This is a genomic window from Rhodococcus sp. F64268 (assembly GCF_023015605.1).
In the GTDB taxonomy this organism is placed as follows: Bacteria; Actinomycetota; Actinomycetes; order Mycobacteriales; family Mycobacteriaceae; genus Rhodococcus.
In genome coordinates this window covers 1-226,555 of sequence record NZ_JALKAI010000002.1, presented here as the reverse complement: position 1 = coordinate 226,555, position 226,555 = coordinate 1, and the positions used below count along the sequence as shown (strand labels likewise).

Annotated in this window: 236 protein-coding genes, 4 tRNA genes and 2 pseudogenes; 148 read left to right on the top strand and 94 right to left on the bottom strand. The window is 65.3% G+C overall.

The genetic code is table 11. From position 1 onward, the window contains the following. The first annotated feature begins 77 nt into the window (after positions 1-77). Both MWU77_RS05560 and MWU77_RS05555 read left to right on the top strand, forming a co-directional pair. The gene (locus tag MWU77_RS05560; protein ID WP_169686934.1) at positions 78-1,130 is read left to right on the top strand and encodes a patatin-like phospholipase family protein; all 1,053 of its coding nucleotides are present in this window, start codon (positions 78-80) and stop codon (positions 1,128-1,130) included. 4 nt (positions 1,131-1,134) lie between these two features. Beyond that, positions 1,135-1,992: an alpha/beta fold hydrolase gene (locus tag MWU77_RS05555; protein WP_169686933.1), complete on the top strand. Its 858-nt coding sequence runs from the start codon at positions 1,135-1,137 to the stop codon at positions 1,990-1,992. 48 nt (positions 1,993-2,040) lie between these two features. Here the strand turns inward: MWU77_RS05555 and MWU77_RS05550 are convergent, their stop codons facing one another. Next, positions 2,041-4,047: a prolyl oligopeptidase family protein gene (locus MWU77_RS05550; protein ID WP_169686932.1), complete on the bottom strand. Its 2,007-nt coding sequence runs from the start codon at positions 4,045-4,047 to the stop codon at positions 2,041-2,043. A 79-nt stretch (positions 4,048-4,126) separates the two neighbouring features. On the opposite strand from MWU77_RS05550, the gene MWU77_RS05545 reads away from it, so the two are divergent. Further along, positions 4,127-5,455 carry a wax ester/triacylglycerol synthase domain-containing protein gene (locus MWU77_RS05545; protein WP_247273138.1) on the top strand — a complete coding sequence of 443 codons (1,329 nt, stop codon included), beginning with the start codon at positions 4,127-4,129 and terminating at the stop codon, positions 5,453-5,455. A 52-nt stretch (positions 5,456-5,507) separates the two neighbouring features. On the opposite strand, the gene MWU77_RS05540 is transcribed toward MWU77_RS05545, so the two are convergent. Then, positions 5,508-5,981, bottom strand: a complete 474-nt coding sequence (locus MWU77_RS05540) for a DUF6194 family protein (RefSeq protein WP_169686930.1) — start codon at positions 5,979-5,981, stop codon at positions 5,508-5,510. 42 nt (positions 5,982-6,023) lie between these two features. Between MWU77_RS05540 and MWU77_RS05535 the strand changes: the two genes are divergently transcribed. The 6 genes from MWU77_RS05535 (at position 6,024) to MWU77_RS05510 (ending at position 11,317) form a co-directional block, all read left to right on the top strand. Further along, entirely contained in the window at positions 6,024-6,749 is a 726-nt protein-coding gene (locus MWU77_RS05535) for a MerR family transcriptional regulator (protein ID WP_247273137.1), read from the top strand. Between the two features lie 50 nt (positions 6,750-6,799). Continuing rightward, complete coding sequence (locus tag MWU77_RS05530) at positions 6,800-7,639, top strand: SDR family oxidoreductase (protein ID WP_247273136.1); 840 nt, start codon at positions 6,800-6,802, stop codon at positions 7,637-7,639. Between the two features lie 96 nt (positions 7,640-7,735). Next, positions 7,736-8,644 carry an ABC transporter ATP-binding protein gene (locus tag MWU77_RS05525; protein ID WP_247273135.1) on the top strand — a complete coding sequence of 303 codons (909 nt, stop codon included), beginning with the start codon at positions 7,736-7,738 and terminating at the stop codon, positions 8,642-8,644. Next, positions 8,641-9,411, top strand: a complete 771-nt coding sequence (locus MWU77_RS05520; protein WP_247273134.1) for an ABC transporter permease — start codon at positions 8,641-8,643, stop codon at positions 9,409-9,411. Before MWU77_RS05525 ends, MWU77_RS05520 begins: the two co-directional genes overlap by 4 nt. A 26-nt stretch (positions 9,412-9,437) precedes the next feature. Beyond that, positions 9,438-10,679: a sensor histidine kinase gene (locus tag MWU77_RS05515; protein ID WP_247273133.1), complete on the top strand. Its 1,242-nt coding sequence runs from the start codon at positions 9,438-9,440 to the stop codon at positions 10,677-10,679. Continuing rightward, complete coding sequence (locus MWU77_RS05510; RefSeq protein ID WP_169686926.1) at positions 10,676-11,317, top strand: response regulator transcription factor; 642 nt, start codon at positions 10,676-10,678, stop codon at positions 11,315-11,317. The genes MWU77_RS05515 and MWU77_RS05510 overlap by 4 nt, the downstream gene beginning before the upstream one ends. 48 nt (positions 11,318-11,365) lie before the next feature. Here the strand turns inward: MWU77_RS05510 and MWU77_RS05505 are convergent, their stop codons facing one another. Continuing rightward, a complete protein-coding gene (locus MWU77_RS05505) occupies positions 11,366-12,073 on the bottom strand; it encodes a TetR/AcrR family transcriptional regulator (protein WP_169686925.1) in 708 nt (235 codons plus the stop codon). Positions 12,074-12,160: 87 nt separating this feature from the next. Here MWU77_RS05505 and MWU77_RS05500 point away from each other — a divergent pair, with 87 nt between their 5' ends. The 3 genes from MWU77_RS05500 (at position 12,161) to lpdA (ending at position 15,402) form a co-directional block, all read left to right on the top strand. After that, the gene (locus MWU77_RS05500) at positions 12,161-13,108 is read left to right on the top strand and encodes an ABC transporter ATP-binding protein (protein ID WP_247273430.1); all 948 of its coding nucleotides are present in this window, start codon (positions 12,161-12,163) and stop codon (positions 13,106-13,108) included. Then, entirely contained in the window at positions 13,105-13,920 is an 816-nt protein-coding gene (locus tag MWU77_RS05495; RefSeq protein WP_169686923.1) for an ABC transporter permease, read from the top strand. Before MWU77_RS05500 ends, MWU77_RS05495 begins: the two co-directional genes overlap by 4 nt. A 78-nt stretch (positions 13,921-13,998) precedes the next feature. Beyond that, the gene (gene lpdA / locus MWU77_RS05490) at positions 13,999-15,402 is read left to right on the top strand and encodes a dihydrolipoyl dehydrogenase (RefSeq protein ID WP_169686922.1); all 1,404 of its coding nucleotides are present in this window, start codon (positions 13,999-14,001) and stop codon (positions 15,400-15,402) included. Between the two features lie 39 nt (positions 15,403-15,441). Here lpdA and MWU77_RS05485 read toward each other — a convergent pair whose 3' ends face one another. Then, positions 15,442-16,125, bottom strand: coding sequence for a metalloregulator ArsR/SmtB family transcription factor (locus MWU77_RS05485; protein ID WP_206039651.1), 684 nt, complete (start codon positions 16,123-16,125; stop codon positions 15,442-15,444). 82 nt (positions 16,126-16,207) lie between these two features. Between MWU77_RS05485 and MWU77_RS05480 the strand changes: the two genes are divergently transcribed. Further along, on the top strand, positions 16,208-16,999 hold the full coding sequence (locus tag MWU77_RS05480; RefSeq protein WP_169686921.1) for a hypothetical protein: 792 nt from the start codon (positions 16,208-16,210) through the stop codon (positions 16,997-16,999). On the opposite strand, the gene MWU77_RS05475 is transcribed toward MWU77_RS05480, so the two are convergent. Both MWU77_RS05475 and MWU77_RS05470 read right to left on the bottom strand, forming a co-directional pair. Next, positions 16,962-17,780, bottom strand: coding sequence for an ABC transporter permease (locus MWU77_RS05475; RefSeq protein WP_169686920.1), 819 nt, complete (start codon positions 17,778-17,780; stop codon positions 16,962-16,964). The genes MWU77_RS05480 and MWU77_RS05475 overlap by 38 nt on opposite strands. 5 nt (positions 17,781-17,785) lie before the next feature. Continuing rightward, complete coding sequence (locus MWU77_RS05470) at positions 17,786-18,811, bottom strand: ABC transporter substrate-binding protein (RefSeq protein WP_247273132.1); 1,026 nt, start codon at positions 18,809-18,811, stop codon at positions 17,786-17,788. A gap of 9 nt (positions 18,812-18,820) precedes the next feature. On the opposite strand from MWU77_RS05470, the gene MWU77_RS05465 reads away from it, so the two are divergent. The 3 genes from MWU77_RS05465 to MWU77_RS05455 are packed head-to-tail and all read left to right on the top strand — an operon-like array spanning position 18,821 to position 20,591. Further along, positions 18,821-19,411 carry an ATP-binding cassette domain-containing protein gene (locus MWU77_RS05465; RefSeq protein ID WP_247273131.1) on the top strand — a complete coding sequence of 197 codons (591 nt, stop codon included), beginning with the start codon at positions 18,821-18,823 and terminating at the stop codon, positions 19,409-19,411. 32 nt (positions 19,412-19,443) lie between these two features. Further along, the gene (locus MWU77_RS05460; protein WP_247273130.1) at positions 19,444-20,256 is read left to right on the top strand and encodes a class I SAM-dependent methyltransferase; all 813 of its coding nucleotides are present in this window, start codon (positions 19,444-19,446) and stop codon (positions 20,254-20,256) included. Continuing rightward, positions 20,253-20,591 (top strand): cupin domain-containing protein, encoded by a 339-nt coding sequence (locus MWU77_RS05455; RefSeq protein ID WP_247273129.1) that lies wholly within the window; start codon positions 20,253-20,255, stop codon positions 20,589-20,591. The genes MWU77_RS05460 and MWU77_RS05455 overlap by 4 nt, the downstream gene beginning before the upstream one ends. A gap of 22 nt (positions 20,592-20,613) precedes the next feature. On the opposite strand, the gene MWU77_RS05450 is transcribed toward MWU77_RS05455, so the two are convergent. From MWU77_RS05450 to MWU77_RS05390, 13 genes are all read right to left on the bottom strand, one after another. Then, positions 20,614-21,303, bottom strand: a complete 690-nt coding sequence (locus tag MWU77_RS05450; RefSeq protein ID WP_169686916.1) for a GAF and ANTAR domain-containing protein — start codon at positions 21,301-21,303, stop codon at positions 20,614-20,616. A gap of 136 nt (positions 21,304-21,439) precedes the next feature. Beyond that, the gene (atzF, locus tag MWU77_RS05445; RefSeq protein ID WP_247273128.1) at positions 21,440-23,155 is read right to left on the bottom strand and encodes an allophanate hydrolase; all 1,716 of its coding nucleotides are present in this window, start codon (positions 23,153-23,155) and stop codon (positions 21,440-21,442) included. Next, positions 23,152-26,700, bottom strand: a complete 3,549-nt coding sequence (uca, locus tag MWU77_RS05440) for an urea carboxylase (protein WP_247273429.1) — start codon at positions 26,698-26,700, stop codon at positions 23,152-23,154. Before uca ends, atzF begins: the two co-directional genes overlap by 4 nt. A gap of 286 nt (positions 26,701-26,986) precedes the next feature. Continuing rightward, entirely contained in the window at positions 26,987-27,526 is a 540-nt protein-coding gene (locus MWU77_RS05435) for a carboxymuconolactone decarboxylase family protein (protein WP_169686913.1), read from the bottom strand. Positions 27,527-27,577: 51 nt separating this feature from the next. Continuing rightward, a complete protein-coding gene (locus MWU77_RS05430; protein WP_169686912.1) occupies positions 27,578-28,264 on the bottom strand; it encodes a GntR family transcriptional regulator in 687 nt (228 codons plus the stop codon). After that, on the bottom strand, positions 28,264-28,956 hold the full coding sequence (gene urtE / locus MWU77_RS05425) for an urea ABC transporter ATP-binding subunit UrtE (protein ID WP_169686911.1): 693 nt from the start codon (positions 28,954-28,956) through the stop codon (positions 28,264-28,266). The genes MWU77_RS05430 and urtE overlap by 1 nt, the downstream gene beginning before the upstream one ends. 1 nt (position 28,957) lies before the next feature. After that, entirely contained in the window at positions 28,958-29,740 is a 783-nt protein-coding gene (urtD, locus tag MWU77_RS05420; protein ID WP_169686910.1) for an urea ABC transporter ATP-binding protein UrtD, read from the bottom strand. Further along, positions 29,737-30,861: an urea ABC transporter permease subunit UrtC gene (gene urtC / locus MWU77_RS05415; RefSeq protein ID WP_169686909.1), complete on the bottom strand. Its 1,125-nt coding sequence runs from the start codon at positions 30,859-30,861 to the stop codon at positions 29,737-29,739. Before urtC ends, urtD begins: the two co-directional genes overlap by 4 nt. Further along, positions 30,861-31,745: an urea ABC transporter permease subunit UrtB gene (urtB, locus tag MWU77_RS05410; protein WP_169686908.1), complete on the bottom strand. Its 885-nt coding sequence runs from the start codon at positions 31,743-31,745 to the stop codon at positions 30,861-30,863. Before urtB ends, urtC begins: the two co-directional genes overlap by 1 nt. 30 nt (positions 31,746-31,775) lie before the next feature. Continuing rightward, the gene (gene urtA / locus MWU77_RS05405) at positions 31,776-33,044 is read right to left on the bottom strand and encodes an urea ABC transporter substrate-binding protein (RefSeq protein WP_169686907.1); all 1,269 of its coding nucleotides are present in this window, start codon (positions 33,042-33,044) and stop codon (positions 31,776-31,778) included. Positions 33,045-33,268: 224 nt separating this feature from the next. Further along, positions 33,269-33,670: a pyridoxamine 5'-phosphate oxidase family protein gene (locus MWU77_RS05400; protein WP_247273127.1), complete on the bottom strand. Its 402-nt coding sequence runs from the start codon at positions 33,668-33,670 to the stop codon at positions 33,269-33,271. 15 nt (positions 33,671-33,685) lie between these two features. Further along, positions 33,686-35,098, bottom strand: coding sequence for an acetate metabolism transcriptional regulator RamB (ramB, locus tag MWU77_RS05395; protein ID WP_247273126.1), 1,413 nt, complete (start codon positions 35,096-35,098; stop codon positions 33,686-33,688). Between the two features lie 54 nt (positions 35,099-35,152). Continuing rightward, the gene (locus tag MWU77_RS05390) at positions 35,153-36,316 is read right to left on the bottom strand and encodes a globin domain-containing protein (protein ID WP_247273125.1); all 1,164 of its coding nucleotides are present in this window, start codon (positions 36,314-36,316) and stop codon (positions 35,153-35,155) included. 529 nt (positions 36,317-36,845) lie between these two features. Here MWU77_RS05390 and aceA point away from each other — a divergent pair. The 4 genes from aceA (at position 36,846) to MWU77_RS05370 (ending at position 42,662) form a co-directional block, all read left to right on the top strand. Continuing rightward, positions 36,846-38,135 carry an isocitrate lyase gene (gene aceA / locus MWU77_RS05385; RefSeq protein ID WP_169686904.1) on the top strand — a complete coding sequence of 430 codons (1,290 nt, stop codon included), beginning with the start codon at positions 36,846-36,848 and terminating at the stop codon, positions 38,133-38,135. 166 nt (positions 38,136-38,301) lie between these two features. After that, positions 38,302-39,198 (top strand): 3-hydroxybutyryl-CoA dehydrogenase, encoded by an 897-nt coding sequence (locus MWU77_RS05380; RefSeq protein ID WP_169686903.1) that lies wholly within the window; start codon positions 38,302-38,304, stop codon positions 39,196-39,198. A 49-nt stretch (positions 39,199-39,247) separates the two neighbouring features. Then, positions 39,248-41,542 (top strand): 5-methyltetrahydropteroyltriglutamate--homocysteine S-methyltransferase, encoded by a 2,295-nt coding sequence (metE, locus tag MWU77_RS05375; RefSeq protein WP_247273124.1) that lies wholly within the window; start codon positions 39,248-39,250, stop codon positions 41,540-41,542. 52 nt (positions 41,543-41,594) lie between these two features. Further along, a complete protein-coding gene (locus MWU77_RS05370) occupies positions 41,595-42,662 on the top strand; it encodes an NAD(P)-dependent alcohol dehydrogenase (RefSeq protein WP_247273123.1) in 1,068 nt (355 codons plus the stop codon). A gap of 25 nt (positions 42,663-42,687) precedes the next feature. Here MWU77_RS05370 and MWU77_RS05365 read toward each other — a convergent pair whose 3' ends face one another. Next, positions 42,688-43,470, bottom strand: coding sequence for a SigB/SigF/SigG family RNA polymerase sigma factor (locus tag MWU77_RS05365; RefSeq protein WP_169686900.1), 783 nt, complete (start codon positions 43,468-43,470; stop codon positions 42,688-42,690). Further along, positions 43,467-43,901: an ATP-binding protein gene (locus tag MWU77_RS05360; protein WP_169686899.1), complete on the bottom strand. Its 435-nt coding sequence runs from the start codon at positions 43,899-43,901 to the stop codon at positions 43,467-43,469. Before MWU77_RS05360 ends, MWU77_RS05365 begins: the two co-directional genes overlap by 4 nt. A gap of 297 nt (positions 43,902-44,198) precedes the next feature. On the opposite strand from MWU77_RS05360, the gene MWU77_RS05355 reads away from it, so the two are divergent. Beyond that, positions 44,199-44,624: an STAS domain-containing protein gene (locus MWU77_RS05355; protein WP_169686898.1), complete on the top strand. Its 426-nt coding sequence runs from the start codon at positions 44,199-44,201 to the stop codon at positions 44,622-44,624. Between the two features lie 128 nt (positions 44,625-44,752). Here the strand turns inward: MWU77_RS05355 and MWU77_RS05350 are convergent, their stop codons facing one another. From MWU77_RS05350 to MWU77_RS05340, 3 genes are read right to left on the bottom strand one after another with little or no spacing between them, the layout of a single operon-like run. Then, positions 44,753-46,006: a glycosyltransferase gene (locus MWU77_RS05350; RefSeq protein ID WP_247273122.1), complete on the bottom strand. Its 1,254-nt coding sequence runs from the start codon at positions 46,004-46,006 to the stop codon at positions 44,753-44,755. A gap of 46 nt (positions 46,007-46,052) precedes the next feature. Next, positions 46,053-46,409, bottom strand: coding sequence for a hypothetical protein (locus tag MWU77_RS05345; protein WP_169686896.1), 357 nt, complete (start codon positions 46,407-46,409; stop codon positions 46,053-46,055). An 8-nt stretch (positions 46,410-46,417) separates the two neighbouring features. After that, a complete protein-coding gene (locus tag MWU77_RS05340; RefSeq protein ID WP_169686895.1) occupies positions 46,418-46,657 on the bottom strand; it encodes a hypothetical protein in 240 nt (79 codons plus the stop codon). A gap of 243 nt (positions 46,658-46,900) precedes the next feature. On the opposite strand from MWU77_RS05340, the gene MWU77_RS05335 reads away from it, so the two are divergent. Both MWU77_RS05335 and MWU77_RS05330 read left to right on the top strand, forming a co-directional pair. Further along, positions 46,901-47,146, top strand: a complete 246-nt coding sequence (locus tag MWU77_RS05335) for a DUF6480 family protein (protein ID WP_169686894.1) — start codon at positions 46,901-46,903, stop codon at positions 47,144-47,146. A 96-nt stretch (positions 47,147-47,242) separates the two neighbouring features. After that, entirely contained in the window at positions 47,243-47,479 is a 237-nt protein-coding gene (locus tag MWU77_RS05330; protein ID WP_169686893.1) for a CsbD family protein, read from the top strand. 38 nt (positions 47,480-47,517) lie between these two features. On the opposite strand, the gene MWU77_RS05325 is transcribed toward MWU77_RS05330, so the two are convergent. The 3 genes from MWU77_RS05325 to MWU77_RS05315 form a co-directional block, all read right to left on the bottom strand. Next, entirely contained in the window at positions 47,518-48,195 is a 678-nt protein-coding gene (locus MWU77_RS05325) for a PAS and ANTAR domain-containing protein (protein ID WP_247273121.1), read from the bottom strand. Between the two features lie 76 nt (positions 48,196-48,271). After that, positions 48,272-49,681: a trehalose-6-phosphate synthase gene (locus MWU77_RS05320; protein WP_247273120.1), complete on the bottom strand. Its 1,410-nt coding sequence runs from the start codon at positions 49,679-49,681 to the stop codon at positions 48,272-48,274. Positions 49,682-49,699: 18 nt separating this feature from the next. Continuing rightward, positions 49,700-50,269: a type 1 glutamine amidotransferase domain-containing protein gene (locus MWU77_RS05315; RefSeq protein WP_169686890.1), complete on the bottom strand. Its 570-nt coding sequence runs from the start codon at positions 50,267-50,269 to the stop codon at positions 49,700-49,702. Positions 50,270-50,459: 190 nt separating this feature from the next. Here MWU77_RS05315 and MWU77_RS05310 point away from each other — a divergent pair, with 190 nt between their 5' ends. After that, positions 50,460-51,641 (top strand): zinc-dependent alcohol dehydrogenase, encoded by a 1,182-nt coding sequence (locus MWU77_RS05310; RefSeq protein ID WP_247273119.1) that lies wholly within the window; start codon positions 50,460-50,462, stop codon positions 51,639-51,641. A 45-nt stretch (positions 51,642-51,686) separates the two neighbouring features. Here MWU77_RS05310 and MWU77_RS05305 read toward each other — a convergent pair whose 3' ends face one another. From MWU77_RS05305 to MWU77_RS05295, 3 genes are all read right to left on the bottom strand, one after another. Continuing rightward, complete coding sequence (locus MWU77_RS05305; RefSeq protein WP_169686889.1) at positions 51,687-52,244, bottom strand: DUF2231 domain-containing protein; 558 nt, start codon at positions 52,242-52,244, stop codon at positions 51,687-51,689. A 499-nt stretch (positions 52,245-52,743) separates the two neighbouring features. After that, on the bottom strand, positions 52,744-53,400 hold the full coding sequence (locus MWU77_RS05300) for a superoxide dismutase family protein (protein WP_169686888.1): 657 nt from the start codon (positions 53,398-53,400) through the stop codon (positions 52,744-52,746). Positions 53,401-53,483: 83 nt separating this feature from the next. Continuing rightward, complete coding sequence (locus tag MWU77_RS05295) at positions 53,484-53,753, bottom strand: Rho termination factor N-terminal domain-containing protein (protein WP_247273118.1); 270 nt, start codon at positions 53,751-53,753, stop codon at positions 53,484-53,486. Positions 53,754-53,868: 115 nt separating this feature from the next. Between MWU77_RS05295 and MWU77_RS05290 the strand changes: the two genes are divergently transcribed. From MWU77_RS05290 to MWU77_RS05280, 3 genes are all read left to right on the top strand, one after another. Beyond that, on the top strand, positions 53,869-54,399 hold the full coding sequence (locus MWU77_RS05290; RefSeq protein WP_247273117.1) for a hypothetical protein: 531 nt from the start codon (positions 53,869-53,871) through the stop codon (positions 54,397-54,399). After that, positions 54,399-54,878, top strand: coding sequence for a DUF421 domain-containing protein (locus tag MWU77_RS05285; RefSeq protein ID WP_247273428.1), 480 nt, complete (start codon positions 54,399-54,401; stop codon positions 54,876-54,878). The genes MWU77_RS05290 and MWU77_RS05285 overlap by 1 nt, the downstream gene beginning before the upstream one ends. Before the next feature lie 75 nt (positions 54,879-54,953). Beyond that, a complete protein-coding gene (locus tag MWU77_RS05280) occupies positions 54,954-56,471 on the top strand; it encodes a catalase (protein ID WP_247273116.1) in 1,518 nt (505 codons plus the stop codon). 9 nt (positions 56,472-56,480) lie between these two features. On the opposite strand, the gene MWU77_RS05275 is transcribed toward MWU77_RS05280, so the two are convergent. Together MWU77_RS05275 and MWU77_RS05270 are read right to left on the bottom strand one after the other, a co-directional pair. Then, positions 56,481-56,786, bottom strand: a complete 306-nt coding sequence (locus tag MWU77_RS05275) for a DUF4383 domain-containing protein (protein WP_247273115.1) — start codon at positions 56,784-56,786, stop codon at positions 56,481-56,483. Between the two features lie 410 nt (positions 56,787-57,196). After that, positions 57,197-58,045 carry an SDR family oxidoreductase gene (locus MWU77_RS05270; RefSeq protein WP_169690113.1) on the bottom strand — a complete coding sequence of 283 codons (849 nt, stop codon included), beginning with the start codon at positions 58,043-58,045 and terminating at the stop codon, positions 57,197-57,199. A gap of 197 nt (positions 58,046-58,242) precedes the next feature. Here MWU77_RS05270 and MWU77_RS05265 point away from each other — a divergent pair, with 197 nt between their 5' ends. After that, a complete protein-coding gene (locus tag MWU77_RS05265) occupies positions 58,243-59,343 on the top strand; it encodes a hypothetical protein (RefSeq protein ID WP_247273114.1) in 1,101 nt (366 codons plus the stop codon). A 388-nt stretch (positions 59,344-59,731) separates the two neighbouring features. Here MWU77_RS05265 and MWU77_RS05260 read toward each other — a convergent pair. Continuing rightward, positions 59,732-61,196: pseudogene (locus MWU77_RS05260) on the bottom strand (aminotransferase class I/II-fold pyridoxal phosphate-dependent enzyme). Between the two features lie 144 nt (positions 61,197-61,340). On the opposite strand from MWU77_RS05260, the gene MWU77_RS05255 reads away from it, so the two are divergent. The 3 genes from MWU77_RS05255 (at position 61,341) to MWU77_RS05245 (ending at position 62,995) form a co-directional block, all read left to right on the top strand. Next, positions 61,341-61,559: a DUF2188 domain-containing protein gene (locus MWU77_RS05255; protein ID WP_247273113.1), complete on the top strand. Its 219-nt coding sequence runs from the start codon at positions 61,341-61,343 to the stop codon at positions 61,557-61,559. Positions 61,560-61,923: 364 nt separating this feature from the next. Beyond that, positions 61,924-62,610 carry a phosphate signaling complex protein PhoU gene (gene phoU, locus MWU77_RS05250; RefSeq protein WP_247273112.1) on the top strand — a complete coding sequence of 229 codons (687 nt, stop codon included), beginning with the start codon at positions 61,924-61,926 and terminating at the stop codon, positions 62,608-62,610. Positions 62,611-62,752: 142 nt separating this feature from the next. Continuing rightward, complete coding sequence (locus MWU77_RS05245) at positions 62,753-62,995, top strand: hypothetical protein (protein WP_169690110.1); 243 nt, start codon at positions 62,753-62,755, stop codon at positions 62,993-62,995. A 118-nt stretch (positions 62,996-63,113) separates the two neighbouring features. Here MWU77_RS05245 and surE read toward each other — a convergent pair whose 3' ends face one another. Next, a complete protein-coding gene (surE, locus tag MWU77_RS05240) occupies positions 63,114-63,887 on the bottom strand; it encodes a 5'/3'-nucleotidase SurE (protein ID WP_247273111.1) in 774 nt (257 codons plus the stop codon). Then, positions 63,884-64,801, bottom strand: a complete 918-nt coding sequence (locus MWU77_RS05235; RefSeq protein WP_247273110.1) for a PfkB family carbohydrate kinase — start codon at positions 64,799-64,801, stop codon at positions 63,884-63,886. The genes surE and MWU77_RS05235 overlap by 4 nt, the downstream gene beginning before the upstream one ends. Before the next feature lie 190 nt (positions 64,802-64,991). Between MWU77_RS05235 and MWU77_RS05230 the strand changes: the two genes are divergently transcribed. From MWU77_RS05230 to MWU77_RS05220, 3 genes are all read left to right on the top strand, one after another. Beyond that, the gene (locus MWU77_RS05230) at positions 64,992-66,611 is read left to right on the top strand and encodes an NAD(P)/FAD-dependent oxidoreductase (RefSeq protein ID WP_247273109.1); all 1,620 of its coding nucleotides are present in this window, start codon (positions 64,992-64,994) and stop codon (positions 66,609-66,611) included. Between the two features lie 150 nt (positions 66,612-66,761). Continuing rightward, on the top strand, positions 66,762-67,424 hold the full coding sequence (locus MWU77_RS05225) for a HemK2/MTQ2 family protein methyltransferase (RefSeq protein ID WP_247273427.1): 663 nt from the start codon (positions 66,762-66,764) through the stop codon (positions 67,422-67,424). Beyond that, entirely contained in the window at positions 67,414-67,623 is a 210-nt protein-coding gene (locus MWU77_RS05220; protein WP_169690106.1) for a CDGSH iron-sulfur domain-containing protein, read from the top strand. The genes MWU77_RS05225 and MWU77_RS05220 overlap by 11 nt, the downstream gene beginning before the upstream one ends. 112 nt (positions 67,624-67,735) lie before the next feature. On the opposite strand, the gene MWU77_RS05215 is transcribed toward MWU77_RS05220, so the two are convergent. Then, complete coding sequence (locus tag MWU77_RS05215) at positions 67,736-67,891, bottom strand: DUF6131 family protein (protein WP_247273108.1); 156 nt, start codon at positions 67,889-67,891, stop codon at positions 67,736-67,738. A 151-nt stretch (positions 67,892-68,042) separates the two neighbouring features. Here MWU77_RS05215 and MWU77_RS05210 point away from each other — a divergent pair, with 151 nt between their 5' ends. Then, positions 68,043-68,471 carry a DUF5709 domain-containing protein gene (locus MWU77_RS05210; protein WP_169690104.1) on the top strand — a complete coding sequence of 143 codons (429 nt, stop codon included), beginning with the start codon at positions 68,043-68,045 and terminating at the stop codon, positions 68,469-68,471. A gap of 40 nt (positions 68,472-68,511) precedes the next feature. Here MWU77_RS05210 and MWU77_RS05205 read toward each other — a convergent pair whose 3' ends face one another. Continuing rightward, complete coding sequence (locus tag MWU77_RS05205) at positions 68,512-69,189, bottom strand: DsbA family protein (protein ID WP_247273107.1); 678 nt, start codon at positions 69,187-69,189, stop codon at positions 68,512-68,514. A gap of 199 nt (positions 69,190-69,388) precedes the next feature. Here MWU77_RS05205 and MWU77_RS05200 point away from each other — a divergent pair, with 199 nt between their 5' ends. Further along, positions 69,389-69,940 (top strand): Dps family protein, encoded by a 552-nt coding sequence (locus MWU77_RS05200; RefSeq protein ID WP_169690103.1) that lies wholly within the window; start codon positions 69,389-69,391, stop codon positions 69,938-69,940. Between the two features lie 115 nt (positions 69,941-70,055). Then, positions 70,056-70,280 (top strand): hypothetical protein, encoded by a 225-nt coding sequence (locus MWU77_RS05195; protein WP_169690102.1) that lies wholly within the window; start codon positions 70,056-70,058, stop codon positions 70,278-70,280. 517 nt (positions 70,281-70,797) lie between these two features. Here the strand turns inward: MWU77_RS05195 and MWU77_RS05190 are convergent. Continuing rightward, a complete protein-coding gene (locus tag MWU77_RS05190) occupies positions 70,798-71,880 on the bottom strand; it encodes an aromatic acid exporter family protein (RefSeq protein ID WP_169690101.1) in 1,083 nt (360 codons plus the stop codon). 111 nt (positions 71,881-71,991) lie between these two features. Beyond that, complete coding sequence (locus MWU77_RS05185) at positions 71,992-72,606, bottom strand: flavodoxin family protein (RefSeq protein ID WP_169690100.1); 615 nt, start codon at positions 72,604-72,606, stop codon at positions 71,992-71,994. A gap of 105 nt (positions 72,607-72,711) precedes the next feature. Here MWU77_RS05185 and MWU77_RS05180 point away from each other — a divergent pair, with 105 nt between their 5' ends. The 3 genes from MWU77_RS05180 (at position 72,712) to MWU77_RS05170 (ending at position 74,565) form a co-directional block, all read left to right on the top strand. Then, a complete protein-coding gene (locus MWU77_RS05180; protein ID WP_169690099.1) occupies positions 72,712-73,689 on the top strand; it encodes a helix-turn-helix domain-containing protein in 978 nt (325 codons plus the stop codon). After that, positions 73,686-74,249, top strand: coding sequence for a dihydrofolate reductase family protein (locus tag MWU77_RS05175; protein ID WP_247273106.1), 564 nt, complete (start codon positions 73,686-73,688; stop codon positions 74,247-74,249). Before MWU77_RS05180 ends, MWU77_RS05175 begins: the two co-directional genes overlap by 4 nt. Before the next feature lie 94 nt (positions 74,250-74,343). Next, entirely contained in the window at positions 74,344-74,565 is a 222-nt protein-coding gene (locus MWU77_RS05170) for a hypothetical protein (RefSeq protein WP_169690097.1), read from the top strand. Between the two features lie 7 nt (positions 74,566-74,572). On the opposite strand, the gene MWU77_RS05165 is transcribed toward MWU77_RS05170, so the two are convergent. The 3 genes from MWU77_RS05165 to MWU77_RS05155 are packed head-to-tail and all read right to left on the bottom strand — an operon-like array spanning position 74,573 to position 76,557. Beyond that, entirely contained in the window at positions 74,573-75,430 is an 858-nt protein-coding gene (locus tag MWU77_RS05165; RefSeq protein ID WP_247273105.1) for a polyphosphate kinase 2 family protein, read from the bottom strand. A gap of 40 nt (positions 75,431-75,470) precedes the next feature. Next, positions 75,471-75,809 (bottom strand): DUF4873 domain-containing protein, encoded by a 339-nt coding sequence (locus MWU77_RS05160; RefSeq protein WP_247273104.1) that lies wholly within the window; start codon positions 75,807-75,809, stop codon positions 75,471-75,473. Positions 75,810-75,852: 43 nt separating this feature from the next. Then, positions 75,853-76,557 carry a TetR/AcrR family transcriptional regulator gene (locus tag MWU77_RS05155; RefSeq protein ID WP_240959900.1) on the bottom strand — a complete coding sequence of 235 codons (705 nt, stop codon included), beginning with the start codon at positions 76,555-76,557 and terminating at the stop codon, positions 75,853-75,855. Positions 76,558-76,726: 169 nt separating this feature from the next. Here MWU77_RS05155 and MWU77_RS05150 point away from each other — a divergent pair, with 169 nt between their 5' ends. The 6 genes from MWU77_RS05150 (at position 76,727) to MWU77_RS05125 (ending at position 82,025) form a co-directional block, all read left to right on the top strand. Next, positions 76,727-77,980, top strand: a complete 1,254-nt coding sequence (locus tag MWU77_RS05150; RefSeq protein WP_206040407.1) for a DUF445 domain-containing protein — start codon at positions 76,727-76,729, stop codon at positions 77,978-77,980. 61 nt (positions 77,981-78,041) lie between these two features. Next, positions 78,042-78,569 carry a helix-turn-helix domain-containing protein gene (locus MWU77_RS05145; protein ID WP_247273103.1) on the top strand — a complete coding sequence of 176 codons (528 nt, stop codon included), beginning with the start codon at positions 78,042-78,044 and terminating at the stop codon, positions 78,567-78,569. A 1-nt stretch (position 78,570) separates the two neighbouring features. Beyond that, positions 78,571-79,467, top strand: coding sequence for a heparin-binding hemagglutinin (locus MWU77_RS05140; protein WP_169690091.1), 897 nt, complete (start codon positions 78,571-78,573; stop codon positions 79,465-79,467). A gap of 88 nt (positions 79,468-79,555) precedes the next feature. Continuing rightward, a complete protein-coding gene (locus MWU77_RS05135; RefSeq protein ID WP_169690090.1) occupies positions 79,556-79,846 on the top strand; it encodes a DUF2516 family protein in 291 nt (96 codons plus the stop codon). A gap of 107 nt (positions 79,847-79,953) precedes the next feature. After that, on the top strand, positions 79,954-80,898 hold the full coding sequence (locus MWU77_RS05130) for a diiron oxygenase (RefSeq protein ID WP_169690089.1): 945 nt from the start codon (positions 79,954-79,956) through the stop codon (positions 80,896-80,898). 83 nt (positions 80,899-80,981) lie between these two features. Next, positions 80,982-82,025, top strand: coding sequence for an alpha/beta fold hydrolase (locus MWU77_RS05125; RefSeq protein ID WP_374229812.1), 1,044 nt, complete (start codon positions 80,982-80,984; stop codon positions 82,023-82,025). A 16-nt stretch (positions 82,026-82,041) separates the two neighbouring features. Here the strand turns inward: MWU77_RS05125 and purU are convergent, their stop codons facing one another. Together purU and MWU77_RS05115 are read right to left on the bottom strand one after the other, a co-directional pair. Beyond that, positions 82,042-82,929 (bottom strand): formyltetrahydrofolate deformylase, encoded by an 888-nt coding sequence (gene purU / locus MWU77_RS05120; RefSeq protein ID WP_247273102.1) that lies wholly within the window; start codon positions 82,927-82,929, stop codon positions 82,042-82,044. Continuing rightward, on the bottom strand, positions 82,926-83,804 hold the full coding sequence (locus MWU77_RS05115) for a class I SAM-dependent methyltransferase (RefSeq protein ID WP_169690087.1): 879 nt from the start codon (positions 83,802-83,804) through the stop codon (positions 82,926-82,928). The genes purU and MWU77_RS05115 overlap by 4 nt, the downstream gene beginning before the upstream one ends. Positions 83,805-83,967: 163 nt before the next feature. On the opposite strand from MWU77_RS05115, the gene MWU77_RS05110 reads away from it, so the two are divergent. Both MWU77_RS05110 and deoC read left to right on the top strand, forming a co-directional pair. Beyond that, positions 83,968-84,840 (top strand): TetR/AcrR family transcriptional regulator, encoded by an 873-nt coding sequence (locus tag MWU77_RS05110; protein ID WP_247273101.1) that lies wholly within the window; start codon positions 83,968-83,970, stop codon positions 84,838-84,840. Positions 84,841-84,948: 108 nt separating this feature from the next. Then, complete coding sequence (gene deoC, locus MWU77_RS05105; RefSeq protein WP_247273100.1) at positions 84,949-85,614, top strand: deoxyribose-phosphate aldolase; 666 nt, start codon at positions 84,949-84,951, stop codon at positions 85,612-85,614. Positions 85,615-85,623: 9 nt separating this feature from the next. Here the strand turns inward: deoC and MWU77_RS05100 are convergent, their stop codons facing one another. The 14 genes from MWU77_RS05100 to MWU77_RS05035 form a co-directional block, all read right to left on the bottom strand. Next, complete coding sequence (locus tag MWU77_RS05100; protein ID WP_169690085.1) at positions 85,624-87,198, bottom strand: ABC transporter substrate-binding protein; 1,575 nt, start codon at positions 87,196-87,198, stop codon at positions 85,624-85,626. Positions 87,199-87,384: 186 nt separating this feature from the next. After that, positions 87,385-88,026 (bottom strand): TetR/AcrR family transcriptional regulator, encoded by a 642-nt coding sequence (locus MWU77_RS05095; RefSeq protein WP_247273099.1) that lies wholly within the window; start codon positions 88,024-88,026, stop codon positions 87,385-87,387. 21 nt (positions 88,027-88,047) lie between these two features. Beyond that, entirely contained in the window at positions 88,048-88,482 is a 435-nt protein-coding gene (locus MWU77_RS05090; RefSeq protein ID WP_169690083.1) for a nitroreductase family deazaflavin-dependent oxidoreductase, read from the bottom strand. Positions 88,483-88,489: 7 nt separating this feature from the next. Then, complete coding sequence (locus MWU77_RS05085; protein WP_247273098.1) at positions 88,490-89,746, bottom strand: cytochrome P450; 1,257 nt, start codon at positions 89,744-89,746, stop codon at positions 88,490-88,492. Continuing rightward, positions 89,743-90,528: an SDR family NAD(P)-dependent oxidoreductase gene (locus MWU77_RS05080; protein ID WP_169690081.1), complete on the bottom strand. Its 786-nt coding sequence runs from the start codon at positions 90,526-90,528 to the stop codon at positions 89,743-89,745. Before MWU77_RS05080 ends, MWU77_RS05085 begins: the two co-directional genes overlap by 4 nt. Positions 90,529-90,568: 40 nt before the next feature. After that, complete coding sequence (locus MWU77_RS05075; RefSeq protein ID WP_247273097.1) at positions 90,569-91,792, bottom strand: amidohydrolase family protein; 1,224 nt, start codon at positions 91,790-91,792, stop codon at positions 90,569-90,571. Beyond that, the gene (locus tag MWU77_RS05070) at positions 91,789-93,258 is read right to left on the bottom strand and encodes an aldehyde dehydrogenase family protein (protein WP_169690079.1); all 1,470 of its coding nucleotides are present in this window, start codon (positions 93,256-93,258) and stop codon (positions 91,789-91,791) included. The genes MWU77_RS05075 and MWU77_RS05070 overlap by 4 nt, the downstream gene beginning before the upstream one ends. Positions 93,259-93,341: 83 nt before the next feature. Continuing rightward, positions 93,342-94,538: a thiolase family protein gene (locus MWU77_RS05065; protein WP_247273096.1), complete on the bottom strand. Its 1,197-nt coding sequence runs from the start codon at positions 94,536-94,538 to the stop codon at positions 93,342-93,344. Beyond that, entirely contained in the window at positions 94,535-94,969 is a 435-nt protein-coding gene (locus MWU77_RS05060) for a Zn-ribbon domain-containing OB-fold protein (protein WP_247273095.1), read from the bottom strand. Before MWU77_RS05060 ends, MWU77_RS05065 begins: the two co-directional genes overlap by 4 nt. Beyond that, positions 94,966-96,198: a CaiB/BaiF CoA-transferase family protein gene (locus tag MWU77_RS05055; protein ID WP_169690077.1), complete on the bottom strand. Its 1,233-nt coding sequence runs from the start codon at positions 96,196-96,198 to the stop codon at positions 94,966-94,968. Before MWU77_RS05055 ends, MWU77_RS05060 begins: the two co-directional genes overlap by 4 nt. Further along, complete coding sequence (locus tag MWU77_RS05050) at positions 96,191-96,418, bottom strand: ferredoxin (protein ID WP_169690076.1); 228 nt, start codon at positions 96,416-96,418, stop codon at positions 96,191-96,193. The genes MWU77_RS05055 and MWU77_RS05050 overlap by 8 nt, the downstream gene beginning before the upstream one ends. Next, positions 96,411-98,012 carry an AMP-binding protein gene (locus tag MWU77_RS05045; protein WP_374229811.1) on the bottom strand — a complete coding sequence of 534 codons (1,602 nt, stop codon included), beginning with the start codon at positions 98,010-98,012 and terminating at the stop codon, positions 96,411-96,413. Before MWU77_RS05045 ends, MWU77_RS05050 begins: the two co-directional genes overlap by 8 nt. A 149-nt stretch (positions 98,013-98,161) precedes the next feature. Beyond that, positions 98,162-99,241, bottom strand: a complete 1,080-nt coding sequence (locus MWU77_RS05040) for a phosphotransferase family protein (protein WP_169690075.1) — start codon at positions 99,239-99,241, stop codon at positions 98,162-98,164. Between the two features lie 120 nt (positions 99,242-99,361). Further along, complete coding sequence (locus tag MWU77_RS05035; protein WP_169690074.1) at positions 99,362-100,111, bottom strand: DUF2993 domain-containing protein; 750 nt, start codon at positions 100,109-100,111, stop codon at positions 99,362-99,364. 103 nt (positions 100,112-100,214) lie between these two features. Here MWU77_RS05035 and MWU77_RS05030 point away from each other — a divergent pair, with 103 nt between their 5' ends. Continuing rightward, positions 100,215-100,832, top strand: coding sequence for a type IV toxin-antitoxin system AbiEi family antitoxin (locus MWU77_RS05030; protein WP_169690073.1), 618 nt, complete (start codon positions 100,215-100,217; stop codon positions 100,830-100,832). A gap of 13 nt (positions 100,833-100,845) precedes the next feature. Here the strand turns inward: MWU77_RS05030 and MWU77_RS05025 are convergent, their stop codons facing one another. The 3 genes from MWU77_RS05025 to MWU77_RS05015 all read right to left on the bottom strand — a co-directional run bounded on the left by MWU77_RS05025 (position 100,846) and on the right by MWU77_RS05015 (position 102,731). Continuing rightward, positions 100,846-101,625, bottom strand: a complete 780-nt coding sequence (locus tag MWU77_RS05025; protein WP_169690133.1) for a class I SAM-dependent methyltransferase — start codon at positions 101,623-101,625, stop codon at positions 100,846-100,848. A gap of 19 nt (positions 101,626-101,644) precedes the next feature. Beyond that, positions 101,645-102,145 carry a DUF2505 domain-containing protein gene (locus tag MWU77_RS05020; RefSeq protein WP_169690072.1) on the bottom strand — a complete coding sequence of 167 codons (501 nt, stop codon included), beginning with the start codon at positions 102,143-102,145 and terminating at the stop codon, positions 101,645-101,647. 76 nt (positions 102,146-102,221) lie between these two features. Further along, positions 102,222-102,731, bottom strand: a complete 510-nt coding sequence (locus tag MWU77_RS05015) for a DUF2505 domain-containing protein (protein WP_247273094.1) — start codon at positions 102,729-102,731, stop codon at positions 102,222-102,224. A gap of 23 nt (positions 102,732-102,754) precedes the next feature. Between MWU77_RS05015 and MWU77_RS05010 the strand changes: the two genes are divergently transcribed. Beyond that, complete coding sequence (locus tag MWU77_RS05010; RefSeq protein WP_169690070.1) at positions 102,755-103,849, top strand: UDP-N-acetylmuramate dehydrogenase; 1,095 nt, start codon at positions 102,755-102,757, stop codon at positions 103,847-103,849. Between the two features lie 2 nt (positions 103,850-103,851). Here the strand turns inward: MWU77_RS05010 and MWU77_RS05005 are convergent, their stop codons facing one another. Continuing rightward, positions 103,852-104,886 carry a DUF2804 domain-containing protein gene (locus MWU77_RS05005; protein WP_247273093.1) on the bottom strand — a complete coding sequence of 345 codons (1,035 nt, stop codon included), beginning with the start codon at positions 104,884-104,886 and terminating at the stop codon, positions 103,852-103,854. 31 nt (positions 104,887-104,917) lie between these two features. Beyond that, a complete protein-coding gene (locus tag MWU77_RS05000; protein ID WP_169690068.1) occupies positions 104,918-105,667 on the bottom strand; it encodes an SDR family NAD(P)-dependent oxidoreductase in 750 nt (249 codons plus the stop codon). 110 nt (positions 105,668-105,777) lie between these two features. On the opposite strand from MWU77_RS05000, the gene MWU77_RS04995 reads away from it, so the two are divergent. After that, positions 105,778-106,425, top strand: a complete 648-nt coding sequence (locus tag MWU77_RS04995) for a TetR/AcrR family transcriptional regulator (protein WP_247273092.1) — start codon at positions 105,778-105,780, stop codon at positions 106,423-106,425. A gap of 4 nt (positions 106,426-106,429) precedes the next feature. Here the strand turns inward: MWU77_RS04995 and MWU77_RS04990 are convergent, their stop codons facing one another. After that, a complete protein-coding gene (locus tag MWU77_RS04990) occupies positions 106,430-108,430 on the bottom strand; it encodes an APC family permease (protein WP_247273091.1) in 2,001 nt (666 codons plus the stop codon). A gap of 375 nt (positions 108,431-108,805) precedes the next feature. Between MWU77_RS04990 and MWU77_RS04985 the strand changes: the two genes are divergently transcribed. After that, positions 108,806-110,059, top strand: coding sequence for an ROK family protein (locus MWU77_RS04985; RefSeq protein ID WP_374229810.1), 1,254 nt, complete (start codon positions 108,806-108,808; stop codon positions 110,057-110,059). 18 nt (positions 110,060-110,077) lie between these two features. On the opposite strand, the gene MWU77_RS04980 is transcribed toward MWU77_RS04985, so the two are convergent. The 4 genes from MWU77_RS04980 to MWU77_RS04965 all read right to left on the bottom strand — a co-directional run bounded on the left by MWU77_RS04980 (position 110,078) and on the right by MWU77_RS04965 (position 113,179). Continuing rightward, positions 110,078-110,794, bottom strand: a complete 717-nt coding sequence (locus MWU77_RS04980) for an LppP/LprE family lipoprotein (protein ID WP_169690132.1) — start codon at positions 110,792-110,794, stop codon at positions 110,078-110,080. Positions 110,795-110,879: 85 nt separating this feature from the next. Next, positions 110,880-111,911, bottom strand: coding sequence for a tocopherol cyclase family protein (locus tag MWU77_RS04975; protein ID WP_247273090.1), 1,032 nt, complete (start codon positions 111,909-111,911; stop codon positions 110,880-110,882). A gap of 4 nt (positions 111,912-111,915) precedes the next feature. Then, complete coding sequence (locus tag MWU77_RS04970) at positions 111,916-112,377, bottom strand: SRPBCC family protein (RefSeq protein WP_247273089.1); 462 nt, start codon at positions 112,375-112,377, stop codon at positions 111,916-111,918. A gap of 28 nt (positions 112,378-112,405) precedes the next feature. Next, entirely contained in the window at positions 112,406-113,179 is a 774-nt protein-coding gene (locus tag MWU77_RS04965) for a PIG-L deacetylase family protein (protein WP_169690063.1), read from the bottom strand. Between the two features lie 59 nt (positions 113,180-113,238). Between MWU77_RS04965 and MWU77_RS04960 the strand changes: the two genes are divergently transcribed. The 5 genes and pseudogenes from MWU77_RS04960 to MWU77_RS04940 all read left to right on the top strand — a co-directional run. Next, entirely contained in the window at positions 113,239-114,432 is a 1,194-nt protein-coding gene (locus tag MWU77_RS04960) for an MFS transporter (protein ID WP_169690062.1), read from the top strand. A gap of 5 nt (positions 114,433-114,437) precedes the next feature. Further along, on the top strand, positions 114,438-115,265 hold the full coding sequence (locus MWU77_RS04955; protein ID WP_169690061.1) for an alpha/beta fold hydrolase: 828 nt from the start codon (positions 114,438-114,440) through the stop codon (positions 115,263-115,265). Between the two features lie 53 nt (positions 115,266-115,318). Continuing rightward, a complete protein-coding gene (mshA, locus tag MWU77_RS04950) occupies positions 115,319-116,653 on the top strand; it encodes a D-inositol-3-phosphate glycosyltransferase (RefSeq protein ID WP_169690060.1) in 1,335 nt (444 codons plus the stop codon). After that, positions 116,650-117,177 carry a YbjN domain-containing protein gene (locus tag MWU77_RS04945; RefSeq protein WP_169690059.1) on the top strand — a complete coding sequence of 176 codons (528 nt, stop codon included), beginning with the start codon at positions 116,650-116,652 and terminating at the stop codon, positions 117,175-117,177. Before mshA ends, MWU77_RS04945 begins: the two co-directional genes overlap by 4 nt. Positions 117,178-117,597: 420 nt before the next feature. After that, positions 117,598-117,924, top strand: a pseudogene (locus MWU77_RS04940) (transglycosylase family protein); the annotation flags it as partial. Positions 117,925-118,064: 140 nt separating this feature from the next. On the opposite strand, the gene MWU77_RS04935 reads toward MWU77_RS04940, so the two are convergent. Next, positions 118,065-119,834, bottom strand: coding sequence for an FAD-dependent oxidoreductase (locus MWU77_RS04935; RefSeq protein WP_247273088.1), 1,770 nt, complete (start codon positions 119,832-119,834; stop codon positions 118,065-118,067). Positions 119,835-119,974: 140 nt separating this feature from the next. On the opposite strand from MWU77_RS04935, the gene MWU77_RS04930 reads away from it, so the two are divergent. The 3 genes from MWU77_RS04930 to MWU77_RS04920 all read left to right on the top strand — a co-directional run bounded on the left by MWU77_RS04930 (position 119,975) and on the right by MWU77_RS04920 (position 122,818). Beyond that, the gene (locus MWU77_RS04930) at positions 119,975-120,730 is read left to right on the top strand and encodes a phosphoglyceromutase (protein WP_247273423.1); all 756 of its coding nucleotides are present in this window, start codon (positions 119,975-119,977) and stop codon (positions 120,728-120,730) included. 161 nt (positions 120,731-120,891) lie between these two features. Continuing rightward, positions 120,892-122,064, top strand: coding sequence for an ATP-binding protein (locus MWU77_RS04925; protein WP_308198764.1), 1,173 nt, complete (start codon positions 120,892-120,894; stop codon positions 122,062-122,064). Between the two features lie 64 nt (positions 122,065-122,128). Beyond that, positions 122,129-122,818 (top strand): response regulator transcription factor, encoded by a 690-nt coding sequence (locus MWU77_RS04920; protein ID WP_169690054.1) that lies wholly within the window; start codon positions 122,129-122,131, stop codon positions 122,816-122,818. 59 nt (positions 122,819-122,877) lie between these two features. On the opposite strand, the gene MWU77_RS04915 is transcribed toward MWU77_RS04920, so the two are convergent. Beyond that, the gene (locus tag MWU77_RS04915) at positions 122,878-123,687 is read right to left on the bottom strand and encodes a hypothetical protein (protein WP_169690053.1); all 810 of its coding nucleotides are present in this window, start codon (positions 123,685-123,687) and stop codon (positions 122,878-122,880) included. 33 nt (positions 123,688-123,720) lie between these two features. Here MWU77_RS04915 and MWU77_RS04910 point away from each other — a divergent pair, with 33 nt between their 5' ends. From MWU77_RS04910 to MWU77_RS04900, 3 genes are read left to right on the top strand one after another with little or no spacing between them, the layout of a single operon-like run. Further along, positions 123,721-124,674, top strand: a complete 954-nt coding sequence (locus tag MWU77_RS04910) for a Ppx/GppA phosphatase family protein (RefSeq protein WP_169690052.1) — start codon at positions 123,721-123,723, stop codon at positions 124,672-124,674. Continuing rightward, positions 124,671-125,900, top strand: a complete 1,230-nt coding sequence (locus MWU77_RS04905) for a hypothetical protein (RefSeq protein ID WP_169690051.1) — start codon at positions 124,671-124,673, stop codon at positions 125,898-125,900. Before MWU77_RS04910 ends, MWU77_RS04905 begins: the two co-directional genes overlap by 4 nt. Before the next feature lie 10 nt (positions 125,901-125,910). Then, positions 125,911-126,897: a sugar phosphate isomerase/epimerase family protein gene (locus MWU77_RS04900; RefSeq protein WP_374229809.1), complete on the top strand. Its 987-nt coding sequence runs from the start codon at positions 125,911-125,913 to the stop codon at positions 126,895-126,897. Here the strand turns inward: MWU77_RS04900 and MWU77_RS04895 are convergent. Beyond that, on the bottom strand, positions 126,856-127,272 hold the full coding sequence (locus MWU77_RS04895) for a hypothetical protein (RefSeq protein ID WP_169690050.1): 417 nt from the start codon (positions 127,270-127,272) through the stop codon (positions 126,856-126,858). The genes MWU77_RS04900 and MWU77_RS04895 overlap by 42 nt on opposite strands. Before the next feature lie 88 nt (positions 127,273-127,360). Between MWU77_RS04895 and MWU77_RS04890 the strand changes: the two genes are divergently transcribed. The 7 genes from MWU77_RS04890 to MWU77_RS04860 all read left to right on the top strand — a co-directional run bounded on the left by MWU77_RS04890 (position 127,361) and on the right by MWU77_RS04860 (position 132,775). After that, positions 127,361-128,029, top strand: coding sequence for a MerR family transcriptional regulator (locus MWU77_RS04890; protein WP_169690049.1), 669 nt, complete (start codon positions 127,361-127,363; stop codon positions 128,027-128,029). Continuing rightward, positions 128,026-128,865, top strand: coding sequence for a thioesterase family protein (locus tag MWU77_RS04885; protein ID WP_169690048.1), 840 nt, complete (start codon positions 128,026-128,028; stop codon positions 128,863-128,865). Before MWU77_RS04890 ends, MWU77_RS04885 begins: the two co-directional genes overlap by 4 nt. 87 nt (positions 128,866-128,952) lie before the next feature. Continuing rightward, the gene (gene proC / locus MWU77_RS04880) at positions 128,953-129,771 is read left to right on the top strand and encodes a pyrroline-5-carboxylate reductase (RefSeq protein WP_169690047.1); all 819 of its coding nucleotides are present in this window, start codon (positions 128,953-128,955) and stop codon (positions 129,769-129,771) included. A gap of 172 nt (positions 129,772-129,943) precedes the next feature. Beyond that, the gene (locus tag MWU77_RS04875; RefSeq protein WP_054719598.1) at positions 129,944-130,180 is read left to right on the top strand and encodes a helix-turn-helix domain-containing protein; all 237 of its coding nucleotides are present in this window, start codon (positions 129,944-129,946) and stop codon (positions 130,178-130,180) included. A 203-nt stretch (positions 130,181-130,383) separates the two neighbouring features. Next, entirely contained in the window at positions 130,384-130,485 is a 102-nt protein-coding gene (locus tag MWU77_RS04870; protein ID WP_003402602.1) for a 30S ribosomal protein bS22, read from the top strand. 224 nt (positions 130,486-130,709) lie between these two features. Continuing rightward, positions 130,710-131,780, top strand: coding sequence for an NAD-dependent epimerase/dehydratase family protein (locus MWU77_RS04865; RefSeq protein ID WP_169690046.1), 1,071 nt, complete (start codon positions 130,710-130,712; stop codon positions 131,778-131,780). Next, positions 131,777-132,775 (top strand): lysophospholipid acyltransferase family protein, encoded by a 999-nt coding sequence (locus tag MWU77_RS04860; RefSeq protein ID WP_169690045.1) that lies wholly within the window; start codon positions 131,777-131,779, stop codon positions 132,773-132,775. The genes MWU77_RS04865 and MWU77_RS04860 overlap by 4 nt, the downstream gene beginning before the upstream one ends. Positions 132,776-132,787: 12 nt before the next feature. On the opposite strand, the gene MWU77_RS04855 is transcribed toward MWU77_RS04860, so the two are convergent. Beyond that, positions 132,788-133,792, bottom strand: a complete 1,005-nt coding sequence (locus tag MWU77_RS04855) for an HAD family hydrolase (protein ID WP_374229808.1) — start codon at positions 133,790-133,792, stop codon at positions 132,788-132,790. A gap of 163 nt (positions 133,793-133,955) precedes the next feature. Here MWU77_RS04855 and MWU77_RS04850 point away from each other — a divergent pair, with 163 nt between their 5' ends. The 8 genes from MWU77_RS04850 (at position 133,956) to MWU77_RS04815 (ending at position 141,632) form a co-directional block, all read left to right on the top strand. Then, positions 133,956-134,246 (top strand): glutaredoxin family protein, encoded by a 291-nt coding sequence (locus MWU77_RS04850; RefSeq protein WP_169690043.1) that lies wholly within the window; start codon positions 133,956-133,958, stop codon positions 134,244-134,246. A gap of 156 nt (positions 134,247-134,402) precedes the next feature. Continuing rightward, complete coding sequence (locus tag MWU77_RS04845) at positions 134,403-135,293, top strand: redox-sensing transcriptional repressor Rex (RefSeq protein WP_169690042.1); 891 nt, start codon at positions 134,403-134,405, stop codon at positions 135,291-135,293. Then, positions 135,290-136,714, top strand: coding sequence for a glutamyl-tRNA reductase (locus MWU77_RS04840; RefSeq protein ID WP_169690041.1), 1,425 nt, complete (start codon positions 135,290-135,292; stop codon positions 136,712-136,714). The genes MWU77_RS04845 and MWU77_RS04840 overlap by 4 nt, the downstream gene beginning before the upstream one ends. Beyond that, a complete protein-coding gene (hemC, locus tag MWU77_RS04835; RefSeq protein WP_247273087.1) occupies positions 136,711-137,700 on the top strand; it encodes a hydroxymethylbilane synthase in 990 nt (329 codons plus the stop codon). The genes MWU77_RS04840 and hemC overlap by 4 nt, the downstream gene beginning before the upstream one ends. 60 nt (positions 137,701-137,760) lie before the next feature. After that, entirely contained in the window at positions 137,761-139,326 is a 1,566-nt protein-coding gene (locus MWU77_RS04830) for a bifunctional uroporphyrinogen-III C-methyltransferase/uroporphyrinogen-III synthase (RefSeq protein WP_169690039.1), read from the top strand. Positions 139,327-139,404: 78 nt separating this feature from the next. Then, positions 139,405-140,382 carry a porphobilinogen synthase gene (hemB, locus tag MWU77_RS04825; RefSeq protein ID WP_169690038.1) on the top strand — a complete coding sequence of 326 codons (978 nt, stop codon included), beginning with the start codon at positions 139,405-139,407 and terminating at the stop codon, positions 140,380-140,382. Next, positions 140,379-140,912, top strand: a complete 534-nt coding sequence (locus MWU77_RS04820; protein WP_247273086.1) for a hypothetical protein — start codon at positions 140,379-140,381, stop codon at positions 140,910-140,912. The genes hemB and MWU77_RS04820 overlap by 4 nt, the downstream gene beginning before the upstream one ends. A 237-nt stretch (positions 140,913-141,149) precedes the next feature. Then, a complete protein-coding gene (locus tag MWU77_RS04815; protein ID WP_247273085.1) occupies positions 141,150-141,632 on the top strand; it encodes a hypothetical protein in 483 nt (160 codons plus the stop codon). Positions 141,633-141,646: 14 nt separating this feature from the next. Here the strand turns inward: MWU77_RS04815 and MWU77_RS04810 are convergent, their stop codons facing one another. Then, positions 141,647-143,575, bottom strand: a complete 1,929-nt coding sequence (locus MWU77_RS04810) for an acyl-CoA dehydrogenase (protein WP_247273084.1) — start codon at positions 143,573-143,575, stop codon at positions 141,647-141,649. A 149-nt stretch (positions 143,576-143,724) separates the two neighbouring features. Here MWU77_RS04810 and hemL point away from each other — a divergent pair, with 149 nt between their 5' ends. The 7 genes from hemL (at position 143,725) to MWU77_RS04775 (ending at position 150,979) form a co-directional block, all read left to right on the top strand. Continuing rightward, entirely contained in the window at positions 143,725-145,050 is a 1,326-nt protein-coding gene (gene hemL / locus MWU77_RS04805; RefSeq protein WP_247273083.1) for a glutamate-1-semialdehyde 2,1-aminomutase, read from the top strand. A 65-nt stretch (positions 145,051-145,115) separates the two neighbouring features. Beyond that, on the top strand, positions 145,116-145,766 hold the full coding sequence (locus tag MWU77_RS04800; RefSeq protein ID WP_169690034.1) for a histidine phosphatase family protein: 651 nt from the start codon (positions 145,116-145,118) through the stop codon (positions 145,764-145,766). After that, complete coding sequence (locus MWU77_RS04795) at positions 145,763-146,368, top strand: TlpA disulfide reductase family protein (protein WP_169690033.1); 606 nt, start codon at positions 145,763-145,765, stop codon at positions 146,366-146,368. The genes MWU77_RS04800 and MWU77_RS04795 overlap by 4 nt, the downstream gene beginning before the upstream one ends. 2 nt (positions 146,369-146,370) lie before the next feature. Further along, positions 146,371-147,192 carry a cytochrome c biogenesis CcdA family protein gene (locus MWU77_RS04790; RefSeq protein ID WP_247273082.1) on the top strand — a complete coding sequence of 274 codons (822 nt, stop codon included), beginning with the start codon at positions 146,371-146,373 and terminating at the stop codon, positions 147,190-147,192. Between the two features lie 119 nt (positions 147,193-147,311). Beyond that, the gene (locus tag MWU77_RS04785) at positions 147,312-148,988 is read left to right on the top strand and encodes a cytochrome c biogenesis protein ResB (protein ID WP_247273081.1); all 1,677 of its coding nucleotides are present in this window, start codon (positions 147,312-147,314) and stop codon (positions 148,986-148,988) included. Further along, positions 148,985-149,950, top strand: a complete 966-nt coding sequence (ccsB, locus tag MWU77_RS04780; RefSeq protein ID WP_169690030.1) for a c-type cytochrome biogenesis protein CcsB — start codon at positions 148,985-148,987, stop codon at positions 149,948-149,950. The genes MWU77_RS04785 and ccsB overlap by 4 nt, the downstream gene beginning before the upstream one ends. Before the next feature lie 51 nt (positions 149,951-150,001). Next, positions 150,002-150,979, top strand: coding sequence for a MinD/ParA family protein (locus tag MWU77_RS04775; RefSeq protein WP_169690029.1), 978 nt, complete (start codon positions 150,002-150,004; stop codon positions 150,977-150,979). Positions 150,980-150,993: 14 nt separating this feature from the next. Here MWU77_RS04775 and MWU77_RS04770 read toward each other — a convergent pair whose 3' ends face one another. Continuing rightward, positions 150,994-151,203 (bottom strand): hypothetical protein, encoded by a 210-nt coding sequence (locus MWU77_RS04770; protein ID WP_169690028.1) that lies wholly within the window; start codon positions 151,201-151,203, stop codon positions 150,994-150,996. A 219-nt stretch (positions 151,204-151,422) separates the two neighbouring features. Beyond that, entirely contained in the window at positions 151,423-151,632 is a 210-nt protein-coding gene (locus tag MWU77_RS04765) for a BldC family transcriptional regulator (RefSeq protein WP_072704338.1), read from the bottom strand. A gap of 257 nt (positions 151,633-151,889) precedes the next feature. Between MWU77_RS04765 and MWU77_RS04760 the strand changes: the two genes are divergently transcribed. The 5 genes from MWU77_RS04760 (at position 151,890) to MWU77_RS04740 (ending at position 154,622) form a co-directional block, all read left to right on the top strand. Next, positions 151,890-152,195: a DUF4229 domain-containing protein gene (locus tag MWU77_RS04760; protein ID WP_247273420.1), complete on the top strand. Its 306-nt coding sequence runs from the start codon at positions 151,890-151,892 to the stop codon at positions 152,193-152,195. Next, positions 152,192-153,304, top strand: a complete 1,113-nt coding sequence (locus MWU77_RS04755; RefSeq protein ID WP_169690026.1) for a PLP-dependent cysteine synthase family protein — start codon at positions 152,192-152,194, stop codon at positions 153,302-153,304. The genes MWU77_RS04760 and MWU77_RS04755 overlap by 4 nt, the downstream gene beginning before the upstream one ends. Before the next feature lie 81 nt (positions 153,305-153,385). Then, entirely contained in the window at positions 153,386-153,604 is a 219-nt protein-coding gene (locus tag MWU77_RS04750; protein WP_169690025.1) for a helix-turn-helix domain-containing protein, read from the top strand. Positions 153,605-153,608: 4 nt separating this feature from the next. Then, on the top strand, positions 153,609-154,190 hold the full coding sequence (locus tag MWU77_RS04745) for a Clp protease N-terminal domain-containing protein (RefSeq protein WP_169690024.1): 582 nt from the start codon (positions 153,609-153,611) through the stop codon (positions 154,188-154,190). Positions 154,191-154,232: 42 nt separating this feature from the next. Beyond that, positions 154,233-154,622, top strand: coding sequence for a phage holin family protein (locus MWU77_RS04740; RefSeq protein ID WP_169690023.1), 390 nt, complete (start codon positions 154,233-154,235; stop codon positions 154,620-154,622). 44 nt (positions 154,623-154,666) lie between these two features. Here MWU77_RS04740 and MWU77_RS04735 read toward each other — a convergent pair whose 3' ends face one another. The 9 genes from MWU77_RS04735 to MWU77_RS04695 form a co-directional block, all read right to left on the bottom strand. Next, the gene (locus tag MWU77_RS04735) at positions 154,667-155,536 is read right to left on the bottom strand and encodes a 1,4-dihydroxy-2-naphthoate polyprenyltransferase (RefSeq protein ID WP_169690022.1); all 870 of its coding nucleotides are present in this window, start codon (positions 155,534-155,536) and stop codon (positions 154,667-154,669) included. A 56-nt stretch (positions 155,537-155,592) separates the two neighbouring features. Continuing rightward, the gene (gene menE / locus MWU77_RS04730; RefSeq protein ID WP_169690021.1) at positions 155,593-156,741 is read right to left on the bottom strand and encodes an o-succinylbenzoate--CoA ligase; all 1,149 of its coding nucleotides are present in this window, start codon (positions 156,739-156,741) and stop codon (positions 155,593-155,595) included. Then, the gene (locus MWU77_RS04725) at positions 156,738-157,034 is read right to left on the bottom strand and encodes a DUF3349 domain-containing protein (RefSeq protein WP_247273080.1); all 297 of its coding nucleotides are present in this window, start codon (positions 157,032-157,034) and stop codon (positions 156,738-156,740) included. The genes menE and MWU77_RS04725 overlap by 4 nt, the downstream gene beginning before the upstream one ends. 12 nt (positions 157,035-157,046) lie before the next feature. Then, positions 157,047-157,442 (bottom strand): DUF3349 domain-containing protein, encoded by a 396-nt coding sequence (locus tag MWU77_RS04720; protein WP_169690020.1) that lies wholly within the window; start codon positions 157,440-157,442, stop codon positions 157,047-157,049. A gap of 31 nt (positions 157,443-157,473) precedes the next feature. Further along, positions 157,474-157,746, bottom strand: a complete 273-nt coding sequence (locus MWU77_RS04715) for a hypothetical protein (protein WP_169690019.1) — start codon at positions 157,744-157,746, stop codon at positions 157,474-157,476. Continuing rightward, positions 157,743-158,915: an inorganic phosphate transporter gene (locus MWU77_RS04710; RefSeq protein WP_169690018.1), complete on the bottom strand. Its 1,173-nt coding sequence runs from the start codon at positions 158,913-158,915 to the stop codon at positions 157,743-157,745. Before MWU77_RS04710 ends, MWU77_RS04715 begins: the two co-directional genes overlap by 4 nt. A gap of 133 nt (positions 158,916-159,048) precedes the next feature. Continuing rightward, positions 159,049-159,429, bottom strand: a complete 381-nt coding sequence (locus MWU77_RS04705) for a VOC family protein (RefSeq protein WP_247273419.1) — start codon at positions 159,427-159,429, stop codon at positions 159,049-159,051. 38 nt (positions 159,430-159,467) lie between these two features. Beyond that, positions 159,468-159,914 carry a hypothetical protein gene (locus MWU77_RS04700; RefSeq protein WP_247273079.1) on the bottom strand — a complete coding sequence of 149 codons (447 nt, stop codon included), beginning with the start codon at positions 159,912-159,914 and terminating at the stop codon, positions 159,468-159,470. Further along, positions 159,911-161,107 carry a DUF418 domain-containing protein gene (locus MWU77_RS04695; RefSeq protein WP_169690016.1) on the bottom strand — a complete coding sequence of 399 codons (1,197 nt, stop codon included), beginning with the start codon at positions 161,105-161,107 and terminating at the stop codon, positions 159,911-159,913. The genes MWU77_RS04700 and MWU77_RS04695 overlap by 4 nt, the downstream gene beginning before the upstream one ends. Positions 161,108-161,362: 255 nt before the next feature. Here MWU77_RS04695 and MWU77_RS04690 point away from each other — a divergent pair, with 255 nt between their 5' ends. After that, positions 161,363-161,647, top strand: a complete 285-nt coding sequence (locus MWU77_RS04690) for a DUF4193 domain-containing protein (protein WP_169690015.1) — start codon at positions 161,363-161,365, stop codon at positions 161,645-161,647. A 74-nt stretch (positions 161,648-161,721) separates the two neighbouring features. Here the strand turns inward: MWU77_RS04690 and MWU77_RS04685 are convergent, their stop codons facing one another. Then, the gene (locus tag MWU77_RS04685) at positions 161,722-162,615 is read right to left on the bottom strand and encodes a 1,4-dihydroxy-2-naphthoyl-CoA synthase (protein WP_169690014.1); all 894 of its coding nucleotides are present in this window, start codon (positions 162,613-162,615) and stop codon (positions 161,722-161,724) included. Positions 162,616-162,677: 62 nt separating this feature from the next. On the opposite strand from MWU77_RS04685, the gene MWU77_RS04680 reads away from it, so the two are divergent. The 3 genes from MWU77_RS04680 (at position 162,678) to MWU77_RS04670 (ending at position 164,844) form a co-directional block, all read left to right on the top strand. Beyond that, on the top strand, positions 162,678-163,316 hold the full coding sequence (locus MWU77_RS04680) for a PaaI family thioesterase (RefSeq protein WP_169690013.1): 639 nt from the start codon (positions 162,678-162,680) through the stop codon (positions 163,314-163,316). Then, the gene (locus MWU77_RS04675) at positions 163,313-164,320 is read left to right on the top strand and encodes an o-succinylbenzoate synthase (protein WP_308198763.1); all 1,008 of its coding nucleotides are present in this window, start codon (positions 163,313-163,315) and stop codon (positions 164,318-164,320) included. The genes MWU77_RS04680 and MWU77_RS04675 overlap by 4 nt, the downstream gene beginning before the upstream one ends. Positions 164,321-164,403: 83 nt before the next feature. Next, the gene (locus tag MWU77_RS04670) at positions 164,404-164,844 is read left to right on the top strand and encodes a hypothetical protein (RefSeq protein WP_169690127.1); all 441 of its coding nucleotides are present in this window, start codon (positions 164,404-164,406) and stop codon (positions 164,842-164,844) included. A gap of 156 nt (positions 164,845-165,000) precedes the next feature. On the opposite strand, the gene MWU77_RS04665 is transcribed toward MWU77_RS04670, so the two are convergent. Further along, the gene (locus tag MWU77_RS04665) at positions 165,001-165,591 is read right to left on the bottom strand and encodes a flavin reductase family protein (RefSeq protein ID WP_247273078.1); all 591 of its coding nucleotides are present in this window, start codon (positions 165,589-165,591) and stop codon (positions 165,001-165,003) included. Positions 165,592-165,686: 95 nt separating this feature from the next. Between MWU77_RS04665 and menD the strand changes: the two genes are divergently transcribed. The 4 genes from menD to MWU77_RS04645 all read left to right on the top strand — a co-directional run bounded on the left by menD (position 165,687) and on the right by MWU77_RS04645 (position 169,797). Continuing rightward, positions 165,687-167,306, top strand: coding sequence for a 2-succinyl-5-enolpyruvyl-6-hydroxy-3-cyclohexene-1-carboxylic-acid synthase (gene menD, locus MWU77_RS04660; RefSeq protein WP_169690010.1), 1,620 nt, complete (start codon positions 165,687-165,689; stop codon positions 167,304-167,306). Then, the gene (locus MWU77_RS04655; protein WP_240959892.1) at positions 167,306-167,788 is read left to right on the top strand and encodes a DUF3592 domain-containing protein; all 483 of its coding nucleotides are present in this window, start codon (positions 167,306-167,308) and stop codon (positions 167,786-167,788) included. Before menD ends, MWU77_RS04655 begins: the two co-directional genes overlap by 1 nt. 92 nt (positions 167,789-167,880) lie before the next feature. Next, a complete protein-coding gene (locus MWU77_RS04650; RefSeq protein ID WP_247273077.1) occupies positions 167,881-169,023 on the top strand; it encodes a glycosyltransferase family 1 protein in 1,143 nt (380 codons plus the stop codon). 75 nt (positions 169,024-169,098) lie between these two features. Beyond that, complete coding sequence (locus tag MWU77_RS04645; protein WP_169690007.1) at positions 169,099-169,797, top strand: demethylmenaquinone methyltransferase; 699 nt, start codon at positions 169,099-169,101, stop codon at positions 169,795-169,797. Between the two features lie 44 nt (positions 169,798-169,841). Here the strand turns inward: MWU77_RS04645 and MWU77_RS04640 are convergent, their stop codons facing one another. Beyond that, positions 169,842-171,065: a geranylgeranyl reductase family protein gene (locus MWU77_RS04640; RefSeq protein WP_247273417.1), complete on the bottom strand. Its 1,224-nt coding sequence runs from the start codon at positions 171,063-171,065 to the stop codon at positions 169,842-169,844. A 144-nt stretch (positions 171,066-171,209) separates the two neighbouring features. Between MWU77_RS04640 and MWU77_RS04635 the strand changes: the two genes are divergently transcribed. Then, complete coding sequence (locus MWU77_RS04635; protein ID WP_247273076.1) at positions 171,210-172,259, top strand: polyprenyl synthetase family protein; 1,050 nt, start codon at positions 171,210-171,212, stop codon at positions 172,257-172,259. 118 nt (positions 172,260-172,377) lie between these two features. Next, complete coding sequence (gene htpX / locus MWU77_RS04630) at positions 172,378-173,241, top strand: zinc metalloprotease HtpX (RefSeq protein ID WP_169690004.1); 864 nt, start codon at positions 172,378-172,380, stop codon at positions 173,239-173,241. Positions 173,242-173,335: 94 nt separating this feature from the next. Here the strand turns inward: htpX and MWU77_RS04625 are convergent, their stop codons facing one another. Then, positions 173,336-173,827 (bottom strand): YajQ family cyclic di-GMP-binding protein, encoded by a 492-nt coding sequence (locus MWU77_RS04625; protein ID WP_169690003.1) that lies wholly within the window; start codon positions 173,825-173,827, stop codon positions 173,336-173,338. A gap of 151 nt (positions 173,828-173,978) precedes the next feature. On the opposite strand from MWU77_RS04625, the gene MWU77_RS04620 reads away from it, so the two are divergent. From MWU77_RS04620 to MWU77_RS04495, 26 genes are all read left to right on the top strand, one after another. Next, positions 173,979-174,061, top strand: a tRNA-Tyr gene (locus MWU77_RS04620). Positions 174,062-174,328: 267 nt separating this feature from the next. Continuing rightward, a tRNA-Thr gene (locus MWU77_RS04615) sits at positions 174,329-174,401 on the top strand. A gap of 44 nt (positions 174,402-174,445) precedes the next feature. Further along, positions 174,446-174,518: transfer RNA gene (locus MWU77_RS04610), tRNA-Met, on the top strand. Positions 174,519-174,579: 61 nt separating this feature from the next. Then, entirely contained in the window at positions 174,580-174,747 is a 168-nt protein-coding gene (gene rpmG, locus MWU77_RS04605; protein WP_031937658.1) for a 50S ribosomal protein L33, read from the top strand. Positions 174,748-174,834: 87 nt separating this feature from the next. Further along, complete coding sequence (gene hadA / locus MWU77_RS04600) at positions 174,835-175,407, top strand: (3R)-hydroxyacyl-ACP dehydratase subunit HadA (RefSeq protein ID WP_247273075.1); 573 nt, start codon at positions 174,835-174,837, stop codon at positions 175,405-175,407. Next, on the top strand, positions 175,394-175,819 hold the full coding sequence (gene hadB / locus MWU77_RS04595) for a (3R)-hydroxyacyl-ACP dehydratase subunit HadB (protein ID WP_169690001.1): 426 nt from the start codon (positions 175,394-175,396) through the stop codon (positions 175,817-175,819). The genes hadA and hadB overlap by 14 nt, the downstream gene beginning before the upstream one ends. A 178-nt stretch (positions 175,820-175,997) precedes the next feature. Then, a tRNA-Trp gene (locus MWU77_RS04590) sits at positions 175,998-176,070 on the top strand. 33 nt (positions 176,071-176,103) lie between these two features. Continuing rightward, a complete protein-coding gene (secE, locus tag MWU77_RS04585) occupies positions 176,104-176,529 on the top strand; it encodes a preprotein translocase subunit SecE (protein ID WP_169690000.1) in 426 nt (141 codons plus the stop codon). A gap of 48 nt (positions 176,530-176,577) precedes the next feature. After that, on the top strand, positions 176,578-177,378 hold the full coding sequence (gene nusG / locus MWU77_RS04580; protein ID WP_169689999.1) for a transcription termination/antitermination protein NusG: 801 nt from the start codon (positions 176,578-176,580) through the stop codon (positions 177,376-177,378). A 79-nt stretch (positions 177,379-177,457) separates the two neighbouring features. Further along, positions 177,458-177,892 carry a 50S ribosomal protein L11 gene (gene rplK, locus MWU77_RS04575; protein WP_247273074.1) on the top strand — a complete coding sequence of 145 codons (435 nt, stop codon included), beginning with the start codon at positions 177,458-177,460 and terminating at the stop codon, positions 177,890-177,892. Between the two features lie 110 nt (positions 177,893-178,002). Next, complete coding sequence (gene rplA, locus MWU77_RS04570; RefSeq protein WP_169689998.1) at positions 178,003-178,716, top strand: 50S ribosomal protein L1; 714 nt, start codon at positions 178,003-178,005, stop codon at positions 178,714-178,716. Positions 178,717-179,134: 418 nt separating this feature from the next. After that, positions 179,135-179,662 (top strand): 50S ribosomal protein L10, encoded by a 528-nt coding sequence (rplJ, locus tag MWU77_RS04565; protein WP_169689997.1) that lies wholly within the window; start codon positions 179,135-179,137, stop codon positions 179,660-179,662. A gap of 126 nt (positions 179,663-179,788) precedes the next feature. Continuing rightward, entirely contained in the window at positions 179,789-180,175 is a 387-nt protein-coding gene (gene rplL / locus MWU77_RS04560; RefSeq protein WP_169689996.1) for a 50S ribosomal protein L7/L12, read from the top strand. Positions 180,176-180,511: 336 nt separating this feature from the next. Then, positions 180,512-181,591 (top strand): ABC transporter ATP-binding protein, encoded by a 1,080-nt coding sequence (locus MWU77_RS04555; RefSeq protein ID WP_247273073.1) that lies wholly within the window; start codon positions 180,512-180,514, stop codon positions 181,589-181,591. 12 nt (positions 181,592-181,603) lie between these two features. After that, complete coding sequence (locus tag MWU77_RS04550) at positions 181,604-182,395, top strand: ABC transporter permease (protein ID WP_169689994.1); 792 nt, start codon at positions 181,604-181,606, stop codon at positions 182,393-182,395. Positions 182,396-182,399: 4 nt separating this feature from the next. Further along, complete coding sequence (locus MWU77_RS04545; RefSeq protein WP_169689993.1) at positions 182,400-183,260, top strand: ABC transporter permease; 861 nt, start codon at positions 182,400-182,402, stop codon at positions 183,258-183,260. After that, on the top strand, positions 183,257-184,627 hold the full coding sequence (locus tag MWU77_RS04540) for an MCE family protein (RefSeq protein WP_169689992.1): 1,371 nt from the start codon (positions 183,257-183,259) through the stop codon (positions 184,625-184,627). The genes MWU77_RS04545 and MWU77_RS04540 overlap by 4 nt, the downstream gene beginning before the upstream one ends. After that, complete coding sequence (locus tag MWU77_RS04535; RefSeq protein WP_169689991.1) at positions 184,624-185,703, top strand: MCE family protein; 1,080 nt, start codon at positions 184,624-184,626, stop codon at positions 185,701-185,703. The genes MWU77_RS04540 and MWU77_RS04535 overlap by 4 nt, the downstream gene beginning before the upstream one ends. After that, positions 185,700-186,698: an MCE family protein gene (locus MWU77_RS04530; protein ID WP_169689990.1), complete on the top strand. Its 999-nt coding sequence runs from the start codon at positions 185,700-185,702 to the stop codon at positions 186,696-186,698. Before MWU77_RS04535 ends, MWU77_RS04530 begins: the two co-directional genes overlap by 4 nt. Further along, a complete protein-coding gene (locus tag MWU77_RS04525; RefSeq protein ID WP_169689989.1) occupies positions 186,698-187,960 on the top strand; it encodes an MCE family protein in 1,263 nt (420 codons plus the stop codon). The genes MWU77_RS04530 and MWU77_RS04525 overlap by 1 nt, the downstream gene beginning before the upstream one ends. Positions 187,961-187,989: 29 nt before the next feature. Next, positions 187,990-189,291: an MCE family protein gene (locus MWU77_RS04520; protein ID WP_169690126.1), complete on the top strand. Its 1,302-nt coding sequence runs from the start codon at positions 187,990-187,992 to the stop codon at positions 189,289-189,291. Then, positions 189,288-190,535: an MCE family protein gene (locus tag MWU77_RS04515; RefSeq protein WP_169689988.1), complete on the top strand. Its 1,248-nt coding sequence runs from the start codon at positions 189,288-189,290 to the stop codon at positions 190,533-190,535. The genes MWU77_RS04520 and MWU77_RS04515 overlap by 4 nt, the downstream gene beginning before the upstream one ends. Positions 190,536-190,582: 47 nt before the next feature. Then, positions 190,583-191,185, top strand: coding sequence for a hypothetical protein (locus MWU77_RS04510; RefSeq protein WP_247273416.1), 603 nt, complete (start codon positions 190,583-190,585; stop codon positions 191,183-191,185). A gap of 73 nt (positions 191,186-191,258) precedes the next feature. Further along, positions 191,259-192,155 (top strand): hypothetical protein, encoded by an 897-nt coding sequence (locus MWU77_RS04505; protein ID WP_247273072.1) that lies wholly within the window; start codon positions 191,259-191,261, stop codon positions 192,153-192,155. Positions 192,156-192,514: 359 nt separating this feature from the next. Beyond that, the gene (rpoB, locus tag MWU77_RS04500; RefSeq protein ID WP_169689986.1) at positions 192,515-196,021 is read left to right on the top strand and encodes a DNA-directed RNA polymerase subunit beta; all 3,507 of its coding nucleotides are present in this window, start codon (positions 192,515-192,517) and stop codon (positions 196,019-196,021) included. Between the two features lie 115 nt (positions 196,022-196,136). After that, positions 196,137-200,108, top strand: a complete 3,972-nt coding sequence (locus tag MWU77_RS04495) for a DNA-directed RNA polymerase subunit beta' (protein WP_247273071.1) — start codon at positions 196,137-196,139, stop codon at positions 200,106-200,108. Positions 200,109-200,270: 162 nt separating this feature from the next. Here MWU77_RS04495 and MWU77_RS04490 read toward each other — a convergent pair whose 3' ends face one another. Then, entirely contained in the window at positions 200,271-200,762 is a 492-nt protein-coding gene (locus MWU77_RS04490) for a histidine phosphatase family protein (protein WP_169690124.1), read from the bottom strand. Between the two features lie 176 nt (positions 200,763-200,938). On the opposite strand from MWU77_RS04490, the gene MWU77_RS04485 reads away from it, so the two are divergent. The 5 genes from MWU77_RS04485 (at position 200,939) to MWU77_RS04465 (ending at position 205,577) form a co-directional block, all read left to right on the top strand. Then, positions 200,939-202,618 (top strand): FAD-dependent oxidoreductase, encoded by a 1,680-nt coding sequence (locus tag MWU77_RS04485; protein ID WP_169690123.1) that lies wholly within the window; start codon positions 200,939-200,941, stop codon positions 202,616-202,618. 151 nt (positions 202,619-202,769) lie between these two features. Next, a complete protein-coding gene (locus tag MWU77_RS04480; RefSeq protein WP_169689984.1) occupies positions 202,770-204,290 on the top strand; it encodes a DHA2 family efflux MFS transporter permease subunit in 1,521 nt (506 codons plus the stop codon). 101 nt (positions 204,291-204,391) lie between these two features. Then, entirely contained in the window at positions 204,392-204,832 is a 441-nt protein-coding gene (locus MWU77_RS04475; protein ID WP_169689983.1) for a Rieske (2Fe-2S) protein, read from the top strand. A gap of 52 nt (positions 204,833-204,884) precedes the next feature. Next, positions 204,885-205,253 carry a DUF202 domain-containing protein gene (locus MWU77_RS04470; protein WP_169689982.1) on the top strand — a complete coding sequence of 123 codons (369 nt, stop codon included), beginning with the start codon at positions 204,885-204,887 and terminating at the stop codon, positions 205,251-205,253. Positions 205,254-205,259: 6 nt separating this feature from the next. Beyond that, positions 205,260-205,577 (top strand): DUF202 domain-containing protein, encoded by a 318-nt coding sequence (locus tag MWU77_RS04465; RefSeq protein ID WP_169689981.1) that lies wholly within the window; start codon positions 205,260-205,262, stop codon positions 205,575-205,577. Here the strand turns inward: MWU77_RS04465 and MWU77_RS04460 are convergent. Continuing rightward, the gene (locus MWU77_RS04460) at positions 205,569-205,991 is read right to left on the bottom strand and encodes a PaaI family thioesterase (protein WP_240959891.1); all 423 of its coding nucleotides are present in this window, start codon (positions 205,989-205,991) and stop codon (positions 205,569-205,571) included. The genes MWU77_RS04465 and MWU77_RS04460 overlap by 9 nt on opposite strands. Positions 205,992-206,035: 44 nt before the next feature. Between MWU77_RS04460 and MWU77_RS04455 the strand changes: the two genes are divergently transcribed. The 9 genes from MWU77_RS04455 to MWU77_RS04415 all read left to right on the top strand — a co-directional run bounded on the left by MWU77_RS04455 (position 206,036) and on the right by MWU77_RS04415 (position 217,290). Next, positions 206,036-206,965, top strand: coding sequence for a LysR family transcriptional regulator (locus tag MWU77_RS04455; protein ID WP_169689979.1), 930 nt, complete (start codon positions 206,036-206,038; stop codon positions 206,963-206,965). Between the two features lie 181 nt (positions 206,966-207,146). Next, the gene (locus MWU77_RS04450; RefSeq protein WP_247273070.1) at positions 207,147-207,926 is read left to right on the top strand and encodes an SDR family NAD(P)-dependent oxidoreductase; all 780 of its coding nucleotides are present in this window, start codon (positions 207,147-207,149) and stop codon (positions 207,924-207,926) included. Between the two features lie 80 nt (positions 207,927-208,006). Then, a complete protein-coding gene (locus MWU77_RS04445; protein WP_169689977.1) occupies positions 208,007-208,798 on the top strand; it encodes a TIGR03084 family metal-binding protein in 792 nt (263 codons plus the stop codon). A 68-nt stretch (positions 208,799-208,866) separates the two neighbouring features. After that, complete coding sequence (locus tag MWU77_RS04440; RefSeq protein WP_247273069.1) at positions 208,867-210,522, top strand: acyclic terpene utilization AtuA family protein; 1,656 nt, start codon at positions 208,867-208,869, stop codon at positions 210,520-210,522. Beyond that, positions 210,519-211,667, top strand: coding sequence for an acyl-CoA dehydrogenase family protein (locus MWU77_RS04435; protein WP_247273068.1), 1,149 nt, complete (start codon positions 210,519-210,521; stop codon positions 211,665-211,667). Before MWU77_RS04440 ends, MWU77_RS04435 begins: the two co-directional genes overlap by 4 nt. Then, entirely contained in the window at positions 211,664-213,262 is a 1,599-nt protein-coding gene (locus tag MWU77_RS04430) for a carboxyl transferase domain-containing protein (protein WP_247273067.1), read from the top strand. The genes MWU77_RS04435 and MWU77_RS04430 overlap by 4 nt, the downstream gene beginning before the upstream one ends. A 32-nt stretch (positions 213,263-213,294) precedes the next feature. Beyond that, entirely contained in the window at positions 213,295-215,319 is a 2,025-nt protein-coding gene (locus MWU77_RS04425) for a biotin carboxylase N-terminal domain-containing protein (protein WP_247273415.1), read from the top strand. Beyond that, a complete protein-coding gene (locus MWU77_RS04420) occupies positions 215,316-216,476 on the top strand; it encodes an acyl-CoA dehydrogenase family protein (protein ID WP_247273066.1) in 1,161 nt (386 codons plus the stop codon). The genes MWU77_RS04425 and MWU77_RS04420 overlap by 4 nt, the downstream gene beginning before the upstream one ends. 13 nt (positions 216,477-216,489) lie before the next feature. Continuing rightward, positions 216,490-217,290, top strand: a complete 801-nt coding sequence (locus tag MWU77_RS04415; RefSeq protein ID WP_169689973.1) for an enoyl-CoA hydratase family protein — start codon at positions 216,490-216,492, stop codon at positions 217,288-217,290. Between the two features lie 50 nt (positions 217,291-217,340). Here the strand turns inward: MWU77_RS04415 and MWU77_RS04410 are convergent, their stop codons facing one another. Further along, a complete protein-coding gene (locus MWU77_RS04410) occupies positions 217,341-217,889 on the bottom strand; it encodes a TetR/AcrR family transcriptional regulator (protein ID WP_169689972.1) in 549 nt (182 codons plus the stop codon). An 89-nt stretch (positions 217,890-217,978) separates the two neighbouring features. Here MWU77_RS04410 and MWU77_RS04405 point away from each other — a divergent pair, with 89 nt between their 5' ends. The 7 genes from MWU77_RS04405 (at position 217,979) to tuf (ending at position 224,475) form a co-directional block, all read left to right on the top strand. After that, positions 217,979-218,608, top strand: a complete 630-nt coding sequence (locus MWU77_RS04405) for a TetR/AcrR family transcriptional regulator (RefSeq protein WP_169689971.1) — start codon at positions 217,979-217,981, stop codon at positions 218,606-218,608. Between the two features lie 11 nt (positions 218,609-218,619). Next, positions 218,620-219,186, top strand: coding sequence for a DUF3558 domain-containing protein (locus MWU77_RS04400; protein WP_206040353.1), 567 nt, complete (start codon positions 218,620-218,622; stop codon positions 219,184-219,186). Positions 219,187-219,194: 8 nt separating this feature from the next. After that, positions 219,195-219,770, top strand: a complete 576-nt coding sequence (locus MWU77_RS04395) for a DUF3558 domain-containing protein (protein WP_169690119.1) — start codon at positions 219,195-219,197, stop codon at positions 219,768-219,770. 332 nt (positions 219,771-220,102) lie between these two features. Beyond that, positions 220,103-220,477 (top strand): 30S ribosomal protein S12, encoded by a 375-nt coding sequence (rpsL, locus tag MWU77_RS04390; RefSeq protein WP_169689970.1) that lies wholly within the window; start codon positions 220,103-220,105, stop codon positions 220,475-220,477. Further along, complete coding sequence (gene rpsG / locus MWU77_RS04385) at positions 220,477-220,947, top strand: 30S ribosomal protein S7 (protein ID WP_054714779.1); 471 nt, start codon at positions 220,477-220,479, stop codon at positions 220,945-220,947. Before rpsL ends, rpsG begins: the two co-directional genes overlap by 1 nt. A gap of 142 nt (positions 220,948-221,089) precedes the next feature. Next, positions 221,090-223,192: an elongation factor G gene (fusA, locus tag MWU77_RS04380; protein ID WP_169689969.1), complete on the top strand. Its 2,103-nt coding sequence runs from the start codon at positions 221,090-221,092 to the stop codon at positions 223,190-223,192. A gap of 92 nt (positions 223,193-223,284) precedes the next feature. Further along, positions 223,285-224,475 (top strand): elongation factor Tu, encoded by a 1,191-nt coding sequence (gene tuf / locus MWU77_RS04375; RefSeq protein WP_169689968.1) that lies wholly within the window; start codon positions 223,285-223,287, stop codon positions 224,473-224,475. A 110-nt stretch (positions 224,476-224,585) separates the two neighbouring features. On the opposite strand, the gene MWU77_RS04370 is transcribed toward tuf, so the two are convergent. The 3 genes from MWU77_RS04370 to MWU77_RS04360 are packed head-to-tail and all read right to left on the bottom strand — an operon-like array spanning position 224,586 to position 226,370. Beyond that, entirely contained in the window at positions 224,586-225,149 is a 564-nt protein-coding gene (locus MWU77_RS04370) for a hypothetical protein (protein ID WP_169689967.1), read from the bottom strand. Further along, positions 225,146-226,183, bottom strand: a complete 1,038-nt coding sequence (locus MWU77_RS24920) for a DUF6286 domain-containing Asp23/Gls24 family envelope stress response protein (RefSeq protein WP_247273065.1) — start codon at positions 226,181-226,183, stop codon at positions 225,146-225,148. The genes MWU77_RS04370 and MWU77_RS24920 overlap by 4 nt, the downstream gene beginning before the upstream one ends. Further along, positions 226,176-226,370, bottom strand: coding sequence for a hypothetical protein (locus tag MWU77_RS04360; RefSeq protein WP_054714775.1), 195 nt, complete (start codon positions 226,368-226,370; stop codon positions 226,176-226,178). The genes MWU77_RS24920 and MWU77_RS04360 overlap by 8 nt, the downstream gene beginning before the upstream one ends. Before the next feature lie 83 nt (positions 226,371-226,453). Here MWU77_RS04360 and MWU77_RS04355 point away from each other — a divergent pair. Beyond that, the coding region (locus MWU77_RS04355) for a helix-turn-helix domain-containing protein (protein WP_247273414.1) at positions 226,454-226,555 on the top strand (102 nt) is incomplete at its 3' end.

Sequence of the window (226,555 nt, the reverse complement as noted above, 5' to 3'; positions counted from 1 at the left end):
GCTCGGCCGGCTGCGGCAGTATTACAGTGCAGAGTCCCGCCGCACCGCAGAGCGTCCGGACATGACACCATCGGGCCATGGCCGATCGGAAACGCGTCGCACTCGCCCTCGGCAGCGGGGGCGCCCGAGGTTACGCCCACATCGGAGCCATCCAGGTCCTCGAGGAGCGCGGCTTCGAGATCGTCGGTATCGCGGGGTCGTCGATGGGCGCGCTTGTGGGCGGTGTCCGTGCTGCGGGAAAACTCGACGAATACACCCAGTGGGCGGAGAGTCTGTCCCAGCTCGATGTGGTCCGGTTGTTGGACGTGTCCGTCACGTCTCCGGGGGTCATCCACGCAGAGAAGGTCCTCAACAAAGTGCGCGAGCTCATCGGGGATGTCGTCATCGAAGACCTCCCGATCCCGTTCACCGCTGTGGCGACCGACCTGGCGGCGGGCCGCCCGGTGTGGTTCCAGCGGGGACCTGTCGACGTCGCGATCCGCGCATCGATCGCGATACCCGGTGTCATCACCCCGTATGTTCTCAACGGCCTCGTCCTCACCGACGGCGGCACACTCGCTCCGCTGCCGGTGGCCCCGATAGCCGGTGTCCCGGCGGATCTGACGATCGGGGTCACTCTCGGAGCCGAAGAACGCGGTCGTACACAAGCGCCGGAGAACGCGAGTGCGGAACCGCGTCCTGCGGAAGAATGGGTCGGACGCTTCCGGCGGTCGGCGTCATTGCTGCTCGACAGCGACATCGTCCGTTCGGTCGTCGGCAGGTTCGGTACAGCAGCGACCGACGAAGAGTTCGGCCGTGACGATCTCCAACCCGAGTCTCCCGACGACACCGATTCCGATTTTCACGTCGGCCACGAGGAAGCCGTAGCTCCGAAGTTCAGCCGGGTTGCGGTCATGAACCGTTCGCTCGACATCATGCAGTCCGCTCTTGCTCGCCACCAGCTTGCGGCGTATCCGCCGGATGTGCTGGTCGAAGTCCCCCGCACGGCGTGCCGCAGTCTCGATTTCCACAAGGCTGTCGAGATGATCGCCCTCGGTCGGTCGCTCACCGAGGCCGCGCTCGACGCCGCGGGGCTCGGAAGCACCGCATCTCGGTCTGCTGACCAGGACGGTGATTCGGGCCTAGTCTGAGTTGGTGGAGACCGTACCGATCCAGCTTCCGGATGGCACGACGACCGCGGTGCGCTTGTTTCCGGGGCCGGCTCATGAACATGAGAACCGGCTCGACTCGTCGCGGGCCGTCGTGGCGATCGTTCCGGGCCTCGGCATCCCCGCGGGGTACTACGAACCGTTCGCGCGCGCCCTCGCCGAACGCGGATTCGATGCCGCGATCTGCGAACTCGCAGGCCAGGGCGATAGTCGCCCCAGACCGGGGCCCGACAGCGCGTACGGCTACCAGGAGATCGTCGCAGTGCACTTCCCCGCGATGTTCGAAGTGGTGCGCGAACGATTCCCCGATTCGACGCCGTTCCTGCTCGGGCATTCGATGGGCGGTCAATTGGGCGTGCTGTACGCAGCGCGTAGTCGTGGTCGCCTCGGTGGGCTCGTGCTCGTGGCCTCCGGAACCCCGTACTACCGCCGATTCCCCGGGGGACACGCTCCCCGCCTCCTGTTCGGCTCGACGGCGATGTCGCTCACCGCGAGCGTCGCCGGATTCTGGCCCGGCGACCGGTTGGGCGTCGCGGGCTTCGGACGGCAGTCCCGGCCCCTGATCTCCGACTGGGCGAGGCTGGCGCGCAGTGGCCGGTTCGAGCCGGCCGGTGCCGACATCGACTACGAGGAGCGTCTCGCCTCGCTGGACCTTCCGATTCTTTCGGTGACCGTCGAGGGGGACGACATGACTCCGGTGACGTCGGCACGCCACCTGGTGGAGAAGTTGCCTGCGGCCGATATCACCACATGGCACCTGGAACGAGCACTCGGTCACAACGGCTGGATCCGCGACAACGGCGATACGATCGAACGGATCGTCGCCTGGCTGCGCGACCGGTGACCGGCGGTGTGGATCCGAGCCCGGAACCGGGCTCGGATCCACATCTTGCTAGAGCACTTCTGTCAGGAACGTGAAGGTCAGCGCAGATTTGAACGCTGCCTGCGCGTTGTCTGCGGCACCACCGTGCCCGCCCTCGATGTTCTCGTAGTACCAGACCTCTCGACCCTGCTCCTCGAGGAGCGCCACCATCTTGCGCGCGTGGCCAGGATGAACACGATCGTCGCGCGTGGACGTCGTGATCAGGATCGGCGGGTACGTCGCGTCCGGGTCGGTGTTCTGATACGGCGAATACTCCGACAGGAATTTCCACTCGTCGGGATCGTCGGGATCACCGTACTCGGCCATCCACGATGCGCCGGCGAGCAGCAGGTGATAGCGCTTCATATCGAGTAGCGGCACTTGGCACACGATGGCACCGAACAAGTGTGGGTAGCGAGTCAGCATCACACCCATCAGCAGGCCGCCGTTGCTTCCGCCTTGGATTCCCAGTTGCCGGGTCGTCGTGATGCCCCGGTCGACAAGGTCTTTCGCGACCGCTGCGAAATCCTCGAATACCTTGTGACGGTTCTCTTTCAGGGCCTGGGTGTGCCAGGTGGGGCCGTACTCTCCACCTCCGCGAATGTTCGCGATCACATAGGTGTTTCCGCGTTCGAGCCATGCCCGCCCCACGCCGCCGCTGTACGCCGGGACCATCGAGTTCTCGAATCCGCCGTACCCGTACAGCAGGGTCGGGGATGCCGTATCGGTGTCGGCGCCTACGACGAAGTAGGGGACCTGCGTGCCATCGTCGGAAGTCGCGAAATGCTGTGTGACGGTGATGCCGTCGGAGTCGAAGAACGATGGCGCCTGCTTGATCGGCTCGAGTGCTTGCCCGACCGTGCCGGAGAGGAGGGTAGCGGGGGTCGTGAAACCGCTGGAGTTGAGGAAGAATTCGTCGCCCTCGCGCGGATCGACGTCGATGATGGCCGTGGAGGTCGCGTCGGGCAGCCCTTCGAGTTCCTCGTCGGTCCATCCGTCGGGACCGGGGGTGAGGACACGCATGCGGGTCTGGACATCACGCAGGGTCACCATCAGCAGGTGGTTCTGCGTCCAGGTGTACTGCTCGAGAGAAGTGTGTTCGTCGGGTGTGAACAACACCGTCATCTCACGCGAACCTTCGAGGAATGACGGGTAGTCGGTCGCGAGCAGGGAACCGGCGGGGTGCCCGAGCCACTCGGATCGGGGTCGTACGAGCATGTGGTTGCGGTAGACGCTCACCCGCGCGTCGTCGGGGACATCGAGCTTGATCAGAGTGCCGTCCGGCTTCAGTTCGTACTGATATGCGGCATAGAAGTCGATGGCGCGGTCTACGAAGCTGCGTTCGTACCCGGGAGTGTTGTCGTATCCGGCGCCCACGGCGACGTCGGTGACCTCCCCCTCGAACACGGTCTCGGCGTCGGCGATCGGTGTGCCGCGGCGCCAGCGTTTCGCAATCCTCGGGTATCCCGAATCGGTGAGGGAGCCGTCACCGAAGTCGGTTCCGACGAAGACGGAGTCGATATCGATCCAGCTGATATCGGTCTTCGCTTCGGGGAGTTCGAAGCTGTCGGCACCCGACACGAACCGGCGTGTGACCAGGTCGAACTCACGGATCACGGTTGCGTCGGCACCGCCCCGCGACAGGCTGATGAGCGCGCGGTTCTGGTCAGGACGGAGAACCTGGGCACCGGACCACACCCAGTTCTCGTTCTCCTCGGCGGCCACCGCGTCGAGGTCGACGAGGACATCCCACTCCGGATTGTCGAGGACATACTGGTCGAGGGTGGTGCGTCGCCACAGTCCGCGCACATGCTCGGCGTCGCGCCAGTAGTTGTAGAGATACTCGCCGCGGCGTCGCGCGTAGGGGATGCGCGCGTCGGTATCGAGGATCTCCCGGATGCGGGATTCCAGCGTCGTGAAATCGTCGGTGCGGGTGTACGCATCGACCGTGCGGTCGTTACGTGCGCGCACCCAGTCGAGTTGCTTTTCGCCGGTGACGTCCTCGAGCCACAGGTGGGGGTCGGTGGTGTCGCTCATGCCCTATTTCTACCTGGACCCGAGCGGTGGGGTGGCGACGGTGAGACCTTGGGGCTGCGTCGACGGTACGCTCGCGGCCGTGCAACTCACCCCCTCCGACGCGCAGATGTACTGGCTCGCGGAGCGGATCCACAGTGATCAGTTCCTGCTTTACTGCTTCGCAGGTGACGTCGACACCGATGCGATGCGTGCCGCCGTTCGGCGACGTGTCGCGGAGGTGGGGGAACTCCGGTGCAGGATCCGCGAGGTTCCGAAGAACCTCGACTACCCGTATTGGGAACCGAGGGAGTACAGCGACGACCTGGTGGTCGAGCACGTCTTGACCAACCACACGTGGGCTGAGGTCCAAGAACGCTTGGGGTCGCTGGTGGCGACCTCGATCGACGCGCGGACGAGCCCGTGGCGGGTACACGTCTTCGCGGGTGTGCGCGACGCTCCTCGCTGTGACGGGACCGCCGTTGTCGTGGTGTTCCACGTGTCGCACGCTTTCGCCGACGGGGCTCGGGCGACTGCACTGGTGCGCGCATTGTTCGGCACCGAGGGGCCACCGCGCTCGCCGGCTCCGGACGCTGTCTCGATGTCCATGATGTTGATACGGTCGCTCCGGTTCCCGGTCCGGTTCGCACGACTCGTTGCGGCAGGCCGCCGAGCCGCCGCTGCTGACCGAGCGTTGACGGAGGCAACTGCCGCAGGAGAGATTCCCGAGCCGGCCGCGGGGCGCCCCCTCGTCGGTATCAATACCGCCCCCGGCGACGAGCGGGCCGTGCGCATGGTGGTGTGCCCCGCCGAGGAACTCCGAGGAACCGGCGTCACCGTCACCGTGGCGGCGCTGACTGCGATCTCCGTCGCCCTGCCCCGATTCCTGGAGTTGCGCGGTGAGACGGTGCCGGATCGGCTCGGCGCCGAGGTCACCATCGCGGTCGACGCGACAGGGGAGTCGCGCAACAACTACCGTAATGCCGGCATCGACCTGTTCGTCACCGAACCTGATCTGTCCGCGCGGGCCGCGCTGATCGCTGACGACATCGCTGATCGTCGCGCGCGACTGTCGAGCCCGCTTCTGATGCAACGTGATTCGGCGAACGCGTTCGTTCCCGCGCCGCTGCTGAAGTTCGGGATCGATCGGTACTCTTTGGGCGAGGTCCCCGAGACCGTCACAGGGAACACGGTGGTGTCGAGCGTGAATCGCGGCCGTGCCGACCTCGAACTCGATGGTGCCCCGGTCATGTTCAGCGCCGGATTTCCGGGGTTGTCACCGGTGATGGCCCTGACGCACGGTGTGTACGGCCTCGGCGACACCGTCACGATCGGTATCAACTCGAGTCCCCGTGCGGTGCCCGACATCGACGAGTACGAGTCGATGCTGCGGGAGGCGATCATCGAGGTCCGGGTCGCACTCGGCGGGTGACCGAGACATACACGTGCTCGGAAGACACGCGCACCCTGTCGGCACGGTGCTTCTATCCGTGCGAGTCGCGGCTCTGTGGTGTCTTCCGGCGGCGCGCGTCGTCGTGGGCGCGGCGGAGAAGGTCGCCGGCGATGCCCGACGTCCGGGCACCGGGGTTGACGATCGCAATCCACCCCTGAGCTCGATAGACCGGATGGGGAAGGACGGTGTCGGCGGCGCTGAAGTCCACCGCGGATTCCGTTGCCCGGGGTTCTTCGCCGGTGAGTTCGGTGAAGCTCGCCCGGCCGACGTGGATGTTCAGTCTCCACCGGTCCGGCGGGTCCAGTTCGGACTCGGTGTCGCCGGGGTAGTCCTTCGTCACGATGGTCGCGAAGGGCTGCCCGCGCTGGGGGACCTGCCCGTCGGGGGCGTAATAGAAGAAGTGATCGCCCCATGCGACTTCCGGAAACTCACTGCCTACCTCGGGAGCGAGCTCGACGACCCCTTCGAAGCCGCGCACCGTTTCGAGAATCTGCTTCATACTCATGGTTCAAGTGTGTAGTTGAAGTGCTTATGGAGGGTTTCAGCAATGGCGCGCAGCGATGCGGTCGACCTGAGCACAGTCACTGTCGCTGCGGCCACGGGCTATTCGGTACAGCAGATCCGAGACCTCGAAGCGCACGGCGTCATCGGCGCTGCACCCAGAAAACGCAACGGATACCGCGTCTTCTCCGCGCGACACATCCGCGACCTGCACGCCTACCGTGACCTCGCGGTGGCCGTCGGTCCGGTGGAGGCGCGGAGAGTGATGCGTGAGATCCGCGTCGTCGCGCCGGCCGATGCGCCTGCTCAGGTGGCATCGCTCCACGTCGAACTTGCTCACGAGCGAGATCGCGCACTCCAGGCACGGCGGGCGCTTCTCCTGATCCGCACGGAGGCGGAGATCGAGGTCGAGCCCACCGAGAACGACACCATGACGATCACCGAACTCGCCGAGGCTCTCGGTGTTCGTACCTCGACGTTACGTTTCTGGGAGAAAGAGCAACTCGTGACGCCGCAGCGGGTAGCCACGAACGCGGGATCCGCCCGCCGCTACCCACTCGCTGCGATCCGCGAGGCGCGCATCGTCGTGGCGTTGCGTGCCGCTGGCTACCGCATCCCCGACGTCCGCAGAGCCCTCACCGATCTTCGCGACCTCCGGGACATCGATGTGTCGCTGAAGGCACTGGACTCGAGGATCGACGACATCGCAGCGCGAACACTTGCACTGCTCCGTGCCGGGGCGGTGCTTGCCGAGGTCATCGCCTGTCGCTGAGGACGCCGAGCCCCATGCTTTACTGGTCCGCACGCAGTGAAGGGGGACACATGGGTATCTATGTAGTGACCGGGGCAGCATCCGGGATGGGCAAGGCAAGCGCCGAGCGATTGCGCGCGAATGGACACACGGTCATCGGCGTCGACCGATCGGACGCCGACGTCGTCGCGGATCTGTCGACGCCGCAGGGGCGCTCCACGGCGATCCGGCAGACGCTCGAGCTTGCCGGCGGACGCCTCGATGGAGCCGTGCTCGCCGCCGGGCTGGGGCCCGTGGCAGGAAAGGAAATGGTGATCGCCCAGGTCAACGTGCGAGGTGTGATAGACCTGCTCGTCGGCTGGCGGCCCGCGCTCGCCGCGACCGGCAACAGCAAAGTGGTGGTGTTCGGATCGAACTCGACGACGGCGACACCCGGTGTGCCGAACTCTGCGGTGAAGGCTTTCCTCGCGGGCGACCTCGACAAGGGTGTCAAGCGTGCAGGGCGCATTTCCGCTGCGGCAGCCCCGTTCACGTACGCGGCGACGAAGATCGCGGTCACCCGGTGGGCTCGTCGTATCGCCGTCACCGACGACTGGGCCGGTTCCGGTATTCGTCTCAATATCATTGCACCGGGGGCAGTCTCGACACCGTTGCTGGAAGCGCAGCTTGCGGGTCCGCAAGCGAAGCGGGTCGAGGGCTTCCCGGTGCCGATCGGTGGTTTCGGTGACGCCGAACAGATCGCCGAGTGGGTCGAGTTCATGCTGTCGCGCGCAGCGGATTTCATGGTGGGAAGTATCGTGACGGTCGACGGCGGGACAGAGGCGTACTTCCGTTCGGGTGACTGGCCTGTTGCCGTTCCACTCAGTGGAGTGCCGCGGTACCTTCTCCAGATGTTCCGGTTCCGTTCCTGACACACGGCCTACCTGCCCGCATCATCCGATCGGTTGATGCGGATCCGAACCGCTCGGTTGATGTGCACGACCCGTGCCGGCGGGCACGCTCGACGTATGCCAATCGTAGAAGTGACAGACCTGCGTAAGTCGTACGGCGGGCGCACCGTCGTCGACGGCGTGAATTTCCATGTCGACGACGGTGAGGTCTTCGGGATTCTCGGCCCCAACGGCGCGGGGAAGACCACTTCCGTCGAATGCCTCTCCGGATTACGCACACCCGATTCCGGTGTCGTCCGCGTCGCCGGACTCGATCCGATCCGTGATCACCGCGCCGTCACCGAACTGCTCGGCACCCAGTTGCAGGAAAGTCAGCTGCAGCCGAAACTGACCGTGCGCGAGGCCCTCGAGCTGTACTCCTCGTTCTACGCGCGGCCCGCTGATGGTCATGCCCTGGCCGAACGTCTCGGGCTCGGGGCTCTGCTCCGCACCCAGTTCGCGAAACTGTCCGGAGGGCAGAAGCAGCGCCTGTTCATCGCCCTTGCGCTCATCGGCACACCACGCGTGGTAGTGCTCGACGAGCTCACCACTGGTCTCGACCCCCGTGGACGCCGCGACACGTGGGAGTTGATCGAGGAGGTCCGCGACGCCGGTGTCACCGTCCTACTGGTCACCCACTTCATGGAGGAGGCCCAGAGGTTGTGCGACCGAGTCGCCGTGTTCCGCTCGGGCCGGGTCGAAGCGCTGGGCACACCTACGGAACTGATCGGCAGATCGACCACCGCCGTCGTCGTCTCGTTCCGGCCTTCAGGCCCGTTCGACGTCGGCAGGTTGGAGTCGTTGCCCGGCGTCGCCGCAGTACGAACGGATCACGATCGGGTCGTGGTGGAGGGCAGTGAGGACTCGGTGGAGGCCGTGCTCTCGGTGCTCGCCGGCGAAGGGTTGAGCGCCGAACGGCTCCGCGTGGCCGACGCCACCCTCGACGACGCCTACTTGGACATCACCGGATCGAAAGGCACATCATGACCACCTCGATCATGAGCAACGCGACGACCGGACCGGCGATCGCGGTGTTGCGCACCGAGACGCGACTGTTCGCACGCCAACCCGCGGCGTTGTTCTGGATCCTCGTCTTCCCTGTTCTGCTCCTGACGATTCTCGGTCTGATCCCGTCGTTCCGGGAACCTGATCCCAACCTCGGCGGATTGCGGGTGATCGACCTGTACGTGCCGGTGACATTGCTGTTGGCGATGATCGTGGGTGGGATCCAGACGATGCCCGCGGTGCTGTCGGCGTACCGTGAGCAGGGCATTCTCCGCAGGCTGGCCGTTACTCCGGCCCGCCCGGCGTACCTGTTGGCGGCGCAGATCGTCGTGCACGCCGTGGCGATTGCCGTGTCGGTGGTCTTCGCGCTCGTCGTCGGCCGTGTGGTGTTCGATGTGGCGTTTCCCGCGCAGCCGTGGGGCTTTGCTCTCGCGGTGCTCGTGACCCTCGCTGCGGCACTGAGCCTCGGCGCCGCGATCTCGGCATTGTCGTCGTCGCAGCGTGTAGCGCAGACATTGGGCACGATCGTGTTCTTCCCGATGATGTTCTGTGCGGGGGTGTGGATTCCGGTGCAGGCGATGCCCGAGGTACTGCAACGGATCGTCGAACTCACCCCGTTCGGGGCGGCCGCGCAGATACTCGATCAGGCTGCAGCGGGCGACTGGCCCGCCTGGAGTGGTCTGGCCGTGATCTTGGGTTGGGCGGTGGTGCTCACCGCCGCCGCGATCCGCTGGTTCCGTTGGCAGTGACGTCCCCACCCGTCATCCTGGATACCGTGGCGACAGAGCGAACAACGACGCACGAGTTGGATGACGACCCGTGGAGCCGCTTCCACCGGTGGGGTCCGATCGCGCTGCTTGCGACCGGAACACTGCTGTCCGCAGGCACCGCATCGTTGCTGATGAGCCCTGGTCAACGGATCCCGGCGTCGCTGCTGGTCGTGGTGCTGACGGGTTGGGAGATCCTGCGGCTGCGTGGTCATACGGGTTCCGGAGCGGTCTACTACGTCGCCCGCACGGTCTCGGCGTTCGTCCTGAGCTTGTTCAACCCGTTCTTCGCGATCTACGCCGTGATGGGCTACTTCGACGCGCCCTGGTTGGTCGGGGAACGGTGGGCCCGCGTCGGATTGGTCGCGACGGCGGTGACGTTGGCCGGCTCCCAAGCGGGGGGATTGCCTCCGCGAGATCCGGCGATCTGGATCGTTTTCGTCCTGCTGTTCTTCCTCAACGCGGCGATAGCGATGGTGGCGTACCGGATCGGGGAGCGCGACCTGCGTAGGACCGAAGAACGGATCGATGCGATCGCTGAGCTCGAACGTGCGAATGCCCGTCTCGAACAGGCGCTGTCGGAGAACCAGGCACTGCACGCACAATTGTTGACACATGCACGAGAAGCCGGAATCGACGACGAGCGGCGTCGTCTTGCCGCGGAGATCCACGACACCCTGGCGCAGAGCCTCGCCGGAATCGTCACCCAGCTGCAGGCCGCCGGCGCCACCCCTGATCCCGACGCGGCGAGACGTCATGTGGCCGAGGCCGCGGACCTTGCCCGACGCAGCCTCGGTGAGGCGCGACGCTCTGTGCACAATCTCGCACCGGAAGTCCTCGAGCACGACACCCTCGAAACAGTCCTGGCCGGATCCGTGGACCGCTGGTCCGCCGAGCACGGGATCCGGGTCGACTTCACGGTGACGGGAACTGTGGAACCCCTGCACGACGACATCGCTGCCACGCTGTTGCGGATCACTCAGGAGGCGCTCGCGAACGTCGCCAAACATGCGTCGGCGCACCGCGTCGGTGTCACCGTGTCGTACATGGACGACGAGGTCAGCATCGATATCCGTGATGACGGGCGCGGATTCGACCTGTCGGCGGAGACGGTGGACGGATTCGGTTTGAGGGGCATGAATTCCCGCATCGCCCGCATTGCCGGGGTTCTGGACGTCGAGTCCGAAATCGGCACCGGAACAGCCGTATCGGTGCGAGTGCCGCTGGTGAAGGCGGGGTCGGTGTCGTGAGTAGCGACGAACCGGGCATCACCGTACTGATCGTCGACGATCATCCCGTCGTCCGTGATGGACTGCGCGGAATGTTCTCTGCCTCGGGTGAGTTCGCGGTCCTGGGTGAGGCGGGGGACGGGAAGGAAGCGGTGGCGCTGGTCGCCCGGTTGGATCCCGACGTGGTGCTGATGGATCTGCGGATGCCGGGAGGCGGCGGTGTCGAGGCGATCGCCGAGCTGACCTCGAGCGGTGCCCGCAGCCGGGTTCTGGTCTTGACGACCTACGACTCGGACTCCGACACCATTCCTGCGATCGAGGCAGGCGCGACCGGGTACCTGCTCAAGGACGCACCGCGCGACGAGCTGTTCGCCGCGGTGCGGGCTGCTGCAGAAGGACGCACGGTGCTGTCGCCGGTGGTCGCGTCGCGTCTGATGTCGCGGGTGCGCGGTGCGGGCGCCCCGAAGCCACTCAGCGCCCGCGAACGTGAGGTTCTGGTGCTCGTGGCGAAGGGGACGTCCAACCGGGAGATCGCGCGGGTGTTGTTCGTCAGCGAGGCGACTGTGAAGACACACCTCATCCACATCTTCGGGAAACTCGACGTGTCGGACCGCGCCGCGGCAGTGGCCGCTGCCTACGAGCTCGGAATCCTCGGCTGAACCCGGCATGGCCGAACGTCACCTCGATGCAGTTGGACTGCATGAATGTCACCTTCGGCCATGGGGGGTCGTGTCGGTGGCGTGCGGGGGTGCGATGCCGAAGAGCATCGCGTCGATGCCCGCGACGAACGCCGCGTCGTTGTCGAGCGGTGCGGCGGGGGAGTCTTCGCCGGCACTGGTGAACAGCGCTGCCAGGTGCGGATAGTCGCCGTGCTCGATCATGGACCCCAGATGTCCGGCACCGCCGCCCGACCGGGAGACGACCACCCCGGCGGATTCTTGTTGGGCGAAGTTCGCCACCCATCCGCTCAGTAGCGCGACACCCATCATGGTGGCCGTCGGGTCGAGCTTCGCCGGGGCGAGTGCACCGATGAGGTGATCGAGATAGGCGATGGTGTTCGGTCCCATGTCGGTGGTGGGGATCTCACGTAGCCACGGATGTTTCCGATGTAGCGTTCGAGATTGTTCCGCTACGGCCAGGACGTCGGCGCGCACGTCGCCGGTGAGCGGTGCGAACTCGTATTCGCCTGCGACGCAGTCGGCCATCAGAGCGAGCAGATCGTCCTTCCCGGACACGTACCGGTACAGGGATGCCGCGGAGGTGCCGAGGGCGTCGGCGACGCGGCGCATGGACAGTGCGCGTATACCTTCTCGATCGACGAGGTCGACGCAGGTCTCGGCGATATCGCTGAGCGTGTGCGTGGGGCGTGGTCCGCGCTTCGGTTCGTCGGATCGCAGCCACAGTGAGGTCGACATGACCTCAGCATGCCTCGAGAAGCCAGTTGCGAACAGCGTTTGCAGATGCCTACACTGAATCTGCGAACATTGTTCACAGATGAGGAGATGCGCGTGAACGTCATCGAAACGGAAGGCCTGACCCGCCGCTACGGCGAACGCGCGGTCGTCGACGGCGTAGACCTTCAGGTGCGGGAAGGAGCCGTGCACGCATTGCTCGGACCGAACGGCTCGGGTAAGACCACCACCGTGCGCATGCTGTCGACCCTGTTGCGCCCGACCTCCGGGAAGGCCAGGATCCTCGGATTCGACACCGTCGCCGACGCCATCCGGGTAAGGCAGCGCATCGGCTTGGTCGGCCAGTTCCACTCGGTGGACCCACGGCTTACCAGCGCTGAGAATCTCACGATGTTCGCACGACTCTCCGGAATGCGGGCGCGCGACTCCCGGCGCCACGCCCGCGACCTGCTCGAGCGCTTCGGTCTTGCCGACGCGGCCGATCGGCAGGTTCAGAGCTATTCCGGCGGCATGCGGCGCCGCCTCGACATCCTCGCGGGAACCGTCGTACGCCCCGCAGTGCTGTTTCTCGACGAACCCACCACGGGCGTCGACCCACGCAGCCGCAACGACATATTCGGATACATCCTGGATTTCGTGGCAGAAGGAACCACCGTGGTGCTCACCACCCAGTATCTGGACGAGGCCGAACGCCTCGCCGACGCAATCACGATCCTCGACGGCGGCCGCACCGTCGCCACCGGTACGCCTGCCGAGATCACCGCCGCGGTCGGCGCGGGTCTCGACCTGGTCGTCGCATCTGCCGATCGTGGCCGGGCGGTGAAGGTCCTGAACGAATTCGGTGCACGAGAATTGGGATCGGCTGTGGTGCAGGAACACTCGATCAGGCTGGCTTTCGGTATGGATGGTGAGCCGGAATTGCTCCCGATCCTGCGGCTCCTCGACGCCGACGGAATCGACGTCCACGACATAGGCAGACGCCGCGTGAGCCTCGACGAGGCATTCCTCGCGCTCACGGAAAGGACCCCGGCATCGTGACCATCGATCAGCAGGTGCAGCCCTCAGTAGGCACCGTCGCGGCAGCACGAGTGGTGTTCGGTCGCACCGTCGCCACATACCGGCACTCGCCGGCGCTGCTCGCAGTCTCGCTCGCTGCGCCGCTGGGCATGGTCGTGTTGTTCGGCTACGTCTTCGGCGGCTCGCTGGCGGGAAGTGCCGATCCCGCAGACTATCGCTCGTACCTGATGCCGGGCGTGTTCGTCCTCGTCGCGGCATTGGGTCTCATGGGCACCGCGAGCACTGCCAATGCGGATATGAGCAGCGGCCTCACCGACAGGCTTCGCGCTCTGCCCATTGCGCGGGCCGGGGTGCCGACGGGTCTGGCGCTCGCGGAGACGGTGATCGGTGCGGTCGCGCTCGCCGTGATGATGGGGGTCGGATACCTGGTCGGGTGGCGCATAGACGCCCCTGCCGAGGATATCGTTCTGGCGATTGTGCTGCTGTTCGCGTTCCGGGCGGCGCTCAGTTGGCTCGGCCTCCTCCTCGGTATGGCGATCCGTGACGAGCAGCTGCTCCAGCAGGCGGCGCCGATGATCTTCGGACTCATCATGTTCTCGAACGTGTTCACACCCACGGAGGCAATGCCGTCCGTCGTCCGCGCCGTCGCGGAGTGGAATCCGATCAGCTCGGTGGTGGCCGCACTGCGGGAGTTGTTCGGTTCGGGAACCGCGGTGGCAGCCGACTCGGCGTTGCCGATGCACCATCCTGTCGCTGCTGCGTTCGGATGGATCGCGGTGATCCTCGCGGTGACGGTACCCCTCGCTGTGGGGCGGTACGGCGCGCAGCGTTGAGTGCGAAAAAACTCCTTACCGGCGGGTAACCGGACCATCGGCAGACAGCCGGATCGGGCAGGACTACCCTCTATGGCTGTGACCTCACACTATGACGTCGTTGTCCTCGGAGCCGGCCCCGGTGGGTACGTCGCTGCTATCCGCGCGGCACAGCTGGGATTGAGCACCGCCATCATCGAGCAGAAGTATTGGGGTGGTGTCTGCCTCAATGTGGGCTGCATCCCCTCGAAGGCGCTTCTCCGCAATGCCGAATTGGCACATCTCTTCACGAAAGAGGCCAAGACGTTCGGTATCTCGGGAGACGTGTCGTTCGACTTCGGTGCAGCCTTCGACCGCAGCCGCAAGGTGGCAGACGGTCGCACCAAGGGCGTGCACTTCCTCATGAAGAAGAACAAGATCACCGAGTACGACGGTAAGGGCTCGTTCGTCGATGCCAAGACCATCGAGGTGGCGCTCACCAAGGGCGGCACCGAACAGGTGACCTTCGACAACGTCATCATCGCCACGGGTTCGGTCACCAAGCTTCTGCCGGGTACGCAGCTCAGCGACAACGTCGTGACCTACGAGGAGCAGATCCTCACCCGCGACCTCCCCGACTCGATCGTCATCGTCGGTGCCGGCGCTATCGGCATGGAGTTCGGCTACGTCCTGAAGAACTACGGGGTCGACGTCACGATCGTCGAGTTCCTCGACCGGGCGCTGCCCAACGAGGACGCCGACATCTCCAAGGAGATCACCAAGGCCTACAAGAAGCTCGGCGTCACCATCAAGACGGGTGCTGCGGTCCAGAAGATCACCGACAACGGCTCGAACGTCACCGTCGAGATCAAGGACAACAAGACCGGCAACGTCGAGACGATGACCGTCGGCAAGGTGCTGCAGTCCGTCGGTTTCGCTCCGCGCGTCGAGGGCTACGGCCTCGAGAACACCGGTGTCGCGCTCACCGATCGCGGCGCGATCGCGATCGACGAGCGTATGCGCACCAACGTCCCCGGCGTCTACGCCATCGGTGACGTCACCGCCAAGCTGCAACTCGCGCACGTCGCCGAGGCCCAGGCCGTCGTCGCCGCCGAGACCATCGGCAACGCCGAGACCCTCGAACTCGGTGACTACCGCATGATGCCGCGCGCTACGTTCTGCCAGCCGCAGGTCGCGTCGTTCGGTCTGACCGAGGAGCAGGCGAAGGCCGAAGGCTACGACATCAAGGTCGCGACCTTCCCGTTCACCGCCAACGGCAAGGCGCACGGTCTCGGCGATCCGAACGGCTTCGTGAAGCTGATCGCCGACAAGACCCACGGCGAGCTCATCGGTGGCCACCTCATCGGCCCCGACGTCTCCGAGTTGCTGCCCGAGCTGACCCTCGCGCAGAAGTGGGACCTCACGGTCAACGAATTGGCACGAAACGTCCACACGCACCCCACGCTCAGCGAAGCACTGCAGGAGGCCATCCACGGCCTTGCAGGACACATGATCAATTTCTGATCTTCCGCGCGGGTAGACCCCCGCTCGGATGTACTGGCCTCAGCTCGTGGTGACTTGATCGTCGCCGCGGGCTGTTGTCGTTCGGGGCACGTCGGGCGCGGGGCGCAGGACCAGTTCCACGAGACAGTTTCCGTCCTGTGCGTCGGGGAAGACGTCGACCGTGTAGGACGCGCCCAGGATGGTGGCGTAGTTGTCGAGGACTCGCTGGATCAGGCCGCGTTGGATTCCGCGCACCACCTCCGGATTGCTGCGGACGATCTCGGCCAGCGGGCACGTGCAGAGGGTGATGCTGTGCGTGCCGAACGCATTGGTGGCCGTGCGTGTTTCGAAACCCAACTGTTCGAGGGATTCGATGACGAGTGCGCCTGCGTCGGTCGTCGGCTTCGGGGCCAGCCCGAGCATTCCCGCCCAGTCGCCGCCGACCTCGAACGCTGCGCGTTCACGCTCGGCTGCGCTCCCGCCGATACGGGCCGCGAGCAGGGCAACGAGGTCGGTGTACGACGGCTCGCGCACCGCGACGTATCCCGTGCGGGGTCGACCGACCTTCTCGGCCGGCAATGTCTGGGTGCGGACGAGACCCTCGTCGACGAGTCCGGAGAGGTGGAACCGGATCGTCGTTACGTGCAGGTCGAGTGCGTCTGCGAGGAGGTGGGCATCGAGAGGACCAGTGGACTCGCGCAGCAGGTCGAGAACCCGCTCGCGCTGCTTCACTCGCCGTGTCAACTCGCACTCCTGTCGCGCTCCCGGGTGACCTCAGGTGAGGCTCACCTTATTAAGAGGACGAAAATCCTCTATAGTCGTCCCCATGAAGGCTACGACCGATTCGCCGTCCACGGTACGACCAGGTCGAAATCGACTCGGAACTGCGGCTACCCTTGCTCTCGCACTCATCGCCGTGGCGTCGGTCGTGGTTGCGGTGGCGTCGGTGTTCGTTGCCGTCGAGGTGCGTGAGCAGGGCCGCCGGCCGGTCGCTGAGTCGACGTCGAACGCCGCGATCCTCGCCGCACTCCAGTCGCTCGCCGCAGATCGGGGCGCCGGCGCCGCAGGGGTCCCGGCCGGTGAAGCAGTGCCCACCGGCGAGGCCGAACCTGCCGCGGAAGTGGGTGCGCCGGAAGTGCCTGCCCCCGCGGCGGCTGCCCCCGCCGTTACGGCTCCGGCGCCCGGCCCTGCCGCTGCACCCCAGGTCTCGGCTGCCCCGGCGCCCGAACCTGCCGCCGCGGCACCGCAGGTGCCCGCGCCCAGCGCCGAACAGCTCACGGCCACACTGCACTCGGCCGTAGACCCGTCCAATTCGCTCGCGTACCGCCAGTCCCAGGTCGAACGCGGTACCGAGGCCGGAGCGGTGCTCGAACAGATCGGGGCGCGCGCCGGGACGATGCTGCAGGTCGTCCGGCCCCGCGTCATCGACCCGATCGACTTCGACGGAACGAACGCGTCGGGCCGGCTCCAGGTGACCTTCGCAGGCGCACCCGGGCCTGAGACCCCACTGCGTCTGTCCTTCGTATACCTCGACGGGACATGGAAGTTGTCGGCGCGCAGTGTGTGCGATGTGGCGTCGTTCAACGGATTCGCGTGCCCGTCCGGGTACGTGCGGTAGCGGCGCGGTCGCTCGGTGAGAACAGGGCGGTCCACCTCTTGACGACGACTCGGATGGCCAGGTCGACCAGCAGCGCGCAGACGATGATCGCGAGCGTCCATGCAAACAACTTCGGTGTCTGCAGCAGGGTGCGCGTCTGCGCGATGGCCGCGCCGACTCCGTCCGGTGCCGACAGCAGCTCGGCCATCACCGCGACCCGCACCGAACCGGAGGCCACTGCTCCCGTCGTCGCCACGATCGGGGGAAGGATCGACGGCGCGACGATGAACACGAGTCGTCGGGATCGACTCAACTGCAGTCCGGTACCGAGCTCGAGTAGATGCGGGTCGACCGACTGTAACGCCGACGCGGTCGCCGCCGCGATGAGAGGCACCATCACGGTCGCGCAGACGATGATCGTGATCGACGGGTCGCTGCCCATCCACAGCACGAGGCATACGATCAGCACGATCGGGGGGAGACCCTGCAGGATCGCGCGGATCGGTGCGAGCACACCGTCGGCGAACCGCGACACGGTCGCGGCCCAGCCGAACAGGAGGCCGACACAGAGCGCGAGCACGGTCGCAGTACCCGCGCGCAGCAGGGTGATCGCCAGCTCGGTGGGCAGGGAGCCGTCGGAGAGGATCTCCCACAGCGCCTCGAGTGTCTGTGCTGGGCTCGGCATCACGGCGGGGGACTGACCCAGTGACAACCAATGCCAGACGCCCAGAAGGACGGCGACGCACAGCGCGGCGCCGAGCGCGTACTGCGGAGACCGGGTACCTGCAGACGGTGCGTTCACGATCGTCAGTTTCCTCCGTAGAAGCCGTCCGCAGGCATTTCGCCGCCGATGGACTCCGGCACCGTGGTCATCAGCGACTCGTAAAGCAGTTCGGTATCGGTGCGCCCCTCTGCGGCGGGCAGATAGGTCGGCCGCAGATCCGGCAGCACCTGCCCGACCACGTCCACGGGGATCGGGACGATGTCGGCGATCGCGATCGCGCCCCGCTGCGGGTCGGACACGACCTCGATGACCGAGCCGAGCAGGTTCGTCTGCAGGGAGCCGACGAGATCCGGGTATTCGCGAGCCACTTCGCCGCGGAGTACGAATCCGGCGAACGGCAGGGACGACGCGTCGGTCTGTTCCACCCACAGGTCCTGCATGCTCTGCGCTTCGACGATGTTGCCGCCCGCTCCGGCGACAACCGTCGAGAGGTGCTCGGGGAGGATCGCGTACTGCATAGAGCCCGACGTCAATCCGGTGGCGATATCGAGTGGTGTGGGGTGGTATTGCAGAGTGACGTCGGGATTCTCACCGGTATAGGTCATCCCGGCGCTGTCGAGGATCTGCCGGGTCACCAGATCGATGATGTCGTTCTCGAACGGGATGTGGACGGTCTGCCCGCGCAGATCGTCGAGCGTCGTGCCTTCGGGGCCCATCAGGTACACGATGTTGCCGCTCACCGTGCCGACGAGGACGAGGTCGATGCCCTGCGCGCACAGATTCGCGGCGATGTTGATCGGCATGGCAGCGAGGTCATAATTCCCGGCAATGAAGTTGGTGCGCAACTCTTCCGGGGTGCTCGCGGTGCTCGTCGAGGTCTCTTCGACGCCGAGGTCGTCGAGTCCGGTCAACGGCGCAGCCATCGCCACATTGTTCGCGACACCGACGTTCAGGGAGTCGGGCAGACCGGAGCCGGCGCCGCTCGCAGTGGTCTCGGCTCCACACGCCGACGCGTCGTCGTCGGTGCCGCATGCGGTGAGCAGCATCGTGGTGACAGACAGTGCGACGACCAGCGCACGAATCATCGAGGGGAAATGATGACGGTTCACGGAGATCCTTTGATCGAATTCGACAGGGTGGGTCTGTCCCGCGGCAGCAGGGTGATCGTCGATGATGTGTCCTTACGGCTCCACTCCGGTGAAATCCTGGTCGTACTCGGCGAATCCGGGTTGGGAAAAACCACGGTGCTGCATGCCGCCGCCGGACTACTCGAACCGTCCACGGGCACCGTCACCCGCCGGGCCGAGCGACAGGGAATCCTGTTCCAGGAAGCACGGCTGCTGCCGTGGATGTCGGTGGGGAGGAACGTCCGGCTCGGTGCGCCGGGGCGGAGCGTGTGGTCGTCGGGTTCGTACCCGGAGGTCGATCGTGCGCTCGAGCAGGTCGGGCTCACGGACGTCGCCGCCCTACCGCCCTTCCGTCTGTCCGGCGGAATGCAGCGTCGCGCGGCACTGGCCCGGGCGCTGTATGCGCGTCCGTCGGTGGTGTTCGCCGACGAACCGTTCGCGCACCTGGACTCTGCATCCGCGAAAACTGTGGGGGTCGCGCTCGGACGCGCCGCGGCAGAGGGCGCAGGCATCTTGATGACTGCGCATGAGATCACGGACGTCTTCACCACCATGGGAATTTACCGTACATTATTCCTGTAAATAGAATGAGACGTGAGAGAGGTCGAAAGAACATGAACGACAAGCGCCCAACCGACGACGCACTGCCGCTGGCCGACCGGGATGCCGCACATCTACCCGGCCATTGGCTGCTCGCGCGCCTCGGAAAGCGCGTCCTGCGTCCCGGTGGGAAAGAACTCACGGAACGGATGCTCTCCGACGCGAAGTTGCGCGGCGTCGATGTCGTCGAGTTCGCGCCGGGCCTCGGCCGCACGGCGCAGAACATCCTGGAGTTCGCTCCCAAAAGTTATGTGGGCGTCGAATCCGACGAGAGTGCAGCCGAATTGACCCGCAAGGCCATCAACTCCTCCGGCACGGTCGTCAGCGGTGAGGCGTCGAAGACAGGGCTCGACGATGCGACCGCGGATGTCGTGGTCGGTGAGGCGATGCTCACCATGCAGACCGACAAGCACAAGAGCGAGATCATCGAGGAAGCACTACGCGTGCTGCGACCTGGTGGTCGCTACGCGATCCACGAATTGGCGATCGAGCCCGACGAGGTCGACGACGAGGTCAAGACCGAGATCCGCAAGTCTCTAGCGCGGTCCATCAAGGTCAACGCACGTCCGCTCACCGCGGCCGAATGGACGACGCTTCTCACCGACGCCGGATTCGAGGTCGAGACCGTGGGCTTCGCACCCATGGCACTGCTCGAACCCCAGCGCATCCTCGCCGACGAAGGGCTTGTCGGTACAGTCAAATTCGTGGGCAACGTACTACGGGACTCCGACGCGCGAGCGCGTGTGCTGCAGATGCGGTCCACCTTCACGAAATACAAGAAACACCTCGTCGCGATCGAGATCATCGCGAAGAAGAAGGCGGCATGATGACCGAAACAACCGACTCCGACGGCACGATGACCGTGATCGAAGGACTCACGCATCTCGACGTCAAGGACGGCGACGCCCCACGCCTCGAAAAGCTTGTGTCGCGGCCGGGTGCCACGGTGATCCGAATGAGTTTCGCTGCGGGGCAGATCTTGAAGGACCACCGCGCGCCCGCGCCGATTCTCGTGCAGGCAACCAGTGGAGACGTGTCGTTCAGCACCGCCGACGAGACGGTCTCGCTCGTCCCGGGTACCGCGGTGCATGTCGACGAGGGCATCATGCACAAACTCGTCGCAAACACCGACTCCGTCGTGATGCTGACGATCCTGCGCTGACTCGGCGCATCGCAAGTGGGGGTCAGCGGCGGCCCGGACCGGATTCGACTATGCGGGCCGCGATCACTGAAACAGGTGTGTTCGTCTCCTGTGACAGCTGAACCATCATCTGGAAGGCCTGTTCGGCCCCCACAGCGAACCGCTCCATGAGCATGCCCTTGGCCTGGCCGATCAGGTCGCGGCTGGCAAGCGCGGACTTGAACTGCAGCTCCTTGCGGGAAGAGAGGACCGCGATGGCCGCATGCGCAGCGAGAACCCCGCCGACGTGCATCGACTCGGCATCGAATGCCCCGGATTCGGACGCGAACAGGTTGAGGGCGCCGGACTCAGCACCGTGGGTGAACAGGCGAAACGACAACATACTGAGTATGCCCGCCTCGACCGCGGCTGCAGAGAACTGCGGCCATCGTGGTTCCGATCGCAGATCGGCGGTGTGTGTCATCTCCGCATCCAGTGCGGCATCGACGCACGGGCCCTCCTGGAGTTCTGCCTGAATCTTGTCCACCCGCCTCGTCAGTTCGGAGGTGGCGGCGTGGGTCTCGAACTCGGACGGTCCGGTGACCATGAGAACCCCGGCAGAATCCGCACCCGGAATCAGTGCGATTGCGGTCGTGGTGAGGCGATCGAGCGACGACTCCAGATCGGTAGCGTCTGTCATCGAACGAGCAAGATCAGCCATGATCCCGCTCAATCGTTCGTCCTGATCCGACATCGTCCGGCACCTTTCTTCGCCTACCTGGTCGACGATAGTCCGCTCGCTCCACCGCGGTCGACATCTGGCTCGAACCGCGGCGAAACGGCCTGCTTCGGGTCGTGCGACCGGCATACGAACCGACGCTGCGTGACCGTCAGCTCGTTGTGTAGGCCAACCAACCGCCGAATTCGGTGATGTCGAGTCCATCTGCGGATGCGTCGTGGGTGCAACCGAACCCGACGACCCACCGCCCGTCCGAGAGTTCGACGCTCGTGAGAGTCATCGGTGCCGGCAGGGTCGAGAGGAACCTGCCGAGCCCGGCCTCGGAGACTCGGAACAGCTCACCGGCGATCGCAGCGCCCTCACCGCCACCGTGTCGCACCAGGCCGGGTTTCGGCGGGGCGGTGTTCAGTGCCATCAGCCGGTACGCGTCCGACGTGTGCGCCAGTCCGGAGAAGCGGGCACCGATGGCCTCCAACTGGAAGTGCAACGGCTGACCCCGCAGGTGGGCCCCGAATACGGCCATCTCGACGCCCGCATCGACGAACTGCGGTGCTTCCACACCGGTGAGGCGCGCCGCGATGTCGATCGCCACCTGATCGTCGAACCCCGGCACCACCACCATCACCCCGAACGGATGTCCTTCGGACGTGACGGCGCCGGGCACTGCGACCGCAGCCATGTCCAGCAGGTTGCAGAAGTTGGTGTACGTACCCATCCGGCGGTTGATGACCACAGGCTCACTTTGCACCGCAGCGATCGTCGGATGCTCGGTGGTGGTCGGGAGCAGCAGGCCGTCGAAGCCGTCCAACAACACGCTCGCGTACGCCCGTGTATGGACCAGGGAGTCGAGGTCGGTCACCAGTTCGTGCGCGGCCGGTTTCTGCGCCGATGCGACGATCGCGGCGACCGTGGGGTCCGCACCGACCCGTGCCGTCTCGAGGAACTTGCCCACGGCCGCATACCGTTCGGCGACCAGGGCTCCGTCATAGAGCAAGGTTGCCGCGTCGAGCAGCGGAGAGATGTCCACTTCGGTGACCTCGATGCCCGAGCGGCGAGCGTCGGCGACCGTCGCATCGAACGCGTTGCGGTACTCGGCGCACAGTACGATGAGATCCTCCGGTCGCGGCACGGCGAGCCGGATCTGTGCGGGAGCGGCGAGCCGTACGGCGGTCGGCCATGCGCGACTGCGCGGATCGCGCTCGTCCGGTGCCGCCATCACCGCAGCCGCCTTCGTCGCGAGGTCGAGAGACTCTGCGAGTACGGTGAGGCAGTCGTAGTCGACGCACGCGGGCACCACACCGTGCGTCGGAATCACTCCCAGCGTGGCCTTGATGCCGACGATGCCGTGCAGGGCCGCAGGCACTCGCCCCGAACCCGCGGTGTCGGTGCCGATCCCGATGTCGGCGATGCCCAGGGCCACAGCAGCTGCTGAACCCGAGCTGGACCCACCGGAAATGCGCTCGGGATCCCATGCACATCGCACCGCACCGTACGGGCTGCGGGTGCCCACGAGGCCCGTTGCGAACTGGTCGAGATTGGTCTTTCCGAGAATCACCGCGCCCGCATCGATCAGACGGGTGACACCCGAAGCCGTGGTCGTCGGTATGTACGCGAATTCGGGGCACCCGGCAGTGGTCGGCAGGCCGGCAACATCGACGTTGTCCTTGACCGCGACCACAAAGCCTGCGAGGGGAAGTGACCGACCGGCCGCGACACGTGCGTCGACGGCAGCGGCGTCGGCGAGGATGTCGTCCGCATCGCGCAGCGTGATCCACACCTCGGGACGGTCGACCTCCGCGATGCGGCTGAGAGCGCGTCGCGCGCGCTCGGTCGCGGTTTCGGTGGACGTGGCGAAATCGGTTGTCATGCTTCGGGTCCGATCACGAGAAGGGGGGTGCCCGGCGCGACTCTTGCGCCCGGTGTGACGAGCACCTTCAGGACTGTTCCGGTCCGTCCGGTGGGGACCGGCATTTCGAGTTTCATGGCTTCGAGGATCACGGCGGTGGTGTCGACGTCGACGGACTCTCCTTCGGCGACCTCGACACGCCACACGTTGCCCACGAGTGACGCTTCGACGACGGTGGAGCCGTCAGGCATCCCGGCAAGCGGGTCGGCCGTGGTGGAGACCTCGATGGGTGAGGTCTCGGCGCGGTCGAATTCGCCGGAGTCGTGCCACGCTTTCTTCTCGAGCTCGAAGGCGGCGGACTGCTTCGCATCGAACTCGGCGATGGAGCCGGCGTTGTTCTCCAGGAACCGGAGATGGTCGGCGAGGACGAACGTTCCCTCCGAGATGTCGGCGTCGAACCGCCCGGCCTTCGACGCGGCCCGGTACTCGAGCAACTGCTCCGGAGAGACGGGCTCCCAGACGATACGGTCGAAGAACCGGAACAGCCACGGCTTGCCGTCCTCGAACGGCCCCGACTGCCGGTAGCCGGACCAGATCGGCACGGTACGGCCGACGAGCTGGTAACCGCCGGGAGACTCCATCCCGTAGACGCACAGGTACTTTCCGCCGATGCCCACGGCGTCCGACGGTGTCCACGTCCGAGCCGGGTTGTACTTGGTGGTCACGAGCCGATGCCGCGGATCGAGCGGGACTGCCAGGGGAGCACCGAGATACACGTCTCCGAGACCCAGAACGAGATACTCGGCGTCGAACACGGTGTCGCGGACTTCGTCCACGGAGTCGAGACCGTTGATGCGGCGGATGAACTCGATGTTGGAGGGGAGCCAGGGAGCGTCGTCGCGCACGCCGCTGCGGTACCGCGACAACGCCTCGGAGATCGACGGGTCGTCGAACGAGAGTGGTAGCCGGACCGTGCGGCTGGGTACTACGAGATCGTGGGTCGCCGGCAGCTCGGTTTCGAGATCCTGTAGCACGCCGAGCAATCGGAACTGGGGGAGGACATCGGGGTCGAAGTGGATATGCAGCGACCGCACACCGGGGGTGACGTCGATGATGCCGGGGATCTGCGTCGCGGCCAGTGCTTCGGACAATGCGTGGACGCGCATCCGCAGGCCGAGGTCCAGGGTCATCTCGCCGTATTCGACGAGGATGTTGTCGTCGCCGCCGCGAAGGTACGCGACCTCGGGTCGGTCGAGCATCGAGTCGAAACCGCCGAGGCGTCCGGCGTCGAGTGTGGTGCTCGGCACGATCGGCGGTACGTCGAGCGATCGGTGCGCACCGTGGCGGAGGGCGGCTGCGTCCTCGTCCGTAACCGGCACGAACCGGACGGAGTCGCCGGGGCGGATCTGACCGAGTTTCCACCGATGTCCCGACACCACGGTCAGCGGGCACGCGAAACCACCGAGACTCGGGCCGTCGGGACCGAGCAGGATCGGCGTATCACCCGAGACATTGAGTGACCCGACACTGTACGGATTGTCGTGCAGATTCGACGGGTGGAGTCCGGCGTCGCCTCCGTCGGTGCGTGACCACGTCGGTTTGGGGCCGTCCAGGCGGATTCCCGTCCGGTTGGCGTGGGTCTGGACGGTCCATGTCGTGTCGTAGAACTGCGCCATGTCCTCTCGGGTGAAGTACGCGGGCGCGGGCTGGGGGCCTTCGGTGACCGCGAGATGCCAGGTGTGACCGAATTCGGGTCGTCGATCGTCGGGCACGGGCGCTGGATCGGTGACGACGGTGGTGTCCGCGAGTCCGAGGACATCGCCGGTGGCGACCTCCGCGCTGGTCGGTCCACCGAAACCACCGAGTGTGAAGGTGGAGGCGCTGCCGTGGAAGAGCGGCACGTCGAGACCGCCGCGCACCGCCACATAGGTGCGCAGGCCCGCATCGACCGGAGTTCCGACGTCGAGCACAGCACCAGCGGAGACCTCGATCGGTTCCCACATGGGTATCCGCGCACCGTCGAGCGTGACGTCGGCCGGTGCTCCGGTAACACACACGATGGTGTTGTCCGAGAAGGTCAGTCGCGGTCCCTGGAGCGTGCATTCGAATCCCGGGGCACCTTCGGCATTGCCCACCGCGATGTTCGCAGCGCGAAACGACAGGTCGTCCATCGGCCCGGACGGGGGAATCCCGACCTTCCACAACCCCGTTCGTCCCGGAAAGTCCTGAACGGTGGTCATGGTGCCTGCGCGCAGCACATCGATCCGGCGTCCGATGCCGGAGACACCGGCGAGTGTTGCCGTGGTGTGCTCGGCGCGCAGGAGCGATTCGTCGGAGCAGATCTGCTGCAGCAGAGAAAGGTTCGTCTGCACGCCGTACACGCTGGTGTCGTCGAGGGCTTCGGCCAGTCCGGCGAACGCGGTGCGGCGCGATTCGCCGCGTACGATCACCTTCGCGATCATCGGATCGTAGTACGAGCTGACCTCGGTGCCGGTATCGACCCAGGTCTCGACGCGGGTGTGCGCGGGGAACTCGACGTGCGTGAGCAAGCCGGAACTGGGCCGGTAGTCCCGTCCTGGGTCTTCTGCATACACGCGGGCCTCCACGGCGTGTCCCGTGATCTCGGGCCCCGAATCCGGAATCGCGTCGAGCAACGTCGTCTCGCCACCGGCGAGCCGTAGCATCCACTCGACGAGATCCACGCCGGTCACCTCTTCGGTGACCGGATGTTCCACCTGTAGACGGGTGTTCATCTCGAGGAACGACACCTCGTCGCGCGCGGTGTCGTACACGAACTCGACCGTGCCCGCGGAACGATACTGCACCGATGACGCAAGCGCCCGCGACGATGTGAGCATCTGCTCGACGAGTTCGTCGGGCAGATTCGGTGCGGGTGCTTCTTCGACCACCTTCTGGTTGCGTCGCTGCAGTGAGCAGTCGCGCGTGCCGAGACTGACCGTGCGGCCCAGGCCATCGCCGAAGACCTGCACCTCGACGTGGCGGGCGTGCACGATGAACCGCTCGAGGAAGACTCCCGAGGACGAGAAGTTCGCCGACGCCAGTCGCAGCACACGGTCGTATGCCTCGCGTAGGTCGTCGGGGTGGTGACAGGCCTGCATTCCGATACCGCCGCCGCCCCCGACGGCCTTGAGCATCACCGGATACCCGATATCGTCGGCCGCGGCGAGCGCGTCCTCGAGGGAGGTGAGGAGTCCGCTTCCGGCGACCAGGGGAACTCCCACCGCGCGTGCGGCTTCGCGCGCTGTGTGTTTGTCGCCGAACACGCTCAGCTGGTGGGCAGTCGGGCCGACGAAGACGATGCCTGCGGCTTCGCATGCAGCGGCGAACTCGGCGTTTTCGGAGAGGAAGCCGTAGCCGGGATGGATCGCGCCGGCACCGGAGGTGAGTGCCGCCTCGATCACGCGGTCGGCACGCAGGTAGGATTCCGCGGCAGGCGCGGGACCGAGACGTACTGCCATATCGGCCGATTCGACGTGTGCGGCGGATGCGTCGGCATCCGAGTAGACCGCCACCGTCTTCAGCCCGATCAGGTGCGCGGTGCGCATGATGCGGCACGCGATTTCACCGCGATTCGCGACCAGAAGGGTATCGAATCCGAATGCCACGGCGTGCTCCTTCGAAGTTGGCGGGCGAACAGGATTCACATCGAGAAATGCAGAAGTGGTTGTGCCACCTCTGTATCCGCCGCTGTGGACACTGCTGTATACGCTATGAGCCCGGTGTTTCGTCCCGGTTTCCTGCGGTAAAGCGTCGGTTAGGAAGAGCTGTCACCGCTGATGCCGGGTGGAGCGCACGATGCAGGAAGAGCCCGCACGTCAGGAGAAAGAAGCGTTACTCGCCGCCGAAATCGCGATCGAGTCGAAGCACACCGATGGTGGTGGCGAGACCGTCGTACTGGGTGACAAGGAGGCAGAATTCGATCATGCGCCGGTCGTCGAAGAACTCCGCGAGCGCCGACCACGTCTCATCGGTGAGGTTTCGAGTGCCGACCAATTCGTCCACGGCCGTCAGGACGGCACGCTGCCGTCGGCTCAGGCTCTCTGCGGACGGCCCGGTGACGATCCGTTCGCGCAACTCGTCGGTGATTCCGGCTCGCGCGCCGAGACGCGTGTGATGGTCGAATTCGTAGTCGCAGGCGCGCAAGTGGGCCACACGCAAGATGACCATCTCCGCTTCGAAGCGCGTCAGCTTGCCGAACGGCATCAGCATGCCCGAATAGTGCAGCCAGCCGCGGAACAGCCGGCCCGATCGGCCCAGAGTGCTGAACAGATGAGCGTCGGGCGTGCCGGCGGCGCGGGACAGTGCTTTCCACGCAACCCAGTTGATCGGGCCGAGTTCCTTGAGCCGTCCGGGCTGGATTCGTGGCGTCACGGTCGTAGTGTGCACGAACGTCGCGCATCAGTCACGTGCGACACGTGCTCGTCAGTCCCGCAGTGCTTGCGCGAAGCGTGCCATCGCGCGTGCCTCCTCGGCCCGTCGGATCACGACGGTCCGGGAGGTATCGATGTGTCCGAGCAGGACCCGGTGAGCGTCGTCCATTTTCCCGTCGAGAAGCAGTTCGGCCACTTCGATGTGTTCATCGATGGTCGCGGTCATGCGGTCCGGAGTCAGGTAATCGAACATTCGCACCGGCCGGACCTTGCCGTTCACCGTAGCGAGGGCGTCACACAACGCGCGGTTTCCGGATGACGCGAGCACTGCCAGGTGATACCGCTCGTCGAGGGTCACAAAACCGGCATCGGGCGCGGGCGGGTCGGCACGCAGCGTGTACCAGAGGTCCAGTTCCGGGCCGAGGACGGCCGGGTCGTGGCGGATCGTCGGATTGTCGAGTGCCCGGCGAATTCCGTGAAGCTCGAGGGTGATGCGCAATTCGTACAGGTCGGCGAGGTCGTCGAAGCGCGGGCGGTACGGAAACAAGCCACCGGTGCGGCGTTCGACGAGTCCGTCGGAGACCAACCTGGCCAACGCCTCCCGTACCGGTGTCCGCGATACCTCGTAGCGATCCGCGAGTTTCTCCTCGCCGAGTCGTTCGTCCGCCGCCAAGGTGCCGGACATCAGGTCGTCACGCAACGCTCGATATACCCGATCCCGGTGAGTTGCGGTCGTCATCAGATCGCCATCGCTTCACGCACAGTGCGTGCGGCCTCGGTGCCACCGGCGCCGGTGGAGGTGACGCGGCCGGACTCGACGACGTAGTAGCGCAGTGCGTTGTCGAGCGCGAATCCGATGTGCTGTTCGACGAGTAACACGCCGAGGTCGCCCGAGCGGCTCAGTTCGACGATGGTGTTCTCGATCTCCGCGACGACGGACGGCTGGATGCCCTCGGTGGGTTCATCGAGAATGAGCATGCGCGGCTCGGTGATGAGAGCTCGGGCGATGGCGAGTTGTTGTCGCTGGCCACCGGACAACAGACCTGCGCGCCGGTCGAGAAGCGGGACGAGAGCGGGGAAGAGATCGAGCATATTCGCGATCAGGTTCCTGCCGTTCCTGCGTCCGTCGGCGACGACCTGCAGGTTCTCGGAACAGGTGAGTTGACCGAACGACTGCTGACCCTGCGGCACGTACGCGAGTCCGCGTGCGACACGAGCGGCGGGACGCAGTCCGGTGATGTCCTCGCCGTCGAACAGGATCTTTCCTCGTGTGACGGGCAGCAACCCGACCGCGGCACGCAACAGTGTGGTCTTGCCTGCGCCGTTGTGTCCCATCACGGCGACGACGCCGTCCTGAGGCACGTCGAGGGAGACACCGTGGATGATCTCGGTGCGCCCGTATGCGACACGTACGTCGACGAGTTCGAGCATCTCACGCCTCCTGTACTGCAGGGGTGGTCCCGAGGTAGACCTCCTGGACCTGCGGGTTGTTCTGTACTTCCTCGACGGTGCCGTCGGCGATGACCTTGCCGCGGGCGAGCACCGTCACCGATGTCGCGAACGCGCGCATGAAGTCCATGTCGTGTTCGACGACGACCACGGTGCGCTGCGCGCCGATTCGGCGGAGCAAGTGCCCGGTCTCTTCGCGTTCCTCGCTGCTCATGCCTGCGACGGGCTCGTCGAGGAGCATGACGTCGGCGTTCTGCACGAGCAGCATCCCGATCTCGAGCCACTGCTTCTGGCCGTGGGCGAGGATCCCTGCGGGTGTGTCGCGGTGTGCGGTGAGGCCGATCGTCTCGAGGGCATGTTCGATCTCGGGCAGGACCTCCTTGCGTCGGCGGAGCAGTTGCCACGGTGAGCGGCCGGCTCCGGCGGCGATGTCGAGATTCTGCAGGACCGACAGTTCCTCGAACACCGACGCGGTCTGGAAGGTGCGGCCCACGCCGAGGCGCGCGATCTTGTGAGTCTTTCGGCCGAGCAGTTCGACGCCGGATCTGGTGACGGACCCGGTTGCGGGGACGAGCCCGGTGACAGCGTCGACAAGTGTCGTCTTACCTGCGCCGTTGGGGCCGATGAGGAACCGCAGGTCGCCCTGGAACAGGGTGAGATCGACGCCGTCGACAGCGGTGAAGCCATCGAATGTGACTCGTAGGTCGGAGATTTCGAGATACTCGGCGGACATACCTGCGTTGCCGCCGTATTCGGGTGCGCTCATCGGGCCGGCTCCAATTCGGGTTCGGACGAGGACGTCGTCGGGTCCTCGGTGGAATTCGCCTTCGTGCGACGTCGGCGAAGCTTGGCGAGCCCGGCGATTCCGGCGGGGAAGAAGCCGATGACGACGATGAACAACAGGGCCTGCGCGTACGTCCATGCCGACGGGAAACTCTCGGACAGGGCGGTCTGGGCCCATGCGACACCGATCGCACCGAGAACGGGGCCGAGCAGGGTGGTGCGACCGCCGATGGCGACACCGATGAGGAACGCGATCGAGGGGACGATCCCGATGTCGGCGGGGGAGATGATGCCGACGATGGGCACGAACATCGCGCCTGCGATGCCGGCGAAGAACGCAGCGACCGTGTAGGCCACCACCTTGATGTTGGCGGGGTCGTACCCGAGGAACCGGACGCGTTCCTCCTGGTCGCGGACTGCGACAAGCAGTTCGCCGTAGCGGGACTGCATGAGTTGGCGGGTCGCGGCGACGACGAGAAGCAGGATCGCGGCGACGATGAAGAACAGCATCCGTTTGTTGGCGGGATCGGCCAGGTCGAACCCGAAGAAGCTCCGGAATCGGTTGAGACCGTTGGAACCTCCGGTGGACTGCTGCCCGATGAGCAGGATGGCGAAGGCTGCGGCGAGGGCCTGTGACAGGATCGCGAAGTAGGCGCCCTTGACGCGACGTTTGAAGACGCCGAGGCCAAGCACAAGTGCGACGAGGGCCGGCAGCAACGCGATCGCGAGGATGGTCACCAGGGGCGAGGAGAACGGAACCCAGTATGCGGGTAGTTCGCGGATGCCTGCGATCTGCATGAAATCGGGGACGGTGTCGCCGCGGAGTTCGGCGTCGGCCACCTTCAGATGCATCGCCATGATGTAGGCGCCGAGGCCGAAGAACACGCCCTGGCCGAGGGTGAGCATGCCGCCGCGGCCCCACGCGAGTCCGATGCCCACCGCGACGATCGCGAAGCACAGGAACTTGCCGAGTAGTCCCAGGCGGAAGTCGGACAGTACTGCGGGCGCCACGGCGAAGAGGATCACTGCGGCGAGGGTGAATCCCGCGGCTGTGCGCAACGGGCCGGGTCGGGTGAGGTCGCGGGGGTGGAAGGTCATCGACATCAGACCAAACTCCTTGTCTTGACCGCGAACAGGCCCTGCGGACGGACCTGGAGGAAGATCACGATGAGCACGAACACGATCACCTTCGCGATCGAGGCGGTGGTCGAGTATTCGATGAACGAGTTGAGCAGGCCCAGGGCGATCGCGGCGATGACGGCACCTTCGATGCGGCCGAGACCGCCGATGACAACGACGAGGAAAGCGTCGATGAGATAGGCAGACCCGATCGTCGGGCTCGTCGATCCGATGAGCGTCAGTGCGACTCCGGCGAGGCCTGCAAGTCCGGAGCCGATGAAGAAGGTGGTCAGGTCGGTGCGGCGCGACGAGATTCCGACGGTCTCCGCGAGGTCGCGGTTCTGCACGACCGCGCGAATCCTTCGTCCCATCGGGGTGTACTTCATCGCGGTGATCAAGGCGACCACACACACTGTGGCGAGAACGAGGATGAACAGGCGAGTCTTGGGAACAACCGCACCGAGGATCTCGACACCACCGGAAAGCCAGTTCGGTGCAGCGACGTTGACGGCCGGAGCGCCGAAGATATCGCGGGCGAGTTGCTGGAGGAGCAGACCGACGCCGAAGGTGACGAGCAGCGTGTCCAGAGGCCGGTGATACATCCGCCTGATGAGGGTGACTTCGAGGAGGACGCCGAGTGCACCGCCGACGAGGAAACCGACGAGGAGAGACACGAACAGAGAGACGCCGGCGGACGAGATCACCTGTTGCACCACGAACGCGGTGTAGCTACCGGCCATGATGAATTCGCCGTGGGCCATGTTGATGACACCCATCTGACCGAAGGTCAGCGACAGCCCCAGTGCTGCCAGCAACAGGATCGAACCGATACTCAATCCTGTGAACAACTGTCCTGCAACAATATCCATATCGGTACTCCTCGTCGACGGTGGTGCCGGTCAGTTCCCGGAAAGGGATGCGGCCCAGTCGTAGGTCTCGAGGTACGGGTCGGGGTCGACCGGTCCGTCGGATTCCCAGATCGTGTAGATCAAGCCGTCGCCGCGGATCTCACCGATACGGGCGGTCTTGGTGATGTGGTGGTTGTCGCCGTCGATCGTCACGGTGCCTTCGGGTGCCTCGTAGCTCACCCCGTCGGCCGCTTCCTGGATCGCTGCGACATCGAACGATCCGGCCTTCTCGACGGTGTTCTTCCACAGGAACACCGAGGTGTAGGCGGCTTCCATGGGGTCGGACGTCGGTTTCGCCTCACCGTATTTCGCCTTGTACGCCTCGACGAACGAGGTGTTCTCGGGCGTGTCGACGGTCTGGTAGTAGTTCCACGCGGTGAGCTGGCCTTCGATGTTCTGCGCCCCGATACCCACGACCTCTTCCTCGGCGATCGAGACCGACACGACGGGCATGTCGGCAGCCTTCAGGCCGGCGTTCGTGTACTCGCGGAAGAACGCGACGTTGGAATCGCCGTTGAGAGTGTTGAACACCGCGTCGGCGTCGGCGGTGCGGACCTTGTTGACGATGGTGGAGAAGTCGGTCGAGCCGAGAGGGGTGTAGTCCTCGCCCTTGATCTCGATGCCGTTCGCATCGGCGTAGGCGCGGATGATCCGGTTGGCCGTCTGCGGGAAGACGTAGTCGCTACCCACCAGATACAGGGACTTCACGCCCTGCTCCTTCAAGTAGTCGAGTGCAGGGACGATCTGCTGGTTGGTTGTCGCCCCGGTGTAGAAGATGTTCGACGACGACTCGAGCCCCTCGTACTGGACGGGGTAGTACAGCAACGAGTTCCGGTCTTCGAACACCGGCAGCATCGCTTTGCGGCTCGACGACGTCCAGCCGCCGAACACTGCCGCGACGCAGTCGGAGCTGATGAGCTTCTCCGCTTTCTCGGCGAACACGGTGGGCTCGGACGCGCCGTCTTCGGCAACGATCTGGATCTGCTTGCCGAGCACACCGCCGTCGGCGTTGATCTGCTCTACTGCCAGCGCAATCGAGTCGCGCACGGTGACCTCGGAGATCGCCATGGTTCCGGACAGTGAGTTCAAGGAACCGACCTTGATGCTGGCACCGGAGGTGTCGACGCACGATGGCCCGTCGGAGGCGGATGCACCCGCTGTGGAGGTGTCCGCCGCCTTGCTTCCGCACGCGGTGAGGACGAGGCCGACGGCGACCAGGGCGGCGGCGCTCATGGCGGACTTGGATCGGGCAACTGTCATGGGGGTGTCCTTCGTGGAAGGGGACCGGGGCGGCGTATACAGCGCTGTATCCGTGGGTCCATACCCTAGGTGGGTGTTGTTGCGCCGGAGTGTCTTCCAGTGACCGTTCCGTGAAGTTGATGACACCGGTGTTACGACGTGCTCACATTGCCCCCGCGCGCTGACCGGCTTCCCGAGATTGCAATGTGCCTACTGTGGGAGGCCGACCTGCGCGCGGGAGGGGGCTACGCGGGGTCGAGGACGGACCCCATGACCCGCTCGACCGCGATTTCGATGACGATGCGTCGGGGGTTGGGGCGGGGCTCGCGGTAGCGGGCTGCGTACAGCCGCTCGCCCTCGGCGACGGAGTCGCTGTCGCGGGCGACGCGTGCCCGACCTTCCATCGTCAGCCACCGCCCGCCGTGGACGTGGCTGACGGACGCGTATCCACCTCGTTCGACGTTGAGCGCCTTCTGCGATCCTTCGAAGGTGATGACCCGGGCGAGGCCGGTCGCGGGATCCCATGTGAATCCGACGGCGACGACGTGGGGCGTCCCGTCCTTGCGCAACGTCGTGAGGGTCGCGAGGTGGTATTCGGACAGGAAATCGAGGGCTTTGTCGCCCAGCGCGTCGGGGGTGCGTGACATGTGGGTAGAGAATACTCAGCGCACGAGGTACGGCGAGACGGAGCTGCGGTGTTCGTTGATGTCGATGTCCTTGCCGAGGGGCGGGAACGCACGCTGCGGGCAATTCATCCGCTCGCACACGCGGCAGCCTGAACCGATCGGAGTGCCGGGGTTCGATTCGTCGAGGTCGAGGCCTTCCGCGTAGACGAGCCGGTGCGCATGGCGTAGTTCGCAGCCGAGGCCGATCGCGAAGGTTTTCGACGGCTGCCCGAAGCGCGCGGCGCGGCGTTCGACGGTGCGTGCGACCCACAGGTAGCGGCGACCGTCGGGCATCTGCGCGATCTGCGTCATGATCTTGCCCGGGTACGCGAAGGTTTCGTACACGTTCCACAACGGGCAGGTACCACCGCTCGTCGAGAAGTGGAACCCGGTGGCGGATTGCCGCTTGGACATGTTGCCTGCCCTGTCGACGCGGACGAACGAGAACGGCACACCGCGCAGCTTCGGGCGTTGCAGGGTCGAAAGGCGGTGCGCGACCGTTTCGTAACTCTGTCCATAGAACGCCGAGAGGCGTTCGATGTCGTAGCGGAAGTCCTCGGCGATCTCGTGGAACTGGGAGTAGGGGAGGATCAGTGCTGCTGCGAAGTAGTTGGCGAGTCCGAGCCGTGCGAGGGTGCGCGACGAGTCGCTGGTGAAGCCTCCGTCGTCGACGAGCTTGTCGATGAGATCGCCGCACTCGAGGTAGGCGAGTTCGGTCGAGAGCTTGAACACCTGCTGTCCTCCCGACAGCTGCGGTGCGATCTCGAGGACCCGGGTCTCGGGGTCGTAGCGGTGCAGCACGTTCTCGCCGAGATCGATTCGTTTGACGACCTGTACGTCGTGGAGTGCAGCCATGCGTTTGGCGATCTCGCCGCCGACATCACCTCGATGGAATCGGATCCGGTTGGCGAGCTCCTCGGCGGCGGTGTCGAGTTCGTGGAGGTAATTCTGTCGCTGATAGAAGTAGTCGCGGACTTCTTCGTGCGGCATCGTGATCGCACCGCTTCCGCTGCCATCGCTGTAGCGGTCCTCTGTCGCGGCGGCGAGCTGCGCGGTGGTGTTGCGGAATCGGCGGTGCATGTTGACCATCGCGCGGGCCAGACCGGGATGGGCGGTGACCATCTCGGCGATCTCCTGCGCGTCGGCGTCGATCCCCATTTCCTGGTCGAGCGCGACCTCACGCATCTCGGCGATCAAGCGGGTATCGTCCTGCGACGAGAAGAAGGTCGTGTCGACGCCGAACACTTCGCTGATCCGCAGCAGCACCGGCACGGTGAGGGGCCGGACATCGTGTTCGATCTGGTTGAGATAGCTCGCAGAGATTTCGAGTGTCTTGGCGAGTGCGGCTTGGCTGAGTCCACGCTCGGTCCGTAGCTGGCGCAAGCGGGCGCCGACGTAGGTCTTGGCCATTCGCCCAGCGTAAGGCGGTTCTACCAGCTTTGCAATGTAGGGTTCGCAACATGGCTAAGGAACGGGTGCATGCTCGCTCTCGAGGCCGAGCCACGAGCCGGGCGCGAATGCTTCGAAATGGATCGCTGCCGGCGACAGCCCTGCGCCGATCAGTTCACGACGGATAGACCTCATGAATTCGATCGGTCCGCATACGTACGTCTGCGCGTCAGGGGGCAACGGGACGCGGGTGAGCGGGTTTCTTCCGTCCTCGTGCTCGCCGTCGAACTCGGTATAGCGCAGGAACAGTTGTGCGTTGGGTAGTGACTTCACCACCGCGCTGAATTCGATTCGCCGTACGTGCTCGTATGCGGACCGCTCCACATGGATGATGGTCACCTTGCGGCCGGGGTTGTACGTGGCCAGATACTGGAGTGTCGCGAGGGTGTTGGTCACGCCGATTCCGGCAGACACCAGGAGCAATGGACGGTCGTCGTCGCTCTCGACGACGACTCCGCCGAACGGCTGCGAAACGGTGAGCTGGTCTCCTTCCTCCACCTGGTCCACGAGGATCGGTGACACCAGCCCGCCCGGCACCCGTTTGACGGACAGGGCCCACTCACCCATCTGGCGACCATGCGTCACCGTGTACTGGCGGATCTGTTCTGTCCCGTCCGCGAAGCGGATGCGGACAGAGGTGTACTGGCCGGGGCGATGAATGCGGAACGGTTTGCCATCGAGGGGGCGCAGGAACAGGGTTGCGGAGTGCTGGCCGTCGTACTCGCGCGCGGCTACCAGTGCTTGCCTCCACACCTGGCCCGCGGCCACACCCGCATTCCGGTACAGCTGTGACTCCTGTTCGGCCAGGGAATTGGCCATCAGGGAGTACACCTCGTTCCAGGCCGCTGCGACCTGGGGAGTGACGGCGTCGCCGAGGACCTCCACGATCGCAGCGAACAGGTGGGTGCGCACGACCTCGTAGAGATCGGATGTCACGCCCAGCGACGCATGCTTGGCGGCGATTCGGCTCATGATCGCGTCGATATCGTCGGGCTCCTGCGTCACGAGCAGCGTTGCGAACGAGGCAACGGAGCTTGCGAGTGCCTGCTGTTGCGAGCGATCGGCTTGATTCGCGCTGTTGAACAGGTTGGTGCGCAGCGAGGGGGCTGCGGCAAACAGCTTCTCGTAGAAGACCTCGGAGATCACGCCGATGCTTGCCCCGACCACGGGCAGGGTCATCTCGACGATCGGACGTGACGTGGCTGAAAGGATGACTGCTCCTCGGTTGTGCGGATGTCAACCGAAGCAGGAGGCGCGCAGCACTCTGCGCGACCGGCCCCGATCCGGTCGTGCGCCACATAGTACGACCGAGCAGGGTGCTTTCAAGGTCATTTACAGGGCGTGTGCGGGCCTGGAAATTCTGTGAAGAAGGACACATCGGGGAACCGCCGGCGGGTCTCTGTGAGGTGGCGGGCGTGGCGGGGAGATGTGCGGCGGACGGCGGCAAGGCGGGAGTAAAAGTCGAGGTCAGTGCTACTGGTGGGTAACTTTCATGTCCTGCGACGCAGTTGTTGGTCTCACCATTGATTAGCAATCTTTGCAAAGCGGCAGGCGAAAATTGCCGAGATTGGCATTAGCAACAGGTAGCGGGGTGTTTTCTGGTGTGTCATTGTCTTCATGTACATCCGAATGGGCCGCAAAGGATGTGAAGTAGTACGAATGTACTGCCTGAACGCCGAGCGGAGTAGATCTAGAGAGTGGAGCTTTGATGTCGACCACCGGCACCCCGAGGACCGCTGAAGAAATCCAGAAGGACTGGGACACGAACCCCCGCTGGAAGGGGATCACCCGCAACTACACGGCCGAGCAGGTCGTCAAGCTGCAGGGCACCGTCGTCGAGGAAGCCACCCTCGCCCGTCGTGGTTCGGAGATCCTGTGGGACCTCGTGAACAACGAGGATTACATCAACTCGCTGGGCGCACTCACCGGCAACCAGGCCGTTCAGCAGGTTCGCGCAGGCTTGAAGGCCATCTACCTGTCCGGCTGGCAGGTCGCGGGCGACGCCAACCTGTCCGGCCACACCTACCCGGACCAGTCGCTGTACCCGGCGAACTCGGTGCCGCAGGTCGTTCGCCGCATCAACAACGCGCTGCTGCGCGCCGACGAGATCGCCAAGGTCGAAGGTGACACCTCGGTCGACAACTGGCTCGCTCCGATCGTCGCCGACGGTGAGGCAGGCTTCGGTGGCGCGCTCAACGTCTACGAGCTGCAGAAGGCCATGATCGCGGCCGGCGTCGCCGGTTCGCACTGGGAAGATCAGCTCGCGTCGGAGAAGAAGTGCGGTCACCTCGGTGGCAAGGTGCTCATCCCGACCCAGCAGCACATCCGCACCCTGACCTCGGCGCGCCTTGCCGCCGACGTCGCAGACGTCCCGACGGTCGTCATCGCCCGCACCGACGCCGAGGCTGCCACGCTGCTCACCTCCGACGTCGACGAGCGCGACCGCGAGTTCCTCGACGGCACCCGCACGGCCGAGGGCTTCTACGGCGTCAAGAACGGCATCGAGCCGTGCATCGCCCGCGCCAAGGCATACGCACCGTACTCCGATCTCATCTGGATGGAGACCGGTGTGCCGGATCTCGAGGTCGCCAAGAAGTTCGCCGAGGCAGTCCGCAGCGAGTTCCCCGACCAGCTGCTGGCGTACAACTGCTCGCCGTCCTTCAACTGGAAGGCTCACCTGGACGACGCGACCATCGCGAAGTTCCAGAAGGAGCTCGGCGCGATGGGCTTCAAGTTCCAGTTCATCACCCTCGCCGGCTTCCACTCGCTCAACTACGGCATGTTCGACCTGGCCCACGGCTACGCCCGTGAAGGCATGACCGCCTTCGTCGACCTGCAGGAGCGCGAGTTCAAGGCTGCAGAGGAGCGAGGCTTCACCGCCATCAAGCACCAGCGTGAGGTCGGCGCAGGCTACTTCGACTCGATCGCCACCACGGTCGATCCGAACACCTCCACGGCTGCCCTGAAGGGCTCCACCGAAGAAGGTCAGTTCCACTAGGAGCTCGCACAGCCTCTCCGGGGCTTCAGCGAACCAGCCAGGCGGCCCGCAATCAGCATTGCGGGCCGCCTGTCCCGAATCCGGGGCATTCGGCCGTACCCGGTGAGTTACCCGTGTACTCGCCCAATCCGTAGTCGCCGAGCACAGGTAGTTGAGGAGATTCGACGTGACCAGCGAAAAGATTCAGCGCGTCGGTGTGATCGGCGCCGGCATCATGGGCTCGGGTATCGCTGAGGTGTGTGCGCGGGCTCATGTGGACGTGCTGGTGTTCGAGCAGACTCGCGAGCTCGCGGCGGCCGGACGCGCGCGGATCCTCCGGTCGCTCGACCGCGGTGTGAGTACCGGGAAGATCACTGAGCGCGAGCGGGAGCAGTCCGCATGGCGGCTTCGTTTCACCTCGGACCTCGAGGACTTCGCAGATCGGCAGCTCGTGGTGGAAGCGGTCGTGGAGGACGAGAAGGTCAAGGCCGAGATCTTCGCCGAGCTCGACAAAGTCGTCACCGACCCCCACGCCGTGCTCGCTTCCAACACGTCGTCGATCCCGATCATGAAGCTCGGAATTGCGACAACGGCACCCGAACGCGTCATCGGGATGCACTTCTTCAACCCGGTCCCGGTACTTCCCCTCGTGGAAGTCGTGACCACCCTCAAAACCAGCCGCGCGGTATCCGGACGCGCGGAGGCCTTCGCAGGCGACATCCTCGGCAAGCAGGTCGTCCGGTCGTCCGATCGGGCAGGATTCATCGCGAACGCCCTGCTCGTGCCGTACCTTCTCTCGGCGGTCCGGATGGTCGAATCCGGTTTCGCCACCAAAGAGGACGTCGACAAAGCGATGGTGCTCGGTTGTGCCCACCCGATGGGACCTCTCGAACTGACCGACCTCGTCGGGCTCGACACCGTCAAATCGATCGCGGACTCCATGTACGACGAATTCAAGGAGCCCCTCTACTCGGCACCTCCGCTGCTTCTCCGTATGGTCGAGGCGGGGCTCGTCGGCAAGAAGTCGGGCGCCGGATTCTACGAGTACGCCGAGAACGGCCGCGCGACCAAGAAAGCCGGTTAGGCAGGCAACACCTACCGCGATAGGTATTGAGGGAGAGGTCGATTCCGGCATGGCAGGCCACGGCTCGAGTATTCTCGGGTACCCGCGTATCGGACCCCGTCGCGAACTCAAGCGTGCTCTCGACTCCTACTGGCACGGCGAGGGCACCCGCAAGGAGATCCTCGAGATCGGCCGTGAGCTACAGGAGAACCTGTGGCGTGAACTGTCCGCTACCGGGTTGACGCAGGTCCCCGGCAACACGTTCTCCTTCTACGACCACGTGCTCGACAATGCACTGCTGTTCGGTGCGGTTCCGGAACGGTTCCGCCCGCTCGTCGACGAACTCGACCCGCTCGACTTCTACTTCATGATGTGCCGGGGCCGCGCAGACTTCCCGCCCCTCGAACTCGTCCGCTGGTTCGGGAGCAACTACCACTATCGTCAGCCCGAACTCGACGAACACACCACATTTCGATTGAACTCGGACGCATTGCTCGACGAGTTCGATCGGGCGATGTCCGAGGGCGTCGAACTGCGGCCCGTCGTACTCGGTCCCGTGTCGCTGCTGCTGCTGTCGAAGGTTGCGCCGACGTCCGAACAGGGCGGGTTCTCGACACTCGCGCTCCTCGATCCGCTACTCGAACAGTACAAGCGACTCTTCGAGCAACTTGCGAAGCGCGGTGCCACCTGTGTGCAACTCGACGAGCCGTCGTTCACCGAGGACCGCACTGCCGGCGAACTCGCTGCCCTGAAACGGGCCTACGACGTGCTCTCGCACGCACCGCTGCGCCCTCGCATCCTCGTGACCGGGCCGTACGGCCATTTCGGTGCGGCACTGCCGATCCTCGCGGCGTCGAAGGTCGAGGCACTCGGCCTGGACCTCGTCAACGGCCGGATGACTCCCGACGAGCTCGCCGCCGTGCCGGGCCTGAAACGCAAGCGGATCTACGCAGGCGTCGTCGACGGACGCAATGTGTGGAAGGTCGATCGGCGCCATACCCTCGACTATCTGCAGTCGCTCGCCGCGGTCGCCCCGGATCTCGTCGTCTCCACATCCTCCTCGTTGCTGCACGTGCCGTACGACCTCCTGGTCGAGTACGACATTCCCGGCGACGTCGCCGATCGGCTGGCGTTCGCGAAACAGAAGGTCGGTGAGGTCGTCTCGCTTGCGAAGGCTCTCACCAGCGGAGCCGAGGAGAAGTGGCGCCGGCCGCCCGTTTCGGTGCATTTCAAGCAGCGGCACGCCGTGCGGGCCCGACTCAACGCGCTCACCGCCGAGCATCGCGTCCGCGCGCCCTACGAGGAACGTCGTGTCGCCCAGCAGAAGCGTTTGACACTTCCACCCGTCCCCACAACCACCCTCGGGTCGTTCCCCCAGAGCGCGGAGGCACGCACGGCGCGGTACGAGCTCGGCCAGGGACGCCTGTCCTACGCGGAATACGCCGCGCTCATCGAGGCCGAGATCGAGTCGACGATCCGGTTGCAGGAGGACATCGGCCTCGACGTTCTCGTGCACGGCGAACACGAGCGCAATGACATGGTGCAGTACTTCGCCGAACGGCTGGAAGGCTTCGCGACCACCCATTTCGGATGGGTGCAGTCCTACGGGTCGCGCTGCACACGCCCGCCGATTCTGTACGGCGACATCGTGCGGCCGAGACCGATGACGGTGGAGTGGACCGCATTCGCGCAGTCCCTCACCGAAAAACCGGTCAAGGGCATCATCACCGGACCCGTCACGATGCTGGCGCGGTCCTATGTCCGGGTAGACCAGCCGCGTCATGAGACGGCCGACCAGCTGGCACTCGCGATCCGGGACGAAATCTCCGATCTGGAGAAGGCGGGGATCGCGATCATCCAGGTCGACGAACCGGCGATCCGTGAATTGCTGCCGTTGCGGCAGGACGGGCGAGCCGAGTACCTCGACTGGGCCGTCGATGCGTTCCGCCTCGCGACCGGTGGGGCCGGGCCCGAGACCCAGATCCACACACACCTGACTTATTCGGGTCAGAAATCGGTGGTCGACGCCATCGAACGGCTCGATGCCGATGTCACCGCGATCGTCGCGACCAGGTCGATCAGCTGGGTGCTCGGGGCGCTCGAGGATCGGGTCCTGACGCACGGTGTCGGACCGGGCGTCTACGAGTCGCGTTCGGCGCGTATTCCCGACATCGACGAACTCGACGAATTGCTGACCGAAGCGGCCGAATCCGTCGACCTCGACCGGCTGTGGGCGAACCCGGACGGTGGACTCAAATCCCGGCGGAACTGGCAGGTTGAGCCGTCGCTGCGCAACCTCGTCGCAGCGGCACGTCGGTTGCGTCGCCGGGCTGTGGCCGCGGCGGAATCCTCGGAACGACTCTGACGCCGTGCACCCGCGGGAGAGCGGCCACTCGTGGGGGAGTAGGTATAGGAACATGAGTGACTCCGCTGTTCCTGTTCCGACCATCACCGCGACGGCGTTCGCTGCCACCGCTGCAGATGCTCCCTTGACGAAGACCACGATCGAGCGCCGTCCGCTGGGTCCGCGTGACGTTCTGATCGAGATCGAATTCGCCGGTATCTGCCACTCGGACATCCATGTGGCCCGCAACGAATGGGGCGGTACCAAGTATCCGGTTGTGCCCGGACACGAGATCGTCGGGCGCGTCGCGGCGACCGGCGACGACGTCATGAAGCACGTCGTCGGCGACCGGGTCGGCGTGGGATGCTTCGTCGATTCGTGCGGTGAGTGCGATCCGTGCGCGACCGGATTCGAACAGCATTGCCTCGAGCGAGTCACCGCGACGTACAACTCCGTCGGCCGCGACGGCCAGGTCACCCAGGGCGGCTACTCGACACACATCGTCGTCACGGAGCACTTCGTACTGAAGGTGCCGGACGGGCTCGATCCTGCTGCAGCGACACCGTTGCTGTGTGCAGGTATCACGTTGTACTCACCGTTGAAGCGCTGGAACGCAGGTCCCGGCACCAAGGTCGCGATCATCGGGATGGGCGGGCTGGGGCACGTCGGTGTCAAGATCGCCGCTGCGATGGGGGCGGAGGTGACCGTGCTCAGCCATTCCTCGGCGAAGAAAGAGGATGGCCTGCGCTTCGGCGCCGTCGACTATCGCGCAACCACCGACCCGGAGATCTTCAAGGAACTTCGCGGCAAGTTCGACCTGATCCTCAACACCGTGTCGGTGAACCTCGACCTGGACCGGTACCTGTCGCTGCTGTCGCTGCATGGTGTTCTCGTCGAACTGGGGCTACCCGAGAATCCACTGTCGCTGCGGGCATTCTCACTCGGCAACAACGACCGGGCGATCGCAGGATCGAACGTCGGAGGGATTGCGTCCACCCAGGAGATGCTCGAGTTCTGTGCAGCGCACGGCATTGCCGCAGAGATCGAGCTGATCTCTGCCGACCGCATCGCCGAGGCCTACGACCGGGTCGTGGCGAGCGACGTGCGGTACCGATTCGTCATCGATGCCGCGACCTTCTGAGCCGGGGCGGAGGGATCGGCTCGGCTCAGAAGTTGTCGCCGAGCTGATCCCGCAGCTGCGCGAGAGTTTTCGCCAGTAGACGGGAGACGTGCATCTGGGACACTCCGACTCGCTCGGCGATCTGCGTCTGCGTCATGTTTCCGAAGAATCGCAGCATGACGATGGAGCGTTCGCGTTCCGGTAGCGCGTCGAGCAACGGGCGCAGAGCTTCGTTGTTCTCGACCTCGTCGAGGGCCGTGTCGTACTCGCCGAGTGTTTCGGCCAGAGTGAGACCGTCGTCGGTCTGAGACGACGAGCGATCCACAGAGATCGTCGTATAGGCATTGCCGGCGACGAGCCCCTGGAGCACTTCCTCCTGGTCGATGCCCAACTCCTGCGCGAGCTCGCTCGCTGAGGGCGCGCGTCCGAGACGCTGCGACAGATCTGCGGTGGCGTGACTCAGTGACAGGTGCAGTTCCTTCATGCGGCGGGGAACCCGCACCGCCCACGCGGTGTCGCGGAAGTGCCGCCGGACCTCACCCATGATCGTGGGCACCGCGAACGACACGAAGTCGGCGCCGCGCTCTGGATCGAACCTGTCGACCGCGTTGACCAGCCCGAGACGCGCGACCTGCAGCAGGTCTTCGAACGACTCACCGCGCCCGTCGAAACGCCGCGCGATGTGTTCTGCGAGTGGGAGGCAGCGTTCGACGACGCGTTCGCGGATCACGGATCGTGCCGCGTCCTTCTCGCCGAGAACAGAGAGCCCTTTCAGATCGTCGAAGACATCGGCGTAATCGTCATTCGACCGTCGGTTCTTCTCTTTCACCGAGCCGCGCTACGGTCGGAGATGGCCATCTCGATAGTGCTCACTGTGTCGCCGCGCTCGTCGACGCCCGACGATACGGACACTGAATCGGTGAGCGAGTTGAGAACATGCCATCCGAACGAGCGGGGCTGCCGGGTAGGAGCGTCCGGGCGGGTGGGGGCCGACAAGCTGATCTTCACTCCGGTCGGCGAAACCTGGAAGCTGCACAGAAGGGTCGACAGCTCAACAGAATTCACGATCAACCGTGTTGCTGCCTCGTCGACCGCGAGTTTGACGTCCTCGACGGTGTCGAGATCGAGGTCGTGTTGCAAGGCGATCGCTGCTGCGACAGCGCGCAGCACCGAAAGCTGGTCGGCATCGGCCTTCACCCGCAGCTCGACTGTGGGTGAAGCATCTTTGTGTGCCGAATCTACCGACGCGGATTTCGCCATGAGTGCCTGTTCTCCGTGACTGCATGTAGCGGTGCTGGGTGTCCTCTTCCAGTTTCTTCGAAGGGAAGACTACCCAGCCTGTGAGTTCTCGAAACACCGCCCTCCGACGCTGCTCCGCTGCGGGTTGGAGATGAGTGATCCAGTTGAGTGCCGGGCGCATCTGCACTAGTGTTGAGTCCGGTTGAGCACACAGCCTGAAGTCGAAGGTGCCGCTTATGGGTGGTATTCCGGCGGGCGAACTGTTGCTGCTGCCGCGCCTGTAGCGCCTTTGAAATTTCTCAGACGTTGGGAAGTGCAATGACTGCTACAGAAAGCCATATCGAGCCGAGCCACACCATTCGCGCCGTTCCGAGCCTTGCCGCGATCAGCTGGGCCGTCGGTGCACAATTTCGCGCGCAACAGATCAGTTCGGCCTTGGTTCGTTTGGGCGTCACCGGAGAGATCGACCTCCGTAACGCTTCTGCACTGAGTGACTACGCCTGTAGACAGCTTCGCTCCTCGCAGCGGATGATCCTGGATCTGTCCGAAGTGGGGTTCTACGGAACGGCGGGCTTGACGGTGTTCCGTGAACTCGATGAGGTAAGCCGCCAGAGCGGTGCACGTTGGGCGCTCGTTGGCGGGAGACCGGTTCAGCGACTGCTGCGTATCGCCGACCCCGACAAGCGGATCTCTCAGCATCTCTCTCTCGAAAGTGCCATGAGATCGCTGAGTTTCGCCGCCTGATGCCACCTGAAGAGCGCGGCAGACTGTAGTGGTCAGTGTGTCGCGACACCGTTGCCGTGCAGGGTGGAGGCTTGCACGGCAACGGTTTTTCTACGCCGATACTGTTGCGATGATAAGCGTCCGGCACGCTATTTCTTTTTCATGCCGCTGAGGGATTCTTCGCGCGGGGATTCTTCGCACGGCACAGGCAGAATCCGCTCGTACACCCGCGCCGTGTCGGCTGCGACGCGATCCCACGAGTACCGTGCGACGGCGCGGTCGCGGCCCGCAATCCCGTAGGTGTCGCGCGTCGTCGGATCGCCGAGTAGCCGCCGTGCGGCCTTCGCGAGTGCCTCGGGAAGTCGGGGTGGTACGAGAATGCCCGTAATACCGTCGACCACGATATCGAGCACGCTGCCTGCTGCCGCCGCGATCACGGGTCGTCCACACGCCATCGCTTCGAGAGGCACAACGCCCAACGCCTCGTACCAGGGGTTGCTCACGACGATGTCCGCCGAACGCAACAGGGCGGGTACCTGGGAGGGCGCGATCCGGCCGGGTATTCGCACGCGGTCAGCTATGCCGCACCGCCGTGCGACGTCGGCAAGCCGTGCTGCTTCCGGGTCGTCGGACAGGTCGCCGCCCGCAGAGCCCCCGGCCACCACGAGTTCGGTCTCGGGAAGTGCCCGCAATGCTTCGATCGTGATGTCGAAACCCATTCGAGGCAAGAGCTTTCCGACCGTGACGATGCGGTACTTCGTTCGGCGGGGGAGGAGCGTGGGCCCGTCGGGTTCGAATCGTCTCACATCGACGCCGCAAGGAATGACGGACGTACGAGTGCGAGGAAGCCCCATGCGAGCGAGTTCGGTTACTTCGTCGGAGCAGGCTGCCAATACTCTGGTGGCCCCATGGGCGGCGAGTTTCTCCAGCCGGATCCGATCCGCCCGGCCGGCATCCCCGGTGCTCCGATGCCGGCCGTTCTGATGTCTGCGTTCGACTATTCCCAGTGCGTGGAAGGTCTGTACGGTGGGAACTCCCAGTTCTCTCGCTGCCAACTGTGCCGCGATTCCCGAGATCCAGAAATGGGCATGTGCGATGTCGGGAAGTTCACGTGACCATTCCTTCCGGAGGAACGAACCGAACTCACCCGTGAAGGGAAGTAGTTCGTCCTTCCCGAGTGGCTCGGGCGGACCCGCCGGAACATGCACTACCTCGTAGTTCGCTTCGGTGCGCACTCGCTCGGGAAGGTCGGTGCTGTCGCGGCGGGTGTAGACCACCACTCGGTGCCCTGCGCGAGCCAACGCAGAAGACAGTTCGGCGATGTGGACGTGTCGTCCATCGACATCGGCATCGTCGAGTGCAGTGAGCGGACTCGCATCTTCCGACACCATGGAGATGTGCATCGGCTTCCTTCCTGGGCGACGAGGCGCAGCTTGTTCGAAAGTCGGACTACGTCGCTGCCGTCGCCGAGATGCCGGCGTACATCACCATCAGAACGAAGAGCGCCCAACCGGTTCCGTGCCAGATAGGCCACCTGCCGCCGGCCTTCCACACCTGATAGGTGCGTACGAAGGCACCGAGCCCCCCCAGAAGGAGCACGACAACAGGGCCGAACATGAGGATCTGGCGGGCGGGATCGGTGCACACGGCAAACTCTGCGTCCGCGCAGCTGTCACCTGACACAGCGGACCATACGATCACTCCGAACATGATCAGTAGGGCGATCACGATCACAGCAGCCGCATACCGAACGGCGCTTCGGAAGGCCTTCGGGTCGCGCCAGCGTTTCTCCACATCCTGGCTCATACCGCAGGTCAACTTCCGACGCGGTCGGTGAGCTGGTCCTGACCGACCTGACGGGCACAATGGGCGCAGCAGAACATCACGCCGTTCGCCTCTACTCCGTGTCCTAGGATTCTGCAATGACAGTGGGCGCACTCGGGCGCCATCGCGACCGCTGCGCACTCGAAACTGTCATATGTGCCGGTCACGTTCTCTCGAGTGACCGTGAAGGTTTTGTCGTAGTCGTTGCCGCATGTGTCGCACGTAGGCATGCCGAAGCTCCTTTCGTGTGAACTTCCGTCCCCCACCGGATGCCCCGCTTCGTCGCTGAGCAAACCCGGGGGAATCCCGGGTTTCACACAGAGGAACCCGGGTCGCCCCCCGAGCGATGGTTTGGAACAGCCGACATCGGGCATCCGGTATAGGTCCGGCCGACAGAATCCGCGATCCGAGGGTTGCGGCAGCCAGTTCGGGTACTCGTCCGACACGATGCGGAAACGACCAGAGGAGGGCACATGAGCGTCTCCGATCCTGAACCGCACGGCAATACCGATCCGAGCCCCGACAGCACGCCCGATCTGGATGGAGGCGGTGGCGTGCGCCCTGGGTCGACACCGCCCGAGTCGTCGGGCACCTCGGGTCTGTCTGCGCCGGAACCACGTACGAGCTTCAGGTTTCCACCCACCGGGTGGCTCACGATGGCTGCGGTCGTGGTGATCGTTCTGATCTTCGTGGCTCTGATCATCGGACTGCTGCTCTGAAGGAGTGGTGGCACTGCATGGCCGGTGGAACGGAAGACACGGCCCGAACAGGTGAATCAACAGCAGTTGAATCCACACGAGAAGGGATCAATCGCAATGACTGATGACAAGAGCGGCCCCAGCGAGGGCATCAAAGGTGCAGTCGAAGGAGTGAAGGGTAAGGCCAAGGAAGCCGCCGGGGCTCTGGTCGGAAACGACGACCTCGCTCGCGAGGGGCGCGCCCAGCAGGACAAAGCAGAAAGCCAGCGGGAAGTAGCCAAGAAGGAAGCCGAGGCAGAGAAGGCCCGCGCCGAAGCCGAGGCGGACGAAGCGCGGCAGCGGTCACAGCAGTAGCTCGCACCGTAATTGTCGGGGGGTGCCCGAGGTCTGGATCAGGCCTCGGGCACTCGGTCGTGCAGTGTCATCAGGAGATGGTCGAATTCGGTGCGCGCGATCGGCTGTGCGCCGGAACCGCCTGCTGCCTCGGCGACCAGTTGTTCCGCAAGCGCTCGCACCTTGACATTGGTCTCCTGGGAACGCCAGGCGAGTACCTCGAAGGCGCGTTCGGCGGACACGGCGTACACCACCATCAAGATCCCCTTGGCCTGTTCGATCACGGCGCGGGCGCCGGCGAGGGCCGACACAGCCACATCCACGCCTTCCCGGATATCTTCCTCGATGGCTTCGGAAAGATCGAGATAGAACCCGCTGGTGCCGAGTATGGTGCCATCTCTGTCCAACAGCCGGTCGCCGATCACCGCCACGCTCTTGACGTTGCCAGCGGTATCGATGATGCGATGTTTACTGCTGAACGGTTCGCCCGTGGTCCGGACCGCCTGGAGCAGCTCTGCGAGTTTCTTCTTGTCGTCGGGATGCTTGTGATGCAGCAGCAATGCGGTGGTGGGATGAACTGTGCCCGGTACGTAGCCGTGCATCGCCGCCACCGCGTCGGACCACTCCCACGTGTCGTCGGCGAGCAGGTAACGGAAGCTTCCGACATGCGGGGACTGGGTGCCCTCGAAGCGGCGCGCTACGGCAGCCGTGTCGGAAGTAGAGACACTTTCCTTCATAGGTCAGATTATGCGTCACCCCATACCGGGATGGTTCACCGGAAGGTGCATACGGGGCGCGACGCGCCGTGGTGGGCTATGCCGTCTGCAGATCGTCGAGGAAGGTGCGCGCCCACCGGGCGACATCGTGCTTCATGACCTGGTCGTGCATCGCGCGCATACGCCGAGTCAACCCGGGATCGTCGAATCGGACGGCGGTGAGTATCGCGTTCTTCACGTCCTCGAGATCGTGGGGATTCACCAGCAAAGCGCGGCGCAATTCTGCCGCGGCCCCGGCGAATTCGCTGAGAACAAGTGCACCTTTACCATCTCCGTGGCAGGCCACGTACTCTTTCGCGACGAGGTTCATGCCGTCGCGCAGCGGTGTCACGAGCATTACGTCGGCGCCGGTGTACATCGCAACGAGCTCGTCCCGTGCGACCGGACGATGGATGTAGTGCACGACAGGGCCGCGCAGACGACCGAACTCGCCGTTGATCCGGCCCACTTCCCGCTCGACGTCGTCGCGCAACGAGGCATAGGCTTCGAGACGCTCGCGGCTGGGGGTGGCGAGTTGCACCATCACAGTCTTTTCGGGATCGAGTTCTCCCTCCACGAACAACTCCCGCAAGGCCTCGACACGCAGCTCGATGCCCTTGGTGTAGTCGAGCCGATCCACGCCCAGCAGAAAGATCTCGGGATCACCGAGTTCCGCCCGGATCTGTTCGGCGCGCAGCACGGTGTTCGGCTCGGTGGAGGAGTCGCGCAGCCGCGCCGAGTCGATGGAGATCGGATAGGCGCCTACGCGCACACTCCGTGTACCGAGGTCGATGCGGCCGCCCGCGGACAGATGGGTGCTGGACGGCGCGGAAAGTCGTCGTGCGAGGTACCGGAAATTCTCGGCGCCTCCCGGAAGGTGGAATCCGACGAGGTCGGCGCCGAGCAGGCCCTCCACGATCGCCTTTCGCCACGGCAGTTGCAGGAACAGTTCTGGCGGTGGGAACGGAATGTGCAAGAAGAAACCGATCCTGACATCCGGCCGCAACTCGCGGAGCATATGGGGAACGAGTTGGAGCTGATAGTCGTGGACCCACACGGTGGCACCCTGTGCGGCGGCCAGCGAGGCGGCTCGGGCAAAGCGGCGGTTGACTTCCTGGTAGGTATGCCACCATTCCCGGCGGAAGGTCGGGGCAACCAGGGCATCGTGATAGAGCGGCCAGAGCGTCGAGTTGGCAAACCCCTCGTAGTATTCGGCGACCTCGTGTTCATCCAGGGGCACCGGATGGAGGGCCAGTCCGTCTTCGATGAACGGATCGAGTGCTACACCGGCGGTGCCCGTCCATCCCACCCACGAGCCTTCGACGGAGCGGAGGACCGGCTCGAGAGCCGTGACGAGTCCACCGGGACTGCGCTGCCATCGCGCGGGACCGTCGTCGGACTGCTCGACGAGATCGACGGGAAGGCGGTTCGCCACCACGACGAAATCGCTCGGCCTTGCTCCTCTCATGCTTGTTGCTCCGGCCCCTCACCCGGCCGGCTGCCGATCGGCGAAGACGTCGATCACTGCCGAGCAGAACGCGGGCAGATCTGCAGGGTTACGGCTGGACACCAGGTTCTTGTCGATGACCACTTCCTCGTCCACCACCGTGCCACCCGCGTTCCGGATGTCGGTGCGGACGCTCGGATACGACGTCAACGTCCGATCACGCACGACGTCGGCTTCGACGAGCGTCCACGGACCGTGGCAGATGACGCCGACGGGTCGGCCCGAGGTGACGAAATCACGGACGAATGCGACCGCCTTTGCGTCTTGACGGAGGTGGTCGGGATTGGTTGTACCACCGGGTAGGAGGAGACCGTCGAAGTCGTCCACCGACGCGTCTGCCACAAGCTGGTCCACCGAGTACTTGCCCGCGGCGTGCACATCCTTCTCCATCGCCTGGATCTCCCCGCTCTCCAGCGACAGCAACCGCACTGTGGCACCCTCCCGCTCAACCGCGCGCCGGGGCTCGACGAGCTCCACTTCTTCGACGCCGTCGGTCGCGAGGATGGCGATGGTCCGGCCGGTCAGACGTCCAGGCTGTGCTGTGTCCATGATGGTCACCCTTCTTCGAAGTCGATGGTTTCCGCATACCCGCTGCCAGCTGGTGAGCAAACGTGACACCCGCGCGTGAGTCGGTGCCGGGTCGGCCCGAACAGCTGACCGGATTCTTCTGCTGCCCAGTCCGTTTGCCTTCCCGGACTGCGGGTACGCCGGTGTGCACCAATCGACGAGCGGAGGAACGATGAAAGCAGTGACATGGCAGGGACGACGTCACGTGAGTGTCGACACCGTCCCCGACCCGCGAATCGAAGAGCCGACCGACGCTGTCATCAAGGTCACGACCACCAATCTGTGTGGCTCCGATCTGCACCTGTACGAAGTGCTCGGTGCGTTCATGACTCCCGGCGACATCCTCGGTCATGAGCCCATGGGCATCGTGGAAGAGGTGGGCTCTGCCGTCACGAAACTGGCGCCCGGCGACCGGGTGGTCATCCCCTTCCAGATCTCGTGCGGGGGGTGTTTCATGTGCGATCACGGTCTTTACTCGCAGTGCGAGACCACCCAGGTGCGTGAGCAGGGAAGCGGGGCCGCGTTGTTCGGATACTCGAAGCTGTACGGCAGTATTCCCGGCGGGCAAGCGCAGTATCTGCGCGTTCCCCACGCCGACACGACCCACATCAAAGTCCCGGACGGCCCCGCCGACGATCGATTCGTGTATCTCTCCGACGTACTTCCGACCGCATGGCAGGCCGTCGAATACGCCGAGATCCCGGAGGGCGGCACGGTCACCGTGCTCGGACTCGGCCCGATCGGCGATATGGCAGGTCGTATCGCGATGCACCGTGGCGCTCGGGTCATCGGCGTCGACCTCGTGCCGGAACGGCTTGCACGCTCCGCCGCTAGAGGCATGGACGTCATCGATCTCGGTGACGTCGGTTCCGGACTCGCAGATCTCATCCGGGACCGCACCGATGGCCGGGGCACCGATTCGGTCATCGACGCAGTAGGTATGGAAGCTCATGGCTCACCCGTCGCCAAGTTGGCGCAGACGGCCACCGGCTACCTTCCGTCGGCCATTGCCGCCCCGATGATGGAGCGGATGGGAGTCGACCGGCTGAATGCGCTGTACACCGCGATCGACGTGGTGCGCCGCGGAGGAACCATATCTCTGTCCGGTGTATACGGCGGAATGAGCGATCCGATGCCGATGCTGACCATGTTCGACAAGCAGATTCGGCTTCGCATGGGCCAGGCCAATGTGTTGCACTGGGTGCCCCGGATATTGCCTCTTCTCACCGACGACGACCCACTCGGAGTGGATGCGTTCGCCACCCACCGGTTGTCATTGGCAGAGGCACCCCATGCATACGACATCTTCCAGCGAAAGCAGGACGGCGCGGTGAAGGTCGTCTTCACGCCTTGACCGACCGACCGGACGCAAGGCCCCGTGGGGGCGATCGCCCGCGATCTATGCCAGGACCGGATCGAACGCCGGCCCATCGGCCGGAGGCTGCTGGGTTCGGCGCTCCACCCGAGCACCCAGCGCGAACGCGAGGTGCCCGCCGAGGGTGCCGCCGAAGCCGATCATTACGGCTGCGACCGTGCTCGCTGCTACCGCAGCGGGACGGTCGCCTCGCCGTCGCCCCAGGTAGGAAAGGCCCATCAGGGCGATGCCGGTTCCGTTGACCGCAGCATGAACCATCCCGACCCGTCGTTGCTGTAGGTCGCATTCGGCGAAGTCGGCCCAGCCGGTGAGCGCGGACGGCAGAGCTGCGACCAGCCCGACCCCGATGAGCTGCCGTGCGGTCTCCGGTTTGCGGAAGACGAAGTCGAACAGCGGCGCACACGACCAGGCACCGATCGGGATGGCAACCAGTGCGGGGTGCAGTGGATGGCCCGGAGCCACGTCACCGCGCAACAGATCACCCGGTACGCCTGCGGTAATACGTCGGACAACATCTCGGACGGCCGTCGAGGGTCGATCGAGTGCTGTGGCGGATTCGAGTGTCGAGAACAATCCCGTCATGGGTCGCGAGTACCTCGGATGAACGGTTCGAAACACCCGGCAATGGCGATTGTTCGCCCGATCCGGTTTCGGACACTGTCAGCCGGGTAGCTGGAGAGGCAGTCGCTGCACGTGCTGTGCTCCGCTGACAATCGCGCGCACGCGTTTATTGCGCTGAGGAGGGTTCGATGGCCGGTCAGAATGTCGCAGACTACCTACTCGAACGGTTGCGTCTGGGGGTTCATCAAGACCGGTATCAAGACCGAGGCCAGGAATTCCTCCCGCGTACGCAAAACGAGAACTGACCGAATACTCGACGCTGCGCGACTGCGGTGTCACTCGATGGTGTCACCCGGTTCGCTGGTCGCCGTTACCACTGGCGTGCAGTGTTATTCGGTCTCCGGTGAACTTCGACCGAAGACCGGAGGTCGAACAACCGCACGTCAGCGCAGACGGTACCGTCAGGGGACGGCCACGGCGGAGCGTTCGCTCACACCGGAAGTTCAGAATTTCCGGAAATCTAGAAATCGGTGTCGATGCACGCCAGGCGGTCACCGGCCATTCCGGCCTCACCCGGTCCAGTCATGGTGTGCTGTGCATGAAGGACCACAGAGTTGGCCTCATCGTCGCGAAACTCCCAGTCGACGGTCGTCGACGCCTGGGCGGCGCCGTTCTCGTCGGTCGTGATATCGAGCCAGATCTCATTCTGTGGGTTCGCGTAGGCCGGGTCCGTCGACGGCGCGTCCGGGGTTGCCGCGGGGTCGAGGTCGTTCTGGTAATGCGGACCCGAGTCGGATGGTTGCGGCCCGCACGGCCGAGTGTGCACGTGCACGCCGAAGTCGCGGTTCGGTGCCAGACCCGTCGCGTCGAGAGTGATCGTCGTGCGGCCGTCCTCGTCCTCGGAGTCGACCCTCACCACCGAGCCGACTGGCACGGCGGCTTCGTCGTAGGTGAAGGCATCGTCGTCGTCGTCGCCTACGGACTCTCCGGGTGTCTGGAAGGCGCCGGCCATCCCGGGCGCCGGGGTGGGTATGTCGTCGGTGGTCGTCTCGGCGGTGGTGAGGGGTGGTGTTTCGACGGTGGCATCGTCGGTAGTCGCTTCGTCGTCGCTGCAGCCGGCGGCGACGAGAGCGGCCAGTGACACCGCCGCGATCATGGTGGTGTGTCGTGTGTTCATGAATGTCGCGTACCCGCGGCGCACAGGAACGAACCCTGGATTCGTCACCAGGTATGCATTTCGGACCGAGCTTCCGGCGAACGTCAGTGATCCCTCAGAGCGTCGATGAGCTCGTCCTTTGTCATCTTCGAGTATCCGGTGACACCGATTTCCTTGGCACGTTCCTTCAACTCGGGGACCGTCCGTTCCTCGTAATCGGTGGCCTTGCCACCCTTGTGTCCGACCGACGAGCGTCCTTCGTTCGCCGCGGCATTGGAGATACGTGCGGCCTTCTCCTTGGAGTCACCTTCGTCGCGCAGTTCCTCGTACAACTCCTGATCCTTCAGATGCGGATCAGAGCCCTTTTCCGGCATGACAGTCCTCCTCGTTGGTCACCTCCACGCGTACCCGGCGGCTTCACCGTAAAACCCGGGTCCGCGTTTCTCACGAAGTCCGGCGCGTGCGTCCTGATCGTGGGAGATTCGGACGGTGGGCACTGCCGATCGAATCCCCGACTCGGTACTGGACGATGTCGGTACTTTTGCACGTTCGCCGACCGTCGCCTGGATTCGACGAGGTGCGGTCGTGCTCCTTGCCGTGATCGTCCTGGTCGGTCTCACCGGCAGATTGGGCGTGTACAGCGCGACCACCCACGCATCCGGCGGTGGATACGAACTCCACCTCGAATATCCGCGGATCGCGCGACCCGGACTGGACGTCCCTTGGAATCTGACGGTCCGGAAACCAGGGGGATTCACCGAGCCTGTGGTGATCGCCGTCGATTCCGACTATTTCGATATCTTCGAAAGTCAGGGGTGGGCGCCTGAACCGTCGGCGGAGACCTCCGATGCCGACCGCATCTATATGACCCTCGACCCGCCTCCCGGTGACACGCTCTCACTTGGGTTCGACGCGTATATCCAACCGTCCAGCCAGAGAGGAGCATCGGGTTCGGTATCCGTGCACGAGAACGGAATCGATGTGGTCACTGTGGATTTCAAGACGTGGGTGGTGCCCTGATGGAGATCATCGTCCGCGCGGCGGTTCTCTTTCTGTTCCTGTGGGTGGTCACGCGGATCGTCGGGCGGTCGACGGTGGGCGAACTGAGTACCTTCCAGCTGATCCTCTACATCGCGATGGGAGATCTCATCCAGCAGGGAGTCACGCAGCAGGATTACTCCGTCACTGCGGCTGTCCTGACGGTCGGCGTGTTCGCCTTGCTCACCATGGGACTGTCATGGATCAATTCCCGGTTTCCCCGCATGCGGGGTATCACGCACGGAATTCCTGTCATCATCGTCCGCGACGGAGTCCCCGACTTGCACCGACTGCGTACCGAACGGATGTCGCTCGACGATCTGATGAGCAGTGCACGTCAGAAAGGTATTCGGCGTTTCGACGAGATCGAACTCGCTGTCCTCGAGACCAATGGACGCGTATCGTTCTTCACCCGGGCCGAGGGAGGGGCCGACGAGTCGGCACATCCGGACATCATTTGACCGTGGCCGGTGGCCGTTTGGCCGTGGCACGCATGGGTACCCGATGTCAGACACTGTCTGCTGAAGGAGGCCACGATGACGGATCCCAACTTCACGACCGACGACGCCGGTATTCCGGTTACGAGTGACGAGCATTCGCTGACCATCGGTACCGATGGACCCGTCCTGCTCCAGGACCACTACCTGATCGAAAAGATGGCCCAGTTCAACCGCGAGCGCGTCGCGGAGCGCCAACCTCACGCGAAAGGTGGCGGTGCCTACGGGCGATTCGAGGTCACCGAGGACGTCTCCGCCTACACGAAGGCAGATCTGTTCCAGCCCGGTAAGAAGACCGACCTGCTTATCAGGTTCTCGACCGTTGCCGGGGAACGCGGCAGCCCCGACACGTGGCGCGACCCGCGCGGTTTCGCGATCAAGTTCTACACCGACCAGGGCAACTACGACATGGTCGGCAACAACACCCCGATCTTCTTCATGCGTGACCCGATGAAGTTTCAGGATTTCATCCGGTCCCAGAAGCGCCGCGCCGACAACAATCTGCGCGACCACGACATGCAATGGGACTTTTGGACGCTCTCTCCTGAGTCGGCACACCAGGTCACCTGGCTGATGGGTGACCGCGGTATTCCGCGCACGTGGCGCCATATGAACGGCTACTCGAGCCACACCTACATGTGGGTGAACGCCGAGGGCAAGAAATTCTGGGTGAAGTACCATTTCAAGACCGACCAGGGAATCGAGTACTTCACCCAGCACGAGGCCGACCAGATGGCATCGATGGATACGGACTATCACACGCGTGACCTGTGGGAACACATCGAAGCGGGCGAGTACCCGAGTTGGACCTTGAATATGCAGATCATGCCGTTCGAGGATGCGGACAACTACCGCTTCAACCCGTTCGACCTGACGAAGGTGTGGCCACACGGCGACTATCCATTGATCTCGGTCGGCACGATGACGCTCGATCGTAATCCCACCGATTACCACTGCGAGATCGAGCAGGCCGCGTTCGAGCCGAGCAACCTGGTTCCCGGCATCGGCCCGAGTCCGGACAAGATGCTCCTCGGACGGTTGTTCTCGTATCCCGATGCCCACCGGTATCGTATCGGCGCCAACTACAAGGAACTGCCGGTCAACAAACCGCATGTCCCCGTCCGGTCCTATTCGAAGGACGGAAACATGCGGCACCACAATCCCGGTGACCCGGTTTACGTTCCGAATTCCAAGGGCGGGCCCCACGCGGATCCGTCGCAGGTCGGAGAGACCGCCACATGGCAGAGCTCGGGCGATATGGTGCGCGCACCCTACGCGCTGCACAGCGAGGATGACGACTGGGGCCAGGCCGGAACGATGGTTCGGGAAGTTCTCGACGATGAAGCCCGGGATCGGTTGGTGGACAACGTCGTCGGGCATCTTCTCAATGGTGTCACCGAACCCGTTCTCGAGCGGGCGTTCGAGTACTGGCGCAACATCGACAAGCCCCTCGGCGACCGGATCGTCAGCGGTGTCTCCGAGAAGAAGACGGCGAAGGACCCGAAGGCAGGGCAACAAGCGAACCCCGCGCGGAGCAGCGCACAGGAGAAAGCCTGATCCGGTCTGCTACCCCCACTCGGGCGAGGCCACCTTCTGCGGGGCACGCTCCCCGGCAGGAGTGGCCGAGTGCCACCTCCGGGGTAGACCGCCCAGAGCACCATGACGCGCCTCCTCCCAGGAGGAGGTAGATGCGGACAAGACCAGTCGGTGGGCCGCCAGTAGACCGGCTGTGCCGAACACGAGGTGCACGACGTTGTGCACAGCGGAAACCTGGAACAATCCGAGCAGATGGGCCTGCGAGGCAGCGCCCACGTGCATGATCGTGCCGTAGTTGGACGTCAACCCGGGAACGAAGCCGAGCGAACCGATCATCAGAAGACCAGGGCAACGGCAAACGCGTAGCCCTGTACCCGTGACCGAGCCGCGAATGCGGGATCGTCGTTGCTCATGGGCGCCTCGAGGATCGATGCACTGAGCCAGTCTGTACCGGTGCAGTCTGCACCGGTGCGTGGTCCGGTACACGCTTGGCGAACCGCGAAACGTGCCGGCCACGGATCTCGGCCGCGCCGAGGACGTTGTTGGACCACGTCGTTACCGGCCGGTGAGTGGACTGGAAGAGCCAAGCGAGATGCACCACCGCGGTCGGCCCGCGGACCAGCTCGTTCATGTCGTCGTGGCCAGCGTCAGCGGTCAACATTCTCGTGCGTGGCGGATTCCAGCCGGTCCGTCGCCAGTGTGCACGACGCTTCGACCGATTCGAGAACTGGATCGACGTGGATTACTCAGCCTGGGAGCGTTTCACCTCCGAGAGGCGCCAGCACTTCGCCCGAGTAGTAGGACGAAAGCAGTCCCGACGCGAAGAACACGTACGAGGGTGCAATCTCGTCCGGCTGAGCGGCGCGTCCATATGGTGCCTGGGTGCCGAAGTCCGCTACCTTGTCCTTGTCCATCGTGGCCGGTATGAGCGGTGTCCATACCGGGCCCGGCGCAACACAGTTCACCCGGATCCCGCGGTCCTGCAACGCCTGCGCCAGCGAGTACGTCAGGGCGGTCACAGCGCCCTTGGTGGCGGAATAGTCGATCAGCGACTTGTTGCCCCGCAGGCCGTTGACCGACCCGGTGTTGATCACCGCGGAACCCGGGGCCAGGTGAGGTACGGCGGCCTTCGTGACGTGGAAGAAACTGTCGATATTGACCGCGAACGTACGCCGCCATTGTTCGGTGGACAGTTCGAGGTAATCGTCGACAGGTTGCTGGTAGGCGACGTTGTTGACGACGATGTCGAGACCGCCCGATTCGGAGACCGTGCGCTCGACCACGTCTCGGCAATGGTCCGGTGACGCGAGGTCGCCTACGTACATGCGGCAGTGCCGCCCCTCGTTCTGCACCAGCGTCGCGGTGTGGGCGGCGTCTTCGCCCTCCTCGAGATACGCGATTGCGACGTCGGCGCCCTCTTTCGCGAAGGCGACGGCCACTGCGCGCCCGATACCGGAATCCCCACCGGTCACCAGCGCCTTCTTTCCGGCCAGTAGATCGCGCCCCCGGTAGGCCCGCATCTCGTCGTGCGGTTGCTCGGCCATGTCAGCGGTATGGCCGGGATATTCGATTGTGTGCGGTGTGTGCTCGCTCATCGGTCTCTCCAGATCTCCATCTCGTACCGCTGGCGGCTGCGACGGCGCCAGTCGGACTCGTGCCGCTCCGGGTACCGCACCTCACCGCCGTTCAAACGACCGGCTTGTTTGGGTGAATACCGATCCGGGCACCTGTAGAGAGCGGGCTTCAGAGTTGTCACAGTCCGACTAGTTCTCACAGGAAGAGGTGTTGAACCGTGCACGCTGAGCGTTTCCGTCGGGTAGTTGACGCTGAGGGACCTTTTGCGTCGGTGTACTTCGACGACAGCCACGTCACCGAGGACGCTGCGAAACAGCGGGAATTGACCTGGCGGTCCCTCCGGGAGTCCCTGGAAGAGGGCGGTGCCCCCGACGGGGTCCTGGCCGCGCTCGAGAAGGCGGTGCTCGACAGTCCGCCGGCGGTCGGCCGAAGCGGTCGAGGCCTGATCGCAGCGTCGGATCACGTGGTCCTCGACGTGCACCTGCTGCGCCCACCCGCGCAGCCGGAAGCGCGCTATTCGGCGATGCCGTACCTCGTGCCCGTGATAGAACATGCGACCGCCACACCGTATTTGCTGGTCGCGGTCGATCATGAAGGCGCAGACATTTCCGTCCGTGACACCGACGGGCATCTCGTCCGTTCCGAAACCGTAGCGCGCGGCGAGTACCCGGTACACAAGGCGTCCAGCGCAGAGACTGCCGGCTACGGGGACCCCCAGCCTGCGGCAGAGGAGGCGGCACGCCGCAACATCGCCGCAGTCGCCGACCGAGTGACCGAACTGGTCGACGATCAGGTCGCCGACCCGGTGTTTGTGATCGGCGAGATCCGTTCGCGATCAGACCTTCTCGATGCTCTTCCCGAACGTGCCCGCGACGTCGCGGTGCCGCTCGAGGGCGGTGCCCGCACCGCTGGAGCCGGTGCCGACGTCGTGGAGGACGAACTCGATACAGAGTTGGCCAACCGACGGCTGGCTGTGATCGACGATGCCGCGGAACGGTTCCGCGCCGAATCGGGCCGAAGCTCGGGGTTGGCCGTCGAGGGGCTCGGCCAGGTGTGCGCCGCACTGCGCGCCGGAAGCGTCGACACGCTGATCGTCGGAGACCTCGGGTCCCGAACGGTGCTGGTGGGGGACGAACCGACCTCTGTGGCCACCGACCCAGATAAGCTCTCCGAATTCGGATCCTCCCAGGCAGTACCGCAGCGTGCAGACGAAGCGTTGCCTGTTGCGGCCATCGCAAACGCATCGGTACTGATCCGCACCGACGAGAGGATCGTCCCGACCGACGGATGCGCAGCACTACTTCGATTCGCGGTCTGAGGAGTCTCTCGTTCATGCCCCTCCTCATAGAGGGCATGAACATGAGCTGGGTTGCCTCGGTGCCGGCCGGTGGGCGGAAAGCGCCGGGTGCGCTGCGCTGGCGACTCCGGTCACCACGCTGCCGTCGGCGCTGTTCTCGGGGACGGCCATTCCAGGGTCCACACCGATTCGGCGCACCGTCTGGGGGCAGGCAGCGGGAGCCGCTGGTCGTGCTGCTGCTGTGATCGACACGCTCGCAAAATAATCCGAAATTCCTGATGAAAGCCACAACTACTGTGGATCGACGAAGACTTTGGACCGTTACCGCTGGCCGATGCCCGCAACATCGGTGCCGCCTGCGGGCATCGGCGGGAATGATTCGACATTGTCGGTATTGCCTCGGATCGGGTCAATCCTCGACTACCACCCGGAATCGCTCCAGTGACGCATCGGTTGCGTCGGGAAGGTTCATCCCGGCGTCCATGCCGCTTCGCAGATAGTCGACGACCGCCTGGTCGAGGCGCTCGCCAGGTACGACGGCGGGTATACCCGGCGGATACGGGGTGATCTGTTCGGCTGCGACCCGTCCGGCAGCGCGATCGCAAGGAACCATTTCTGTCCGACCGAAGAACGCCTCCCGCGGCGGTAACACCGACTCGAGTTCTATTTCCTCGGGGCTCGGTAGATGCATTTGCGGCGGCGGTTCGAACGACTCTGCCGCTCGAACCAACAACTCGAGCGATTCGACCAACCGGTTGGCGGTCGCGTCGTTGTCGGCCATGGACATTGTCGCCAGGATTCGGCGATGATCTGTCATTCCCATATCCACGTGGCAGTGTTCGCGCAGCCAGTCTGCACATTGGTATCCGGAGACTCCGAGTTCGCAGACGTCGATGAGGATCTGCAGTCGATCCAGCTCGTGCGAAGCCTCCTGACCGAGTAGCCGGTCGTCGAGAACGTCGAACCCCTCGATAGCGGAAATCCGGTTCCGCGTGCGCTCGGCCAGGCCGAGCGCACTACCGAGCAACTCGGCGCCGCATTCGACCATCTGGCGCCGCCAGCCGTCCATTGCGGAGTAGATCAGCACGTTGGGACTCGTGGTCGTCAGCAAGTCGGCGCAGGCGGACAGATGCGCGCTGTCGACCAGATCACCTTGCACGTGGTAGACAGAGCCTTGCTCGAAGCCGGCCCCATCTTGTGGACGCTGACAACGCACACGTCGGCGCGGCGTCCATCGCCCAGGTCGGGAGATCGTCGTGAAATGGTAAGTGCGCACCCCATGCCTCATCGATGATCAGCGGTTTTCTCCGTTCATGACATATGTCGGCGATACCCGCGATGTCCGCGCACGTGCCGTAGAGGCTCGGGCTGACGATCAGTGCTCCGGCGGCGTCGGGATGCCGTTCCCACGCCAGCCGTACCTCTTCCGGCGACGGCGGATGAGAGAAATGCAACTCTTCATCCCATCTCGGCGCAATCCATCGCGGGGTGACGCCACTGAAGATCAACCCAGCGACGACTGATTTGTGCGAATCACGGCCCAGCAACAATCCACCGGGGTCGTTGCCGGCAACAGCCATCATTGTGGCCTTGACCGACAGTGAGCTTCCGCAGGTCGAGAAGAAGGCACGCTCGGCTCCGACTGCTTCGGCCATGAGTTGCTCGGCGTGGGACAGGTATCCGTTACCCGATCTCCGGTCGTCGAGTCCACCGGATGCGAGTACGTCCGAACGGAACGAGTCGCCGCCGAGTACCTTCGTGACGCGCGCATCGACACCGCGCCCTTGACGATGCCCAGGCGGAGAAAATCCGTATCGGCCGAGTCGGTGATACTTCTCCAAAGCCGTAAGCAATGGTGTTTCCGCCTGATCCATGCTCTTGGGGCTACCCAGTTCTCTTACCTCGTAATCCCTTGTGTTCCCGCGTGCCCGTGCGGGCGTTCTGCAAGTGCGAATCGGGTTCAGGCGAGCACGGCTGCGGGTACGCGTACAAAGTCATCGCAACGAGAAGAGAATTCCATGCCTACGGGTGACGTCGAAACGTTTCATCTGCACGGTAACTGGCACAACCGGATCGAGGGCTCGGGCGGAGGTGTTTTCGGGACGTTCTCGATGAAGGACGAGGCCGTTCGCGTGGGGCGTGATCAGGCGCACCGACGCCGGGCCGAACACATCATCCGAAACCTCGACGTGATCATTGGTGAGGCAACAGCTACGGAAACGATCCCCGCAACGTGAAGGGCTGACACGCCCGGATCCCCGATCGTCGGTGATTCACTGTCGGGAGACGCCCTGGACGGCGCTACCGGCGTCTGTTGATCTTGCGGCGGGCCACAACGAACGCCACCATCGCGACCAGGGCGGCAATAGCAATGAGTTCCATGCATCCGCGTGTACCCGATTTTTCGTCGGATGAACAGTAGAGCGGGCAGAGTTCACGTGGCGAGGATCAGAGTGCACCCGGTTCAGGCGGATGGTTCGGCCCGGCACGAACGGGGTAACCGGTCCAGGTGCGGGTCGGGGTGTTTCGATTTCGGGAGGACCGGACCGGGCTCACACAGGTCAACCGATTCGGAATCGCCGAGGCGTAGGCGGGTGGGCCGTGCGTAGTCGCTTCGCTGAGAATGTCGATCGTCTCGCCGCGAACCTCGCGGCGATGTGTACCGGTGTGGAATCGATGATGGCGGATGCGTCGCGCGCGTTGATGTCGGCAGACCCGGACCTCGCCGAGCAGGTCATCGCGACCCAGGAAAAATGTGACTCCGCAGCTCGGCATTGGGAGGAGACCGCATTCGCCCTGCTCGCGTTGCAGGCTCCCGTCGCGTCCGATCTGCGGCTGATGACCGGCGGCATGCACATCGCCGCGGACCTCGAACGCATGGGCACGTTGACGACCCACATTGCGGAGGCCGTCCTCCGGCGCCATCCCGCGCACGTGGTCCCCCCGGAGGCACATGACATCCTCGCCGACATGGGCCGGGTCGCTGTCGCGGTTGCCGGCGAGACCCACCGTGTGCTGACGCAGCGAGATCCGGTGCGGGCAGCGGCGCTCGCGCGGGCCGATAGCGAGATGGATGCGTTGCATCGTGCCCTGTTCGAGCGCGTCACTTCCGACCGCTGGGAGCACGGCGTCATGGGGGCAGTGGATGTGACGCTGCTCGGCCGCTTCTACGAGCGGTTCTGTGATCATGCCGTGGCGATCGGTCACCGCGTGGTCTTCCTCGAGACCGGACTTGCCGGTGGGCCCGAGGAAGGCTCTGCCCGGGAGTTGCCCCCGCGTCCTCGATAGAGGGGATGGCGATCAGACCTGCCGGAATTCGAGGAAGGTGAAAGCCTGTCACCTGAGGCGAAATCTCCGGTGACATTCAGATTCATCCCACGGCGAGTGGGTATGCGACAGGCACCGGACCCATCGAACAGAGAGGACCGACATGACTGAACACCACACGGAGACCGGCACGATCACCGGCACGAAAGACAAGGATTACAACCTCATCTGGTTGACCGAAGCCTCGCTGAGCAACGCGCTGCGCATGGAGCAGTATGTCGGTGACGCAGAACGCGACGGCGACACCGAACTTGCGGAGTTCTTCCGGCGTGCCCAGGCGGAATCGCGCAAGGGTGCCGAGCAAGGCAAGGCGCTACTTGCGGCACGGCTCCGGGAGATCGCCTGACCAGGACGTGGTTCGGATTCGGGTCCTGGCCGAGGCCGGGGCCCGATTCCAATGGCCGGGGCGCGATTCGGATGTTGTGGACGGACCATCGAGGGCGACGCAGGGACCCGCGATCGGATCATGCCCGGAAGGTCAACGCGCTGAGATCGATCCCGGACACTTCGAACGGCATCGTCAACATCGTCGCGGTGGCCCAGCCGTGATGCAGTAGTGCGGCGTCGCTCTCTCTGCTCTCGTCGATGGCGACGCTTCGGAAGGTCACCGGCACACTGCGGGTATCGAGACCGTCCTCCTCCATTTCGCCGATTTCTGCTTGCACGGCTCCGAATTCCGCAAGGGGAGCAGTCCGTAGTCCACGCAATTCTGCGAGAGGGATATCCGGGATATTCACGTTGAGTACCTGCCCAGGAGGAGCATGCGCGATGGCCCACCGGACTGCACGAGTCGCGACCGATTCCGCTGTCTCCCACAGGGATGGCGCTGTTCCGTTCAACGACAGCGCGACAGCGCGGGCTCCATGACTCGCGGCGGTCAGCGCGGCGCCCACCGTACCCGAGTGCAGGATGGCATGGCCGGTGTTGGGCCCGAGATTGATGCCTGAGAGCACGATGTCCGGGGGCCGGCCGAATACGCCTTCCGCAGCGAGGAACGAAATCAGCGCGGGGGAGCACTCGACAGAGAAGACTTCGAGATCGGGGAGGCCAGGAAGCTTCCGCCGCGACATCGACAACGTGCCGTCCTCCTGGAGCGCGGACAACGAGGCACTTGCGCCGCTGCGCTCGAGGTGTGGTGCGGCCACGCTCACGTCGAGCCCGGCGTCGACTGCAACTCGTGCCAGCGACGCGAGGCCGGGACTGTCGATGCCGTCGTCGTTGACTATGAGCGCTTTCACCTCTGTGCTCCTTGCATCCGGCGCACCTGGATCTTGTCCGTCATGCGCGCGACCGCCAGACTGTGTCCGGTCGCCAGTCCTCGACGGGTCACATTGACAGCGCCGGCCGCGGCTCCCAGCCTCAATGCTTCGAGGAGGGATTTTCCGGTCGAGAAGGCTGCCGCGAACCCGGCGGTCATGGAGTCGCCGGCACCGTGATGGTCGACGATCTGGACCGGTGGTGTCTCGACCTCCCACACCTCACCCTCGCACAGCGCGATGGCAGGGTCTCCTGCGCGGGAGACGATCACCGTCTCTGCGCCTTCCTCGTGCAGTCGGTGCATGGTGGTGACGAGCTCGCCGATATCGTCCGACTGCGCCCTGCCGTCTTCGATGAGATCTTCGTGGCTGACCTTGAGTACTGTGACACCACCGCTCAGCGCGGCTGTGAGAGCCGATCCCGACAGATCCGCTACGACCGGAATTGCCAGCGCGGTCAGATCGGCGCACAACCGCCGATAGACCTCGGTCGGAACGGCGTGATCGCAATGTGGCCCGCCCAGTATCGCGATGTCGGCGGCCAGTGCAGCAGCAAGCGACGTGCTGAACAGGTCATCCGTCTCGTGCCGTGTGAGAGCAGGTGGAGGAACTTCCACCACCACGGTGCGTGCTCCGCCTCGGCGGTCGTGGACATACGAACCGTTCTCGGATGCCGTCTCCACAGGGTGGACGGTCACGTTCTCGCGGGTCATGAGATCGACAAGGATGCGGCCCGCTTCGCCACCGAACGGCCCACAGAGGTGGACATCCATGCCCAGGATCGCTGCCATCCGCCCGATCCAGAATCCCTGCCCGCCCGCATGGATGTGCAGCTCGTGTCCGTTATCAGGAGCCTCCTCGATAGTTACCGTCAACAACGGTGAGGGGGCGAACACGAAAGCACATCGGGATGCTTCGCGTGGGTCGGAATCGGTCGTACTGTCGGTCAAGGACGCCATGAGTAGTTGGTACCCACACCGGCGTGGCGCCACACCCGTCTCCCGTAGCGTAAGACGCAGGCGAAGGACATTGCTTACGGCCCGGACGGCGGTCCGTGCACTCCGAGACGCTCGAGGAGGCGACGGCATGAACTCCGAAAACGACGCTCCCCGCCACACAGGGCTGGGCACGGTGGATGCAGTTGTCGTCGGTGCCGGTCCCAACGGGCTGACGGCGGCCGCGGTGCTCGCCGATGCGGGCTGGGACGTTGTCGTCCTCGAGGAACAACCGATGCCTGGTGGTGCGGTCCGAAGCGCGGAACTGTTTCCCGGATTCACCACCGACCTGTTCAGTGCGTTCCACCCGCTCGCGACCGTGTCGCCCGCGTTCCGCTCTCTGGATCTCGGATCGTACGGTCTGCGCTGGAGTCGTTCCGCCGCGGCGTTCGGGCACCCCTCGGGGCCAGAAGATGACGATGCCGTGGTGGTGCGACCGGATCCGGACGAGACTGCATCCGACCTCGAACGCCGCTGCGCCGGCGACGGGAAGGCATGGCTGACCTTGGTCGAACAGTGGATGCGGATCCGTGAGCCGTTCCTTCAGGCACTCCTTCGTCCGTTTCCGCCGGTGCGCGGCGTGGCATCCCTGGTTCGCGAATTGGGATCCGGAGAGTCGCTGCGCTTCGCGAGGCTGCTCGCGTTGCCGGTGTTGCGGATGTCCGAGGAACTGTTCGGCGGGGCGTCCGCGCGACTGCTGATGCTCGGCAACGCCATGCATACGGATGTGCCACCGGACGCTCCCGGAAGCGGCGTCATGGGCTACATCTTGACCATGCTTGCGCAGGATGTGGGTTTTCCGGCGCCGACAGGCGGTGCGAGTGCGCTCACCGAAGCGCTCGTGCGGCGCGGGGAGAGTGCGGGTGCTCGCGTCCTGTGCAGACAGAATGTCACCCACATCGAGGTCGAGAAGGGACGCGCGACGGCCGTCCGGACAGCCACCGACGAACGAATCCGAGTTCGTCGCGCGGTGCTCGCGGACGTGTCAGCGCCTGCTCTCTACGGGCAGCTGCTTCCCGCCGACGTCCTCGAAGGCCGGATGCGCTCGGATCTTCGTGGATTCCAATGGGACACGCCCGTGGTGAAAGTGAACTACGCACTCGACCGCCCCATTCCCTGGCGCTCGCAGTCGTTGGCTGGAGCAGGGACGGTTCACGTCGGTGCCGATACGCGCGCCATGGTGCGGTGGGCAGCGGACCTCGAGACGGGTGTGGTGCCTGAGTCGCCGTTCATGCTGGTGGGGCAGATGACAACCGCCGATCCGTCCCGGTCTCCGGTCGGCACCGAAAGCTGCTGGGCCTATACGCATCTTCCCCGGGGCATCGTCGACGACGCTTCGGCCGACCGACTTGCCGAGCGTGTGGACGCCCAGCTCGAGGCGTACGCGCCGGGATTCGGGCACTCGATTCTCGGCCGCACCGTGCAGCGACCGCTCGACCTGCAGGCCGCGGACGCAAATCTGGTCGGAGGTGCTGTGAACGGGGGCACCGCGCAAATCCAGCAGCAACTGTTCTTCCGGCCTCTTCCGGGATTCGGTGGTCCGCGCACACCGGTCGACGGTCTGTTTCTCGCAAGTGCAGGAGCCCACCCGGGAGGGGGCGTGCACGGAATGTGTGGGTGGAATGCTGCGCGGGCCGCGCTCGGGGACGAGAAACCGTCCGGGACGCTGCGACGTGGCTTACACGGCCTGACGCGGCGGATCCTGACGTAGTCGTGACCCACGAATTCCGGCATCGTTGCGGCATGCGGTTTGGATCTCGCCGGCGCTGGGTAACCCTCTCGCACCCCCACGATCCGAGGTGATGACGTCGTGACAGCTCCGCCGATGCTTCTCCGCACGAAAAATGCCCGTGTGTGGCGAATGCCCGGGGTCTACCGGCCACAAGAGGATTCGTTCCTGCTCGCGCAGGCGCTACGAGAGGCAGGTGGAGCCCGTGATGCGCGGGTGCTCGATTTCTGCACCGGCACAGGGTTTCTCGCCGTGACCGCGGCTCAGCTGGGAGCTGCGTCGGTGACAGCGGTCGATATTGCGACGCGTGCTGTACTGACAGCCCGGTTCAACGCCCGCACACGCGGATTGCCCGTGCGTGTGCTGCGTGGCGGTCTGGACGCTGCCGCCCGCACCGGGCCTTTCGACGTCGTACTGTCGAACCCGCCCTACGTACCGCACGGGGGTGGCCGCGCCGATCCGAGATGGGACGCCGGCCCCGACGGTCGGAGCGTTCTCGATCCGTTGTGCGACGAGCTTTCGAACCTTTTGTCGGTCAAGGGTTTCGCCCTGGTAGTCCACTCCGGCTTCAGTGGAGTCGATGAAACCCTCGGGCGGCTGCGCGGCGGGGGGCTGAAAGCAGCAGTCGTTGCTCGGCAGCGAATCCCGTTCGGTCCGGTGCTGCAGAGCAGGGTTGGATACCTCCAGCACGCGCAACTGGCGGACCGGGATACGACGAATGAGGAAGTGGTGGTGATCCGTGCAGACAGAACCCGTTCCCGCGGCACCGTCGACTGCGCCCTCTGTGAAGGATGACGGGGGCCGTGATGTGCGTGAGGTGCGGCTGGTGAAGGGCGGCCCGGCGCTTGTCGAAGGGCCGGTGCGTATCGTGGCGGAGGACGGCACCGTCACCGAATCCGATCGGTTCCTGGTGGCGGTGTGCCGATGTCGACGGAGCGCGTCATATCCGTTGTGCGACACCAGTCATCGTAGAGCGCGGACTCCTCGGCAGTGACGGCACCCGGTATCTCCACGCAGGTATGACATGTACCCGGCGGCGGGGGCGGAGGCGATCATCGCCTCAGCCCCCCGCAGGCAGCTCTGCCGGTTGTCGACACCGAAGGGTGTCAATACCAGTGGGCGCGGCCACCGATGGCTCGGCCGGTGGCCCCCAGCATTGCCAGGATCACCCCGACGACCAGGAGGATCACCCCGATCGTGGTGAGAATGGAGATTCCTGTGAGCCATCCGACCACCAGCAGCACCAATCCCAGAATGATCATCGTGTCACCTCGCTTGTTTTCCGTCGCCGGTCGGCATCGGAGGTGAACTTCAGGTACCCCTTTGCGCCGGTCGCGAAACCGAGGCCGTCGGGACTCTCCCCACATCGTGAAACGATGGCGGCGAGCTGTGCGGAGTGGCAAGGTCGGATATATGCCTACATCTGAGAATCCCGGGGCGAGTGTTCCCGGCGAGTACAGCGTCGACGACGAAGACCAATTGCAGCCTGAGGACACGCTCATCGACCGCGGCCAGGACGACATTCTGGACGAGGGATATTCACCCCCGGAGCGGCCGCTCGCGATGGAACCCCACGACAACCTCGAGTCACGTCTCGAGGAGGAAGTGCCCGACCCTGCGCTCGACGACTCGGAGGACAGCGAACGTGCCGACTATCCGTCTCGGGAAGACGAAGTCGGCGACGAGCGCTCCGGTCGGCTCGTGGCACCCGACGAGGGAGTCGCAGCGGACACAGAAAAAGATCTCATCGGTACCGACGTCGGTGTCGACGGAGGAGCGGCCACCGCAGAGGAAGCGGCTGTACACCGAATCGATGAGGACGACTCGGGCCCCGAGGACTGAGGGGCCGAGTCGTCGTCCCGGTCGGTGGGGCGCGTCGCCGTCAGGCCTGCGCAGCGTGTTCCACGAGAGTTCGGATGGCCTGCGGGTCGTCGTGGTCGACCACGGGGAAACCTGCACCGGGCTCGCCGACCCAATGCAGGGATATGCCCGGATTGTGGACATCGGTACCATCCGGCAGGAAGAAGTGAGGGCTGCCCTGGACCTGCGAGGCGTGCGTTCGGTAGTCACGCATCATCGCTGCCCGGCCAGTACCTGCGTCGAGCGTCTCGGCAAGGACATCGACGTCCACGTGCGGGCATCGTGACGCGATGTCGACGAGTTCGTGATGCAGTGAAATAGTGCGGCTGTCGCGGAAGAATGCCAGCCGGATCTCCATATCGAGTTCTTCCGCGGCTCGCAAAGACTGGAGCTTGGCGGCATGCACGGCCTCGTTCGCCGGCAGCGACGTGCACGGCCACGTCGCAGCGTCCTCTTGCCACGGCTTCCAGCCGAAATCGGGTTCACAGGCACCCAGGACGGGGAACTCCGCGTCCAAATAGCGCTTCGGGACGGGAAACCGGTTGATGTCCTCGAGAGAGAACAGTCGGTGGTCGAGGCGGAGATGCTCCGACAGGCCTGCCGCGTCCCGCTCCCGGATGAAGCGGGCGAGCGCAACGGTGGACCAGCCACACACCACGTCCGTGTAGACGACGACGGTGCCGGGTTCGACAGTGATCACGGGACTCCTCCTTGCGGTGGTGTTGTCGTTCACCGGATGCCCGGGTTCGCCGAGAAGAAACACCCATCGACGTCGCTGAAGTGCGAAGCAGCAGACCAGCGGGATGCGCGGACAGCTTTTTGCTCTGCTGGAGGTTTCGGAGCAGTGCTGTGGAGGGTATGCGGTCGCCGACCTACAACAGCACCCGAGGAGGGGTAATATGTCGAAATCCACGTCGAACTACACCGTGCCGGGCCTCAGCGACAAGGACGGCGCCGGTGTCGCCCGCGTTCTGCAGGAGCGGCTCAGTGCCTACAACGATCTGCACCTGACGTTGAAGCACATTCATTGGAACGTCGTGGGGCCGAACTTCATAGGTGTGCACGAGATGATCGATCCGCAGGTGGAACTCGTACGTGGCTACGCCGACGAGGTGGCCGAGCGTATCGCGGCCTTGGGTGAATCGCCGCTCGGAACGCCCGGTGCTATCACGAAGTACCGGACGTGGGACGACTATTCGGTTGTCCGCGACACCGCACAGGCGCACCTCGCTGCACTCGACCTCGTGTACGACGGTCTCATCACCGACAATCGCAAGGCGATCTCGAAGGTCGGGAAGATCGACCCCATCACCGAGGACGTCCTCATCGGACAGACGGGACAGCTGGAGAAGTTCCAGTGGTTCGTGCGCGCACACCTCGAGAGCGCCTCGGGCACGCTGGCCAACGCGGACGCGCAGACGGAGAAGAATGCTGCGAAGTCGGCGCGCTGAGCGCACCGCGCGGCAGGTGGCCGCTGTGCTGGTCGAACGCGGTCGCATCGATCGGCGCATCCCTCCGTAGACGCCGGAGTTTTGCATCCCTCTCGCTGTGGGTATGCACGCAGGTATGACGAAATCACCCGAAAGCCAGCGACCCACCACGGTCAGCCGCCTCGCGGGCTGGGGCGGATACGCCTGCGTCCTCATCGGGATCGTGATCATCGCGCTGGTACTCGCCGCTGCGGGTGGCGGATTCGAAGGTTGGGTGACAGTGGGGATCATCGCAGGAGTGGTCGTGTTCCTGCTGGGAGCGGTGCTGATCGCCATCAACTTCCGTCGCCGCCGGCTCTAGCGTCATTGCATCGGGTCAAAAGTCCGGAAATGCCGGAGTCTCGAGCGACGACCGACCCTCCGCTCACGCGGTCAGTAGATGTTGCGCAAGGCGACCCTCCAGAAATTCGGTGGCGTGCACCGAATGTGATGTCTGCCAGCACAACTCGGATCCTTCGTGAGCGGATCACCGACCACATCGAAGGGCAGGACCAGTTCATGTACGGCGTCCGTCTCGACAGACACACACACGAGATAGCCGAGATAGTCGTCGCTCAGACCGGCCGCAACCAACAGATCTGTGAACAGCCGAGAGTGCACCCATTCGGCGGCGCCACCGTCGAATCCGCGTTAGTGCAATTCGTACAGCACCTGAGCGCGAGCTGTACGTCTTCGTCGTACGGTTCGCCGGTTACGTGGATCGGCCACGGCCCGATAGCGGCGGGTGCACGTAACGGCGAGATGACCTCGCCGGATATCGGCCCCAGCGGTCTTGGGCAGAGGCGCTGAATGCACGTCACAGGGACGGATCTGCGATGTCATGGATGGCGAGTACCTGTTTCGGCCGGTCTGGAACCGTCGCGCGGATGTCCTTCGTACGTATCGAGGGCAGCGAGGGCGTTCCACAGGCCCTCGGCTGCCACGGTGATCACGGACCACGCACCGGGTAGCGGCTGCTCGCGTCGAACTGTCTTGTCGAACGACGCGAGGCGCGAGCGTGCATCGGGGAGAGCGTTGTCCACCACATGGAGGTAGGGCTTTCGATGGTGGGCGGGATCCCACGTGAGTTGGTCGAACGCGGTCGAGTAAGTCTCGAGCAACTCTGCTCCGTCCTGATGGAGTTGTTCGCGGCCGGGGACAGTCGAACCTTCCACCGAAGCATCGGAGGCGACGATCGTCTCGACTGCAACCTGGATCATCGAGACATGTAGCAGGGACCGGTCGAGGATCGTTGCAACCGGCTGGTATACCTGTGAGCCACCGACCCTGGCCCAGCTCGCGCGGCGGATGTTGCCCCGCAGGCTTTCCCTGCCTTCGTGGAGTGCAGCCCGGGCACCGGTGGATTTGTAGAGCTCCCATACCCATTGCTGCTTCCGGTCACCGTCGTGCTTGCCGTCGCGCAGTCCGTCCGCAAGGTCGGCAAGCAGGACGGACAGCTCATGCGCACGGTGCAGAATGAGGTCGCGGGCAGGGGACAGTCGGTCCGGAGGCAGAACCAAGGCGTTGACCAGGACACCGACGAGCACTCCCAGTGTGACATCGAGGACACGATGGAACACCACGACGGCATCGGTGGCCGTGCCGTACAGCAGGACGAGCAGCGCGGTGATCGCCACCCAGATTCCGTCCGGTGCCAACCATCGGCTGCGGCCCAGGGCAGTACCGACCGCGACTGCAGCAGCCAGTGCCGCGAGCTCGGGCAGCGTGGTCGCGGCCAGCGCCGCCACGAACACACCGAGCACGACGACTGAAACCTGTCGCACAGCGGCGGTGACCGAGCTACGGACCGTGGTACCGATGATGAACAGGGCGGCGTAGGGGGCGAGGAAGGCTTCCGGACTGTTCAGGCCACGATCGGCCAGCAACCACGCGATCAGCACTGCGACAGTGCATTTGACCACCGATATGACGCTGGGGCGGAGCAGGATCCTACGCAGCGGAACTCCTCGACCTTCGGCCCGTAGTCGGCGAGGCACCTCGAATCGCACGTGTGCAGCTGCTTGCTCGTGCTGTCATGACTCCTCAGCGGGGTACGGTTGTGCTCGAAGTGCGCGGGCCAGGTGCGCGGCTGTGCGGGCAGCAGTGGCGTTGGTGGAGGCGACGGCATCGGGTATGCCGGCGAGATCGTTGTAATCACCCGGAGTCATCGCCTCGCCGTTCCAGTAGGTGCAGCCCTGCGCGGGAATGGTGTACCCACAGTCGTCGAGCGCCTGGAACAGGGAGGCAACGATGGCGTGCGCTCCGTCTTCGTTGCCTACGACCGCGGCGATCGCCACCTTGTCGAACAGGGCGGGGCGTCCGCGGTCGTCGGTTTCGGACAGCTCGGCGTCGAGTCGTTCGAGGGCGCGTTTGGCGACGCTGGACATCTGCCCGAGCCAGGTCGGGGTCGAGATCACGAGGATGTCGGCGGCCAGGATGCGCTCGCGGATCTGCGGCCATTGGTCGCCGTCACCCATATCGGCTTCGACTCCGGGCCGGATGTCGAAGTCGACCAGACGTATCTTGTCGCCGGCCACGTCGTGCTTCCGAAGTTCGGTGAGCACCTGCTCGGCGATCAGGTCGCTGCTCGATGGAGCCGGTGACGGTTTGAGCGAGCAGGTCAAGGCGAGTGCGGTCAGGGATGTCATGTGTGGTCGGGTACCCGCCTCGGGTGTTCTCAACCCGGCGGAACTAGACGGAGCTGAGCAAGAACGGTCAAGCACGCTGCGCGTCCACTGCGCGACACTGGGTTCATGACCGGATCCGGGCGCGACCGACTGCGCGAACTGCTCGATGCCGTCCTCGACGAGGACCACACGAACCTCGGTGACATGGCGCGTGGCGCCTTCTCCTCACCGTGGCATTTCAGTCGCCAATTCTCTCTCGGCACAGGGGAATCCCCCGTCGCACTGCGACGAAGAGTGATGCTCGAGCGTGCTGCGTGGCAGTTGCGTGACGGCTACGGCGTGACCGACGCGGCTTTCTCTGCCGGATACAGCTCGGTGGAGGGGTTCAGTCGCGCGTTCTCCCGAGCGTACGGATATCCACCGAGTGCGACCGAGGGTCGTACACTCGCGCCGTCCGGCTACTCGCACTGGCTACCCGCTCCCAACGGAGTCCACTTTCATCCCCCCATGCATCTGTGGGTGGAGGATGACGCCGGCGGATACGGACACCGCGCAGGAACAGGTCAGGTGACTGCGCAGATGGTTCATCATGATCTCGACGACACACGGGCGCTGCTGAACGTCGCGACCGATCTCGACGTGGACGACTACGAACGAGTGAGATTCCCGGGTCTTATGGTGCTCGAATGGGACGGCCCGGAAGAGTCGATCGCACAGGTGCTCGGCAATCTGGTGTGGGCGAAACAGATCTGGCTCGCATCGATGATCGGTGCCGACGAACCCATGCGTTCGGACGGGGACGCGGCCTCATTGTGCAAGCAATTCGAAGTGATCGCGCCGCAGTGGGCGGAAGCCGTACGCGACATCGATCGCCGCAGCGCCTGGAACGATCGCCTCATCGACGCATTGTGTGACCCGCCGGAGAGTTTCATGCTCGGCGGTGTCATCTCGCACGTACTCACATTCTCGGCGCACCGGCGGCAGTTGGTGCGTCACATGCTGCGAACTGCCGGCCGCAGCATCGACAACGGAGACCCGCTCGAATGGCAGCGCGGACTCTCCCCACTCGGTCTCGGCGACGAGACGGAAGGAAGCACGACATGACTCGGATGGTCTTCTTCACCGCAAGCACGCTCGACGGATTCATCGCGACGGAGGATCACAGCCTCGACTGGTTGCTGTCGCGTCACATCGACCACGACGGACCCGGAGGGGGCTCGGCCTTCATGTCCAGGATCGGTGCAGCTGCAATGGGCGCCTCGACGTATCAATGGGTGTTGGACCACGCGGGGGTCGACAAGTGGGAGTACACGTTTCCCTGTTGGGTCTTCACTCACCGAGATGGCATGCCGGTGGCGCAGGGGCCGGACGGGCCGGGCGACATCCGGTTCACGCAGGACGATGTTCGCACGGTCTACGCCGAGATGGCCGAGGCCGCCGGTGATCGTGAGCTGTGGATGATCGGAGGGGGAGACCTGGCGGGTCAGTTCGCCGATCACGGCCTGCTCGACGAGCTGATCGTGTCCCTTGCTCCGGTCACGATCGGCGCGGGTAAGCCGCTGTTGCCGAGGCATGTCGAACTCGAACTGACCGATCTCACCCGCAACGGGGAATTCGCGATCGTGACCTATCGCGTGAAACCGCCTGTCACGCCGGACCGCTGACCTCCGGCGACGACCATCCGACCTTGTGACGGACGCCACTCGGGGGTACCGTCGGGGGCAACCGAAACGCAGTCCTCGGGGAAGGAGACAGGCTATGAAGCTCAATCTCTTCGTCGCGTGGTCGGGATACGCGCTCGCGCTGATCGCAGTGCTCACGATCGCATTCACACTGGTGGCAGCGGGGTCCGGACATACCGCGTTCGCCCTCGCCAGTGGAATTGCGGCAGCCGCGGCCCTCCTCCTCGCATTCGGCATGGTGGCAGGCACCATCCGGCGCGATCATCATCGTCATATCGAGACGCCGCATTTGTTTTGACCGGTCGTCAGGATTCTTCCAGTCGTCGCTTCTCGGCCTCGATGTCGAAGTTCGGTTCCGGCCAATCGAGGTCGAGACCTTCGAACGCGTCGATGAGTAATTCCATGACGGCGATTCGGCTGTACCACTTCCGGTCGCACGGCACGACGTACCACGGAGCGTGCTCGGTGTCGGTCTTGTCGAGCATGTCCTGATAGGCCTGCTGGTACTCGGGCCACAGTGCGCGCTCGTCGACGTCGCTGGGGTTGTACTTCCAGTGTTTGTCTCGACGCTCGAGTCGCTCGGCCAATCGATGCTTCTGTTCGTCGAGGGAGACGAACATCGCGACCTTGACGATGGTGGTGCCGTTGCCCGCGAGGTCGCTCTCGAAGCGGTTGATCTCGTCGTAGCGCCTACGCCAGACGGTCTCGGGTACCAGATTGCGGACGCGGGCGACGAGGACGTCCTCGTAGTGCGATCGGTCGAATACCCCGAGTTGGCCATCCCGGGGGAGAGCCTTGTGGACACGCCACAGGAAGTGGTGACGCTTCTCTTCCGGGGTCGGCACACCGAATGCCTTGTGATCGACGCCCTGGGGGTCGACGTGTCCGATCACGCTACGGACCATTCCGCCCTTGCCCGCGGTGTCCATGCCCTGAAGGATGAGAAGCACCGAACGTTCGTCGCCCAGGCGCCCGTTCGCGAAGAGCATCTCCTGTAGATCGGAGAGCACGGCGCCACGTTCCTCCAGCAGCGTCGTCCCGAGTTCCTTGTCTCCGCTGAAGCCCGGTGTGCCGTTGGTGTCGAGCTCGGCGACCTGGTTGTGTGGTCCCGCGCGTAATACCTCTCGTGCTGGGGTGTGCCATCCGTCGCCGTTGTTTCCCATGGCGACGAGCGTGCCACACGCACGTCGGTTCGGTCCGACTTCAGTACGGTGGTGCAGAGATGCCGTCGATCATGTGGCTTCCCCACAGGTCGATCTCGGTGATGCGTCCGGTGGCCGTGGCCGTTCTGCCGTCGCCGGCCTGGATCCGGAGTGTCACTTCGGTGCCCGGGCCCGAGGGGGTTCCTGGTGTGAGGGCGCCACCGAACTCGCGGAGGCGACCGCGCCACACATGCCGACCCACGATCGGATCGAAGTGCCCGGACAATTCGACCTCGACGGTGGCGTGTTGCTCTCCGACCGTGATGTCGGCCGGTCCCTTGTAGCCGTCGGTCGGTTCGTGCCCGTTCTCATCTCCGTGCGGCGGCGTCGAATCTGGCATGACCCGAGATTACACGTAACTCACAGTAACGTGAATGGCGTCACTATTCTTCGGTCGGGAGCAGCGGGTGCGGCCGCGACTTGAACCGCCCGGGCGATCCCGCGACCTGGGCGATTCCGGTGATCCCACCCCACACCATCATCGTGAGGTAGTCGACGAGGTCTTCGGCCGTCATCGACTTGTTCGAGATCCACCAGTGCGTCGCCAGTTGGATCGCGCCGACGATGCCGTACGCCCACGGCACCGAGCCGCCCGAATCCATCTCGAGCAACCGCAGTCGCTCGCCGAGCACCGCCGACACGAGTTCTGCGATCATTCGCTCGGAATCGGCGACGACGTCGCGGCTCGCCGACGAGCTGTTCGACATGACGTAGAGATAGACCTCGGGATCCTCGGCAACCGTCTCGACATACGTCGCGATCGCGACCCGGGCGAGGTTGTACTCGTCGAGGTCCTCGGATACCGCCGAATAGATGCGCGGCGCGAGAACTGTCTCGACGTACCGCATCATGGTCGCCGTCGTCAGATCGTTCTTGTCGGTGAAGTACCGATACAACACGGTCTTGGAGACACCGATCTCGGCGGCGATCTCGTCCATGCCGATCTCGTGTCCGCGGGTGCGGATGGCCTTGATGGTGCCCTCGACGAGCTCTTCGCGTCGCGCGATCTTGTGGTCGTGCCAACGACGTTTGCGACCGTCCTGCTTCGTGGGCGGGGTGTCGGTCGCGGGGGGTGGGGAAGAAGGCATCTGTTTCGGCACATCCATTCGGTCTCGATCGTCCGCTCAGTCTACGGGCGCGTGCTCATCCGGCGATTCGGTGGTGTGCCCGGTGATGTCTCCGCAGAGTCGATGCCGCCGCGACGCTCGGGGTCCGGTGACGGCGATCGAATTTCGGCACAATGGTCCGGTGCAGTACATGAATCTCGAGGACGACACCAAACGCCGGGATCTCCGCCGGATGAAGACGGTCGCGACAGGCTTTCTGATCGTGGCCGCAGTGGTGTACCTGTTCTGCCGGTGGCAGGAGACCCGGGGTGCCGGTGCGTGGGTCGGCTACGTTCGCGCTGCGTCCGAGGCGGGTATGGTCGGCGCCCTCGCCGACTGGTTCGCTGTGACTGCGCTCTTTCGTCATCCGCTCGGGATTCCCGTCCCGCACACCGCGATCATCAAGCGCAAGAAAGATCAGCTCGGCGCGAGCCTGAGCTCCTTCGTCGGAACCAACTTCCTTGCACCCGATGTGGTGTCGGCGAAGGTCGAATCCGCCCGGATTCCCCTGAGGCTGGGTGGGTGGATGGCGCAGCCGCAGAACGCCGAGCGGGTTGCGAAAGAGACCTCGACGATCCTGCGCGGGGTGGTGGGCATCCTCCGCGAGGACGATATCGCCCAGATCATCGACCACACCATCGTCAAGAGGATTGCCGAGCCCGAGTGGGGGCCGCCCCTCGGCCGCATTCTGGGTGAGCTCCTCGCCGAGGGACGGCAACGTCCGCTGATCGACATGCTCGCAGAACGAGCACATCAGTGGGCGTTGGGCAGTCAGGAAACCATCGACCGCATCATCACGAAGGATTCGCCGGCGTGGTCCCCGAAGTTCGTCGACCTGATGCTGGGCGAGAAGATCCATCGGGAACTGGTCGACTTCACCTGGAAGGTCCGTTCCAACCCTGAGCACGAGGTACGGCTTGCGGTCGAGAGGTTCCTCGTCGACTACGCCCGTGATCTGCAGTACGACCCGGTGACGATCGCCAAGGCAGAGAAACTCAAGGCCGAGATCATGGGCCGCGAAGAGATCACGCAATTGGCTTCGGCGACCTGGAAGGTCGCCAAGCGCATGATCTTGGAGTCGGTGGACGACCCGGACAGCACGCTGCGCAGGAAAGTGGGCGAGAACGTCGAACGTTTCGGTATCCGGCTGCGCGAGGACACCGATCTGCGCGGCAAGGTCGACGGATGGCTGCTCGCCGGTGTTCGCTTCGTTGCCGCAAACTATGCCGACGAGATCACCTCGGTGATCAGGGAGACCGTCGAACGCTGGGATGCGGAGGAGGCGAGTCGCAAGATCGAGCTCGCGGTAGGGCGCGATCTGCAGTTCATCCGTATCAACGGCACCGTTGTGGGGGCGCTCGCCGGGCTCGCCATCTACACGGTCTCCGAGCTGCTGTTCGCATGATCTGCATCACGTGCTAGCAGAGCGCTTGCTGTAGTTAGCACCTCTGCGTACGCTGGGCGCCATGTCCACGATTCGAGATTCGGCCGCGTCGGCCGGGGACGACCAGGACGGGAACGCGGGGTCCACCGAGAATGCGGGGCCTACCGATATCGCTGCACGTGTGGTCAACCACGCCGCCCAGGACATCGGAGGCTTCATCCGCTCACAACGTGAGGCCGCCCAGGTGTCACTGCGACAGCTGTCGCAGCTGGCCGGGGTGAGCAACCCGTACCTCAGTCAGATCGAACGTGGGCTGCGCAAACCGTCCGCGGAAGTGCTTGCACAGATCGCGAAGGGACTGCGGTTGTCGGCCGAAGTTCTCTACGTGAGAGCGGGAATTCTCGAGGAGCGACCTCACAGCGCGGTGCGCGACGCGCTGCTTGCCGACGCCGCTCTGTCGGAGCGGCAGAAGCAGGTCCTGCTCGACATCTACGACTCGTTCTGTCGCGAGAACGAGTCGGTACCGCCGGAATCGGCGCCCGGGAGCGTCACCGCCCGTGTGGTTCCAGCAGATCGCGCGAATCCCACAGACTTAGACGAGGAGAATTGACATGACCGATCCCAACGCTGCACTCCGTACATCCCTCTACGCAGCGGTCGGTGCCGGCGACGCCGTCGTCCAGGCTGTTGCCGATGTCGTGGCCCAGGTGCGCGAGCGCGCCGAGAACACCCAGACCGATGTGAACGGCCGCGTCGAGACGGCCCGCGAGCGCATCGCGTCGGTCCCGGCAGATCTGACCGAGACCATCGAGTCGCTGCGGGCCCGGCTGAGCGAACTGCCTTCGGAACTTCCCGAGGAAATCGCCGACCTCCGCGAACGATTCAGCAGCGAGGAGCTGCGCAGGGTCGCCGAGGCATACCTCAAGGTCGCTTCCGACCTCTACTCTGCATTCGCCGAGCGGGGCGAAGAGACCATCGAACGCCTGCGTCAGCAGCCGGCCGTCGAAGAGCGCCTCGGTCGCGCCGAGGCCGCCTTCGGCGACGTCGTCGATCTCACCGAAGAAGCTCTGGGCACCGTCGCTCGGCAGACGCGCGTGGTCGGCGAACAGGCCGCGAAGTTCGCAGGACTCACTGCGGACCGCATCTCCGACACGGCCGCCGAGGTCGGCACCGTGATCGCCGATGCGGGCGATGACGCTGCCCTTCGCGTCCTCGAGCTCGGCGAACAGGCCGAGGAGGCGAGCGGCGGAGCGGCTACGCGCGTCGAGTCCGTCAAGGACGATGTGGACGAGGCAGCGGAGGCGGTGCTGGAGAAGTCGGAGGCTGTGGAGAAGCCGGAGACGGTGGCTACGAAGCCTGCCGCGAAGTCGGCCCCGGCCAAGACCGCGGCGAAGGCGCCGGCGAAGAAGGCCCCGGCCAAGGCGGCACCTGCCAAGACGGCCCCGGCCAAGACTGCGGCGAAGGCGCCCGCCAAGACGGCTGCGCCTCGCAAGACCACCGGCAACTGACTGCAGTAATTCGGTCCGGACCGGGTCGACCTGGATCGGCTCTCGCGCACGAAGTTGCGCGGGAGCCGATTCTCGTAGACTGGGTCTTGTGCCCAATGTCGATTCCCTCGCCGGTCTGATCATGCTCGCTCTACAGGTCCTCGCGCTTGTAGGGGCCGGCTTCGCCTTGTTCCATGCAGTTCGTCAACCCGCCGAGGCGTTTCCTGCGGTTGACAAGCTCACCAAACCCGTATGGCTCGGAATTCTCGTGGCCGCGTTGATAGTCCTGCTGCTCTTCGGGGCCGTCGGGATGCTCGGCATCATCGCCGTGGTTGCGGTCTGCGTATACCTGGTCGATGTCCGCCCGCGCGTGGAAGAGGTGCAGAAGCCGCGCTGGTAGCGCCCGGCTGCCTCGATCGGCGATCGTCCGACCCTACCTCTTGACAAGTGTGATTCAGATAATGACACTTCGAGTAACGGATATTATTCGAGACGAGGTGGTTCGCGATGTCCATCACTCGAACCAACGGGTCGATCGAGAGTGCGCCCGGTCGGGTACGCGGGTCGTCCGCAACCGACGGTAAGCAGGGCACAGCACAACGACTCCTCGACTCAGCGGCACGCAAGTCGTACGACCCCGCATTCGAGATCGACTGGGACGCTCCGATCCCGGGCGACAAATACGGGATGACTCCCGAATGGTCCAGTCTCTACGGCACGGACCTGTGGGAGCGGATGTCGGAGCAGCAACGGATCGTTCTCACCACGCACGAAGCAGCGAGTATCGCCGGAACGGGCATCTGGTTCGAGATGATCCTCATGCAGATGCTCATCCGAGACCTCTACCAGCAGGATCCTTCCAGCGCGTACGTCCAGTTCGGTCTCACCGAGATCGCCGACGAGTGCCGTCACTCCATCATGTTCGCGCGTTCGGCGCAGCGACTAGGTGTGCCGTCCTACCGCCCGAAGCGGTGGATCCGCGTGAGCGGACGGGGCTTCAAGGCCGTCGCGTCGGGTGCGCTTGCATTCGGTGCAACGCTGTTCGCCGAGGAAATCCTGGACATGATGCAGCGCGACTTCATGCGCGACGAACGGGTGCAGCCACTCACCCGCACGGTCAGCCATATTCACGTCGTCGAAGAATCGCGGCACATTCGGTACGCGCGCGAGGAAACCGAACGCAGGATGCGCACGGCCACGCGAGCCCAGCGCGCGTACGTCCGCATGCATCTGGGCGTATCGGGCTACTTGATCGTGACGAACCTGATCAACGACCAGGTATACGCGGCGGCAGGCCTGGACATCGCCGAGGCGAAGGCCGCCGCACGCGCAAACACGCACTACCACGACAAACTGCGGCAGGGGACGCGACGCACGGTCGAGTTCCTCGACTCGGTGGGCCTGATCGGCGGTCCGTCGGCGCACCTGCTTCGCAAGGCGCACGTGCTGTGATCCGTGTGCCCACCCGACGCTGACCCGACCACACCGACAATCGATCACCGGGACCACCCGGACGCGCACGCAGGAGAACATACGTGAACAAGCCCACCCGTCGTCAGACAATGCTGCTTGCGGCAGGCGCGAGTGCGCTCGCCGGTGTCGTGGCGGGCGTCGTCGCCGCGCGTCGCTCCCGCTCCACCGTGGTGCGGACAACGGATGTCGCTCCCCACGCACTGCTCTCCACCCCGAGTATGGAAGCCGAGCAGATCGAGGTCCGGACGGACGACGGTGCGCTGCTCCACGTGCTCGCCTACGGCGATCCGGGCGCACAACCGCTGGTGTTCAGTCACGGGTGGACGTGCAGCGGAATGTACTGGGCCCCGCAGATCAACGCATTCGCCGACCGATACCGAGTTGTCGTCTACGACCAGCGCGGACACGGCTCGAGTGAGGCAGGCACACGCCCACTCGGACCGGACGTCCTGGCCGACGATCTCGCTGCGGTCCTCGACGCGGTGGTCCCGGCCGGCCGCAAAGCGGTGCTTGCCGGGCACAGCATGGGCGGAATGAGCATCATCGCGTGGGCCGAGCGGTTCCCCGAGCAGGTCTCGGAGAAGGCCGCGGGTGTGCTTCTGGCCAGTACCGGGATGGACAACCTCGTCGCGCACGCCACTCTGATCGCGCTCCCCGAACGGTTCCCGCGGGTGCCGGTGAGGGTGGCACGCCCGCTGCTGGGTGCACAGCTGCCGCTGGTGGAGTCGAAGTTCACGACTCGAGCCCTCAAATACGTGGCACTCTCACCGTCGGCGAGTGCGGCAGAGGTCGACTTCTGCGAGAAGATCGTGCTCGGGTGCCCTCCGCGCACGCGAGGCGGCTGGGGCTTCGCCCTGAGCACCCTCGATATCCACGAAGGCCTGGAGAATCTGAACGTTCCCACGACGGTACTCGTCGGCACCGCCGACCGGCTCACACCTCCGGTGCATGCGCGACGGCTCGCGGCCGGCCTGGAGGAGGCCGGAAATCTCGAGCGCCTGGTCGTGCTGGACGGCATCGGCCACATGAGTTCCGTCGAAGCCATCGACGCGTTCGACGATGAAGTGCTGCACCTCGTCGAGCGCGCCGGAGCCGTGGTCTCCTAGACCGGACGACGAATCTTCAGTTGAAGATCACGGTCTTCCGGCCGTGCACGAGCACCCGATCTTCGAGGTGCCATCGCAGGCCGCGGGAGAGGACGAGCTTTTCCACGTCGCGTCCCTGCCGAACCATGTCTCCGACGCTGTCGTGGTGGCTCACCCGAATGACGTCCTGTTCGATGATCGGGCCCGCGTCGAGTTCCGCCGTCACGTAGTGGCACGTCGCGCCGATGAGCTTCACGCCGCGGGTGAAGGCCTGATGGTACGGCCGGGCGCCCACGAAGGACGGCAGGAAGCTGTGGTGGATGTTGATGGCGCGTCCGGCCCAATGCTCGCACAGGTCTGCAGGCAGGACCTGCATGAACCGAGCGAGGACGACAGCGTGCGGATCGTGCGAGTCGACGATCTTGCGAACCTGCTCGAACGCAGGACCGCGCTCGGCGGGGTCGGACGGGAACGAGACGTAGTGGTAGTCGATGCCGTGGCGGCGCGCGACCTTCTCGAGGTCTCGGTGGTTGCCGACGACCGCGCACACCTCGGCCTGGAGCTCACCGGCTGCGACCCGTCCGAGCAGATCGTGCAGGCAGTGCGCTTCCTTGCTGACGAGCAGCACCACGCGCTTGCGCTGTCCGGTGTCGGACAGCGTCCATTCGGTCTCCGGGCCGATTCCGTCCGCCACCACGGCGAACTTCTCCCGCAGTTCGTCGATGCCGAACGGGATGGACGAGGCCCGCACAGCCTGACGGGTGAAGAACCAGCCGCTGTCCTGATCTGCGTGGTAGGCAGCCTCGACGATCGACCCTCCGACCTCCGCGAGGAAGGTGGAGATCTTTGCGACGATCCCGGTGCTGTCGGGGCAGCCCAGGGTCAACACGTAACGGCGGTCGTCGGTCGAGGTGGAACGAGTCATGCTCGCGATTGTCTCAGGTGCCTGGAAGCGGCTGTCGGGGGACGTCGTACGGTGGCGGTGCCTACGAGCGTGGTGAAGTCGATGGTGTGGATACCGCGCGCGGTCACCTCGTCGGCGATGCCGCGCCGGACCGCCGCGACCTCGTCGTCGTGAAGACCGTTCAGCGCTGCCCGGTAACCGGTGCCGGTGACGAGGTTCCAGCAGAGTTCGTCGGTGGCGGGCAACAGGTTCGACAGGACTCGCACGTCCACGGAGTGGGTGCCTGCGTCAGCGAGCCACGCTTCGAGCGTGTGGGGAGTGTCGATCTCGTGGAGGGGCGTCCTCGCACGCAGTGATCCGCGTTCGGTGAGGTCGGGATTGAAGCGCGATGCGACATCGAACACGACTCGTGAGTAGTCCTCCAGTGCCCCCTCGCGCCACACCGTCACACCCACCCGGCCGCCGTGTCGCACGAGACCGGCGAGGCGTGCGAACGCCCGGTGCATGTCCGGAAGGAAGAACACGCCGTAGGAGATCGCGAGGGCGTCGTACCCGTCGGTGGGGATGTTGGACGGCGCCTCCCAGGTCGTCACGTCCGCACACACGAAGTCGATGTTCTGCAATGCTCGTGCCTCGGCGAGCAACCGGGCCTTTTCGAGTAGGTCGGAGGAGATGTCGACGCCGTGCACGCGGCCCGTCGGGCCGACTGCTGCCGCGATGGGGAGTGCTGACGCACCCGCACCGCAGCATGCGTCCAGCACTGTGGCGCCGGGACCGAGTCCGAGTTGGAAGGACAGTGCGTTTCCGGTCGGGCCCCATACCGTGTCGGTGAGAAGGTCGAAGGTGAGGCTCGCGTCGTCGAATGTGCGGGCCGTCTCTGCCGGATTGTCGCTCATTTCGTCAATCTACCGGCCTCGGCGACGCTCGCCGGCCTGTCGCACCGTCCGCGAGCGGGGCCGAGGAGTGTGTTTTTGACGACAATTCGTCACAACAATGCGGCTGTGTGAGGTCCGTGCTGCGAGATTTATGTGACGACACGTCATCACAAAGGAGGAGCCGGTGGATCTGCTGGTTACCCCGTCGGGAATCGTCCACCTCGTGCAGCACGAAGTGCGGCGGACCATCACCGCCGAACTGGAGCGCCTCGCCCGACGCACGCAACTCGGTGTCGCCGAGGTCGACACGGTCGCCGAATCACTGGCCCGCCTGTCATCGGTGCTGGTACTCGACCATGTTGCTGCGTGGCAAGGTGACTATCGGGTGGTGGCCGATCTGTTCGATCTGCCGACGACAAGTGAGTGTGAGGGTATTGCCATGCCGAAACTGACCGGTGGTGCCACAGTGGCGGAGCACAAAGCCGCGACCAGGGAGGCAATGCTCGATGCGTTCGCGGTCGAGTTCCACGAGAATGGCTGGGAAGGCGTCAAATTGCAGACGATCGCCGAGAAGGCGGGCGTCGCGCGGACTGCGGTGTACAACTACTTTCCCGACAAGACCGCGCTGCTCATGTCATGGTCCGAGCGGGAGATGACGCGCTTCATCGCCCTGGCACAGCGAGAACTGGAAGACCGGGCAGACCCCCTCGACCGGCTGCAGGTGCTGATCAAGCTCGTACTGATCGAGTTCTCGCTGCAACGCGGTGTCGGAGAGTCGGTGGCGTCGGCGCTGTCCCCGAAGGATCGTGAACAGTTCGTCACCCATATCGCACCATTGGTCGAACTTGTCGAAGCACTCCTGCGCGACGGCATGGACCACGGAGTGTTCGAGGAGTCGGATCCGACCGATACGGGCCGGCTTGTCATGGCCTGCCTGGAGACGCAACGCTCGGTCTTGATCGCCGGGGGTCGACCGGACGAGGCGGTGGCCCGCACGCTCCCGTTCATTCTCCGAGCGCTCGGAGCGTCACCGGAAGGGCAGGGGCCGGAGGGGTAGACACTCTGGAACGTTCGCTGAACTCGTCGAACGGGCAGGGATATCGGACGATATATCCCGGCGTCGCCGACTGCGGCACACGATTCCGACGTGTGGAAAGCTGACAGCATGCCGGATATCACGTTCTCCCGCTCACAGGTCGCCTCGATGATCGACCACACCCTTCTCAAGCCCGAAGCGTCCACGGCGGACGTGCAGGCCCTCGTCGACGAAGCCCGGGATCTCGGTGTGTACGCGGTATGTATCTCACCGTCGATGCTGCCGGTGCGTGCGGACGGCGTGGTTGTCGCAACGGTGGTGGGCTTCCCGTCGGGTAAGCACCATTCACTCATCAAGGGCGCCGAAGCGCGCCTCGCCGTCGAGCAGGGTGCCCGCGAGGTGGACATGGTCATCGACGTCGGAGCCGCGGTCGCAGGCGATTACAACGCTGTGCTCGCCGACATCCTCACCGTCCGCGAGGCGACCGGATTCGATCCGGTGCTCAAGGTGATCATCGAGTCGGCTGTGCTCTCCGACGAAGCGATCGTCGAGGTATGCCGAGCGGCGGAGAAAGCCGGTGCGAACTTCGTCAAGACCTCCACCGGCTTCCATCCCGCCGGGGGAGCATCGGAGCACGCGGTGCAGCTCATGGCGGAAACGGTCGGTGGGAGGCTCGGGGTCAAGGCGAGCGGCGGCATCCGCACCGCGGAGGCCGCGGTGCGGATGCTCGAAGCCGGAGCCACTCGGCTGGGTCTGTCCGGTAGCCGCGCGGTGCTCGACGGGCTCCCGGATTGACCTGTCGACTCAGTTGATCCAGATCTCCTCCACCAGAGGCGAACCCAGAGTATAGAGCTCCACACCGTGGACATCTTCGCCGTAGATGACGCCCGGTGTCGCCTTCGTGTAGAAGACACCGACCGAGAGATCCGCGAGACGCTCCTCGACCGTGTTGTAGGCCGCGACACGTTCGTCCTGTGATGCGGACTCGCGCCCGCGGTCGAGTGCCTCGTCGAGCTCCGGGTCGCTGACGCCCATGAAGTTGCCGGGCGACGTGGAATGGAAGGCCGACCACAGTCCGTAGTCGGGATCCTGGACGATCGCCGACGTGATCGACATGTCGAAGTCGCGTGCCGCGGTGCGCGCGTGGGCGTTGGTGATATCGTGGATCTCGACCTTCACATCGACATTGTCGTAGGCGCTGAGCTGGGCTTGGACGGCCTCGGCAAGCGTCTTGCTCTCACTGGCCGGATACGACATGAACGTGAACGACACGGGCTTGCCCTCGGCGGCCAGTTCGTCGAACAGTTTCTGCGCTTCCTCGGAGTTCGTCTCGGGGAAGGGAAGGTCCTGATAGTACGGCGATTCCTCTGCGAACAGGGTTTCCGGCACGACACCCTCACCGTTGTAGACGATGAGATTCAGATTGTCGGTGTCCAGTGCGAGCTGTACGGCCTGCCGGGCACGGATGTCGTCGAACGGAGCTCGACGATGGTTCATTGCGATGATCTGACCACCGCCGGTCGGAACCACCTCGGTGTTCAACCCCTGCGCCTCGGCAGCAATGATGTTGTTGGCACTGGACTCGGATGCGAGATCTGCTGCACCGGTGGTCATTGCGTTCATACGCTGAGTGGCTTCGTGGGCGGTGCGAATCGTCAATGTGTCGAGGTACGGTTTGGGCGCGTCCCAGTAGTCCGGGTTCTTCTCCATCTCGATCTCGCCCTGGCGTGTCCAGCGCACAACCTTGAACGGTCCTGCCCCGGCCGGAGCATCGTCGAATGCTGTTGCGCCCTTCTCCAGCGCGGTGGGAGAAGCGATCCAGTTCAACGACGTCGCAGCGATGCCCTGTGCAAATTGGAGGTTCGGCGCCACCAGAGTGACGCGGAGGGTCTCGGCATCGATCGGGTCGGTGTTCGCGATCTGACTGGCGACCCGGATCGCAGTGGAACCGGTTGCCGGTTCCTTCAGGCGATCCCAGTTGTACTTCACCGCCGCAGCATCGAGAGGGGTGCCGTCGGTGAAGGTCAGACCGGGCCGCAGCTTCAGATCGAAAGTGGTTCCGCCGTCGGTGGTGGCGAAGTCGGTGGCCATCTTGTATTCGATTTCGAAGTCTTCGGTGCTGTTGACCATCAAGGTGCCGTAGAGGGCATTTCCCAAGGGGGCCATATGAGCCCAGGTGTTCGACAGCTTGGCGGGGTCGAGCGTCGGTGGTTCCGCGATCTCCAGGATCGTGGCGGAGCCGCCGGCGACGGGTTCTCCGTCGTTGCCGGTGGCGCCCCCGTCGGAGGCGTCGCCACTGCCACACGCGGCGACGAACGTGAACAACGTGAGGGACAGTAGTGCGGCCGGTAACTTCCGTATTCGTCTACGGCGGATCATCGACGACCTCTCGATCAGGTTGTGGGTTGGGAGATTTCGACGAGCGATGCTCGATGGTTCTCGTGACGACTCGGATGCCGGCTGTGAGTGCGCGCGACGAGACGAATCGAGCGGAAAGATCTACGGCCGGGACGGCCTCGAATACGACTGGGCGTCGGCCCTGTCGGATCCGATGAGGAGCGAAGGTCAGCGCAGCGGACCACCGAGCGCGCGGAGGCAGAATTGCCACAGCTGCTCTTGGACCTCAGCGACGGTGCCCGCCGCATACGCGTAGTGGTGGTACACCGAGCGAGTGAGCTCGACGATGAACCATGCGTCCTGTTCGGTGTCGGTGGACGTCACCAGGCCGGCGTCCGCGGCCGCCCGGATCTCGGTGTGGATGAGGTCGACCAGGGGGCGGTCGGCCTCGGCGAGTTCCCTCGGGAAGACACGATGCAACCGCCAATGGGTGGCCACGATGAACTGGGCCAGCGTATAGCGTTCCGGGTCCCTCGACCGGCCCCCCAGCGAAGCGGTGATGAAGAAGCGCAGTCGCTGCAATGGGTCGGTGAGATCGTCGGCGGCGACGGTCATCTGTCGACATGCGTCGCTGAGCCCGTCGCTGATGACAGCGAGGAGCAACTCGTCCTTGCTCGCGAAATAGCGATAGAAGGTCTGGAGGGCCACCCCCGCTTCCTTCGCGAGTTCCTGGGTCGTGAACGCGTCCCCCTTCGCCTCGACCAGGCGGTGCGCCGCGTCGAGGATCGCACGGATCTGATTCTCGACGCGCGAACGTGACCGCTGGACGGCCACGGATCGTTCGACCGCTCGTTCCTCAGCTCGGGACATGGTCTCTGATTCTAGACGTCGTCACGTCGGTGACAGGACGACGACCGGGATGTCGCGGTCGGTTCGGGACTGGTACAGGTCGTAGTTCGGCCACGCGTCCGTGACGATCTTCCAGAGCCGGGGCTTCTCCTCGTCGGTGGCGGTTCGCGCCACCACCGACAGCGTCCTGTCCAGGACCTGTACCTCCGCGTGCGGATCGGCCTGAAGGTTCACGTACCACAGCGGGTGCTGCGGTGCGCCGCCCTTCGAGGCGACGACGAGATAGTCGTCGCCATCCCTGGCGAAGATCAGTGCGGACGTCCTCCGCATTCCCGAACGCCGTCCGGTCACAGTGAGCAGTAGCGTCGGCACACCGTTCCAGATGTACCCCTGCTTTCCACCGCTTTCGCGATAGACGCGGATATGCTCGTCACCCCGGAGACTGATATCCGTCTGCGTGTACTCGGTCTCTGCCATGGTCACCTCATTTCGTATCGAAGAGGACAGGAATCGCGGTGGCTCCGCGCTCGTACATCCCGACAAGTCTCGGGGGCTCGGCCGCCGGATCGAGCCGTAGTCCGGGGAGCCTGTCGAGCAAGGCGTTGATGCCCACGGTCATCTCCCCGCGGGCCACGTGCATGCCCAGGCAGATGTGGGCGCCCTGGCCGAATGCGAGCGTCGACTTCGTGGTCCGGGTGATGTCGTACTCGTCGGGTCGTTCCCACCGCTCCGGATCACGGTTCGCGGCGGCGACGCACAGGTGAACGACCGAACCCTTCGGAATGTCCTGACCGTAGAAGTCGATGTCCTCGGTGACCCACCGCGAGAACATCGGATCGGTCGGCATCCACCGCAGAGTCTCCTCGATCGCCGCGCGCAACAGGGACCGGTCCTCGCGTACCGCAGCGAGCACGTCCGGACGCTGAAGCAGCGCGGTGATGGTGGTCCCCATCTGCTTCCAGGTGGTGCCCGATCCCGCGGCGAGCAGCAACAGCGAGAAGGTGTAGATCTCCTCGTCCGAAAGACGCTGTGTGGCACCGGGTTCGTCGGCCCGCTCGGCCTGCACCAGAACACTGATCAGGTCGTCCTGCGGTACCTCCCGCCGTGCTGCGACGATCGGAGCGAGGATGTCGATGATCTTCTGCTTGTCGCGGGTCAAGGCTTCACGAATGTCGAGTGCCTGCTCGATCGGCACACCGAAGCTTCCGGTGATGGTGAGAATCGGTATGGCAGCGCAGAAGTCGACGTTCAATTCGGCATGCCCGTCGTCGACGAACCCGTCGATCAAGAGGTGGACCGCTTCCTCGATCCAGTTCTGGATCCACCACTGTGCGTTCGACGGAAGGAACGACGGCTGGACCAGACTGCGGTACTGCCGGTGTTGCACTCCGCCCATCGACAACATGCTGTTGTGGACGAGCGAACCCGACTCGGGGTCGATGTCCACGGCCTCGGGAGACGACGCGAAGACCTTCGGATTCCGGAAGGCCTCATTGCAGGCCTCGAAACTGAACACCGAGAAGTGCTCGCGATCGGGGTACGGGAGCCCCTGGAACATCAGTGATTCCGAGATCCCGGTGAGCTCGTGGACAGTACCCCGGTGGACCGGCTTCTCTCCGCGGAGCCGGTTCCAGATCGGATACGGATCCTCGGAGAACTTCCCGCCGGTGGCCTCGTTGTACGACCCCTGCAGGTCGAACAACTCGCGTACCCGGTCTCGGTCGAGCGATGTGGTCTTCATCGTGCGACATACCCTCCATCCACCGGCAGGACGACGCCGGTGACGTTCTTCGCCATGTCGGAGGCCAGGTACAGGATCGCCTCCGCGCAATCCTCAGCAGTGATGAATCGGCCGAGGGGGTGTTGGGTGGCGATGCGGTCGGTGACCTCGGGTCGAGCGTTGACTTCGGGGTCGAGCCCGCCCGCTGTCATGAACCCGGTCAGCGGCATCCCTGCGGGGGCAATGGCGTTGACCCGGATACCGTGGGGCGCTCCCTCGATCGCCACCGCGCGCGTCAACTGGTGTACGGCGCCTTTGGTTGCGCCGTACACCGAACCGCCCCACGCGACGAGGCCGGCCACCGACCCGGTGTTGACGATCGCACCGCCCGAACCCTGCTTCTTGAACTGCAGGACGGCATGCTTGCTCCCGAAGAAGACGCCACCCAGATTCACCCCGACCAGGCGCTGGAAGTCTTCGCGGGTGTGTTCCTCGAAGGTTGCGCCCAGTCGTGGAGTGGGGATCCCGACATTGTTGACGAGGATGTCGAGTCGGCCGTACTGCTCGACCGCTGCCCGCACCATCGCTACGACCTGGTCTTCGTCGGACACATCCGCCCCGACCGCCGTTGCGGCGCCGCCGTCGGCCTCGACGAGACGGACGGTTTCTTTCGCCTCATCCACATCGATGTCGGCGCACACGACCCGTGCGCCCTCTTCGGCGAGGCGCAAGGCGGTCGCGCGGCCCACTCCCGAGCCCGCTCCCGTCACGATGGCGGATTTGCCTTCGAGCAATCGATTCATGGCATATTCCTGTTCGGTTCCTTGTTCGGGCGGAGCAAGGTCAGACTCCGGCCAGGACCGGGGGCTGCGCCGGAGTGAATCGGTACAGCCGCTCGGCATTGCCACGCAGAATCTTGTACTGCTGTTCGGGCGTCAGATGCTCGATCTGCTTCTTGACCACCGAGATGCAGTTGGGCCACGTCGAATCGGAGTGCGGGTAGTCGGTCTCGCACATGATGTTGTCCTCGCCGATTTCGTCGATGCTGGCGATTCCGTGATGATCCTCGATGAAGCAACCGAAGATGTGCTTCCGGAATACTTCCCGAACATCGAGGTTGTCCAGATCCAGGTCGTTGTTGCCGTGGTCGCTCCACTGCGCACCGCGCTGGATCCAGTACCGCTGCTTGTCGAGTACCTGCTCGGCACGTTCGAGGAAGTACGGCACCCAGCCGATCTCACCTTCGGACAACGCGATCTTGAGGTTGGGGTAGCGCTGGAACATGCTGCTGAACAGCCACGTCAGCATTGCTCCCGAAGTCCGTGTCGCGCCCCATGCCAGATTGGCCAGGAACGGCGAATCCTTCGAGACCCGCGGCACCGTGGAGGACGAGCCGACGTGCATCGAGACCACCATGTCGAGATCGTTGGCGGCAGCCATGACGGGATCCCAGTAGCGGTCCTTGTCGTGAATGGTGGGCAGACCCAGCGGTTCGGGGTTCTCGGAGAAGGCGAACGTCGTGGCGCCCTTGGCGGCGCAGCGTTCCATCTCCTTCGCCGCGAGGGCGGGATCCCACAGCGGGATGAGGATCAACGGAATGAAGCGGCCCGGAGCCGCGCCGGCCCACTCCTCGAGGTGCCAGTCGTTGTAGGCCTGCAGGCAGGTGAATCCGAACTCGCGGTCGCTGGCCTCCATGAACATCTGACCGCAGAAGCGGGTGACCGTCGGGAACGACAGCGACGCGAGGATGCCGGCCTTGTTCATGTCCTCCACACGGGCGAGCGGGTCGTAGCAACCGGGTCGCATCTCGTCGTAGTTGAGGGGTTCGGGGCTGAACTCTTCCTTGGACTTGCCCGCGACCGCGCTCAGGCCGCTGCTCGGGAACTTCTTGCCGTCGTAGACCCAGACATCCATCCCGGTCTTGTCGTCCTTGATCATGTGGGGCGCACGATCGTGGTCCTTCTTCGGCACGCGATCGACCCACAGGTTGGGCGGTTCGAGGATGTGGTCGTCGACCGAGACGAGCCAGTCCAGGTCGAGGTTCGGGGTGCCGTTCGATGTGGTCATTGTGCGAGCTCTCCAATCGACATGTGCTTGACTTCCTGGAATTCGCGGATGCCCTCGGGGCCACGTTCGCGTCCGAGTCCGCTCTGCTTGTAGCCCCCGCTGGGTGCGAGCGCGCTGAATACGGTGGTGTTGACGTTGACGGCGCCCGCGCGGATCCGGCGGGCAACCGAGACTGCGGTAGCGGTGTCGGCGCCGTACACCTGGCCGGACAGCCCATAGACGCTGTCGTTGGCGATCCGCACCGCGTCGTCGATGTCTCGGTAGCCGATGACCCCGAGGACGGGTCCGAAGATCTCCTCCTGCGCCGCAGGGTTGGCATTGTTCGGCAGATCGAGGACGGTCGGCTCGAAGTAGTAACCCCGATCGAGACCTTCCGGGCGTTTGCCGCCGGTCCGGACCTTGGCTCCTTGCTCCTCGGCGAGTTGCACGAATCGCTCGCACTTGGCTCGCTGTGCGGCACTGATCACCGGACCCATCAATGCAGTCGGGTCGGTGGGCGACCCCACCTTGATCGAATTGTACGCGGCGGCAACTCGTTCGAGAACTTCCTCCTTGTGTTCCTGCGGGACGAGCATGCGTGTCGCCGCGACACAGGCCTGTCCTGCGGTGCGGGCCACTACCCCCATTGCGCCGATGCCGACACGTGCGAGGGCGTCGGGCAGATAGATCTGCGCGGATTTACCGCCGAGTTCGAGCGACAGGCGTTTCACGGTCGGGGCGGCCTGCGCGATGATGTTGCGTCCGGCCACAGTGGATCCGGTGAACGAAACCATGTCGACTGCGGGATGGGTCGTCAGCAGTTGCGCGCCCTCGGTGCCTTCCTCGGCCACCACACTCAGTACGCCGGGTGGCAGGCCTGCGGCGTCGGCGGCGTGCCCGAAGATCAGGGACGAGAGTGGGGTGAGCGGACTGGGTCGCAGGATCACCGAGTTGCCCGCCATGAGTGCGGGAATCAGCTTCTGCAGGGCCATGATGAGTGCTGCGTTGTACGGAGTGATCGCGGTGACGACCCCGACCGGTTCGTGTCGGAGGATGCTGAGCGCGACCCGCCCCCGCGTCAGGTCGTCGACCGGGACCGGGGTTGCCTCCTCGTGTCGCATCGACAGGTAGAGGTCGATCGTCTGACGTGCGATCGATACGCCTGTGCGGCACTGGGTTTCGTCGGCGAACCGCGCGGGTTGTCCTGCCTCGGCGACGAGGGTGTCGACCATCGATTCGTGGTTCGCCTCGAGGTGGTCGATCAGCCTGTGGAGTACCTGGGCCCGGTCGTGAGGTGTGCGCTGCGCCCACACTCCGTCGTCGAAGGCGGTCCGGGCGGCGAGGACGGCGCGTTCGACTTCGGCAACGGGTGTCTCGCTGACGTCGGCGACGTGGGTTTCGTCGGCCGGATTCTCCACTGTGATGACGCGGTCGCCGGTGACCCATTCGCCGGCCACGTAGGTACGACGTTCGGTGAGGATGCTCAAGTTGTCCCCCTTTTCCCTGCTAGTAGTAGAACATAGTTCTTGCTAGGACAACAGCATGATTTCGTTTTGCTTAAGAATGTGTGTCAGAAGCGTTCGGCGGAATACACCACGGCACCGCCGTAGTGCGGCGAGGAATGGCAGGCGACAGCGGTCGTCATGTTGCCCAACGTCCGAGTGCCTGCGCGCCCCGAGAGCTGGAGATAGCACTCGAGCATCTGAGGAACACCGTGCATGCGGCCGTTTCCGAGGGCGCCGCCTCCGGACAGTGCCGGGATCGCACCGCGGCGATCGCTGTCGATACCGCCTTCCTCGACGAATTGGTGGGCTTCGCCCGGTGGGCACAGGCCCAGGGATTCGAGCCAGAACCATACGAACGGGGAGAAACCGTCGTAGACCTGGGGCAGATCGATCTCACTCATGCCGATCCCCGAGGATTCCTCGAGTCGACGTACCAACTCGGTTCCTGCGCCGAGGATGTCGTCCAGCGGCCAGTGGAGTGGGAGGCGTCGTCGCGACGGTATTCCGTTCGCATATCCGGCGATGTACACCGGCGGGTGGGGGAGATCCTGTGCGCGTTCGGCGCTCGTGAGCACGAACGCGGCGGCACCGTCGACCGGGATATCGCAGTCGTACCTGCACACCGGGTCGAACAGTGCCGGCGCAGAAAGGTAGTCCTCACGGTCCAGTGGACGGTTGTACCAGTACGACCACGGGATCCGCGCCCCGTTCTTCCTGGCCTCGGTGACCACGGCCGCCATGGATTCCGGTTCGGCACCGTACCGCTGCAGATACTCGTTGTACGGCAGGGCGATCATGGCCAGCGGCCCGAAGAAACCCTGGGGCGCTGTCCACTGTTGTGGACCGTGGACCTCCTGCATCGGATTGCCGTGATAGCTGCCCGTGGGATTGTGCAGCGCGCGGTGCACGATGACGTAGTCGGCGGCACCGCTGGCAATTGCGTTGACGGCCATCGACACCGAGCCGGTCAGCTGGCCGATCCCGTCGAACCCCGCGACATAGCGCGGGGTGCCGCCGAGGCGCCCCGCCAGCCACGCGGACGACACCGTGTTGACACCGTCCTCTGAGACACGACCGCTCGCACTCGGCATCAGGCTCGAACTGACATAGCCGTCGATCTGTGCAAGCTCGAGTCCGGCATCTGCGACGGCTGCGCGGGCCACGTCCACGGTCAGGGCGCCGAGTGTGCGACCGGCAGTGCGTCGAATGTCGCTCTGCGCGTAGCCGACGATCGCGACCTTGTTGCGAGCGAAGCCGTTCATGACGCGAGCTCGAAGGCCGGCACCGATACCTCGGAGGTCAGCTGCTCGAACGCTGCGACGACCGGTGTCCCGATCCGGAGTTCGACGTCGGGTCCGTCGAGCAACCGGCCGATCAAGCGGAGTTCCGGCTGCTCGGTGAGTTCGACGTCGACCAGCACGAACGGAAGGAGCTCGTCGAACCCGGGCAGAAAGGATTGCCGCACTGTCGTCCAGGACCGCACGGTGCCGCGCCCGCTCACCGGAGCGAATTCGAAACCGGGGTCGGTGGATCCGCAGTTCGGGCACACACTGTCGGGCGGGTGGGCGAAGTTGCGGCACTGCCCGCAGCGTGCCAACTCGAGTCGGTGTTCCGCTGCGGCAGTCCAGTACGGAGCCGAGGTCGAGTCGGGCACCGGCAGGGGGCGGTGTGTCTTCGCTTCGTGTGCCCTCACGGGATCACACCTTTCTCTGCGAGCGACCCGATCCGTTCCCAGTCGTAGCCGAGTTCGAGCAGCACGGCCTCGGTGTGCTCACCGTGTTCGGGTGCCCGTCGCAGGGCGGGAGGCTCCTGACCCAATTGCACCGGCACCGCGGGCAACCGGTAGCTGTGCCCGTCATCGAGCCGGACCTCGCCGACGTAACCGTTGGCCGCGACCTGCGGATCGTCGATCACATCGTGCACCGACTGCACCGGTGCCCAGGGCGCGTCGAGATCGCCGAGGATCTGTTTCCACTCGTCCAACGTGTATTTCGCGAAGATTCCGTCCAGTTCCTCGACGCACGCCGCACTGTTCTGCCGGCGAGCGGTCATATCCACGAACCGGGGATCGTCGATGAGGTCGTCGCGTCCGATGAGCCGAGCGAACGCCGGCCAATAGCGATCCCCCTGCAGGAACATCAGCTGGATGTGCCGAAGGTCGCGGGTCCGGTACGTCCCCGTGAGCGGATTGACCTGCGGCCCACGGCCCGTCACTGAGGTCACCTCGCCGCCGTTGAGTGCGACGAGCAGGTCCGACGACAGCATCCACATAGCGGTGGCGAGTAGCGACACATCGACGACGGTGCCCGCGCCGGTCTTCTCCCGTTCGTGCAGCGCCGTCGAGATTCCGAATGCCAGAGCCATCGCGCCGTTGCGGTCGCCCATCGCGCCGCGCTGGCTGATGGGGTAGTCGCGTTCGGTGGGAGTGAGTGTGTGGCCGACCCCGCCGCGTGCCCAGAATGCGGAGCTGTCGTATCCGGGCTTGTCGGAATCGGCGCCGCGGGCACCGAACCCGTGTCCGCGCGCGTAGATCAGGCGCGGATAGCGCTGACGAAGGGTCTCGGCGTCCAGTCCGAGGCGTTCGAGTGCGCCCGGCCGGAGGCTGGTGATGAACACGTCCGCCGAAGAGAGGAGTTCGTGCAGCACAGTGATGCCCTCGTCGGTCCGGACATCGAGGGCGATCGAGCGTTTACCGCGGTTGGCCAGTGCCATCGAGAGGTTGGGGCCGCCACGGTCGGCGCCGATGCCCTGGGTCGCGAGGCCGCGGTACGGATCGCCGTCGGGCGGCTCGATGCGGACGACATCGGCGCCCCAGTCGGCGAGCAGCGCCGCAGCAACGGGTACGAACACCCATTGCGCGAGCTCGACGACGCGGACTCCGTCGAAAGCACGCGGCGCGGTATTCGCTTCCTGCTCAATCATTGCTCTCCGCTTCCAGGGTTCGGCGCGTGACGGTGATGGCGCCGGTGGGGCAGCCGGACGCGGCGACCTCGACATCCGATACATCCGTCACGATCGGGTTCGTCACCTCGGCAGCAGCATCGCTGCCCATGGCGAAGATGTCTGCGGCATACGAGACGCAGACCCCCGATCCCATACAGATCTCACGATCGAGTTCGACGACGTACTGTTCTTCAGGCATGTGTCGTCTCCGGTACATCTTGTAGTGCAGCCTCTGCGACGAGCTTCCGAATTCGGTTCTTCTGAACCTTTCCCGACGCGGTGCGCGGGAAGTCGTCCACCCGGTGCAGTTCTTCCGGCCACTTCTGACGTGCGACACCCGCGGCCGCGAAATGCTCCTTGACCTCGTCGAGTGTGGGCATCGACTGTCCCTCTCCGAGTCGCAGGACCGCTGCCACACGCTCGCCGAGACGCGCGTCCGGTGCGGCGACGACGACGGCCTCGACGACCGATGCCATGGTGAGCAGTGTGTCCTCGACCGCTGCTGCGCCGATGTTCTCACCACCGCGAATGATGAGATCGGACATGCGGTCGGTGATGGTCAGGTAACCGTCGTCGTCGAGAGTTCCGACGTCTCCGGTGTGATACCACCCTTCGTCGTCGAATGCGCGTGCGGTAAGGGACTCGTCGGTGTATCCGAGGCACAGATCTGGGCCGCGGCTGACGATCTCGCCGTCCTCGGTCAGGCGGATCTCGACACCCGGCCGTGGGCAACCATCCGTGAGAAGACGCTTGTCTTCCGGTGCGGTGGTGGCGGATCCGGTGATCGAGGGGTGCTCGGTGCTCCCGTACGAGCGGGTGACGACGAGACCGAGATCGGTCAGGCGGCGTGGGACGGACGCGGGTACGGTGGATCCACCCAGCCCGATCGGGCCGAAGAAGCGTAGATGGTCCGGCGTGAAGTCGGGATGGTCGAGCAGGCTGGTGACGAAATACGGTGGGCCACCACCGATTGCTACGCCTTCGGAGTCCATGAGTGAGATGACTCGGGTGGGGTTCCACTCGTCGCACATGTCGGCGGGAATCGCGTCGAGCACGGGGAACAGAACCGCGCCCAGCATCCCGATGAAATGCCCGACCGGCAGGGCGGTGAGCTGGCGCCCTCGGCCGGGTTCGTAGTTCGACATCAGTTGCCGCGTCTCGCAGATGAGCGTCTGATGAGTGTGGATGACGCCCTTGGGGTTTCGTGTCGTTCCCGACGTATATGCGACGAGTGCGGGGGCGGCGGCGTCCACCTCCAGGACGCCGTGCAACGGCACTTCGGCGAGCAGATCGTCGAAATCATGCCCTACCACGCCGACGATCGGCACATGTGCGCTGGTTTCCGGCGTGTATGTCATGCGCCCGAACTGTGCCGCCGTGATGAACACCTGCGGCTCGGAGTCCTCGAGAATGAAGCCGAGTTCCTTCGGACCGTAGAAGTGGACGATCGGAACCGTCACCGCGCCGAGCAGGGCGGATGCCCAGAAGGTCGCGGCTGCTTCCATCCAGTTCGGCAATTGCATTGCAATGACATCACCGGGGCCGATCCCGCGGGCCTTCAGGCCCGCGGCGAGTCTGCGTGCGACAACTTCGACTTCGGCGAAGGTTCCCTCGTACGGGCGAACCGCGGAATGCACGTGAAATCCCATGTCGGGGTGCTTGTTCAGTCCGTCTGCGAGTATTTCGCCGAGCGTTTCGCCGGTCCACCACCCTTGTTCTTCGTAGTAGCTGCGCAGGGATGGGGGGACTTCGCGGACAATCGAGCTCAGTCGATTCGTAACCAACGTTTTCACAACACCTTTCGCAGATGCACAGTCGATATCAGCGCGCGGCGTAGAGGGGGCTGTTGCCGCTGGTGCGCAATAGATGCATGTCGAGGTAGAACGTGATTCTCGTCCAGCCTGCCATGATTCGCGTCCGGATTCAATACCGGACCGGAATGTCAGCAGGGGGTCGAGAACAACTCGGGCGAGAGGGCGTCGTGGTCGGCAACTGCGGTGCTCAGGCGGTGCAGCAGGATCTCGATCAGTCGGGGCTCCACCTTGACGGTGATGCCCCAGAGGTAGAGGCCGCGCACCATTCCTCGTCGAAGTGCGCGTCGGCCGGAGTCGAACGATGGCGGCTCGATACCTTGGGCGGCAAGGCAATCGAGATAGTGTGCGAGAAGGTCGTCCTCGGTGCGGCGTCGTTCCTCCGGGGGCAAGGCGGTCGCGATGTGGGTGCCGACGTCCATGTACCACATGCCGCGTTGGACGAGCTGCCAGTCGACGAGGCTCGGACGACTCTGCCCGTCGAGGTAGATGTTGCCGACGTGTGCGTCCCCGTGGATCACGCACCAGTCGGAGGTCTCGTATTCGGATGCGAGGGCGTCGACCAGGCCCAGGTAGGCGGAGAGTAGTCGGGGTGCATCCTTCAGCTCGTCGGGAACCCGTATGCCGTTCGGTCCGTGGAAGTTCCGGTCGATCCGCGCGGTGATCTCCTCGGTGCCCATTGCTCGGATCGCACCGGTGAGTCGCGGTGCCAGCCACTGCTGGTGTCCCCATTTCGGCTTGCCCCACGTGGCGGCGTGCAATTTGGCGAACTCTCCGAGGCTTTCCGCCACCTGGTCGGCGGTGTAGCTGCTGGCGGCATCGAGGAAGATGCTGTTCTGGCTGATGATGTCCTCGGTGATCACGACGCCATGGCGGGTGTCCGGATCGAAGTCCGCGTAGTGGCTTCGCAGGGTGCGCGCTCCGATGTGGTCGCGGAGGTCGCGGTAGAAGCAGGCCTCCGGTTCGCCGGCGGCGCGGGTCGTTCGCCCTTCCTCGTTGAAATAGCCCTTGACGCAGAGGTCGGGGGACAGGCCCTCGGGTATCCCGCCTGTGCACTCGATGGTGAAACGGGCGTTGGTGGAGACCCGGTCGACTATCGGTCCGAGAGTTGCCGATGTGACCTCGATGCCCGGGAATCGGGGCTGGAGTGCCGATGTGAGCCATTGGGGCGACAGTGCCTCATCGAGGGTGTCCGGAACCGCGACGGTCATGAGGCGCACCTCGGTCCAAACAGCCTGGAAAAAGTAGAATGTGATTTCGCCATGGCAAGAATGTAGTACTTCTTATGGCGAGAGTCACACTCTTTTTTGAAAACCCTGCTCCAGGGGGTGTCAGGCGAGCAGGCCGCAGCTTCCCTGCTGCTCGGGCTGCTGACCCTCCGGCGCCTCCGGCATCACGAAGTGCCCGCCCTCGAGCGCCAGCTGCACGCCGGAATCGGAGACGTTCACCTCGGTGGCCTGCATGCCCAACGGGTACTGCTGCAGCCCGGAAGTGAGGATCTCGACCACGCCGTCGACGAGTGCCGTCGGCAGGCCGATCCCGAAGAGCGACGCATCGGTGGTCTCCACCGCGACCGTTCCATTGCTGACCACCGGCCGCGCGGTGAACTCGGCGAGCCCCTGCCCGCCGACCGTGAAGGTCAACGTGCCCGCCGACTCGTCGGCGGTGACGTCGGTGACGAGTGCGCCCACCGACTGGCTCTGCACCGTCGCGAGAATCCCGCTCGTAGGCCAGTCGATCTCGGCGCGGGAGCTGCCGATCGTCCCTGCGCCCTCAGCGGAATCGCGCAGATCGACGTCCTGAACCTCGGCGTGCACCTGCATCTGCTGCGCGGGGCCGAACGCGGTGTCGTCGCTGTCGAATCTCACCGACGGCACCTGGCGATCGAGTAGTTGCAGGAGTACCGGTTTCCAGCTCAGGTCGACGTCGACACCGGTGCCGAGTTCGCTCTCGAAGGATTGGGCGAGGCATGTCGTTGCGCGATTGCGCACGTAGACCTCGGCGCCCACCAGGACCGCGACAAGCGCGGCGATGACGATGACGGCGATCAAGGCGAGGCGGCTGCGCTTCGGTTGCGTCATGGGGCCGATTGTTCCCGACGAGCCTGAAATTCCCATGAGCACACACGTACCAACTGTGTGAATAATGTGAGCTTCGACACATTCGTTGGGTACTGTGGGCGCCATGACTGGGTGGACGGATTCAGAGTACGGCGCATCCGGGCGGGCGGATGCAGATGAGCTGCTTCGGCGCCTCGCGGTGACGCAGGCCGGCTTCTTCACCGCCCGCCAAGCCGTGGGGCACGGCATCATGACAGAACAGTTCTCCGCGCGGGTCGATTCCGGGCAGTGGCTGCGGGTGGAGGGCGAACTTTTCCGCCTCGGCGACAGCACGCCGACCAAGTTCGACGAGTTCGCGCAATGGTGCGCCTGGTACGAGGGCGCCGCAGTGGTCTCGCATCAGAGCGCTGCAGATCTCCACGGAATGGGACACCTGCAGCCCCGATTCCTGCACCTGTCGACGGTTGACCAGCGAACGGTGCCGAGCAATCGACTGGCCTTGCACCATCGCGAACTCGCGGCTGCCGACGTCGAACTGGTGGGGTGTTTCCGGGTCACCACGCCCGCCCGCACCGCCGTGGATCTCGCCGCCGGTGGTGTGTCGCAGGAAGTTCTCGACGAACTGGTCGGAGACGCGATCACTCTCGGCCGGGCAGACGCAGATGATCTGCATGCTGCCGTTGCCGGCCAGCCGACCGCCGTCGCCGATCGCATCGAGCTGGCGTTGCTCTCGGCGGACTGACCGGTATCTCGGTTCAGTGCGGCGCCACCGTGCTCCACGGCACGGTGAGAATGCAGTCGCGCACCCGGCGTCGCTGCTCCTGCACCTCGAATCCCTGATTTCGGAGCAGATCCAACGTCGCGCGCCACCGAAGGCGGGGACCGAACGCCGAGTGCGGTGCGGAGGTCGCCCACGCGCGGTCCGCCGCCGTGAGCAGTTCATGGATCGGCTCACCCGGCACATTGTGGTGGATCAGCGCTTTGGGGAGTCGCTCTGCGAGGTCCGACGGACAGTCGATGTGGAACGGGCTCCACGCCAGGGTCAGGGTCCGTGGGCCGTGCTCGTCGAGCAGCACCCACGCGCAGCGGCGACCCAACTCGTCGCATGTCCCGTCGATGATCAACCCGCCCGGTGCCAGTCCCGCGCGCAGTCGCTCCCACGCCGGGGCCACCGCCTCTTCCGGATACTGGCGAAGAACGTTGAATGCACGGACCAGCGTCGGCCGCAGGCCCGCAAGTTCGAAGCCACCGCGAGCGAACTCCACCCCGTTCCGTCCCGGAACGACACGTTCGGGATCGATTTCGAGGCCGACCACGCGCAGGTCGGAACGTACCGTGCGCAGACGCGCAGCCCATTCGAGCGTGGTCACCGGCATCGCTCCGTAGCCGAGGTCGACGGCCAGTGGGTTCGGAGTCTGCGTCAGCATGCGTGTCGTAGCGGGCTCGTGCACCGTCCAGCGATCGCTGCGCCGCAAGCGATTGATCCCCGTGGTACCGCGGGTGACGACGCCTTCAGGGGACCGTCCGACCGCTATGTTCCGTGACCGCACCGTCCTACTGCCGTGCGAGCCAGTCGGCGGTGATCGCCGCCTCGGTGCGGAACACTTCGACGAGATTGTGCAGGATCATCTCTTCGAGTTTGCCGCCGATGAACGGCAGGTCGACCTTCGCGGTCGACGAGGTCCGCAGCGTGCACCCGGGCGCGCTCTCGAACAGCGTCATGGTGCCGGAGAGGCTTCCCGGGCCCGCAGGGATCGACGCCTCGTAGCGACCTGTGGCCGTGCCAGCGAACGGGCCGTACGACTCCGAGCGGGTGATGATCATGTCCTTCTTGATGACCGTCTGCGCGATCTCCGGCAGTTCCGACCGGGGTATCACGTGGTGTAGGACGAGGTCGATACCGCTGTCGGTGACGGTGAACTCCTCCACGTGGTTCTCCGAGTACTTCCGCATCTCCGACATGCGGGCTTCCCAATGATCGGGGTCGGACAGCGCCGAATAGACCCGCTCCGGGGAATACGGAAAGCGGGCAGAGTAGTCGCTATGGCGTGCCACGGCAGGCCAGCGTACCGGCCTGCGCGCGGTCCGGAAAATCGTCCGCGGGCCGCAGGCCGGTCGATCGAGCCCTCGGTCAGGACGACTGCGCGCGACCGAGCCAGTCGGCGGTGAAGGCTTTCTCTGCCTCGAACAATCCGACCAGTTCGTCGACGATCATGCCCTCGATCTTGGACCCGAGGAACGGGATCTTCACCTCGACGGTTCCCTCGATCAGGACTATGGACCCGTCATCGTCGGGCATGAGCGTGAGGGTTCCCTCGACCTTGCCGGGCATCCCCTCGACACCGGCGGAGAATCGGCCCTGCGCCCGATCACCCTCGAGACGGCCCCACGCTTCATGGCGTCGGATGACGAGATCGCCCGGACGGATGTTCGTCACCACCGCGGGGAGATGTTCCGCGGGGATGGCCTGATGGAGGTCGAGTTCGATCGTGCCGTCACCGGTCGTTGCGTTCTCGACAGCCGCGCCAGGACCGCCGGCCTCCGCGAGGCGGCTGTCCCAGTACTCCGGGTCGACGAATGCCGCATGCACGGCTGCAGGCGGAAACGAGTAGTGCGTCGAGTGGTCGATAGGGCTGCCCATGTCCGGCACGCTACCGTTTGCAGGTGCTTGATCCACGTACCAGGGCCCGGCTCGTCGACGCGGGAGCTGCAGTCACCGAATCCGTGCCATTGTCGACGCTGACGACACTGCGGCTCGGCGGGCCCGCCCGCTACCTCGTCGACTGCACGTCGACCGACACGTTGATCGACGTGATGCGTTGTCTCGACGCAGAGAAGATCCCGGTCCTCGTTCTCGCGGGCGGGTCGAATCTGGTGATCGGTGACGGCGGATTCGACGGCGTGGTCGTCAAGATCTCGAACCCACGTGTCGACCTCGGGAGCGGAACGGTCCGCGCCGAGGCGGGAGCGGTATGGGACGAAGTCGTGGCATGCACCGTCGCGGCCGGACTCGGCGGCCTCGAATGCTTGTCCGGCATCCCGGGCTCCGCCGGCGCGACCCCCGTGCAGAACGTCGGGGCGTACGGCGTCGAGGTCGGGTCCGTGCTGCGGCGCGTGCGACTCCTGGACCGGTGCAGCGGCGACGCCGAGTGGGTCGGTCCGGAGGCTCTCGGGCTCGGATACCGCACGAGCATCCTCAAACATTCCGATGAGGCGCTCGTCCTCGAAGTCGAACTCGCGGTGCGCTCCGACGGATCCAGCGCTCCGCTCGGTTACCGCGAACTGGCGGCGTCGCTCGGCGCCGGCGAAGGGGACCGACTTCCCGCCGCACAGGTACGTGACCAGGTGCTCGCGCTGCGTCGAGGCAAGGGCATGGTGCTCGATCCCGACGACCACGACACCTGGAGCGCAGGTTCGTTCTTCACCAATCCGATCGTCCCCGACGACCGGTTGCCGGGGGTGCTCGCGGCAATCACCGAGCACGTCGGCACGGACGTCCGAATTCCGCGGTACGACGCGGTGGGGGGAACGAAACTGTCGGCGGGGTGGCTCATCGAACGTGCCGGGTTCGTCAAGGGCTTCCCGGGGAGCGAGGCGGCCGCGCGCTTGTCGACGAAGCACACGCTGGCGTTGACCAATCGAGGATCGGCGACCACCGCGGATCTCGTGGCCCTCGCCCGCGAGGTGCGCGACGGTGTCGAGGATGTGTTCGGCGTGCGGCTGCACCCCGAACCCGTGACCGTCAACTGCGTGCTCTGACCTCACCAGCGGTTGCGGACCTCTTCGGCGAAGCCGAGGAGGTTCTCGACCTCGATGCGGGTGCCGTCGTCGAGTAGTACGAATCCGGTGTAGCGGCCGAACACCTGGTGCTGTGTCGAGCGGATGGCGACGGCGTTGACGTCTGCGGCGCGGTCGAGGATGGGATCGAATTCCATCTCGAAGCGGTTGTCGCTGCTCGTGAACCGCCACGGTGCGCCGTCGTAGGTGTCGGCGGGGCGATGGAAATGCACGCGGTCGAGCTTGTGGGCGACTCCGTCGTGGAACACCATGTTCTCGGACGCCGCTGTGGTGTCGCCGAAGCCGTAGCCGATGTTGAAGCCGAACGGCGCGGCATCGGCCACCCCGGATGCCGAACCCCAATACCAGGTGTTGTCGTAGGTCCACACCCCACGACCCCAGTCGAAAACCCCGAATGCGCTCGTAGCGTCGAACTCGTGGGTCACGTGGTCGACCCTGATCGAGCCCCACGCAGGCAGACAATTGATCTTCTGGTTGTAGTAGAACGCCTTCGGTGCGCGCGGGAACGGGGTGGCGATCGCCATCCGGTCCATCGGGGGCTGTGACAGCAGCAGCTCACCGGACAGACCGCGGCCACCGTCGAAGCCCGGATGATCGACGATCAGGCGCCGCGCCTGCCCCTCGTTCCGGTACTCGATCCGCATCGCGCCGCGGTGGATCACGACGTCTCCGGTATCGGCGCTGCCCGGCATACCCATGCGTCCGAGGGGAAACGGGACGAGCTTGTTCTCGGTCACCTCCGTGCGGCCCGCCAGATCGAGCCAGCTGATACCGAGCAGACCGACGTATCCGTTGTCGGCGACGGTCAGCGCGATGCCGTATGGGCCCGCGTCACCATCGGACAGGACGCAGTAGTAGTCCCATTCCTTGATCCGCAGCTTCGAGGCTGCGACACGTCGTCGCTCGTACGCACGGACTTCGCTCGTGGCCCAGCCTGCTTCTGCGAGGATGCCGTTCTCGTCGAGCAGGGGACCGGGCGACAGGCGTTGTTGCTGCATACCTCGCGAGACTACTGCCGCGAGACGACCGTCAGTCGGTGGTGCGGTTGAACCGTCCCGCACTTGCCTGATCTCGGGGCCTGACGATGATCTGATCGAGGTTCACATGCGACGGCCGCGACGCGACGAACCCGATGATCTCCGCGATGTCCTCCGCGACGAGCGGCGTGATGCCCTCGTACACCTTGTCGGCGCGCTCCTGATCGCCCTCGAAGCGAACCAGCGAGAACTCCGTCTCGACGGCACCGGGCGCGATCTCTGTCAGGCGGACGGGCCGGCCGAGCAGTTCCCCGCGCAGCGTGCGATGCAGGACCGCCTGCGCATGCTTGGCCGTGGTGTATCCGGAGCCGTTGTCGTACGCCTCGAACGCGGCGACCGACGTGATCGTGACGATCAGTCCGTCACCCGAATCGATGAGCTTGGGAAGCAGAGCCTTGGTGATGCGCAGGGTGCCGATGACATTGGTTTCCCACATCCATCGCCAGTCGTCCTCGACGGCGTCGAGGACCGTGGCGAGGCCCTTCGCGCCACCGGCGTTGTTGACCAGCACGTCCACACGCGGCAGTACCGTCGTGAATGCTTCGACGGAGTCCTCGTCCGTGACGTCCAGTTCGAGGGCCGTGCCTCCGATCTCGTCGGCCAGCTTCTGCAGACGATCGAGGCGTCGCGCGCCGACCACCACGTGATAACCCTGCGCCGCGAGAGTGCGCGCGGCGGCTTCTCCGATGCCGGAGGAAGCTCCGGTGACGACGGCAATGCGGGACTCGGCACTAATGGTCATAGGTCGAATCGTAGTGCGGGCGGTGCAGGCGTGCCCGGCCGATTCTCCGATAGCTCCGAGCAGTGTGGTTGCCCTGCGGATCGTCGTCACCGGCACTAACGTCGTCTGTTATGACGACGAGTCGCGGGCGCTACAGCTCGGGAGAGCGGACTCGCATCCGTCTGATCGAAACCGCGGAGAAGCTGTTTGCGCGGCGCGGATACGACGGGGTCACTCTCGCCGAAATACGGAAGGCTGCGGGCCAGCACAATTCGTCGGTCATCGGTTACTACTTCGGTACGAAGGACGGATTGCTCGACGCGGTGGCCGACCACCGGTTCCCCGCGGTCGACGCTGGACGTGGCGCGCTCGTTCGCCGATTCCTTCAGAGCAGGCACACACTGTCCACCCGTGACGCCCTGTGGGCGGTTGCAGAACCGCTCGCGAACACGCTCGGTCGCAACAATCACTATGTTGCGATGCTCTACCGGCTGCTCGACGAAGGGCGGCTCGCGGAGCACGTGGCCGCGGCGATGGCGACATCGAACGGCTACCTCGCCGACAACACGTTGAGAGCATCGGCCGGGCACCTGCCGGCCGATGTGGTCGAGCAGCGTCTCGATCTCGTCTACGAAAGCATCGTTCGAGCCCTGTCGCGGTGCGACGCCGTGGGCAGGCCTCCCACGTACGCCGAGCTGTCGGCCTTGGTCGACGCATGGGAGGCCGTGCTCGTGGCGCCTTTGTCCGAGGAAACACAGGCGGCCCGCGAGGTGCGCTGAGCGCTCATCCGAGACGGTCGCCGGTGCCTGTTCCGCGGCGCATCGCGCCGGGAACGGGTCGCGCGTCGTGCTCTCTCATGTGTGCGGAGGAGCGCAATTGCCACGGCACGCTCGTCACCATCACACCGCGCTGAAACAACAGCCTGCTCTTCAGGCGCAGCGCGCTCTGGTTGTGCAGGATCTGCTCCCACCAATGCCCGACGACGTACTCGGGGATGAACACTGTCACGACATCACGCGGTGACGACCGCCTGATGCGCCGCACGTAGTCGAGAACGGGGCGGGTGATCTCCCGATAGGGGGAGTCGATCACTTTCAGCGGGACGGTGACATCACTGCGATCCCATGCGCGCACCAGTGCCCTGGTGTCGTCGGTGTCGACGTCGACCGTGACGGCTTCGAGGGTGTCCGGCCGGGTCGCGCGCGCATAGGCCAGAGCGCGGAGGGTGGGTGCGTGGAGGCTCGAGACGAGGACGATCGAATACGTCCGGCTCGGCAGGACGTCGTCCCACTCGACCGGACCGAGTTCCTTTGCGACGCTGTCATAGTGGCGACGGATCGCCTTCATCGTGGCGAAAACTGCCGCCATCGCCACGATAGCGATCCAGGCGCCTGCGAGGAACTTCGTGATCAGCACGATCACGAGGACGGAGGCGGTCAGTGCCGCACCCACCCGGTTCACCACGCGTGATCGTCGTATTCGCGCGCTCACACGGGAGTCGGTTTCTGTCGAAAGCTGCCGTGTCCAGTGCTTGACCATTCCGGTCTGGCTCAATGTGAACGAGACGAACACCCCGACGATGTAGAGCTGGATCAGGTGGGTGACCTCGGCGTGGAAGACCACGATGAACACGCACGCCGAGGCTGCGAGGAAGAGGATGCCGTTGCTCAGCGCGAGCCGATCGCCGCGGGTGTGGAGCTGGTGCGGCATGTAGCGGTCCTGCGCCAGAATCGCGCCGAGCACCGGGAAGCCGTTGAACGCGGTGTTTGCCGCAAGCACCAGGATCAAGGCGGTCAACGCGGTGACCAGATAGTAAGCGGGCGGGAAGCCGGAGAAGACGGTCTCCGCCATCTGCACGATCAGCGTCTTCTGATGGTAGTTCTCCGGAGCGCCCAGCAACTGGGTGGCAGGATCCTCGGCGATCACCGCTCCGATCCTCTCGGCGAGCACGATGATCCCCAGGAGCAGGGTGATCGCGAGCCCGCCCAGCATGAGAAGCGTTGTCGCGGCGTTGCGGGATTTCGGTTTCCGGAAGGCAGGCACCCCGTTGCTGATCGCCTCGACGCCGGTCAGTGCCGCACATCCCGACGAGAACGCCCGTGCGATCAAGAACGTGAAGGCGAGCGCCGTCGCGGGGGAGTGTTCGGCGACGAGTTCGAAAGACGACGATTCGGCACGAAGATCGTGGCCGAGGACGTAGATCTGTGTCAGCCCCCAGCCGAGCATCACGATGATCGAGATCATGAATGCGTATGTCGGTGCGGCGAACGCGATCCCCGCCTCCCGCAGCCCGCGGAGATTGACGGCGGTGAGGATCACGACGGCGCCGACGGCGAACAACACCTTGTGGTGTGCCACGAACGGCACCGCCGATCCGACGTTCGATGCTGCAGCGGAGATCGACACGGCCACGGTGAGCACATAGTCGACGAGCAGGGCACTGCCGACGGTCAAGCCCGCAGTGGCACCGAGGTTCTTCGTCGCCACTTCGTAGTCCCCGCCCCCGGACGGATACGCGTGGACGTTCTGCCGGTAGCTCGCGACCACCACCGCGAGAACGACGGCGACGAGGACTCCGATCCACGGGGCGAACGCGTAGGCGGACAGGCCGGCAACGGACAGTACGAGAAAAATTTCTTCGGGTGCATACGCAACCGACGACAACGCGTCGGACGCGAACACGGGAAGTGCGATGCGTTTCGTGAGCAACATATGGTCCAGCGCGTCGCTGCGGAACGGTTTGCCGAGCAGCAGCGATTTCACCGCAGACGGTGCACGAGACACCAGCAAAGCATAGTCCTTCCCGGCATCGGCGGTGCCCGCCACAGACCTATTTCCCTTCGGCTTGTGGACAATCCGAACCGTGACATAACCTTCCCTGCATGTCGTCCGGTCGAGTTTCCGTCCTGCGTGTCACGTACGTGACCGCCGCTCTGGGCTCCCGGCTTCCCCTGGCGCGCGAACTCTGTTGTCGCCCCTGCGGTAGGTAGATCCGCGCCGATTCCGGGCTCCGAGCCGGGATCCTTCGGTTGCGTGCGCTGTGCACGTCGAGGTCAGGCGCGTCGATGTCCGAATCGTGCCACATCCGGGTCAGATCATTCACGTTCGAGCGCCACGCTCGCGTCGAGGTGCCCGGGACCGACTTTCCAAGGAACACACGTGTCAGCTCCCACCCTGTCTCGTCCGGATTTCTCCCGACTCTCGCTCGCCCCGGCCGCCACGCGCGCACGGATCGTCGTCCCGGATCTGCGCATCGCCGACGGCGCCGCAGGGTCGGTGTTCCGTGTCGCGGCCGATCGCGGTCCCGTATCCCGCGACGTGATCGCCAAGGCCACCGGCCTGAGCATTGCCACAGTGAACCGGCAGGTGAGCGCTCTACTCGCGGCCGGTCTGCTGCGTGAACGCGCCGACCTCACCGAATCCGGTGCGGTCGGTCGTCCGAGGGTTCCGGTGGAGGTCGAGCACGACCGATTCCTCACCGTCGGAATCCACATCGGCGCAGTCGTCACCGGGATCGTCGCCACCGACCTGCGTGGCCGGATCATCAGTGCTGTCGAGATCCCCACGCCGAGCGGAGAGCAGAGCCTCGCACTCGCCTCGATCACGGCAAGCGCCAAGGCCTTCGTCTCCCGATGGCACCGCCGCACCGCACTGTGGGCGGGTGTCGCGATCGGCGGTCGCGTCGACTCCGCAACCGGCCTCGTCGATCATCCGCGCCTCGGCTGGTCACAGGCCCGCGTCGGCGAGGCGGTGAGCAGTGGTCTGCACCTGCCGGTGTCGGTGGCGGCCCACGTCGAAGCGATGGCCGCCGCGGAACTGCTGCTGACCCCGAACAAGGCTTCCGGCGGCACGGCAGGTGCCCACCTGTACATCTATGCACGCGAAACAGCGGGTGTCGCCATCACATTCGACGGCAAGGTTCATACGCCGGCGACCGGGCCAGGGTCGATCTCGCACTTGCCTACCGGTTCGTCGGCGCGGTGCACCTGCGGTGCCACCGGATGCCTCGAAGCAACGATCAGTGATCGGGCAGTGCTGGAGCGCGCCCACAGCGAAGGAGTGCTCACACCCGGCGACCGGTCGATCCGGGCACTGTACGAAGTGGCGCGAGCAGGGTCGGAGGCGGCACGCGTCATCCTCGCCGACCGTGCATCCACACTCGGACGGACCGTGGCGCTCCTGCGCGACCTGTTCAACCCCGATCGCGTTGTTCTCGGCGGGCAGGCCTTCACGGAGTATCCCGAGGGAATCACGTATGTGGTGAGAGCGCTCGAGCGTGCATCATCGTTTCCGCGCAAAAATGTTCACATCACCGGGTTCGGCAACAGGGTGCAGGCCTACGCCGCTGGTGCGGTGTCGCTCAGTTCGCTGTACTCCGACCCGCTCGGTGTCATGCGAGCGGTCGCGGCATGAGGATCGGAACCGGGTCGGTCACCGCGGACCGTAGGAGTCGAGCATCTCCTGTGGCAAGGGCTGCTCCATCACCACTTGCATCCCGTCCCAGGTGAAGTCGATCACCGCCGGGCCGCCCGATGGACAGCAATTCGCGTCTTGCGGAGCGAGCCACCGGTACTGTACCGACACCGTCGAATCGTTCGCGCCCACCACGCGGGTGTAGGCGTAGAAGTCCGAGGTAGCGGTACCGAGGTAGGCGCCGTCGTGGAAGAACAGCACCTGCGAAGGGGAACTGGCTGTTCCACCGGGTGTTTCGGCCATCATCCACAGCAGCTGCGGGCATTCTCCGGCCGCATCGGTGGAGGCTCCCGCGACCCAAGGGTCGCCGTTCGGCGTGGTGTTTCCGAGTGAGGCGAGAGCGTCGGAGGCCACCGACGAGGAGGGATCCAGGCACGGGCCGGTGTGGTCTTCCGGAACCGGTGAAGCGACGGGGGTGTCGTCGGGTGTGGGTGTGGCCTGAGGCCGGGCGGTGCCCTCGGCAGGTGCGGGCGCCGGGATGAATTCCGTCGCTCCGGGGGTCGTCGTTTGCTCGGCCGGCTCGGGTTTCTGCAGGCCATCGGCGTCGGCCGGAGTCGTGATCGGTGTTGTAGTCGTCGTTGTGAGGGTCGTGGTGTCGCTGCCACCGCATGCGGTGAGCAGGGCTGCGGCGGCAATGAGAGCGATCGATGCTCCGATTCGGCGGTTCGTCAACATCGCACCTTTCTTCGCGACACGGTGCCTGGGTTCATGGAGATCGTCGTCGACGAGTATGTATCCGTTAGCGACAGTTACGGATTCGTTACGGTGGGGAGGGAGATGCGTCTGTTGCGTCCGGTCTGGACCCGCGGCGACGGAGTTCGGCCTCAGCCCGTTCGAGGCCTCCGTGTTCGAGTGCGGCGAGCGGGGATTCGTCCTCCCAGACCACGGTGCCGCGCGCCCGGACTGTCACGCGCAGCGTTCCGGCCAGATGCTCGATCGAGCCGGCCACATTACGGCGCTCCGCGGGAAGCGGTACCGGCAGCACGTGCGCACGTCCGAGTGGGGCGTTCCCTTCGATCTCGACGCTCCACAGAAGGTTTCCGCCGCGCAGTGACCACGATTCGTCGGTGACGTGGGCGCGGATCGGGGACACCACCGGATTGCCGAGCCGGATGACGCGGCCACCCGGCAGCGCCACTACGACGGCAGTCACGGTCGTGCGTAGGAGCCCGGTGTGGATCTCTCCGCCGGCGAAGGCCACGCACGCCGAGGAATCCCTGAAGCCCTGCGCCTGCCCCCACCACCAGGAGTCCGGGAAACCGCCTCGTCCCCAATTCTTCTCGCCGTATACCTGCGCGCCGTCGAGTTCCCACACCTCATCGCCCAGCACCGCGCGACCCTCCGCATACCCGCCGAGCAGCCACGGATGCCAATACTGATTCAATGCGGGCACCGACTGGAACACGCTCGAACCACCGAATCGGCGCCGTGGCCACGGCAGGCTCGGGGTGATGCGGACATCGAGCTGTGCGTCGTGCCCGAGATCCATCCGCACGCGGTCCGCGCCGCCGCTGAATGCGACACCGGCCAGGGCACCCAACCTGCTCGGATGCGCGGTGCCCTCCGGATGCGCTTCGGTGCGGAGGAATCCGCCCGGATGCGCTGCCAGCCCGAGCGTCGCCCAGTTCCCGTCGGGCGCCCGGTTGATCCCGCACAGCGCGATGACCACCCTCCCGGTGTCGGGCTGGGTGAACCGCCAGAAATAGCCCTCCATGGCCACGTCGTGCGCGGTGAGCAGGTCGCCGAACGGCAGGGTCGCGCCGCCTTCGCGGTACCGCCTGAGCAGCGACACCCCTTTATCCCAATCGTTCCGTCGCGGCGGCGATGTCGTCGAGATCCTGACGCATCGCTTTCGTGGTCGCGCGCTTCGCGAGTGGACCGGCAACCGTCATCAGCAGTTGCGCCGCGGCGCCGAGTGGGCCGGAGACGCCCGAGAACTCCATCGTCAGATCCGTTCCGGCCGATGTGGGCGTCAGCTCGAAGATCGTCCGGTAGCGCGCGCGACCGGATTCTGCGGTGACGACGGTGCGTTGCGCGGGCACCGCCTCCACGACCTGCATCTCCTCGGTCGCGGCCTTGCCGAACATCACCCGTGTCTCGCGCCACCGGGTTCCGACCCGGTACTCGCCGTCGTCGAGGCGTTCGACGGAAGTGACGCCACGGAGCGTCTCCGGAGCGGCGTCGAGGTCGGTCAGAACAGCCCACACCGCGCTCGGCGGCGCAGCGATCGATCGCGTGAGAGTGATTCGTTGTTCCACAGATTCGCCTTTCGTGGGGGATTCCCGTTCACAGCCGCAGCGACGTCTCCTGCAGGCCCGGGGCGTTGCCGCGTCGCCGGAACCACTCGATTCCGAACGCTGCGTTCAACTGGTCTTCGGACATGGCGAGCATCGGGCCGAAATCGCCGATCTGAGACTCGTGGGCACGCATGGCGGCGACCTTCGCGGCGATGGTGCCGGTGACATCGACGGCGGTGGTGAGTTCGGATTCGGGTAGACCGAACGTGTCGAGGTCGGGCGGTTGTGCCTCGCTCGTCACCTCGGGGTTCGCCGCCAACAGCCGTCGCAGGTGATCGCGATTCATGGCCGACTCGTACACCGCGTCGTGACCGGTCGATTCCGCTGCCCGAACCCCGACACGGTGGACCTGGATGTGATCGGGATGCCCGTAGCCGCCGTCGGGGTCGTAGATGGTGACCGAGTCGGCGCGTTCGGCTTCGATTATCGATGCCAATCGCGCGGCCGCCTCGCCCACGTCGACGTTCGCGAAGGCCGCCGCATTGCCGTTCTCCGGGGTCCCCGCCATCCCCGAATCCGGATATCCGAGCTGCACGAGCCGCGCCACTCCGAGCGCCTCCGCGGATCGTTCGAGCTCCCGCATCCGACGATCCGCAAGCGATTCACCCGCAGACAGCAGCCCCGGAGGGTGCTCACCGGCCGCCCCGTCCGTCGCGACGACGAGGACCACGCGGTGGCCCGCGTCGGCGGCCAGCCGCATCACTCCGCCCGTGGTGAAGACCTCGTCGTCGGGGTGCGCGTGAAAACAGACCAGAACGCTCATATTCTGCATGCTGGCACGGTGCGGCCGTGCGCGGTACCGAGAGAGGAAATCCCACAGAGGTGTCACAGAAATCGGGCGGTTCCTACCGCGATCTGTTCACTGCGCCGGGTTCCGTCGCATTCTGTGCGGCAGGTTTCGTAGCGCGCCTGCCGATCGCGATGATCGGGATCGGCATCGTCACGATGTTCTCGCAATTGCGCGGCGACTACGCGCTCGGCGGCGCGCTGTCGGCGGTATTCGCGTTGTCGTACGCACTCCTGACACCTCTGGTGTCGCGGTCGGTCGACCGGCTCGGTCAGTACCGCGTCCTGCCCGCGGCCGCGACGATCAGTGCGGCCGCCACTCTCACGATGCTCCTGGGTGTGCGGTTCGAGTGGCCTGTGCCGCTGCTGTTCCTGTGCGCGATCCCGGCAGGTCTGATGCCGACGATCGGGGCGATGGTGCGCTCCCGCTGGACCCAGCTCTACGGAGGGACATCGCAGTTGCGCACGGCGTTCGCACTCGAAGCGGTGATCGACGAGTTGTGTTTCATCGTCGGCCCGGTCCTGTCCGTCGGACTCAGCATCGCATTGTTTCCCGAGGCAGGCCCATTGCTGGGCGCCATCCTGCTTCTGGTGGGCACGTTCGTTCTCGCAGGGCTGCGCGGAACCGAGCCGCCGGTACAGTCCCGCACGGCCGAGATGCCGAGCGTCAACCTGTTACGGATGCCGGTGCTCGTCGCGCTCATCGCCGTCATGTTCGCGATGGGTGTGATCTTCGGGGTCATCGATGTCGTCGGGGTCGCGTTCACCGCGGAACACGGTGTGCCCGGAGCAGCGACCGTCGTGGTCGCGTTGTTCGCCTTCGCCTCGGCGCTCAGCGGCATCATCTTCGGTGCACGAGCGACGACATCGTCGCTGACCCGGCAACTGCTGATCGCGACCGCCCTGGTCGCACTGCTGCTGTGGCCGCTGCTGCTCGCCGGATCCGTACCCGTGCTCGCGATGCTGTACCTGCTCGCCGGCTCGGCGATTTCGCCGACGATGATCGTCGCGACGTCGCTCACCCAACAGATCGTGCCGTCCGATCGGCTCACGGAGGCCATCACCTGGACCGTGGCGGGTCTCGGTGTGGGCGTGGCTGCGGGGTCGGCCCTCGTCGGCCAGGTCATCGACCGGGTCGACGCAGGTGCGGGATACGGGGTCGGTGTCGTGGCAGGCCTGATCGCGGTGGCATGCGCGGCCGGGATCCACCTGCGCGCGCGGCTACAGTGACCGCCATGACAGTGCGCGAAGTCTCCAGCAGCGATGGCACCCCGATCGTCTACCGCACGTTCGGGCCGGAATCCGCCCGTCCGCTCGTACTCCTGCACGGCTGGGCGCAGTCGTCGCGATGCTGGGGCGAGGAAGTCCTCGGCGATCTCGCACGCAACTTCCGGGTCATCGCCCTGGATCTGCGCGGCCACGGGTACAGCGGGGCTCCGCGCGAGGGCTACGACAACTCCGAGAACTGGGCGGCGGACGTGCATGCGGTGCTCGAGGCCGAGAACGCGGACGATGCGGTGCTGCTCGGGTGGTCCTACGGGGGCCTGGTGATCTGCGATTACCTCACGAAGTACGGCTCCGCGAAGGTGTCCGGTGTGGTGCTCGTCGGCGCGATCACGAGCATCGGACGCGGAGAAAGAGGTGGAAAGGTCGGCGCGGCAATGCGCGCCGCGATCCCCGCAGCGATGTCGGAGAAGCCGCGCGAGGCGATCGCGGCGCTCGGCTCGTTCGGGAACGCGCTGACAGGACCGCCCCAAGGGAAGGGCGTGGTGTCGCAGGCGTTGTTCGGTGCCTCGCTCAGCACCGCTCCCCACGTGCGTGCCGCGCTGTTCGACCGGTCCGTGAGCAATGACGACCTGCTCCGCAGCCTCGAGATCCCGGTTCTCCTCCTGCACGGCACCGCGGATTCGGTGGTGGATGTATCCGCAGCACGCCATGCCGAGTCGTTGCTCCCCAACGCGTCGACGTCCTATTGGGAGGGGGTCGATCACGGTCCGTTCGTCGAGGATCCCGCGCGGTTCGTGGCCGAGGTGACCGAGTTCGTCGAGTCGGTCGACGCATAGCCGGCATGGAGGTCGATTCCTGGCGGGACCGACCGGCAAGGCAGTATGGAGGGGTGACGTCCCAGCCCAGCCGCCCGCACCGCGTGGCGGTGATATCGGTCCACACCTCGCCGCTGGCCCAGCCCGGCACAGGCGACGCCGGTGGCATGAACGTGTACGTCCTGCAGACCGCAATCCAACTGGCGCGTCGCGGCGTGGAAGTGGAGATATTCACCCGCGCGACGTCGTCGGCCGATCCGGCCGTGCAGCATGCCGCTCCTGGCGTTCTGGTACGCAATATCGAGGCAGGACCGTTCGAAGGCCTGGACAAGCACGATCTGCCCACGCAGTTGTGTGCTTTCGCGGCAGGCGTCCTGCGGGAGGAAGCCCGGCACCCCCAGGGTTATTACGACCTGGTGCACTCGCATTACTGGCTGTCGGGCCAGGTCGGGTGGCTTGCCCGCGATCGCTGGGGAGTGCCGCTGGTCCACACCGCACACACGTTGGCGGCGGTGAAGAACGCCTCCCTGGCCGCAGGCGACAAGCCGGAATCCGCAGCGCGCCAGATCGGGGAACAGCAGGTCGTCGCCGAATCGGACCGGATGGTCGCGAACACCACCGATGAGGCCGCCGCGCTCGAACGCATCTACGGTGCTGATCGGTCGCGGATCGACGTCGTCGCGCCGGGAGCGGACTTGTCGCGTTACCGTCCGGGCGACCGGGATGTTGCGCGGGCCGAACTCGGGCTCGATCCTCGAGAGACGATCGTGACGTTCGTCGGCCGGATCCAGCCGCTCAAGGCTCCCGATGTGCTGCTGCGCGCTGCGGCGCAGGCGATCGCGGATGCGCCCGACATTCCGTTGCGAGTGCTCGTTGTCGGCGGACCGTCGGGAAGCGGGCTCGAACGACCGGATTCACTGATCGAGCTCGCCCGTGATCTCGGGATCGCCGCGCAGGTGACATTCATGCCTCCCCAGCCGTCCGAACGTCTCGCCCAGGTATACCGGGCCTCGGATCTCGTTGCTGTGCCGAGCTATTCGGAATCGTTCGGGCTCGTGGCGATCGAAGCGCAGGCCTGCGGGACCCCGGTCATCGCGGCCGATGTAGGCGGACTCGGTGTCGCGGTGCGAGGTGGTGAGACCGGTGTGCTCGTGGGCGGACATCGCATCGACGACTGGGCGGCCGCGCTGGGGTCGCTCGTTTCCGACCCGGGCAGGCTCGCCGCATATGCGGCGGCCGCGCCGAAGCACGCCGAGAACTTCTCGTGGGAACACACTGCGGAGGGCCTGCTCGAGAGCTACCGGCGCGCAGGTATGCGTCGGAACCGGGTGCCCGGTTCGACCGAGTATTCGTTGCGCAGGCAGCGGGGATTGTGGAAGTTGCGTCGTACGAGCGGAGTGAAGGCGTGAGTGAACGGCTGAGCGAACTGATCGAGGCGACACTGCGCGATCGGGAGCTGGAGTTCTCGACGAAGGAGGGCGGCCATTTCGTGGTCGAACTGCCCGGTGAGAACAAGCTGAAGACCACCACACTGCTGACCGTCGGAACGCACGGTCTCCGCGTCGAGGCGTTCGTGTGCCGCAAGCCCGACGAGAACTTCGAGGGTGTCTACAAATATCTGCTGCGGCGCAATCGCCGGTTGTACGGGGTGGCGTACACCCTCGACAAGATCGGCGACATCTATCTCGTCGGCAGGTTCTCGGAGGGATCCGTCACTGCGGAGGAACTCGACGCAGTGCTCGGTCAGGTCCTCGAGGCCGCCGACTACGATTTCAACATCATTCTCGGGATCGGCTTCCTCACGTCGATCAAGCGAGAATGGGAGTGGCGCGTCTCCCGCGGTGAATCTCTGCGCAATCTCGAACCGTTCCGGCACCTCATCGAGCAGGAGACCGGGACGGATTTCGAACCGCCGAGTAGTACCGGCAAATAACGTCACACTTCGGATTCGACGCGATTCGGACGCATTTGTATTGTCCGATTCGAGAGGTCTGTAGAGGATTATTTTGTGACGGTCCCCACATAATGATCGTGTAATTCCGTGTCGGATGTCAGTTGGTTCCATTTGCTCACCTGGTGAAACCCTGTTGATCAAGGATTTTTCTGCACGAATGTGCCAATAAACCGGTCCGTGACCTTTTCGTGATTGGCGTTTAACGTTGTTATCGACCGACAACGAACCGGTCGTTACACCGGACCCGCAGCCGCTGAATCTGCCCCGCGGGAAAACCGGATCAATACATACCCGAGGGGCAGTGCGAGACAAATCGGGTCGCCGACAATCCGGCGATCGATATCCGACCGACATTCGGTCCCGGGTCCCGCAAAAAGCAGCCGAGAGGATTCACCAGACATGGCACAGTTCAACATCAAGCGCACCCTGGGCACCGTCGCAACCGCGGCTGCCCTCGTCGTCACCCCCTTCGCCCTGGGAACCGGCACCGCGAGCGCAGCGTCCGGCAATTGGGATGCCGTCGCTCAGTGCGAGAGCGGCGGAAACTGGGCCATCAACACCGGTAACGGCTACTACGGCGGTCTCCAGTTCAGCCAGAGCACCTGGGAGGCATACGGCGGCAGCGGTGTTGCCAGCAACGCGTCGAAGGCCGAGCAGATCCGCGTTGCCGAGAACGTTCTCGCAGGCCAGGGCGCCGGTGCGTGGCCGGTCTGTGGTCAGTACCTCTGATCCGATCGCCTCTGAGCTGGTCGCTCCAGCAGATTTGTGGCCTGTCCCGCGCGTACCCCGTACGCGCGGGACAGTGCTCTCGAGGGGCTGGGGCTCTCGAGGGGCGCTGGGGGCTTTCGAGGGGCCGCGCGGCATGCTCACGCAAGCAGATGTGGCAGTCCGGAGCGATAGCGATCGGCGTCGATCTGTCTCAGCGGCTGCAGTTCGGCCGGCTCGTGCAGCGTGAACATCGCAGGCGGCGGCGCAGGGGAGTCGGCGGCATCGAGCAGAGCGCCGACTGCGGCACGGGCGGATTCGTTCGCAGACTCCATGGTTGCCAGGTCGATGTCGGTCCGCACGTAGTCGCCCGCCAGGAACAGATTCGGGATCGCAGTACGGGCATCGGGCCGATTCGCGTGTGATCCCACCGTATTGATCAGCAGCGGGGTGTCGTTGGTATTGCGGCCTTCCGCCGCATTCCAGCGCACGCCGGGATCGATGAACCACGACACGAGATCCTCGTCGCGAAGATTCTGTTCGCCGGTGTCGTCGAGACACATCTTCATCTGCGCCCAGGTCTCGCGAGCGATCTCCTCGCCCGTGCATTCTTTCGCGGTCTTGCCGTAGAGAATTCCGGGGGTGTCCCAATCGGAGATGTCGACCGAGAGGCAGTCGACCGCGCTGCCGTCGCCGTACCGGTCGGCGAACGATCCACGCCAGAACTGTGCTTGGCTGATCGACGTGAGCGCCCACGGCGTCCCGAGGTAGGCGACGTGTCCGGCGGCGATCGGAGTGGGCCTTCGCATGAAGTACTGGATTCCGACCATCCAATCGGTGGTCAGGTGCTGCATGAGTTCCAAACGTGGTTCGGCATCGAGCATCTCGTGTGACCACAGCGGAACGGCGCGTTCGACGGGCATCGCGGCGACGAACCAGTCGGCGTCGACCTGTGCGCGACTTCCCGCGGTGTCGACGACGCGGGCGCCGGTGATCTTCCCGCCTGACATGTCGAACCCTTCTGCTGCCCAGCCCATTTCGAACCTGACACCGAGGTCTCGCAACAGCTGGGCCCACGGGTCGATCCACGCTTCGTTCGTCGGTGCCGACAGGAGGCGATCGAGGTGTCCGTAGGTCGGCACGACACCCATCGCATTCCAGACGAAGGCCTGCCCCATGATGCCGATGGTGCGGGTGGAGACCCTGTCCGGACGCGCGGCCACGAGCTGCCGGGTCAATGCAGATACCAGAATGTCGTGATAGCCCTTCGACTTCCCCTCGGCTTCGAGTGTCTGCGACCACGTCTGATGTTCCCATTCGTGATCGCGGCGCTCGATACTGCTGGTCAAGAACATCGTGAGCTTCCGGAGGAAGACGGACAGTTCGTGCGGTGGGATGGCGCCGCCGAGTGAGAATGCGGCGGCAAGTGAACGCTGCAGCGACTCGGCGTCGTACACATCGAGCCGGTCGATGGCGCTCGGTGCCGTCAGATCCGGTCCTCCTGGGATCGACATGCGGAACGCCGGGCCCGCAACCAGATTGTCGAAGACTCCGTTCGGGTTGTGCGGAAAGGGGATTCGGCGCATCGTGTCGGGAATGTGCTGGTAGAAACCGGGAAAGAAGCGGAATCCGTGTTCGCCGGGAAGATCGAGACGCCCGCCTGCTGCGGTGCCCGGAGACGGCATGCTGCGGGCCTTGCCGCCGAGAGCGGTCGGTTCGAACACCGTCACCTCGAATCCGCGCTCGATGAGTTCGTGGGCTGCTGCGAGCCCGGCCATCCCGCCGCCGAGGACGGCGACACGGCGTCCGGTCGAACGGAGGGCGGGGGAGCGCGGTGCGATCCCGGCGTGTGGCCGGCTGTCGGCGATCCCGGGCAAGGCGGCCGCAGCGCCGAGTGCGCCGAATGCGGTCAGGACGGTGCGGCGGGTCATGCGGAATTCGGTCAACTGGATACCCCCGGTTCGCGGTGGCGCCTGTCGGGCGGCGCCCGACAGGTATGGCAACGCGCGTTGTCAGATATAGCGGACATTCGACGCGCCCGTGGAGGAATCGCCCACGCGATCGTGTCAGGATTGGAGCCATGAGTATCGGAACACTTGTTCTGCTCCGCCACGGCGAGAGCGAATGGAACGCGATGAACCTGTTCACCGGCTGGGTGGACGTGCACCTCACCGACAAGGGCGTGGCCGAGGGCAAGCGTGCAGGCGCCCTGCTCGCAGAGCAGAACGTCCTCCCCGACGTTCTCTACACCTCGCTGCTGCGTCGTGCGATCAGCACCGCGAACTTCGCTCTCGATGCTGCGGACCGCCACTGGATCCCGGTGGTGCGCGACTGGCGACTCAACGAACGTCACTACGGCGCCCTGCAGGGCAAGAACAAGGCCGAGATCAAGAGTGAGTTCGGTGAGGAGCAGTTCATGCTCTGGCGCCGCAGCTACGACACTCCTCCGCCTGCGATCGAGCCCGGTTCGAAGTACAGCCAGGACCAGGATCCGCGCTACGCAGGCGTCGACGAGGTGCCGCTGACCGAGTGCCTGCAGGACGTCGTCACCCGGCTGATCCCGTATTGGGAAGAGACCATCTCGAAGGACCTGCTGGCGGGTAGGACGGTGCTGGTCACCGCGCACGGAAACTCGCTGCGGGCCCTGGTCAAGCATCTCGACGGAATCTCCGACGACGACATCGCCGGGCTGAACATCCCGACCGGTATCCCGCTGCGTTACGACCTCGACGAGAATCTGCGTCCGCTCAATCCCGGCGGAACCTACCTCGACCCCGAGGCTGCCGCGGCGGGCGCTGCTGCGGTCGCGAACCAGGGTGCGAAATAGGTGTGAACAGGCAAACCGGACCCCGCGTGACTCTCCGTCGCGCGGGGTCCGGCAAACTTCGGGTGAACACCGGACCAACCGTTGAAAAATGGCTTGTGACGTGCAGTGAGTGTTGACGACCCCCTGTGGCTGCACGGACAGGTGTCATTACGATTCGAATCGTGAATGTTCTGCAGATCGTCCTGGTGGCCGTTGTCGCCGCAATCCTGGGCGCACTGCTCGCCGCCTCAGTGATGTGGTCGCGCCGACGTAGCGACCGAGGCAGCGACGACGAACTCACGATGGCGACCGTGCTGGACCGCGTCGTATACGGCGCCTCCACCGGTATCGCAGTCGTCGACAAGTTCCACGACGTCATTCTCTACAACCCGCGCGCCGAGGAACTCGGCCTGGTGAGCCGACGGCTCCTCGATGAACGCGCATGGATCGCCGCAGGCCGGGTCCTCGATGACGGGACGACTGTCGAAATCGACCTCAGCCGGAAGAGCCCGCACGGACGCGACCGTGTCGCGGTGCGTTGCGTCGCCAGAAAGCTGCTCGACGACGATCCGCGTTTCGTGGTGCTCTACGCATACGACGACTCCGAGCAGGTCCGGATGGAAGCCACCCGCCGGGATTTCGTTGCCAACGTCAGCCACGAACTCAAGACTCCGGTGGGCGCGATGGCGTTGCTGGCCGAGGCCCTGCTCGAGTCCGTCGACGACCCGGGGAGCGTGCGCCACTTCGGGCAGCGGGTCCAGAGCGAAGCGACCCGGCTCGGCAACATGGTCACCGAGTTGATCGCGTTGTCGCGGTTGCAGGGCGCCGAGAAGCTCCCGGACCTCGAGGAGGTCGATGTCGACACGGTGATCGATGATGCCCTCGACCGCACCCGGCTCACCGCCGAGAACGCGAACATCGAGATCAACACCGACCGTCCGAACGGATATCAGATGCTCGGCGATCATCTCCTGCTGGTGACGGCGCTGACCAACCTGATCGAGAACGCGATCGCCTATTCCCCGCCGGGCAGTCCGGTGACGGTGAGCAGATCGCTGCGCGACGGTTGTGTCGCGATCGCGGTCACCGATCGGGGGATCGGGATCGAACGTCAGGACCAGGAGCGCGTCTTCGAGCGCTTCTTCCGCGTCGACAAGGCGCGGTCGCGGGCAACGGGTGGTACCGGCCTCGGTCTGGCGATCGTCAAGCACGTCGCGGCGAACCACCACGGCGAAATAGTGCTGTGGAGCAAGCCGGGAACAGGCTCGACATTCACACTGCTCATCCCCGCCCATTTCGAGAAGGGCGACGACGAGCCCGCCGCAACGCGGCACGATACGACGGTCGGGCAATGAGTCCGATCGGATCCGCACCCGGAATCGGGTGGCATACGACAGAGAATCAACGGAGGACGCAACGGTGACGCGTGTGCTGATCGTGGAAGACGAGGAGTCGCTGGCGGATCCGCTCGCATTCCTGCTGCGCAAGGAGGGGTTCGAGACGACGATTGCGGGGGACGGGCCCACAGCGCTGGCAGAGTTCGACCGGGGTGGGGCGGACATCGTCCTGCTCGACCTGATGCTCCCGGGCATGAGCGGTACCGATGTGTGCAAGCAGCTGAGGAGCCGTTCGGGCGTGCCGGTCATCATGGTGACCGCGCGTGACAGCGAAATCGACAAGGTCGTGGGACTCGAACTCGGCGCCGACGATTACGTGACCAAGCCGTACTCGGCGCGGGAGCTCATCGCCCGGATCCGTGCGGTATTGCGTCGAGGCGCCGACCCGGACGTCGAGATCGGGCAGGATGACGCGGTGCTTGCCGCCGGTCCGGTGCGCATGGACGTCGACCGGCACGTCGTGCAGGTCAACGGCGAGGACGTGGCCCTGCCCCTCAAGGAATTCGATCTGCTCGAGTACCTGCTGCGCAACTCGGGGCGCGTTCTGACTCGTGGGCAGCTCATCGACCGAGTCTGGGGGGCCGATTACGTCGGCGATACGAAAACCCTCGATGTCCACGTCAAGCGGTTACGTTCGAAGATCGAGACCGATCCCGCGAAGCCGCAGCACCTGGTGACCGTGCGGGGGCTGGGTTACAAGCTGGAGGGCTGACGCCCGAGGCGCCCGGCGCGTGGTTTCGGTAGCCGGAGCCATCGAAACCACGCGCGGGTTCAGCGGTGCTCGGCGGCCGCGGTGGCCGGATGGATCGCGATCAGTCCGAGACCCTCGCGGCGCTTGCACAGCCGGGCGAGTTCGTCGTAGGCCGGTTTCCCGATCAGTTCCCGGAGTTCGGGTGCGTACGACTGCCACACCGGCTTCGCACCGACATGTGCATCGGGCGAGCCGGAGCAGTACCAGTCCAGATCGTGGCCGCCCTCACCCCAGCCTCGCCGGTCGAATTCGGTGATCGCGGTGCGCAGAATCTCGGTGCCGTCCGGTCGTTCGACCCAGTCCTGGGTCCGGCGGATGGGAAGTTGCCAGCACACGTCCGGCTTCATCTCGAGCGGTTCGATTCCGCGGCGCAACGCCATCTTGTGCAGCGCGCAGCCCACGCCGCCTGCGAAGCCCGGACGGTTGAGGAAGATGCACGCGCCCTTGTGGCGGCGGGTGCGAAGCGCGGGCTCGTCCTCGAGTTCGTCCTCCTCGAGATAGCCCTTCTTCCCGAGGCCCTTCTCCATGAATTGCCAGTCGTCGGGAGTGAGATGCTTCACGGCTCCGGCCAGCTTCTTCCGGTCGTCGCTGTCGGTCAGGAACGCGCCGTGCGAGCAGCATCCGTCGTCGGGTCGCTCGGCGATGATGCCTTGGCATGCGGGCGTCCCGAACACGCAACTCCACCGGGAGAGCAGCCAAGTCATGTCTGCAGCGATTATGTGTTCGTCATTGTCGGGGTCGGTGAACTCGACCCATTCGCGTGGAAAGTCGAGGGGAACTTCTGGGGCCGGAACGAGCTTGGGCCGAGTTCCGGACGTACCTGCTGTCACAACTCCTGACGGTAGACCCAGTACCGTATCAATGTGCGCCTAGGGGTACTCGACGTCGGAAGCAACACCGTTCATCTGCTGGTGGTGGACGCCCATCGTGGCGGCCATCCCACACCCATGAGCTCGACCAAGGCAACGCTGCGGTTGTCCGAGAACATCGACGACGACGGGAACCTGACGGTCTCCGGTGCCGATCGGCTCGTGGAGACGGCAGAGGAGTTCGCAGGCATCGCCGCAACCTCCGGCTGCGGCGAACTCATGGCGTTCGCCACCTCGGCGGTCCGCGACGCCGGAAATTCGGAGGAGGTTCTGGCCCGGGTTCGGAACGAGGCCGGGGTGAACCTCGATGTGCTGTCCGGTGTCGACGAGGCCCGATTGACGTTCCTTGCGGTGCGCCGCTGGTACGGATGGAGTGCCGGTCGCATTCTCAATCTGGATATCGGTGGCGGCTCGCTCGAGCTGACCTTCGGTGGTGACGAGGATCCCGACGTGGCGTACTCGCTGCAATTGGGTGCCGGACGCCTGACCCGGGACTGGTTCCGGGACGATCCTCCCGGCAAGCGTCGTATTGCGGCGTTACGCGACTGGCTCGATGCCGAACTCGCGGGGCCGACGAAGCATCTGCGTAGTGCAGGCGACCCCGATCTTTGCGTCGCGACTTCCAAGACTTTCCGTACACTGGCACGGTTGACGGGTGCAGCACCCTCGTCGGCGGGTATTCGTGTCCGACGAACGTTGACGGCGAGCGGTCTGCGGCAACTGATCGCGTTCATCTCGCGGATGACCACCTCGGACCGCGCGGAGCTCGAAGGCGTGAGCTCGGACCGGTCCCAGCAACTCGTCGCAGGTGCACTGGTGGCCGAAGCAAGTATGCGGGCGCTCGGGGTGGAGACCTTGGAGATCTGCCCGTGGGCGTTGCGTGAGGGTTTGATTCTTCGGAAGCTCGACACTGAGATGGGCGGGGAACTGGTGGTGGCATCCAAGTGACCGACAGCAAGGGCACGGATACCGGACAGATATCGGTAGCGGAACTGCTCGCGCGTAACGGCAAGAAGGTCGGTACGCGCAGCAGCGGCGGTGGCCGTCGCCGCCGCGGCACCTCCGGTGGTATCTCGGTTGCGGAACTGACCGGCGAAATACCGATCACCCGGCCGGCCGCCGAAGCGCAGCCGACCGCGACGCCGGAGTCCGGGCGCGGTTCGGCCGGGGACGATCGCAGTCCACAGGCACCTGCGGTGGCGACCCCCAGGACGCCGAAGGTGGAGCCTGTCGTTCCCGAGACACCGAAGGTCGAGCCGGTCGTGCCCGCTACCCCGAAGGTAGTGGCACCGGAGTTGTCGACCCCGGTGCCACCGTCTGCCAACGAGCTGACGACGATCACCTCGACTGTGGCCGACGCGGAGGCGACGACTGTGACACCCGCTGTTGTCGAGCCGGTCGCTGCCGACCCCGTGGTCCGCACGCCGACGGTCCGCAAACCCGCCGCCGGCAAGACCGAGTTCGGGCAGACCGCCGCGCCGGATCGTCCGGGCACGAACGCGGATGGCGCCAAGGTCGAATCGCCGACCGAGGTCATCCGTCCGGAGGCTCTACCCCGTCGAGCCAGGGCGCACCTGGACAATGTGACCGGGTCCGTCCCTGTGGTCAAGCAGGCATCGCCGTCGCCGCGTGTATCCGAGACCCCCGAGCCTCGACTGCTTTCCGGCCCGGCAAGCGATCTCCAGGGCACCGCCGCGGACAACGAGGACGACGAGACCACGACCATCGGTGTTGCGGAGGACGAGGGGGGCGGCAAGTCGCCTTCCAAGAGCAAGTTCCCGTCGAAGAACAAGGCTGCGCCGAGCAAGCCCTCCGGCAAGGCCGCTTCGGGTAGCGGGGCAGCAGCGAAGGGCACCTCCGGCAAAAGCAAGCCCGACACCGATTCGGACGACGTCGTCGACGGGTCTGGGAGCAGTGCCAAACAGTGGCTGTTGCTCGTCGGCGAGAGTATCGCCGCGATCGTCGTCGGCGGTCTGTTGTTCAAGGGCTTCGAGAAGCTGTGGGACATGATGCCGTGGGTGGCGTTCGGTCTGGCGTTGCTCGTGATCGTCGGCCTCGTGGCACTGGTGCGGGTTCTGCGCCGTACGGACGACATCACCAGCCAGTTGATCGCTGTCGGGGTCGGAGCGTTCGTGGCGTTCGGTCCGCTGTTGTTCCTACTGCCCAACGGATGAGGCTGCGGTCGTGGTGACAGCGCGGCGAATCCCGGTGGGGTTGTCGACGGCTTCGGTGTATCCGGAGAACACCGAGGCGGCGTTCCGGTTCGCCGCCGACCTCGATTACGACGGGGTCGAACTCATGGTCTGGGCGGACCCGGTGAGTCAGGACCCGGGGTCGGTCCTGCGGCTCGTGCGCAAATACGGAGTTCCCGTCCTCGCAGTGCATGCGCCGTGCCTGCTCATCTCTCAGCGGGTCTGGGGTGCGGATCCGGTGGCGAAGCTCGGACGGTCGGTCGAAGCGGCCGAGATCCTCGGTGCATCGACCGTGGTGGTACATCCGCCTTTCCGCTGGCAACGTCGATATGCCGAAGGATTCGTCGATCAGGTGAAGACTCTCGAGCAGGGCAGCCACGTATCTGTGTCTGTCGAGAACATGTACCCGATGCGTGCGGACGTGCTGTTCCGCGACCGGGGTACCGATCGTCTGCGGCGCCGTGGCGGTCCCGGCCCGGCAGTGTCGGCCTACAGTCCGTCGCTCGATCCGACCGACACCGGCTTCGACCACTACACGCTCGACCTGTCGCACACTGCCACTGCGGGGATGGATGCGCTCGCGCTCGCAGCCCGGATGGGGGCGGGGCTCAATCACCTGCACCTCGCAGACGGTCGAGGGTCGTCGATGGACGAACACATGATCCCGGGGGACGGCGAACAGCCCTGCGCGGACGTGTGTAGGCAACTCGCCGGCAGCGACTACGCGGGCCAGGTCGTGCTCGAAGTGAGTACGCAGAGCGCGCGGACCCGGTCCGAGCGGTCGGTGATGCTCGGTCGGGCGCTCTCGTTCGCGCGAGAGCATCTCGACCGCCCCGCGCAGAGCGCGATCGCCCCTGGTCCCGAGCGCCCGCGTGCGGCAGATGTCGTTCGGGTCCCGCATGCGGAGGCAGCGCGGGTTCCGGGTGGCTCCGAGGTGTCAGAGGGCGCCGATCCCGGCGCAGAGAACCGCGACACCTGAGATCACGACACCGACGGTCAGCGACGCGGCGCCGAGCCACACCGAGGCCATCATCCGGCCCGGGCGTGTGGGATCCGTGCCGAGAACCGAGAGGAAGAAGCCGGCCGGAATGAGGATCGCGGAGATCAGCACGGCGATGGACCCTGCCGCTCCCCATCCCGGTGATGCACCCGTGACTCCGGTGGTAACGGCGACCAGGATGCCGAGCGTCACGAGGACTCCGGCGTGCGCGTGGCCCGCGCGGAAGAAGGACTTCTGAAGGTCGTTGACGGGTACGCCGCCGTGTGCGATGCGCAGTAGGAAGGTTCCCCCGAAGGCGATACCTGCAACGGTCAGCAGTGTGACCCCGACGGCGATGACGAGCACGGGGTGCATGGGATGCCCCTCTCTCCATATCAGATACTACAGCTATCCAATATTGGATAGCTGTAGTATCTGATGTCAACAGCAAATCGGAGGTGACATGCGAATCTCGGAATTGGCGGCGCGTAGCGGTGTGCCGCTGGCCACCGTGAAGTACTACCTGCGCGAGGGGCTGCTGATGCCGGGCCACGCAACGAGCGCCACGCAGGCCCGATACGACGACGAGCACGTACGCCGACTCGGTTTGATTCGCGCGCTCGCAGGTCAGGGGCTGCCGCTCGACAAGATCAAGGCAGTGGTGGCGCTCGCTGAGAATCCGGACGAGGATCTGTTCGTCACTCTCGGCAAGGCGGTGATGGCGCTCCCCCCGTATGTCGACAACCCACCCGACGCCGACTATCCCCGCACTCGTGCACTGCTCGAACGGCTCGGGCAGTTGTACGACCCGAAGTTCACTGCGGTCGCCCAACTCGAAGCTGCGCTCGCAGCACTCGACTCGGCCGGTCTGACCATGTCCGATCGACGCATCGACGTCTACGGCGAGCACATCCGCGAGATTGCCGACCTCGACGTCGACCTTCTTCCGACGAGGACTCGGCAGGAAACCGTCGAAGCTGCCGTGCTGGGCACCGCGTTGTACGAACCGGTACTCGCCGCGATGCGGCGTCTCGCGCACCAGCACCGTGCCGCCCGGATCTTCGCCGCGGCGGCAGACACCGACCAGCCAGGCTCCACAGAACCCGCTCGAAACCCGCAGGAGATCCAGTGACCACCGACCATCCGTTCCGTGACCTGACCACACTCACGGCCGCCGGCGAGGGCGCCTGGTCGGCGCACATCGCACCCACCTGGACCATCGGACCCAAGGTGCACGGCGGCTGCCTGCTCGCAGTGAGCGCAGCCGCAGCCCGCCGCGCCGGAATCGAGGCCGGAGCCGACCCCGCCGTCCAACCTCTCGCCGTGAGCGCGTCCTTCGTATCCGCGCCCGACCCGGGCGAGGTCGAGATCACCACCGTGGTCCGGAAGCTGGGTAAGCAGGTCTCCGTCGTGGACGCCACAATCGGACAGGGTGGCCGTGTCGCGGTGCGCGCGAGCATCACGCTCGGCGTGCCCGACGGCGGCGAGCCGCGGCACGCCGTACCGCATCCCGCGACCGAGATGCCCGCTTCGCCGCCCGAGGATGTTGTGGTGGTCACTCCTGACCATCCGATGGGGCAGATCGTGAACCTGTGCGGGTCCGTCGACATCCGTGTCGACGAGTCGACCGCCGGATTCCTCCGCGGTGACCAGGACGGCGATCCACGGATCGCGATGTGGACCAAGCTCCGCCCCGTCGATGAGGCGGACCTCGACACGCTGGCCCTGTTCGCACTCATGGCAGGAGACATCTCGGCGCCCGTGACGATGAATCGCGGCATGTTCGGGTGGGCACCCACCGTGCAGCTGACCGTATATCTGCGCGCGCTTCCCGCGCCGGGCTGGCTGCGCGTGACCAATGAAAGCATCGTGCTCGGGCAGACATGGTTCGAATCGGATCACACCGTGGTCGATTCGTCGGGGGCAGTGGTGGTGCAGTCCCGCCAGCTCGCGATGATTCCGCGCTGACCCGATCCGCCTTCGAAAAAGCGGCGGTCCATCGACCGCGGGACTGCGATGCGTGCCACACAGGGGACCCGTGGCACGCTGTCACCCATGACGAGAATTGCGGTGATCGGTGGCGGCAGAATCGGTGAGGCCCTGATCTCGGGGCTGCTGCAGAACGGCTACGCCACCAAGGACCTCGTGGTGGTCGAGAAACTGCCCGAGCGTGCAGATGAACTGGCGCGTGCGTATGCGATCCGCGTCACCGACGGCACGGCCGACGCGGTCGAGGGCGCCGACGTGATCGTCGTGGCGGTCAAACCCGGCGACGTCGACCCGGTGATCGCCGACGTGGCCTCGGCGGATCTCGACAACGACACCGAGCAGATCGTCGTTTCGCTCGTCGCGGGCGTCACCACCGCCCAGTACGAGAACAAACTCCCCGCAGGTGCTCCCGTCGTCCGAGTGATGCCCAACACCCCGATGCTCGTCGGGCAGGGCGCGAGCGTGCTTGCCGCAGGACGCCACGTGAAGGGCGAACACCTCGACCTCGTGCGTGAGTTGCTCGGATCGGTGGGCACCGTTTCGGTCGTACCCGAATCGCAGATGGATGCCGTCACCGCGGTCTCGGGCTCCGGCCCCGCGTACTTCTTCCTCGTCGCCGAGGCGATGATCGACGCGGGCGTCGCGCTCGGGCTCAGCCGCGCCGTCGCCACGGACCTCGTGGTGCAGACCATGACCGGCTCCGCGGCAATGCTCGCCCGATCCGGAGAGAACGCGGCGGATCTGCGTGCAGCCGTGACGTCGCCCGGAGGTACGACGGCCGCAGCGATCAGAGAATTCGAGCGGGGCGGGATCCGTACCGCGTTCTACGACGCGCTCGAGGCCGCGCGGCAACGATCGGTGCAGCTAGGCACCCGTTCCGACTAGCCGAACATCGGGTGGACGGGCCGCGCGACACGCCGTACTGGTGTGACAGAAGTGGAATTGGTGGCCGTCATCGTCGCACAGGAACCATTCGTCACGCTAAGCTCGAATGAGCACGTGCGTGTCTGTTCCGCCGGAGGGGAAGCCGGCGGCGCGGACGTGCCGGAGGTGTGTAATGGTTTCAGGAAATACACCGTCGAAGGGTCAACCCCAAGACGGACAGTCGGTCCTCGCAGGTACCCAATTCCTGACGGTCGCCGAAGTGGCGTCGTTGATGAGGGTGTCGAAGATGACCGTGTACAGGCTTGTACACAGCGGTGAACTGCCTGCTGTGCGCGTTGGACGCTCGTTCCGGGTGCACGCAAAGGCGGTTCACGACTATCTCGAGACATCGTATTTCGACGTCGGGTAACCCCGGCTCGGAAGGCTGTGGGAGCACGGAGCGGACCTCGATTTCATCCGGTCGTTCCTGCACCGGTACGATTGCAATTCGTCGTACCGGTCAGCCGGTGTCGTGAGGCGCTGAGCTCGTCACCACGAGGCCCAGCGTCCGACAGAAGAAGGCGTACGTCACCGGCGTGCGCAGGAACGCTATAAGAACGCGAGGGAACCCACATGGGGTCTGTGATCAAGAAGCGCCGCAAGCGCATGTCGAAGAAGAAGCACCGCAAGCTGCTCCGCCGCACTCGCGTGCAGCGTAGGAAACTCGGCAAGTAGGCCGCTGTCGATCATCGGCATGCGAGCTGCCGCCGGTAGCAGTACTGCCTGACGAATGCCCGTCACCCATGGTGGCGGGCATTCGACGTTTCTGCACGGTGAGCAACCGGACGTTTACCCGGGTGTCATGCGATGTTGCCGATGTCACCGTATTGTTGTAGCGCATACCGTCCTGCGGTCGAGGTGGGATCGCCGACGGAGATGTTCTGCAAGCAGGGGGTGCTGTGACTTCACACGGGCGACAGGCCGAGCCGCCAGGTGTCGTATTGGTGACGGGTGCGAGCCGATTCCTCGGTGGCTTCCTCGTCACCCGGCTGGCTCAGAACCCCGACATCGAACGTGTCATCGCGGTCGATACCCAGTCGCCCACCAAAGACATGCACCGACGCATGGGGCGCGCCGAATTCGTCCTCGCCGACATCAGGAATCCACTGATCGGCAAGGTCATCAGAAACATGAACGTCGACACCGTCGTGCACGCCTCAGCGGTCACCAAGGCGCCCAAATCGGGAGCACGCGCCGCGATGAAAGACATGAACGTCATCGGCGCGATGCAACTGTTCGCGGTGTGCCAGAAGGCGCCGTCGGTACGCAAGGTCGTGTTGCGGTCGTCGTCGGTCGTCTACGGCTCGAGCGCCAAGGACCCCGTGAAATTCACGGAGGAGATGAGCGCGCGGCGCCGCCCCACCGGCGCGTTCGCCCGCGACATGATCGAGATCGAGGGTTACCTGCGAGGTCTGGCCCGGCGACGCAGCGACATCGCCACCACGATCCTGCGGCTCGCGCCCACCGTCGGGAACCGCCTGCCCGGTTCGGTCTCGAACTACCTCACCTCACCGCTGGTTCCCAATGTCCTCGGTCGCGACGCACGATTGCAGTTGCTGCACGAGGAGGATGCGCTCGGCGCTCTCGAGTGCGCAACACTGGGCGGTCCGTCCGGTACCTACAACGTGGCAGGCGACGGCATCGTGATGATGACACAGGCCGTCCGACGCGCAGGTGGCCTGACCGTGCCGATGCCCTACGGCCTGTTCCGCAACGTGGGTCACGCTCTTGTGGGATCGGTCATGAAGTCGTTCACGAAGGAAGAACTCGACTACTTCCACTTCGGATGCGGACTCGACACGACACGCATGCGCGAAGAACTCGGATTCGAACCACGCTGGACCACCAAGGAAGCCCTCGACGACTTCGCGCGAGGAATCGGGATGTCCCGCATCGTGAAGTCCGAATGGGTCGACAAGGCCGAATCGATGCTGCTTTCCACTCTTGGGGAGCGGACGGAGGTGCGATGACTCAGGTTGCCAAGGTCATACCGTTGCACGGAGGAAGTCGGCGCACCGCTTCGGGCCGGCCCGCGGAGTCCTTCGACGTGCATCCGTCGCAAGGCGCCCCGGCCGGGGATGCCCCACCGCAGCACACCGTCGTCGACGGATTCCTCGATGATCTGCGCACCGCTCTGATCGGGCACGTGACAGGGGGCGCGGAGTTCCTCAGGCGGCGGATCACAGGTGACTACGAGGTCGACGACTTCGGTTTCGACCCGCATTTCAACGACAACATCCTCATGCCCACGCTGCGTCCACTGTTCGACAAGTGGTTCCGCGTCGAAGTACGGGGGGTGGAGAACATTCCCACCGACGGGCGTGCACTCATCGTCGCGAATCACGCGGGCACTCTGCCCGTCGACGCCCTGATGACCTCCGTCGCCGTGCACGACCGCGCACACCGGCCGCTGCGGATGCTTGCGGCCGATCTCGCCTTCGACATGCCGGTCGTCGGCACCGTGGCGCGTAAAGCGGGGCACACCCTCGCGTGCCATCCCGATGCCGAACGGCTTCTCGAACAAGACCAGGTCGTCGCTGTGTTCCCGGAAGGGTACAAGGGGCTCGGCAAGCCGTTCAAGGAGCGATACAAGCTGCAGCGCTTCGGACGCGGCGGTTTCGTCTCGGCAGCGCTGAAGACACAAGCACCGATCATTCCGTGCTCGATCGTGGGATCCGAGGAGATCTACCCGAACATCGGCAATCTCACCTCGCTTGCACGGTTGGCCGGGTTGCCCTACTTCCCGATCACGCCGCTCTTTCCCGCCCTCGGCCCGCTCGGTGCGGTGCCGTTGCCGTCCAAGTGGTACATCGAATTCGGTACGCCCATTGCGACCGACGTCCACGACGAAGTGGCGGCCGATGATCCGATGGTGTTGTTCGAGGTCACCGACCACGTTCGTGAAGTGATTCAGCAGACGCTCTACAAATTGCTCACTCGCCGCAGGAACGTATTTCTCGGCTGAGGTCAGGCCGGGTCAGGCGGCTCGGTCGCGGCGCCGTCCGAGCGCAATGGCGACCGCGCCGCCGGCCGCGCCGAGGCCGAGAGCCGTCGGCACTCCGACCTTCGCTGCCTTACGTGCCGTGCGGAAGTCGCGTACTTCCCACCCCCGGGTGCGTGCAACCTGCCGCAGATCGGGATCGGGATTGATCGCGACCGCCGTACCCACGAGCGACAACATCGGCACGTCGTTGTGGCTGTCGGAGTACGCAGTGCACCGTTTGAGATTCAGGCCCTCCCGGATCGCGAGGGCACGCACCGCGTGCGCCTTGCCGAGTCCGTGCAGGATGTCGCCGACCAGACGGCCCGTGAACACCCCGTTCTCGGACTCTGCAACGGTTCCCAGGGCGCCGGTCAGGCCGAGGCGTTTGGCGATGACGTCGGCGAGTTCGACCGGGGTGGCCGTGACGAGCCACACTTGTTGGCCCGCGTCGAGATGCATCTGCGCGAGCATGCGGGTGCCCGGCCAGATCTTGTCGGCGATTATGTCGTCGTAGACCTCTTCGCCGAGTCGGCGGAGTTCGGCTGTGGACCTGCCCTGCACGAAGGACAGTGCCTTGTCGCGGCCGCTTGCGACGTCGGCGCTGTTCTCCTTACCCGTGATCCGGAACTTCACCTGTTGCCACGCGAACTCGAAGAGGTCGGTCTTACGGAAGTAGTTGCGCGCAACGAGGCCGCGGGCGAAGTGGATGATCGACGCGCCCTGCACCATCGTGTTGTCGACGTCGAAGAAGGCGGCTGCGGTCAGATCGATCGCGCCGCGTGCGCCGGGCTCGGCTCCCGGCTCGGGCGCTGCTTCCGGTTCTGTCCGGGCACCGTGCAAGGCGAGTGCCGCATCGGCACTCGCTTCGCCGGCGAGGTTCGCGCGGACCTCTTCTTCGCTCGGGCCGAATTTGCGCGACAACCGGCGCCGGCCGGGACGGATGAACCGTGCCCACGCTTCACCCATACCCCGCCCGTATGGCAACAAACGTTCAGGCACTCGCACCTCCAGCGTCGTGACGGTCGTGCCGACCTGTCGTCACACCCCAACGCACGACCCGCCGCAAGCGTAGCCCGTGGTGGACGCGCTATCAGGGTTCGGCGTTCAGGTGCTGCCCGGGTGTGACGTTCGTCTCCGGGGCCCATGCCGCACAGTGGAGGTCATGAGCGATCGACACTCCGGCCCGGCCGGAACCCCTGTATCTGCACACGAGGTGACGCTCCTGATTCGCGCGGGGTGCGGTAGTTGCGGACCTGCGCGCACCGTTCTCGAAGCACTGTGTGCGGACTTCGGGGTGCAGGTCACCTGCATCGATGTCGACGAAGCCGCCGCTGACGACCCCGAATTGCGGGCCGAGTTCGGGGACCGTCTCCCTGTTGTGCTCCTCGACGGCAAGGAGCACAGCTACTGGGAGGTCGACGAGCAGCGATTGCGCGCAGATCTCGCCCGGTGACGCTGTCGCTCCCGGTCGTGACGCAGGTGGGAAGCACATTCGGGGGCCTTCGAGCAACTTTGTGCATGGCTTCACAAGCGGTTACCGTGGTGAGGACGAAATCCCGGATCACCGTGAGGCCGGACGTGTCCACCGGCCGGACGAGGAGCCACGAACGTGACGCAACCGCACCCACCGCAGGGCGACGACGCCCGCGGCAACGCCGGGACCGGCGAGGGTGCCACTCCGAATTCCGATCGTGTCGCGCCTGGCTTTCAGCACCGGGACATCCCCCAGGCTACTGTGACGCGTCTCGCCAACTATCTGCGGGTCCTCGGAAGCCTCTCCGAAGCGGGCACACTCATCGTCTCGAGTGAAGAATTGGCGAGCGCCGCCGGGGTCGGTTCGGCGAAGCTCCGCAAGGACCTCTCGTTCCTCGGCCCCAACGGCGTGCGCGGCGTCGGCTACGACGTCGTTCGCCTGCAGGCACGCATCGAGAATGCGCTCGGGCTCGATCGCGGCCACCACGTCGTTCTCGTAGGAGTGGGCAGTCTCGGGCGCGCTCTCGCCTGCTATCCCGGATTCGATCGTCGCGGCTTCACCCTCGCGGGGCTGTTCGATGCCGACCCGGCTCTGGTGGGGACGACCGTCGGTGGCCTTGTGGTCCGGGGCGTCGACCGGCTCGAATCCGACGCTCACGAGCTGGGCGCCACCATCGGTGTCGTGGCCACACCCGAGGATGCAGCGCAGGACGTCTGCGATGTGCTCGTGCGTTCCGGCGTCCGCAGTGTCCTGAGCTTCGCGCCGATCGAGCTCGAGGTGCCCGATCATGTCGAGGTGCGCCGCGTCGACCTCGCGGTCGAACTGCAGGTGCTCTCGTTCAACAGCGCACGAAACGAACAACTTCTCCGGGTTGCCGGGGAAGCGCACACTGCGAGTGTTCAGCCCGCCCGCGGCCCGCACGGGTCTGCTGTGTCCACGCCGAGTCCGGCTCGGCGATCCAGAACAGGCAAGGCGGGCCCCTTGGGTTCGGCCGTGACCAGAAACGGATCGGTGATTGCACCGTGAGTGTCCTCCTCGTTGGCATTTCGCACCGGAGCGCCCCGGTATCGGTTCTCGAGAAGGTGGCCGTCGCGGACACCGATCGACCCAAGCTGACCGACAAGATGATGGCGTCGGATCACATCTCCGAGGCGATGATCGTCTCGACTTGCAACAGGGTCGAGATCTATGCAGTCGTCGATGCGTTCCACGGTGCGCTCGCCGACGTCAGCGAATTGCTGTCGGAGCACGCCGGACTCACTCTCGCAGACCTGCACAAGCACGCATACGTGCGCTACAGCGAGGCTGCCGCGGAGCATCTCTTCGCGGTGGCCAGCGGCCTCGACTCCATGGTCGTCGGTGAGCAGCAGATTCTCGGACAGATCCGCACCGCCTACGCGACCGCCGATGCGCAGCAGGCTGCAGGGCGTGCATTGCACGAACTCGCTCAGCAGGCGTTGCGAGTCGGTAAGCGTGTGCATTCGGAAACCGGGATCGACGCAGCAGGCGCGTCGGTCGTGTCGGTCGCACTCGACAAGGCGGGTGCGCTGTTCGGCAACGGCGGTCTGCAGGGGCGCACCGCCGCAGTGATCGGTGCAGGCGCAATGGGCGGTCTCGCGGTAGCGCACCTGACCCGTTCGGGCGTTGCCGAGATCATTCTCACGAACCGTACCCGCGACCGCGCCGAACGCCTCGCCGCCACGGCCCGCGGCAACGGCGTCGACGCTCAGGTCGTCGATTTCGGTGATCTTGCCGCTGCCCTTGCCCAGGCCGATGTCGCTGTCACCTGCACCGGAGCGGTCGGCACGGTCGTCACCCTCGCTGACGCCCACCGCGCACTCGCGCAGTCCGAACGCGGTGAACGCCCGCTGGCCATCTGCGATCTCGGGCTTCCCCGCGACGTCGAACCCACGGTGTCGGGGCTCCCCGGCGTGACGGTCTTCGACATGGAGGCACTACAGCGCGACCCCGCTGCGGGTGCCGCCTCCGCCGATGCCGAGGCAGCGCGCGCCATCGTGGCGTCCGAGCTCGCCGGATACCTGACCACACAGCGGCTCGCGGAGGTGACGCCCACTGTCACCGCACTGCGCCAGCGTGCGGCGGAAGTTGTCGAGGGCGAACTCATGCGCCTCGATTCCCGGCTCCCCGATCTCGGGGACGGTCAACGCGACGAGGTCGCGCGCACCGTGCGCCGTGTCGTCGACAAGTTGCTGCACGCACCGACCGTGCGGGTCAAGCAGCTTGCTTCGACGCCGGGGGGCGACCAGTATGCCGAGGCACTGCGGGAGTTGTTCGAGCTGCGACCAGGGGCAGTCGAAGCAGTTGCGACTCCCACGAAGGAACTGGGGTCTCTGACCGACCCGACCACGTCGGCGGATCTGTCCGCCGCACTTGATCCGGTCATCACGACGGAGCTGCGTGCTCCACGAAAGGACGGCAAGGTATGAGCGCCGAAGCCACCCGGATCGACGCATCGCGCGAGCAGCGCACATTGCGCATCGGTACTCGGGGCAGCGTGCTCGCCACCACGCAGGCAGGCACTGTCCGCGACGCCCTGATCGCAGCCGGGCATCCGGCAGAGCTCGTGGTCATCACGACGAAGGGCGATATCACACCCGGGCCTGTGCAGCGCATCGGTGTGGGTGTGTTCACCGCAGAACTCCGCGAGGCCCTGCTGGCCGGCGAAGTGGACGTGGCGGTGCATTCGTACAAGGACCTGCCCACGAAGCAGGATCCGCGCATGGTCGTCGCGGCGGTCCCTCCTCGTGAGGACCCGCGCGATGCCCTGGTTGCTCGCGACGGGCTGGTACTCGGAGAACTGCCCGCCGGGTCGAAGGTAGGCACGTCCGCTCCGCGTCGCCGCGCCCAGCTGGCGGCGATGGGCCTCGGTTTGCAGCTGGAGCCGTTGCGCGGCAACATCGACACCCGCATCGGCAAGGTCGATTCGGGCGAGCTCGACGCGATCGTCATCGCCCGCGCGGGACTGTCACGGATCGGGCGGCTCGACCGGGTCACCGAAGCGCTCGAGCCCGTCCAGATGCTGCCCGCGCCGTCTCAGGGAGCGCTCGCCGTCGAGTGCCGCGCCGAGGACGACGCCCTGATCGAAATCCTCTCCCGGCTCGATGATCCGGCGAGTCGCGCGGCGGTTGTCGCCGAGCGTGCACTGCTCGCCGAGCTCGAAGCAGGGTGCACCGCGCCGGTCGGCGCGATCGCAGAGGTCGTCGAGTCGCTCGACGACGACGGCCGTGTCTTCGAGGAACTGTCCGTACGCGGGTGCGCGGCCGCACACGACGGCTCGGACGTGCTCCGCGCGAGCATCGTCGGTTCACCCGACCGCGCAGAGGAACTCGGAAGGGCACTCGCCCGAGAATTGCTCGACCTCGGCGCGAAAGAACTGATCGTCGACGACGAGCAGTGGGCCGCCGATGATTGACGCTTCCGTTCAGCCCCGAATTTCCCTTACCGCAGATTTGATTGCACTGGAGAACAACCGATGAGCCGAGTCCGTAAGAACACTCCCGGACGGATCCTGTTCGTGGGATCGGGTCCCGGCGACCCGGCGTTGCTCACCGTCCGAGCGCGCGACGCCCTCACGGGCGCCACGATCGCCTTCACCGACCCGGACGTCGACAGGGATGTCGTCGCTCTGGTCGGCACCGACCTCGGTACCGACCCGGAGACAGGCGAGCCGATCGCCGACGTGCGTCCCGCACTGGGGGAGCCCACCGAGGTCGCCAAGACGCTGGTCGCCGAAGCGAAGAACGGCCACGACGTGGTGCGTCTCGTCGCGGGCGATCCGTTGACCACCGACTCTGTGATCGCCGAGGTCAACGCTGTGGCACGCACACAGGTGGTGTTCGAGGTGCTTCCCGGACTGCCCGCCGGTTCCGCAGTTCCGAGCTACGCGGGTATGGCCCTCGGGTCGTCCCACACCGAGGCCGACGTCCGCGGCGAGGTCGACTGGGCGGCCTTGGCCGCTGCTCCCGGCCCGTTGGTGCTGCACGCGACGTCCGGACATCTCGCCGAGACCGCGAGCGCGCTCGTCGAACACGGAATTGCTCCGCAGACCCCCGCCGCCATCACGGTGCGCGGCACGACGCGTCAGCAGCGTACCGTCGAGGCCACGCTGGCGACCCTCAACGACGCAGGCTCCGAGTTCGTCGGACCGCTGATCGTGACGGTCGGCAAGGTCGTGTCGCAGCGCAACAAGATGTCGTGGTGGGAATCGCGCGCTCTGTACGGCTGGACCGTACTGGTTCCCCGGACGAAGGAGCAGGCCGGTGAGATGAGTGATCGGCTCGTCTCACACGGTGCCATTCCGATGGAGGTACCGACGATCTCCGTAGAGCCTCCCCGCAGCCCCGCCCAGATGGAACGGGCCGTCAAGGGCTTGGTCGACGGTCGCTACCAGTGGGTGGTGTTCACCTCGACGAACGCTGTACGCGCCGTGTGGGAGAAGTTCGAGGAGTTCGGACTCGATGCCCGCGCATTCTCCGGTGTGAAGATCGCGTGCGTCGGTCAGGCCACCGCAGAGAAGGTGCGTTCGTTCGGTATCACCCCGGAACTCGTCCCCACGGGCGAACAGTCGTCCGAGGGTCTGCTTGCCGAGTTCGCGCCGTACGATGACGTGTTCGATCCGGTCAACCGGGTGCTCTTGCCCCGTGCGGACATTGCCACAGAGACGCTCGCAGAGGGCCTGCGTGAGCGCGGCTGGGAGATCGACGACGTCACTGCGTACCGCACCGTCCGGGCTGCTCCGCCGCCGGCGGAGACCCGCGAGATGATCAAGACCGGCGGTTTCGATGCGGTGTGCTTCACCTCGTCGTCCACGGTCCGGAATCTCGTCGGTATTGCCGGGAAGCCGCACGCGCGCACCATCGTCGCGTGCATCGGCCCGAAGACCGCAGAGACCGCGATCGAATTCGGGCTGCGGGTGGACGTGCGACCCGAGACCGCGCAGGTCGGTCCATTGGTCGAGGCGCTCGCCGAGCACGCAGCACGACTGCGTGCCGAGGGCGCCCTGCCTCCGCCGAGGAAGAAGTCCCGCGCCCGCCGCTGACCCACTCGTGCGCGGTTCCGGTGGTGACCGCTACCGGAACCGCGCTCGACTCCCCGAACTGATGAGGGTCCTGACGCCATGTTCCCCGATATTCGTCCCCGCCGATTGCGTACAACCGCGGCGATGCGTCGCCTGGTCGGGGAGACCTCGCTCGAACCCAGGCACCTGGTGCTTCCGATGTTCGTCGCCGACGGCCGCAGTGAACCATGGGAGATCCCGTCGATGCCGGGCGTCTACCAGCACACCGACGATTCGCTGCTCACCGCCGCGACCGCTGCCGTCGAGGCCGGCGTCGGTGGCCTCATGTTGTTCGGCGTGCCACGACCCGAAGACAAGGATGCGCGCGGGTCGGGGGCAACGGATCCCGACGGGGTGCTCAACCGTTCCCTCGCTGCATTGCGGAGTGAACTCGGCGACTCCACGGTGATCATGGCCGATACGTGCCTCGACGAGTTCACCGACCACGGGCACTGCGGGGTACTCGCGGCGTCGGGTGTCGTCGACAATGACGCAACGCTCGAGCGGTACGCGGAAATGGCGGTGGCACAGGCGGAATCCGGCGCTCATGTGCTCGGGCCCAGCGGCATGATGGACGGCCAGGTGGCTTCGATCCGGGCGGCGCTGGACGCTGCCGGTCACGCCGACGTCTCCCAGCTCGCCTACACCGCGAAGTACTCGTCCGCGTTCTACGGGCCGTTCCGCGAAGCGGTCGGCTCGTCGCTCGAAGGTGATCGCCGTACCTACCAGCAGGATCCGGCGAATCGGCGCGAGGCGCTGTACGAACTCGACCTCGACCTGGCCGAGGGAGCCGACATGATAATGGTCAAACCTGCCATGTCGTACCTCGACGTCCTGCGCGAAGTGGCCGACCGGTCGCCGGTCCCCGTTGCCGCATACCAGATTTCAGGGGAGTACTCGATGATCACCGCGGCGGCGGCGAACGGCTGGATCGACCGTGACGCTGCGATCCACGAATCGCTGCTCGGGATTCGTCGCGCAGGGGCGGACATCGTGTTGACGTACTGGGCTGCCGAAGTTGCGGGCAGGTTATCGTGAGCTTTCCACTGCCCCCGACACCCGGGTCTTCCGCACACGCCGCCCGGCCGGCCCCGCAGGACGTCGTCACCGCCTACCAATTGTGGTGCGGAGTTCTGCTTCTCACCGTGGTCACCCTGCTGTTCGGGGCATTCGACCTCTGGAACGGGCGGACCGAACTCGTCGACATGATGGTCGAGATGACAGCCGACACCGGGACGGAGGAACTCTCCCGCTCCGACCTCGATGCCGCGATCCCGATGGTCGTCGTCCTCACCGTGGTCTTCGGGCTGGCCATCGTCGGCCTGCTCTATCTCGTGGTCCGGCAGATGTCCAAGGGCAAGAACTGGGCACGCATGGCGCTGACCCTGATCGGTGTGTTCATGACCCTCTCGACGCTACCGACGGTGTTCGGTGTGGGAGTCGGCGGTGGATCCGGACTCGCCCTCGGTGTCATCTCCATCGTCCAGGCCGTGCTCACGGTGGGTGCGATCGTGCTGATGCATCGGCGCGAGTCCAACGCGTATTTTCTCCGGTTACCGGAGAACTGACCTCACAGCGCCCGGATTTGCGCACCGCGCAGTACCGGATTTGCGCACCGCGCAGTGCGGAGTACGGTGGGCTCACCATCGTCGGCCCACGTGGCCGCACTCCGTCGAGCGTAAGGACGTCATGCAGGTGGAACCCCGGCCCTACGGTCGTCGTCGCGAACTCGTGCTGATCGGTCTGATCGCCGTACTCGGTGTTGTGACAACGCTACTGGTCGTGATTCCCGGGGCGCTCACCGCTTGACCGGCCAGGCCGAACCTCGTGGCGTATCCGAGCCGCTGTTCTACGAGCCGGGCGCGAGATGGCGCACGGTCGCGTTCGGTCCTGTGTTCTGCACGGTGGCGTTGATCGTCGAACTCGCGACAGGTCCCGTCGTGCACTGGGTGGCGCTGCCGGTGCTCGCGATCGTGCTCGCCGGATTCGCCTACCTCATGGTCACCGCGGCGCGGCGTCACGTCAGTGTCGAACTCACTCGCACTGGGTTGCGGCAGGGTACCGAGGAACTCGAGGTCGGCGAGATCGAGGCGGTGCTGCCTCCCGCGATGGATTCGTGGGACGAACCGCAGCGTTGGGAGAGCGCCCGTGTACTCGGAGAACTCGCCAACGTTCCCCGCGGGCGGACCGCCATCGGCTTGCGGCTGCGGGGCGGGACGTTCGTACGAGCATGGGCCAAGGACGCCGACCGGCTCCGCGTGCGTCTCGGTGAGCTGGTCGGCGCCTGAGGCCCTCTCGATATTCAGGAGTGGGTTGCTCCCTCACGTTCGAGCATGGCGGACCCGAGCAGATACTCGGGTACGCCGAGGCCCTCGACGAGCGTCATCACGTGCGGCCGCAATGTGCGGCACCTCTCGTTGATCCCACGCAGCACCGCTTTGGAGCGCTCGACCGACAGGTGCCGGTGTTCCATGAACCACGCCTTGTCCTCGTCGATGACCGTCAGCGCGAACAGATCGCACAGATCGGAGAGGAGGTCGCATGCGGTTTCGTCCTTGCAGTCGTCGATGGCCGCGACGAAGGCCTCCAGGACGACCCGGTCGATGTGGGCCCGCGCGGCGTGCAGCACGTGGTCCTGCACGAAGTTGAATGCGTCGAACGGGTTGTCCTCGCGCTTGGTGGCGGCCTGCAGTCGCCGCGCTGCGGTGGAGAGCAGATACTGCTCGCGGTCCTCGAACATCGTCAGCTGGGTACCCCGATTGAAAAGACTGCCGTCCTCCTCGTTGTCCTGACGTGTGTCGAGGATCGTCTGGATGATCTGCTGCGCCGCGGTGCGCTTCTTCACGACATCCGAGATCGTGTCGGCAGCGAACCTCATCCACTCCACTGGACTCATCCCGCGGACCTCGTCGGCGTACGCCGTGAGCAATTCCTTCGCGACGAGCTGCGTGAGCACGTGGTTGTCGCCCTCGAATGTGGTGAACACGTCGACGTCGGCGCGCAGTGCGGTGAGCCGGTTCTCGGCCATGTAGCCTGCGCCGCCGCACGCCTCGCGTGCTCCCTGGATGGCGCGGGCCGCGTGCCAGGTGTTGGCCACCTTGAGGCCGGCGGCGCGGCCTTCGAGTTCGCGCTGTTCTTGGGGGTCCACGTCGGTTGGCGGCATCGACTGTATGCGGTGCATCGCCGAGATCAGCTCGTTCTGAGCGAAGCCCAGTGCGTACGACTTCGCGATGTGCGGCAGCAGTCGCCGCTGGTGGACCAGGTAGTCCATCAGGAGCACCTCGTCGTCTTGGCCCGGAGCATCGAACTGACGCCGTAGCAGCGCGTACCGCGTCGCGATCGACAGCGCGACCCGGGCCGCGGAGCCCGCCGACCCGCCAACGGTGACCCGCCCGCGGACGAGCGTGCCGACCATCGTGAAGAAGCGGCGGCTCGCGCTCTCGATCTCGGAGGTGTACGTGCCGTCCGCCTCGACGTCCGCGTACCGGTTGAGCAGGTTCTCGCGCGGTATCCGCACGTTGTCGAACACGATCCGGCCGTTGTCGACCCCCGGAAGTCCGCCCTTGTATCCGCAATCGGAGGTGGTCACACCGGGAAGATCGTTACCTTCGTCGTCGCGGAGAGGAACGACGAAACAATGCACCCCGTACGACTCGCCGTTCGTCACGAGCTGGGCGAACACTGCAGCGATCTTCGCGTGTTGCGCGGCACCGCCGATGTAGTCCTTGCGGGCCGACGGGGTAGGGGAGTGGATCACGAACTCATCGGTGGCAGGATCGAAGGTGGCGGTGGTTTCGAGGGCCTGTACGTCGCTGCCGTGGCCCGTCTCCGTCATGGCGAAGCAGCCGAGCAGATCCAGGTCGATCAGCGGGGTGATGTATTTGTCGTGGTGACGCTTCGTGCCGAGATTCTCGATCGCCCCGCCGAACAGGCCCCACTGCACGCCGGCTTTCACCATCAGGGACAGATCGGACATCGCGAGCATCTCGATCGACGCGACGGCGCCTCCGGCATCTCCGGTACCACCCGATTCGACGGAGAATCCCGACGCGGCGTACCCGTGCTCGGCGAGCAACCGCATCTGTTTCAGAGTGATGCCGCGGGCCTGTTCGAGGTCGGGGGTGTAGTGCGGCGCGAATGCCGGGTCGGCCATGTTCGTCCGGGCGCGCTCACGTGCGCTGTGCCATGCGCCGTCGAGGGCCCTGCTCAGATGTTCACCTGTAGTCGCCATGGTTCCGACCCTATGGCCGCAACACCGTCCCATGGGGGCTTCACGGCGCTCCGACACGCATGAAGACTGTAGTGAGATCCGAATCACAGCGCCTATCGCACACCGATCGGCTTTTTGGCAAATCGGGGGAAACTGGGACACTGGACGTCGTGACTGCGACTCCCGCTGCTTCCTCCGTCCACGACGCCGATTCGACGGCACTGTTCACCCGGGCGTCGAAGGTGACTCCCGGCGGGGTCAATTCCCCGGTCCGCGCATTCGGTTCGGTCGGCGGGACACCGCGGTTCATCGCCTCGGGATCCGGATACACACTCACCGATGTCGACGGCAATTCCTACGTCGACCTGGTGTGTTCCTGGGGACCGTTGATCCTCGGGCACGCGCACCCCGCTGTCGTCGAGGCCGTACGCACCACCGCAGCATCGGGTCTGTCCTTCGGTGCCCCTACTGCCGGTGAGGTCGAACTCGCCGAGGAAATCGTCGCCCGGATCGCGCCGGTCGAGCAGGTCCGGCTGGTCAACTCCGGCACCGAAGCCACCATGAGCGCGGTGCGTCTCGCGCGCGGATTCACCGGCCGCACGAAGATCATCAAGTTCTCGGGTTGTTATCACGGTCACGTCGACGCCTTGCTTGCAGATGCGGGCTCCGGGCTCGCGACATTCGGCCTGCCCACGTCGCCGGGTGTGACCGGGGCGCAGGCCGAGGACACCCTCGTCGTCCCGTACAACGACCTCGAAGCCGTGCGCGCGGCATTCGACGCGCATCCCGGGGCGATCGCCGCGGTGATCACCGAAGCCGCCGCCGGAAACATGGGGACCGTCCCGCCCGCACCCGGGTTCAACGAGGGGTTGCGCGCGTTGACCCGCGACCACGGCGCCTTGCTGATCATGGACGAGGTCATGACGGGGTTCCGCGCGAGCGCAACGGGCTGGCACGGCATCGACGGTGTCGCAGGCGACCTCATGACCTTCGGCAAGGTGATGAGCGGCGGCCTGCCCGCTGCCGCGTTCGGCGGTCGGGCCGACGTCATGGCGCACCTGGCGCCGGCGGGCGCGGTCTACCAAGCGGGAACGTTGTCCGGTAACCCGGTCGCGGTGGCCGCAGGCCTCGCGAGCCTGCGCGCGGCCGACGCGGACGTGTACGCCGCCCTCGAGCGCAACGCCGCAACCCTCGGCCGCCTTCTCGGCGACGCGCTGACCGCCGAGGGTGTTCCGAACCGGATCCAGAACGCCGGGACGATGCTCAGCGTGTTCTTCACCGCGGACCCCGTCACCAACTACGACGAGGCAAAGGCCGCGCAGACCTGGCGATTCCCCGCGTTCTTCCATGCCCTGCTCGAGCACGGCGTCTACGCACCTCCGAGCGCGTTCGAGACCTGGTTCGTCTCCTCGGTTCTGGACGACGACGCGTTCTCCCGGATCGCCGATGCACTTCCACACGCGGCGAAGGCAGCTGCAGCCGCCACCGCCTCCTGACCGCGAGGGCCCTGACCGCGAGCGCCCCGACACCCACCCGCTTCAACGACCTGAGGAACACGCACGTGACCGAAGCTGCCCCGTCCGAGACCCGCACCATCGTGCACGTGCTGCGGCACGGTGAGGTGCACAATCCGTCCGGCATCCTCTACGGCCGCCTTCCCGGCTTCCGGTTGTCGGTTACCGGCGAGGCGCAGGCTCGGGCCGTGGCGGCTTCCCTCGCGGACCACGACATCGCGCACGTGGTCGCCTCCCCGCTCGAGCGAGCCCAGCAGACCGCGTCGCCGATCGCGCAGAAGCACGGTCTCGAGATCCGCACCGATGAGAACCTCATCGAGGCGGGCAACGATTTCGAGGGTCTCAAGGTCGCTGTCGGCGACGGAGCCCTCAGCCGCCCGCGGCACTGGTGGAAGCTGCGCGACCCGTTCACACCGTCCTGGGGTGAGCCGTACCTGCAGATCGCGCATCGCATGCTGGCCGCGGTCAATACTGCGCGCGCCGCTGCGGCAGGTCGCGAGGCCGTGTGTGTGAGCCATCAACTGCCGGTGTGGACGCTGCGCCGGTTCCTCGAAGGCGAACGCCTATGGCACGACCCGCGTCACCGGCAGTGCAGCCTCGCCTCTCTCACGTCTCTGGTGTACGAGGGCGAGACTCTGGTGGACCTGGTCTATTCGGAGCCGGCGGGCGCCTCCGACCCGAACGTCCACGGCGCATGAGAAGGGCACTTCACGCGATCGGCGGGTTGTTGTGCGGCGCACTGCTCCTGTCCTCCTGCGCGACGGGCACCGACGCGGTCGCGACCGGCGGTACGTTCGACTTCGTCTCGCCGGGCGGCGAGACTCGCATCTTCTACGATCCGCCCGCGGACCGCGGCACCCTCGGCACGCTGACGGGGGAGGATCTCATGAACGAGGGGCAGACGATCTCCCTCGACGACTTCGCCGGCGAGGTCGTGGTCCTCAATGTGTGGGGCCAGTGGTGCGCGCCGTGTCGCAGCGAAGCGGACGATCTCGAGCAGGTCTACGAGGCGACCAAGGACCTCGGAGTTGCCTTCCTCGGCATCAACGTGCGCGACAACCAGCGGGACAAGGCACAGGACTTCGTGACCGATCAGCAGATCGGCTACCCGTCGATCTACGACCCGGCGATGCGTTCGTTGCTCGCACTCGGCCGCAACTATCCGACCTCCGTGGTGCCGACCACGGTCGTTCTCGACCGTGACCACCGAGTCGCGGCGGTCTATCTGACCGAACTTCTCGCGAGCGACCTGCAACCGGTCGTCGAGCGCATCGCCGCAGAACCCACCGAGGACCAGTAGTGATGACAGTTCTCGCGTCCGGGATAGGCGATGCCTTCCAGAATGCCGCGGCGTCCGGCCCGCTTCTCCTGGCTGTCGGTGCGTGTCTCCTGGCGGGGCTGGTGTCGTTCGCTTCGCCGTGCGTGGTCCCGCTCGTGCCCGGCTACCTGTCGTATCTTGCGGGCGTGGTCGGCGCCGAGGCACCCGCGGTCACCGCAGCTCAGGCCGGCTCACGAACCACCACGGTTCGCGACGACGGGCGATTGCGGGTGGCGGGAGCAGCAGGACTGTTCGTCGCGGGATTCACCGTCGTGTTCGTCCTGGCAACGGCATCGGTGTTCGGCGCGATTTCCCTGCTCTCGGTCAACCGTGAGCTGTTGATGCGGATCGGTGGTGTCGTCACCGTCGTCATGGGCATGGTGTTCATCGGCCTGATCCCCGCATTGCAGCGGGACACCCGTACCGCGCCGAAGCAGATTTCGAGTCTTGCGGGTGCGCCACTGCTCGGCGCGGTCTTCGCGCTCGGATGGACCCCGTGTCTGGGACCCACCCTCGCGGGGGTGATCTCGCTCGCCGCAGGCACCGAAGGCGCGACGGCTGCCCGCGGGGTCACGCTCATCGTGGCGTACTGCATCGGACTCGGGCTGCCCTTCGTCGTCCTTGCGTTCGGCTCGGCCCGGGCGCTGCGCGGAGTCGGATGGCTGAGAAGTCATGCCCGGACCATCCAATTGTTCGGCGGCATCATGCTGATTGCCGTCGGCATCGCCCTCGTCACCGGCGCGTGGGACCTGTTCGTGTCCTGGGTGCGGGACTCCTTCATTTCGGACGTGACCTTGCCTGTGTGACGCCGCCCCACATGTCCTTCTCGGCCCGATCCGGTCGCTCCACGTAGCCCCCACCCTTTGGAAGGAGGTCGGCGCTTGTACTCCCTGGTGAACGAGGGGGGATCCGCGTCGAACATCAGATGACGGCCACCGACACGCAGACCTCGGCGCCTCGGCCGGGCGCCCCGAAACAGAGCCCGATGGGGCGCGCCGTGGCGTTCGTCCGCAACACGTGGCGCGGACTGACATCGATGCGCACGGCGTTGGTCCTGTTGTTCCTCTTGGCGCTCGCCGCCATTCCCGGTGCCCTGCTGCCCCAGCGCAACCTCAATGTCGGAAAGGTCGACGAGTACATCGCCGCCCGCCCGACGCTCGGGCCCTTCATGGACCGGCTCGAACTGTTCGATGTGTTCGGCAGCTTCTGGTTCACCGCGATCTACGCCCTGCTGTTCATCTCGCTGATCGGCTGCATCCTGCCGCGCTGCGCCGAGTACTACCGCGCTCTGCGTGCCCGACCGGTCAATGCACCGCGCAACCTCTCGCGTCTGCCGCATCACGTCGAGACCACGTTCGAGGACGAGCCCGGTGCGGTACTCGACCGGATCAGCGGCGAACTACGCGGGTGGCGCGTCGAGCGGCGCGAGGGAACCGCGAAAGGCCGGGACGGCGAGCTGACACTCTCGGCGGAGAAAGGATATCTGCGAGAAGCGGGAAACCTCGTCTTCCACATCTCGCTGGTCGCGCTGCTCGCCACGGTCGCCCTCGGCAAGCTCTTCGGTTACGAGGGCCAGCGCATCCTGGTCGCGAACGGCGAGGAGTTCTGCACCACGTCGCCCGCCTCGTTCGACTCGTTCATCGCCGGTATCGAACTCGACGGCACCGGACTGACACCGATCTGCGTGCGGGTGCACGACTTCGTTGCGGATTATCTCGACAACGGTCAGGCCGAGATGTTCACCTCCAACATCGAGTACCAGTACGGGGACGATGTCGCGGCGAACATCTGGAGCGACGCGCAACTGAAGGTCAACCATCCGCTCAGAGTGGGGGGCGACCGCGTCTATCTCCAAGGCCACGGCTACGCGCCGACCTTCACGGTGACCTGGCCGAACGGTGAGACACGCACCGAAACGTTGCAGTGGGCACCCGAGGACGCCACGACGTTTCTGAGCAGCGGTGCGATGCGATTCGATCCGCCCGGCGGGATGTTCCCGGACGCCGACGAACGACGCAAGAATCAGATCGCGATCGAGGGGCTCTTCGCGCCGACCGCTGCGTTCCACGGGACGCTGCTGTCGTCCGCGTTCCCGGCGATGACGGACCCCGCCGTTGCCATCGACATCTACAAGGGCGATTCCGGTCTCGACACCGGCAGCCCGCAGTCGCTCTTCTCGCTCAATACCGAGTTGATCAATCAAGGTCGACTGGTCAAGCAGGAGCGCGTCAACCTGACGCCGGGAGAGAGCGTCACACTGGCCGACGGCACCGAGGTGAAGTTCGACGGGGCCGTCGACTTCGTCAACCTGCAGGTCTCCCACGACCCATTCCAATCATGGGTGCTGGTGTCGGCAGTCGCGATGATGGCGGGTCTGCTGCTGTCCCTCCTGGTCAAACGGCGAAGGGTGTGGGTGCGCGTCTATCGGGCGGGTACAGTTGCTGACGGTGAACGACGAACTGTAGTAGAGCTCGGTGGCCTCGCTCGCACCGACCAGGCCGGGTGGGGCGACGAATTCGATCGGCTGGTCTCCCGACTTCTCGGTGAGAACGCAGCAGGCGGTCGTGTGCCCGACGGCGAGGCACAGGAGGAGAAAGCATGACGTTGAACGACACCCTCGCGAAGTACAGCGACTGGAGCTTCGAAGCGGCATTCGCCGTTGTAGTGCTGGCCATGCTGCTGCTCGTGGTCGAGTACTCGACCTATCGCTCGAATGTGGTCGCCCGACGTGAGCTCGTCGCTGCCGGTGGCGTCGGATCCGACGAGGCGACCCCGGGACGCGTGGAGAATGCCACGGGAAGGACCCTGTCGGAGCGATTCGGCAATATGGGCCGCGCCCTCGTCGTGGTGGCCGCGGCGTTGATGATTGCATCGATCGTGCTGCGCGGCCTGGCGACCGAACGTTTCCCGCTGGGGAACATGTACGAGTTCGTTGCGATGGCCTGCACTGCGGCGGTCGTGTTCAGTCTGGTGATGCTGCGTAAGCCTGCCTATCGCATCCTGTGGGTGTACGTGCTGGCCCCTATCGCGGTGTTGATGTTCGTGGCGGCCACAGTGCTCTACGCCGACGCTGCACCGGTGGTGCCGGCCCTGCGTTCGTTCTGGCTGCCGATCCACGTGACGATCATCAGCGTGGGCAGCGGAATCTTCCTTCTCGCCGGCGCTGCGAGCGTCCTGTTCCTGGTGCGGATCCGCCAGCCCAAGGGCTCCGAGAAGGGCATCCTCGGGGCTGTTGCAGCGCGACTGCCCGACGCTCAGGTGCTCGACCGTCTCGCCTACCGGACCACGATCGTCGGCTTCCCTCTTTTCGGCATCGGCATCATTCTCGGCGCCATCTGGGCAGAGGCCGCATGGGGCCGGTTCTGGGGATGGGACCCGAAGGAAACCGTCTCGTTCATCACGTGGGTGATCTACGCCGCCTATCTCCACGCCCGCGCGACCTCGGGCTGGCGCAATACGCGTGCGGCGTGGATCAACGTCGTGGGTTTCGTGGCCATGCTGTTCAACTTGTTCATCATCAATATGGTCGTGTCCGGCCTGCACTCGTACGCCGGCCTGAACTGATCCTGCTATCGTCCTCGGCGGCGTGAGGAACTGCGATCGGGGGGAACGCGGATGTCGGAAGGATCCGGACGGCTACCAGGGGCAAGTCTGTCGGGCGCAGGCCCCGGGAACCTGTCGGCTCAGGATCTCGACTCGTCGCTTCTCGTCCGCAGGGCCACCCCTGCGCCCGAACGAGGATGGCGTCGTGCGCTCTTCCACGCGACCGGGGGACGGATAGATGTGGGCGACAGCGCACGTGATCAGCGGCGCAGGGAGCTCGTCGAGCAGGTCTCACAACCACTGCGCGGGTGCTATCGGATCGCGCTGCTCAGTCTCAAAGGTGGTGTGGGCAAGACGACCACGACGGCGACCCTGGGTTCGACGTTCGCGTCGCTCAGAGGCGACCGCGTGGTCGCTGTGGATGCGAATCCCGATCGCGGCACGCTGAGCCAGAAGGTGCCGACGGAAACGTCCGCCACGGTGCGGACGCTCTTGCGCGACGAGGAGCGCATCGAGCGGTACAGCGATGCGCGTGCCTACACCTCGCAGAATGCGCACCGGCTCGAAGTGCTTGCCTCCGACAGCGATCCCGCTGTCTCCGAAGCGTTCAGTGCGCAGGACTACGAACGGACCCTCGCGCTGCTCGAGCGTTACTACAGCATCGTGCTGACCGATTGCGGCACGGGACTGATGCACTCCGCGATGCGCGCAATCCTGGAGAACACGGATGCGCTGGTGGTGATCAGTTCGGGTTCGGTGGACGGCGCAAGGAGTGCGTCGGCCACGCTCGACTGGCTCGACGCGCACGGCTACCGCGACCTTGTGACCGGGTCGGTGGCGGTGGTCAACGCTGTTCGCCCGAAGTCGGGCAAGGTCGACCTCGATCGGCTCGTGGGGCACTTCGAACAGCGGTGCCGAGCGGTGCATCTATTGCCGTTCGATCCTCACCTGGAGGAAGGCGCCGAAGTCGACCTGGAGCGACTGCAGGCTCCAACCAGACGTGCGCTGCTGCAACTCGCCGCCGAGGTGGCGGCGGGTTTCGCACGGTAGGCAGGCACCTCGGGTCAGTCGGTGTTGTCCTGGCCCGGACCGTCGGTCCGGCCGGATTCGTCGGTGTGCCGACGGCGCACCTCGCGATCGACCTTCCAGAGGAACTCGGGGTCGTCGTCGGGGCCGAGACCACGCGTCGGGGTCTTGTTCAGGTCGGGGCCGAATGCTTTCCACAGCAGGAAGACGAGCGTCACCGCACCGATGAGTGCCAACAGATAGAGCACGATGCACCTCCTGGCCGCGTTCGGCGCCGCTTCGACTCCGACGTCGTACTGTCCGATTTCCCCCAGTCTATGCGGCCTGTCCGAGTGTGACATCGACGCGGGTGCATCGAAGTTCTCTCGCGATCGCCCGGAGTTCGGTGGGGCAGGGTGCAGTGGGGCAGGTGCGGTGGGGTAGGCAGGGGCCCGCCCGGCTTCGTTTCCGAGGCCGGGCGGGTCGCCTCAGCGGGTGGCTTCGGTGGTGAGGGAGCGGAGCAGCGTGAGGACCTCGGACTCGCGGAATCGACGGTGTCCGCCCGGTGTGCGCAGTGAACCGAGGCGGCCTGCATGTGCCCAGCGGGTCACGGTCTTCGGATCGACGTGGAAGAGGGCGGCGACCTGGCCGGGGGTGAGCAGGGATTCTTTGGCGCCGTTGAAGGTGGGTGCGCTCATTGTGAATGTCCTCCCGGTTGTTTTGTCTTGATCGGGTTGTTCGATCGGGTTGTCCCACGCCATGTTGACACCGGAACCCCTGGTTGCTCGAACGGTCAGTGGTTGGTAAAGCGGAAGTAATGGACAAAACGGACGGATGTCCAGCTATCGGCGTGCCTTCCGGAAGCCGCGGAATCGGCATCGACGGCTACCCTGGTGGAGTGACCGACGAACACCGCTCCGATCCAGCGAATACCCCGTCCGACTCCGGCCGAAACATCCCGAATCCGAGCAATTCGGGCACCGGCACGCTGGTGCGTGATGTTGCGTTGTATTCACTGGCGAGGCTTGCGCTCGTCGTCGTCCTTGCGGTTGTCATCCTGTACGTCCCGCAGGCATTCGGTGTGGAGATCCCGCTGCTCGTCGCGGCACTGTTCGCGGTTCTCATCGCATTGCCGCTCTCTCTCGTCCTGTTCGCTCCGCTGCGCCGACGGGTCAACGAGGGTATTGCCTCGGTCGACGAACGGCGTCGCACCACTCGCGCTGACCTCGAAAGTCGCCTCCGCGGCGAGAACGAGAGGTGACCGACGCAGGTCCGGGCGTGGTCGATCGCAGCGCGTCCCGCGATTGGGTCGACAATGCCGTCCGGTTGATCGAGGCCGACGCGCAGCGCAGTGCCGACACGCACCTGCTGAGGTATCCGCTGCCTGCGGCGTGGGGCATCGACCTTTATCTGAAGGACGAATCGACGCACGTTACCGGCAGTCTCAAGCATCGACTTGCCCGGTCTCTGTTCCTGTACGGCCTGTGCAACGGATGGATCGGCGAGAACACTCCGGTCATCGAGGCATCGTCCGGTTCGACTGCCGTGAGCGAGGCGTACTTCGCGCAACTCCTCGGCCTCGATTTCGTTGCCGTGGTACCGCGGCGAACCTCGCCCGCGAAGGTCGCGTTGATCGAGGCGCAGGGTGGGCGGTGTCATTACGTCGACCGTCCTCCTGAGATCTACACCGAGGCGCAGCGGCTGGCCGACGAACTCGGCGGTTGCTACCTCGATCAGTTCACGAACGCCGAGCGGGTCACCGACTGGCGGGGAAACAACAACATCGCCGAATCGATCTTCGAGCAGATGCGCCTCGAGCGGCACCCGGTGCCCGACTGGATCGTCGTGGGCGCCGGTACCGGCGGAACCAGTGCAACGATCGGCCGCTACATCCGATACCGCCGGCACCGCACGAGGCTCGCGGTGGTGGATCCGGAGAACTCGGCGTTCTTCGGCGCGTACGAGACCGGTTCCGTCGACTACGCCACGGGGATGCCATCGCGGATCGAGGGAATAGGCCGCCCGCGCGTCGAGCCCTCGTTCGTGCCGCAGGTGGTGGACCGGATGGTCCGGGTGCCCGACGCTGCGTCCATCGCAGCCATGCGTCACGGCAGTACTGCCCTCGGTAGGCGAGTCGGCGGATCTACCGGAACCAACCTCTGGGGTGCCTTCGGCCTCATCGGCGAGATGTTGGCCAGCGGTCGGGAAGGCAGTGTGGTGACCCTGCTGTGCGACGGCGGTGAGCGCTACACCGGTACGTACTACTCCGACGAGTGGCTCTCGGCGGAAGGGCTCGAGGCGTCGAAGTGGGGTGCGGTACTGGAGGAGTTCGCCGCGACCGGTCGCTGGGAGTCGCGCGAGAACGGCTGACCGCTCACCCCTTCGATCTTCTGATGAACAGCGCCGTCAATTTCTGTTGACATTGTCATGATGTCAACTTAAATTGACGTCATGAACGACGAAGCAACCACGCTTGCCGCATCTGCTGCGAGTCCCGACCCTGCCGAAGGGTTGCGCGCTGTCGTTGCCTTGAGGCGCCTACTCGAACGACTCGAATCCATTCAGGTCGAGAGTGCGCGTCGGCAGGGCTGGTCTTGGCAGGCGATCGCAGATGCGCTCGACGTGAGCCGACAGGCCGTCCATCAGAAGTACAACCGGAAGCGCAGGTAGATCCATGTTCGAACGATTCTCCGGCAGTGCTCGCGCCGCCGTCGTAGCTGCCCAGGCCGAAGCCCTACGCCTGAACGCCGACCGGATCACGCCCGGGCACGTCTTGCTCGGTGTACTCGTCACCGCCGAGGAGCATCTGCGTGCGTCGCTCGCGGATGTCGGTCTGACGGTCGACGGGGTCCGCGCGCATCTGGTCGCGATGAACCAGGGTCAGCCGCTGGGGCCGGACGACGCCGCGGCCCTAGAGGCGATCGGCATCGACCTCGATGCTGTACGGGCTCGACTCGAGGACACCTTCGGTGAGGGCGTGCTCGACAGGCCGGCGGAGAATACGGGCAAGGGGCGGGGCGGCCGATTCTCGGATCTGTTCGGTGGGCACATCCCGTTCGACCGTAATGCCAAGAAAACTCTCGAACTGTCGCTGCGCGAGGCGATCGCACATCACGACCGCTTGATCGGATCCGAACACATCATGCTGGGAGTGATCCGGAGCGATGACTCGGAGACCACTTCGCTGATCGAGGCCTACGTGACTCGCGACCGCCTCCGGCAGGTGCTGATCGAGCAACTCGATTCTGCCGCTTGAGCCACGCCCGCCTCTCGGGGGCTCGTATGTCACAGTGTCTGCATGATTTCACTGATCCTGCGGTTGATCATCAACGCGGTCGGGCTGTGGCTCGCGGCCAGGCTCGTCACCGGTGTCGACATCGTCGGCGTCGACGGGGGAGAGTTCACGGTCGATACGGCGATCAAACTGCTGATCCTCGCCGCGATCTTCACCGTGGTCAATGCCCTGGTGAAGCCGCTCGTGAAGCTGCTGTCACTGCCGTTGGTCATCCTGAGTCTGGGGCTGTTCCTGCTCGTCATCAATGCCCTGATGCTGTGGCTGACCTCGTGGGTGGCCGAATTCTTCGACGGCGGACTCACGATCTCGGGATTCTGGGCGGCCTTCTGGGGCGGTCTGATCATCGCCATCGTCAACTTCGTCCTGGGGCTGATCGTTCCCGACCGGGACTGAGAATCTCAGGCGAAGGCGAGCGCGATACCCGTCGTCCCGAGCGTTCAGCCGAAGGCGAGCGCGATACCCGTCGTCACAGCCCACACCAGCATCGCGAGGGCGGTGTCGCGCAATGCGGGCAGGAGATCGAGGCCGAGTCCTCCTGAGCGCACCGGCGCGTGTGCGCGCACCGCGAGCGGGGCGGCGAGCAGCCCGACCAACGCCCACGGTGTCGCCGCCACCAGCGCGAGCGACATGACGAACGGCGTCGTGAGCAACCCCAGGTGCAGTGTGCGGGTACGTGGGTCACCCAACCGGACGGCCAGCGTGCGCTTCCCGCTCTCGGTGTCGGTCGGGATGTCACGCAAGTTGTTCGTCACCATCACCGCGCTGGAGAAGCAGCCCATCGCCACTGCACCCGCCAGTCCGGTGAGGGTGAGTTGCTCGGCCTGCACGAAGAGTGTGCCGAGCACTGCGACCAGGCCGAAGAACACGAACACTGCCACTTCGCCGAGGCCGCTGTAGCCGTAGGGGTTACGGCCGCCGGTGTAGTACCACGCGCCCACGATGCATACGAGGCCCACCAGGATCAGCCACCACGCGCTTGTCAGGGCAAGCGCGAGACCGGCAACCGCGGCGACTCCGAAACATGCGAAGGCGGCGCGTTTGACTGCACCGGGGGACGCAGCACCCGAACCGACCAGACGCATCGGTCCGACGCGCTCGTCGTCGGTACCGCGGATCCCGTCGGAGTAGTCGTTGGCGAGGTTCACCCCGATGTTCAGTGCGAGCGACACGACAAGGGCGAGCAGCGCTTTCCACCATACGGCCTCATCGAGTGCCGCCGCGGCGCCTGTACCCACGATGACGGGAGAGATCGCGTTCGGAAGGGTACGGGGGCGGGCTCCTTCGAGCCATTGACCAGCGGTTGCCATTCGTCGATCTTCGCACTTGGGCGCGCGCACGTCGGGGGTGGGACCCGGCCTGTCGCTCAAGAGAACTTGGTGACCAGGGCGCGACGATCGATCTTTCCCGGCCCACGCAGCGGCAACACGTCGACGAGATGCAACTCGCGGGGAGCGGCGGTCGTGTCCAGGGTTGCGCACGTCCACTCCCGTAGTTCCCCGAGTGTGGGGGTGCTGCCGTGCTCGGGGACGACCACCGCTGCCACCCTGTGCCCGAGTCGGTCGTCGGGCAGCCCGATCACCGCAACCTCCCGCACTGAGGGGTGCTCGATGAGAACGGCTTCGACGACTTGCGGCACCACGGTGAGCCCACCGGACGAGATGGCCTCGTCGAGCCGGCCGAGAATGCGGAGGGCCCCGTCGTCGAACAGTCCGGCGTCGTCGGTGCGGAACCACCCCGATCGGGCGAACGCGCCGTGGTCAGGCAGGCCGCGGTACCCGGACGCGAGCACCGTGCCGCCGAGCCACACTCGGCTCTCTGCGTCGACACGGACATCGACGCCGGTGAGCGGTACACCGTCGTACACGCAACCGCCGCACGTCTCACTCATCCCGTAGGTGCGCACCACATTCATGCCGGCCGCACGGGCGCGACGCAGAACGGGTTCGGGGGTGGCTGCACCGCCGAGCAGGATCGCGTCGAGTTCCGCGAGTGCTGCGGCCGCGTCCGGATGGTCGAGGGCCTTGATGAGCTGGGTCGGCACCATCGATGTGTAGCGTCGCGGCCCGCGCATCGCCGCGACCGCGGCAGGTAGCGCGGTGGGGTCGAAACCGTGCGACACATCCATGATCACCGGCTCGGTGCCCGACAGAATGCTTCGCAGGAGCACCTGCATCCCGGCGATGTGATGCCCAGGGAGCGCGAGCAGCCACGAGCCGGTGCCGCCGATTCGTTCGTGTGTGGCGTTTCCGCTGGCGCGCAGGGCTGCCGCAGTGAGCTGAGCGCCCTTGGGAGTTCCGGTGGTACCCGAGGTCGCGACAACGAGACCTACCGTGTCGTCGATCGGTTCACCGGGATGCAGCGCATCGGTGAGGCGCCGGATCTCCCGGTGGTCGCCGGCGGGAACAGGCAGCAGGGGAGGGCCTTGGCCGTCGAGCATGTGCTGCAGCGCCGGCACGACGTCGTGGGCCCTGCCTCCGGCCGGAACTTCGAGGACGGTGAGCTCGGCCCTCACAAGTCATGTCCGGTCAGTGGCCAGCCTCCGGCTTCGAGGTGCACCCGGACCCGATCGATGTCGTGCCCGAGCGGCATCTCGTTGGTGATCTTGGTGATGAGTACGGCTATGTCGGTTTTGCTGATCGGCAGATCGCCTTCGTCGACGAGAGCATCGGCGACCTGATCGACCTCGTCGTCGGACAGTCGCCGCTTGAGGAGGGCCAACAGCGGCACGTAGTCCTGTTCGGGTACACCCTCCGGATAACCGGCGCGCAGCCACTCGATGATCGAAGCGAGGAACGGGGGAAGCATCGCGGACGCTCCTCAGTACGATCCGGTGGGCCGGTCGTCACCGGTGGCGCGGTCACCGTTTCGAGCGCCGTCGGTAACGGACTGTTCGATGTCGTCGTCCTGTTCGTCGGTCCCGACGACGGGCCATCCTCCCGCGACCAGCTGTTCGGTGACCCGTGCGATGTCGTCGTCGGTCGGCTGCTCGTTCAGCACCCCCGCGATGATCTTCCGGAGCGTGTCGTAGTCCACCTTCCGCTGCGGGTGCTCGTGTGCCGTTGCGACCGACAGCTCGAGGATCTCGGCGATGTCTTCGTCCGTCAGCCTGCGTCGGAGGACGGACAGCAGGGCGAAGTGGTCCTTGGGAGGGATTCCTTCGGGATAACCGGCCCGTAGCCAGTCCAACACCGAGCGAAGAGAATACCGAGGCAAGATTATCGTTGATCCTTCTCTTCGGTGACGATCAGAACAGTTGGATACCGAAGCTGCTGGACAGGAAGTCAGCAGTCAACAGGAGTATCCCCGCAATGATCGCGACGACGACAATCATGAAGCAGATGACCGCTCCGATGCGGCCCAATGCTCGCCGGCCGGCGTCGACCGTTCCGGTGCCGTCGTCCCCGAGTGCTGCCGATCGCATTCCGAGTGCGAAGACGGCGGGCAGGCCGGCCCCCAGCACGAGGCCGACCAACACGACCTGCCACAGGGAATCGAGTGTGGAGACCAGCAGATTCACAGGCGTCCCTCCTGGGCGACGGGATCGAGTTCGGTGCCGCCGTCACTTTCCCATGACGCGTTGACGTTGGACGCATCGATCGGCTGCAAGCGGGACCGCAGATACATCAGGCCGGCGAGCGCACACAGGATCGCGAATACCACGAGGACACCGGGAAGGCCGCCGATCAGGTGGGCGATCAGCCAGCATACGGCACCGACCACACCCGCGCACGGCAATGTGATCAGCCATGCCACGGCCATTCGGCCCGCGATGCCCCAGCGAACCTCGGCACCTTTCGTGCCGAGGCCTGTGCCGAGGATCGAGCCGGTGGCCACGTGAGTTGTCGACAACGGGAGCCCGAAATGGCTCGACGTGAGGATGATCGCAGCCGACGAGGACTCCGCCGCCATGCCCTGCGGAGGCGTGATCTCGACCAGGCCCTTGCCGAGGGTGCGAATGATCCGCCAACCCCCGAGATAGGTGCCGAGCGCAATCGCGACAGCGCATGTGAACTTGACCCAGAACGGCATCTCGGTTTCGGGGGTGATCGTCCCGTATGCCACAAGCGCCAGGAAGATCACGCCCATCGTCTTCTGCGCGTCGTTGGTGCCGTGCGCGAGTGAGACGAGCGAGGCGGTGCCGATCTGGCCGATCTTGAAGCCCTTACCGCGGGACTCTTCGGGAATGTCGTGGGTGAGGCGATGAACCGACCAGGTGCCCACCGTTGCGACCAGCGCAGCGACGACGGGTGCGAGCAGGGCCGGGATGATCACCTTGCCCAGAACACCGTCCCACACCACGCCGCTCATACCGAGAGCGGCGATGGCGGCGCCGATCAGACCGCCGAACAAAGCGTGGGAGGAACTCGACGGGAGGCCGAACAGCCAGGTCGCAAGGTTCCAGAGAATGCCGCCGACGAGTCCGGCGAACACGATGAGCAACAGTGCCGGGCCGCCGGTGTTGTCGAGATTGACCACACCTTTGGCGACAGTCGCGGCGACCTCGACCGACAGGAATGCCCCGACGAGGTTGAGCACGGCCGACAGGCCGACAGCTACTTTCGGCCTCAGCGCCCCGGTAGCGATGGAGGTGGCCATCGCGTTGCCCGTGTCGTGGAAGCCGTTCGTGAAATCGAATGCGAGGGCAGTGACGACCACTACCAGTAGGACAACGAACTCTGCGGTCACGTCTTCCGATTGTGGGGTAAATAGGCGGTGAATGTACAGCTAATGGGAGGTTTCCCACGGGTGTTCCGAGGGCGATTCGCACTCGAGCGGGAGGTCGGCGGTTCCCACCGTGTGCAAGGTCACGCCGAGGGGGTCAGCGGAGATCCGTGCGAATCGGGTGATCCGGCGGAATCTGCACCAGAACCACACGGATTCCGTCCGGATCCTCGATCCACATCTCGTGCAGTCCCCACGGCTCCTGTTGCGCGGCTCGGGTGATCACAACTCCCGCGAGCGTGAGCTCCGTTTGTGCGGCATACACGTCCCGGACCTGAAGCCACAGTGCTCCGTGGAAGCGTTGAGTGCTGTCGCGTTCGCCGTGCGCGGCGATCTCGATCAAGCCCTGGCCCGCGAAGAATACGGTGCCGCCCGGATACTCGCGGGCAATGGCGAGGCCGAGGGTCCCGCCGTAGAACTCGAGGGTGGCGTCGTAGTCGTGTGGACGCAGGATCGTCCGGCTGCTCAGTATCTCCATGTCTGCATCTTCCATGTCTGCACCTTCGCCCGCCGCGCCTAACCTTCGGGCGCTGGACGTGCCTCGTGCCCCCGCAAGCCGTGGGTACGACGCGCCTCTTTCGACTCTGCCTCGAACAGATGCCTGCGTCCTGCGACCAATGTGTCGCGTACCTCCGCGTCGAAGGTGCGTAGCTCGGTCCAATAGCCGTCGTCGAACTCCTCGACGAGCTGGAACGTCCACCGCCCTTCGGCAACATTACGGCCCACGAGTTGGCGTTCGATCCGGTCGGCAAGCTCGGGGTTGCCCGCGGCGCGAAGCATCTCTGCGGCCTGCTCGACCTGAAAATCGGCGTGGCCCATCAACTGATGGAAGCCGTACAGGTGTCCGCGTGCCCGCTCGACGGTTTCGAGTGCCTCGGACAGTTTCCCGACGGCCGCGACCGTCGCATCGGTGACGCCCTCCGGCCGAGTATGCGAGGGATCGGGACGCTCGCGATCGGTCATGTTTCGAGTGTGCCCGACCCAACGCTCTGCAGATCCGTCTTCGCCCGGTCGGAACTGCCGCGGGTGAGCAGTTCGAACGATGCTTTCCACAGCCACTCCACCGGACCCTGCCGGAAGTGACGTAGCCACAGCCGGGACGCGACGACGAGGATCGCACACACGGCGATGTATACGGCGACGGTGAACTGCGTTCGGTACGTGGGGTCGATCTTGGCGGCGAGGCCGAGCCCCCATCCGTAGCAGATCGCAGATGCGATGATGTTCTGCAGGATGTAGCAGCTCAGCGCAGTGCGACCGATGCCTTGCATCCACCCGCCGACGGTGCCGACCTGCTCGCGAGTCGAGTACCACTGCGCGATCAGCGCCAGAAGTCCCGCCGCCACGAACGGCGCGATCGCGTACCGCGCCGCGAACGTACCCGCGGGGCCACCGAACAGGCCCACTGCGATATCGACGGGTGCCGCGACAGCGCCGATCAACAACAGCCGACGGCGCAGTCGAACACCTCGCTCGTCAAAGATGCCTGCGTCGAACAGCGCGGCGCCGACGAGGAACATCGCGATCGTCAATGGCACCAGGAAGATCACTTCGGAGCGGAAGGCGAGGAAGTTTTCGGCGCGGAACACCACCAGGTCCCACCAGTTGCCCGTCGCGAATACATCCGTCGGCTCGCTCGAGGAGTCCCCCGAAGCGGGGGTCGCGGCGAGCGCGATCACGAGGGCGGTCACGAACAGCATGTGCACGATGGCGGCGGTGCCGACAATCCACATACGTGTGCGGCGCGAGGACACGACCACGCCGCACAGGAGCATGGATACCGCCGCATAGCCCATCAGAACATCGAACTCTGCGACCAGGAAGTAGTGCACGAGCCCGTCGATGAACAGCAGGAACGCACGTGTCCGGTAGTTCCCCGGCCACGCGCGTCCCCCACGGCGGGCCGACGCCGCTTGGATCGCGAGCCCTATCCCGAACATCAAGGTGAGAAGGCCGAGAAATTTGCCCTGTGCGAGCTGCATCAGGATGCGCTGCGGCCACGGATCCGATCCTGCGGTCTCGATATAGCCGACGATCCCGGCAGGGTCGGTGAAGATCCAGATATTGGTCCCCAGCGTGCCCAGGATCGCGACCCCCCGGGCGACATCGAGCGCGGCGATCCGGGTGCGGGGCATGGTGGAGCCGACGGTGGTCATGCCCTCGACTCTGCTGCACCGCCGGCAGTCAGGGCGTCGGGAGAAGGGACGACCGTCGGGTCATCACATCGGAGGATCCGGGGAGCGTCAACGCGATGGCCGTGATGAGTATCACGCCGAAATGTGGTCGACGTCTGATATCGGGATGTTTGAAGCCGCATACTCCTGGACATAACTACCGCCGAGGTGCCCCGACGCACCGACGCCCCGGCCGCGGGGCGGGACATGATGCCCCGCACGGACCAGGAGACCACGATGAGCACCGACTACGACGTCCGACGCACCAACGATCTTGCAGGCACCGGTACTGCGATCGACGAACTCGACCTGAAGCAGACGGGACTCGCCGACGCCGACGAAGCCGAGGTCATCGAATCGCCGGATCTGCCCGGAGCGGATCTGTCGGGCGAGGAACTCAGCGTGAATGTCGTGCCGATCCAGGAGGACGAGTTCACCTGCTATCGATGCTTCCTCGTTCATCATCACAGCCGGAAGGCGTCGTCGCCGACAGAGGATCCCTACTGTCTCGACTGCGCCTGACCTGCCCGCATCGCTGGATGCCGCGCCCCTGAACGCCGCGGCCGGGCCGAGTGATCCTCGGCCCGATCGGCGTGTCAGTAATACCGCGGGTAGGGGGACCAGTCGGGGTCACGCTTTTCGAGGAAGGCGTCGCGGCCCTCGACTGCCTCGTCGGTCATGTACGCAAGGCGGGTTGCTTCACCGGCGAACAATTGCTGACCGACCAGGCCGTCGTCCTGCAGATTGAACGCGTACTTGAGCATCCGTTGTGCCTGCGGCGACTTGCCGTTGATCTTGTCGGCCCACTCGAGCGCGACATCTTCGAGTTCGTCGTGGGCGACGACACGGTTCACCGCGCCCATGTGGTGCATATCGTCGGCGGTGTAGGTGTCGCCGAGGAAGAAGATCTCCCGGGCGAACTTCTGTCCGACCATCTTCGCGAGGTACGCGCTGCCGTAGCCACCGTCGAAGCTGCCCACGTCGGCGTCGGTCTGCTTGAACCGGGCGTGCTCCCGCGACGCGAGAGTCAGGTCGCATGTCACGTGCAGGCTGTGCCCGCCGCCCGCGGCCCAGCCGTTGACGAGCGCGATCACGACCTTCGGCATGAACCGGATCAGCCGTTGCACCTCCAGGATGTGCAGGCGACCCGCGCGAGCCTTGTCGACTGTCTCGGCGGTCTCCCCGCTGGCGTACTGGTAGCCGCTGCGTCCGCGAATGCGCTGGTCGCCGCCCGAGCAGAACGCCCAGCCGCCGTCCTTGCTGCTCGGGCCGTTGCCGGTCAGGAGTACCACCCCCACATCGGAGGTCGTCCGTGCGTGGTCGAGCACGGTATACAGCTCGTCGACGGTGTGCGGGCGGAATGCGTTGCGCACCTCGGGCCGATCGAACGCGACACGGACGGTGCCCTGCGTGACATGACGGTGATAGGTGATGTCGGTGAGGTTCTCGAACCCCGCAACGGGGCGCCACAGTTCAGGATTGAAGGTCACGTCGTCACTTTAAGGCCGGGTAGTGCCGATGTGCGCGCGTCGGGCGGATAACGTGCAGGATCATGAGCGAGCAGAACACTCGAGGCGGCGACGACGCATACGAGCATCACGGCGGCTTCCCCGTCTACGAACCGGTGAAAGCGGGACCGAACTTCGGTCGCTTCGTCGACGCGTTCCGCCGGTTGCAGGACCTCGCGGTTTCCACACACGCACCCGATGACGTCGTGGACCAGGCCATTGCGCAAGCGGAGGCTCTCGGGGATCTGCTCGAGTCCTACCAGGTCCGGGAAGGAAGGTCCCCGGCCGGATTCAACGTCGATCTCCCGGGACGCGGCAGTCTGCTGCTCCCGCCGTGGACGATCGAGCAGTTCGATGCCGGCGGTGTACGCGAACGAGGCCACTTCCGCCGCTACCACCTCGGGGGTAACGGCGCTGTGCACGGCGGCACCATCCCGTTGCTCTTCGACGACCTGTTCGGGATGGTGATCCACGCATCCGGGCGACCCATCGCCCGCACCGGTTATCTCCATGTCAACTACCGAAAGATCACGCCGTTGTGGGACGAACTCGTGGTCGAGGGTCGCGTGGACAGCGTCGACGGACGAAAGGCGTTCTGCAGCGCCGAGCTCCGCAACCTGGACGGCACTGTGCTCGCCGACTCCGAGGCGCTGATGATCGAATTGCTTCCGGGACAGCCGTGACACCGTCCGGGACCGAGGCGATCCCACCACTGGATGAGGTGCTGGCCGCCGCGGTGGTCGTGTCGCTCCCGATGCGGGTTCGGTTCCGGGGCATCACCGCGCGGGAGGTCGTCCTCCTCGAGGGCCCGGCAGGGTGGGGAGAATTCGGACCGTTCCCTGAGTACGACGATGTCGAGTCCGCCGAATGGCTCCGTTCCGCGCTCGAATCGGCATGGCTCGACGACCCCGCGCCCCTGCGAGCACACGTTCCCGTCAACGCCACGGTGCCTGCCGTCGATCCCGAGCAGGTCCCCGGCATATTGGCGAGGTTTCCCGGTGCGCGTACGGCGAAGGTGAAGGTTGCCGAACGCGGCCAGGATCTCGCACAGGATCTCGCCCGGGTCCGTGCTGTGCGCGAATTGGTTCCCCACGTGCGGGTCGACGCGAACGGCGGGTGGAGTGTCGACGACGCAGTGACGGCCTTGACCCAGATGGCTGCCCAGGTCCCTCTCGAATACGCAGAACAACCCTGCGCGACGGTGCCTGAACTCGTCGAACTCCGTCTCAGGTTGGAGCGCAGCATTCCGGGGGGGATCCGGATCGCGGCCGACGAGAGCATTCGGCGGGCCGACGACCCCATGCGTGTGGTTCGGGCAGGTGGTGCGGACGTCGCGATCGTCAAGGTTGCTCCGCTCGGCGGCATCCGCCGGGTGCTGGCACTGGCCGGTGAGCTCGCCGACTGCGGAGTGCCGATCGTCGTATCGAGCGCCCTCGACTCGGCCGTAGGAATGGGAGCCGGACTCGCGGCAGCCGCGGCACTGCCGGACCTCCCGTTCGCGTGCGGCCTCGGTACCGGCGGCTTCTTCACGGCGGACGTGGCGACTCCCCGCGCCATGTCGAACGGCACACTGCCGGTCGGTAGGGTTGCGCCGAGCCGGTCCGGACTCGACGCCGTGCGCGTCGATGCGGAGCGGGAGCGATGGTGGCTCGATCGAGTGCGCAGATGCCACGCCCTGCTCGAGTGACTGCGGAATATGCGCGGTGTGCGTCGTCGTATATCGTTCGGGCGTCCCAACAGTCACATTCTTCACAAAACGGAGGCATGGAAGTGGTTGCAGCTCTCGGTGATGCCCTGCTCGGCGCCGATAAACTCCCGGCGGTCCAGAGCGACGTCCTCGCACTCATCGACGCTGAGGTGTCGGACAAGAAGGGCGCGTCGGGCCTCGCACTCAAGGGTGGATACGCCGCGGTGAAGAAGGTCGGTCCGTCGATCGTGCCGGGTGCCGTCGAAGGTCTCCTGCCCGACTTCGTCGAGCGGCTCCAGCCGTTCTGGGCGGACTTCGCAGGCAACGGTTCGTTTGCCGACTACCTCACCGCGCGCGGTGACGAGGTCGCAAACGCGCTGCTGGGCGTGACCGACGACAAGATCGCGGGTAGCGACAAGGCCGCCGTCAAGAAGGTCTACGACTCGCTCCGCGGTTCCGCGCAGAAGCACGTCGTCGAGGCTCTGCCGCGTCTGGGTGACCTCATCCAGAAGCACGCTGCGTAGGCCTGGATTTTCGTCGACGGTGCCGCTGCGGCTTCGGCCGCAGCGGCACCGTTGTCTTCCGGTCGTCATCTGTCGGCCACGCCCACATCGGAAATTCGGGTTCCGCTGTCGGACAAGTCTGGGCGGCAGCCCGAGGTGAGAGGGCCCGGCGGTGAGTCAGCTCGTCGGTCGGTCGATGCACCGAACGGCCGGCGTGAGCCCCCACTCGATCCGTCCGAGCCGACTCGCAGGCGCCAGCAGCGCGAAGTCCGGCGCATCGTCATCGGCGAGCACGTCCTGGCGCACGGTCATCGCGACAACGTCGCCCATGACGACGAACGAGTCGCCGACCTCGATCACCCGATGCAGCGTGCATTCGATCGAGGCGGGCGACTGCGCGACCCGTGGCGGGCGTACCCGTTCGCTCGGCTCCGCGTCGAGACCGACCGCCGCGAACTCGTCGACGTCATGCGCAAACGGTGCAGACGATGCGTTCACCTGGTCCATCAGCGGCACCGACGCGACGTTGATGACGAACTCGCCGGTCTCCTCGATGTTCCGCAAACTGTCCTTCCTTCCCACCGACGTGAACTGAACGACAGGAGGGGAGGTACTCGTCACGGTGAAGAAGCTGTACGGGGCCACGTTCGCGACGCCGTCCGCGGACGCCGTCGACACCCATGCGATCGGGCGGGGCACGATTGTGGCGGTGAGCAGGCGGTAGAACCGTCCGGCACTGAGGTCGGAGGGGTCGAAGACGGTGCGCATCACACCATTGTCGGCCGGATGACTCGGGATGCCCCTGCGGGGCCCGGCTCGGGTTGCGACCGGGTGCTCGGCGGGCCCGCACTACCCTGGTCGTCGTGAACCCGTCCACCGCCCAGGCCACCGCTGTCGTCGACGAACTTGCTCGGGGCGGTGTCCGGGACGTCGTGTTGTGCCCCGGTTCTCGCAACGCGCCGCTCGCGTTCGCTCTCCAGGCCGCCGACAACGCGGGCCGCCTGCGATTGCACATGCGCATCGACGAGCGGACCGCGGGTTTTCTTGCGCTCGGTCTGTCGCTCGCGTCCGGACGGCCGGTGCCCGTCGTCATGACTTCCGGCACCGCCGTCGCGAACCTGGGGCCCGCGGTCCTCGAGGCGAACTACGCGCGCATCCCGCTGGTGGTGCTCTCGGCCAACCGGCCTTACGAGATGCTCGGGTCGGGTGCGAATCAGACCGTCGAGCAGCTCGGATTGTTCGGTAGCCAGGTCCGCGCCACCATCAGCCTCGGACTCGCAGAGGGAATCGGCCAGAACAGCCAATGGCGTTCGGCGGTGAGCCGTGTCCTTGCCGCCGCTCGCGGAACCAGGTCCGGCAACGCAGGTCCCGTGCACTTCGATATCCCGCTGCGCGAACCACTGGTACCGGATGCGGGCCCACAAGGTGCCGTGCCCGAGGGACGGCCCGACGGCCAGGCCTGGACCACGACGGTGCACGCAACCCTCGATGTGCCGGTGGAGATCGACATCACGGCCGACACCGTCGTGGTGTCGGGGCACGGCTCGGCGTTCCGGCCCGAACTTGCAGGGCTCCCGACTGTCGCCGAGCCCACCGCACCGTTGCACGGGCTTCCCCTTCATCCCCTTGCCCTCACCCAGATCGCGCCGAAGCAGGCCATCATCACGGGTAGGCCCACCCTGCATCGGCCGGTGTCGCGTCTGCTCGCCGACCCGAACGTGGCCGTCTACGCCCTGACGACAGGCCCACGCTGGCCCGACGTCTCCGGGAACGTCCTCGCGACGGGAACCCGCGCAGTGATCTCGGGTTCGCCGGACGACGCGTGGCTGGAGCGATGCCGTCAATTGTCCGCAGACACCGACAAGGCGGTGCGGACCCAACTCGACGCCCACCCGGAGGCCACCGGTCTGCATGTCGCGGCGGTGGTGACCGATTCGCTGCGGGAGGGTGACCAGTTGTTGTTCGGGGCCTCCAACCCGGTGCGCGATGCGGCACTCGTGAGCTATCCGAAACCGGGCGTGAAGGTGCTGTCCAACCGCGGAGTCGCAGGCATCGACGGGACGGTGTCGACAGCGGTAGGCGCAGCCCTCGCCTACGACGAGGGACGAACCATCGCGTTGATGGGCGACCTCACCTTCCTGCACGACGCTTCGGGTCTGCTGGTCGGTACACCGGAACCTCGACCTCGCGACCTGACGATCGTCGTGGCCAACGACGACGGCGGTGGCATCTTCGAACTCCTCGAGCAGGGGGATCCCCAGTACGCGGGTGTCTTCGAGCGTGTATTCGGGACTCCTCACGGAATGGATCTGGCAGCGCTCTGCGCGGCGTATCGCGTTCCGCACAGCCGGGTCGATCTTCACGGACTCGCGATTGCGCTCACCCACGTCAGCCCGCCCGCCGGTGGCATCCGGGTCATCGAAGTCACGACCGACCGCGCCGGATTGCGCGATCTTCACGCCGCGGTGCGGTCGCAACTGTGATGACGGAGTCAGGCGTTCGAAGCGGGCGCACAGCGGGTGCAACCAGCACGGTGCCAGCGGTGGCGCGCGCCCGGCGAGTTGTTCTCGCCATCGCCATCGGCATTTCCGCACTGTCGGTGATCCTGGTACTCGGGGCGTGGCGCAACGATCACACGATCCGATCCGACATGGGCACCGCATCGGCCGAGGTGTTGTCGGCGGGATCACTCCGGTCTGCGGTGAGCTTCGTCACTCCCGATGGGGTGACGCACAACCCGGAGCTGGGTGTGCTCTATCCCACAGGGCTCACCACCGGGCAGCGCATCGCAGTCGAATATGCGCGCAGTGATCCCGATCTCGTCCGGGTCACCGGCCGGGATGCGCGGATCGCGATCGTGCCGGCAGGGTCGGTGATGGTCGTCACCTGGGTGATCGCCGGTGGGCTTCTCGTGTACCTGCGAAGGTTCTCCCGGACCGAGCCGGAGCCGTCGCCCCTCGCGTGAGGCGACGCCCGGTACGAAACGTTCGCTTCGTCTTCGTCGGCCGGTCAACTCCCGCGCACCTCGTCGACCGGCGCATCGTTCATGGTGGCGTGGTGCGAGTAGCCATCGTCGCGGAATCCTTCCTCCCGAACGTCAACGGCGTGACCAACTCGGTACTGCGGGTACTCGAGCATCTCGATCGCGGGGGTCACGACGCGATCATCGTGGCGCCGGACACCGTTGCGGGTCTTGATCCCGCGCCGACCGAGCATCTCGGTGTCCCCGTGCACCGAGTCCCCGCGGTACGCGTGCCGAAGATCAGTTCGCTGCCGGTCGGGGTGCCTCAGCTCGACATGGTTGCCACGTTGCGCGCGTTCGATCCCCAGGTGATTCACCTCGCGTCGCCGTTCGTCCTCGGAGCAGGCGGACTCGCAGTGGCGAAGAGGCTGCTCGTGCCGACCGTTGCGATCTATCAAACCGATGTCGCAGGATTCGCGGAAAGCTACGGACTCGGAGTCGCGGCGCGGGTCTCATGGCGGTGGACGCGTCGACTCCACAGTGGATGTGACCGGACTCTCGCTCCGTCGTCGTCTGCGGTCGACGCGCTCGTCGCTCACGGCGTTCCTCGCGTCCATCGGTGGGGGCGAGGCGTCGACATCGACAGGTTCGCGCCGTCGAAGAGAGAGGACACACTTCGCGCGCAGTGGTCACCGGACGGGCGTCCGATCCTCGGGTTCGTCGGTCGTCTTGCGCCGGAGAAGCACGTCGAGCGACTCGTCGACGTCGCGCAGGGAGGTGCGTTCCGGCTCGTGGTGGTGGGGGACGGTCCCGAGCGCGCTCGGCTCGAAGCTCTGATGCCGGAGGCCGTGTTCACCGGGCAACTCGATGGCGACGATCTGGCACGGGCGTACGCGAGCCTCGATGTCTTCGTCCATCCGGGCGAGCACGAGACGTTCTGCCAGGCGGTGCAGGAGGCGCAGGCCAGCGGTCTGCCGACCGTTGTACCCGACGCGGGTGGCCCCAGGGATCTCGTCGCACACTGTCGCAACGGGTACCGGCTGCCCGCTGACCGGTTCGCCGAGCTCCTGCCGGGGGCGCTCAGTGCGCTTGCCGACGCGCAGCTGCGGTCGGAGTTCGGTCGTGCGGCCCGTCGCAGTGTGCTCGGCCGCACCTGGCCGGTGATCTGTGACCAACTCCTCGGGCATTACCGGGAGGTGCAGGGGGACACATCCCGCATGCTTCCGCGCACCGCGTAACCGTGGTCTCACAGCACCTCTATACGGGGTGGTGTCGCGGCAGGGCCCGCCCCACGGGAAGGTAACGTTTCGGCCGTGGCAAAAACTCACGGATCGCGCGCATTTCTCGACAAGGAGCCGCGCGAGGTCGCGTCCATGTTCGACGGGGTCGCCGAGCGTTACGACCTGACCAATACGGTGCTGACGTTCGGGCTGGACAGGCAGTGGCGTCGTGCCACCCGAGCAGCGCTGGATCTGGAACCGGGGGAGCGAGTGCTCGATCTCGCCGCCGGAACAGGTGTCTCGACGGTCGAACTCGGCCGCTCCGGCGCGTGGGTTGTCGCGACGGATTTTTCCAAGGGGATGCTCCACGCCGGTGAGTTCCGGAAGGTGCCCATGGTCGCCGGCGACGCGATGCGCCTCCCGTTCGCCGATGCCGTGTTCGACGCCGCCACGATCTCGTTCGGTCTGCGCAACGTCGCCGACATCGACGCGGCACTGCGGGAGATCGCGCGGGTGACCAAGCCGGGCGGTCGACTCGTCGTGTGCGAGTTCTCCACGCCCGTGCACGAGCCGTTGCGCTCGGTGTACATGGAAGTGGTCATGCAGGCGCTTCCAGGAGTGGCCCGGCTGGTGAGCAGCAATCCCGACGCGTACGTCTATCTTGCGGAATCGATTCGTGCGTGGCCCGCGCAGAAAGAGCTCGCCGAGCGCATCGAGGCCGCCGGCTGGAGCAACGTGCGGTGGCGCAACCTCACCGGCGGCATCACCGTGCTGCATCACGCCGTGCGGTAACGCCGCGTCTCAGATGAGCCCCGCGTCTCGGACGAGCCGATCGCTCAGGAGAAAAGGGGCTGTCGATCCCATCTCATCGAGACCCGCCCGCTGGTCCGCCACACACGGGCGACCAGGTCGTGGTCCTCGTCGGTGACGAGATTTCCCATCACCCGCACGGCCACCGTCATCAAGGCGCGTGAGCGCATTCCCACGGGCCCGGTCGAGGGCAGGAACTTAGGCCGTGTGAGCAGTCCGGCGAGTCGCCGAGCTGTGGAAAACGCCCTGCCGTAGTGCTCCCGTAATAATGCCGGCCACGTCTCGGTGAGGTCGTCGCTGTCGAGAAGATCAGCTATCAGCCGTCCGCCTTCGAGTCCGTAATCGATACCTTCGCCGTTGAGCGGATTCACGCAGGCCGCGGCATCCCCGATCAGAGCCCAGTTGCGCCCGGCGACACCGGAGACCGCCCCACCCATCGGGAGCAGGGCCGATGCGACGCGATTCACCTCGCCGAGTTCCCATTCGGAACGACGCTTCGACGCGTACAGCTCGATCAACGGACGAAGCGACCCGTTCGCGGGGCGGGCGGCGGTCGCCAGAGTTCCTACTCCGAGGTTCACCTCACCGGTTCCCAGCGGGAACACCCATCCGTATCCGGCCTGCAGCGTCCCCGAGTCGTCCCGAAGTTCGAGATGTGACGTGATCCACGGATCGTCGCTGCGAGGCGAGGTCGCGTAGGCACGGGCCGCGACGCCGTAGACCGTGTCGCGATGCCACTGCCTGCCGAGTACTTTGCCGAGCGGGGAGCGGACACCATCGGCGACGACGAGACGTCGGCACGCGACCGTGCGAGGGCCGTCGGCCGTGCGGAAGACCACAGCGGTCACCCGATCACCGTCGCGCACCACGTCGACCGCTTTCGCGCCCTCGGCCATCTGTGCACCTGCCTGCACCGCGGTGCGGCGGAGTCGATCGTCGAGTTCGGTGCGAGGGACGGCACTGCCCGATGACGGGAACGCCCCCGACGGCCACGGAAGTTCGAAGCTGCCTCCGAATCCCTCCAGCCGCAGTCCGCGGTTGACGGTGCGTGTGCGCACCCACTCGCCCAGTCCGAGCCGATCGAGCTCTGCGACCGCCCGCGGAGTCAGTCCGTCGCCGCAGGTCTTGTCGCGGGGGAACGTGGCCGAGTCGACCAGAAGCACCTCGCGTCCGGATCGCGCAGCCCAGGCTGCGGCCGATGACCCTGCTGGACCAGCGCCGATGACGAGTACGTCGGTACTGTCGGGCATGTAGAACACGGATCGGCGCGGTTCTCCCGCGGAATTCTCGGCCACCACGCGTCCATCTTCTCAGGCGCGGATCTGCGCCTCGACGAGGTGGCCGACGAAACGAGCGGCTAGGTTCACTACCGTGGAGCCGAGCCGACAGACAGGATGGGTACTTCTGTGAGCACTGAGGGGACGGCGCCGGCCGCCGGCACGGTGTCGAACACCATGGTCGCAGGTGTGGAACTCGGCGACCCGGTCCTGGCCGAGAACGTGCGGGACGGGTTGGCCGCGGTCGAGACGTTGATGGTCGAAGAACTGTCCGACGGTGAAGACTTCCTGACCGAAGCTGCGCTGCATCTCGCGAAAGCCGGAGGGAAGCGGTTCCGGCCGCTGTTCGCGGTGCTCACGGGGCAGTTGGGACCCAAGCCGAACGACCCGTCGATCGTGACGGCCGCGACCGTGGTGGAGCTTGTCCATCTCGCCACGCTCTATCACGACGACGTGATGGACGAAGCGACTGTCCGGCGCGGAGCGCCCAGTGCGAACATGCGATGGGGCAACAGCGTGGCAATCCTGGCCGGCGACTATCTGTTCGCCCATGCGTCCCGGCTCACCTCCACACTCGGACCGTCCGCGGTGGAGGTCATCGCGAAGACGTTCGCCGAGTTGGTCACCGGTCAGATGCGCGAAACCATCGGTGCGAGCGAGCAGAAGGACCCGGTCGAGCACTATCTGCGGGTGGTGTGGGAGAAGACCGGATCGTTGATCGCCGCTGCCGGCCGGTTCGGAGGCACGTTCTCGGGTGCCGACGACGAGCAGATCGAGCGGCTCGAGCGCCTCGGTGACGCGGTGGGCGTCGCATTCCAGATCGTCGACGACATCATCGACATCGCGTCGGATACCACGGACTCGGGCAAGACGCCCGGCACCGACCTGCGCGAGGGTGTCCACACCCTGCCTGTGCTGTATGCGCTGAAGGACGAGGGACCCGATGCCGATCGTCTCCGAGAACTTCTTGTCGGTCCCCTCGAGGACGAGGCGTTGATTGCGGAAGCGCTCAAGCTGCTCGGGCGGTCGCCGGGGATGGATGCCGCCAAGAAGACGTTGCAGACCTACGTCGATCAGGCGCACGCCGAGCTCGATGCGCTACCGCAGGGACCTGCCAACGAGGCACTTCGTCGCCTGGTCGATTTCACGGTCGCTCGCGTCGGGTAGGCACCGGGAACCTCTCGGTTCGCTCGTCCGTTGCACGGGCAGGTAGATGGACAGATGTCGCCGGGTCGGGCAGCGCAAACGCTGTCCGACGCGAGCGATCGTCGGGGAGAGGCGTGACGTGCACGGAAATGCCAACCGCCTGAAGACGGCGGGGCTGCTGATCGGGATGTCCGCGCTGATCGTGTTCATCGGTGCGCTGTTCCAGAACACGACCATCCTGGTGATCTCGGTTGTGATGGCCGTCGGTATGAACGCCTACGCGTATTTCAACAGCGACAAGCTTGCACTGCGGGCGATGCACGCTCAGCCGATCACCGAGGTACAGGCACCGCAGATCTACCGCATCGTGCGCGAACTCGCGACGACCGCGCACCAGCCCATGCCGCGGCTGTACATCAGTCCGACCAACGCACCGAACGCGTTCGCGACCGGACGGAACCCCCGAAATGCCGCGGTGTGCTGTACATCGGGCATCTTGCAGATTCTCGACGAACGCGAACTCCGCGCGGTACTCGGTCACGAGCTGTCGCATGTGTACAACCGCGACATCTTGATCTCGTCGGTCGCGGGTGCGATGGCCGCGGTGATCTCGGGGCTGGCCAACTTCGCGTTCTTCGCGAGTGCGTTCGGCGGCAACCGTGGGGGCGGTGCGAACCCCCTCGCGCTGCTGCTGGTGTCGCTGCTGGGCCCGATCGCGGCCACCGTCGTCAAACTCGCCGTCTCGCGTTCACGCGAGTATCAGGCCGACCAATCGGGGGCCGAGCTCACCGGCGACCCGCTGGCACTGGCCTCGGCCCTGCGCAAGCTCGAACGCGGCACCCAGGCCGCACCGCTGCCACCGGAACCCAAACTGGCGGCCCAGTCGCACATGATGATTGCGAACCCGTTCAGGGCCGGCGAGAAGATGGGTCGGCTGTTCTCGACTCACCCGCCCATGGCCGACCGGATCGCGCGGCTCGAACGCATGGCGGGCCCGCTCTGAGTCTGCGGACACAGGGCGGGTGCCCTCATCGAGCTCACAGAAGGCACCCGCGCGTCCGGTGTGGGGACGGAATGTGATCGGTCCGCGGACGTTCTCAGCGGTAGTTGACGAACTGCAGTGCGATATCGAGATCTGCGTTCTTCAGCAGTGAGATCACCGACTGGAGGTCGTCGCGCTTCTTGCTGCTCACTCGCAGCTCGTCGCCTTGGATCTGGGCCTTGACGCCTTTCGGGCCTTCGTCACGGATCAGTTTGGAGATCTTCTTCGCGTTCTCCTGGGAGATGCCCTCCACGAGCGAACCGGTGAGTTTGTAGGTCTTTCCGGACTGGGCCGGTTCACCTGCGTCGAAGGCCTTGAGAGAGAGATCGCGCCGGATCAGTTTCTCCTTGAACACATCGAGTGCTGCGAGGACGCGGTCTTCCGTGTCGGCGGTGATCGTGATGGACTCCTCGCCTGCCCATGCGATGGAGGCACCGGTGTTGCGGAAGTCGAAGCGGTTCGCGATCTCCTTCGCTGCCTGGTTGAGGGCGTTGTCCACCTCCTGGCGATCGACCTTGCTCACCACATCGAACGACGAATCAGCCACGTTGAGAATCTCCACTTCGGATCGGTCGGTAGGGGTCTTGTACAGCCGACGTTATCGCTTCGCCCAACCCCGTAACCACCCGGTTTGCAATCGAGGGGGGTCTGCGTTGTATTCTTCCAAACGCATCGAGGAGCAATCCCCGATCGCACCCGGCAGATTGCCCGAGCGGCCAATGGGAGCGGACTGTAAATCCGTCGGCGTATGCCTACGTAGGTTCGAATCCTACATCTGCCACACAGAACAACCCCGGTTCCTCGAACCGGGGTTGTTCTGCATCTGCAGGTGCTGCGTTCACGGCACTGCTGCGGGTGATGGGCTCAGGGCTATCGGCAGGTGGTCGTCGACGGACGTGTTCGTCCGGGTCGTTCGCCCTGCGGACACCGGTAGCGCGTTCGTGGCCCGGAGGACGTTTATGTGCACCGACCTGCCGATTTTGTACTCACGGCGAGTGTGTGTAATCTTTTGGAGGCCGCAGGGAGCAGAGATGCTCACGGTGGCCGCGCCCCCTTAGCTCAGTCGGCAGAGCGTTTCCATGGTAAGGAAAAGGTCGACGGTTCGATTCCGTCAGGGGGCTCGCTGGATTGGAGTGGCGCCAATATATGCGACACTCGACACCGAGGCGGTGTAGCTCAGTTGGTAGAGCAAACGACTCATAATCGTTGCGTCGCCGGTTCAAGTCCGGTCACCGCTACCGAAGTAGAACGAACCACCCTGATCCGAAGCGATCAGATTTACGCGAAAGAAGGCATCCCGTGGCCTCCTCCACCGACGTTCGGCCGAAGATCACCCTGGCCTGCGAGGTGTGCAAGCACCGCAATTACATCACGAAGAAGAACCGTCGTAACGATCCCGACCGCCTCGAGCTGAAGAAGTTCTGCCCGAACTGCGGCACCCATCAGGCGCATCGCGAGTCGAAGTAGTCTGTTCGGGATCGACGTCGACGCGTGAGCTCTCCGCAGTGCCGCCCACGCCGTTAGGCGTTGAGCGGAATTGCGGAGGTTTTGCGTATGACTGGCACCATCATGAATGAGCAACCCGTGGACGTGACCGAACGGGCCGGGATCCCGTTCGATGCTGCGGCTCATGCCGCGTCCATGGTCGGGCACCATTACCGTGTCGACGACTTCTACGAAGTCGGCCGCGAGAAGGTTCGTGAATACGCCCACGCCGTGCTCGATACTCACCCCGCGCATCACGACGAAGAAGCTGCGAAAGGCCTCGGATACGACGGTCTGATCGCGCCGCTGACCTTCGTGTCGATCATCGGGATCATCGCCCAGCGCAAGCTGTTCGAGGAGATCGTCACCGGATACGACCTCAGCCAGATCATGCAGACCGATCAGCGGTTGGTCTTCCACCGCCCGATCCAGGTCGGCGATCGACTGTTCTGCGACGTGTACCTCGACGACTTCCGTCAGGTGGCAGGCAGCGACATCATCACCACGAAGAACGTCATCACCGACCAGTACGACAATCTCGTGCTCACCACGTGGACCACGCTTGTCGGCCGCACGGGCGGTGAGGTCGACGCGAACATCGCGGAGGCTGTCAAGGATGTGATGATGCATGACGCTCCGTAGCTTCGATGACGTGACGGCGGGCGAGGAACTTCCTTCGCGTGTCGTGACGCTCACGCGTGGAAACCTGGTCAATTACGCCGGTGTCTCGGGTGATCCCAACCCGATCCACTGGAGCGACAAGGTTGCCGAACTTGCCGGTTTGCGCAACGTCGTCGGACACGGCATGCTCTCCATGGGCATCGCCGCCGGCTTCGTAACCGACTGGCTCGGCGATCCGGGTGCCGTGAACGAATACAACGTTCGTTTCACGAGCCCGGTGTTCGTGGAGGCCGATCAGGCCGCCGCAATCGAGTTCTCCGGCAAGGTCAAGTCGGTGGACCCGGTCAGCAAGACAGCAGTGGTCGCGATCGTGGCGAAGTCCGAAGGGCGTAAGATCTTCGGGCGAGCCACTGCAACGGTCCGCCTGGCCTGACGGCCTTGCGGATTGGGTAGTCCCGGGGCAATGCAGTACACTAGGGCTTCTGGGATCGCATAGCGCAGCGCGCTGCTCTTCGGTACTTGGATGTACCGGTGGGGTGGCGCGCGTGTCATGTGGTCGCAGATCGGCCGATCTGTGAGGTGTCGAGGTTTCGACGCTGATGGTCGGCCAAAGGGGCGTAGCTCAATTGGCAGAGCAGCGGTCTCCAAAACCGCAGGTTGCAGGTTCAAGTCCTGTCGCCCCTGCACCCGGACTGCCCAGCGATCGAGAGGAACGATGTGAGCGAGGAGCGCGGTAGGCGCGACGGCGGCACCGGAGGGTTTGCACCCGGTGACGCTGGAACGGAAACCGGCGCAACCCCCGACGCTTCCTCCTCGGTCCCGCGTCCGAGTGGTAAGCGCGCAGTTCGCCGTTCCGGCGCCGCGCAGACATCGGTTTCTACCGACGTAGAGGGCTCACGCGCCCGCCGGTCCGTTGCCGAATCGGCCGACCGGCCCGCTGCGCAGAAGTCCGAGAACATCTTCAAGCGCCTGCGTCGATTCTTCCGCGAGGTCATCGCGGAACTTCGCAAGGTGATCTGGCCGAATCGCAAACAGCTGACGACCTACACGCTCGTCGTCATTGCGTTCGTGACCGTCATGACTGCGTTCATCTTCGGATTGGACCTGGCGTTCGCCCAGGGCGTCAACTGGTTGTTCGGCTAGCGCGTACGCGCGCCGGCAAATTGTGATCGACGAGAGGAAAGTGCCCCGGTGAGCACCCCCGAGAACGACTCCTACGAGCCCTCGGCCGACGAGCGCGTTTCGGACGAGGTCGTTGTCGACGAGCGCGTTTCGGACGAGATCGCTGTCGACCAGGCGGTCGTCGACGACCCCGAGACCGATGAGTCGGTGGAGGCGGACGCTCCGGTCGCCGCCGAGACCGCCGACGATGTCGATCCCGCGGCAGCGCTCGAGAAGCAGCTGCGCCTCGAGCCGGGCGACTGGTATGTCATCCACTCGTACGCCGGCTACGAGAACAAGGTGAAGACGAACCTCGAGACCCGAGTGCTGAACCTCGACCTGAGCGAGTACATCTTCCAGGTCGAGGTGCCCACCGAAGAGGTCACCGAGATCAAGAACGGTCAGAAGAAGCAGGTCAACCGCAAGGTGCTGCCCGGCTACATCCTGGTGCGTATGGAGCTGAACGACGAATCGTGGGGCGCCGTGCGCAACACGCCCGGCGTCACCGGCTTCGTCGGTGCGACGTCTCGGCCGTCGCCGCTGACGATCAAGGAGGTCGTGAAGTTCCTCCTTCCGCAGCAGGAGAAGAAGAAGCCCGCCGCAGGCGCACCTGCTGCAGGCGAGCAGGCGCCCGCAGCAGCAGGCAAGCCCGCGATCGAGGTCGACTTCGAGGTCGGTGAGTCGGTCACCGTCATGGACGGTCCGTTCGCGACATTGCCCGCGTCGATCAGCGAGGTCAACGCCGAGCAGCAGAAGCTCAAGGTCCTGGTGTCGATCTTCGGTCGCGAGACTCCCGTGGAGTTGTCTTTCACGCAGGTCTCGAAGCTCTGATCAGCTGATCGTCTCGACACACGAAAACTTGCAGTAGGAATACGCAAGAACCACACCGAGCAAGAAACTAGGAATAGAGATGCCCCCCAAGAAGAAGAAGATCGCCGGGCTCATCAAGCTCCAGATCCAGGCCGGCCAGGCCAACCCGGCTCCGCCGGTCGGTCCCGCGCTGGGTCAGCACGGCGTCAACATCATGGAGTTCTGCAAGGCCTACAACGCAGCGACCGAGTCGCAGCGCGGCAATGTGGTGCCCGTCGAGATCACGGTCTACGAAGACCGCACATTCGACTTCAAGCTGAAGACTCCTCCTGCCGCCAAGCTGCTGCTCAAGGCTGCCGGTGTGCAGAAGGGCTCCGGCGAGCCGCACAAGACCAAGGTCGCCAAGGTGACCATGGATCAGGTGCGCGAGATCGCGAAGACCAAGCAGGAAGACCTCAACGCGAACGACATCGAGGCCGCCGCGAAGATCATCGCGGGTACTGCACGCTCGATGGGTATCACCGTCGAGGGCTGACCCTGGCGGCGTCGCCCGCCGAGTCGACTCAGCAAGCAAGCGTGGGAGGGCCGGCCAGGCCCGCACCACTCCCGAAACATTCACCCACCGGTGAGAAGTTAGGAACCAACATGGCAAAGCGCAGCAAGGCTTACCTCGCCGCCGCCGAGAAGATCAACCCGGACACGCTCTACAGCCCGCTCGATGCGGCGAAGCTGGTGCAGGAGACGTCGTCCAAGAACTACGACGCCACGGTCGAGGTCGCGATGCGCCTCGGTGTGGATCCGCGCAAGGCGGACCAGATGGTCCGCGGCACGGTGAACCTGCCGCACGGCACGGGCAAGACCGCTCGCGTCGTCGTCTTCGCTGTCGGTGAGAAGGCCGCAGAGGCCGAGGCCGCCGGCGCGGATGTTGTCGGTGCCGAAGATCTGATCGAGCGGATCCAGGGCGGGTGGACGGACTTCGACGCCGCCATCGCGACCCCGGACCAGATGGCCAAGGTCGGCCGCATCGCTCGTGTGCTCGGCCCGCGTGGTCTGATGCCGAACCCGAAGACCGGTACGGTCACCCCCGACGTCGCGAAGGCCGTCACGGACATCAAGGGCGGCAAGATCAACTTCCGGGTCGACAAGAACTCGAATCTGCATTTCGTGATCGGCAAGGCGTCGTTCGGCGAGACCAAGCTTGTCGAGAACTACGCTGCTGCTCTCGACGAGGTGCTTCGCGCGAAGCCGTCGAGCGCGAAGGGCCGCTACATCAAGAAGGTCACTGTCGCGACGTCCACCGGACCGGGCATCCCGGTGGATCCGGCGCGTACCCGTAACCTCCTCGAAGCTACCGAATAGGCTGCGGTAGCACCTTCGTACGTTCTGCGAACGCAACGAGCGGTCGGCACGGAGTTTCTCCGTGCCGACCGTTTGCATTCCGGCCCTATCGTCAGCTAGTCTTTACGACGTAGTTCGGCATTGTGCCGATCTTCACCCCGATCATGTTCTACCCAAGACCGTTGGTCACCTTTTCCGCGTGCGGAATCGGTTGAAGGTCCGGATCTGTCCGGCGGCCCACGCAGGAGGACGAGGTTAGGGGAGTGCGAGAGTATTTGCGTCGAGCCTTCGGGCCGGAGCCGAATTCCACCGCCTTCTCCTTTACGCCCCGTGTGCCCTGCGCCGGGGCGTTCGTCGTTTCTCGGCCCAACGCCTGTCGCAGGTGGGACGTCCCGTTCGGGACGCCGGGAAAACGACTGAAACTGAGAGGAGGCGAAGTATGGCAAAGCCCGAGAAGGTCTCCGCAGTTGAGGAGATCACCGAGCAGTTCAAGACCTCGACGGCCGCTGTGGTCACGGAATACCGTGGTCTGTCGGTGGGAAGTCTGACCGAGCTGCGTCGCGCGCTCGGAGAGGGTGCGACCTACTCCGTCGCCAAGAACACCCTGGTCAAGCGTGCCGCCGCTGAGGCGGGCGTCGAGGGTCTCGACGACCTGTTCGTCGGTCCGACCGCCATCGCGTTCGTCAAGGGCGAGCCGGTGGACGCTGCGAAGGCCATCAAGGCGTTCGCGAAGGACAACAAGGCACTCGTCATCAAGGGCGGGTACATGGACGGCGACGTGCTGTCCGTGGACCAGGTCAACAAGATCGCGGACCTCGAGTCTCGCGAGGTGCTGTTGGCCAAGCTCGCCGGCGCGATGAAGGGCAACTTGGCAAAGGCTGCAGGCCTGTTCAATGCTCCCGCTTCCCAGGTGGCTCGCCTTGCGGCCGCCCTGCAGGAGAAGAAGGCGGCAGAAGAAGCCGCCTGACGCTGATCCGCATCACCGCGAATCTGCATCACCGCGATAACAGATACATCCAGGCATGCCTCGGCATGCACCCTCCCAATCGGTCGCGGATCAGCGACATGGGACTTATCAGGAAGGACCGCCACCATGGCGAAGCTCACCACCGAAGAGCTGCTCGACGCGTTCAAGGAACTGACCCTGCTCGAGCTCTCGGAGTTCGTGAAGGCGTTCGAGGAGACCTTCGAGGTCACCGCTGCTGCTCCGGTTGCCGTCGCTGCCGCCGGTGCCCCGGCCGCTGCTGCTGAGGCCGAGTCCGAGCAGGACGAGTTCGACGTCATCCTCGAAGGTGCCGGCGAGAAGAAGATCCAGGTCATCAAGGTCGTGCGCGAGCTCGTCTCCGGCCTGGGCCTCAAGGAAGCCAAGGACCTCGTCGAGGGTGCTCCGAAGCCGATCCTCGAGAAGGTCGCCAAGGACGCTGCCGACGCTGCCAAGGCCAAGCTCGAAGAGGCCGGCGCCAAGGTTTCCGTCAAGTAAGACGGTTCACCACACACGCGCGGGATTTCCTGCGCGTAGTGGCGTGCACATCGAAGCCGCCCCCATGGATCTCGAATCCGTGGGGGCGGCTTTTTTCGTGCGTGCCGAATTTTCTCGTGTTTCGGAATCGCGCGTGTTGCGGCACATTGCGCGTGATTTCCGAATACCGTACCCACTGTGTATCTGTGCAGGTCATGGGATAAGTCTGCCTATGTAAGTGGTATTGATTTGCCAACTTACTCGCTAGTAGTATTCACTGTCACAGTTATCACTTCGATGCGATAGAGTGGCCCAACCCACAGGGGTGGATGGCGTCGAAACAGTGTGGAGGTAACCGTGGGTGTAGAGGTTTCTGTCGAGGGGTTGACCAAGTCCTTCGGCTCTCAGCGGATTTGGCAGGATGTATCGCTGACACTTCCTGCCGGTGAAGTCAGTGCCCTGCTCGGTCCGTCCGGTACGGGTAAATCGGTGTTCCTCAAGTCACTGATCGGTCTGTTGCGACCGGAGCAGGGTTCGATCGTCATCGACGGCACCGACATCCTGCAGTGCTCGAGCAAGGATCTGTACGAGATCCGGAAGCTGTTCGGGGTGCTGTTCCAGGACGGTGCTCTGTTCGGGTCGATGAACCTGTACGACAACGTGGCCTTCCCGCTGCGTGAGCACACCAAGAAGTCCGAGTCGGACATCCGCAAGATCGTGATGAGCAAGCTCGAACTCGTGGGTCTGCTCGGTGCGGAAGACAAGCTTCCCGGTGAGATCTCCGGCGGTATGCGCAAGCGCGCAGGCCTGGCCCGCGCGCTGGTGCTCGATCCGGAGATCATCCTGGTGGACGAGCCGGACTCGGGTCTCGATCCGGTGCGCACGACCTACATCTCGCAGACATTGATCGATATCAATGCGGAGATCGATGCCACGATTCTGATCGTGTCGCACAACATCAACCTGGCTCGTACGGTGCCGGACAACATCGGAATGTTGTTCCGCAGGCAGCTGGTGATGTTCGGTCCGCGCGAGGTGCTGCTCACATCCGATGAACCGGTGGTCAAGCAGTTCCTCAACGGCACGATGATCGGTCCGATCGGTATGTCCGAAGAGAAGGACGAAGCACAGATGGCGCACGAGCAGGCGCTCGTGGACGCCGGGCACCACGCAGGCGGTGTCGACGACGTGGAAGGCATCATTCCGCAGATGCAGGCGACGCCCGGTATGCCGGTGCGTCAGGCGGTGCACCGACGCCAGGATCGAGTGCGTCAGATCCTGCACACGCTCCCGCCGGCGGCCCAGGCCGCGATCGTGGAATCGCTCGAGGAAGAGAGCGCAGGGGCGGCCTACCCCGAGCATGACTACAGAGATGACGACACTCAGGTGATCCCCGCTTACTCATCCCAAGGGGTACGACCAGCCTCACGGCCTTAAGTAGGAGAATAGATGGGGGGAAGTACCTCGCTCGTGCGCCCTGTGCACGGCGCGCTCACCCAAGCCGGAAACATCTTCGAGCTCTTCGTCGACGTCGTTCGCAACACCTTCCGGCGACCGTTCCAGTTCCGGGAATTCATCGAACAGGCCTGGTTCATCGCCAGCGTCACGATCCTCCCCACCGCGTTGGTGGCGATCCCGTTCGGTGCTGTCGTGTCGCTGCAGACCGGATCGCTGATCAAGCAACTCGGCGCGGAGTCGTTCACCGGCGCCGCCAGTGTCCTCGCGGTGATCCAGCAGGGCAGCCCGATCGTGACGGCATTGCTGATCGCGGGTGCGGCAGGTTCCGCGGTCACCGCAGACCTCGGATCACGAACCATCCGTGAAGAGATCGACGCGATGAAGGTGCTGGGCATCGACCCGATCCAGCGACTGGTGGTTCCGCGCGTGCTCGCGATGGTGCTGGTGGCGCTGCTCCTCAACGGACTGGTTTCGGTCGTCGGTATCGCGGGCGGGTACTTCTTCAACGTCATCCTCCAGGACGGAACTCCGGGGGCGTACCTCGCGTCGTTCTCCGCTCTGGCGCAGCTTCCCGATCTCTACGTGGCGGAACTCAAAGCTGCGATCTTCGGCATCATCGCCGGTGTCGTCGCGTCGTACAAGGGGCTGAATCCGGGTCCCGGCCCGAAGGGCGTGGGCGAGGCGGTGAACCAGACCGTCGTCATCACGTTCCTGTTGCTGTTCTTTGCAAATCTGATCCTGACGATGGTGTATCTGCAGGTCGTTCCGGCGAAGGGGTCGTGAAGCGATGACAATCGCCAAGGGGCGCGGAGATCTCGTTCTGATCCGTGGCCGGAAAGTGCTGCGCGCACCACTGAACATGCTCGACCGCGCGGGCGAGCAGATGTCGTTCTACGCACGGGCGGTGGGATGGATTCCCCGCACCGTCACGCACTACCGCAAGGAAGTGCTCCGGCTTCTCGCCGAGGTCACCTTCGGCAGCGGTGCGCTTGCTGTGATCGGCGGGACCATCGGCGTGATCGCGATGATGTCCGGGTTCACCGGCGTCGTCGTGGGTCTGCAGGGCTACGCGGCACTCGAACAGCTGGGGTCGTCGGTACTCACCGGCTTCTTGTCCGCCTACGTCAACACCCGTGAGCTTGCGCCGATCGTGGCGGCCCTCGCGTTGTCCGCCACCGTGGGTTGTGGCTTCACCGCCCAGCTCGGCGCGATGCGGATCAGTGAGGAAATCGACGCCCTCGAAGTGATGGCGGTTCCGTCGGTGCCGTTTCTCGTGACCACCAGGATGATCGCCGGATTCATTGCTGTCATCCCGCTGTACATCGTCGGTCTGCTCGCCGCGTATCTGATGACGAGAGTGATCAGCACCCTGTTCAACGGGCAGTCTCCGGGGTCCTATGACCACTACTTCAATTTGTTCCTGCCGCCGGAGGACGTGCTCTATTCGTTCGCCAAGGTCCTGGTGTTCGCGTTCGTACTGATCCTCATCCACTGCTACTACGGATTCCACGCGAGTGGAGGCCCGGCGGGCGTCGGCGTGGCCGTGGGGCGGGCGGTACGGACCGCAATCGTCACGATCGCGGTTCTCGACTTCTTCCTCAGTCTCGCGATCTGGGGCACGAGCACGACGGTGAGGGTGGCCGGATGAGCGACACTTCGGTCTTGCGGCGGCGCACGCTCGGATTGGTGTTCTTCCTCGTCCTGGCGCTGTTCATCGCAGGCACGATCGCGCTGTACAACAAAACGTTCAAGAAGGTCGTCGAGGTCGAACTCATCACGGACAGCGTCGGCAACGCCCTGCCCAAGAACGCCGACGTCAAAGTGCGCGGTGTGATCGTGGGAGAGGTGCGCTCGACGAGCGCCGAGGGTGATCAGGTCACCGCACACCTCGCGATCGAGCCCGAGAAAGCCGAGCTCATTCCGGCCAACGCGACCGGGCAGCTGCTACCCAAGACCCTCTTCGGGGAGCGCTACATCTCTCTGATGATCCCGGCCGATCCCGGACGTGCGCTGCAGGCAGGTGACGTCCTGGTACAGGACACCAGCGAGAAGACCGCCGAGCTGGGGGAGGTACTCGACGGCCTGCTGCCCCTCCTGCAGGCGATACCCCCGCAGGATCTGGCGAACACACTGGGTGCACTCGCGCAGGGCTTGAGCGGACGCGGCGAGACCCTCGGCCGGACGGTCGACAACCTCGAGCGGATATTCCGAGAGGTCAACGTGGAACTACCTACGCTGCAGGAAGACCTGCGCGGCCTCGCCGATTTCACACAGACCTACTCCGAAGCAGCCCCGGATCTCATCAACGCGCTCGACAACCTCCGGACCACCGGTGCGACGATCGTCGAGGAGCAGAACCAGATCCAGACCCTGCTGGCCACCGCGACCGGCGCGTCCGCATCGACCGCAGATTTCCTCCAGACCAATGCGAACTCCCTGATCAGTATCTCCGCGGATTCGAAGGAAGCATTGCAGTTGCTCGCTCGGTACTCGCCGTCGTTCCAGTGCACGTTCCGGGGCTTCGCCGAAGCCAAGCCCGCCGCGGTGGAACTGCTTGCCGCCGACGACCCGTTCCCTGCCGCGCGCGCGAATATCCAGTTCACCAATCCCAAGGGACGCTACCTGCCGAATCAGGACGAACCGCGCATGCTCGACACCCGTGGTCCGGCCTGCTACGACCAGGTGACGGAGCCGGGTAGACATTTCCCGCAGTATCCCGGCGGCTCGATCAACGACGGTTCCTATCAGGTTCCCTCGCGCAATCCGGGCCCCGCCTCGATCCCGATGTTCCCGGCCCCCGAAGGCTCGGGGGTGCCCGACGACGTGGGCACCATCATCGGACTTTCGGGTTCGGACTCCGCGACCCCGGTCTCGTACGAAGGTTCACGTGCCGAGCAGGACACCCTCGACGTGATCTACGGCCAGGCCACCGGTATCGCACCGCAGGATGTCCCGGCGTGGACGACGCGGCTGGGCGCTCCTGCGCTCCGCGGCGCGGAGGTGAGCTTCCAGTGAGGGGTCTTGCTGCACCGCTGACCAAACTGATCGTGTTCGCCGTGGTCACCATCTTCGCGACCGGTGTCCTCGCGGCCACCATCGCGAGCGTCGGAGGGACCGGAGGAACGAAGTTCCACGCCGTGTTCTCCGACGTCACCTCACTCAACGAGGGCGACGATGTGCGCATCGCCGGTGTGAAGGTCGGGCAGGTGAACGAGATCTCGATCGTGAACGAGCGTGAGGCCCGCGTGACGTTCTCCCTCGATCAACGCGACTGGCTTCCCTCGACATCGACCGCAGCCCTGCGTTTCCGCAATCTGGTCGGCCAGCGATACATCGCGCTGGGACAAGGCGAGGGTGACCAGGGGCAGCGCATGACCGAAGGGGAGACCATTCCCATCGAACGGACGCGGCCTGCCGTCAACCTCACCACGCTGTTCGACGGATTCCGTCCACTGTTCCAGACGCTGAGCGCCGACGACGTCAACAAACTGTCGTTCCAGATCATCCAGGTGTTCCAAGGCGAAACAGGAACCATCGACGATCTCGTGCGCAGCACTGCAAGTCTGACGAACACGATCGCCGACAAGGACGCGGTGATCGGTGCCGTCATCGACAACCTGAACACCGTCCTCACCACGATCGACGAGCGGGACGAACAACTCGACTCGCTCCTGGTGAACACCCAGGCGCTCGTCAGCGGGCTGGCCGCGGACCGCGACACGGTGGGTTCGTCGGTGCAGTCCCTCGCGGGCCTGACCGATGCGGTGGCGGACGTGCTGGAGCCGACGCGCTCGTCGGTCACCCAGTCGATCACCGCTCTGAACGAGCTGACCGGCAACCTCAACGCGAACAGCGGTGAGGTGAACGATGTGCTCGCCAACCTGCCCGTCAAGCTCGAGAAACTCGGCCGTGTCGCCAGCTACGGGTCGTGGTTCCAGTTCTACCTGTGCGGTATCGACATCATCGCCGGGCCCGGTTCGGTGCCGTACCTGAATCTCCCCACGGGGCTACCCACCGTGAACCAGCCCATCTATACGAATGCGGCGCAGCGATGCACGCAGGAGGGGATGCAGGAGTTGCAGGGACGATGAGCAAACGCCGCAGTCCGGCAGCCGCCGGTGCCCTGGGCATCGTCGTGATTCTGCTGGCGACACTGTCCGCATTCTTCCTCGATTCGTTGCCGATCATCGGCGCCGGAGCGACCTACAAGGCCGAGTTCAGCGAGGCAGCAGGACTCAAGCCCACCAACGAGGTGCGCATCGCGGGCGTCAAGGTGGGCACGGTCAGTGCCGTCGAACTCGAAGGGGATCGCGTCGTCGTGTCCTTCCGGGTCCAGGACGCGTGGGTGGGAGACAACACGTCGGCCTCGATCCAGATCAAGACGATCCTGGGGCAGAAGTATCTCGCGTTGAATCCGAGCGGCGCCGAGGTCCTCGACCCGGACGATCGGATTCCGCTCGACCGCACAGTCTCGCCGTACGACGTGATCGAGGCGTTCTCGTCTGCAGCCACGACGCTCGGCGACATCGACTCCGACCAGCTTGCAACGAGTTTCGAGACGCTGGCCGGCGCGTTCTCCGAGACCCCCGACGACATCCGCGCGTCACTCGACGGTGTGAGCAGGCTGTCGGAGACGATCGCGAGCCGCGACAAGGAACTCAAGCGGCTGCTCGAAGCCACGGGCAACGTGTCGCAGATTCTCGCCGACCGGAACACCGAGTTCAATCGTCTGCTCAGCGACGGGGCCCTGCTGATCACCGAACTCAACAACCGTCAGCAGGCGATCTCGCAACTGCTCGCCGGGACCAAGCGGCTCTCGACGGAACTCTCGGCCCTCGTGGTCGAAAACCAGGAACAGATCGGTCCCGCCCTGGAAAACCTGCGTGGCGTCGTTCAGATCCTGCAGGACAACAACGACAACCTCGACAGGGCCATGAAGCTGTATGAGCCGTTCGTGCGCCTGTATTCCAACGTTGTCGGCAACGGGCGCTGGTTCGACCAGGTGGTCGTGAATCTGACGCCGCCCGGTCTGCCCGAGATTCCGGGATACCGCGAGCCGGGTCGCACTCTGGGAGGGGGGAACTGATGGCACACGCAGAAGGCGCCGACTCCCCGAACCGGGCAGGTCGTCGACGCATTGCGTTCGGCGCGCTCGCAGTGGTTGTGGTACTCGTGCTCGCGGGCGCCCTGTGGTGGGTGTTCACCCGCGCTGGAACGACGACGGTCACTGCCTATTTCGACAAGGCCGTCGGCATCTACGAGGGATCCGACGTCCGGGTCCTCGGTGTCGAGGTCGGCAGTGTCACCTCGGTCGAACCTCAGGGCGAGGTCGTCAAGGTCGACATGCGCGTCAATCGTGGGGTGGATATCCCGGCGGACGCCAGGGCAGTGCAGATCACCCCGTCCGTCGTCGCCGATCGCTACGTTCAGCTCACCCCCGCCTACTCCGGCGGTGAGACGATGAGCGACGGCGCCGTCATCGACCGGGAACGAACGGCTACCCCCGTCGAGGTCGATGAGTTGTACGCGAGCATCGACGAACTGGCGCGGGCACTCGGGCCGGAGGGCGCGAACGCCGACGGTGCGCTGACCGAATTCGTCGAGGTCGGTGCCGAGAACCTCGAAGGAAACGGTGCGGCTCTAGGTCAGAGCATCGACGAATTGTCCGCTGCCGCTCGCACACTCGACGAGTCGCGCGGTGACCTCTTCGGGACCATCGAGAACCTCCAGGTCTTCGTCAGTGCGCTCGCAGCCAACGACCAGCAGGTACGGCAGTTCAACACCCAGCTCGCCGACCTCTCCGGCTTCCTCGCCGGGGAACGCCAGAACCTCGGAGAAGCGCTCGAGCAGCTTTCCATGACGCTCGGGGACGTCACGACGTTCGTGCGCGACAACCAGGAGGCGGTCAAAGACAATGTCGACGCGCTGGTTCCTGTGACCGAGAACCTGGCGAACAATCGTCAGTCACTGGTGAACTCCCTGACGCTGCTGCCGCTCGCGGTGAGCAACCTCGTCAATTCGTACGACGCGGAATCGGGGTCGTTGTCCTCGCGCCTCGTCCTACCCGACCTGGAGGATCCGGCAGCAGTCCTCTGCAAGCTCATCGACGTGGGCCAGTTGATGCCCGGCGATCCCGAATTCGAAGCGCTCGGACGGCAGATGCAGCCCGTCATCGACCGCTGCGGCGACATCATGGGACAGATCACCGAGGACACGAGGTCACCGGATCTGATTCTTCCGTTCGGAATCATGAGCGGTGAGAACATCCAGCGGCAGGTCGTCCCGGGCACGGTGCCGGGAGTCGTGTCGCCTCGGCTGGACGTCAGCGGAGAGGGAGGCGGCCTGTGAGGCGCACGGTGGCCCATGGATGGACGAGCCTGCCGCGTGCGACGGTCGTCGGGGTGGGGGCATGTGTCGTCGCGGTGACGGTCTCCGGTTGCGGTGGTATCTACGATGTTCCGCTGCCGGGCGGGGCCGATCTCGGCGACGAGCCGATCCGGGTCAGCATCGAATTCGACGATGTCCTCGACCTGGTGCCCCAGTCGACCGTCAAGGTCGACGGTGTGCCGATGGGTCGCGTCGAGTCGATCGACGTGGCAGGGGAGGGATGGACCGCCGAGGTCGAGATCGTTCTCAACTCGGCAGCCGACCTGCCCGCGAACACGTTCGCCGTCGTCGAACAGAGCAGTCTGCTGGGCGAGAAGTTCGTGCAGCTCGCGCCGCCGTCGAACGAGCCGGCGACGGGCGAACTCGTCGACGGCGCCACCATCCCCCTCGAACGGACACGGCATGCAACCGAGATCGAACCGGTACTCGGAGCACTGTCGCTGTTGCTCAACGGTGGTGGTGTCGGGCAGCTCGCCCCGGTCATCGAAGAGCTGTCGACGGCATTCGACGGTCGGGAAGGCACCACGCGCAGCCTCATCGAGGAAGCCGAAACCCTGATCACCGGACTCGAACAGCAGCGAAACGACATCACCCGTGCGATCGATGGTCTCGATGCGTTGTCCGAGCGGGTCGCAGTGCAGAACGATCAGGTCGCGGCGATTCTCGACGACCTGCCGGTGGCGACCGAGGTGCTCGAACAGCAGCGGCCGGAACTCACGCAACTCCTGGTCCAGCTCGATCGGCTCGGAACGGTCGGGACGGACATCCTCGATCAGTCCAAGGACGATCTCATCGCCGACCTGCTCGCTCTGCGTCCGACGCTTCAGGCTCTCGCTGCGTCGGGCGACGACCTCGTACAGTCCCTGTCGTTCGTCCCGACGGTGCCGTTCCCGGACAGTGTCGAGGACATCATCGTCGGTGGTTCGATGAACCTGTTCCTCATCGTCGACCTGCAGATCGGCGACGCACTCGCCTCGCTCGGTGTGGGGCAGGGCGAGCCGGTCTACCGGCAGCCGAAATTCGGAAACCCGAAGCCGGTCGTCGACCCGTCCAATCCCTACTACAACGGAAACGGGCCGCACGTGGGATGGCCGACAGTGTCCTTGCTGCCGGTACTGCCGGCCCCGACGTTGCCCGACCTCCTGACCCTTCCCGAAGGTGTCGCGCTGCCGGAGGGCGTCGAAATTCCCGGTGTCGGTGAGGCCGGCGGAAACCGCGCGCCCGCACCGGCCCCGCCGCCCAACCCGCTCGAAGGCTTGATGGATCAGCTCGGAATCGGGGGTGGCCGATGAGATCACGACTGGTGAGGATTCAGCTCGTGGCATTCGTCGTCATCGCGCTGCTCGGCGTGGTGTTCGTGGGGGCCCGTTACGTCCGGCTGGACAATCTCATGGGCTTCGGCCAGTACACCGTCAACGCCCGATTCCCCAGTTCGGGCGGTGTATTCAAGAACGCGGAAGTCACCTACCGAGGGGTGCCGGTGGGCCGGGTGGGCAACCTCTCGCTGACCAGCGACGGCATCGACGTCGAACTGAAACTCGACGACGGAGGACCGGACATCCCCGCATCGGCTCAGGCCGTGGTCGCGAACCGATCGGCGATCGGCGAGCAGTACGTCGATCTGCGCCCACCCACGGACGAAGGTCCTTATCTCGTCGACGGTTCGATCATCGAGTCGACTGCCGACGACCTCCCGGTGCCCGTCGAGGACCTGCTTGTGAGCACCAACGAACTGACCCGGTCGGTGCCGACGGATGCACTGCACACGGTGGTCACCGAACTCGGCGACGCGTTCGACGGCCGCGGCGACGAACTGCAGGTGCTCGTCGATTCGCTCGCACGGCTCAGTGACTCGGGCGTCGAATACCTGCCGCAGACGGTCACGTTGATCCGCGACAGCAGGACCGTGCTCGACACCCAGTCCGAGCAGTCGTCTGCAATCGAGCAGTTCAGCTCCGATCTCGACCTGATCACTGCCCAGCTGCGCGACAGCGACCCCGACATCCGGCGGCTCATCGAGACCGGAACCACCGCGAGCGATGAGCTGAACCGCTTGATCGCGGATTCGGGACCGGGCCTGACCGCGGACTTGACCAACCTCGCTGCGCTCGGCGAGACTCTCGCACCTCAGGCCATTGCACTGCAGCCATTGCTCGCATTCCTTCCTGCTGTGGCGGCCAGCGCCGGTACCGTGGCCCCGGGCGACGGTACGGTGAGGCAGGGGATCGTGCTGGAGACGAACAATCCGCCATCGTGCACCCTCGGCTACGAGGGGACGTACGAGATCATCGAGCAGATGCGTGCGGAGAACCCGAACTTCGACGATCACGCACAGGACTTCCCGTTCAACACGGAAGCTTCCTGCGCTGCACCACAGGGCAGTGTGACCGGCGTACGCAGCGCGGACCGGATCGTGTTCGCCGACCCCGCGACCATCCAGCCGTGGGATTTCACGCCGAAGAAGGATCCCGACAAGCTCAATTTGAATCCGGTCGCGACGCAGCTGGCGCCGCTTCTCGGAGTCACCCCGAAGTGAGCAGTGAGTAGGTTAGTGGAGTGAGAGCAAGAACCGTCGCCCTTTCGATAGTGAGCGCGCTGGCGGTGGTCGCCCTCGTGGCCGCCGCGTGGTTCGGATTCGGCTGGGCGAAGGCACTGATCGTCGATCGTTCGGTGGCCGACACGCGCGACGCCGCGCTGACGGGCGCCTTCCAAGCAGCGGTCAACCTCAACAGTGTCGATGCACAGAATGTCGACGCGTCGCTCGACAACATGCGTTCGTCGATCACCGGAGACGCGTTGCTGAACGATCTCGCCGCGACAGAGCAGCAGATCCGCGACCAAGTGGCCGCGACGGGAACCAGCATGTCGGCGGAGGTGCTCTTCGGGTCGTTGACCGAACTGAACACCGACGACGATCAGGCGAAAGCGCTGGTCGTGCTCGCGGTGCGTACGACCACCCCGGAGTACTTCACGGTCAACAAGGTTTCGGTGAACGCCTCGATGGCGAAGGACGGCGACGTCTGGAAAGCGGTAACGATCGAGCCTCTCGGTTCGGTCGGCATGGAGGAGGGCCCTGCTCCGGGTGCACAGCCGGAACCGGAGGGGGCTGCACCGGCAGAATCTGCACCTCCGGAATCCGCACCCGCGGAGCAGGCTCCCGCGCCGGATGGTGCCGCGACACCGTGATCTGCAAGAACGTTTCGACCAGCAGTGACGGCTCGAACGACAGTAGTAGCGAGCCGACGAAGGAGAACGCCTAGTGCCACCGCAGCGACGCAACCCCGGGCCGCCGCGCCGTCGACCCAAGATCGCCGGTGCGTCCCGTCCGAGGACCGAGTCGAGCGCAGGTCCGGTCACCCCCGGCCCAGTTTCTTCGAGTAGCGAATCCGATCGGGTCGAGCCGGTCGACTCGACCGGTGCGGTCACCGACAGATCCGACAGCGCGGCAGGCTCCGGCCAGTCGAACGGCGTCGACGAGAGAGTCGACGAGAGAACCGCGATCGATGCGGTCGATTCCGAAGGGACCCCTGCCCCAACAGACGAGACCCCGGGAGCAGACGAGACCCCGGAAACAGATGAGACACAGTCGCCGGCCGACGACCGGGCGCATCTCCCTCCTGCGCTCGATTCCGGCCCCGGGCTCCCGTCCGGCGACGTGCAACGGCCGAGTTCGAGTTGGATGCCGGTGCTCGTGGTGGCCCTGGTCGCCGTCGTGCTGGGCGTGCTCGTCGTGGTCGCAGCCTTCCGTCCCGGAGCGTCCGACAGCAATGTCGCGTGGGTCGACCAGGCGGAGACGGCTGCGGTGACCGAGGCTGCCGCGCACGCGATCGAGGCGATGCACGGGTACAACTTCGAGACGATCGACGAGGATTTCGCCGAGATACGCGAACTGCTCACAGACGAGCGCCGCGCGGAGTTCGACTCGACCGCCCAGGTCACCAAGGACGCCGCGGTACAGACCCGCACCGTGACGGAGGTGAATGTCGCGCACATCGGCGCACGGATGATCAACGAGGCCCACGCCGAGGTCGCTGCGTACATCAACGTCAGCGCGACCGGCGACGGAGTGGCACAGGGGAGTGCGGCAGCGCCGTTGTTGGTGCGGATGGAGAAGGCGGATGGCCGTTGGCTGGTCTCGGAGATCCGCGATCAGTAGAGGCGTCGAGTTCGGGGCGATCGCGTTGCGGGTGTGACGCCGGAGGCCGATGACTCTTGACGAGAACGACGTGAGACGTCACTCTATCGGTACGCCTGTGCGATACCGACCCCGCAATGTCGCCTCCAGGTTTCTTTGAGGCACCCCCGTGGACATTTCCGTGTGTTCGGTGTAAGTTGGTTCTTTGCGCTGGCTGCCTCCTGTCCACCCCTTGACCTGTGAGCCCGTGAATCGTTCGCCGAGAGCGACTTCATCGGATTCTTCGGCTGGGTTTCAGTTCGGGTTGCGACCAGCCGAAACGCCCCACATGAAGAAGCAGGTACAGCGGCGGTCGCACCGGTTGGAGCGACCCGCGTGAGGTGCTGGAAGGACGCATCTTGGCAGTCTCTAGCCAGACCAAGGCAGTTGCCGGAATCCCCGGAGCCCCGAAGAGGGTTTCGTTCGCGAAAATTCGCGAACCCCTCGAAGTTCCCGGGCTCCTCGATCTACAGACAGATTCCTTCGAATGGTTGATCGGGTCGGAGCGCTGGCGCGCGAAGGCTGCTGATCGTGGTGACGGCAGCGTCGCCGGTGGTCTCGAAGAGATCCTCGCCGAGCTCTCGCCGATCGAGGACTTCTCGGGCTCGATGTCCCTTTCCTTCTCCGATCCACGCTTCGACGAGGTCAAGGCCTCCGTCGAGGAGTGCAAGGACAAGGACATGACGTACGCGGCTCCGCTGTTCGTCACGGCCGAGTTCATCAACAACAACACCGGTGAGATCAAGAGCCAGACGGTCTTCATGGGTGACTTCCCGATGATGACCGACAAGGGCACGTTCATCATCAACGGCACCGAGCGTGTCGTCGTGTCGCAGCTCGTGCGTTCGCCCGGTGTGTACTTCGACAAGTCCGTCGACAAGAGCACCGAGAAGGACCTGCACAGCGTCAAGGTCATCCCCGGTCGCGGTGCATGGCTCGAGTTCGACGTCGACAAGCGCGACACCGTGGGTGTGCGCATCGATCGCAAGCGCCGTCAGCCCGTCACCGTGCTGCTCAAGGCACTCGGCTGGTCCACCGAGCAGATCGTGGAGCGCTTCGGCTTCTCCGAGATCATGATGTCCACGCTCGAGAAGGACAACACCGCAGGCACCGACGAGGCGCTCCTCGACATCTACCGCAAGCTTCGTCCGGGCGAGCCGCCGACGAAGGAGAGCGCACAGACGCTCCTCGAGAATCTGTTCTTCAAGGACAAGCGCTACGACCTGGCGCGTGTGGGCCGTTACAAGATCAACAAGAAGCTGGGTCTGAACACCGGCCAGCCGATCGAGGCGTCGACCCTCACCGAGGAAGACATCGTCGCGACCATCGAGTACCTCGTGCGCCTGCACGCGGGTGAGAACTGGATGACCGCTCCGGGCGGTGTCGAGGTTCCGGTCGAGGTCGACGATATCGATCACTTCGGTAACCGTCGCCTGCGTACCGTCGGCGAACTGATCCAGAACCAGATCCGCGTGGGCCTGTCCCGCATGGAGCGCGTCGTTCGTGAGCGCATGACGACCCAGGACGTCGAGGCGATCACGCCGCAGACCCTGATCAACATCCGTCCTGTCGTGGCCGCGATCAAGGAGTTCTTCGGAACTTCGCAGCTGTCGCAGTTCATGGACCAGAACAACCCGCTGTCGGGCCTGACGCACAAGCGCCGCCTCTCGGCGCTCGGCCCCGGCGGTCTGTCGCGTGAGCGCGCCGGCCTCGAGGTCCGCGACGTCCACCCGTCGCATTACGGCCGCATGTGCCCGATCGAGACCCCTGAAGGCCCGAACATCGGCCTGATCGGTTCGCTGTCGGTGTACGCGCGGGTCAACCCGTTCGGTTTCATCGAGACCCCGTACCGCAGGGTCGTCGACGGTGTCGTCACCGATCAGGTCGACTACCTCACGGCAGACGAAGAGGACCGCTTCCTCATCGCGCAGGCGAACTCGCCGATCAGCGCGGACAATACGTTCGCCGAGGATCGCGTGCTCGTCCGTAAGAAGGGCGCGGAGATCGAGTACGTCGGTGCCGACTCCGTCGAGTACATGGACGTCTCACCGCGGCAGATGGTGTCCGTCGCGACGGCCATGATCCCGTTCCTCGAGCACGACGACGCCAACCGTGCCCTCATGGGCGCGAACATGCAGCGTCAGGCCGTTCCCCTGATCCGCAGCGAGGCCCCGGTCGTCGGTACCGGCATGGAGCTGCGTGCCGCAGTGGACGCCGGCGACGTCATCGTCACCGAGAAACCCGGCGTGGTCGAGGAGGTGTCGGCCGACTTCATCACGGTGATGGCCGACGACGGCACCCGCCGCACCTATCGTCTGCGCAAGTTCGACCGGTCCAACCAGGGCACCTGCTCGAACCAGCGTCCGATCATCGACGAAGGCCAGCGTGTCGAGGCCGGCCAGGTCCTGGCCGACGGGCCCTGCACCGAGAACGGTGAGATGGCGCTGGGCAAGAACCTGCTCCTCGCGATCATGCCGTGGGAAGGCCACAACTACGAGGACGCGATCATTCTGTCGCAGCGCCTCGTGGAAGAGGACGTCCTGACCTCGATCCACATCGAGGAGCACGAGATCGATGCCCGCGACACCAAGCTCGGTGCCGAGGAGATCACCCGCGACATCCCGAACGTCTCGGACGAGGTCCTCGCCGACCTCGACGAGCGCGGCATCGTCCGTATCGGTGCCGAGGTTCGCGACGGCGACATCCTGGTCGGCAAGGTCACCCCGAAGGGCGAGACCGAGCTCACCCCCGAAGAGCGTCTGCTCCGCGCGATCTTCGGTGAGAAGGCGCGCGAGGTCCGCGACACGTCGCTCAAGGTTCCTCACGGCGAGACCGGCAAGGTCATCGGCGTGCGTGTGTTCTCGCGCGAGGACGACGACGACCTGCCTCCGGGTGTCAACGAGCTCGTCCGCGTGTACGTCGCGCAGAAGCGCAAGATCCAGGACGGCGACAAGCTCGCAGGCCGCCACGGCAACAAGGGCGTCATCGGCAAGATCCTCCCGCAGGAGGACATGCCGTTCCTGCCCGACGGCACGCCCATCGACATCATCCTGAACACCCACGGTGTTCCGCGTCGTATGAACATCGGCCAGATCCTCGAGACCCACCTCGGCTGGATCGGCAAGGCCGGTTGGAACGTGCAGATCGCCGACGACGGATCGCGCCCCGACTGGGCACAGAACCTGCCCGAGGAGATGCTCGCCGCCGAGTCCGACTCGAACATCGCAACGCCGGTGTTCGACGGTGCTCGTGAAGAGGAGCTCACGGGTCTGCTGTCGTCGACGCTGCCGAACCGCGACGGTGAGGTCATGGTCGGTCCCGACGGCAAGGCGACGCTGTTCGACGGTCGTTCGGGTGAGCCGTTCCCGTACCCGGTGGCGGTCGGCTACATGTACATCATCAAGCTGCACCACTTGGTCGACGACAAGATCCACGCGCGTTCGACCGGTCCGTACTCGATGATCACGCAGCAGCCGCTCGGCGGTAAGGCGCAGTTCGGTGGTCAGCGCTTCGGTGAGATGGAGTGCTGGGCCATGCAGGCGTACGGCGCCGCATACACGCTGCAGGAGCTGCTCACCATCAAGTCCGACGACGTGGTGGGTCGCGTGAAGGTGTACGAGGCGATCGTCAAGGGCGAGAACATCCCCGAGCCCGGCATCCCCGAGTCGTTCAAGGTGCTCCTCAAGGAACTTCAGTCGCTCTGCCTCAACGTGGAGGTGCTGTCCAGCGACGGCGCTGCCATCGCCATGGCCGACAGCGACGACGAGGACCTGGAGCGGGCAGCAGCCAACCTGGGCATCAACCTTTCCCGCAACGAGTCGGCCACGGTCGACGACCTCGCGAACTAGGAGCCGAACCGATGCGGTACGCCACCGAGCCACACCGGCCGCGTACCGCATCGGGCCCCGGCAGCGATAGCGACAACTAGCAGCAACAAGGCCCGCACAGGGGAAAGGAAGTTACGTGCTCGACGTCAACTTCTTCGATGAACTCCGGATCGGTCTGGCCACCGCGGCCGACATCCGTAATTGGTCGTACGGCGAAGTCAAGAAGCCGGAGACCATCAACTACCGCACGCTCAAGCCCGAGAAGGACGGCCTCTTCTGCGAGAAGATCTTCGGCCCCACCCGGGACTGGGAGTGCTACTGCGGTAAGTACAAGCGCGTCCGCTTCAAGGGCATCATCTGCGAACGCTGTGGCGTCGAGGTGACCCGCGCCAAGGTGCGCCGTGAGCGGATGGGCCACATCGAACTGGCCGCACCCGTGACTCACATCTGGTACTTCAAGGGCGTGCCGAGCCGTCTCGGCTACCTCCTCGACCTCGCTCCGAAGGATCTCGAGAAGATCATCTACTTCGCTGCGTACGTCATCACGTCGGTCGACGACGAGCTCCGTCACAACGAGCTCTCGACGCTCGAGGCCGAGATGGAGGTCGAGAAGAAGGGCGTCGCCGATCAGCGCGACGCCGACCTCGAGGCCCGCGCGCAGAAGCTCGAAGCCGATCTGGCCGAGCTCGAGGCCGAGGGCGCCAAGTCGGATGTCCGTCGCAAGGTCAAGGACGGCGGCGAGCGCGAGATGCGTCAGCTGCGCGACCGTGCCCAGCGTGAGCTCGATCGTCTCGACGAGATCTGGACGACCTTCACGAAGCTCGCTCCCAAGCAGCTCATCGTCGACGAGCTGATCTACCGCGAGCTGCAGGACCGCTACGGCGAGTACTTCACGGGCGCGATGGGTGCAGAGGCCATCCAGAAGCTCATCGAGACCTTCGACATCGACGCCGAAGCCGAGCTGCTGCGCGAGATCATCCGCAGCGGCAAGGGGCAGAAGAAGCTGCGTGCGCTCAAGCGTCTCAAGGTCGTGGCAGCGTTCCAGCAGTCCGGCAACTCGCCGATGGGCATGGTCCTCGACGCTGTTCCGGTGATCCCGCCGGAGCTGCGCCCGATGGTGCAGCTCGACGGTGGTCGCTTCGCGACCTCCGACCTCAACGACCTGTACCGCCGCGTCATCAACCGGAACAACCGCCTCAAGCGACTGATCGACCTCGGCGCTCCCGAGATCATCGTCAACAACGAGAAGCGGATGCTCCAGGAGTCCGTCGACGCGCTGTTCGACAACGGTCGTCGTGGCCGCCCGGTGACGGGTCCGGGCAACCGCCCGCTCAAGTCGCTGTCCGATCTGCTCAAGGGCAAGCAGGGTCGTTTCCGTCAGAACCTGCTCGGTAAGCGCGTCGATTACTCGGGCCGTTCGGTCATCGTCGTCGGTCCGCAGCTCAAGCTGCACCAGTGCGGTCTGCCGAAGCTCATGGCTCTCGAGCTGTTCAAGCCGTTCGTGATGAAGCGCCTCGTGGACCTGAACCACGCGCAGAACATCAAGTCGGCCAAGCGCATGGTCGAGCGTCAGCGTCCCCAGGTGTGGGATGTCCTCGAAGAGGTCATCAATGAGCACCCGGTCCTGCTCAACCGTGCACCTACGCTGCACCGTCTCGGCATCCAGGCGTTCGAGCCGCAGCTCGTCGAGGGTAAGGCCATTCAGCTGCACCCGCTCGTGTGTGAGGCCTTCAACGCCGACTTCGACGGTGACCAGATGGCCGTGCACCTGCCGCTGTCGGCAGAGGCTCAGGCCGAGGCGCGCATCCTGATGCTGTCGTCGAACAACATCCTGTCGCCGGCATCGGGCCGTCCGCTCGCTATGCCCCGTCTGGACATGGTGACGGGTCTGTACCACCTGACACGCCTTGTCGAGGACGGCGTCGGCGCGTACAAGCCTGCATCCGGTGACGAGCCGGAGCAGGGTGTGTACTCGTCGCCGGCCGAGGCCATCATGGCTGTGGACCGGGGCGTGCTCTCGGTGCAGGCCCCCATCCGGGTGCGTCTGTCGCAGCAGCGTCCGCCGCGCGAGATCGAGAACGAACTGTTCCCCGAGGGATGGCGCTACGGCCAGGACTGGCTCGCCGAGACCACTCTCGGTCGCGTGATGTTCAACGAGCTGCTGCCGGTGAACTACGGCTTCGTCAACGACATCATGCCGAAGAAGCGTCAGGCCGGGATCATCAACGATCTCGCCGAGCGCTACCCGATGATCGTTGTCGCACAGACCGTCGACAAGCTCAAGGACGCGGGCTTCTACTGGGCCACGCGTTCGGGCGTGACGATCGCGATGTCGGACGTGCTGGTTCCGCCGGAGAAGAAGGAGATCCTCGAGCGCTACGAGGGTCAGGCCGATTCGATCCAGCGGCAGTACGACCGAGGCAAGCTGTCCGAGGACGAGCGCCGCGATTCGCTCGTGAAGCTGTGGCAGGAAGCGACCGAAGAGGTCGGCCAGGTCATGGAGGCGCATTACCCGGACGACAACCCGATCCCGACGATCGTGAAGTCCGGAGCCGCGGGCAACATGACCCAGATCCGCTCGCTGGCGGGTATGAAAGGCCTGGTGACGAACCCGAAGGGCGAGTTCATTCCTCGTCCGATCAAGTCCTCGTTCCGTGAGGGCCTCACCGTCGCCGAGTACTTCATCAACACGCACGGTGCGCGTAAGGGTCTGGCCGATACCGCTCTGCGTACCGCCGACTCGGGTTACCTGACCCGTCGTCTGGTGGACGTCTCGCAGGACGTCATTGTCCGCGAGGTCGACTGTGGCACGCCGCGTGGTATCGAGATGATCATTGCCGAGCCCGAGCGTGACGCACAGGGCAACGAGACCGGCAGGCTCGTCCGCGATGCTCACATCGAGACGAGCACGTACGCTCGCACGCTGGCGACGGACGCGATCGATGCGGCAGGCAACGTCGTGGTCGAGCGTGGCTCCGACCTCGGCGATCCCGCAATCGAGGCTCTCCTCGAGGCCGGTATCCAGAAGGTCAAGGTCCGCTCGGTCCTGACCTGCGACACCGGCACCGGCGTCTGCGCGACCTGCTACGGCCGTTCGATGGCGACGGGCAAGCTCGTCGACATCGGCGAGGCCGTCGGTATCGTCGCCGCCCAGTCGATCGGTGAGCCCGGTACGCAGCTGACGATGCGTACGTTCCACCAGGGTGGTGTCGGTGAGGACATCACGGGTGGTCTGCCCCGTGTCCAGGAGCTGTTCGAAGCCCGTATCCCCAAGGGCAAGGCTCCGATCGCCGACGTCTCCGGACGTATCCGCCTCGAGGACGACGATCGTTTCTACAAGATCACGATCGTCCCCGACGACGGTGGCGAAGAGGTCGTCTACGACAAGCTGTCGAAGCGTCAGCGTCTGCACGTGATCCGCAAGGCCGACGGCACCGAGGGCGTCCTCGGTGACGGCGACCATGTGGACGTCGGTCAGCAGCTCCTCGAAGGTGCTGCCGATCCGCACGAGGTGCTGCGCGTGATGGGTCCCCGCCAGGTTCAGATCCACTTGGTCCACGAGGTCCAGGAGGTCTACCGGAGCCAGGGTGTGTCGATCCACGACAAGCACATCGAGACCATCGTGCGTCAGATGCTGCGTCGCGTGACGATCATCGATTCGGGCGCGACGGAGTTCCTGCCCGGCTCGCTCGTCGAGCGCAGCGAGTTCGAGGCCGCGAACCGTCGTGTGGTCCAGGAAGGTGGCGAGCCGGCTGCCGGTCGCCCCGTTCTCATGGGCATCACGAAGGCGTCGCTCGCCACCGACTCGTGGCTGTCGGCGGCGTCCTTCCAGGAGACCACTCGCGTGCTGACCGACGCGGCGATCAACTGCCGCTCGGACAAGCTGATCGGTCTCAAGGAGAACGTGATCATCGGCAAGCTGATCCCCGCCGGTACCGGCATCAACAAGTACCGGAACATCCAGGTTCAGCCGACCGAGGAGGCTCGTGCCGCCGCATACGCCATCCCGGCGTACGACGACCAGTACTACTCACCGGACGGTTTCGGCCAGAACACCGGTGCTGCAGTGCCTCTGGATGACTACGGTTACTCCAACGACTACCGGTAGTTCGCTGCCGTAGTCACAAAGGTCCCGCCCTCTCTCTTCAGGGCGGGACCTTTGTGGTTTCCGGGATATGTCCGTAGGGAGCGTCGCTCAGCGTGCGGTATCGATGTGCCGCTCAGCGTGCAGTATCGATGTGCCGCTCAGCGTGCAGTGCCGATGTGCCGCTCAGCGTGCGATGTGAAAGTCCGTCAGCTCGGCGCGGCCCGGCTCGAGGTCGTCCCAGCTGCCTCGAACGGTGAGTACCGCGAGCGCTGAGGTCGGAAACTTCTCGGAGAGCTGCTGGGCGATGTCGCTGCTGTGGTCTGTGGCCAGGCTCAGAGCCGTCTCGGACAATGACGGCTCGTGCCCGACCACGAGCAAGGTGTGAATTTCCGGGTCCATCGAGCGGATCTCCGCGACAACGGCCTCGGGAGTGGCCCCGTAGAGCGCCGCGCGATAGTCGACGGGTGCGTCGATCGTCGCTTCGGCGAGGGTTTTACGCGTGCGTGTCGCGTCGGAGCACAGCACCGCGTCGATCTCAGGCAGGTTGGCTCGAATCCATCGACCGGCGAGACCTGCTTCTCGGCGGCCGCGTGGAGAGAGGGGGCGTTCGTGATCGTCCACGTCGTCCGGGTACGCGGACTTCCCGTGGCGAAGCAAGATCAGAGTGCGGGGCATCATCGCTCCACCGTAGGGGCTGCGTGCCCGAACCGGAACGGCGACGTCGGGCTTTCGACGTCGATCCGGCGGATCGGCCTTGCGGCGGGTGCGGATGCGAGACTACAGTTCAGGTAACTGTTACAGCGTGTTACATGCAAACGCGGCTGTGCCGCCCACCCTTCGAGGATCTCGCCATGGCCTACGTCATCACCCAGACGTGCTGCAACGACGCAAGCTGCGTCGCCGTCTGCCCGGTCAACTGCATTCACCCCACCCCCGACGAGCGTGAATTCGGGTCGGCGGAGATGCTGCATATCGACCCGCAGACCTGTATCGACTGTGGTGCATGTGCCGACGCATGCCCGGTCGAAGCAATCCTTCCCGACGACAAGCTCGAACCGTCCCAGGCCCGCTTCGCCGAGATCAACGCCGACTACTACCGGGCGCACCCCATGCCGGAAGGCTGGAATCCTCTCGTGCCGACACCGGCTGCGCCGCGGGATCGCGGAACGCTGCGCGTCGCGGTTGTCGGCGCCGGTCCCGCCGCCTGCTATGCGACGCAGGAACTGCTCGAGCGATCCGATGTCGAGGTCGAGATGTTCGATCGGCTGCCGACCCCGTTCGGACTGGTTCGCGCCGGCGTCGCGCCCGATCATCCCGGTACGAAGGCGGTCACCGAGTCGTTCGAGTGGTCCTTCCGTCGCGACGCTTTCGCGTTGCACCTCGACACGGAGATCGGCCGCGACCTCACCCACGCGGAACTGCTCGACCACCACCACGCGGTGGTGTACGCGGTGGGCGCCTCCGCCGACCGTCGCCTCGGCATTCCGGGCGAAGATCTCGAGGGCAGCCACGCAGCCACAGAATTCGTGGCCTGGTACAACGGCCACCCCGACTATGCGAAGCGCACCTTCGATCTGTCCGGTGAACGCGCCGTCATCGTCGGCAACGGCAACGTCGCACTCGATGTCGCCCGTATCCTCGCAATGGACGTCGAGGACCTCGCGCGCACCGACATCGCCGATCACGCCCTCGAGGCGCTGCGGCACAGCAATATCCGTGAGATCGTTCTCCTCGGCCGCAGAGGGCCTGCACAGGCCGCATACAGCAACCCCGAATTCCTCGCGCTCGGCGAGCTCGAGGGAGTGGACATCGTCATCGACGAAGCCGACCTGGAACTCGACGAGGCCGGTGAGCACGCTGTGGCGACGGACCCCGCCGTGGCGATGCGCGTGCAGCTCGCGCGTGAATACGCCGCGCGCGAGGTGCGGGAGGGCAATCGGCGCATAGTCTTCCGCTACCACGCCGTCCCCTCGGAGGTGCTCGGCGCGGACCGTGTCGACGGCGTCCGGGTCGCGCGCACCGAGATGGTGGAAGATCCCGAGGGCGCGCTCGTTGCGCGGGCGACCGATGACGTCGATGACATCGACGCGGGACTCGTCCTGCGGTCGATCGGCTATCGAGGTGTGCCGGTTCCCGATCTGCCGTTCGACGACCGGCGTGCCGTCGTCCCCAGTACCGGTGGCCGCGTCGACGTCGGTGTCTATGTCACCGGTTGGATCAAGCGCGGTCCGAGCGGTGTCATCGGCACCAACAAGGCCTGCGCCAAGGAAACCGTCGCCGCGTTGCTCGCCGACTTCGACTCGGGTCGGCTGGCAGCGCCGCGGGGCAACCGCAGGAGTCTCGGGAAGCTTCTGGCCGAGCGGCGTCCGGACCGCGTCGACCTCGACGGATGGCGGACCATCGACGCTGCGGAACGTGCCGCGGGTCGCGCGAGCGGCCGGCCACGAATCAAGATCACCGAGCGAGCCGCGCTCGTCGAACTCGGTCGCCGCCGCCGTCGACTTCCCCTGATCGGGGCCGTGCGGCGATAAATCCCTTGGGCGCGTCGGCCATCGCCGTTAGGATCGGCAAACGGTGCGCACGCGTTCCGGTATTTACCACGACCACCGGCGCTCTCTCGCGCGGGCCTGCCACCTCGATTCCAATCAGGCGGAAAGCCATTTGCATTCATCGGAGTAGCCCATGACAGCGCCACCTGCAGATTCTTCGGCCTCGGACACGAAACTCGACGCTGCAGTCCTGAAAATTGCGTCGGTGGTGGTGCTCGGTGCCATCATGTCGATCCTCGACGTCACCGTCGTCTCCGTCGCGCTTCCGACCTTCATGTCGGAATTCCAGGCGAGCTACGCGACGGTCGCATGGACGATGACCGGCTACACCCTCGCTCTCGCCAGTGTGATTCCGCTCACCGGATGGGCGGCCGATCGGTTCGGTACCAAGCGCCTCTACCTCACCGCACTCGTTCTGTTCGTGGCCGGCTCGGTTCTGTGCAGCCTCGCGTGGGATGTCACCTCGCTGATCGGATTCCGCGTCCTCCAGGGCTTCGGCGGCGGCATGCTCATGCCCCTGGGCATGACGATCATGACGCGGGCCGCGGGACCACAGCGCGTCGGTCGCGTCATGGCGGTTCTCGGTATCCCCATGCTCCTCGGTCCCATCGGCGGCCCCATCCTCGGTGGCTGGCTGATCGACGTGGCGAGCTGGCACTGGATCTTCCTCATCAACCTCCCGATCGGTGCCGTTGCGCTGCTCACGGCCTTCGTCGTGCTCCCGAAGGATTCGCCGAAGAAGTCCGAATCGTTCGACTTCGTCGGAATGCTGCTGCTGTCGCCCGGCCTGGCGCTGTTCCTGTTCGGTGTGTCGTCGCTGCCGGAGACCGGCACGGTCGCTTCGGCTCGGGTTCTCGTTCCCGGCATCGTCGGGGTCGCGCTCATCGCCGCGTTCGTGTTCCATGCGGTACGCACCGACCATCCGCTCATCGACCTGAGGTTGTTCAAGAACCGGCAGCTCACCTTTGCGGTCCTCACCATGACGGTCTTCGCGATCGGCTTCTTCGGTGCCGGCCTGCTGTTCCCGAGCTATTTCCTCCAGGTGCACGGCGAAACGACACTCATGGCCGGGTTGCTCCTCGCCCCGCAGGGACTCGGCGCGATGCTCACGATGCCCGTCGCCGGACAGCTGGTCGACCGCATCGGGCCCGGCAAGATCGTGCTGGTCGGTCTTGTGCTCATCATCGCGGGCATGTCCGTGTTCACGCAGGTCGGTGTCGACACCGGCTACCCGCTCCTGCTCGGGGCGCTGTTCGTCATGGGCATGGGCATGGGCTGCACCATGATGCCCACGATGACCGCGGCCTTGCAGACGCTCACCGATCACAGCATCGCGCGCGGCTCGACGTTGATGAACATCGTCCAGCAGGCGGCGGGCTCGATCGGCACGGCCACGATGTCCGTGATCCTCACGAGCCGGATCATCGCCCCCGACGGGGCACCGGAAGGGACGACCGGTCAACCCGACGCAGAGATGCTCGCGCAGCTTCCACCCGAGGTGCAGCAGACCGTCCTCGGCTCTCTTGCCGATGCCTTCGGCGACACATTCCTGGTGGCGACGCTCGTCATGGCGGTCGCGCTGATCCCGGCGGCCTTCCTGCCGCGCAGGAAGTCGGCGCAGCCGAGCGATCCGACTGCCGTCGCCCTGCACTGAGTCGTGCGACGAGGGCGGGGCGGTGACGTAGGTCGCGGCCCCGCCGCTGGTGCGCGGCTACGCTGAGCGGGATGTGTCAGCGACCGGAACGGACAGTGTGAATGAGTAGCGACCCCTCCTCGATGTCCCGGCGAGTCGTGTTGTCGAGCGCGGGTACCGCGGTGGCGGCGGGCGCGCTGACGGCATGCGGCGCACCGACCTCACCGGCGCCGCAGCCCACGCCTGCCGCGACCACCACCGCACCTCCAGGACCGGACGCCGAGGTTGTTGCCGCAGTTGCCGACGTGCCCGTCGGCAGTGGCGTGTTCCTGGGAGGAAAGCGACTCATCGTCACCCAGCCGACCGCCGGGGACTTCCACGCGTTCGTTGCGATCTGCACCCATCAGGGATGCAACATCACCGATGTGGAGGACGACCTGATCGTGTGCCGATGCCACGGCAGCAAGTTCGCGCTCGACGGGGCACCCGTCGAGGGGCCCGCGAAGAAACCGCTGAAGTCGCGACCTGCGGAGGCGCGAGGCACGGACGTGGTCGTCGGCTGAAGCACCGCGCGGTAACCGGTGAACGGAAGCCGACCGGACTAGAGTCCGCCATGTGAGTCCAACGCGACGAGACCGACGTCCGCGGGTGCTGCGCGAGGGCACCGAACCCGACCCACGGTTCACCCTCGCCAACGAACGCACATTCCTCGCATGGATTCGCACCGCCCTCGGTCTCATCGCCGCAGCGGTAGCACTCGAGACGTTCGCCGGTGACGTCATCGAACCGGTGGTGCGCACGGCGCTGTCGTGCGTCCTGCTCGGGTTCGCCGTCGTGTTCGTGGTCATTGCGGTGCTGCGATGGATCACTGTCGAGAAGGCCATGCGCTCGGGCCTGCCGTTGCCGTTCCCGTGGGCCGCGTACCTGCTCGCGGGACTGCTGGCGGTGGCGGGGATCGTTCTTGCCGTGGCCCTCGTGGTGTGAGCGCCTATGCGGCACGACGATCCCGGCCTGCAACCCGAGCGCACTTCACTCGCGTGGTTGCGCACCGAAGCTGTGCTCGGCGCGATCGTGCTGGGCTTCATGCGATTCGTTCCTGGGCCCGGCCCGGTCGTCGCGTCGATCGGACTTCTGTGCCTCGTACCTGTGCTGGTACTGCTGTTCAGCTCGAGGAGGAGTCACCGCGCGCGAGTGCGCGGGCTCGACGTGGGTGGCGACACCTACTTCCTGTGGCGCAACCTGCTGCTTGCAGGCACGGTTGCAGCGCTCGGGGTCTGCGCGTTCGTCCTGATCCTGCTCTCAACGTGAGAGTTCGATCAGGCGGGCGCCGCCCTGGGCCGCCGCGCACACCTTCTCCGAACCGACTTCGTCGACCACGACGATCTCGCTCCGGCACAGCGCCTGGCGCTTCGAGGATTCGACGACGCGAGCATGGGCGCGCAGCAGTGTTCCCTGCGCCGGACGTAGGTAGTCGATGGAGAATCCGGTCGTGACTATCGACGGTCCGAGCGCGGTGCCTGCGGCGAATGTGATCGCATTGTCCGCTGCGTACGACAGAACTCCGCCGTGTGCGAATCCGAACTGCTGGAGCAGTTCGGGTCGCAGCGGGATTTCGAGCGTCACGCCCTCCCGGCCGTAGGCCGACAGTTGCGCGCCGATCAGGACGCTGAACGGTTGCGCGGCGAGGACATCTCGGGCTTGGTCGATACCGAATGACGACATGGCCGCATTCTGCCTCAGCGACAGCGTTGGCATATCGTTTCTGCATGACCGAGTGGCCGGATCTCGCAGCGCTGGAGTTGCTCGTCGGCATCGACGACCACGGGGGTCTCGGGGCCGCGGCCCGGATGGTGGGGATGGCGCAACCGAACGCGACGCGGTCGGTCCGGCGCCTCGAGAAGCAGCTCGGTGCCGTGCTCGTGAAGCGCGGCCGGTCCGGATCGGTTCTCACCCCGGAGGGCACGGTGGTTGCGCACTGGGCCAGGGAAGTTCTCGCAGACACGCACCGACTGCTCGACGCGGCAGCGGCGCTCAGCGCCGAAGATCATCCCGAACTCGTGGTCGCATCCTCGATGACCGTCGCGGAACACCTGATCCCGCGATGGCTCGGTGCCTTCCGCGCCGTCCACGACGACGTCCAGATCCAGTTGCAGGTACACAATTCCATGCAGGTGTGCGACATCGCTGCGGCGGGCGGATGCGACGTCGGATTCGTGGAGGGTCCCAGTGTCCCCACCGGCCTGCACAGTGTGGAAGTGGCGCGTGACGAGCTGGTCGTCGTGGTGGAACCGGGCCATCCGTGGGCACACCGTCGTCGGCCACTCACGGTGGCCGAACTCGCTGCGACGCCCTTGGTGGTGCGAGAGGAAGGATCCGGCACACGACGCACCCTCGACCTCGCATTGCAGGAGTACCGACGGCCGGCTCCACTGCTCGAACTGGGCAGCGGAGCGGCGGTGCGCACCAGCGCACTCGGTGGGGTCGGGCCGGCCGTGCTGAGCACCTTCGCCGTCGCCGACCATGTCGCGTCCGGGCAGCTGAAAGTGGTCGCTGTAGATGGGTTGGACCTCTCGCGGGTGTTGCGCGCGGTGTGGCGACCTCCGCGCGTTCTGCAGGGTCCCGCGGGTGAACTCCTACGCATGATCGTCCGGTCCAGGCGGACCGGAGCGACCCGGGGGAGCACCGCCGCACCGTGACGGATCGGCCTTTCGGGAAATCCGGCCGGGAATACCTGTGTGTGGGATTTGCTCCCGAAGCCCCGCTGTACTCCTTGTACGGTCGCAGCGGCTCATGCAGGCAGCACCGAACGACACAGGAGGAAGCATCGCCGTGGTTGGCAGCTCACACACCGGGGGATCAGTGTCGACCGAGCAGAATATGCGCACTGAGGACAGTGCGGATGTGGGGCAGGGGGCGGTCCTGGTGACCGGCGGCACCGGCGGAATCGGTGCCGAGATCTGCCGGAGTTTCGCCGCAGCCGGCCACGACGTGGCCTTCACATATCGAAGCAGGGTGGAGGCGGCCGAACAGTTGGCCGTGGAACTCCGTGGTCTCGGCGTCGTCAGTAGAGGGGACGCCCTCGACTTGTCCGATCCCGAGGCAACCGCCCGCTGGGTGAGTAGCGTCTGCGAACAGTTCGACGAAGTCCGCATCGTCGTGCATGCAGCGGGCCCGCACATACCGATGATTCACCTGTCGGGAGTATCGCCGGCGCAGTTCGGTGCGGCAGTGGATGGTGAGACCAAAGCGTTCTTCAATCTCGTGTCCGCGGTCCTTCCGGAACTGCGTCGCACGACGGGATCGGTCGTGGCCGTCACCACCGCGGCGACGACCCGTTATCCGGTCCGGGACGGGCTCTCTGCGGGGCCGAAGGCCGCGGTCGAATCACTCGTGCGGGCGTTTGCGGCCGAGGAGGGCCGATTCGGGGTGCGATTCAACAGCGTGGGGCCCGGAATGCTCGTCGACGGTATGGCGGACCGGCTCATCTCGTCCGGTGATCTCGACGAACACGCTCTCGAGGTGACCAAGCGGAACATTCCGTTGCGCCGCTTCGGGAACGCTCGCGACATCGCTGAGGCGGTGTTGTTCCTCGCGTCGGATCGCGCCGGATTCATCAGTGGGCAGAAGCTCGATGTCGACGGTGGATACGGGGTCTGATTTCGGCTCGGGCCGGAAGCTTCCACAAAAAACAATCAAGAGCGCTTGATTTATGTGCGGGGTCGTGTGACGCTGGTCGCATGGCGGACTTGCCCGGGCTCTTCGGTGATCTACGCGCCGAAGGCGACGCCCTCGATGCGCTCGTGACCGATCTGTCCGACGACGACTGGCGTCGCGACACCCCGGCGGCGGGATGGACCGTGGCGCATCAGATAGGCCACCTGCTGTGGACCGACCGTGCGGCACTCACCGCGGTCACCGACGCCACCACGTTCGTCGCCGAGACCGCAAAAATCACCGACGCAACGACATTCGTCGACGAAGGCGCCGGTGAGTATGCAGCCCTACCGCCTCGGGATCTACTCGCCGAATGGCGGCACTGCCGCGAATCCCTCGGCCGTGCCCTTGCCGACGTCCCCGCGGGGGAGAAGATCCCGTGGTACGGGCCGCCCATGTCGGCGGCATCGATGGCGACGGCGCGGCTCATGGAGACCTGGGCGCACGGACGTGACGTCGCGGCGGCGCTCGGGACGGCACCCAGGCCGACGACACGCCTGCGACACGTCGCGCACATCGGAGTCCGCACTCGCGACTTCGCGTTCGTCCTCCGCGATCGCGCGGTCCCGGCGGAGCCGTTCCGCGTCGAGCTCGCCGCACCGGACGGCAGCACCTGGACCTGGGGGCCGGACGACGCTGCGCAATCGGTGACCGGTCCGGCACTCGACTTCTGCCTGCTCGTCACACAGCGTGTGCACCGCAGCGACACCGCGCTCGTCGCACGCGGGCCGGACGCCGACGCCTGGCTCGACATCGCGCAGGCATTCGCGGGCCCGCCCGGGTCCGGACGCGAACAAAGTGGGAAAGCGCAGTGAATCGGGAGCGCTCCGCCGTAGTGCGAATCGGTAACTGTTCCGGTTTCTACGGAGATCGCCTGTCAGCGATGCGCGAGATGCTCGAAGGCGGCGAACTCGACTATCTCACCGGCGACTATCTCGCGGAACTGACCATGCTGATTCTCGGCCGCGACCGCATGAAGGATCCCGCCACCGGCTACGCCAAGACATTCTTGCGCCAAGCTGAAGAGTGCATGGGTCTTGCATTGGACAAGGGCGTACGCCTGGTTGCGAACGCGGGCGGACTCAACCCCGCGGGTCTCGCTGCAGCACTGCGCGATCTCGCGGACACGCTCGGACTCGCTCCGAACATCGCTCACGTCGAAGGTGACGATCTCATCGCCCGCGTCGAGGAACTCGGCCTGACCGCCGACCCTCCGCCGCTCACCGCCAACGCCTATCTCGGCGCGTGGGGGATCGTGGATTGTCTGAACGCGGGCGCCGACATCGTCGTCACCGGACGCGTCACCGACGCATCTGTCATCGTCGGTCCAGCCGCCGCCCACTTCGGCTGGGCACGATACGATTTCGATGCCCTCGCGGGCGCGGTTGCCGCAGGGCACGTGATCGAATGTGGTACCCAGGCAACCGGTGGCAACTACGCGTTCTTCACCGAACTCGACACCCTCGAGCGTCCGGGATTCCCGATCGCCGAGATCGAGGCCGACGGATCGTCGACGATCACCAAACACCCCGGGACGGGTGGCGCGGTCACCGTGGGAACCGTGACGGCGCAACTGTTGTACGAAGTCACAGGCGGGCGCTACGCGGGCCCCGACGTCACCACACGTATCGATACAGTCCGGCTCGAGCAGGTCGGCCCCGACCGCGTCAGGCTCACCGGCGTGCGGGGTGAGGCGCCACCGCCCACACTCAAGGTGTGCCTCAACGCGCTCGCGGGATTCCACAACCAGGTCGAATTCATCCTCACCGGCCTCGACATCGAGGCCAAGGCGCAACTCATGCGGCGCCAGATGGAGGCGAACCTGCCGACCCGCCCCGCCGAATTGGAATGGACCCTCGCCCGCACCGACCACCCCGACGCGGACACCGAGGAAGCTGCGAGTGCGCTGCTGCGGTGCACGGTGCGTGACCCCGACCCGAAGGTCGTCGGACGCGGATTCACTGCGGCTGCGGTGGAGTTCGCGCTCGCCGGATATCCCGGATTGTCGCTGACCGCGCCGCCCGGCTCCGGAAGTGTCTACGGCGTGTACACGGCGGGCTACGTCGACGCCGCACAGGTTCCCCACGTGGCCGTTCTTCCCGACGGGTCGCGCGTCGAGGTGCCGGTTGCGGAACAGACCCGGACCCTCGACCCACTCGATGCACCTGAATTGCCCGCGCCGTTCCCCGGCGGTCCCACCCGTCGCGCACCGCTCGGCGCGGTGGCCGGCGCACGCAGCGGAGATAAGGGCGGTGACGCCAACATCGGCGTGTGGGTACGCAGCGACGACGAATGGTGCTGGCTGGCACACACTCTCACCGTCGACCTCATCAAGAGTCTCCTTCCCGAAACCGCACCACTGAACGTCACGCGCCACCTGCTGCCGAATCTGCGGGCCGTCAACTTCGTGATCGAAGGCATCCTCGGCAGCGGTGTGGCATCCCGCGCGAGATTCGACCCGCAGGCCAAGGGTCTCGGCGAATGGCTGCGGTCCCGCCACCTCGACATCCCGATCGACTTCCTGGAGGATCACACATGAGCATCTGGAACAGCCCCGAGCGCCGTGCATTGCGCGAGACCGTCACCGGCTTCGTCGAACGCGACGTCCTGCCGTATCTCGACGAATGGGAGCGCGATGGCGAACTTCCCCGCGAACTTCACAAGAAGGCGGCTGCGCTCGGGTTGCTCGGCGTGGGATTTTCCGAAGAGGTCGGTGGCTCCGGCGGAGACAGTGCCGACACCCTCACCGTGTGCGAGGCATTCCACGAGGCCGGAGCCTCCGGCGGCGCATTCGCATCGTTGTTCACCTGCGGTATCGCTCTGCCCCACCTGATTGCCGCAGGTGATCCCGACCAGATCGACCAATGGGTGAAGCCCACACTCGCGGGCGAGCTCATCGGGTCGCTCGCGATCACCGAACCCGGCGGCGGATCCGACGTCGGGAACCTGACCACCACCGCGGTGCGCGACGGCGACCACTACATCGTCAACGGCGCCAAGACGTACATCACGTCCGGCTGCCGCGCCGATTTCGTCGTCACCGCCGTCCGGACCGGCGGGTCGGGCGCGGGAGGCGTGTCACTGCTCGTGATCGAAAAGGGCACACCGGGGTTCACGGTATCCCGCAAGCTCGACAAAATGGGCTGGCGAGCCTCCGATACGGCCGAACTGTCGTTCGTCGACGTCCGGGTTCCGGTCACCAACCTCGTCGGCGCCGAGAACTCCGGCTTCTTCCAGATCGCCCAAGGCTTCGTTTCCGAGCGCATCGCCCTTGCCGCCCAGGCTTATTCGGGTGCCCAGCGGTGCCTCGACCTGACGATCGCCTGGTGCCGCGACCGGGAGACGTTCGGACGCCCGTTGATCACTCGCCAGGCCGTCCAGCGCACCCTGTCCGACATGACGCGCAGGATCGACGTCGCCCGCGTCTACTCGCGAGCCCTCGTCGAACGGGCAGTCGGCGGCGACCTGGACCTCATCGCCGAGGTGTGTTTCGCGAAGAACACGGCGGTCGAGGCCGGTGAATGGGTCGCGCACCAGGCGGTCCAACTCTTCGGTGGGCTCGGCTACATGGCGGAGTCCGAAGTGGAACGCCAGTACCGCGACATGCGCATTCTCGGTATCGGCGGAGGTACCAGCGAGATCCTCATCGAACTTGCCGCGAAGCGATTGGGGTACCACGGGTGAGCATACTGCCGTCGTCCCTCGATCCCGACTCCGTCGAATTCGGTGCTGCCGCCGACTCGATGCGCGAGCGACTCGCAGACCTGGACGCCGAGAACCGCAAAGCGCTCGCGGGCGGCGGCGAGAAGTACGTCCGCAGGCACCACGACCGCGGCAAACTTCTGCCCCGGGAGCGGATCGAACTGCTGGTCGATCCCGACTCGCCCTTCCTCGAACTCTCGTCTCTCGCGGCCTGGGGCACCGAGTTCCCCGTCGGAGCCAGTGTGGTCACGGGTATCGGCGTCGTCGAAGGTGTCGAGTGCGTGATCGTCGCAAACGACCCGACGGTACGCGGCGGCACCAGCAACCCGTGGACCCTGCGCAAGAGTCTGCGCGCCAACGACATCGCTCTCCAGAACCGGATGCCGCTGATCTCACTTGTGGAATCGGGAGGGGCCGATCTACCTACCCAGAAAGAGGTGTTCATTCCCGGCGGGCGCCTCTTCCGCGACCTCACGCGCTTGTCTGCCGCCGGTATCCCAACCATCGCCTTGGTGTTCGGCAACTCCACTGCCGGCGGCGCCTACATACCCGGCATGTCCGATCACGTCGTCATGATCAAGGAGCGGTCCAAGGTCTTTCTGGCCGGGCCCCCGCTCGTGAAGATGGCCACGGGTGAAGAATCCGACGACGAAGCCCTCGGCGGTGCCGAAATGCACGCCCGCACATCCGGTTCGGCCGACTACTTCGCGGTCGACGAACACGATGCAGTGCGCCTCGGGCGCAACATCGTGCGGAGGCTCAACCACCGCAAGCGCGGACCCTCGGCCGTTCCGAACGCGCCCGAACCCCGGTACGACGCGGAAGAGCTGATCGGGATCGTGCCCGGCGACCTCAAGCGGCCCTTCGACCCGCACGAGGTGATAGCCCGCATCGTCGACGACTCCGATTTCGACGAGTTCAAACCCCTGTACGGGTCGTCGCTCGTCACCGGATGGGCGCAGCTGCACGGATTCCCGGTCGGCATACTCGCCAACGCCCGGGGTGTGCTGTTCAACGAGGAATCGCAGAAGGCCGCCCAGTTCATCCAGCTGGCGAATCGTGCGGACACGCCACTGCTGTTCTTGCACAACACCACCGGGTACATGGTCGGCCGTGAGTACGAGGAACGCGGCATGATCAAACACGGTGCCATGATGATCAACGCGGTCGCCAACTCGACCGTGCCGCACATCTCGATCCTGCTCGGCGCATCCTATGGAGCAGGGCACTACGGCATGTGCGGGCGTGCCTTCGACCCGCGCTTTCTCTTCGCGTGGCCGAGTGCGCGATCGGCGGTGATGGGTGGTGCGCAACTTGCCGGCGTCATCTCGATCGTCGGGCGCGCCGCAGCAGAGTCTCGGGGTCAGGCGTTCGACGAAGCTGCGGACGAGGCGATGCGGGCCGCAATCGAGAATCAGATCGAGGCCGAATCACTGCCGATGTTCCTGTCCGGACGGCTCTACGACGACGGCATCATCGACCCCCGCGACACCCGCACAGTGGTGGGCATGTGCCTTTCGGCGATCGCCACCGCGCCGATCGAGGGCGCCGACAGCTTCGGCGTCTTCCGGATGTGAGGTAGACAGTGACCGACACAGCAAGCAACGCGGTGTTCCAGGCGGGGATCGAGACCGTTCTCGTCGCCAATCGTGGAGAGATCGCCCGGAGAGTGTTCGCGTCGTGCCACCGAGCAGGACTCGGCACCGTTGCGGTGTTCTCCGACGCCGATTCAGGCAGTCCGCACGTGGCCGACGCGGACGTCGCGGTGCGGCTCCCGGGAACCTCGCCCGCAGACACGTACCTCAACGCGGACGCGCTCATCGCGGCGGCGCACGCCGCCGGTGCCGATGCGATCCATCCCGGATACGGATTCCTTTCCGAGAACCACGAGTTCGCACAATCAGTTCTCGACGCCGGACTCACTTGGATCGGACCGCGTCCCGACTCGATCTCCCGCATGGGATCGAAGGTCGAGGCGAAGAAGATCATGGCGGACGCAGGCGTACCGGTCCTCACGGAACTCGACCCGGACCGGGTCACCGACGCCGACCTGCCCGTCATGATCAAGGCGTCCGCAGGCGGTGGTGGACGCGGGATGCGGATCGTGCGGTCGGCGGGAGAGCTGCCCGCGCAACTCGAGGCGGCCCGCCGGGAAGCGGAGTCGGCGTTCGGTGATCCGACGGTCTTCTGCGAGCGCTATCTCGACACCGGACGACACATCGAGGTGCAGGTGCTCGCGGATCGGCACGGCACCGTGTGGGCGGTCGGCGAGCGGGAATGTTCTATTCAGCGCCGGCATCAGAAGGTCGTCGAAGAGGCGCCCTCACCGCTTGTCGAGGCAGTTCCAGGTATGCGCGACAAGCTGTTCGATGCCGCTCGTCGTGCCGCCGAAGCCATCGGCTACGAGGGGGCTGGCACCGTCGAATTCCTGACATCCGGAGATGCGGGCGACTTCTACTTCCTCGAGATGAACACTCGTCTTCAGGTCGAACACCCCGTCACCGAATGTGTGACCGGGCTCGATCTGGTCGATCTGCAACTGCGCATCGCCGACGGCGCCAAACTCGACCCCGAACCACCCCCGGTCCGTGGGCATTCGATCGAGGTCAGGCTCTATGCGGAGGACCCGGCGCATGACTGGCGACCGCAGGCCGGGGTGGTGCACCGGATTACGGTGCCGGGCACAGTCATCGAGTTCGGAGCACTCCGCAGCAACGGTATCCGACTGGATTCGGGTGTCGTCGACGGATCGCAGGTAGGAATTCACTACGACGCGATGCTCGCAAAGGTGATCTCTTTCGCACAGACACGGACGGCCGCCGCACGGATACTTGCACGCGCGCTCATCGGAGCCGAGATCCATGGAATCCACACCAATCGCGACCTTCTGGTGAACGTGCTCCGTCATCCGGCATTCCTGGCAGGCGACACCGATACCGCGTTCTTCGGCACACACGGTCTCGGCACGCTGTCGGCCGCGGTCGCGTCCCCGGAAGCGGAAGCGATGTCCGCGCTTGTGGCCGCCCTGGCGGACTCGGCGAACAATCGCGCCACAGCGACCGTCGGAGCAGGTCTTCCGGCGGGATGGCGCAACTTGCCCTCGGCGCCTCAGACCAAGAAGTTTCTCGGCAACCATGGTGAGCATGAAATCCGGTATCGCCGTACCAGGACCGGACTGGTGGCAGACGAATTCCCCGGCGTCGTCCTTGTCGAGTGCATGCCTGAACGCGTCGTCCTCGACCACGACGGCGTGCGCCGTGAGTTCGCCGTCGCGCGGTACGACGACACCGTTCACGTCGACTCGTCGCTCGGACCGGTCCGGTTACAGGTGGTACCGCGTTTCGCGGATCCCGCATCGCACCGCGACGGGGGATCACTCCTTGCCCCCATGCCGGGCTCGGTGATCGGACTCGGTGCGGCTGTCGGTGACACTGTCACCGCAGGCCAGCCCATTCTGTGGCTCGAGGCGATGAAGATGGAGCACACGGTTACTGCGCCCAGTGCTGGAGTGCTCACCGAGCTCGCGGTCGTCGTCGGCTCTCAGGTCGACGTCGGCACAGTACTTGCCGTCGTATCCGCCGAGGATCAGGTCTCGGGCGAGGATCAACCCGCTATCTCAGGAGAACGCCGATGAGCATCGTCGAAACGGAAGAACAGAAAGCACTCCGAGCAGCCGTAGCGTCTCTGGCCCAACGTTACAACTACGTCGATTACGTACTTCCGAAATCGCGTAGGAACGAGCCGCTGACCGAATTATGGGCGGATGCAGCGAAACTCGGATTTCTCGGTGTGAACCTTCCCGAGGAGTACGGCGGCGGCGGTGCCGGAATCTACGAATTGGCGCTGGTGCAGGAAGAACTCGCGGCGCACGGATGTGGCCTCCTGCTCGTTGTCGTGTCACCCGCCATCTGCGGAACCATCATCTCCAAGTACGGAACATCGGAACAGAAGCAGCAGTGGTTGCCCGGGCTTGCCGACGGATCGAAGATCATGGCCTTCGGAATCACCGAAGCCGACGCCGGTTCGAACTCCCACAAGATCGGCACCGTGGCCGAGCGTGGCGGCGACGAGTGGATTCTGTCGGGCAGCAAGGTGTTCATCTCGGGCGTCGATCAGGCAGATGCTGTCCTCATCGTCGCTCGCACCACGGATGCCCGCACCGGGAAACTGCGTCCCGCGCTGTTCATCGTGCCTACCGATGCCGACGGATTCACCAAGACTCCGATGGAAATGGACATCATCGAACCCGACCGTCAGTTCACCCTCTTCCTCGATGCCGTGCGCCTTCCGGCAGCCGCACTCGTCGGCGAGCCCGACGCGGCACTCGCGCAGTTGTTCGCCGGACTCAACCCCGAACGCATCCTCGGCGCAGCCATGGCCGTCGGGATGGGTCGCTACGCGCTCGATGCCGCAGTGAAATACGCAGGCGAACGCACCGTATGGAAGGAACCGATCGGTGCGCATCAAGGTCTCGCACACCCGTTGGCGCAGCGCAAGATCGAGGTCGAGCTCGCGAAGCTGATGATGCAGAAGGCTGCGTCCCTCTACGACAGCGGGGACGATCTCGGCGCAGCCGAGGCCGCGAACATGGCCAAATATGCAGCGGGCGAAGCTGCTATCGCAAGCCTGGACCAGGCCATACAGACGCACGGAGGAGGAGGACTTACTCAGGAGTACGGTCTCGCCGCGATGCTGGGGGCCGCCAGGATAGCCAGGGTGGCCCCGGTCAGCCGCGAGATGATCCTGAATTTCGTGGCGCAGCACTCGCTGGGACTGCCGCGTTCCTACTAGGGCAGGGGATGTCATGACGCACACCGAATCCGAAGATCCGCTCGTACGCTACGACGTCGCCCACGGTGCCGCGACACTGACATTGGACTCGCCGCACAACCGCAACGCCCTGTCGTCGACCCTGCTGCATCAGCTGCAGAAACGGCTCGGCAACGCGGCCGCGGATCCTCAGGTGCGCGCTATCGTCCTCACGCACACCAGCGGAACATTCTGTGCCGGAGCGGATCTGCGCGAGGCCGGCAGCGCTGATTCGAGGGGGACGCCGGCGGAAGCGGCCGCGGACCGGACCCGCGAGATGACCGGTCTGTTGCGGCAGATCCTCGAAACACCCAAACCCGTTGTCGGGCAGATCGACGGCCATGTCCGGGCCGGTGGGATGGGGATCGTCGGTGCCTGCGACGTCGTCGTAGCGGGTCCGCGCACCACCTTCGCCCTCACCGAGGCACGTCTGGGACTGGCTGCCTCGATCGTTTCCCTGACTGTGTTACCGCGACTGTCGTCGCGGGCTGCCTCACGGTATTTCCTCACCGGGGAGCGTTTCGGTCCCGAGGAGGCCCGTGCGCACGGCCTGGTGACGATCACCGCCGATGACCCGGCCGATACCGTAGCGGAACTGCTCGCCGAGTTCCGCGAGTGCTCACCGCGGGGCCTCGCGGCGTCGAAGCAACTGCTCACGCGACAGATGCTGGACGATTTCGATCGGCACGGTGCTGAACTCGCAGCGCAATCGGCCGAGCTGTTCGGTTCGGACGAGGCAGTCGAGGGGATGACGGCCTTCCTTCAGCGGCGACCCCCGTCGTGGGCCCACCGGTGACCAACCGCCCGGACAGTCCCGGATCGTTCGTATCAGCGATCCGTGGTGGCTCAGCGATCCGTGGTGGTGAGGAGCTCGTGCAGAATTCGCCCGAGCCCCCACCTCAGCGTGTCCAGTTCGGGCAGCGGGACCGTCTGCTGGTAACCGACGAGGCAGTAGAGCGCCGTGCGGGCGAAACCCTCGGCGGCCGCGGCATCGTCCAGGATCGCCGACGTCGCTTCCGCCACCACCAGGTACCGCTGGTAGTCGACGGTGGCCTGCACCGAACGCACCTCCGCGTCGGTGTGTGCCCAGCCACGGATGGACGACTCGGCGTGGTGGGGGAGACCGCACGCGAAGTCGATCAGCAGCTCGAGGCGCCGGACCGGGGAGGCCTCGAGGCGTGCAGTCGCGACGAGCCGGATCGTCTGCTGTTCGAGCCAGTTCGCGAGGAACTCCTTGCGGAACTGCGCCCAGCTGGCGAAATAGTTGTAGAAGGACCCCGTGGTGACGTCGAGGTGTGCGCACAATTGCGCCTGCTTGAGCGCTCCGTAATCGTCCGACGAGAGAAGCTCGATCGCAGCGTCGAAATAGTCCTCGCGTCTCACCAACGTTGCCACAGTGAAACTGCCTTTCCGTCTCGTCCTGGGGTACGAGTGTACGGAGCCGCGATATGACCGGACGGTCTCGGGATCAGGAGAAGGCAGTTATGACGCGCGAACCCAAGCAGGACCGCAGCAGAGCGACACGGCAGCGTCTGCTGGAGGCCACGATCGACACATTGGCCGAATCGGGGTGGGCTGCTACGACGGTCGGGGTCGTCGCGCAGCGTGCGGGTGTGTCACGCGGCGCGACCCAGCATCACTTCCCGACGCGGGAGGACCTCATCACTGCGGCGCTGGAGTTCATGTTCGACAGCCGTATGGATCAGGTCCGCGACGACAACGTCGCTCCCGTCTCGGGCGTTGCCCATACCGAGCGAGTCGTCGCGGGCATCATCGAGCAGTACTCCGGAACCCTGTTCAAGGCGGCGCTGCAGGTGTGGACAGCGGCCGCAGCCGATCCCGTTCTGCGTGAACGCATCGTCCCTCTCGAAGAACGTTTCGGACGGGTCGCGCACCGCGCCGCGATCGTAGAACTCGGAGCCGACGATACCGACCCGGTCGTACACCGCATGGTTCAAGCGACCCTCGACCTCGCGCGGGGCCTGGGTCTTGCCGATGTCCTGACCGATGATTCGCGCAGGCGTGCCGAGATCGTGCGGCACTGGGCCGCTCAGCTCGATGCCGTACTTGTCGATGCGCGCAGTCGACAAGCGGGCGGACGTACGGCTGGGTAGTGTCTGTGCACATGCCTGTCGAGGGGACCGGGCGAACCGGGAGGATCACGGCGACCGTGGCAATGGCCGCGCTCGCCGCAGTGTTCGTGGCGGGGTGCGGGTCAACCGAGGACGATGTGGGTGACGGCGGCCCGGAGACGACCGCGCTGCAGGCCACCGAGCCCGGACCTTTCTTCGGCGAATGCGGTGCGGTCTCGGACGACGAGGTCCGAGAGGCCTTCGCTCTCGGAGAATTCTCCACCGTGACCCGGAACTCGGTGGGATGCGAGTGGGAGACCTACGTCGGTGGCCCGAGCGTGAGCTTCTCGTGGTACCGGGGCAGTCCGATCGGCCGGGAGCGCGCGGGTTCGGATCTGATCGGCCGACCTGCCGTGGACGTCGAGATCGACGGTCGGCCAGGATTCATGGGGTCGGCTCAGAACGAGCTGGGTCAGACCGTCCTGTGCGAAATCGGGGTGGATTTCGGCGGCGATTTCATCCACTGGTCGGTCACGTACGCGAACTTCACGCCAACGGCCGACTCGTGCGCCGTCGCGAGGAACCTCGCCGAACTGAGCGTGGAGAGGGCGCGGTCATGAGTGCGGACATGTCTCGGCCCGGCCGGCGTACAGCGAGCCTGCACGCCAGGCCTCGTCGGATCGTCGTGAGTATCGTCGCGCTCTGCGCCGCCCTTCTGGTGATCACCGGATGTGCGCGCAGCATCGAAGGCCGTGCCGTGCCGCAGGGCGCGGGCGGCGGGCCGGGACTGTCGGCGGAGTTCACGAAATTGCTCACCGAATGCGACGCCGTCACCGACGAGAAGATCGCAGAGACGGTGGGTGCCGCGGCGGTGTACCGAGGGTTTTTCGGGGCCATCTGCCGGTGGGAGGGGGACGGTCCGTCGGGAGTAGTGAAGGTCACGTTCAACTGGTTCGAGACCGGCTCGCTCGACCACGAGCGTCAGGCGGGTGACGAGCTCGGCTACACGGTCGAGGACACCACCGTCGAAGGCAGGCGGGCGCTACAGATGCGTCGACCGAACGACCCGTTGTCCTGTGGCATCTCCGCCGGTGCGGCAACCACGGGGATCTTCGGATGGTGGGTGCAGTACACGACCGGTGGTACGGACCCGTGTGAGGCTGCTGCTACGTTGGCACGGCTCACCCTCAACCTCAGCAGTTGACTTCTCGCTCCTGCCGCGCCGACGTGCGCGGTCATTCGTCGCGTCTCGCTTTGACCGCATGCGCCGCTGCCGGGTATCGTTGTGGGTCGTGTCCGGCATGCCCGGGCCGATCTGTGTGCCTATGCGAGGCGATGCCGTACGCGCGGTCTGTAGATATCTGCAGGTGCGAGTCCCCGGCTGCCTGTGTGGGGGTACGCGACACACCCGACCTCGTGTGCGCACGGGGTGCGAGTGCGGAGCAGTTGCTTCCTTGCTCCAACCGATGGATCCCTAATTTCAGAACAGCCAGTGTTGCTCGCCTGAGCAGCTCCAGACAACGAGAAAGCCGATAGATGCCCACTATCAATCAGCTGGTCCGCAAGGGTCGCCGCGACAAGGCCGCCAAGGTCAAGAGCGCGGCCCTGAAGGGCAGCCCGCAGCGTCGTGGTGTGTGCACCCGCGTGTACACCACCACCCCGAAGAAGCCGAACTCGGCGCTTCGTAAGGTCGCTCGCGTGCGCCTGACCACTTCGGTCGAGGTCACCGCATACATCCCGGGTGAGGGCCACAACCTCCAGGAGCACTCGATGGTGCTCGTGCGTGGCGGTCGTGTGAAGGACCTCCCCGGTGTGCGTTACAAGATCATCCGCGGCTCGCTCGACACCCAGGGTGTCAAGGGCCGCAAGCAGGCACGTAGCCGCTACGGAGCGAAGAAGGAGAAGGGCTGATGCCACGTAAAGGACCCGCTCCGAAGCGCCCCCTCATCGCCGACCCGGTCTACGGTTCGCCGCTGGTCACCCAGCTCGTGAACAAGATCCTCCTCGACGGCAAGAAGTCCACTGCCGAGCGCATCGTCTACCAGGCGCTCGAGCAGGCTCGGGAGAAGACCGGCACCGATCCGGTCGTCACCCTCAAGCGCGCGCTCGACAACGTCAAGCCCGCCCTCGAGGTGCGTAGCCGTCGTGTCGGTGGCGCCACCTACCAGGTGCCGGTCGAGGTTCGCCCCGGCCGTTCCACCACGCTGGCCCTGCGCTGGCTGGTCACCTTCTCGCGTCAGCGTCGTGAGAAGACGATGGTCGAGCGTCTCGCCAACGAGCTTCTCGATGCCAGCAACGGCCTCGGTGCCGCTGTGAAGCGTCGCGAGGACACGCACAAGATGGCCGAAGCCAACAAGGCGTTCGCGCACTACCGCTGGTGAGTCGACGCCGGTCGGGTGGATCTTCATGATCCCCCGATCGGCTGCTCGCACATCTGTGTCGGTCCCGTAAAGGCCGGCTGACAACCTAAGAACATGTGGTCCGCACCCAAGGACCGACACGAGCTACGAGCGGGGTTTACCTGTGGCACAGGAAGTGCTGACCGACCTGAACAAGGTCCGCAACATCGGCATCATGGCGCACATCGATGCCGGTAAGACCACGACGACCGAGCGCATCCTCTACTACACCGGTGTGAACTACAAGATCGGTGAGACCCACGACGGTGCTTCCACCACCGACTGGATGGAGCAGGAGAAGGAGCGTGGTATCACCATCACCTCCGCTGCGGTCACCTGTTTCTGGAACAACAACCAGATCAACATCATCGACACCCCCGGCCACGTCGACTTCACGGTCGAGGTCGAGCGGTCGCTGCGCGTCCTCGACGGCGCAGTCGCCGTGTTCGACGGCAAGGAGGGCGTCGAGCCCCAGTCCGAGCAGGTCTGGCGCCAGGCTGCCAAGTACGACGTTCCCCGCATCTGCTTCGTCAACAAGATGGACAAGATGGGCGCGGACTTCTTCTTCACCGTGCAGACGATCATCGATCGTCTCGGTGCGAAGCCGCTGGTCCTGCAGATTCCGATCGGTGCGGAGGACGACTTCGACGGTGTCGTCGACCTCGTCGAGATGAAGGCGCTCACCTGGCGCGGCACCACTCCGATCGGCACCGAGGCCACCGTCGAGGAGATCCCCGCCGATCTCGCCGACAAGGTCGCCGAGTACCGCGAGAAGCTGCTCGAGACCGTCGCCGAGTCCGACGAAGCTCTCATGGAGAAGTACTTCGGTGGTGAGGAGCTCACGGTCGCCGAGATCAAGGGCGCCATCCGTAAGCTGACCGTCAACTCCGAGCTCTACCCGGTTCTGTGTGGCACCGCGTTCAAGAACAAGGGTGTCCAGCCCATGCTCGATGCGGTCATCGACTACCTGCCCACTCCGCTGGACATCGGCGAGGTCATCGGCCACAAGCTGAACGACGAGGAAACCACCCTCACGCGCAAGCCGAGCAAGGACGAGCCGTTCTCGGCTCTGGCCTTCAAGATCGCTGCGCACCCGTTCTTCGGCAAGCTGACCTTCGTCCGCGTGTACTCGGGCCGGGTCGAGCCGGGCGCTCAGGTGCTCAACGCCACAAAGGGCAAGAAAGAGCGCATCGGCAAGCTCTTCCAGATGCACGCCAACAAGGAGAACCCGGTCGAAGAGGCCGTGGCAGGCCACATCTACGCGATGATCGGCCTGAAGGACACCACGACCGGCGACACCCTGTGTGACCAGGCGAACCCGGTCGTGCTCGAGTCGATGACGTTCCCGGACCCGGTCATCCAGGTCTCCATCGAGCCGAAGACCAAGTCCGACCAGGAGAAGCTGGGCACCGCGATCCAGAAGCTCGCCGAAGAGGATCCGACGTTCTCCGTCGAGCTCGACGAAGAGACCGGCCAGACCGTCATCGGCGGTATGGGTGAGCTCCACCTCGACATCCTCGTCGACCGCATGCGTCGCGAGTTCAAGGTCGAGGCCAACGTCGGTAAGCCGCAGGTTGCGTACCGCGAGACCATCACCAAGGCCGTCGAGAAGCACGAGTTCACCCACAAGAAGCAGACCGGTGGCTCGGGCCAGTTCGCAAAGGTCATCATCGCCCTCCATCCCTTCACGGGCGAGGACGGCGCGACCTACGAGTTCGAGAACAAGGTCACCGGTGGACGCGTTCCGCGCGAGTACATCCCGTCGGTCGACGCCGGTGCCCAGGATGCTCTGCAGTACGGCGTGCTCGCGGGCTATCCGCTGGTCAACGTCAAGGTCACGCTGCTCGACGGTGCGTACCACGACGTCGACTCGTCCGAAATGGCGTTCAAGATCGCCGGCTCTCAGGCACTGAAGGAAGCGGCCCGCAAGGCTGCCCCGGTGATCCTCGAGCCGCTCATGGCCGTCGAGGTCACGACACCCGAGGAGTACATGGGTGACGTGATCGGCGACCTCAACTCCCGCCGTGGCCAGATCCAGGCCATGGAGGAACGCAGTGGTGCCCGTGTCGTGAAGGCGCTGGTTCCGCTCTCGGAGATGTTCGGTTACATCGGGGACCTGCGGTCGAAGACTCAGGGCCGCGCGAACTTCTCCATGGTGTTCGATTCCTACGCAGAGGTTCCGTCGAACGTCTCGAAGGAAATCATCGCCAAGGCCACCGGCGAGTAACCTTCGGGTTGGAACCGGTCGTCTGCACGACCAAGTAATACAAACCGCACTGCTGCATACTGCACGCAACAACAGTCCAGGAGGACATTCCAGTGGCGAAGGCGAAGTTCGAGCGGACCAAGCCGCACGTGAACATCGGCACCATCGGTCACGTCGACCATGGCAAGACGACGACCACGGCTGCGATCACCAAGGTGCTGGCCGATAAGTACCCGGATCTCAACGAGAGCTTCGCGTTCGACCAGATCGACAAGGCTCCCGAGGAGAAGGCTCGTGGTATCACGATCAACATCTCCCACGTCGAGTACCAGACCGACAAGCGCCACTACGCGCACGTCGATGCTCCGGGTCACGCGGACTACATCAAGAACATGATCACCGGTGCTGCTCAGATGGACGGCGCGATTCTCGTTGTCGCCGCCACTGACGGCCCGATGCCGCAGACGCGCGAGCACGTGCTGCTCGCTCGCCAGGTCGGCGTGCCCTACATCCTCGTCGCCCTGAACAAGGCCGACATGGTCGACGACGAGGAAATCCTCGAGCTCGTCGAGATGGAGGTGCGCGAGCTCCTCGCTTCGCAGGAGTTCGACGAGGACGCTCCGGTTATCCCGATCTCGGCTCTCAAGGCTCTCGAGGGTGACGAGAAGTGGGTCAAGTCGGTCGAGGACCTCATGCAGGCCGTCGACGAGTCCATCCCGGATCCGGTTCGTGAGACCGAGAAGCCGTTCCTCATGCCCGTCGAGGACGTCTTCACCATCACGGGTCGCGGCACGGTCGTCACCGGCCGTATCGAGCGCGGTGTGATCAACGTCAACGAAGAGGTCGAGATCGTCGGCATCCGCCCCGATTCGACCAAGACCACGGTCACCGGCATCGAGATGTTCCGCAAGCTGCTCGACCAGGGTCAGGCCGGCGACAACGTCGGTCTCCTCGTCCGCGGCATCAAGCGCGAAGACGTCGAGCGTGGCCAGGTCGTCATCAAGCCCGGCACCACCACTCCGCACACGGAGTTCGAGGGCCAGGCCTACATCCTCAACAAGGAAGAGGGCGGCCGTCACACGCCGTTCTTCAACAACTACCGTCCGCAGTTCTACTTCCGTACCACGGACGTGACGGGCGTTGTGACCCTTCCCGAGGGCACCGAGATGGTCATGCCCGGTGACAACACCGAGATGTCCGTCAAGCTGATCCAGCCGGTCGCCATGGACGAGGGCCTCCGCTTCGCGATCCGCGAGGGTGGCCGTACCGTCGGCGCCGGTCGCGTCACGAAGATCATCGCGTGAGTTAGTACTCACTGACGCTCGAACGGCGTCCACCCTCCGGGGTGGGCGCCGTTCGGCGTTTCTGTGAAGAAGTGTCGTCGTGCAGTGAGCAGGTCAGGGTGAAGGGTCGTTCAGCGGACCTCGCTCGCGGGGTCCAGATGCAGGAGTATCTGGGTCGCGACACGGGCACCGCCGACTGCGGCGGCGGCCCGACGCGCAGCATCCTCCGCGCAGGCCGTGAATTCGGAGACATCGATGCCGGACTCGGCCTGGACGGTCACCGACAGTGTCGGTAGGTGCCGTTCCACGACCGCGCGGCTACGCACCGACCGGACACCGGGAAACGTTTCGAGCTCTCGCGCCACCCCTGTTGCGACCGGACCGAGGTCGACGCCGAGCGTCGCATCGGTCACCTCGTCGTACAACTCCACGGTCGAGGTCCGGCGCCTCGACAGGTTCACGACGAGCAGCACGATCCCGATCGCGCAGCCCGCGGCCAGGACGGTCCACAATGCCGGTGTCCACCACGGTTGATCGGGAAGGTCCATGATGAGCGGCCGGTCGAGATCGGCGAGTCGCTCACGTGCGAACGGCACCCGCCACACCCAGGCCAGTGCAAATGCGCCTGCGCCGAGGAAGGCACATCCGACCACGAAGGCGAAGAACCGGTTGACGAGCACGGTGCGGAGTTTCACGGCAGTGTTCCCGTTTCGTTGGTGGGGGCAGGCGCTTCGTGGCGCGAAACCTTCAGAACCAGCGGAATCGGGTCTGCCAGCAGTGCCAGCCGCGGTTCCACTTCCGCGCGGATGGTGTCGTGGAGATCGTCGATCGCGCTGTCCGACGCCGCGACGACACGGATCAGTGCGCGTCTGCGGTCGACGACGGTCCGCGCGTGAAGTACACCGGGCAATGCTGCTGCGCGCGCGCTGCACATTCGGGCGATGTCGGTACGTCGCATCCAGACGGTCGGAACTGTGCCGGACTGCGTCAACGGCAGGTGGGTGCGCCTGCGCGGCTTCAGTGCCACCGCGATCGCGGAGACTCCGAGGAGAACGAGTACTACTGCAACGGGTGCGATCCACGGATGCCAGTGCAGCCGTCCGAACCATTCGAACGAGTTGCGGATCCACGGCGCGCCGTCGTAGGTGCCGCGAACGATGAACAACTCCCGTGCGGCGACGAACGCGAGACCGAGCGCGCCGAGTGCGATGAGCGCCGCAGCAGGGGCCGCCGCCGGTGTGGCGAGCGGCGGCAGCGGTGGTGTCACGGGAATGTCGGAGCGGGGCCCGGTATTCCCGGCGACGATGTCGGATTCCAGATACTCGACGGGCACGGACTGCTCGACCGGCTCGTCTTCGACTGCGCGCGCGGTCGACACGATCAACACGTTGAGTTCGTGCACCACAAGTCCGGTGTACTCGTGCAGATGCCATGCGACGGCGTCGTGCACACGCCGCGTGAGCGCAGCCGCGTCGTAGGGCCATTCCGCCGCTATGTAGAGATTGACCGCCACGGCACTACCCGCGGTGATCACCTCGGCGCGGGGTAGTTCGCGACCGGTGAGCAGGCTCATGCTGCTGCTCTGCCGGACGACGTGGGGTACTTGCAGCGCGGCGGCAGCAGCGATCCGCTCGATGGCACGGTCCTTGATGGTGAGGCTTCCGCGTGCCCCTGCGAGATCGGACGATTCTGGTTCGGAGGGGGCGGCCGGAGGTGCAGGGTCAGCCACGGCCACGGCTTCGCAACAGCGCGCCCAGGTCGAGGATGCCGTCGCGGTGCGCGCCGATGGCGGCTCCGAGTGCGCCCAGCAGTACTGCGAAAAGCAGCCCGCTGAATCCGCCCAGAATTCCGGCCAGGGCGAGCAGTAGGCCTGCGATGAGTCCGACAACGGTGTTGGTCGTTGGGTTGTGGTTCATCGGGACCTCGCCAGGATGCCCCGTCGTTCACGGCGGGCAGGAATGGTGTTCGACATGTCGGACCCTTCTGTTGTCATGGGCAGATGAGGACCGCGTACAAGGTCCGGGCCTACCCGGATCCCGAACAGTCGGCGCTGCTGCGCCGCACGTTCGGTTGCGTGCGCGTCGTGTGGACCAAGACCCTC

Coding starts and splice junctions, on each gene's coding strand:
- MWU77_RS05560 (WP_169686934.1), top strand. CDS start 78: ATGGCCGATCGGAAACGCGTCGCACTCGCCCTCGGCAGCGGGGGCGCC.
- MWU77_RS05550 (WP_169686932.1), bottom strand. CDS start 4,047: ATGAGCGACACCACCGACCCCCACCTGTGGCTCGAGGACGTCACCGGC.
- MWU77_RS05540 (WP_169686930.1), bottom strand. CDS start 5,981: ATGAGTATGAAGCAGATTCTCGAAACGGTGCGCGGCTTCGAAGGGGTC.
- MWU77_RS05535 (WP_247273137.1), top strand. CDS start 6,024: ATGGCGCGCAGCGATGCGGTCGACCTGAGCACAGTCACTGTCGCTGCG.
- MWU77_RS05530 (WP_247273136.1), top strand. CDS start 6,800: ATGGGTATCTATGTAGTGACCGGGGCAGCATCCGGGATGGGCAAGGCA.
- MWU77_RS05525 (WP_247273135.1), top strand. CDS start 7,736: ATGCCAATCGTAGAAGTGACAGACCTGCGTAAGTCGTACGGCGGGCGC.
- MWU77_RS05520 (WP_247273134.1), top strand. CDS start 8,641: ATGACCACCTCGATCATGAGCAACGCGACGACCGGACCGGCGATCGCG.
- MWU77_RS05505 (WP_169686925.1), bottom strand. CDS start 12,073: ATGTCGACCTCACTGTGGCTGCGATCCGACGAACCGAAGCGCGGACCA.
- MWU77_RS05500 (WP_247273430.1), top strand. CDS start 12,161: ATGCGCGTGAACGTCATCGAAACGGAAGGCCTGACCCGCCGCTACGGC.
- MWU77_RS05480 (WP_169686921.1), top strand. CDS start 16,208: ATGAAGGCTACGACCGATTCGCCGTCCACGGTACGACCAGGTCGAAAT.
- MWU77_RS05460 (WP_247273130.1), top strand. CDS start 19,444: ATGAACGACAAGCGCCCAACCGACGACGCACTGCCGCTGGCCGACCGG.
- MWU77_RS05455 (WP_247273129.1), top strand. CDS start 20,253: ATGATGACCGAAACAACCGACTCCGACGGCACGATGACCGTGATCGAA.
- MWU77_RS05450 (WP_169686916.1), bottom strand. CDS start 21,303: ATGTCGGATCAGGACGAACGATTGAGCGGGATCATGGCTGATCTTGCT.
- atzF (WP_247273128.1), bottom strand. CDS start 23,155: ATGACAACCGATTTCGCCACGTCCACCGAAACCGCGACCGAGCGCGCG.
- uca (WP_247273429.1), bottom strand. CDS start 26,700: ATGCGCACCGCGCACCTGATCGGGCTGAAGACGGTGGCGGTCTACTCG.
- MWU77_RS05430 (WP_169686912.1), bottom strand. CDS start 28,264: ATGACGACCGCAACTCACCGGGATCGGGTATATCGAGCGTTGCGTGAC.
- urtE (WP_169686911.1), bottom strand. CDS start 28,956: ATGCTCGAACTCGTCGACGTACGTGTCGCATACGGGCGCACCGAGATC.
- urtD (WP_169686910.1), bottom strand. CDS start 29,740: ATGAGCGCACCCGAATACGGCGGCAACGCAGGTATGTCCGCCGAGTAT.
- urtC (WP_169686909.1), bottom strand. CDS start 30,861: ATGTCGATGACCTTCCACCCCCGCGACCTCACCCGACCCGGCCCGTTG.
- urtB (WP_169686908.1), bottom strand. CDS start 31,745: ATGGATATTGTTGCAGGACAGTTGTTCACAGGATTGAGTATCGGTTCG.
- urtA (WP_169686907.1), bottom strand. CDS start 33,044: ATGACAGTTGCCCGATCCAAGTCCGCCATGAGCGCCGCCGCCCTGGTC.
- MWU77_RS05400 (WP_247273127.1), bottom strand. CDS start 33,670: ATGTCACGCACCCCCGACGCGCTGGGCGACAAAGCCCTCGATTTCCTG.
- ramB (WP_247273126.1), bottom strand. CDS start 35,098: ATGGCCAAGACCTACGTCGGCGCCCGCTTGCGCCAGCTACGGACCGAG.
- MWU77_RS05390 (WP_247273125.1), bottom strand. CDS start 36,316: ATGACCCTGCCCGTGGTCGGGGCAAGCATCGGCGTGATCTCCGAGGTC.
- aceA (WP_169686904.1), top strand. CDS start 36,846: ATGTCGACCACCGGCACCCCGAGGACCGCTGAAGAAATCCAGAAGGAC.
- metE (WP_247273124.1), top strand. CDS start 39,248: ATGGCAGGCCACGGCTCGAGTATTCTCGGGTACCCGCGTATCGGACCC.
- MWU77_RS05370 (WP_247273123.1), top strand. CDS start 41,595: ATGAGTGACTCCGCTGTTCCTGTTCCGACCATCACCGCGACGGCGTTC.
- MWU77_RS05360 (WP_169686899.1), bottom strand. CDS start 43,901: ATGGCGAAATCCGCGTCGGTAGATTCGGCACACAAAGATGCTTCACCC.
- MWU77_RS05355 (WP_169686898.1), top strand. CDS start 44,199: ATGACTGCTACAGAAAGCCATATCGAGCCGAGCCACACCATTCGCGCC.
- MWU77_RS05350 (WP_247273122.1), bottom strand. CDS start 46,006: ATGCACATCTCCATGGTGTCGGAAGATGCGAGTCCGCTCACTGCACTC.
- MWU77_RS05345 (WP_169686896.1), bottom strand. CDS start 46,409: ATGAGCCAGGATGTGGAGAAACGCTGGCGCGACCCGAAGGCCTTCCGA.
- MWU77_RS05340 (WP_169686895.1), bottom strand. CDS start 46,657: ATGCCTACGTGCGACACATGCGGCAACGACTACGACAAAACCTTCACG.
- MWU77_RS05335 (WP_169686894.1), top strand. CDS start 46,901: ATGAGCGTCTCCGATCCTGAACCGCACGGCAATACCGATCCGAGCCCC.
- MWU77_RS05330 (WP_169686893.1), top strand. CDS start 47,243: ATGACTGATGACAAGAGCGGCCCCAGCGAGGGCATCAAAGGTGCAGTC.
- MWU77_RS05325 (WP_247273121.1), bottom strand. CDS start 48,195: ATGAAGGAAAGTGTCTCTACTTCCGACACGGCTGCCGTAGCGCGCCGC.
- MWU77_RS05320 (WP_247273120.1), bottom strand. CDS start 49,681: ATGAGAGGAGCAAGGCCGAGCGATTTCGTCGTGGTGGCGAACCGCCTT.
- MWU77_RS05315 (WP_169686890.1), bottom strand. CDS start 50,269: ATGGACACAGCACAGCCTGGACGTCTGACCGGCCGGACCATCGCCATC.
- MWU77_RS05310 (WP_247273119.1), top strand. CDS start 50,460: ATGAAAGCAGTGACATGGCAGGGACGACGTCACGTGAGTGTCGACACC.
- MWU77_RS05305 (WP_169686889.1), bottom strand. CDS start 52,244: ATGACGGGATTGTTCTCGACACTCGAATCCGCCACAGCACTCGATCGA.
- MWU77_RS05300 (WP_169686888.1), bottom strand. CDS start 53,400: ATGAACACACGACACACCACCATGATCGCGGCGGTGTCACTGGCCGCT.
- MWU77_RS05295 (WP_247273118.1), bottom strand. CDS start 53,753: ATGCCGGAAAAGGGCTCTGATCCGCATCTGAAGGATCAGGAGTTGTAC.
- MWU77_RS05285 (WP_247273428.1), top strand. CDS start 54,399: ATGGAGATCATCGTCCGCGCGGCGGTTCTCTTTCTGTTCCTGTGGGTG.
- MWU77_RS05280 (WP_247273116.1), top strand. CDS start 54,954: ATGACGGATCCCAACTTCACGACCGACGACGCCGGTATTCCGGTTACG.
- MWU77_RS05275 (WP_247273115.1), bottom strand. CDS start 56,786: ATGATCGGTTCGCTCGGCTTCGTTCCCGGGTTGACGTCCAACTACGGC.
- MWU77_RS05270 (WP_169690113.1), bottom strand. CDS start 58,045: ATGAGCGAGCACACACCGCACACAATCGAATATCCCGGCCATACCGCT.
- MWU77_RS05255 (WP_247273113.1), top strand. CDS start 61,341: ATGCCTACGGGTGACGTCGAAACGTTTCATCTGCACGGTAACTGGCAC.
- MWU77_RS05245 (WP_169690110.1), top strand. CDS start 62,753: ATGACTGAACACCACACGGAGACCGGCACGATCACCGGCACGAAAGAC.
- MWU77_RS05230 (WP_247273109.1), top strand. CDS start 64,992: ATGAACTCCGAAAACGACGCTCCCCGCCACACAGGGCTGGGCACGGTG.
- MWU77_RS05225 (WP_247273427.1), top strand. CDS start 66,762: ATGCCCGGGGTCTACCGGCCACAAGAGGATTCGTTCCTGCTCGCGCAG.
- MWU77_RS05215 (WP_247273108.1), bottom strand. CDS start 67,891: ATGATCATTCTGGGATTGGTGCTGCTGGTGGTCGGATGGCTCACAGGA.
- MWU77_RS05210 (WP_169690104.1), top strand. CDS start 68,043: ATGCCTACATCTGAGAATCCCGGGGCGAGTGTTCCCGGCGAGTACAGC.
- MWU77_RS05200 (WP_169690103.1), top strand. CDS start 69,389: ATGTCGAAATCCACGTCGAACTACACCGTGCCGGGCCTCAGCGACAAG.
- MWU77_RS05195 (WP_169690102.1), top strand. CDS start 70,056: ATGACGAAATCACCCGAAAGCCAGCGACCCACCACGGTCAGCCGCCTC.
- MWU77_RS05185 (WP_169690100.1), bottom strand. CDS start 72,606: ATGACATCCCTGACCGCACTCGCCTTGACCTGCTCGCTCAAACCGTCA.
- MWU77_RS05180 (WP_169690099.1), top strand. CDS start 72,712: ATGACCGGATCCGGGCGCGACCGACTGCGCGAACTGCTCGATGCCGTC.
- MWU77_RS05175 (WP_247273106.1), top strand. CDS start 73,686: ATGACTCGGATGGTCTTCTTCACCGCAAGCACGCTCGACGGATTCATC.
- MWU77_RS05170 (WP_169690097.1), top strand. CDS start 74,344: ATGAAGCTCAATCTCTTCGTCGCGTGGTCGGGATACGCGCTCGCGCTG.
- MWU77_RS05165 (WP_247273105.1), bottom strand. CDS start 75,430: ATGGGAAACAACGGCGACGGATGGCACACCCCAGCACGAGAGGTATTA.
- MWU77_RS05160 (WP_247273104.1), bottom strand. CDS start 75,809: ATGCCAGATTCGACGCCGCCGCACGGAGATGAGAACGGGCACGAACCG.
- MWU77_RS05155 (WP_240959900.1), bottom strand. CDS start 76,557: ATGCCTTCTTCCCCACCCCCCGCGACCGACACCCCGCCCACGAAGCAG.
- MWU77_RS05150 (WP_206040407.1), top strand. CDS start 76,727: ATGAATCTCGAGGACGACACCAAACGCCGGGATCTCCGCCGGATGAAG.
- MWU77_RS05145 (WP_247273103.1), top strand. CDS start 78,042: ATGTCCACGATTCGAGATTCGGCCGCGTCGGCCGGGGACGACCAGGAC.
- MWU77_RS05140 (WP_169690091.1), top strand. CDS start 78,571: ATGACCGATCCCAACGCTGCACTCCGTACATCCCTCTACGCAGCGGTC.
- MWU77_RS05130 (WP_169690089.1), top strand. CDS start 79,954: ATGTCCATCACTCGAACCAACGGGTCGATCGAGAGTGCGCCCGGTCGG.
- purU (WP_247273102.1), bottom strand. CDS start 82,929: ATGACTCGTTCCACCTCGACCGACGACCGCCGTTACGTGTTGACCCTG.
- MWU77_RS05115 (WP_169690087.1), bottom strand. CDS start 83,804: ATGAGCGACAATCCGGCAGAGACGGCCCGCACATTCGACGACGCGAGC.
- deoC (WP_247273100.1), top strand. CDS start 84,949: ATGCCGGATATCACGTTCTCCCGCTCACAGGTCGCCTCGATGATCGAC.
- MWU77_RS05100 (WP_169690085.1), bottom strand. CDS start 87,198: ATGATCCGCCGTAGACGAATACGGAAGTTACCGGCCGCACTACTGTCC.
- MWU77_RS05095 (WP_247273099.1), bottom strand. CDS start 88,026: ATGTCCCGAGCTGAGGAACGAGCGGTCGAACGATCCGTGGCCGTCCAG.
- MWU77_RS05090 (WP_169690083.1), bottom strand. CDS start 88,482: ATGGCAGAGACCGAGTACACGCAGACGGATATCAGTCTCCGGGGTGAC.
- MWU77_RS05085 (WP_247273098.1), bottom strand. CDS start 89,746: ATGAAGACCACATCGCTCGACCGAGACCGGGTACGCGAGTTGTTCGAC.
- MWU77_RS05080 (WP_169690081.1), bottom strand. CDS start 90,528: ATGAATCGATTGCTCGAAGGCAAATCCGCCATCGTGACGGGAGCGGGC.
- MWU77_RS05075 (WP_247273097.1), bottom strand. CDS start 91,792: ATGACCACATCGAACGGCACCCCGAACCTCGACCTGGACTGGCTCGTC.
- MWU77_RS05065 (WP_247273096.1), bottom strand. CDS start 94,538: ATGAACGGCTTCGCTCGCAACAAGGTCGCGATCGTCGGCTACGCGCAG.
- MWU77_RS05055 (WP_169690077.1), bottom strand. CDS start 96,198: ATGATTGAGCAGGAAGCGAATACCGCGCCGCGTGCTTTCGACGGAGTC.
- MWU77_RS05050 (WP_169690076.1), bottom strand. CDS start 96,418: ATGCCTGAAGAACAGTACGTCGTCGAACTCGATCGTGAGATCTGTATG.
- MWU77_RS05040 (WP_169690075.1), bottom strand. CDS start 99,241: ATGACCGTCGCGGTTCCGGACACCCTCGATGAGGCACTGTCGCCCCAA.
- MWU77_RS05035 (WP_169690074.1), bottom strand. CDS start 100,111: ATGACGCAACCGAAGCGCAGCCGCCTCGCCTTGATCGCCGTCATCGTC.
- MWU77_RS05030 (WP_169690073.1), top strand. CDS start 100,215: ATGACTGGGTGGACGGATTCAGAGTACGGCGCATCCGGGCGGGCGGAT.
- MWU77_RS05015 (WP_247273094.1), bottom strand. CDS start 102,731: ATGGGCAGCCCTATCGACCACTCGACGCACTACTCGTTTCCGCCTGCA.
- MWU77_RS05005 (WP_247273093.1), bottom strand. CDS start 104,886: ATGCAGCAACAACGCCTGTCGCCCGGTCCCCTGCTCGACGAGAACGGC.
- MWU77_RS05000 (WP_169690068.1), bottom strand. CDS start 105,667: ATGACCATTAGTGCCGAGTCCCGCATTGCCGTCGTCACCGGAGCTTCC.
- MWU77_RS04995 (WP_247273092.1), top strand. CDS start 105,778: ATGACGACGAGTCGCGGGCGCTACAGCTCGGGAGAGCGGACTCGCATC.
- MWU77_RS04980 (WP_169690132.1), bottom strand. CDS start 110,794: ATGTTGACGAACCGCCGAATCGGAGCATCGATCGCTCTCATTGCCGCC.
- MWU77_RS04965 (WP_169690063.1), bottom strand. CDS start 113,179: ATGAGCGTTCTGGTCTGTTTTCACGCGCACCCCGACGACGAGGTCTTC.
- MWU77_RS04955 (WP_169690061.1), top strand. CDS start 114,438: ATGACAGTGCGCGAAGTCTCCAGCAGCGATGGCACCCCGATCGTCTAC.
- MWU77_RS04935 (WP_247273088.1), bottom strand. CDS start 119,834: ATGACCCGCCGCACCGTCCTGACCGCATTCGGCGCACTCGGCGCTGCG.
- MWU77_RS04895 (WP_169690050.1), bottom strand. CDS start 127,272: ATGCACCCCGTGCTCGTCATCGCCGTCGGGGTCACACTGCTGACCGTT.
- MWU77_RS04890 (WP_169690049.1), top strand. CDS start 127,361: ATGCGAATCTCGGAATTGGCGGCGCGTAGCGGTGTGCCGCTGGCCACC.
- proC (WP_169690047.1), top strand. CDS start 128,953: ATGACGAGAATTGCGGTGATCGGTGGCGGCAGAATCGGTGAGGCCCTG.
- MWU77_RS04875 (WP_054719598.1), top strand. CDS start 129,944: ATGGTTTCAGGAAATACACCGTCGAAGGGTCAACCCCAAGACGGACAG.
- MWU77_RS04870 (WP_003402602.1), top strand. CDS start 130,384: ATGGGGTCTGTGATCAAGAAGCGCCGCAAGCGCATGTCGAAGAAGAAG.
- MWU77_RS04860 (WP_169690045.1), top strand. CDS start 131,777: ATGACTCAGGTTGCCAAGGTCATACCGTTGCACGGAGGAAGTCGGCGC.
- MWU77_RS04850 (WP_169690043.1), top strand. CDS start 133,956: ATGAGCGATCGACACTCCGGCCCGGCCGGAACCCCTGTATCTGCACAC.
- hemC (WP_247273087.1), top strand. CDS start 136,711: ATGAGCGCCGAAGCCACCCGGATCGACGCATCGCGCGAGCAGCGCACA.
- MWU77_RS04830 (WP_169690039.1), top strand. CDS start 137,761: ATGAGCCGAGTCCGTAAGAACACTCCCGGACGGATCCTGTTCGTGGGA.
- hemB (WP_169690038.1), top strand. CDS start 139,405: ATGTTCCCCGATATTCGTCCCCGCCGATTGCGTACAACCGCGGCGATG.
- MWU77_RS04810 (WP_247273084.1), bottom strand. CDS start 143,575: ATGGCGACTACAGGTGAACATCTGAGCAGGGCCCTCGACGGCGCATGG.
- MWU77_RS04795 (WP_169690033.1), top strand. CDS start 145,763: ATGAGAAGGGCACTTCACGCGATCGGCGGGTTGTTGTGCGGCGCACTG.
- MWU77_RS04790 (WP_247273082.1), top strand. CDS start 146,371: ATGACAGTTCTCGCGTCCGGGATAGGCGATGCCTTCCAGAATGCCGCG.
- MWU77_RS04785 (WP_247273081.1), top strand. CDS start 147,312: ATGACGGCCACCGACACGCAGACCTCGGCGCCTCGGCCGGGCGCCCCG.
- ccsB (WP_169690030.1), top strand. CDS start 148,985: ATGACGTTGAACGACACCCTCGCGAAGTACAGCGACTGGAGCTTCGAA.
- MWU77_RS04775 (WP_169690029.1), top strand. CDS start 150,002: ATGTCGGAAGGATCCGGACGGCTACCAGGGGCAAGTCTGTCGGGCGCA.
- MWU77_RS04765 (WP_072704338.1), bottom strand. CDS start 151,632: ATGAGCGCACCCACCTTCAACGGCGCCAAAGAATCCCTGCTCACCCCC.
- MWU77_RS04750 (WP_169690025.1), top strand. CDS start 153,386: ATGAACGACGAAGCAACCACGCTTGCCGCATCTGCTGCGAGTCCCGAC.
- MWU77_RS04745 (WP_169690024.1), top strand. CDS start 153,609: ATGTTCGAACGATTCTCCGGCAGTGCTCGCGCCGCCGTCGTAGCTGCC.
- MWU77_RS04740 (WP_169690023.1), top strand. CDS start 154,233: ATGATTTCACTGATCCTGCGGTTGATCATCAACGCGGTCGGGCTGTGG.
- MWU77_RS04735 (WP_169690022.1), bottom strand. CDS start 155,536: ATGGCAACCGCTGGTCAATGGCTCGAAGGAGCCCGCCCCCGTACCCTT.
- MWU77_RS04725 (WP_247273080.1), bottom strand. CDS start 157,034: ATGCTTCCCCCGTTCCTCGCTTCGATCATCGAGTGGCTGCGCGCCGGT.
- MWU77_RS04705 (WP_247273419.1), bottom strand. CDS start 159,429: ATGGAGATACTGAGCAGCCGGACGATCCTGCGTCCACACGACTACGAC.
- MWU77_RS04700 (WP_247273079.1), bottom strand. CDS start 159,914: ATGACCGATCGCGAGCGTCCCGATCCCTCGCATACTCGGCCGGAGGGC.
- MWU77_RS04695 (WP_169690016.1), bottom strand. CDS start 161,107: ATGACCACCGTCGGCTCCACCATGCCCCGCACCCGGATCGCCGCGCTC.
- MWU77_RS04690 (WP_169690015.1), top strand. CDS start 161,363: ATGAGCACCGACTACGACGTCCGACGCACCAACGATCTTGCAGGCACC.
- MWU77_RS04680 (WP_169690013.1), top strand. CDS start 162,678: ATGAGCGAGCAGAACACTCGAGGCGGCGACGACGCATACGAGCATCAC.
- MWU77_RS04665 (WP_247273078.1), bottom strand. CDS start 165,591: ATGCGCACCGTCTTCGACCCCTCCGACCTCAGTGCCGGACGGTTCTAC.
- MWU77_RS04655 (WP_240959892.1), top strand. CDS start 167,306: ATGACGGAGTCAGGCGTTCGAAGCGGGCGCACAGCGGGTGCAACCAGC.
- MWU77_RS04640 (WP_247273417.1), bottom strand. CDS start 171,065: ATGCCCGACAGTACCGACGTACTCGTCATCGGCGCTGGTCCAGCAGGG.
- MWU77_RS04635 (WP_247273076.1), top strand. CDS start 171,210: ATGGGTACTTCTGTGAGCACTGAGGGGACGGCGCCGGCCGCCGGCACG.
- hadA (WP_247273075.1), top strand. CDS start 174,835: ATGACTGGCACCATCATGAATGAGCAACCCGTGGACGTGACCGAACGG.
- hadB (WP_169690001.1), top strand. CDS start 175,394: ATGACGCTCCGTAGCTTCGATGACGTGACGGCGGGCGAGGAACTTCCT.
- rplK (WP_247273074.1), top strand. CDS start 177,458: ATGCCCCCCAAGAAGAAGAAGATCGCCGGGCTCATCAAGCTCCAGATC.
- rplA (WP_169689998.1), top strand. CDS start 178,003: ATGGCAAAGCGCAGCAAGGCTTACCTCGCCGCCGCCGAGAAGATCAAC.
- rplJ (WP_169689997.1), top strand. CDS start 179,135: ATGGCAAAGCCCGAGAAGGTCTCCGCAGTTGAGGAGATCACCGAGCAG.
- rplL (WP_169689996.1), top strand. CDS start 179,789: ATGGCGAAGCTCACCACCGAAGAGCTGCTCGACGCGTTCAAGGAACTG.
- MWU77_RS04550 (WP_169689994.1), top strand. CDS start 181,604: ATGGGGGGAAGTACCTCGCTCGTGCGCCCTGTGCACGGCGCGCTCACC.
- MWU77_RS04545 (WP_169689993.1), top strand. CDS start 182,400: ATGACAATCGCCAAGGGGCGCGGAGATCTCGTTCTGATCCGTGGCCGG.
- MWU77_RS04540 (WP_169689992.1), top strand. CDS start 183,257: ATGAGCGACACTTCGGTCTTGCGGCGGCGCACGCTCGGATTGGTGTTC.
- MWU77_RS04530 (WP_169689990.1), top strand. CDS start 185,700: ATGAGCAAACGCCGCAGTCCGGCAGCCGCCGGTGCCCTGGGCATCGTC.
- MWU77_RS04525 (WP_169689989.1), top strand. CDS start 186,698: ATGGCACACGCAGAAGGCGCCGACTCCCCGAACCGGGCAGGTCGTCGA.
- MWU77_RS04515 (WP_169689988.1), top strand. CDS start 189,288: ATGAGATCACGACTGGTGAGGATTCAGCTCGTGGCATTCGTCGTCATC.
- MWU77_RS04490 (WP_169690124.1), bottom strand. CDS start 200,762: ATGCCCCGCACTCTGATCTTGCTTCGCCACGGGAAGTCCGCGTACCCG.
- MWU77_RS04485 (WP_169690123.1), top strand. CDS start 200,939: ATGGCCTACGTCATCACCCAGACGTGCTGCAACGACGCAAGCTGCGTC.
- MWU77_RS04480 (WP_169689984.1), top strand. CDS start 202,770: ATGACAGCGCCACCTGCAGATTCTTCGGCCTCGGACACGAAACTCGAC.
- MWU77_RS04475 (WP_169689983.1), top strand. CDS start 204,392: ATGAGTAGCGACCCCTCCTCGATGTCCCGGCGAGTCGTGTTGTCGAGC.
- MWU77_RS04465 (WP_169689981.1), top strand. CDS start 205,260: ATGCGGCACGACGATCCCGGCCTGCAACCCGAGCGCACTTCACTCGCG.
- MWU77_RS04460 (WP_240959891.1), bottom strand. CDS start 205,991: ATGTCGTCATTCGGTATCGACCAAGCCCGAGATGTCCTCGCCGCGCAA.
- MWU77_RS04455 (WP_169689979.1), top strand. CDS start 206,036: ATGACCGAGTGGCCGGATCTCGCAGCGCTGGAGTTGCTCGTCGGCATC.
- MWU77_RS04450 (WP_247273070.1), top strand. CDS start 207,147: ATGCGCACTGAGGACAGTGCGGATGTGGGGCAGGGGGCGGTCCTGGTG.
- MWU77_RS04445 (WP_169689977.1), top strand. CDS start 208,007: ATGGCGGACTTGCCCGGGCTCTTCGGTGATCTACGCGCCGAAGGCGAC.
- MWU77_RS04440 (WP_247273069.1), top strand. CDS start 208,867: ATGCGCGAGATGCTCGAAGGCGGCGAACTCGACTATCTCACCGGCGAC.
- MWU77_RS04435 (WP_247273068.1), top strand. CDS start 210,519: ATGAGCATCTGGAACAGCCCCGAGCGCCGTGCATTGCGCGAGACCGTC.
- MWU77_RS04420 (WP_247273066.1), top strand. CDS start 215,316: ATGAGCATCGTCGAAACGGAAGAACAGAAAGCACTCCGAGCAGCCGTA.
- MWU77_RS04415 (WP_169689973.1), top strand. CDS start 216,490: ATGACGCACACCGAATCCGAAGATCCGCTCGTACGCTACGACGTCGCC.
- MWU77_RS04405 (WP_169689971.1), top strand. CDS start 217,979: ATGACGCGCGAACCCAAGCAGGACCGCAGCAGAGCGACACGGCAGCGT.
- MWU77_RS04400 (WP_206040353.1), top strand. CDS start 218,620: ATGCCTGTCGAGGGGACCGGGCGAACCGGGAGGATCACGGCGACCGTG.
- MWU77_RS04395 (WP_169690119.1), top strand. CDS start 219,195: ATGTCTCGGCCCGGCCGGCGTACAGCGAGCCTGCACGCCAGGCCTCGT.
- rpsL (WP_169689970.1), top strand. CDS start 220,103: ATGCCCACTATCAATCAGCTGGTCCGCAAGGGTCGCCGCGACAAGGCC.
- rpsG (WP_054714779.1), top strand. CDS start 220,477: ATGCCACGTAAAGGACCCGCTCCGAAGCGCCCCCTCATCGCCGACCCG.
- MWU77_RS04360 (WP_054714775.1), bottom strand. CDS start 226,370: ATGAACCACAACCCAACGACCAACACCGTTGTCGGACTCATCGCAGGC.